General features: G+C 56.6%; 199 protein-coding genes and 2 tRNA genes (2 of these 201 cut by a window edge). 90 read left to right on the forward strand and 111 right to left on the reverse strand.

Going from position 1 to position 230,686, the window contains the following annotated elements:
* On the reverse strand, positions 1–380 hold the 5' end (the start) of the coding sequence (locus OKX01_RS14855; RefSeq protein ID WP_094197569.1) for a PLP-dependent aminotransferase family protein. 1,057 nt of this gene lie to the left of the window's left edge; only the first 380 of its 1,437 coding nucleotides appear in the window; it begins with the start codon at positions 378–380; its stop codon lies off the left edge, out of view.
* Positions 381–532: 152 nt separating this feature from the next.
* Here OKX01_RS14855 and OKX01_RS14860 point away from each other — a divergent pair, with 152 nt between their 5' ends.
* The 4 genes from OKX01_RS14860 (at position 533) to OKX01_RS14875 (ending at position 4,570) form a co-directional block, all read left to right on the forward strand.
* Positions 533–1,423 carry a DMT family transporter gene (locus OKX01_RS14860; protein ID WP_264671996.1) on the forward strand — a complete coding sequence of 297 codons (891 nt, stop codon included), beginning with the start codon at positions 533–535 and terminating at the stop codon, positions 1,421–1,423.
* A gap of 187 nt (positions 1,424–1,610) precedes the next feature.
* Positions 1,611–2,348: a phosphoadenylyl-sulfate reductase gene (locus tag OKX01_RS14865; RefSeq protein WP_264671997.1), complete on the forward strand. Its 738-nt coding sequence runs from the start codon at positions 1,611–1,613 to the stop codon at positions 2,346–2,348.
* 9 nt (positions 2,349–2,357) lie between these two features.
* Positions 2,358–3,269, forward strand: a complete 912-nt coding sequence (gene cysD, locus OKX01_RS14870; RefSeq protein ID WP_094197571.1) for a sulfate adenylyltransferase subunit CysD — start codon at positions 2,358–2,360, stop codon at positions 3,267–3,269.
* Positions 3,269–4,570, forward strand: a complete 1,302-nt coding sequence (locus OKX01_RS14875; RefSeq protein WP_094197572.1) for a sulfate adenylyltransferase subunit 1 — start codon at positions 3,269–3,271, stop codon at positions 4,568–4,570. Before cysD ends, OKX01_RS14875 begins: the two co-directional genes overlap by 1 nt.
* Positions 4,571–4,618: 48 nt before the next feature.
* On the opposite strand, the gene OKX01_RS14880 is transcribed toward OKX01_RS14875, so the two are convergent.
* From OKX01_RS14880 to OKX01_RS14895, 4 genes are all read right to left on the reverse strand, one after another.
* Positions 4,619–6,022, reverse strand: coding sequence for an amino acid permease (locus tag OKX01_RS14880; RefSeq protein ID WP_230019210.1), 1,404 nt, complete (start codon positions 6,020–6,022; stop codon positions 4,619–4,621).
* Positions 6,023–6,176: 154 nt separating this feature from the next.
* Positions 6,177–7,706 carry an aldehyde dehydrogenase family protein gene (locus OKX01_RS14885; RefSeq protein ID WP_413544457.1) on the reverse strand — a complete coding sequence of 510 codons (1,530 nt, stop codon included), beginning with the start codon at positions 7,704–7,706 and terminating at the stop codon, positions 6,177–6,179.
* Between the two features lie 28 nt (positions 7,707–7,734).
* Complete coding sequence (locus OKX01_RS14890; protein WP_264671998.1) at positions 7,735–9,039, reverse strand: NAD(P)/FAD-dependent oxidoreductase; 1,305 nt, start codon at positions 9,037–9,039, stop codon at positions 7,735–7,737.
* Entirely contained in the window at positions 9,036–10,424 is a 1,389-nt protein-coding gene (locus OKX01_RS14895; RefSeq protein WP_264671999.1) for a VOC family protein, read from the reverse strand. Before OKX01_RS14895 ends, OKX01_RS14890 begins: the two co-directional genes overlap by 4 nt.
* Positions 10,425–10,668: 244 nt before the next feature.
* Here OKX01_RS14895 and OKX01_RS14900 point away from each other — a divergent pair, with 244 nt between their 5' ends.
* Positions 10,669–11,574 (forward strand): LysR family transcriptional regulator, encoded by a 906-nt coding sequence (locus tag OKX01_RS14900; RefSeq protein WP_108728639.1) that lies wholly within the window; start codon positions 10,669–10,671, stop codon positions 11,572–11,574.
* Positions 11,575–11,603: 29 nt separating this feature from the next.
* On the opposite strand, the gene OKX01_RS14905 is transcribed toward OKX01_RS14900, so the two are convergent.
* From OKX01_RS14905 to OKX01_RS14920, 4 genes are all read right to left on the reverse strand, one after another.
* Positions 11,604–12,791, reverse strand: coding sequence for an acetate/propionate family kinase (locus tag OKX01_RS14905; RefSeq protein ID WP_264672000.1), 1,188 nt, complete (start codon positions 12,789–12,791; stop codon positions 11,604–11,606).
* On the reverse strand, positions 12,791–13,783 hold the full coding sequence (locus OKX01_RS14910; protein ID WP_094197578.1) for a phosphate acetyltransferase: 993 nt from the start codon (positions 13,781–13,783) through the stop codon (positions 12,791–12,793). The genes OKX01_RS14905 and OKX01_RS14910 overlap by 1 nt, the downstream gene beginning before the upstream one ends.
* Positions 13,784–14,031: 248 nt before the next feature.
* Positions 14,032–14,499: a nuclear transport factor 2 family protein gene (locus tag OKX01_RS14915; RefSeq protein WP_264672001.1), complete on the reverse strand. Its 468-nt coding sequence runs from the start codon at positions 14,497–14,499 to the stop codon at positions 14,032–14,034.
* A 61-nt stretch (positions 14,500–14,560) separates the two neighbouring features.
* On the reverse strand, positions 14,561–15,478 hold the full coding sequence (locus OKX01_RS14920; protein WP_094197580.1) for a LysR family transcriptional regulator: 918 nt from the start codon (positions 15,476–15,478) through the stop codon (positions 14,561–14,563).
* A gap of 97 nt (positions 15,479–15,575) precedes the next feature.
* On the opposite strand from OKX01_RS14920, the gene OKX01_RS14925 reads away from it, so the two are divergent.
* From OKX01_RS14925 to OKX01_RS14965, 9 genes are all read left to right on the forward strand, one after another.
* Positions 15,576–16,277 (forward strand): pirin family protein, encoded by a 702-nt coding sequence (locus OKX01_RS14925; protein ID WP_264672002.1) that lies wholly within the window; start codon positions 15,576–15,578, stop codon positions 16,275–16,277.
* Between the two features lie 838 nt (positions 16,278–17,115).
* Complete coding sequence (locus OKX01_RS14930) at positions 17,116–18,264, forward strand: sensor domain-containing diguanylate cyclase (protein WP_264672003.1); 1,149 nt, start codon at positions 17,116–17,118, stop codon at positions 18,262–18,264.
* A 123-nt stretch (positions 18,265–18,387) separates the two neighbouring features.
* Entirely contained in the window at positions 18,388–19,815 is a 1,428-nt protein-coding gene (iaaH, locus tag OKX01_RS14935; RefSeq protein ID WP_264672004.1) for an indoleacetamide hydrolase, read from the forward strand.
* Between the two features lie 426 nt (positions 19,816–20,241).
* Positions 20,242–20,802: a DUF1697 domain-containing protein gene (locus tag OKX01_RS14940; RefSeq protein ID WP_264672005.1), complete on the forward strand. Its 561-nt coding sequence runs from the start codon at positions 20,242–20,244 to the stop codon at positions 20,800–20,802.
* A 159-nt stretch (positions 20,803–20,961) separates the two neighbouring features.
* Positions 20,962–21,249: a co-chaperone GroES gene (locus tag OKX01_RS14945; RefSeq protein WP_009454802.1), complete on the forward strand. Its 288-nt coding sequence runs from the start codon at positions 20,962–20,964 to the stop codon at positions 21,247–21,249.
* Positions 21,250–21,283: 34 nt separating this feature from the next.
* Entirely contained in the window at positions 21,284–22,930 is a 1,647-nt protein-coding gene (groL, locus tag OKX01_RS14950) for a chaperonin GroEL (RefSeq protein WP_094197585.1), read from the forward strand.
* A 154-nt stretch (positions 22,931–23,084) separates the two neighbouring features.
* The gene (locus tag OKX01_RS14955) at positions 23,085–23,468 is read left to right on the forward strand and encodes a diacylglycerol kinase (RefSeq protein WP_094197586.1); all 384 of its coding nucleotides are present in this window, start codon (positions 23,085–23,087) and stop codon (positions 23,466–23,468) included.
* 5 nt (positions 23,469–23,473) lie between these two features.
* Positions 23,474–24,301 carry an orotidine-5'-phosphate decarboxylase gene (gene pyrF / locus OKX01_RS14960; protein WP_094197587.1) on the forward strand — a complete coding sequence of 276 codons (828 nt, stop codon included), beginning with the start codon at positions 23,474–23,476 and terminating at the stop codon, positions 24,299–24,301.
* A gap of 17 nt (positions 24,302–24,318) precedes the next feature.
* Entirely contained in the window at positions 24,319–24,492 is a 174-nt protein-coding gene (locus tag OKX01_RS14965) for an MSCRAMM family adhesin SdrC (protein WP_264672006.1), read from the forward strand.
* Positions 24,493–24,795: 303 nt separating this feature from the next.
* Here the strand turns inward: OKX01_RS14965 and OKX01_RS14970 are convergent, their stop codons facing one another.
* Together OKX01_RS14970 and OKX01_RS14975 are read right to left on the reverse strand one after the other, a co-directional pair.
* Entirely contained in the window at positions 24,796–26,058 is a 1,263-nt protein-coding gene (locus OKX01_RS14970; protein ID WP_094197588.1) for a CaiB/BaiF CoA transferase family protein, read from the reverse strand.
* 10 nt (positions 26,059–26,068) lie between these two features.
* Positions 26,069–27,055: a Bug family tripartite tricarboxylate transporter substrate binding protein gene (locus OKX01_RS14975; protein WP_094197589.1), complete on the reverse strand. Its 987-nt coding sequence runs from the start codon at positions 27,053–27,055 to the stop codon at positions 26,069–26,071.
* A 149-nt stretch (positions 27,056–27,204) separates the two neighbouring features.
* Between OKX01_RS14975 and OKX01_RS14980 the strand changes: the two genes are divergently transcribed.
* Positions 27,205–28,005: an IclR family transcriptional regulator C-terminal domain-containing protein gene (locus OKX01_RS14980; protein WP_264672007.1), complete on the forward strand. Its 801-nt coding sequence runs from the start codon at positions 27,205–27,207 to the stop codon at positions 28,003–28,005.
* A gap of 2 nt (positions 28,006–28,007) precedes the next feature.
* Here OKX01_RS14980 and OKX01_RS14985 read toward each other — a convergent pair whose 3' ends face one another.
* Genes OKX01_RS14985 through ribBA form a run of 6 tightly spaced genes read right to left on the reverse strand, consistent with a single transcriptional unit; the run spans position 28,008 to position 32,186 of the window.
* A complete protein-coding gene (locus OKX01_RS14985) occupies positions 28,008–28,514 on the reverse strand; it encodes a CinA family protein (protein ID WP_094197591.1) in 507 nt (168 codons plus the stop codon).
* Positions 28,511–29,032 carry a phosphatidylglycerophosphatase A gene (locus OKX01_RS14990; RefSeq protein ID WP_094197592.1) on the reverse strand — a complete coding sequence of 174 codons (522 nt, stop codon included), beginning with the start codon at positions 29,030–29,032 and terminating at the stop codon, positions 28,511–28,513. The genes OKX01_RS14985 and OKX01_RS14990 overlap by 4 nt, the downstream gene beginning before the upstream one ends.
* 9 nt (positions 29,033–29,041) lie before the next feature.
* Complete coding sequence (gene thiL / locus OKX01_RS14995; protein ID WP_125277985.1) at positions 29,042–30,004, reverse strand: thiamine-phosphate kinase; 963 nt, start codon at positions 30,002–30,004, stop codon at positions 29,042–29,044.
* A gap of 13 nt (positions 30,005–30,017) precedes the next feature.
* The gene (gene nusB, locus OKX01_RS15000) at positions 30,018–30,533 is read right to left on the reverse strand and encodes a transcription antitermination factor NusB (RefSeq protein ID WP_042488795.1); all 516 of its coding nucleotides are present in this window, start codon (positions 30,531–30,533) and stop codon (positions 30,018–30,020) included.
* The gene (gene ribH, locus OKX01_RS15005; RefSeq protein WP_094197594.1) at positions 30,487–31,005 is read right to left on the reverse strand and encodes a 6,7-dimethyl-8-ribityllumazine synthase; all 519 of its coding nucleotides are present in this window, start codon (positions 31,003–31,005) and stop codon (positions 30,487–30,489) included. The genes nusB and ribH overlap by 47 nt, the downstream gene beginning before the upstream one ends.
* Positions 31,006–31,019: 14 nt before the next feature.
* On the reverse strand, positions 31,020–32,186 hold the full coding sequence (gene ribBA, locus OKX01_RS15010; RefSeq protein ID WP_108728631.1) for a bifunctional 3,4-dihydroxy-2-butanone-4-phosphate synthase/GTP cyclohydrolase II: 1,167 nt from the start codon (positions 32,184–32,186) through the stop codon (positions 31,020–31,022).
* A 115-nt stretch (positions 32,187–32,301) separates the two neighbouring features.
* On the opposite strand from ribBA, the gene OKX01_RS15015 reads away from it, so the two are divergent.
* Positions 32,302–33,141 (forward strand): IclR family transcriptional regulator, encoded by an 840-nt coding sequence (locus tag OKX01_RS15015; protein WP_094197596.1) that lies wholly within the window; start codon positions 32,302–32,304, stop codon positions 33,139–33,141.
* Between the two features lie 107 nt (positions 33,142–33,248).
* On the forward strand, positions 33,249–34,778 hold the full coding sequence (locus OKX01_RS15020) for a CYTH and CHAD domain-containing protein (protein WP_108728629.1): 1,530 nt from the start codon (positions 33,249–33,251) through the stop codon (positions 34,776–34,778).
* Positions 34,779–34,914: 136 nt separating this feature from the next.
* On the opposite strand, the gene ftsY is transcribed toward OKX01_RS15020, so the two are convergent.
* Complete coding sequence (gene ftsY / locus OKX01_RS15025; RefSeq protein WP_319802204.1) at positions 34,915–36,243, reverse strand: signal recognition particle-docking protein FtsY; 1,329 nt, start codon at positions 36,241–36,243, stop codon at positions 34,915–34,917.
* Between the two features lie 202 nt (positions 36,244–36,445).
* On the opposite strand from ftsY, the gene rsmD reads away from it, so the two are divergent.
* The 3 genes from rsmD (at position 36,446) to OKX01_RS15040 (ending at position 37,945) form a co-directional block, all read left to right on the forward strand.
* The gene (gene rsmD, locus OKX01_RS15030; RefSeq protein WP_094197599.1) at positions 36,446–37,075 is read left to right on the forward strand and encodes a 16S rRNA (guanine(966)-N(2))-methyltransferase RsmD; all 630 of its coding nucleotides are present in this window, start codon (positions 36,446–36,448) and stop codon (positions 37,073–37,075) included.
* A 20-nt stretch (positions 37,076–37,095) separates the two neighbouring features.
* A complete protein-coding gene (gene coaD / locus OKX01_RS15035; protein ID WP_094197600.1) occupies positions 37,096–37,602 on the forward strand; it encodes a pantetheine-phosphate adenylyltransferase in 507 nt (168 codons plus the stop codon).
* 85 nt (positions 37,603–37,687) lie between these two features.
* Positions 37,688–37,945 carry a YfhL family 4Fe-4S dicluster ferredoxin gene (locus OKX01_RS15040; protein WP_009454772.1) on the forward strand — a complete coding sequence of 86 codons (258 nt, stop codon included), beginning with the start codon at positions 37,688–37,690 and terminating at the stop codon, positions 37,943–37,945.
* A gap of 63 nt (positions 37,946–38,008) precedes the next feature.
* Here OKX01_RS15040 and OKX01_RS15045 read toward each other — a convergent pair whose 3' ends face one another.
* A complete protein-coding gene (locus OKX01_RS15045; RefSeq protein WP_264672008.1) occupies positions 38,009–38,401 on the reverse strand; it encodes an MOSC N-terminal beta barrel domain-containing protein in 393 nt (130 codons plus the stop codon).
* Entirely contained in the window at positions 38,398–41,112 is a 2,715-nt protein-coding gene (locus tag OKX01_RS15050) for an AsmA family protein (protein ID WP_264672009.1), read from the reverse strand. The genes OKX01_RS15045 and OKX01_RS15050 overlap by 4 nt, the downstream gene beginning before the upstream one ends.
* 273 nt (positions 41,113–41,385) lie before the next feature.
* On the opposite strand from OKX01_RS15050, the gene OKX01_RS15055 reads away from it, so the two are divergent.
* Positions 41,386–42,666, forward strand: a complete 1,281-nt coding sequence (locus tag OKX01_RS15055) for a bifunctional O-acetylhomoserine aminocarboxypropyltransferase/cysteine synthase (RefSeq protein WP_094197603.1) — start codon at positions 41,386–41,388, stop codon at positions 42,664–42,666.
* A gap of 149 nt (positions 42,667–42,815) precedes the next feature.
* Here OKX01_RS15055 and OKX01_RS15060 read toward each other — a convergent pair whose 3' ends face one another.
* Positions 42,816–43,232, reverse strand: a complete 417-nt coding sequence (locus tag OKX01_RS15060; RefSeq protein WP_094197604.1) for a YidB family protein — start codon at positions 43,230–43,232, stop codon at positions 42,816–42,818.
* A gap of 212 nt (positions 43,233–43,444) precedes the next feature.
* Between OKX01_RS15060 and OKX01_RS15065 the strand changes: the two genes are divergently transcribed.
* On the forward strand, positions 43,445–44,365 hold the full coding sequence (locus OKX01_RS15065) for a delta(1)-pyrroline-2-carboxylate reductase family protein (protein WP_264672010.1): 921 nt from the start codon (positions 43,445–43,447) through the stop codon (positions 44,363–44,365).
* Positions 44,366–44,475: 110 nt separating this feature from the next.
* Positions 44,476–45,216: a flagellar brake protein gene (locus OKX01_RS15070; protein WP_094197606.1), complete on the forward strand. Its 741-nt coding sequence runs from the start codon at positions 44,476–44,478 to the stop codon at positions 45,214–45,216.
* Here the strand turns inward: OKX01_RS15070 and OKX01_RS15075 are convergent.
* Entirely contained in the window at positions 45,213–45,827 is a 615-nt protein-coding gene (locus OKX01_RS15075; RefSeq protein ID WP_264672011.1) for an NTP transferase domain-containing protein, read from the reverse strand. The two genes, OKX01_RS15070 and OKX01_RS15075, sit on opposite strands and share 4 nt — an antisense overlap.
* A 1,561-nt stretch (positions 45,828–47,388) precedes the next feature.
* Between OKX01_RS15075 and OKX01_RS15080 the strand changes: the two genes are divergently transcribed.
* Positions 47,389–50,562 carry an autotransporter domain-containing protein gene (locus tag OKX01_RS15080; RefSeq protein WP_264672012.1) on the forward strand — a complete coding sequence of 1,058 codons (3,174 nt, stop codon included), beginning with the start codon at positions 47,389–47,391 and terminating at the stop codon, positions 50,560–50,562.
* Positions 50,563–51,101: 539 nt separating this feature from the next.
* On the opposite strand, the gene OKX01_RS15085 is transcribed toward OKX01_RS15080, so the two are convergent.
* The 4 genes from OKX01_RS15085 to OKX01_RS15100 form a co-directional block, all read right to left on the reverse strand.
* Complete coding sequence (locus OKX01_RS15085) at positions 51,102–51,725, reverse strand: N-carbamoylsarcosine amidohydrolase (RefSeq protein WP_264672013.1); 624 nt, start codon at positions 51,723–51,725, stop codon at positions 51,102–51,104.
* Complete coding sequence (locus OKX01_RS15090; protein WP_121739521.1) at positions 51,712–52,764, reverse strand: 2,5-dihydroxypyridine 5,6-dioxygenase; 1,053 nt, start codon at positions 52,762–52,764, stop codon at positions 51,712–51,714. Before OKX01_RS15090 ends, OKX01_RS15085 begins: the two co-directional genes overlap by 14 nt.
* Positions 52,765–52,844: 80 nt before the next feature.
* Positions 52,845–53,669 carry an alpha/beta fold hydrolase gene (locus OKX01_RS15095; RefSeq protein ID WP_264672014.1) on the reverse strand — a complete coding sequence of 275 codons (825 nt, stop codon included), beginning with the start codon at positions 53,667–53,669 and terminating at the stop codon, positions 52,845–52,847.
* A 60-nt stretch (positions 53,670–53,729) separates the two neighbouring features.
* Positions 53,730–55,988, reverse strand: coding sequence for a xanthine dehydrogenase family protein molybdopterin-binding subunit (locus tag OKX01_RS15100; protein WP_063691394.1), 2,259 nt, complete (start codon positions 55,986–55,988; stop codon positions 53,730–53,732).
* A gap of 400 nt (positions 55,989–56,388) precedes the next feature.
* Between OKX01_RS15100 and OKX01_RS15105 the strand changes: the two genes are divergently transcribed.
* The gene (locus OKX01_RS15105) at positions 56,389–56,865 is read left to right on the forward strand and encodes a (2Fe-2S)-binding protein (RefSeq protein ID WP_035273699.1); all 477 of its coding nucleotides are present in this window, start codon (positions 56,389–56,391) and stop codon (positions 56,863–56,865) included.
* Positions 56,862–59,702, forward strand: a complete 2,841-nt coding sequence (locus OKX01_RS15110) for a c-type cytochrome (RefSeq protein ID WP_264672015.1) — start codon at positions 56,862–56,864, stop codon at positions 59,700–59,702. Before OKX01_RS15105 ends, OKX01_RS15110 begins: the two co-directional genes overlap by 4 nt.
* 142 nt (positions 59,703–59,844) lie before the next feature.
* On the opposite strand, the gene OKX01_RS15115 is transcribed toward OKX01_RS15110, so the two are convergent.
* From OKX01_RS15115 to OKX01_RS15135, 5 genes are all read right to left on the reverse strand, one after another.
* Positions 59,845–60,393, reverse strand: coding sequence for a DUF924 family protein (locus OKX01_RS15115; RefSeq protein ID WP_264672016.1), 549 nt, complete (start codon positions 60,391–60,393; stop codon positions 59,845–59,847).
* Between the two features lie 48 nt (positions 60,394–60,441).
* Positions 60,442–61,221 (reverse strand): ABC transporter ATP-binding protein, encoded by a 780-nt coding sequence (locus OKX01_RS15120; RefSeq protein WP_045931265.1) that lies wholly within the window; start codon positions 61,219–61,221, stop codon positions 60,442–60,444.
* Entirely contained in the window at positions 61,218–61,985 is a 768-nt protein-coding gene (locus OKX01_RS15125; RefSeq protein WP_035273692.1) for an ABC transporter ATP-binding protein, read from the reverse strand. The genes OKX01_RS15120 and OKX01_RS15125 overlap by 4 nt, the downstream gene beginning before the upstream one ends.
* Positions 61,982–63,877, reverse strand: a complete 1,896-nt coding sequence (locus tag OKX01_RS15130; protein ID WP_264672017.1) for an ABC transporter permease — start codon at positions 63,875–63,877, stop codon at positions 61,982–61,984. Before OKX01_RS15130 ends, OKX01_RS15125 begins: the two co-directional genes overlap by 4 nt.
* 67 nt (positions 63,878–63,944) lie before the next feature.
* On the reverse strand, positions 63,945–65,162 hold the full coding sequence (locus OKX01_RS15135; protein WP_264672018.1) for an ABC transporter substrate-binding protein: 1,218 nt from the start codon (positions 65,160–65,162) through the stop codon (positions 63,945–63,947).
* Between the two features lie 471 nt (positions 65,163–65,633).
* Between OKX01_RS15135 and OKX01_RS15140 the strand changes: the two genes are divergently transcribed.
* The gene (locus OKX01_RS15140; protein WP_264672019.1) at positions 65,634–68,069 is read left to right on the forward strand and encodes a penicillin acylase family protein; all 2,436 of its coding nucleotides are present in this window, start codon (positions 65,634–65,636) and stop codon (positions 68,067–68,069) included.
* Between the two features lie 73 nt (positions 68,070–68,142).
* Here the strand turns inward: OKX01_RS15140 and OKX01_RS15145 are convergent, their stop codons facing one another.
* Positions 68,143–69,255 (reverse strand): sensor domain-containing diguanylate cyclase, encoded by a 1,113-nt coding sequence (locus tag OKX01_RS15145; protein ID WP_230019459.1) that lies wholly within the window; start codon positions 69,253–69,255, stop codon positions 68,143–68,145.
* Positions 69,256–69,370: 115 nt separating this feature from the next.
* Positions 69,371–70,285, reverse strand: coding sequence for a LysR family transcriptional regulator (locus OKX01_RS15150; RefSeq protein WP_094197622.1), 915 nt, complete (start codon positions 70,283–70,285; stop codon positions 69,371–69,373).
* Between the two features lie 106 nt (positions 70,286–70,391).
* Here OKX01_RS15150 and OKX01_RS15155 point away from each other — a divergent pair, with 106 nt between their 5' ends.
* Both OKX01_RS15155 and OKX01_RS15160 read left to right on the forward strand, forming a co-directional pair.
* Complete coding sequence (locus tag OKX01_RS15155; protein WP_094197623.1) at positions 70,392–71,981, forward strand: sulfatase; 1,590 nt, start codon at positions 70,392–70,394, stop codon at positions 71,979–71,981.
* Between the two features lie 37 nt (positions 71,982–72,018).
* Entirely contained in the window at positions 72,019–72,990 is a 972-nt protein-coding gene (locus OKX01_RS15160) for a Bug family tripartite tricarboxylate transporter substrate binding protein (RefSeq protein WP_264672020.1), read from the forward strand.
* 1,151 nt (positions 72,991–74,141) lie between these two features.
* On the opposite strand, the gene OKX01_RS15165 is transcribed toward OKX01_RS15160, so the two are convergent.
* The 3 genes from OKX01_RS15165 to OKX01_RS15175 all read right to left on the reverse strand — a co-directional run bounded on the left by OKX01_RS15165 (position 74,142) and on the right by OKX01_RS15175 (position 76,958).
* Positions 74,142–75,116, reverse strand: a complete 975-nt coding sequence (locus OKX01_RS15165) for a Bug family tripartite tricarboxylate transporter substrate binding protein (RefSeq protein ID WP_094197625.1) — start codon at positions 75,114–75,116, stop codon at positions 74,142–74,144.
* 22 nt (positions 75,117–75,138) lie between these two features.
* Positions 75,139–76,032 carry an MBL fold metallo-hydrolase gene (locus OKX01_RS15170; RefSeq protein WP_094197626.1) on the reverse strand — a complete coding sequence of 298 codons (894 nt, stop codon included), beginning with the start codon at positions 76,030–76,032 and terminating at the stop codon, positions 75,139–75,141.
* Between the two features lie 179 nt (positions 76,033–76,211).
* Complete coding sequence (locus tag OKX01_RS15175) at positions 76,212–76,958, reverse strand: GntR family transcriptional regulator (RefSeq protein WP_094197627.1); 747 nt, start codon at positions 76,956–76,958, stop codon at positions 76,212–76,214.
* Between the two features lie 195 nt (positions 76,959–77,153).
* On the opposite strand from OKX01_RS15175, the gene OKX01_RS15180 reads away from it, so the two are divergent.
* Entirely contained in the window at positions 77,154–80,765 is a 3,612-nt protein-coding gene (locus OKX01_RS15180; RefSeq protein ID WP_264672021.1) for an AAA family ATPase, read from the forward strand.
* Between the two features lie 93 nt (positions 80,766–80,858).
* Here OKX01_RS15180 and OKX01_RS15185 read toward each other — a convergent pair whose 3' ends face one another.
* Positions 80,859–82,463: a phospholipase D family protein gene (locus OKX01_RS15185; RefSeq protein WP_319802191.1), complete on the reverse strand. Its 1,605-nt coding sequence runs from the start codon at positions 82,461–82,463 to the stop codon at positions 80,859–80,861.
* A gap of 152 nt (positions 82,464–82,615) precedes the next feature.
* Between OKX01_RS15185 and OKX01_RS15190 the strand changes: the two genes are divergently transcribed.
* The gene (locus OKX01_RS15190) at positions 82,616–83,539 is read left to right on the forward strand and encodes an EamA family transporter (RefSeq protein ID WP_264672022.1); all 924 of its coding nucleotides are present in this window, start codon (positions 82,616–82,618) and stop codon (positions 83,537–83,539) included.
* Positions 83,540–83,542: 3 nt separating this feature from the next.
* On the opposite strand, the gene OKX01_RS15195 is transcribed toward OKX01_RS15190, so the two are convergent.
* From OKX01_RS15195 to OKX01_RS15230, 8 genes are all read right to left on the reverse strand, one after another.
* A complete protein-coding gene (locus OKX01_RS15195) occupies positions 83,543–85,027 on the reverse strand; it encodes an NAD(P)H-hydrate dehydratase (RefSeq protein ID WP_108728610.1) in 1,485 nt (494 codons plus the stop codon).
* A gap of 188 nt (positions 85,028–85,215) precedes the next feature.
* A complete protein-coding gene (locus tag OKX01_RS15200) occupies positions 85,216–86,238 on the reverse strand; it encodes an XdhC family protein (RefSeq protein WP_108728609.1) in 1,023 nt (340 codons plus the stop codon).
* Between the two features lie 15 nt (positions 86,239–86,253).
* Complete coding sequence (locus tag OKX01_RS15205) at positions 86,254–87,930, reverse strand: TRAP transporter large permease (protein WP_094198425.1); 1,677 nt, start codon at positions 87,928–87,930, stop codon at positions 86,254–86,256.
* Between the two features lie 11 nt (positions 87,931–87,941).
* Positions 87,942–88,550: a TRAP transporter small permease subunit gene (locus OKX01_RS15210; protein WP_162988186.1), complete on the reverse strand. Its 609-nt coding sequence runs from the start codon at positions 88,548–88,550 to the stop codon at positions 87,942–87,944.
* 255 nt (positions 88,551–88,805) lie between these two features.
* The gene (locus OKX01_RS15215) at positions 88,806–89,990 is read right to left on the reverse strand and encodes a xanthine dehydrogenase family Fe-S subunit (RefSeq protein ID WP_264672023.1); all 1,185 of its coding nucleotides are present in this window, start codon (positions 89,988–89,990) and stop codon (positions 88,806–88,808) included.
* A 3-nt stretch (positions 89,991–89,993) separates the two neighbouring features.
* Entirely contained in the window at positions 89,994–90,830 is an 837-nt protein-coding gene (locus OKX01_RS15220; protein WP_264672024.1) for an FAD binding domain-containing protein, read from the reverse strand.
* Positions 90,827–93,229 carry a xanthine dehydrogenase family protein molybdopterin-binding subunit gene (locus OKX01_RS15225; protein WP_230019238.1) on the reverse strand — a complete coding sequence of 801 codons (2,403 nt, stop codon included), beginning with the start codon at positions 93,227–93,229 and terminating at the stop codon, positions 90,827–90,829. The genes OKX01_RS15220 and OKX01_RS15225 overlap by 4 nt, the downstream gene beginning before the upstream one ends.
* Before the next feature lie 24 nt (positions 93,230–93,253).
* Complete coding sequence (locus OKX01_RS15230) at positions 93,254–94,351, reverse strand: TRAP transporter substrate-binding protein (protein WP_094197637.1); 1,098 nt, start codon at positions 94,349–94,351, stop codon at positions 93,254–93,256.
* A 380-nt stretch (positions 94,352–94,731) separates the two neighbouring features.
* On the opposite strand from OKX01_RS15230, the gene OKX01_RS15235 reads away from it, so the two are divergent.
* From OKX01_RS15235 to OKX01_RS15250, 4 genes are all read left to right on the forward strand, one after another.
* On the forward strand, positions 94,732–95,046 hold the full coding sequence (locus OKX01_RS15235) for a non-heme iron oxygenase ferredoxin subunit (protein ID WP_094197638.1): 315 nt from the start codon (positions 94,732–94,734) through the stop codon (positions 95,044–95,046).
* Between the two features lie 29 nt (positions 95,047–95,075).
* Complete coding sequence (locus OKX01_RS15240) at positions 95,076–96,353, forward strand: NAD(P)/FAD-dependent oxidoreductase (RefSeq protein ID WP_094197639.1); 1,278 nt, start codon at positions 95,076–95,078, stop codon at positions 96,351–96,353.
* 66 nt (positions 96,354–96,419) lie between these two features.
* Positions 96,420–97,709, forward strand: coding sequence for an aromatic ring-hydroxylating dioxygenase subunit alpha (locus tag OKX01_RS15245; RefSeq protein WP_264672025.1), 1,290 nt, complete (start codon positions 96,420–96,422; stop codon positions 97,707–97,709).
* Between the two features lie 13 nt (positions 97,710–97,722).
* On the forward strand, positions 97,723–98,241 hold the full coding sequence (locus tag OKX01_RS15250) for an aromatic-ring-hydroxylating dioxygenase subunit beta (protein WP_264672026.1): 519 nt from the start codon (positions 97,723–97,725) through the stop codon (positions 98,239–98,241).
* A 1,513-nt stretch (positions 98,242–99,754) separates the two neighbouring features.
* Here OKX01_RS15250 and OKX01_RS15255 read toward each other — a convergent pair.
* The 4 genes from OKX01_RS15255 to OKX01_RS15270 all read right to left on the reverse strand — a co-directional run bounded on the left by OKX01_RS15255 (position 99,755) and on the right by OKX01_RS15270 (position 103,296).
* Positions 99,755–100,378, reverse strand: a complete 624-nt coding sequence (locus OKX01_RS15255) for an N-carbamoylsarcosine amidohydrolase (RefSeq protein ID WP_222668715.1) — start codon at positions 100,376–100,378, stop codon at positions 99,755–99,757.
* Positions 100,365–101,417, reverse strand: coding sequence for a 2,5-dihydroxypyridine 5,6-dioxygenase (locus OKX01_RS15260; RefSeq protein ID WP_094197643.1), 1,053 nt, complete (start codon positions 101,415–101,417; stop codon positions 100,365–100,367). Before OKX01_RS15260 ends, OKX01_RS15255 begins: the two co-directional genes overlap by 14 nt.
* A gap of 80 nt (positions 101,418–101,497) precedes the next feature.
* On the reverse strand, positions 101,498–102,322 hold the full coding sequence (locus tag OKX01_RS15265; protein ID WP_094197644.1) for an alpha/beta fold hydrolase: 825 nt from the start codon (positions 102,320–102,322) through the stop codon (positions 101,498–101,500).
* Between the two features lie 2 nt (positions 102,323–102,324).
* The gene (locus OKX01_RS15270) at positions 102,325–103,296 is read right to left on the reverse strand and encodes an amidohydrolase family protein (protein WP_094197645.1); all 972 of its coding nucleotides are present in this window, start codon (positions 103,294–103,296) and stop codon (positions 102,325–102,327) included.
* A gap of 290 nt (positions 103,297–103,586) precedes the next feature.
* Between OKX01_RS15270 and OKX01_RS15275 the strand changes: the two genes are divergently transcribed.
* A complete protein-coding gene (locus tag OKX01_RS15275) occupies positions 103,587–104,147 on the forward strand; it encodes a MarR family winged helix-turn-helix transcriptional regulator (protein ID WP_094197646.1) in 561 nt (186 codons plus the stop codon).
* A gap of 15 nt (positions 104,148–104,162) precedes the next feature.
* Here the strand turns inward: OKX01_RS15275 and OKX01_RS15280 are convergent, their stop codons facing one another.
* Genes OKX01_RS15280 through OKX01_RS15295 form a run of 4 tightly spaced genes read right to left on the reverse strand, consistent with a single transcriptional unit; the run spans position 104,163 to position 109,104 of the window.
* Positions 104,163–104,930, reverse strand: a complete 768-nt coding sequence (locus OKX01_RS15280; RefSeq protein ID WP_121739538.1) for an ABC transporter ATP-binding protein — start codon at positions 104,928–104,930, stop codon at positions 104,163–104,165.
* A complete protein-coding gene (locus tag OKX01_RS15285; RefSeq protein WP_094197648.1) occupies positions 104,927–105,943 on the reverse strand; it encodes a FecCD family ABC transporter permease in 1,017 nt (338 codons plus the stop codon). The genes OKX01_RS15280 and OKX01_RS15285 overlap by 4 nt, the downstream gene beginning before the upstream one ends.
* On the reverse strand, positions 105,940–107,019 hold the full coding sequence (locus tag OKX01_RS15290) for an ABC transporter substrate-binding protein (protein ID WP_264672027.1): 1,080 nt from the start codon (positions 107,017–107,019) through the stop codon (positions 105,940–105,942). The genes OKX01_RS15285 and OKX01_RS15290 overlap by 4 nt, the downstream gene beginning before the upstream one ends.
* A gap of 39 nt (positions 107,020–107,058) precedes the next feature.
* Positions 107,059–109,104, reverse strand: coding sequence for a TonB-dependent receptor plug domain-containing protein (locus OKX01_RS15295; RefSeq protein WP_234354337.1), 2,046 nt, complete (start codon positions 109,102–109,104; stop codon positions 107,059–107,061).
* A gap of 358 nt (positions 109,105–109,462) precedes the next feature.
* Here OKX01_RS15295 and OKX01_RS15300 point away from each other — a divergent pair, with 358 nt between their 5' ends.
* Entirely contained in the window at positions 109,463–110,776 is a 1,314-nt protein-coding gene (locus OKX01_RS15300) for a short-chain fatty acid transporter (protein WP_094197650.1), read from the forward strand.
* Positions 110,777–110,836: 60 nt separating this feature from the next.
* Here the strand turns inward: OKX01_RS15300 and OKX01_RS15305 are convergent, their stop codons facing one another.
* Positions 110,837–111,739: a LysR family transcriptional regulator gene (locus OKX01_RS15305; protein ID WP_264672028.1), complete on the reverse strand. Its 903-nt coding sequence runs from the start codon at positions 111,737–111,739 to the stop codon at positions 110,837–110,839.
* Positions 111,740–111,856: 117 nt separating this feature from the next.
* On the opposite strand from OKX01_RS15305, the gene OKX01_RS15310 reads away from it, so the two are divergent.
* Together OKX01_RS15310 and OKX01_RS15315 are read left to right on the forward strand one after the other, a co-directional pair.
* Positions 111,857–113,344, forward strand: a complete 1,488-nt coding sequence (locus OKX01_RS15310) for a chlorohydrolase family protein (RefSeq protein ID WP_264672029.1) — start codon at positions 111,857–111,859, stop codon at positions 113,342–113,344.
* A 24-nt stretch (positions 113,345–113,368) separates the two neighbouring features.
* Complete coding sequence (locus OKX01_RS15315; RefSeq protein WP_264672030.1) at positions 113,369–114,349, forward strand: Bug family tripartite tricarboxylate transporter substrate binding protein; 981 nt, start codon at positions 113,369–113,371, stop codon at positions 114,347–114,349.
* A gap of 20 nt (positions 114,350–114,369) precedes the next feature.
* Here OKX01_RS15315 and OKX01_RS15320 read toward each other — a convergent pair.
* The 6 genes from OKX01_RS15320 to OKX01_RS15345 form a co-directional block, all read right to left on the reverse strand.
* Positions 114,370–114,444: transfer RNA gene (locus OKX01_RS15320), tRNA-Val, on the reverse strand.
* Between the two features lie 95 nt (positions 114,445–114,539).
* Positions 114,540–115,265, reverse strand: coding sequence for a DNA polymerase III subunit epsilon (dnaQ, locus tag OKX01_RS15325; protein ID WP_094197652.1), 726 nt, complete (start codon positions 115,263–115,265; stop codon positions 114,540–114,542).
* Positions 115,266–115,351: 86 nt separating this feature from the next.
* Positions 115,352–118,429 carry an efflux RND transporter permease subunit gene (locus OKX01_RS15330; RefSeq protein ID WP_249460156.1) on the reverse strand — a complete coding sequence of 1,026 codons (3,078 nt, stop codon included), beginning with the start codon at positions 118,427–118,429 and terminating at the stop codon, positions 115,352–115,354.
* A gap of 9 nt (positions 118,430–118,438) precedes the next feature.
* On the reverse strand, positions 118,439–119,485 hold the full coding sequence (locus OKX01_RS15335; RefSeq protein WP_249460158.1) for an efflux RND transporter periplasmic adaptor subunit: 1,047 nt from the start codon (positions 119,483–119,485) through the stop codon (positions 118,439–118,441).
* 99 nt (positions 119,486–119,584) lie between these two features.
* Positions 119,585–120,028, reverse strand: coding sequence for a ribonuclease HI (gene rnhA / locus OKX01_RS15340; protein WP_042486244.1), 444 nt, complete (start codon positions 120,026–120,028; stop codon positions 119,585–119,587).
* On the reverse strand, positions 120,025–120,786 hold the full coding sequence (locus OKX01_RS15345) for a class I SAM-dependent methyltransferase (protein WP_094197655.1): 762 nt from the start codon (positions 120,784–120,786) through the stop codon (positions 120,025–120,027). Before OKX01_RS15345 ends, rnhA begins: the two co-directional genes overlap by 4 nt.
* A gap of 23 nt (positions 120,787–120,809) precedes the next feature.
* Here OKX01_RS15345 and gloB point away from each other — a divergent pair, with 23 nt between their 5' ends.
* Genes gloB through fabI form a run of 3 tightly spaced genes read left to right on the forward strand, consistent with a single transcriptional unit; the run spans position 120,810 to position 123,858 of the window.
* The gene (gene gloB / locus OKX01_RS15350; RefSeq protein WP_406612131.1) at positions 120,810–121,619 is read left to right on the forward strand and encodes a hydroxyacylglutathione hydrolase; all 810 of its coding nucleotides are present in this window, start codon (positions 120,810–120,812) and stop codon (positions 121,617–121,619) included.
* 10 nt (positions 121,620–121,629) lie between these two features.
* A complete protein-coding gene (locus OKX01_RS15355; protein ID WP_199827837.1) occupies positions 121,630–123,039 on the forward strand; it encodes a transglycosylase SLT domain-containing protein in 1,410 nt (469 codons plus the stop codon).
* A gap of 33 nt (positions 123,040–123,072) precedes the next feature.
* Entirely contained in the window at positions 123,073–123,858 is a 786-nt protein-coding gene (gene fabI / locus OKX01_RS15360; protein ID WP_108728595.1) for an enoyl-ACP reductase FabI, read from the forward strand.
* 165 nt (positions 123,859–124,023) lie between these two features.
* Here the strand turns inward: fabI and OKX01_RS15365 are convergent, their stop codons facing one another.
* A complete protein-coding gene (locus OKX01_RS15365; RefSeq protein WP_094197659.1) occupies positions 124,024–125,364 on the reverse strand; it encodes a sigma-54-dependent transcriptional regulator in 1,341 nt (446 codons plus the stop codon).
* Between the two features lie 2 nt (positions 125,365–125,366).
* Positions 125,367–127,223: a sensor histidine kinase gene (locus tag OKX01_RS15370; protein WP_234354338.1), complete on the reverse strand. Its 1,857-nt coding sequence runs from the start codon at positions 127,221–127,223 to the stop codon at positions 125,367–125,369.
* Between the two features lie 267 nt (positions 127,224–127,490).
* On the opposite strand from OKX01_RS15370, the gene OKX01_RS15375 reads away from it, so the two are divergent.
* Positions 127,491–128,882 carry a dicarboxylate/amino acid:cation symporter gene (locus OKX01_RS15375; protein WP_264672031.1) on the forward strand — a complete coding sequence of 464 codons (1,392 nt, stop codon included), beginning with the start codon at positions 127,491–127,493 and terminating at the stop codon, positions 128,880–128,882.
* A gap of 268 nt (positions 128,883–129,150) precedes the next feature.
* Here OKX01_RS15375 and OKX01_RS15380 read toward each other — a convergent pair whose 3' ends face one another.
* Both OKX01_RS15380 and OKX01_RS15385 read right to left on the reverse strand, forming a co-directional pair.
* Entirely contained in the window at positions 129,151–129,834 is a 684-nt protein-coding gene (locus tag OKX01_RS15380) for a glutathione S-transferase (RefSeq protein WP_094197662.1), read from the reverse strand.
* Positions 129,835–129,982: 148 nt separating this feature from the next.
* The gene (locus OKX01_RS15385) at positions 129,983–130,990 is read right to left on the reverse strand and encodes a rhodanese-related sulfurtransferase (RefSeq protein WP_094198427.1); all 1,008 of its coding nucleotides are present in this window, start codon (positions 130,988–130,990) and stop codon (positions 129,983–129,985) included.
* 214 nt (positions 130,991–131,204) lie between these two features.
* Between OKX01_RS15385 and OKX01_RS15390 the strand changes: the two genes are divergently transcribed.
* Positions 131,205–132,299: a metal-dependent hydrolase gene (locus OKX01_RS15390; protein ID WP_264672032.1), complete on the forward strand. Its 1,095-nt coding sequence runs from the start codon at positions 131,205–131,207 to the stop codon at positions 132,297–132,299.
* Positions 132,300–132,448: 149 nt separating this feature from the next.
* On the opposite strand, the gene OKX01_RS15395 is transcribed toward OKX01_RS15390, so the two are convergent.
* Both OKX01_RS15395 and OKX01_RS15400 read right to left on the reverse strand, forming a co-directional pair.
* Complete coding sequence (locus OKX01_RS15395; protein WP_230019252.1) at positions 132,449–132,832, reverse strand: DUF4168 domain-containing protein; 384 nt, start codon at positions 132,830–132,832, stop codon at positions 132,449–132,451.
* A gap of 116 nt (positions 132,833–132,948) precedes the next feature.
* Complete coding sequence (locus tag OKX01_RS15400) at positions 132,949–133,368, reverse strand: DUF411 domain-containing protein (RefSeq protein WP_108728589.1); 420 nt, start codon at positions 133,366–133,368, stop codon at positions 132,949–132,951.
* Between the two features lie 117 nt (positions 133,369–133,485).
* Here OKX01_RS15400 and OKX01_RS15405 point away from each other — a divergent pair, with 117 nt between their 5' ends.
* Entirely contained in the window at positions 133,486–133,971 is a 486-nt protein-coding gene (locus OKX01_RS15405) for a YbaK/EbsC family protein (RefSeq protein ID WP_264672033.1), read from the forward strand.
* Positions 133,972–134,000: 29 nt separating this feature from the next.
* Here the strand turns inward: OKX01_RS15405 and OKX01_RS15410 are convergent, their stop codons facing one another.
* Genes OKX01_RS15410 through OKX01_RS15425 form a run of 4 tightly spaced genes read right to left on the reverse strand, consistent with a single transcriptional unit; the run spans position 134,001 to position 138,548 of the window.
* Entirely contained in the window at positions 134,001–134,561 is a 561-nt protein-coding gene (locus tag OKX01_RS15410) for a cysteine dioxygenase (RefSeq protein ID WP_230019253.1), read from the reverse strand.
* Between the two features lie 55 nt (positions 134,562–134,616).
* Positions 134,617–135,369, reverse strand: a complete 753-nt coding sequence (locus OKX01_RS15415; protein WP_094197667.1) for an enoyl-CoA hydratase/isomerase family protein — start codon at positions 135,367–135,369, stop codon at positions 134,617–134,619.
* A 43-nt stretch (positions 135,370–135,412) separates the two neighbouring features.
* The gene (locus OKX01_RS15420) at positions 135,413–137,515 is read right to left on the reverse strand and encodes an acetate--CoA ligase family protein (RefSeq protein ID WP_264672034.1); all 2,103 of its coding nucleotides are present in this window, start codon (positions 137,513–137,515) and stop codon (positions 135,413–135,415) included.
* Between the two features lie 34 nt (positions 137,516–137,549).
* Complete coding sequence (locus tag OKX01_RS15425; RefSeq protein WP_108728586.1) at positions 137,550–138,548, reverse strand: Bug family tripartite tricarboxylate transporter substrate binding protein; 999 nt, start codon at positions 138,546–138,548, stop codon at positions 137,550–137,552.
* Positions 138,549–138,889: 341 nt separating this feature from the next.
* On the opposite strand from OKX01_RS15425, the gene OKX01_RS15430 reads away from it, so the two are divergent.
* Genes OKX01_RS15430 through OKX01_RS15440 form a run of 3 tightly spaced genes read left to right on the forward strand, consistent with a single transcriptional unit; the run spans position 138,890 to position 141,824 of the window.
* On the forward strand, positions 138,890–139,876 hold the full coding sequence (locus tag OKX01_RS15430; RefSeq protein WP_123050194.1) for an MDR family oxidoreductase: 987 nt from the start codon (positions 138,890–138,892) through the stop codon (positions 139,874–139,876).
* A 47-nt stretch (positions 139,877–139,923) separates the two neighbouring features.
* Positions 139,924–141,075 (forward strand): CaiB/BaiF CoA transferase family protein, encoded by a 1,152-nt coding sequence (locus OKX01_RS15435; RefSeq protein ID WP_264672035.1) that lies wholly within the window; start codon positions 139,924–139,926, stop codon positions 141,073–141,075.
* A complete protein-coding gene (locus tag OKX01_RS15440) occupies positions 141,072–141,824 on the forward strand; it encodes an enoyl-CoA hydratase/isomerase family protein (protein WP_230019256.1) in 753 nt (250 codons plus the stop codon). The genes OKX01_RS15435 and OKX01_RS15440 overlap by 4 nt, the downstream gene beginning before the upstream one ends.
* Positions 141,825–142,311: 487 nt before the next feature.
* Here the strand turns inward: OKX01_RS15440 and OKX01_RS15445 are convergent, their stop codons facing one another.
* Positions 142,312–143,061, reverse strand: a complete 750-nt coding sequence (locus tag OKX01_RS15445; RefSeq protein WP_094197673.1) for an IclR family transcriptional regulator — start codon at positions 143,059–143,061, stop codon at positions 142,312–142,314.
* A gap of 341 nt (positions 143,062–143,402) precedes the next feature.
* On the opposite strand from OKX01_RS15445, the gene OKX01_RS15450 reads away from it, so the two are divergent.
* Entirely contained in the window at positions 143,403–143,930 is a 528-nt protein-coding gene (locus OKX01_RS15450; RefSeq protein WP_108728583.1) for a DUF2478 domain-containing protein, read from the forward strand.
* Between the two features lie 136 nt (positions 143,931–144,066).
* Here the strand turns inward: OKX01_RS15450 and OKX01_RS15455 are convergent, their stop codons facing one another.
* Both OKX01_RS15455 and OKX01_RS15460 read right to left on the reverse strand, forming a co-directional pair.
* A complete protein-coding gene (locus OKX01_RS15455; RefSeq protein WP_264672036.1) occupies positions 144,067–145,089 on the reverse strand; it encodes a zinc-binding alcohol dehydrogenase family protein in 1,023 nt (340 codons plus the stop codon).
* Positions 145,090–145,121: 32 nt separating this feature from the next.
* Positions 145,122–146,222 carry an alkene reductase gene (locus OKX01_RS15460; protein ID WP_125277707.1) on the reverse strand — a complete coding sequence of 367 codons (1,101 nt, stop codon included), beginning with the start codon at positions 146,220–146,222 and terminating at the stop codon, positions 145,122–145,124.
* Between the two features lie 182 nt (positions 146,223–146,404).
* On the opposite strand from OKX01_RS15460, the gene OKX01_RS15465 reads away from it, so the two are divergent.
* From OKX01_RS15465 to OKX01_RS15485, 5 genes are all read left to right on the forward strand, one after another.
* Entirely contained in the window at positions 146,405–147,352 is a 948-nt protein-coding gene (locus tag OKX01_RS15465; protein ID WP_264672037.1) for a LysR family transcriptional regulator, read from the forward strand.
* Positions 147,353–147,434: 82 nt separating this feature from the next.
* Entirely contained in the window at positions 147,435–149,681 is a 2,247-nt protein-coding gene (locus tag OKX01_RS15470; RefSeq protein ID WP_264672038.1) for an alkaline phosphatase family protein, read from the forward strand.
* A gap of 11 nt (positions 149,682–149,692) precedes the next feature.
* Complete coding sequence (locus OKX01_RS15475; RefSeq protein WP_264672039.1) at positions 149,693–149,932, forward strand: hypothetical protein; 240 nt, start codon at positions 149,693–149,695, stop codon at positions 149,930–149,932.
* 73 nt (positions 149,933–150,005) lie between these two features.
* A complete protein-coding gene (locus OKX01_RS15480) occupies positions 150,006–152,153 on the forward strand; it encodes a phosphocholine-specific phospholipase C (protein WP_264672040.1) in 2,148 nt (715 codons plus the stop codon).
* 59 nt (positions 152,154–152,212) lie between these two features.
* Entirely contained in the window at positions 152,213–153,106 is an 894-nt protein-coding gene (locus OKX01_RS15485; protein WP_108728571.1) for a LysR substrate-binding domain-containing protein, read from the forward strand.
* Between the two features lie 78 nt (positions 153,107–153,184).
* Here the strand turns inward: OKX01_RS15485 and phnX are convergent, their stop codons facing one another.
* From phnX to phnD, 5 genes are read right to left on the reverse strand one after another with little or no spacing between them, the layout of a single operon-like run.
* Entirely contained in the window at positions 153,185–154,027 is an 843-nt protein-coding gene (gene phnX, locus OKX01_RS15490; protein WP_264672041.1) for a phosphonoacetaldehyde hydrolase, read from the reverse strand.
* A 46-nt stretch (positions 154,028–154,073) separates the two neighbouring features.
* Positions 154,074–155,186 carry an iron-containing alcohol dehydrogenase PsrA gene (psrA, locus tag OKX01_RS15495; RefSeq protein ID WP_264672042.1) on the reverse strand — a complete coding sequence of 371 codons (1,113 nt, stop codon included), beginning with the start codon at positions 155,184–155,186 and terminating at the stop codon, positions 154,074–154,076.
* Between the two features lie 24 nt (positions 155,187–155,210).
* Positions 155,211–156,002: a phosphonate ABC transporter, permease protein PhnE gene (gene phnE, locus OKX01_RS15500; RefSeq protein WP_395013916.1), complete on the reverse strand. Its 792-nt coding sequence runs from the start codon at positions 156,000–156,002 to the stop codon at positions 155,211–155,213.
* Positions 156,003–156,028: 26 nt separating this feature from the next.
* Positions 156,029–156,850 (reverse strand): phosphonate ABC transporter ATP-binding protein, encoded by an 822-nt coding sequence (gene phnC, locus OKX01_RS15505; protein WP_230019262.1) that lies wholly within the window; start codon positions 156,848–156,850, stop codon positions 156,029–156,031.
* On the reverse strand, positions 156,847–157,737 hold the full coding sequence (gene phnD, locus OKX01_RS15510) for a phosphonate ABC transporter substrate-binding protein (protein ID WP_264672043.1): 891 nt from the start codon (positions 157,735–157,737) through the stop codon (positions 156,847–156,849). The genes phnC and phnD overlap by 4 nt, the downstream gene beginning before the upstream one ends.
* A gap of 113 nt (positions 157,738–157,850) precedes the next feature.
* On the opposite strand from phnD, the gene OKX01_RS15515 reads away from it, so the two are divergent.
* Both OKX01_RS15515 and OKX01_RS15520 read left to right on the forward strand, forming a co-directional pair.
* Positions 157,851–158,735 (forward strand): LysR substrate-binding domain-containing protein, encoded by an 885-nt coding sequence (locus tag OKX01_RS15515; RefSeq protein WP_094197687.1) that lies wholly within the window; start codon positions 157,851–157,853, stop codon positions 158,733–158,735.
* Between the two features lie 140 nt (positions 158,736–158,875).
* Positions 158,876–160,522 (forward strand): long-chain-fatty-acid--CoA ligase, encoded by a 1,647-nt coding sequence (locus OKX01_RS15520; RefSeq protein ID WP_094197688.1) that lies wholly within the window; start codon positions 158,876–158,878, stop codon positions 160,520–160,522.
* A 422-nt stretch (positions 160,523–160,944) separates the two neighbouring features.
* On the opposite strand, the gene OKX01_RS15525 is transcribed toward OKX01_RS15520, so the two are convergent.
* Both OKX01_RS15525 and OKX01_RS15530 read right to left on the reverse strand, forming a co-directional pair.
* Positions 160,945–162,249: a hypothetical protein gene (locus tag OKX01_RS15525; protein WP_264672044.1), complete on the reverse strand. Its 1,305-nt coding sequence runs from the start codon at positions 162,247–162,249 to the stop codon at positions 160,945–160,947.
* A 299-nt stretch (positions 162,250–162,548) separates the two neighbouring features.
* Positions 162,549–163,166 carry a LysE family translocator gene (locus OKX01_RS15530; protein ID WP_264672045.1) on the reverse strand — a complete coding sequence of 206 codons (618 nt, stop codon included), beginning with the start codon at positions 163,164–163,166 and terminating at the stop codon, positions 162,549–162,551.
* Between the two features lie 362 nt (positions 163,167–163,528).
* Here OKX01_RS15530 and OKX01_RS15535 point away from each other — a divergent pair, with 362 nt between their 5' ends.
* From OKX01_RS15535 to OKX01_RS15570, 8 genes are all read left to right on the forward strand, one after another.
* A complete protein-coding gene (locus tag OKX01_RS15535; RefSeq protein ID WP_108728564.1) occupies positions 163,529–164,386 on the forward strand; it encodes a LysR substrate-binding domain-containing protein in 858 nt (285 codons plus the stop codon).
* A gap of 154 nt (positions 164,387–164,540) precedes the next feature.
* A complete protein-coding gene (locus OKX01_RS15540; protein ID WP_094198429.1) occupies positions 164,541–164,864 on the forward strand; it encodes an ArsR/SmtB family transcription factor in 324 nt (107 codons plus the stop codon).
* Positions 164,865–164,956: 92 nt separating this feature from the next.
* Positions 164,957–166,246: an arsenic transporter gene (locus tag OKX01_RS15545; protein ID WP_264672046.1), complete on the forward strand. Its 1,290-nt coding sequence runs from the start codon at positions 164,957–164,959 to the stop codon at positions 166,244–166,246.
* Positions 166,247–166,270: 24 nt separating this feature from the next.
* Positions 166,271–166,702: an arsenate reductase (glutaredoxin) gene (gene arsC / locus OKX01_RS15550; protein WP_094197694.1), complete on the forward strand. Its 432-nt coding sequence runs from the start codon at positions 166,271–166,273 to the stop codon at positions 166,700–166,702.
* Positions 166,671–167,405: an arsenical resistance protein ArsH gene (arsH, locus tag OKX01_RS15555; RefSeq protein WP_164461388.1), complete on the forward strand. Its 735-nt coding sequence runs from the start codon at positions 166,671–166,673 to the stop codon at positions 167,403–167,405. Before arsC ends, arsH begins: the two co-directional genes overlap by 32 nt.
* A gap of 146 nt (positions 167,406–167,551) precedes the next feature.
* Positions 167,552–168,220 (forward strand): response regulator transcription factor, encoded by a 669-nt coding sequence (locus OKX01_RS15560; protein WP_094197695.1) that lies wholly within the window; start codon positions 167,552–167,554, stop codon positions 168,218–168,220.
* A complete protein-coding gene (locus tag OKX01_RS15565; RefSeq protein WP_264672047.1) occupies positions 168,217–169,608 on the forward strand; it encodes an ATP-binding protein in 1,392 nt (463 codons plus the stop codon). The genes OKX01_RS15560 and OKX01_RS15565 overlap by 4 nt, the downstream gene beginning before the upstream one ends.
* Positions 169,609–169,704: 96 nt before the next feature.
* Positions 169,705–170,112: a YgiW/YdeI family stress tolerance OB fold protein gene (locus tag OKX01_RS15570; protein WP_125277701.1), complete on the forward strand. Its 408-nt coding sequence runs from the start codon at positions 169,705–169,707 to the stop codon at positions 170,110–170,112.
* Between the two features lie 105 nt (positions 170,113–170,217).
* Here the strand turns inward: OKX01_RS15570 and OKX01_RS15575 are convergent.
* The 6 genes from OKX01_RS15575 to tyrS all read right to left on the reverse strand — a co-directional run bounded on the left by OKX01_RS15575 (position 170,218) and on the right by tyrS (position 175,636).
* Positions 170,218–170,308 (reverse strand) — tRNA-Ser (locus OKX01_RS15575).
* 360 nt (positions 170,309–170,668) lie between these two features.
* Positions 170,669–171,817, reverse strand: coding sequence for a bifunctional diaminohydroxyphosphoribosylaminopyrimidine deaminase/5-amino-6-(5-phosphoribosylamino)uracil reductase RibD (gene ribD, locus OKX01_RS15580; RefSeq protein ID WP_094197703.1), 1,149 nt, complete (start codon positions 171,815–171,817; stop codon positions 170,669–170,671).
* Positions 171,818–171,821: 4 nt separating this feature from the next.
* The gene (gene nrdR, locus OKX01_RS15585) at positions 171,822–172,283 is read right to left on the reverse strand and encodes a transcriptional regulator NrdR (protein ID WP_094197704.1); all 462 of its coding nucleotides are present in this window, start codon (positions 172,281–172,283) and stop codon (positions 171,822–171,824) included.
* 36 nt (positions 172,284–172,319) lie between these two features.
* Positions 172,320–173,570, reverse strand: a complete 1,251-nt coding sequence (glyA, locus tag OKX01_RS15590; protein WP_094197705.1) for a serine hydroxymethyltransferase — start codon at positions 173,568–173,570, stop codon at positions 172,320–172,322.
* Positions 173,571–173,754: 184 nt separating this feature from the next.
* Positions 173,755–174,390 carry a YbhB/YbcL family Raf kinase inhibitor-like protein gene (locus tag OKX01_RS15595; RefSeq protein ID WP_094197706.1) on the reverse strand — a complete coding sequence of 212 codons (636 nt, stop codon included), beginning with the start codon at positions 174,388–174,390 and terminating at the stop codon, positions 173,755–173,757.
* A 19-nt stretch (positions 174,391–174,409) separates the two neighbouring features.
* Positions 174,410–175,636 carry a tyrosine--tRNA ligase gene (gene tyrS / locus OKX01_RS15600; RefSeq protein ID WP_094197707.1) on the reverse strand — a complete coding sequence of 409 codons (1,227 nt, stop codon included), beginning with the start codon at positions 175,634–175,636 and terminating at the stop codon, positions 174,410–174,412.
* Positions 175,637–175,877: 241 nt separating this feature from the next.
* On the opposite strand from tyrS, the gene OKX01_RS15605 reads away from it, so the two are divergent.
* Both OKX01_RS15605 and OKX01_RS15610 read left to right on the forward strand, forming a co-directional pair.
* Positions 175,878–177,245, forward strand: coding sequence for a M23 family metallopeptidase (locus OKX01_RS15605; protein ID WP_094197708.1), 1,368 nt, complete (start codon positions 175,878–175,880; stop codon positions 177,243–177,245).
* Positions 177,246–177,248: 3 nt separating this feature from the next.
* Positions 177,249–178,346, forward strand: a complete 1,098-nt coding sequence (locus tag OKX01_RS15610; RefSeq protein WP_094197709.1) for an anhydro-N-acetylmuramic acid kinase — start codon at positions 177,249–177,251, stop codon at positions 178,344–178,346.
* Between the two features lie 384 nt (positions 178,347–178,730).
* Here the strand turns inward: OKX01_RS15610 and erpA are convergent, their stop codons facing one another.
* The 7 genes from erpA to pmbA all read right to left on the reverse strand — a co-directional run bounded on the left by erpA (position 178,731) and on the right by pmbA (position 185,236).
* The gene (gene erpA, locus OKX01_RS15615; RefSeq protein ID WP_003801826.1) at positions 178,731–179,099 is read right to left on the reverse strand and encodes an iron-sulfur cluster insertion protein ErpA; all 369 of its coding nucleotides are present in this window, start codon (positions 179,097–179,099) and stop codon (positions 178,731–178,733) included.
* An 80-nt stretch (positions 179,100–179,179) separates the two neighbouring features.
* Entirely contained in the window at positions 179,180–179,917 is a 738-nt protein-coding gene (locus OKX01_RS15620; RefSeq protein ID WP_249460202.1) for a DUF6776 family protein, read from the reverse strand.
* Between the two features lie 35 nt (positions 179,918–179,952).
* On the reverse strand, positions 179,953–181,011 hold the full coding sequence (gene argC / locus OKX01_RS15625; protein ID WP_264672048.1) for an N-acetyl-gamma-glutamyl-phosphate reductase: 1,059 nt from the start codon (positions 181,009–181,011) through the stop codon (positions 179,953–179,955).
* 159 nt (positions 181,012–181,170) lie between these two features.
* A complete protein-coding gene (gene rpsI, locus OKX01_RS15630; protein WP_094197714.1) occupies positions 181,171–181,563 on the reverse strand; it encodes a 30S ribosomal protein S9 in 393 nt (130 codons plus the stop codon).
* Between the two features lie 9 nt (positions 181,564–181,572).
* Entirely contained in the window at positions 181,573–182,001 is a 429-nt protein-coding gene (rplM, locus tag OKX01_RS15635) for a 50S ribosomal protein L13 (protein ID WP_094197715.1), read from the reverse strand.
* A 480-nt stretch (positions 182,002–182,481) separates the two neighbouring features.
* Entirely contained in the window at positions 182,482–183,585 is a 1,104-nt protein-coding gene (locus tag OKX01_RS15640) for a TRAP transporter substrate-binding protein (protein WP_094197716.1), read from the reverse strand.
* Positions 183,586–183,868: 283 nt separating this feature from the next.
* Positions 183,869–185,236 (reverse strand): metalloprotease PmbA, encoded by a 1,368-nt coding sequence (gene pmbA, locus OKX01_RS15645; protein WP_264672049.1) that lies wholly within the window; start codon positions 185,234–185,236, stop codon positions 183,869–183,871.
* Positions 185,237–185,302: 66 nt separating this feature from the next.
* Between pmbA and yjgA the strand changes: the two genes are divergently transcribed.
* Complete coding sequence (gene yjgA, locus OKX01_RS15650; protein WP_094197718.1) at positions 185,303–185,857, forward strand: ribosome biogenesis factor YjgA; 555 nt, start codon at positions 185,303–185,305, stop codon at positions 185,855–185,857.
* Positions 185,854–186,522, forward strand: coding sequence for an alpha/beta hydrolase (locus OKX01_RS15655; RefSeq protein WP_094197719.1), 669 nt, complete (start codon positions 185,854–185,856; stop codon positions 186,520–186,522). The genes yjgA and OKX01_RS15655 overlap by 4 nt, the downstream gene beginning before the upstream one ends.
* Positions 186,523–186,583: 61 nt before the next feature.
* Here OKX01_RS15655 and OKX01_RS15660 read toward each other — a convergent pair whose 3' ends face one another.
* Positions 186,584–188,662, reverse strand: coding sequence for a CocE/NonD family hydrolase (locus tag OKX01_RS15660; RefSeq protein WP_264672050.1), 2,079 nt, complete (start codon positions 188,660–188,662; stop codon positions 186,584–186,586).
* 186 nt (positions 188,663–188,848) lie between these two features.
* A complete protein-coding gene (locus OKX01_RS15665) occupies positions 188,849–191,320 on the reverse strand; it encodes a GNAT family N-acetyltransferase (RefSeq protein ID WP_094197720.1) in 2,472 nt (823 codons plus the stop codon).
* 391 nt (positions 191,321–191,711) lie between these two features.
* Here OKX01_RS15665 and OKX01_RS15670 point away from each other — a divergent pair, with 391 nt between their 5' ends.
* The 5 genes from OKX01_RS15670 (at position 191,712) to gltX (ending at position 198,128) form a co-directional block, all read left to right on the forward strand.
* Positions 191,712–191,930, forward strand: a complete 219-nt coding sequence (locus OKX01_RS15670; RefSeq protein WP_264672051.1) for a hypothetical protein — start codon at positions 191,712–191,714, stop codon at positions 191,928–191,930.
* A gap of 135 nt (positions 191,931–192,065) precedes the next feature.
* The gene (gene mgtA / locus OKX01_RS15675) at positions 192,066–194,768 is read left to right on the forward strand and encodes a magnesium-translocating P-type ATPase (protein ID WP_125277696.1); all 2,703 of its coding nucleotides are present in this window, start codon (positions 192,066–192,068) and stop codon (positions 194,766–194,768) included.
* Between the two features lie 129 nt (positions 194,769–194,897).
* Positions 194,898–195,977, forward strand: coding sequence for a sensor histidine kinase (locus OKX01_RS15680; RefSeq protein WP_264672052.1), 1,080 nt, complete (start codon positions 194,898–194,900; stop codon positions 195,975–195,977).
* Positions 195,974–196,615, forward strand: a complete 642-nt coding sequence (locus OKX01_RS15685) for a response regulator transcription factor (RefSeq protein WP_094197722.1) — start codon at positions 195,974–195,976, stop codon at positions 196,613–196,615. The genes OKX01_RS15680 and OKX01_RS15685 overlap by 4 nt, the downstream gene beginning before the upstream one ends.
* A 103-nt stretch (positions 196,616–196,718) precedes the next feature.
* On the forward strand, positions 196,719–198,128 hold the full coding sequence (gene gltX, locus OKX01_RS15690; RefSeq protein WP_094197723.1) for a glutamate--tRNA ligase: 1,410 nt from the start codon (positions 196,719–196,721) through the stop codon (positions 198,126–198,128).
* 207 nt (positions 198,129–198,335) lie between these two features.
* Here the strand turns inward: gltX and OKX01_RS15695 are convergent, their stop codons facing one another.
* From OKX01_RS15695 to OKX01_RS15705, 3 genes are all read right to left on the reverse strand, one after another.
* Complete coding sequence (locus tag OKX01_RS15695; RefSeq protein ID WP_094197724.1) at positions 198,336–198,884, reverse strand: YaeQ family protein; 549 nt, start codon at positions 198,882–198,884, stop codon at positions 198,336–198,338.
* A 75-nt stretch (positions 198,885–198,959) separates the two neighbouring features.
* Entirely contained in the window at positions 198,960–199,454 is a 495-nt protein-coding gene (locus tag OKX01_RS15700; protein ID WP_230019277.1) for a hypothetical protein, read from the reverse strand.
* 117 nt (positions 199,455–199,571) lie between these two features.
* The gene (locus OKX01_RS15705; RefSeq protein WP_009460635.1) at positions 199,572–200,030 is read right to left on the reverse strand and encodes an Lrp/AsnC family transcriptional regulator; all 459 of its coding nucleotides are present in this window, start codon (positions 200,028–200,030) and stop codon (positions 199,572–199,574) included.
* Between the two features lie 112 nt (positions 200,031–200,142).
* Between OKX01_RS15705 and OKX01_RS15710 the strand changes: the two genes are divergently transcribed.
* From OKX01_RS15710 to OKX01_RS15725, 4 genes are all read left to right on the forward strand, one after another.
* Entirely contained in the window at positions 200,143–203,601 is a 3,459-nt protein-coding gene (locus tag OKX01_RS15710; protein WP_125277694.1) for an indolepyruvate ferredoxin oxidoreductase family protein, read from the forward strand.
* A gap of 312 nt (positions 203,602–203,913) precedes the next feature.
* The gene (locus OKX01_RS15715; RefSeq protein WP_166727079.1) at positions 203,914–204,753 is read left to right on the forward strand and encodes a histone H1; all 840 of its coding nucleotides are present in this window, start codon (positions 203,914–203,916) and stop codon (positions 204,751–204,753) included.
* 114 nt (positions 204,754–204,867) lie between these two features.
* The gene (locus OKX01_RS15720; protein WP_094197728.1) at positions 204,868–205,431 is read left to right on the forward strand and encodes a YggT family protein; all 564 of its coding nucleotides are present in this window, start codon (positions 204,868–204,870) and stop codon (positions 205,429–205,431) included.
* A 291-nt stretch (positions 205,432–205,722) separates the two neighbouring features.
* Positions 205,723–206,946: a methylated-DNA--[protein]-cysteine S-methyltransferase gene (locus OKX01_RS15725; protein WP_094197729.1), complete on the forward strand. Its 1,224-nt coding sequence runs from the start codon at positions 205,723–205,725 to the stop codon at positions 206,944–206,946.
* Positions 206,947–207,022: 76 nt separating this feature from the next.
* Here the strand turns inward: OKX01_RS15725 and OKX01_RS15730 are convergent, their stop codons facing one another.
* The 8 genes from OKX01_RS15730 to OKX01_RS15765 all read right to left on the reverse strand — a co-directional run bounded on the left by OKX01_RS15730 (position 207,023) and on the right by OKX01_RS15765 (position 213,817).
* On the reverse strand, positions 207,023–207,514 hold the full coding sequence (locus OKX01_RS15730; protein WP_003801873.1) for a glycine zipper 2TM domain-containing protein: 492 nt from the start codon (positions 207,512–207,514) through the stop codon (positions 207,023–207,025).
* Positions 207,515–207,571: 57 nt separating this feature from the next.
* The gene (locus OKX01_RS15735) at positions 207,572–208,513 is read right to left on the reverse strand and encodes a carbohydrate kinase family protein (RefSeq protein WP_094197730.1); all 942 of its coding nucleotides are present in this window, start codon (positions 208,511–208,513) and stop codon (positions 207,572–207,574) included.
* Between the two features lie 8 nt (positions 208,514–208,521).
* A complete protein-coding gene (locus OKX01_RS15740; protein WP_094197731.1) occupies positions 208,522–209,790 on the reverse strand; it encodes a zinc-ribbon and DUF3426 domain-containing protein in 1,269 nt (422 codons plus the stop codon).
* 24 nt (positions 209,791–209,814) lie between these two features.
* On the reverse strand, positions 209,815–210,735 hold the full coding sequence (gene prmA, locus OKX01_RS15745; protein ID WP_094197732.1) for a 50S ribosomal protein L11 methyltransferase: 921 nt from the start codon (positions 210,733–210,735) through the stop codon (positions 209,815–209,817).
* Between the two features lie 96 nt (positions 210,736–210,831).
* The gene (gene accC / locus OKX01_RS15750; protein ID WP_094197733.1) at positions 210,832–212,181 is read right to left on the reverse strand and encodes an acetyl-CoA carboxylase biotin carboxylase subunit; all 1,350 of its coding nucleotides are present in this window, start codon (positions 212,179–212,181) and stop codon (positions 210,832–210,834) included.
* Between the two features lie 4 nt (positions 212,182–212,185).
* On the reverse strand, positions 212,186–212,638 hold the full coding sequence (accB, locus tag OKX01_RS15755) for an acetyl-CoA carboxylase biotin carboxyl carrier protein (protein ID WP_094197734.1): 453 nt from the start codon (positions 212,636–212,638) through the stop codon (positions 212,186–212,188).
* An 85-nt stretch (positions 212,639–212,723) separates the two neighbouring features.
* A complete protein-coding gene (gene aroQ / locus OKX01_RS15760; protein WP_094197735.1) occupies positions 212,724–213,158 on the reverse strand; it encodes a type II 3-dehydroquinate dehydratase in 435 nt (144 codons plus the stop codon).
* A gap of 161 nt (positions 213,159–213,319) precedes the next feature.
* Positions 213,320–213,817: a TlpA family protein disulfide reductase gene (locus OKX01_RS15765; protein WP_094197736.1), complete on the reverse strand. Its 498-nt coding sequence runs from the start codon at positions 213,815–213,817 to the stop codon at positions 213,320–213,322.
* Between the two features lie 107 nt (positions 213,818–213,924).
* On the opposite strand from OKX01_RS15765, the gene mpl reads away from it, so the two are divergent.
* The 8 genes from mpl (at position 213,925) to OKX01_RS15805 (ending at position 222,444) form a co-directional block, all read left to right on the forward strand.
* Positions 213,925–215,289 (forward strand): UDP-N-acetylmuramate:L-alanyl-gamma-D-glutamyl-meso-diaminopimelate ligase, encoded by a 1,365-nt coding sequence (mpl, locus tag OKX01_RS15770; protein WP_264672053.1) that lies wholly within the window; start codon positions 213,925–213,927, stop codon positions 215,287–215,289.
* Between the two features lie 28 nt (positions 215,290–215,317).
* On the forward strand, positions 215,318–215,905 hold the full coding sequence (locus OKX01_RS15775; protein ID WP_125277690.1) for a YqiA/YcfP family alpha/beta fold hydrolase: 588 nt from the start codon (positions 215,318–215,320) through the stop codon (positions 215,903–215,905).
* A gap of 41 nt (positions 215,906–215,946) precedes the next feature.
* Positions 215,947–217,836: a ribonuclease catalytic domain-containing protein gene (locus OKX01_RS15780; protein ID WP_264672054.1), complete on the forward strand. Its 1,890-nt coding sequence runs from the start codon at positions 215,947–215,949 to the stop codon at positions 217,834–217,836.
* A 5-nt stretch (positions 217,837–217,841) separates the two neighbouring features.
* Positions 217,842–218,711 carry an energy transducer TonB gene (locus OKX01_RS15785; RefSeq protein WP_264672055.1) on the forward strand — a complete coding sequence of 290 codons (870 nt, stop codon included), beginning with the start codon at positions 217,842–217,844 and terminating at the stop codon, positions 218,709–218,711.
* A 106-nt stretch (positions 218,712–218,817) separates the two neighbouring features.
* A complete protein-coding gene (aroE, locus tag OKX01_RS15790) occupies positions 218,818–219,669 on the forward strand; it encodes a shikimate dehydrogenase (protein ID WP_094197741.1) in 852 nt (283 codons plus the stop codon).
* The gene (gene mtgA, locus OKX01_RS15795) at positions 219,620–220,390 is read left to right on the forward strand and encodes a monofunctional biosynthetic peptidoglycan transglycosylase (RefSeq protein WP_413544458.1); all 771 of its coding nucleotides are present in this window, start codon (positions 219,620–219,622) and stop codon (positions 220,388–220,390) included. The genes aroE and mtgA overlap by 50 nt, the downstream gene beginning before the upstream one ends.
* A 53-nt stretch (positions 220,391–220,443) precedes the next feature.
* Positions 220,444–221,604, forward strand: coding sequence for an LPS export ABC transporter permease LptG (gene lptG / locus OKX01_RS15800; RefSeq protein ID WP_264672057.1), 1,161 nt, complete (start codon positions 220,444–220,446; stop codon positions 221,602–221,604).
* 3 nt (positions 221,605–221,607) lie between these two features.
* A complete protein-coding gene (locus OKX01_RS15805) occupies positions 221,608–222,444 on the forward strand; it encodes a symmetrical bis(5'-nucleosyl)-tetraphosphatase (RefSeq protein WP_125277689.1) in 837 nt (278 codons plus the stop codon).
* 5 nt (positions 222,445–222,449) lie between these two features.
* On the opposite strand, the gene OKX01_RS15810 is transcribed toward OKX01_RS15805, so the two are convergent.
* The 4 genes from OKX01_RS15810 to OKX01_RS15825 all read right to left on the reverse strand — a co-directional run bounded on the left by OKX01_RS15810 (position 222,450) and on the right by OKX01_RS15825 (position 224,460).
* Complete coding sequence (locus tag OKX01_RS15810) at positions 222,450–223,214, reverse strand: lysophospholipid acyltransferase family protein (RefSeq protein ID WP_094197745.1); 765 nt, start codon at positions 223,212–223,214, stop codon at positions 222,450–222,452.
* Between the two features lie 23 nt (positions 223,215–223,237).
* Entirely contained in the window at positions 223,238–223,645 is a 408-nt protein-coding gene (ruvX, locus tag OKX01_RS15815; RefSeq protein WP_094197746.1) for a Holliday junction resolvase RuvX, read from the reverse strand.
* Between the two features lie 16 nt (positions 223,646–223,661).
* The gene (locus OKX01_RS15820) at positions 223,662–224,183 is read right to left on the reverse strand and encodes a YqgE/AlgH family protein (RefSeq protein ID WP_376914154.1); all 522 of its coding nucleotides are present in this window, start codon (positions 224,181–224,183) and stop codon (positions 223,662–223,664) included.
* Between the two features lie 112 nt (positions 224,184–224,295).
* Positions 224,296–224,460 carry a rubredoxin gene (locus OKX01_RS15825; RefSeq protein WP_009460582.1) on the reverse strand — a complete coding sequence of 55 codons (165 nt, stop codon included), beginning with the start codon at positions 224,458–224,460 and terminating at the stop codon, positions 224,296–224,298.
* 140 nt (positions 224,461–224,600) lie between these two features.
* Here OKX01_RS15825 and thiD point away from each other — a divergent pair, with 140 nt between their 5' ends.
* From thiD to hemL, 3 genes are all read left to right on the forward strand, one after another.
* The gene (gene thiD / locus OKX01_RS15830) at positions 224,601–225,410 is read left to right on the forward strand and encodes a bifunctional hydroxymethylpyrimidine kinase/phosphomethylpyrimidine kinase (RefSeq protein WP_108728542.1); all 810 of its coding nucleotides are present in this window, start codon (positions 224,601–224,603) and stop codon (positions 225,408–225,410) included.
* Complete coding sequence (thiE, locus tag OKX01_RS15835; RefSeq protein ID WP_094197749.1) at positions 225,403–226,071, forward strand: thiamine phosphate synthase; 669 nt, start codon at positions 225,403–225,405, stop codon at positions 226,069–226,071. Before thiD ends, thiE begins: the two co-directional genes overlap by 8 nt.
* Positions 226,072–226,135: 64 nt before the next feature.
* Positions 226,136–227,419, forward strand: coding sequence for a glutamate-1-semialdehyde 2,1-aminomutase (gene hemL, locus OKX01_RS15840; protein WP_094197750.1), 1,284 nt, complete (start codon positions 226,136–226,138; stop codon positions 227,417–227,419).
* Between the two features lie 54 nt (positions 227,420–227,473).
* Here hemL and OKX01_RS15845 read toward each other — a convergent pair whose 3' ends face one another.
* Positions 227,474–229,123 carry an AMP-binding protein gene (locus OKX01_RS15845; RefSeq protein ID WP_121739612.1) on the reverse strand — a complete coding sequence of 550 codons (1,650 nt, stop codon included), beginning with the start codon at positions 229,121–229,123 and terminating at the stop codon, positions 227,474–227,476.
* A gap of 733 nt (positions 229,124–229,856) precedes the next feature.
* Between OKX01_RS15845 and OKX01_RS15850 the strand changes: the two genes are divergently transcribed.
* The gene (locus tag OKX01_RS15850) at positions 229,857–230,387 is read left to right on the forward strand and encodes a MarR family winged helix-turn-helix transcriptional regulator (protein ID WP_009460574.1); all 531 of its coding nucleotides are present in this window, start codon (positions 229,857–229,859) and stop codon (positions 230,385–230,387) included.
* A 93-nt stretch (positions 230,388–230,480) separates the two neighbouring features.
* Positions 230,481–230,686, forward strand: the 5' end (the start) of a protein-coding gene (gene argJ, locus OKX01_RS15855) for a bifunctional glutamate N-acetyltransferase/amino-acid acetyltransferase ArgJ (RefSeq protein ID WP_094197752.1). 1,021 nt of this gene lie beyond the right edge of the window; only the first 206 of its 1,227 coding nucleotides appear in the window; the start codon lies at positions 230,481–230,483; its stop codon lies beyond the right edge, outside the window.

A 230,686-nucleotide genomic window follows, 5' to 3' on the forward strand; every position in this document is an offset into this window, starting at 1 on the left:
TCGTTGTCCAGCCACTGACGGGGAATGCCCGCGCTGTCGCTCTGCCCCATAAAACTGTTCAGCATCCAGTTCACATCTATCTTGCGCGGCTCATTCTTTTCTACGTGCAAGGATTCGGAACGCAGGCGCCCAGAGCTACGCACCCGCACAAAGAAACCTGAACCGGGTCGAGACTCCACCAGGCCCAAGGCCATCAACTTGTCGTAAGCAGCCACTACGGTATGGGGGCTGACCCCAGCAGACTGCGCCAATCGACGCACCGAAGGGAGCCGGCTGCCGCCCCGATAGCGCAAATGCAGGGCTTGCTGCACCCAGGCAACCAACTGATCGCTTAGTGTCACGTCCGAACCCCGCACGGGCTGCCAATCCAACCATTCCATGATGCTGACCTTTAATCGTGAAAACCGACTGTAGCGGTGATGCGACCAATACAGTCTGATCGACTGACTGGTTAACTGTATCGTAACTGTACCGCCTATTTATTTTAAGCTCAAAGCTGTGATCAACCTATTTCCTATCCGTGGTGATTTTCATGAGCCGCAGCACCAGCCTTCCCATGCCCAGTTCCACCCCAGCACTGCTGATCTATGTCTACGCTTTTATCGGGGTTATCGTCTTTGCCTTCACCTTGCCCATGACACGGCTGGCGGTGCAAAGCTTTGACCCTTGGCTGGTGGGGATGGCACGAGCCAGTATCGGCGGGGTGTGCGCAGCCCTCATCTTGCTGGCCACCCGCAGCCGCCGCCCCACGGCATCGGAATGGCGTGGTATTGCCCTTTCGTGTACGGGTGTAATCGTGGGCTGGCCGGTGTTCTCTTCAATTGCCATGCAGACGGTACCGTCCTCGCACGGGGCCGTGTTAAGCGGGCTGATTCCTCTGGCGACCGCGATTGTTTCATCGGCCCGTAGCAATGAACCCTTAAGTCGCCGCTTCTGGATGTTGAGCCTGCTCGGTGCCGTACTGGTACTGCTTTACGCTTTCTATATTGGTGAAGGCGCGCTGCAAACCGGCGATATCTGGTTGGCCCTGGCTGTGTTCATGTCTGGCGTAGGCTATGCCGAAGGTGGCCGTGTGGCTCGCACCCTGGGAGGCTGGCGCACCATTTGCTGGTGCCTGGCCGCCAGCTTGCCGCTGACCATTCCTGCCACCTTGGGGCTCGCTTTTTCCATGACAGAAATGCCTGCCGCCCAGTCTGTCATGGCCCTGCTCTACCTGGCCCTATTCTCGTCCTTGCTGGGTTTTTTCCCCTGGTACAAGGCCATGGCCATGGGTGGGGTGGCCCGTATTGGACAGGTACAACTGGCCCAGCCTTTTCTGACCGTGCTGATCTCCGCCGTGTGGTTAAGCGAGCAAGTGGACCTGCTGACCTGGCTGTCCTGCATCGTCATCATTGCCATTATTGCGGCCAGCCGACGCGCCTGAAAACGCAATGACAAGGCGGCTAAATACAGCAAGAGCATATTCACCTAACTAATACTTCGTTCCCAGCGTGGGCTCGCGCAAGCACACTGGCTCATCATCCCATGAACCAATGCAAGGCAATAGCGCGGCCCACGTGACTCCGTTTTGAGCAGGGGCGGTGCTGGTATTGCCGCAAGGACATCTGATCATGCCCGCCCAAGCCCCTGCCGCGATTGCCCTGAGCGCCCGGCCACTGATGCTGTGGAAACAGCTACGCGACGATCTGCAAATCATCGCACGCGAACACACGGATGCCGTTCTGGCCAGTTCCCTGGCCGCCGAAGACATGGTGCTGTTTCATGCCATGTCCATCTACACCCCCGAGCTGGACACGATCACCCTGGATACCGGCCGCCTTCACGCAGAGACCTTGCAACTGGGCCGCCATATCCAGGAGCACTATGAACGCCCCATCCTGTTTTTTCATCCTGATCCGGAGCGGGTACAAGAACACGTCCGCACCCATGGCACGCATGCTTTCTACGAAAGCGTGGAGCTGCGCAAGGAATGCTGCGCGATCCGCAAAGTGGAACCCTTGCGCCGTGCCTTGCAAGGCCGATCGGCCTGGATTACCGGCCAGCGCCGCGAGCAAACCGCCAGCCGTACCGAGCTGTCCAGCAAGGAATACGACAGCGTCTTTGGACTGCAGAAATTCAACCCCTTGATCGAATGGACTCAGGACGATGTGTGGGCCGTGATCCGTGGCTTGAGCATCCCCTACAACTCACTGCACGACCAGGGCTACCCCTCCATAGGCTGCGAGCCCTGTACGCGTGCCATTCGCCCCGGTGAAGACGTGCGCGCCGGGCGCTGGTGGTGGGAACAGCGCGACAGCCTGGAATGCGGCCTGCATGCCAGCAATCTGAATAGCCGTGTCAACACCTGAAGGAACCCCATGGGCGAACCACTCTCTACCCGTACTCATCTGGACTGGCTGGAAGCCGAGGCCATTTTTATTCTGCGCGAAATCGCCGCCGAAGCTGAAAAACCCGTGCTGCTGTTCTCCGGCGGCAAGGATTCCGCCGTGCTGCTGCAACTGGCCCAAAAAGCCTTTGCGCCTGGCCCGCTGCCGTTTCCCTTGATGCATGTGGACACCGGCCACAATTACCCGGAAGTGATCGAATTTCGGGACCGCCGCGCCGCTGAACTGAACGCCGAGCTGATAGTACGCAGCGTGGAAGATTCCATTGCGCGCGGCACCGTGGTGCTGCGTCATGAGACAGCCAGCCGCAACGGCGCCCAAGCGGTCACCTTGCTGGAAGCCATTGCCGAATTTGGCTTTGATGCCTGTTTCGGTGGTGCCCGCCGCGACGAAGAAAAAGCCCGTGCCAAAGAGCGCATCGTGTCCTTTCGCGACGAGTTCGGCCAATGGGACCCCAAAGCACAACGCCCCGAGCTGTGGCACTTGTTCAACACCCGTATTCACAAGGGCGAGAACCTGCGCGTCTTCCCGATTTCCAACTGGACCGAACTGGACGTCTGGCAATACATCCAGCGTGAAGCCATTGATCTGCCGTCCATCTACTACACCCACTCGCGCGAAGTGGTGGAGCGTCAGGGCCTGATCGTTCCCATCACCCCGCTGACTCCCTTGCTCGATGGCGAAACCCCCGAATGGCGCGATGTGCGTTTTCGCACCGTAGGCGATATTTCCTGCACCTGCCCAGTGCTCTCTACCGCCGCATCCGTGCAGGACATTATTGCTGAAACCGCCTTGGCCACGATTACCGAACGCGGTGCCACCCGTATGGATGACCAGACGTCTGAGGCCTCCATGGAACACCGCAAGAAACAAGGATATTTCTAATGAATACCGTCAATGACGCCTGGCTGCAGGCTGCCGATCAAGGCGTGCTGCGTCTGATTACTGCTGGCTCCGTGGACGACGGAAAATCCACCTTGATTGGCCGTTTGCTGGTGGACAGCCAGGGCGTGTTTGCCGACCAGATAGCGGCCATCCAACGCTCCAAGTACAAGCGCGGAGAGGACGCCGAACCCGATCTGGCCCTGCTAACCGATGGCCTGGAAGCCGAGCGCGAACAAGGCATCACCATTGATGTGGCCTACCGCTACTTCGCGACTCCCAAACGCAAGTTCATCGTGGCCGATACCCCCGGCCACGAGCAGTACACCCGCAACATGATTACGGGTGCCTCCACCGCACAGGCTGCCATCATTCTGATTGATGCACATCGCGCCCAAGACGGAGAGCTACTGACCCAGACCAAGCGCCACAGCACCGTTGCCAAACTGCTGGGCCTGCATCATATCGTCGTAGCGGTGAACAAGATGGACCTGGTCAATTGGGATCAGGCCGTGTTCGACCGCATTCATGCCGCCTATCGGCAACTGGCTACGCAGCTGGGGATTGAACACTTTCACATCATTCCGCTTTCAGCCTTGAAGGGTGAGAACATCACCCAGGCATCGCCGCACACACCTTGGTATCAAGGCTTGCCGCTGCTGCCTTTACTCGAATCGCTGGATCTGCGCGAGAACATTCAGCGCCCTGCCCGATTGTTTGTGCAATGGGTAGCGCGTCATGGTGGCAGCCGCGCTGACGGCTTTCGGGGCTATGCCGGTCAGCTCAATGGTGGCCGCCTGCATGTGGGCGATAGCGTTCAAGTATGGCCTAGCGGGAAAACCGCCGTCATCACACAATTATTTCGCGCTGGCACGGAACAAGGTTCCGTCAGCGACGGGGACGCGGTGACCGTGGTATTGGATCGTGAGTTGGATATTTCACGGGGCGATTTGCTGACACTGGCCCATGAGGACGTCAACACCAGCAAACACTTTGATGCGCAGCTATGTTGGCTGGACGAGCAAGCCTTGAATACCACCCGCTCTTACTGGTTAAAGCAAGGCACTCGTCTGACGCAAGCCAAGGTGCAAGCCGTTCATGCCTTGCGCGATGTACATAGTTTGCAAGAGCAGCAAGCCACCGGCACCTTGTCCCTGAATGATATTGGCCGTGTCAGCCTGGTCAGCCGCGACCTGCTGGTGCTGGACGATTATCAGGATCATTCCAGTACCGGCTCTTTCATCTTGATCGACCCCAGCACAAACCAGACCGTGGCGGCTGGCCTGGTCCAAAAGCGCGTATAAAGACCAGCCTGCGGCAGACCCAAGCCTTGCCGCAGGCACCGCATAGGATCACAACGCCCCTTGCTGTCTGACTGGCTGGAGCTGTCCCGAACCGCGCCTGAGCCTTATAAAGGCCGCCAGCACAATACACGCACTCACGCCCAACGTCATGGCTAACTGATAACGGTACGCCTCCACCATCGCCATATACACCAGCACTGCCAGAATCAGCGTGATGGACAAATAGGTCAGCCAGGGGAAAAACCACATCTTGAATGGCAAATCTATGCCTGCGTTTTCCGCCTGGCGACGCGACAGTAGTTGGGACACGGCAATGACCAGATAAACGATCAGGGCAATCGCCCCCGTTGTGGACAGCAAGAACGAAAACACCTGTCCGGGCAAGAGATAATTGACCAGACATCCTGCAAAACCGGCCAAGGTCGATACAAGCACGGCGTTATAAGGCACACCTTTGGACGATACCCTGGCAATACAAGCAGGGGCATCACCACGGACGGACAGGGAATAAATCATCCGAGAGGCCGTGTACAAGCCGGAGTTCATGCAGGAAGTCACCGCGATCAGCACCACCACATCCACTACCAGCTTGGCCTCGGGCAAGCGAAGAACTTCCAGCGTGCGCTGAAATGACCCCACCTGCATCAGCCTGGGATCGTCGTAACCGACGATCAGCACAATCAAGGAAATCGACAACACATAAAACAGGGAAATACGGTAGACCACCAGATTGGTCGCCTTACGTATCTTTTCCTGGGGCTTATCGGTTTCGGCGGCGGCAATCGTCACGATCTCCGCCCCAAAAAATGAAAACATCGTAATCAGAATGCCCGCCAGCACGGCCCCCATGCCCTGCGGCGCGAAATTGCTGAACACGGGAATCATCGGCACCTTGCCCCCCTCAACCCAGGGCCAGAAACCAGTCAGGGCGCACAGACAAGCCACAATAAACACAATGATGGCCAGCACCTTGATCAAAGCAAACCAGAACTCAAACTCGCCAAAATTCTTGACGCTAAACAGATTGGTCACCGACAAGGCGACCATGATGACAATGGAAAACAGCCACGAAGGGATATCCGGCATCCATTGATGCAGGATATAGGCCCCAGCAATGGCTTCGACGGGAATGATCAAACCCCAGAACCACCAATACAGCCAGCCAATGGAAAAACCCGCCCAGGGCCCGATCGCCCGCGCGGCATAGGTGGAAAATGAACCGCTATCCGGATTGGCGACAGCCATCTCGCCCAACATACGCATGACCAGCAGCACCAATGCTCCCGTCAAGATATAGGACAGTACCGCTGCCGGCCCGGTCTTCGCGATGGCATTGGCCGATCCAATGAACAGTCCGGCACCGATGATCCCCGCGATAGAAATCATGGACATCTGTCTTGAGTTCAGGCCGGGCGCGAGCGCACCCTGGCCTGCCTGTTCAGGCATGGTCATTATTGTCTCCTCGCTTTTTATTCACTGGCGGGTCAGTTCTGACCCACCCGAGGCGCCCCGACGATATGCTTCGCTTGCTATAGGCGCCCGTCACCCAACAGCCAGGCCCTGCCCAGTAGTGGCTCGGGCCCTCCGTCTGAACACTCAAGCAGCGTCAGAGATCGAACTTCACCCCCTGCGCCAAAGGCAACTCCCGGGAGTAGTTGATGGTGTTGGTCGCCCGGCGCATATAGGCACGCCAGGCATCGGAACCGGACTCGCGGCCCCCGCCGGTTTCCTTGTCCCCACCAAAGGCACCGCCGATCTCCGCCCCGGACGTACCAATATTGACGTTGGCAATACCGCAATCGGAACCACTGGCCGACAAAAACGCCTCGGTTTCACGCAAGTCATTACTGAAAATGGCGGACGACAAGCCTTGTGGAACATCGTTTTGCAACGCCAGCGCCTCGGACAGTTCCTCGTAGCGCAGCACATACAAAATAGGCGCAAAGGTTTCCTGCCGTACCGTATCGGTTTGCCTGTCCATTTCCACGATGGCTGGCCTGACGTAATAAGCCGATGCAAACTCATCCTCCAGTACCCGCTCTCCACCGGTCACCCGCCCCCCTTGAGCACGCGCCGCATCCAGTGCAGTTTGCATCGCGTCAAAGGCGGCCTGATCAACTAAAGGCCCCAGCAACGTTCCTTCCTGCAAAGGATTACCAATCCTGAGCTTGCCATACACCTGCTTGAGCCGCTCCACCAGTTGTTCACTGATACTGCGATGCACAATCAAGCGTCGTGTACTGGTACAACGCTGCCCCGCCGTCCCGACTGCCGCAAAGACAATCCCTCGGACCGCCAGATCCAGATCCGCATTAGGCGTGACAATAACGGCGTTATTGCCTCCCAGTTCCAGCAAAACACGCCCGAAACGACGCGCCACACGAGGCCCCACTTCCCGGCCCATCCGCGTGCTGCCGGTGGCCGACACCAGCGCAACCCGGGGGTCATCGACCAGTATCTCTCCGGCTTCGCGCCCGCCAATCAGCACCTGGCTCAGGTGCGCCGGCCCGGCCTCATAACGCGCCATTGCCCGCTCAAAGACCGCCTGGCACGCCAAGGCGGACAAGGGTGTTTTTTCGGAGGGCTTCCAAATCACGGCATCACCACACACCAAGGCCAGGGCGGTATTCCAGGCCCACACCGCCATGGGAAAATTGAAGGCGGTGATCACCCCAACCACTCCCAAGGGATGCCAGGTTTCCAACATGCGATGGCCGGGCCGTTCAGAAGCAATGGTCAAACCATAGAGCTGTCGGGACAGCCCCACCGCAAAGTCGCAGATATCAATCATTTCCTGGACTTCGCCCAAGCCTTCACTCGTGATCTTTCCAGCTTCCAGGGAAATCAACTGGCCCAAAGCCTGCTTCTCGGCCCGCAGTTCCTGGCCCAGCAATCGAACCAGCTCACCTCGTGCCGGTGCAGGCACGGTACGCCACACCTGCCAGGCATCATGGGCACGGGCAATCGCCTTGCTAAGCTCCTGGCTGCTGTGAGGCCGCAGATGGGCCAGAATGTCCCCGTCAATAGGCGAGCGCACCGACATTCCCCCTGAAACATCGAGCGCAGCCGTCACACCCAATTGGGCCAGGGTGGAATGCGCCAGTTCGCTTGTGTGAGTTATGGCTGTGTGAGTCATGCTTGTACCTCATAAAAAAAGTCTGTCCTCAAGACCGACGCTGCCCCTGGACACTGCGGGCACCGACAAGATGCGCCAACTGCGCGCCATATTCATAAACCGCCTCTTTCACCGGCTTGCATGGGACCGGTTTGAGTGGGGACACAGGTAAAGGTAGGTCCTCCACCTTGATCCGACCCAAAATCAAATGCGCCAGCTCGCGCCCAAAGACCGTCCCAGGGGCAATGCCTCGCCCGTTGTAACCACTAAAGGACAGGACCTGTCGCCCCAGTTGGTGCAGGCGGGGCACGGCATCGGAGGTCATCCCTATCCAGCCATACCATTCATAATCAAACTGCACATGCCGCAGGGCCGGAAACAAATGCTGCAATGCGCGTTGCGCCCACGCCGTATGTATCGCCCGTCCACGTTCACGCAATGCCCCCACACTGCCAAACACCAGGCGACCCGCTTGATCGAAACGGTACGAGGATAAAACTGAACGCGTATCCCATGCGCCCTGCCCTCCCGGCAGAATCTGGGCGCGCAGTGCGGCATCCAGCGGTTGCGTAGCCACGTTGAAATACGGCAGACGCACCAGCTCTGCGGGCAGATCTGGCCAGACCTCACTGGTATAAGCATTGGTCGCCACAATGACCCAGGGCGCCAACACTTCACCGTCCTGCGTCTGCAACACCCAGTGCGTGCGGCCGTCCTCAACCCGCCTGACGGCACTTTGCTCATAAATGCGGGCCCCCGCCGTGATCGCAGCCCGGGCCAGACCTCGAACATAGGCTAAAGGCTGGAGCGTGCCCGCGCGCCGGTCCAGCAAAGCGCCCGCATAAGCGGTCGTTCCGGTAGCCGCAGCCACTTGTGTTTGATTGAGCAACTCGACCGGCGCCCCAAGGTCTTGCCATTGGCGCCAACGCTTCCGGATATTACGCAGACCGCCCGCGCCTACCGCACAGTGCAAAGTGCCGGTCTGCACGGCCTGACAATCCATCCGGTGTTGGGCCACCAATTCATACACGGCAGCCGGTGCCCCACTTAACAAATGCAACAGGCGCCCCCCGTAATGCGCACCCAATGTCTTGAGCAGTGCCTCTGGCTCAAGCCACAGGCCAGCATTGACCAGACCCACATTGCGTCCCGACCCTCCAAACCCGATCTGCGCCCCTTCCAGAACCACCACCCGCACTCCGGCCTGAGCCAGATGCAAGGCCGCGGACAAACCGGTGAATCCGGCGCCAATAACCGCGACATCCGCTTGGACAGGGCCTTGCAAACGCTCGCAGACCGGAGCGGGTGGCGCTGAGGCCTGCCAGAGTCCGTGACTGCGCTGGTCCGCTTTCATGCGCCCGACTCCGCCAGAAAGCGCTGATGCAAGGCGTGCTCGGAACGCGTCTGAGCAGCGCGGTAAAGTTCAATTTCGTCCAGCACGGGGCTACCCAGATCACGTTCAAACTCAGATCGGGCCGCCTGCGACACGTAGTTTTTTTGTTCCGCATCGCCCAGATTGGACTGAAAAATCCCCGCCGCGCTAACCGGCAAGAAATCCTCGTAAGTAATGGGGCGCAATGCGACCACGCCACGCTTGATCAAATCAGGCAGGTTCCAGGGCCGGCCGGCAGCCAGTTCCTGCTGCCAGATAGCAGGGTCCCGTGGCTCAAACCGAAAAAAAGCCAGCCCACGCTCGTACATTTCATCGCTGTCATCTGGGAACTGAGCAAACACGTGCTGGAGACGTTCAGCATACGTCTGCGTAGTAGCGGCTTGCTGCCCGGCATCTCTGGCTTGCGCCAACAAGGAGTCGTAAAGTGCCCGGCCCGCCTGGGTCAAAGCCACGCCGCGTTGCTCTATCTCACCAAAACGCGCGGTATGAGACCCCACCCCAGCCTGACCGACAAACTCGATCTCCTCTTCCAAAGCTTTGAAACTGGTTTGGCGCAACAGAATGGGATGGCGCCTGCGCGGTGGGCCTTCGATCAGCTCTTTGGCGGGAATACCCCGTTGGGGCATGGCCTCTTGTACCGCATCAATATCCAGGGTTCGGGGAGTCAGGTGATTGATATGGGGGCCCTTGAAACACACAATATCGGCCACCAGACGATGTGCCGCATGCAATTTGCGATACGTATCCTGATCGACAGTCGCTTGGCGATGCCAGCGAAATACGGCGGTGGCGGCGGCCACAAATTCCTTGGCCTGCGGTTCGGTCAAGCCACCGGCCACCTGCGCCTGTTCCGCTAACTCCAGCAAGCCGGACGGAAAAATAGACCGTTGCGACAAGATTGCAGCCGCCTGCGCCCGCAGGTTCGCATCCTCTATCAGCTCCAGTCTGAGCAAAGAGGTAAACACCCGGAAGGGGTTGGTTTGTAATGCGTGGTCGTCCACAGGGCGGAACGCGGTGGAGTGAACGGGTACGCCCGCCACCGACAGATCGTAATAGCCAACGGGATACATACCCATGACGGCAAAGATCGTGGCAATCCCTTTGAGCTCCGCCGCGGTACCGACCCGAATGGCGCCGTGGCGCTCCACATCCAGACGGGTCAACTCCGACTGCTGTCGCAAGGCGCTGTGCAGTGCTGGATCATGCTTGAGCACACTGGCGTTGATCTCGTGCACCAGGCTCAACAAGGCCCCGTACTGCGGCACCTCCTGCTGATACATGGCCGACATGGCGCCTGAGAATCGGGAACGGATTTCGTCCTTAGAAACAAAAACAGAGGTGTCCATAGAACCGCCAGCAAATTGCATGACCTGGCGACAAGGCAAGGTCAGTCCATTAGTGAATCACTTCCGTGTACCCGCATGCACTCCTTCACACCACAGCCAGCGGAAGTCCGTCATCTTATAAGCCTGAAATACTTAACTATCTTGCACCTCATTCTGTGAGCACAGGCAAGAGGGGTCAAACGATGATTCCAACTCAAGTCATTCCTAACTAGAATGACTAAACGTTTTCCCTTAACAAACAAGCATGTCCATTCCCAAACGTTTTCTTCCTCCCATGCACGTCCTGATTGCCTTTGAAGCCGCCGCACGGCTAGGCAGTTTCACGGCAGCAGCGAGCGAGCTGAACCTGACCCAAAGCGCCGTCAGTAGACAGATCAGACTGCTGGAAGGAATATTGGGCGCGGATCTTTTCGTCAGAGAGCGCCAGACGGTTCGTCTGACTCAGGCGGGTAGCACGTACGCCCAAGAACTCAGCGATGCTCTTCGACGCATTGCCAACGCCACCCTGGGGTTCAAGGCCAATCCGCATGGCGGAACGCTGAACCTGGCCATCTTGCCCACGTTCGGGACTCGTTGGCTTGCCCCCCGACTGCCAGAATTTGTGGCTGCCTACCCCGGCATCACCATCAACCTGCTGACGCGCCTGCAACCGTTTGACTTTCATATGGAAAATGTGGATGCCGCCATCCATTACGGCCTGCCCGACTGGCCGGGGGCGAATCTGGATTTTCTGATGTCAGAAACCGTGGTGCCGGCCTGCAGTTCCGCCCTTCGCGAGCACTATCAGTTCCAGACGGCCGCTGACTTGCTCAAGGCACCTTTGCTGCATCTGGTCTCCAGGCCCGATGCCTGGGAGCGTTGGTTCAACGCCAACGGCGTGGAGAACGTGCATATTCACGGCATGCTGCTTGATCAGTTTGCGCTGATTACACAGGCGGCTATCTCCAACCTTGGGATTGCCTTACTGCCCACATTTCTGTTCAAACAGGAGCTCAGTCGCGGAGACTTGGTCCTGGCTCTGGACTCACCCTGCCTGAACACGGAGGCTTACTACCTGGCCTGTCCGGCGGGACGCGGCGACTACCCACCATTGATCGCATTTCGGCAATGGCTACAAGCGGAAATCGCGCATGAACGCGCCCCGGACTGAGGCCGGGGCGTCAAACCGCTACGGTGGTGCTATGACCGTTTCCGCACCAAGGCGAGAGACTGCTCAGCTATGACCCGCTCTTCGTTGGTTGGAATGACCAGGACCTTGACCGGACTGTCGTCTGTCGAAATGACGGTTTGTCCTGACTGGTTACGCGTCGGATCAATCCGCACACCCATCCACTCCAGGTGCTTGGCAATACCCGCACGAATAGATGGGCTGTGCTCGCCAATCCCGGCTGTAAACACCAAGGTATCCAGCCCCTTCAAGGCCACACACAAGCCCGCCAGATTGTCAGCCGTGTGGTAGCAAAAGTAGTCCACCGCCAGCTTGGCACGAGGATCGTGCGAGGCTTCCAAAGCGCGCATATCGGCTTGATCGCCGGACAAGCCTTTCAGACCGGACTGGGTGTAGAGCACGGACTGGATCTCGTCATGCTCCATGCCCTGCTCCAACATCCACAGCACCACACCGGCATCCAGACGACCTGGACGCGTGCCCATCGGCAAGCCATCCAGCGCCGTAAAGCCCATGGTGGTGTGAACGCTACGACCTTCTTTCAAAGCGCAAGCCGAGGCCCCGGAACCCAAGTGAGCAACGACGACACGTCCGTCGGCCAACTCGGGGAATTCCCGGCGCAAGTGCTGGGAAATATACTGGTAGGACAAACCGTGAAAACCGTAGCGCCGTACACCCTGCTCAAAGAAACGCTCCGGCAAGGCAAAATGCTGCAAATACGGGACATGCCCTTGGTGGAAGGCCGTGTCCAGACACGCTACCTGGAAAATCTCTGGATAATGTTCAAAAATTACGCGAACTGGGGCCAGATTGTTCTGCTGATGCAGTGGCGCCAGAGGCGACAGGCTGTCCAGATATTCCAGCACCTGCGGCGTCAAAGGCACACTGCTGTCATAGCGAGCGCCCCCATGCACGATGCGATGGCCCACCGCAATAGGCCGGCCATCGACATGCTCCAGCAACCAGCGCGCCACCAAAGCCTGAGCGGTGTGCAAGTCTTTGGCCTGTTCACCATCCAGGTCCTGCTTGATCATGGATTGACCTTGAGCCTCCTTGACCTTGAAAGCAGGCTGCTTACTGCCAATGCCCGAAACCTGCCCCCCAAATTCAAAATCCAGTTGGTCGCCCGGCTGAACCTTGTACATATGAAACTTCAGGCTGGAGCTGCCTGCATTAATGACCAGAATCTGCTCGCTCATTAGTGCTTGGCCTCCAGAGCAACTTTACGCTCCAGATAACCGGCGTAAATGCTGGCAACAGCGCAAGAGGCCATGCGGGTCTGGGCACTATCGGCACGGCTGGTCAGAATGATGGGCACGCGTGCGCCCATCACAATACCGGCGGCCTGCGCGCCGGACAGGAAGGTCAGGTTTTTAGCCAGCATATTGCCCGCTTCCAGATCAGGGGCCACCAGAATCTGCGCCTTGCCCGCCACCGGCGACACAATCCCTTTAATACGCGCCGCTTCGGGGCTAATGGCATTATCCAGCGCCAGGGGGCCATCCAGCACACCGCCCGTAATCTGGCCGCGATCAGCCATCTTGCACAAGGCAGCGGCTTCCAGCGTGGTCGGAATTTTTTCTGTGACTTGCTCGACCGCAGACAAAATAGCGACCAGCGGTTTACCCAGGCCCAGGCCGTGGTGCAGATCAATCGCGTTTTGCACGATGTCTGCCTTGGCGCTCAGGTCAGGAAAGATATTGATAGCGCCATCGGTCACAAACAAAGGGACGGGGTAGCTGGGCACATCCATGATGAACACATGACTGAGGCGGCGCCCCGTGCGCAAGCCTTTGCCCTGGGTGCAGAGCACGGCCTCAATCAGCTCGTCCGTATGCAGGCTACCTTTCATCAGCAACTGCGCACGTCCGGCCAGTACTTCTTCTACGGCCCGTTCTGCCGAAGCATGGCTATGAGGAGTATCGATCAAGGTCACCCCTTCCAGGCTGAAACCATGCTCTGCCGCCACGGAATGCAAACGGGCTTGTGGGCCAACCAGCACAATCTCGAACAGACCTTGGGCCCGTGCCTGCAAAGCGGCCCCCAGGGACACATCGTCGCAAGGATGAGCCACCACACAAATCCGACTGGGCTCTTTGCGCGCTTGCTCGATCAATCGGGAATAATGACTGGAAGGCCCAGTGCGATCAGCAGCCGCAAGGGCCGTATCCAAGCCAGCAGGGTGATTCATGATAGATGACTCCTTGGAGATGAATGAAGCTAACCCAACACTAAACCATTTATCTGCCCGCATGTCTTTGATTGCGAACAGGGAAACTTCAACATTTTGTCCATCATTCTTTTAGATACGCCATGAATGAGGCATCAAGATTAAAGATTTAAAAAAATCCGGTTTTGCACAATACAAACCGGACTTTTTATGTTGATGGCTGTTTATTCATCACAATAGCCCAGATCCGCTAGTATCCGGGCTGGGAATTACAGGCCTAATTCACTCAGGCTGGGATGCTCGTCGGGGCGTCGGCCCAAGGGCCAATGGAATTTGCGCTCGGACTCGGTAATATCCAGGTCATTAATACTGGCATGGCGTATCGCCATATAGCCATTTTCATCAAACTCCCAGTTTTCATTTCCATAACTGCGCCACCATTGCCCATATTCATCTTGCCATTCATAGGCAAAGCGCACGGCAATTCTATTTTCATGCCAGGCCCAGAGCTCTTTAATCAAGCGGTATTCACGCTCTTTTTGCCATTTGCGTTCTAAAAAAGAGTGGACCTGATCGCGTCCCTGCGGAAATTCGCTGCGATTGCGCCAGCGCGTATCCACGGTATAAGCCTGCGAAACCTTGACTGGGTCACGGCTGTTCCAGGCATCCTCGGCAGCACGCACTTTCTGGCGAGCACTCTCCAGATCGAAAGGTGGCAAGGGAGGACGTTTATCCATACTGATCTCCTAGAAAACAAGAGTGGACCAGACAGTCTAGCGGCAAAATGCAGGTTGTTTCTTACTGGCCGGAATCGGCCCAGGGTGCTTGCGCAAACCCGGCGATCAGAAAATCAATAAAAGCTTGCACACGCGCCGGACGAGACCGGCCCGGAGGCGTCAGCAGATGCAAGGTCAGACTGGGCAGATCCCATTGCGGCAATACGACTTCCAATTGGCCTTGCTCGAGCATATCGCCCAACAGAAATTGCGGCAGCACGCTTAGCCCCAAGCCCTGCAGCAAGGGCGGGATCAAGGCTTGGGCGTTGTTGACTTGCAAGGCACAGGGCACGGTTTGGGAGTAGTACTCCTCCCCCTGCTGAAAGCGCCAAACACTGCCGCGTCGCTCGTAGGCGTAGCGCAGGCTCATATGCTGGGCCAGGTCGCTGGGGTGAGTGGGTCTACCGTATTTGGCCAAGTAACGGGGGGCGGCGACCAGGCGCAAGCGCAGATTGCACAGGCGACGCACCAGGAGACTGGAATCATCCATGGCCGAGATGCGCAGGGCCAGGTCGAAACCCTGTTCAACAATGTTCACCTGGGCATCATTAAAGTGCAGGTCCAGCAGGACAGCCGGGTGCTGTTGCATGAAAACCGGCAGCAAGGGAGCCAGATGCTCCAATCCAAAGGACATAGGAGCGGCGATCTTGATACGGCCTTGCAAGCTTTCTTTTTGATCACGCGCCAAGGCTTCGGCGCTTTGTCCAGCAGCCAGAACGGTTTGGGCCTGCTGCAAGCTGGCTTGCCCGGTTTCTGTCAAGGACAGGCGTCGAGAGGTTCGATGAAACAGGGAAACCTGCAGTTGTTTTTCCAGCCGGGTGATTGCCTTGGAGACGGTGGGCTGGGACAGGCCCAGGACTTCAGCGGCCTGGGCAAAAGAGCCGGTTTCCGCCACGGTGGCGAAGATGGCCCATGCCTGGAGGTCCGGAAGTGTTTTCATATCAATTTTGGAATGAATTCTATGCTATTGATTCTATTTTATTCAATCAGCAAGGCGCCTAGAATTCTTTTTAGTATCCAATATTAAGGAGCGCGCCATGATTGAACATCGGCCTTTTAATGAACTGGGCGGCGCCAACCACGGTTGGCTGGACGCCAAACACCATTTCTCTTTCGCGAATTACTACGATCCCGCTCGCATGAGCTGGGGCGCCCTGCGTGTCTGGAATGACGACACGATTGCATCCAACACCGGGTTTCCGCCTCACGATCATGCCGATATGGAGATCATTACGTATGTGCGTGAAGGGGCCATCAGCCATCAGGACAGTTTGGGCAATAAGGGTCGTACCGAAGCGGGGGATGTGCAGGTGATGAGTGCCGGCACGGGCATTCGCCATGCGGAGTACAACCTGGAAACGGGCACGACACGAATTTTCCAGATCTGGATTCAGCCAGAGCGTCGTGGTTTGCCACCTGCCTGGGGTGCCAAGCCTTTTCCCAAGGATGAGCGTTCGGGGCAGTTTGTAGCCTTGGCCAGTGGCTTTGAGGGGGACGCGGAGGCATTGCCGATTCGCTCCCAGGCTCGTGTGCTGGGAGCGACCTTGAAGAAAGGCCAAAGCACGACTTTGTCTTTGCCTGCCGAACATCTGGCTTATCTGGTGCCTGCCACTGGGCGGGTTTCGGTGAATGGTCTGGAGTTAAATGCCCGTGACGGGGCGGCGATTCGCAATGAGACGACGCTGGAAATTCAGGCGCTGGAGGATGCTGAACTGGTGCTGGTTGAGACGGCGCAGTAATTGCTGATGAAGCGTTTTAAGGATGGGGAGAGCGATTTGGGCTCTCCCCTTCTTCTTTTTTGTTCTGCTGTTCTGTTTTTCAAGAACTAAACGCAGGTAAGAGAAGATGTTTGTTTTTAGATGCCATGTGTCGGCTCAATGATTGAACAAACAAAGAGACGCTTAGAAAGTCGGTCGGATGCCTTATTCGGTACTCGGATCTTGTCAAAAAGACGCCGCTTGGAGCCCTGTCAGGGTGTCCGGGCTGAGCACTTGCCGGTGCTGCGCGCCGGTGCCCTTGTCAGTTCTGAAATCCGGGCGCCCTGTGAACTCGCGGGGTGGCTCGTCCCCCGGACGAACCACAAACGCCCCGCTCAAACAACACAGGGCTTGCATCCCGGATTTCAGAACCGACCGCGGCAAGTACTCTGAATCGCCCCGACACCCTGACAGGGCTCCAAGCGGCTCGCATTGTAAGCAACGGAGGGGTGAAACGTAACTGTAATGCCACGTTTCGGGCTAGTTAGTGATGGATTCAGTGGTAGTTTTTGTGGCCCGGTTTCTTGTCATGAAAAATGTCGCGGGGAGTGGACTAGCTCGGCTGTCTGTTTTTGGACTTAATTCGGAAAGTATTCCTGATTTTTTCTTTAGGTAAGGTAAACAATCCTTTGTTTTTCTCTCTCTTCTTATTCTGCGGCGCTTTCCCTTAACGGAAACCGGCTCACAAAGCAGATCAAAACATCTTCTTTTCTCTGATTAAACTGTTTGTTCTCAATCGATAAGCTTCTGTACTGCAACAATATCGTTACAATTGTTGTAACGCCGATACTCAACTCTTCTTAACAAACGAGAACACACCGTGTCCTCTCCCAACCAGTATTTCGTTCTGATCGTCCCTGCCTGTGCAGCATTACTGGGCATGGCCATGATTTACTGCTGGAGTCGTCTACGTGATCATCGTTATCTTCTCTGGATTGCCTCGGGGTATATCTCTACGGCTATTCCGTTGGGGATTCACAGCCTGATGCCCAATGAGCATTTAGCACGCTGGACAGTCCCCTTGTCGACGATGTATCTGTTTGGTGTCTGGGCCTTGGCGCATGGGGTTGCTGTGCGTTTTGGTGGGCGCTCTCCCCCCAGGTTGGCTGGCACGATCATGTTTATCACGCTGGGGGGGCTTTTTTATTTCTCCCAGATCCATGATGATCTCTGGCTACGTTTGCAGATACTGGGCTGGAGCCTAGCCCTGCTGATCGCCCTGCCCGCCAAGTCGATCCTATTGTCTAGCCGCACGCGTCCTATTCCTTTGGCAGCGCTATTGCGGGCTTCTTATCTGACGACACTGCTCTACGCTTTTTTTCGTGCGTTGGCGCTGACCACGCTGATCCCGCGTGAAATCCAGCCCGATCTGACCCAATCCGGTTTTTGGCTCTTGATGCTGGCTGCCAATATGTTCATCAGCATTTGGATCGCACTGGCCATCTTGACCAGCACAGCAATGTCGATTGTGCAGACACTAGACCATGAGCGCAGCCAAGATCCTTTGACCCGTTTATTGAACCGCCGCGCGTTTTTCGAGCAGGTTAAAAAACGGCTGGAGCGATATGGGCATACCGGCTGGGCGGTCATCATCTGCGATCTGGACCACTTCAAGATCGTCAATGACACCTGGGGCCATGCGGCAGGCGACCGGGCCTTGAAGGAGTTCGGAGCTTTACTGGCCCGTACAGTGCGACAGGATGATTTGGCAGCCCGCTTCGGGGGAGAGGAATTTGTCTTGCTGATACGCAGTACCAGTTTGCACACCGCCGTACTGGTTGCCGAACGTTTGCGCAGCAGTGCGATGAATCTGCATATCCCCGCCACGGCGCACACACTGACGGCCAGTTTCGGGGTAGTGCAACTAAACAGCAATGGCGACATCAATCAGGCTATTGAACAAGCAGACCGGCTTTTGTATGAGGCCAAGCATGCTGGCCGCAACAAGGTCATTTGGAAGGCTTCCTGAGCGATCCCTGCGGCTTGCTGATACCCTTACTGTCTCTCTTTTTCAAGACAGCCCTGTTAGAGGCTGATTGATCGAACTATTACAGTAAAAACCGGAAGCGTTCACGCTTTCCCAGGAGACCCCATGTCCCTTACCGAACGTAGTGCCAGTGAACTGCTGGCAGGCCTGGAAAACAGCCTGTTCAGCGCCCGCGAGATTGCCGATGAACTGCTCAAACAGTCACAAGAAATGGCCCACTTGGGCGGCCTGGCGCATTTGAACTCAGAACTGTTTTACCAGCAGGCAGATCAGTCCGACACACGCCGCGCCCGTGGCCAAGCCTTGGCGCTGGATGGTGTGCCTTTGGTACTGAAAGACAATCTGAACACCACGGACATGCCTACCACATCCAGCACCGGTGCGCTGCAAGGCCGCGTGCCACTGAAAGATGCGGATGTCGTCGCACAATTGCGTAAAGCCGGTGCTGTGCTGCCCGCCAAGTCCGTGATGCACGAGCTGGCTTTTGGCATTACGACCAATAACGCCACCACCGGCCCCAGCCGCAACCCGTATGACCCGAACCGTATTCCCGGTGGTTCTTCCGGCGGCACCGCAACGGTGGTGGCAGCCCGTCAATTCCCAGCTGGTTTGGGCACGGATACAGGCGCATCGGTACGCCTGCCTGCCGCGCTTTGTGGTCTGTACGGTTTCCGTCCTACGGTGGGCCGTTATTCGGGCCAGGGCATTGTGCCTTTGTCCCCTACCCGCGATACGGCAGGCCCCATGGCCCGCAGTCTGGCTGACATCAGTTTGCTCGATAGCCTGCTCTGCCAGAAAACCCCTTCCATCCTGACCACTCCCTCCTTGAAGGAACTGCGCCTGGGTGTGCCCCGTGACAGCTTCTGGAAAGAGATGGATGCCGGTGTAGCCGACGTCACCCTGGCCTTTCTGGATGATTTGCAAAAAGCCGGTGTCACGCTGGTCAATGTCGATCTGTCCCCGGTTCTGAAGATCAATGCTCGCGTTGGCATGCCGATTGTGCTGTACGAGACCTTGCAGCATCTGCCTTTGTATCTGGCCGAGAACAAGTACGGCATCGGTCTGGACGAGCTAATTGCCGGCATCCATAGCCCCGATGTGAAAGAGATTTTCGATGCCATTACCGGCGACTACACCATCAGCCAGGAAGCTTACGAAGAGGCGCTGCATGTAGACCGCCCGCTGATGCAACAAGCTTATGCAGACCTGCTGCGCCAGTCCAATGTGAGTGGCTTGATCTTCCCGACCAGCCCGCTGACCGCCTGCCCGATTGGCGATGATGAAACCACCATGATGAACGGCAAGGCGGTACCTACGTTCAACACCTATATCTCGCGCACCGATGTGGGCTCAAACCTGGGCGCACCAGGCATCTCCCTGCCTATCGGCCTGTCGGGCGGTTTGCCCGTGGGGATGTTGATTGAAGCGGGCATCGGTGCCGATGATCTGTTGCTGGCTCTGTGCCGGGCGATTGATCCTTTGCTGCCAGCGACACCTGCGCCGGATTTGAGCAAACGTCCTACCGTCGCTTAATCCGTCATCAGCGCTCCAAGGATGAGTAAATGCCCCAATAAAGGCACCTTCAGCTTAAGAATACAGGCCAGCTTCGTCAGGAAGTCTGGCCTGTTTTCTTTTCGACCAGTATCCATCTCAGGGACTCCCCCCTTTCCTTGCCTCAATCACAGCCAAGCGGATACAAGCCATGTCATACCTATTTCAGTTGAAAGCAGCGGTCTTGAAACGCTAAACTAAATACTGTGTTTTCATACAGACACCATCACTTGCTACTGGCTATAAATAGCAACTCTGACCTCTCTACCCACTCTCTCCCCTGACGCCTGGGCCAAGCTGCTCACAGTTCATTCATTGCCCCTCTGCCCCACCTGCCTGCAAGCAAGCACGCTCTCTGTTAAGAACATATCCCTTGATCAAACCTGGTTCCGATATAAAAAAAGACCAATGAACACACAGATTCTTTTATTACGCGGCGTCATGCCTACCGGCAAAAACAAAGTGCTGATGGCACCGCTGCGGGCGGCTCTGGAAGCGGCTGGTTTGCGGGATGTCAGAACCTATATTCAAAGCGGCAATGCCATTGTGTCTACGGAGCTGGAACAGCCAGAGCTGGAGCAACTGGTTCATCACGCCATCAAGGAAAACCTGGGCGGAGACATTCAGGTCATCGCCCGAACACCGGCTTACTTCATGCAAGTCATGGAGAACAATCCTTTCAAGCACCAGAACCCCAGCCAGCTTTATTTCACTCTGCTGCGCTCGCCGGCAGACAAAACCCTGCTGCAAGCCTTCCAAGCCCTGGAGCATACCCCGGATCAGGTCCGCGTCATTGATGACATCGCCTATATCGTGTGCGCAAGCCGGTATCGAGACCTGAAAGCCAACAATAATTTCATCGAGAAAAAGCTCAAGGTCGTTGCTACTACACGCAACTTCAACACGATGAGCAAGCTGATTGCCTTGAGTACGGGTACTGATGGCGTCTCCCCCGCTAACATCCAGTAAATTCACGCCCCAGGACAAATATGTAACAACCCGACCCTGGTGCTCTTGAAATTAGGAAAGTCGTCCCTATAATTAGCACTCGAAGGGGTTGAGTGCTAAAGCACCTCGCCCCCAAAATCGGACCAACAACTAAAGTCATCTTTAAACAGGAGTTTCTCCATGGCACTGCGTCCTTTGAACGATCGAGTGATCGTCAAGCGTCTGGACAACGAACGCACCACCGCTTCCGGTATCGTTATCCCCGAGAGCGCGACTGAAAAGCCCGATCAAGGCGAAATCCTGGCCGTTGGCCCCGGTAAGAAAACCGAGGACGGCAAGGTTCTGGCGCTGGATCTGAAGGTCGGCGACAAAGTTCTGTTTGGCAAGTATTCCGGCCAGGCCGTCAAGATCGACGGTGAAGAGCTGCTGGTGATCCGCGAAGAAGAAATCTTCGCCGTGATCGAATAAGTACCGCCAACGAAAATTCAATAGGATTCAAACCATGACCGCAAAACAAGTTTACTTCGGCGACGACGCACGTACCCGCATCGTGCGCGGCGTTAACGTTCTGGCCAATGCTGTTAAGACCACCATGGGCCCTAAAGGCCGTAACGTGGTTCTGGACCGCTCCTTTGGCGCCCCTACCGTCACTAAAGACGGTGTGTCCGTTGCCAAAGAAATCGAACTGAAAGACAAGTTCGAGAACATCGGTGCTCAACTGGTTAAAGAAGTTGCCTCCAAGACTTCCGACAACGCCGGTGACGGTACCACGACCGCTACGGTGCTGGCTCAAGCCATCGTTGAAGAAGGCCTGAAGTTTGTTGCCGCCGGCATCAACCCAATGGACCTCAAGCGCGGTATCGACAAGGCTGTGGTCGTCGTTGTTGACGAACTGCGCAAGCTGTCCCGTCCTTGCACTACCAGCAAAGAAATCGCTCAAGTCGGTTCCATCTCGGCCAACAGCGACCACTCCATCGGTGAGATCATCGCCAATGCCATGGACAAAGTTGGTAAAGAAGGCGTGATCACCGTTGAAGACGGCAAATCGCTGGAAAACGAACTGGACGTGGTTGAAGGTATGCAGTTTGACCGCGGCTACCTGTCCCCTTACTTCATCAACAACTCCGAAAAGCAAGTTGCTGTTCTGGAAGATCCATTTGTGCTGATTTTCGACAAGAAAATCTCCAACATCCGTGATCTGCTGCCCGTACTGGAGCAAGTTGCCAAGACCAGCCGTCCTTTGCTGATCGTTGCTGAAGACGTGGAAGGCGAAGCTCTGGCTACTCTGGTTGTGAACAACATCCGCGGCATCCTGAAGACCACCGCTGTTAAAGCTCCTGGCTTTGGCGACCGTCGTAAAGCCATGCTGGAAGACATCGCTATCCTGACTGGCGGTACCGTGATCTCCGAAGAAACCGGTATGTCTCTGGAAAAAGCGACTCTGGACGACCTGGGTCAGGCCAAGCGCATTGAAGTGGCCAAAGAAAACACCACGATCATCGACGGCGCTGGCAACGGCACCGACATCGAAGCTCGCGTGAAACAAATCCGCGTTCAGATCGAAGAGTCCACTTCCGACTACGACCGTGAAAAACTGCAAGAGCGCGTGGCCAAGCTGGCTGGCGGTGTTGCTGTGATTCGTGTTGGCGCTGCCACCGAAGTCGAAATGAAAGAGAAGAAAGCTCGCGTTGAAGACGCCCTGCACGCTACTCGCGCAGCCGTCGAAGAAGGTATCGTTCCTGGCGGTGGCGTTGCACTGATTCGTGCTCGCGCAGCGGTTGCCCAACTGAAAGGCGACAACACCGACCAAGACGCCGGTATCAAACTGATCCTGCGTGCGATCGAATCTCCTTTGCGTACCATCGTCTCCAACGCCGGCGAAGAAGCCAGCGTGGTTGTCAACCAAGTGGCCAGCGGCACCGGCACCTACGGTTACAACGCGGCTACTGGCGAGTACGGTGACCTGGTTGAGCAAGGTGTTCTGGACCCAACCAAAGTTACCCGCACTGCTCTGCAAAACGCAGCTTCGATCGCCAGCCTGTTGCTGACAACCGAAGTGGCCGTGTCGGAAATCGTGGAAGACAAACCTGCTCCAGCCATGCCTGACATGGGTGGTATGGGCGGCATGGGTGGTATGGGCGGCTTCTAAGCCACACATCAGCACCCCGATCCGGGCGGAAATTGATCACTTCTGCCCTGATCGCCACGCTTTTAGTACAAAAACCGGATGGATTTTTCCATCCGGTTTTTTTTCGTCCAAGCAAACCCCTATAATCAGGGCACTTCAATCTGCTGTTTCCTTCATGTCAGACTCTCCATTCAAAAGCAAAGGTGGTTTGGGCCGCCTGTTCAATGCCTTGCGCTACTCCAGCCAGGGTCTGGCCGCAGCCCTGCGCCATGAGGCTGCCTTTCGCCAGGAACTGGCCTTGGCTGTCATCCTGACGCCACTGGCATTCTGGCTGGGGCAAACCCCGGCGGAAATTCTGGTCTTGCTGGGCGCACTGGTCTTTGTGCTGGTGGTGGAGCTGCTGAACTCAGCCCTGGAGGCCCTGGCCGATACGATTACCCTGGAGCACCACCCCTTGATCGGGCGGGCCAAGGATCTGGCCAGTGCTGCCGTGCTGCTGTCCCTTATTTTTGCTGGTGCCGTCTGGCTCAGCTTTTTGTATAGCCGTTTACTTTCCTGATTCCCATGACATTCATAGAAAAACTGAACCGTGCCTGGACGGACAACCAATCCATGTTGATGGTGGGTCTGGACCCAGACCCTGCCCGCTTGCCTTTGGAATTGGCCAGCAAACCCGGCGCGATTTATGAGTTCTGCAAAGCGATTGTGGACGTCACCGCCGACTACACCTGTGGCATCAAACCCCAGATCGCCTACTTTGCCGCTCAGGGTGCCGAGGATCAGTTGCAAGATCTGTGCGACTACATTCGCAGTCGCTACCCTCATCTGCCCATCGTGCTCGATGCCAAGCGTGGGGACGTGGGGTCGACCGCCGAACAATACGCACGCGAAGCCTTTGAGCGCTATCGCGCTGATGCCGTCACCGTCAGCCCCTACATGGGCTTTGACTCGGTAGAGCCCTACCTGGAGCACAAGGACAAAGGCGTGATCGTGTTGTGCCGCACTTCCAACCCCGGCGGCTCAGACCTGCAATTCATGGAAATGGCTGACGGTACCCCGCTGTACTTGCACGTGGCCAGCCTGGTGGCAGAGAAGTGGAATACGAACGGTCAATGTGCTTTGGTCGTGGGCGCCACCTTCCCCGACGAAATCGGCAAGGTGCGTGCCCGTATTGGCGATATGCCTTTGCTGGTGCCCGGCATTGGTGCCCAGGGTGGCGATGTGGACGCCACCGTTGCTGCTGGTATGGACTCCCAAGGTAACGGCATGATGATCAACTCGTCGCGCGCCATTCTGTACGCCAGCCGGGGGGATGACTGGCGTGATGCGGCTCAAGCAGCGGCGATTGCCACGCGCAATGCCATTAATGACGCGCGCAACAAGAAACGGTAATTCCTGGCCCTTCCTGCTTGCTCAATAAGTTCGGAGGCAGCGACAGCGACAGCGACAGCGACAGCGACAGCGACAGCGACAGCGACAGCGACAGCGACAGCGACAGCGACAGCGACAGCGACAGCGACAGCGACAGCGACAGCGACAGCGACAGCGACAGCGACAGCGACAGCGACAGCGACAGCAGTTAGTGTAGAGACAAGAAAGCCCCGCTCACTTGGATTCAATCCCAAATGAGCAGGGCTTTTTATTAAGCTACGAACCATAAATCCGGCTCGGGCTCAGTCTGAAGCTTAAACACAAGAAACAAGTTCAGCCCCTGCTAAGCTACCAGCCCTGGTCTCGGGTCTGAGCTGTATTTCAAGCTGCCGAACGAGAGTATCGATCCGACACTGCTCCAGCCACAAGCCTAAACACTAAACCAGGCCCCTACTTCGGCTCTGGCACAGGTTCCAATTCTGATGAGAGTTTTGGCTTTTAAGCTGAGCTCAAGCCTAGTTCCGGTCGCGCCACTGCTTCAGCTCCGGGCTATCGGCCCCCAATACACTCTGCAGAGCCTGCTCGGTATGCTCACCCAATTGCGGCGGAGCCATGCGGTAAGACACTGGGCTATCTGAAAAACGCATGGGGCTGGCCGTCATGCTGACCTTGCCCGCCTGGCTGTGAGCCAGCTCGATACGCATATTCCGGGCCTGAACCTGCGGATGCGAGAACACCCCATGCAGATCATTGATAGGCCCGGCTGGTACGCCAATCTTGTCCAGGGCTTCCAACCAATACGCACTAGGATGCTTTTGCATCGCGGCGCTCAGGATCTGCTCTAGCTCATCCCGGTGCTTGACCCGCTGGCTGTTGATACGGAAACGTTCGTCCTCCACGACTTCCGGATGGCCAATCGCTTCGCAGTAAGCCGCGAACTGCCGATTATTGCCAATAGCCACAATGATGTGGCCATCTTTCGTTGGGAACACCTGATAGGGCACCAGGTTCTGATGCGCATTACCAGCCCGCTTCGGGGCCTGCCCGCTCACCAGATAGTTCATATTCTGGTTAGCCAACATGGCAACCTGACAGTCCAGCAAGGCAATGTCGATATGCTGCCCCAAGCCGCTGCGTGAGCGTTCAAACAAGGCGGCCAGAATGCTGCTGGTGGCATACATACCCGTCATCAAGTCCGCGACAGCGACCCCCGCTTTCTGAGGGCCACCACCGGGCTTGTCATCACGCTCTCCGGTCAGGCTCATCATCCCACCCATGGCCTGGATCATGAAGTCATAACCCGGACGTTCGGCATAAGGGCCGGTCTGGCCAAAGCCGGTAATCGAGCAATAGATCAGACGCGGGTTGATCGCTTTCAGGCTGGCATAGTCCAGGCCGTATTTGGCCAGACCACCCACCTTGAAGTTCTCGACCAGGATGTCGCATTCCCGTGCCATGGCACGCACCACATCCGCGCCCTCCTGACTGGCAATATCCAGGCTGATCGACTGCTTGTTACGGTTGGCCGACAGGTAGTAGGCCGCCTCAGCCGTATCCTCCTTATCCGGTGTCTGCAAAAAGGGCGGGCCCCAGGCGCGCGTATCGTCGCCAGTTTCGGGCCGCTCTATCTTGTAGACATTCGCCCCCAGATCAGCCAGGTTCTGCGTGCACCATGGGCCAGCCAGAATGCGTGTCAGATCCAGAACCCGGATGCCATCCAAAGGGGCAGGACGTATTGCCTGCGAGACGTGCTGATCGCTCACGTTACAGTGCTCCATTCAAAAACGATTAGTCCAGCGTGATATTGGCCTGCTTGATCAGGCTGCCCAACTTTTCGTCTTCCTGACGCAGGAACTCGGCATACTCAGCAGGGGTGGAGGAAAGGATATCCACGCCCTGACGACGGAAGCCTTCAACAAACTCGGTGTTCTCACTGACCGTTCTCATGGACTGGCTCAGGCGCTCGACGATTTCAGGAGGCGTGCCACTACTGACATGGAAACCAAACCAGGCCGTCACGTTATAGCCCTGATTCAGACCCAGCTCGGCAAAGGTGGGCACCTCTGGCAACAAGGAAGAACGCTCCGGGCCGGACACGGCCAAGGGGCGCACGGTATTGGCCTTGATATGTGTAATCGCCGTACCCATGCTATCGAACATGAAGGAGATATGGCCACCCAGCAAATCGGTCATGGCAGGTGCACTGCCACGGTAGGGAGCATGGATAACATCGATATTGGCCATCGTGGTAAAGGCGGCTGCCGACAAGTGCGAGGAAGAGCCGTTACCAAAGGAGGCGTAAGTCAGCTCTTCAGGCTTGGAGCGAGCGTAGTTGATCAGCTCTTCACCTGTCTTAAAGGGGCTTTGCTGAGCATTGACCACCAGCACGTTCTGTCCTTCGGCCACCAGGGAAACAGCCGTCAGATCCTGCGCTGGATCGTAAGGCAGTTTCTTGTAGAGGTGGTTGTTCACGACGGCCTGACCAACAGCGGCCAGCAAGACGGTATAACCATCGGGGGCAGATTTTGCAACGAAGTCCGTCGCAATAATGCCGCTGGCACCGGGCTTGTTCTCCACAACGATGGTCTGGCCCAGATCTTTGGACATTTCCTTGGCGACACCTCGGGCAATCACGTCCGTCACGCCGCCCGGTGTAAAGGGCACAACCAGACGAATAGGCTTGTCCGGGTACGCGGCCTGCGCTCCCAAAGAACAAAACAACAAACCCATGCCGGTTAGCAAAGGAGCCACTTTACGGGCTAGGACTTTATTCATGAATCTCTCCAAACTTATTTTGTTCGATAATCGAACTTGATTATTTAATTGCTAAGTCTTGTTTTTTTTACAATTTATCATCGATAATTCTTATAAATTCCGTTTAGTTCGCTAATCGAACAAAACTGAATCTTGCCCCCTATCACGCAATGACCATCAACAAAGAGACAATCCCCCCCGCCGACAACTACAAAGGCGACCCGGACTATATGCAGTCGCTAGCCCGTGGCCTGCAGGTGATTACGGCGTTTTCAGACAGAAGGCGGCCATTACGGGCCGCAGAAATTGCCCTGAAAACCGGCCTGGCGCGAGCAGTGGTGCAACGCTGCCTCTACACTTTGCGAGCCCTGGGTTATGCAGAGCAGGAAGGCGTGTTCTGGAAACTGCGTCCGGCAATTTTGCAATTGGGCCATGCCTATTTTTCCTCGACCTCCATCGTCAGCCTGGCGCAACCCATACTGGACGATTTAAGTGATCGTGTTGGTGAAACCTGTGCGCTGGCCTTGCTGGACGGGGACGAGATTCTGTATCTGGCACGCGCACAACGGCAGCGCGTACTAACCGTGTCTCTGGGCTTGGGAAGCCGTTTGCCTGCCCACTGCACCTCGATCGGGCGGATGCTGCTGTCGCAGTTGCCATCCAGCAAACTGGATGCTTACCTGGAGCTGGCACCTTTCAAGATCATGACGCAATACACCGCCCATACTCGCGAGGCTTTGCTGCGCGAATTGAAACAGGTGCAGGAAAAGGATTATTCCTTGATCAAGGAAGAGCTGGAGCTGGGTTTGACGGCAATTGGCGTACCCGTGCGCAGTGCCAGCGGACGTGTTGTCGCGGGGATGAGCATCAGTATCAAAGACTGGCAGGACACTGAAGAACAGTTGATCCGGCGCTGCCTGCCCGAACTGCGTTCGAGCGCCCGGCAGCTGGGTTTGATGTTACCGGCCTAAGATCAGGCCGGATTGAGCATGGTCAGCGCACTGGTCAAGGCGTATTCCACAGCCTGCTGACGAATTTGAGCACGATCGCCGTCAAAGATACGGGCAGAGGCGCGGGTCACAATGCCATCGCCACGGCGCTGCGCAAAACCAAAGCACACCAGACCAACCGGCTTGCCTGGCGTTGCTCCGTCCGGGCCGGCAATGCCGGTCGTGGAAATAGCCAACTCGGCATCTGCGGTAGCTTCCAGCGCACCCGCCGCCATTTCCATGGCGGTTTCTTCGCTGACCGCACCAAATCGATCCAGGGTGTCCTGGTTCACACCCAGTTCCTGAACCTTGGCCTTGTTGCTGTACGTGACCAGACCGCGCTCAAACCAGGCGCTGGAGCCGGGCAAGTCCGTCAAGGCAGCAGCCAACAGGCCACCGGTACATGACTCGGCGCAGGCGACCATCCAGCCGCGATCTTTAAGGGCTTGCCCCAGGGCCAGGGCAGCATTGCCGTGCTCGTAATCGCTCATGAGAAAACTCCAAAACGTACCAAGACAGCCATCAGCAACAAGGTGTAGCCTGCCGCCAGGAGATCATCCCACATAACGCCAAACCCATTATGCAGACGACGATCAAAATAGCGAATCGGCGCAGGTTTGAGAATATCAAAAAAACGAAATAACACGAATGCGATGCCCTGTGCCAGCCAGGTCTGCGGAATCAGCCACAACACCAGCCAGAAGGCCACCATCTCATCCCAGTTCATGCCGCTGTGATCAGACACGCCCAGGTCGTAGCCTGTGCGGTGGCAAGCCCAGCAACCAATGAAAAAGGAGACCGGCAAGAAAATAGCCATTTGCGTGTCGGTCAGCACATGCAGACCCAAGACCCACAAGACCCAGGCCAGTACCGTGCCCCAGGTACCCGGCCCTGGGCGCAACACGCCAGTGCCACCACCGAAGGCGATCAAGCGCCAAGGCTTTTTCACCACCCAATCCAGGGTAGGACGTTGAATCGGATTCAAGGAAGGATCAGGAAATGTGCTCATGACACAGACTCAGCCACCAAAATGATCGAAACCGCCCTGGGCAGGGGCAGGATGCAAACCCTGTTGATCACGCACATACACCCCGCTACCGGCGTGCATGGAGCCGATACGGCTGAGCGGCACACCTTCGCGCTGGGCCAGCGCCATGATGGATTCCCGATGTAGGGGTTCTGCGGTGAAACACAGTTGAAAAACGTCGCCGCCAACCAGAACCGCTTCACGTTGCAAATCAGCAGGCAGGCCCTTCAGGGATGAGTCCAGCGGCAAAGCGTTCCAATCCAGATGGGCGGCGCATTGACTGGCTTTGGCGATATGACCCAGATCCTGGACCAGGCCATCAGACACATCAATGGCGGCATGGGCCAAACCTGCCAGGGCATGCCCCAGGCGATACGGCGGCCAAGGTTGTTCCAACGCTGGGCGGCTGGCAGCCAGGCGATCGGGGTCAGTGGCCAGGCGTCCTTGCAAAAGCCGCAAGGCAATGTCTGCCGCCCCCAGCGTCCCCGTCAACCAGATATCGTCACCGGGCTGGGCGGCGCTACGTTGCAAAGCCTGCCCCGCCCGGACCTCACCCAGCACCGTAATACTGATCACCACCCCTTGCTTGCTGCGCGTGGTATCACCACCAATCAAGGGGCAATGCGCCTGATCGGCCAGTTGGAACAAACCTTGGGAAAATGCTTGCAGCCATTCAGGCCGGACTTCGGGCAGGGACAGGGCCAATAGACAGGCTCGTGGTTTGGCCCCCATGGCGCCCAGATCCGACAGATTCACGGCCAGCGCCTTGTGTCCCAACAAAAAGGGGTCCACATCGGCAAAGAAATGTTGCCCTTCGATCAGAAGATCGACGCTGCTGGCCAGTTGCCAGCCGGGTGTAGGCGTAAAAAGGGCGCAATCATCGCCCACTCCCAAATAGCCTTCGGGAGCAGGACGATTGAAATACTGCTGGATAAGACCGAACTCGTTCAGCACGGCACGCCCCGTTTTAGCGGCGGGCCTGCTTGGCAACTTCGGGTGCGCGTACGTCGGCGGCCAGCTTGTCCAGCACGCCGTTCACGAATTTGAAGCCATCAGTACCGCCGAAGGACTTGGCCAGCTCGACAGCTTCGTTAATGGCAACACGGTAAGGCACTTCAACGTGATGCACCAGTTCGTAACTGCCAATGAGCAAGATGCCATGTTCGATGGGAGAGAGTTCTTCCAAAGGACGATCAACATAAGGCAAAAAACGTTCGCGCAGCACAGGAGCTTCGCGCATCACACCAAACAGCAAGGTTTTGAACCAGGCTGCATCGGCTTCGCCAAACTCCTCGTCGCCCCGAATATGGGCGTCGATGGAGGTGGCTTCCTGCAGGCCATCCGCGCCTCGCAAAAGCCAGGAATAGATGCCCTGCAGGGCAAATTCGCGCGAGCGGCGGCGCGCGGATCGTCCGTTGGCCTTACTGGCCGGGACTTTATTTGTCGTCGTCAAGATCTTCGTCCTCGTAATCTTCGTCCTCATCGTCGTCCAGCTCGGGTTCGAGGACGGCGATAAGATTGCCCAGCTCGACCGCTGTACGGGCGCAATCGCGACCTTTCTCAGCAGCGCGAACTTCGGCTTGTTCATCTGTGTTGGTGGTCAGTACACCGTTGGCAACAGGAATACCGGTTGCCAGGGAGACCTGAGTAATGGCCGAAGCGCTTTCATTGCTGACCACTTCAAAGTGGTAGGTATCACCGCGGATAACGGCACCCAGAGCGATCAGAGCATCGAACTCGCCGGTTTCAGCCATCTGGCCCAGGGTGATGCCCAATTCCAGCGCGCCAGGTACGGACAGAACAGTCACGTCGCGCTCGTCCACGCCCAGAGCCTCCAGCTCTTTGAGGCAGGCTTCCAACTCGGCCAGGCCGATAGACTCGTTGAAACGTGCACGCACAATACCAATGTGCAGACCTTCCCCATTCAGGTCAGGGGTAACAATGTAAGGATTCATGTTGGAAGCTCCGCTTAGGATTGAGAATCTGGTTCGCTATGGTAACCCGTCACGGTCAATGCAAACCCGGCCATGCTTGGCATTTTACGTGGTCGCGACATCAAACGGGCTTTGCCGACATTGAGGTCACGCAAAATTTGTGCACCAATTCCATACGTGCGCAAATCATTGCGGCTAGGACGACCGCGTGGCGCCTGGGCCGGACTGTCTGCACCCCAAGCCTGAATCTGCTCAAAACTCTCTTCTTCGGAGTTCTGACAATTCATCAACAACACAACACCGCTGTCGGATGTGGCTACGGTACGCAAAGCCACTGGCAAGGTCCAACTGTGGCCCACATCGCCCTCGATCAAGACATCCAGCACGGTAGTCGGTTCATGCACACGGACCAGAGTTTCCACGTCCGGGCTGATTTCACCGTGAACCAATGCCAGGTGCAAACCACCAGAAGACAGGTCGCGGTAGGCATGGCACTCAAATTCGCCATAAGGCGTTTTTACGGGTTTTTTGTGCAAACGCTCGATCATGGACTCGTGTTCGCTACGGTACTGAATCAGGTCTGCTATGGTGCCAACCTTGATGCCATGCTCGCGAGCAAACACCAGCAAATCCGGCAAGCGTGCCATGGTTCCGTCTGGATTGAGCACTTCGCAGATAACAGCGGCCGGAGTCAAACCCGCCATCGCCGTCAAGTCACAACCCGCTTCGGTATGACCGGCACGCACCAGCACGCCACCTTTGGCCGCCTTCAACGGAAAAATGTGACCGGGCTGCACCAGATCAATTGGGCGCGCATCCCGGGCCACAGCCGCTTGCACGGTGCGGGCGCGGTCAGCAGCGGAAATACCGGTTTCCACGCCCTCAGCCGCTTCAATCGACACCGTGAAGTTGGTGCCAAAACGCGTGCCGTTGCGGGTGGCCATCAAAGGCAAATCCAGTTGGCGGCACCGCTCTTCGGTCAGGGTCAGGCAAACCAGACCGCGGCCATGCGTCACCATGAAGTTGATCGCTTCAGCATTCACGAACTCGGCAGCCATGACCAGGTCGCCTTCATTTTCACGGTCCTCTTCGTCAACCAGAATAACCATGCGCCCTGCGCGCAGCTCTTCCACAATCTCTGGAACGGGAGCGATTGGACTGGTGCCCAGTTGACCAGCGTCGGACTGAATTTCTTGATTCATCGTGCTCTTTGCTCAGACAGATAATAATTAAGGCCATTTTACGACACCCGGGCCCCGGCGGGCAGCTTCATTAGTCGGTACACTTAAAGACCGTGTCAAACCGCCCCAAACCCCTATGACCGACCCCATTTTGCCTGCGCTGGACGAAAAACGTCGCCGTATTCAATCCATTGAAACGGGCTTTGGCCTGTTGAAAGTGCTGGTGGACAGCGGACAACCCATGATGCTACGTGATCTGGCCACGCAAGCGGGAATGAGCTCGGCCAAAGCCCACCCTTATCTGGTCAGCTTTACCAACGTAGGACTGGTACAGCAGGCTCCGGCGACCGGGCTGTACGAGCTGGGGCCTTTTGCCTTGCAGATGGGTTTGGTCAGTCTGCAAAGCCAGAACCCGGTCAAAATTGCCCTGCCCCTGGTTCAGGCCTGGGCCTCGCGCATTGGGCATACATTGGGTTTGGCGGTGCTGGGCTCACACGGCCCCACCATGGTTCATATCAGCGAGGCCAGCTATCCGGTCCATGTGAACATGCGCTGCGGCACGGTGATGTCCATGTTGCATACGGCGACCGGCCACGTCTTTGCTGCCTGGCTCCCCCCGGAAGTGGCTCGCCACTACATTGAGCGCGAAGCGGGCGACAGTGCCGTTGTCACCAGCATCAGCCCGCTGCGCCCCAGCCCCAACGAGCTGGCGGCCATGCTGGAAAAAATCCGCGAGCAAGGTGTGGCCCAGGCACTGGGCAACCCCCTTCCCGGTATCGATGCCCTGTCCGTCCCCGTGTTCGATCACTCTGGCCAGATTGTGCTGGCCTTGACCAGTCTGGGGCCCAGCACGCTGTTTGATGCCAGTATCGACAGCCCCATCCTGGCCCAATTGCGCCAGTGCGCCAACAGCATTTCGCATCAATTGGGCTGGCGCGAACCGCTGGGCACTCCGCCTTTATCAAACCTGACATGACTGCACACACTTATAGGGGTGTCGCTACTTCAAGTTTGGCGGGTTTACATGCAAAATAATTGTTTTATCCGCCCACCTGTTGTGGGCGATTTCTCGAGTGCGATGCTGTGCTAGAACAAGAACTGAAATTTTTTGTACCCGAGAGTGCCCGTCCCGGTTTATTGACCGCCTTTGACGCGGTACGCACGGGAAGCATTACCTTAAATGCCATTTACTTTGACACGCCCGAACGCGATTTGGCGCGCTCAAGTATCGCCCTGCGACTGCGCAAGGAAGGCGAGCAATGGGTTCAAACCGTCAAGCTGCCCGGTCCTGACACCCTGTCCCGCATTGAACTCAATCACCCCCGCCCAGGCCCGAAGCTGGATCTGAGCCTGTATCAGGACACGCCTGCCCATACAGCACTGTCCCGCTACGCGGATCAGATTCAAGCCCGCTATCAAACCCGAATCCAGCGCGAACTGGCCCTGATCAAGCAGGGACAGTCGGAGCTGGAGCTGGCCTATGACGTAGGTCACATCGAATCCAATGGCTTGACACTACAGGTCAACGAGCTGGAAATTGAGCTGATTCGCGGCGAGAGCCTGACCATGTTTGAAGTCGGCCAGCGCTGGCTGTACAAGCATGGCCTGATTCTGGAGATGCGCAGCAAGTCCGAGCGCGGCGATGCACTGGCCAGCCTAGTGGATCGCCGGCGGGCCAAATCCGAAAGCCTGGACCTGTCACCCGAGCAGGTTGCTGCCGCCTTGACGCGCAAAGCCTACGATTTACCCAAGCCGCATTTTGTCGACACCGAAGAGCTGGAACAGTTCTACAGCCTGAGCGCCACCATGAGCCTGGAGCAGGTCATTCGCAATGCGGCTTTGCTGGCGGGCGTGGATGGCATACGCCCAGACTCCTCCCGCCAGGCCGACTATCTGGCCTTGATGCGCGTGGGCCTGCGCCGCCTGCGCTCCTGCCGCAAGTTGTTCAAAATGTGGCTGTCAGCCAGCGAAGGCTACGCCAATACCCGTCTGACGCATTATTTCGGCTTGTTTGGCCAGGCGCGTGACCACGACCTGGTGCACCTGGAAATTACCCCCTTGCTGCTGCAAGCAGGCATGCCTGGCCCGGCTCCCGAACCCATTCCGGCCCACCTGGAGCATGACCCTGTGCAATTGGCCAGCGCTGCCGAGTTCCAATCCTTGCTATTGAGTAATCTGCAAAGCCTGATCTGTGGCCCCACGCTGGAACTCAATGGTGTGGCCCAGCCCGAACATCTGGTGGAAGCGCGTATCAGCCGCTGGTTTCAAACGATTCAACTACGCGGCCAGCGCTTTGCACAGATCAGTCAGGACAAGCAACATCGTTTGCGCAACCGGATCAAGAGCCTGCGCTACTGCCTGGAGTTCTTGCCCAGCGCAGCCGACAAACAGGGGCTGCACAAAGTGCTACGCGAATGTCAGGCCTTGATTGGTGCAGTGACCGACGTGGACGTGGCCCTGGACTGGTATGCCCAACATGCGGCCAACCCCGAGCAAGCCCAGTTCGCACGAGACTGGCTGACCCATGCCCGCCAAGGACGTGCCGCCCATGCCCAGCATGCGCTCAATGCCTTGGATCAGCATCAACCACAAATTGAACTGCTACGACGCTAAACCCCCAGGCCACTAAACAGCCCCCTGAGCCTTTGGGGCCCACCAGGTGGCACTTGTCCCCTTGGACAGTCCAACCATAAAAAACCGGCGATGCCTTTAGAGACATCGCCGGTTTTTCTGTGCAACCAAACTTGGCTTAAGCGTTCATGCCCAACAAGGCCGACGCAAATTCACGGGCCACAAACGCCTGCAGATCCTGCATGCCCTCGCCCACGCCAATCCAGTAGACCGGAATAGGACGTACGCCTTGCGCACAGGCGGCAACGGCAGCCAGCGTCCCGCCTTTGGCCGTACCGTCCAGCTTGGTCACAACCAAACCCGTCAAACCCAACGCGGCATCAAATGCGCGAATCTGGGAAATGGCATTCTGGCCAGTGTTGCCATCTACAACCAACAAAATCTCATGGGGAGCCTGACCATCAGCCTTGCCGATGACACGCTTGATCTTCTTGAGTTCTTCCATCAGATGCAGTTGGGTCGGCAAGCGACCGGCGGTATCCACCATGACCACCCCCATATCACGGGCGCGGCCTGCATGTACCGCATCAAAAGCCACTGCAGCCGGGTCACCACCGTCTTGGGCAATAACGCTGACATTATTGCGGGTGCCCCACTCAATCAGTTGTTCACGAGCGGCAGCCCGGAAAGTATCACCAGCAGCCAACAGGACTTTTGCGCCCTGCTCCTGGAAGGTGTGCGCCAACTTGCCGATAGACGTGGTTTTACCTGCACCGTTCACCCCGGCAATCATGACAACCAGCGGCTTGCTCGACTCCAAAGGAAAGGATTTCTCTAAGGGCTTCAAGTGATCAGTCAGAATATCGCACAGGATCTGTTTGACCTGGGCCGCATCACTGACTTTTTCCTTGCGAACACGGGCGCGCAAAGCGGTAATCAGTTTCTCGGTCGCCTCGACTCCCGCGTCCGCCATCAGCAAGGCGTCTTCCAGTTCCTCGAACAGCGATTCATCAACCTTGGCACCGACAAACAGGCTGCTCAGGCTTTGACCTGTGCGCGACAAACCCTGTTTCAGGCGAGACATCCAAGAGGTTTTTACCACTGGGGCGGCGGCCTCTGGCTCTGGGGCAGGAGCAGGTACTGGCTCGGGCTGTGGGGCAGGAACAGGAACAATCTCTGGCTCTGGCGGCGGCACCGGTTCAGGAATCGGCTGCACCTCAGGTTCTGGCTGCGGCTCTGGCTCAGGAATCGGTTGCACCTCGGGCTCAGGCACCGGCACAACTTCGGGTTCCGGAGCACGGCTTGGCTCTGGAACCGGCGGCACTTCCGGCTCAGGGGTACGAACGGGTTCGGGTACGGGCTGACCGTCCGGCTCATAGACACGCGCAGGCTCGGGCATCGGGACACTGGCCGGGGCCGGTTGTGGCACCGCTGGCTGCGTGGGCGTAGACTCGGACGCAGCGCGATGTTCAGCCTGACTATCCAACACCACAGCAGGCGGGGCCACCGGCGTTTGAATCGGCGTAGTTTGCTCCTGCGATACTGCAGGGGATGCGTCAGCCTCGGGCTGAGCAGGAGAAAGCGGCTCGGTCAGCTCCGTTTGAGTGACTTGTGGCTCTGGCTTGGCCTTCTTTCTTTTAAAAAAACTGAACATACGATTTACACTAGAAAATTCTGTTGAATGACCACATTATCCGATCAAAGCGCTAATGAGAAAACATGCTGTCCGTATTGTAGGTGGTGATTACCGTCGCACACCGATTTCAGTCGTCGATGCACCCGGTCTGCGGCCCACACCGGACCGTGTACGCGAAACACTGTTTAACTGGCTTAACCACTTCTGGGGTGGTCAATTCAGTGACAAGAACGTGCTGGACCTGTTTGCCGGTAGCGGAGCGTTAGGTTTTGAAGCGGCCTCACGCGGTGTCGCCTTTGTACAAATGGTGGAACGCCACGGACCCGCAGTGACCAATTTGCGCAGCTTGCGTACCAAACTCAAGGCAGAGCACGTGCGCATCCATGCTGGCGACGCCCTTCATATTCTGGAGCGCAGCCAGATGCGCTACGACCTGGTCTTTATAGACCCACCCTTTGCGCAAGACTGGATGGACCGTATCTGGCCCTTGCTGCCCAATGTGCTGGCACCGGACGCGCTGGTTTACATTGAATCCGAAACCCCTATACAAGCCCCGGATCAATACGGGATACTACGACAGGATAAGGCAGGGCAGGTACATTATCATTTGTTGCGATTTGCTGCGATGCAAAAAACAGTCAATAATGCCGAATTTTCCGGGACGCCTGCACCGCTCTCCCCGGACGCCGACCTGCCAACTTGAACCCCTTACGCGGATGCACCATGATCACAGCTGTTTACCCCGGCACCTTCGACCCCCTGACCCGAGGCCATGAAGACCTTGTCCGGCGAGCCGCCAACCTTTTCGATCACGTCGTGGTCGGTGTGGCCTCCAGCCAGAACAAGCGCCCTTTCTTCACCGTTGAAGAGCGTGTTGAGATCGCCTCCGAAGTGCTCAGCCACTACCCGAACGTGGAAGTGAAAAGCTTTTCCGGCCTGCTCAAGGACTTTGTGCGCGAACAAAATGGTCGCGTTATCGTACGTGGCCTGCGCGCCGTGTCCGACTTTGAATACGAATTTCAAATGGCGGGCATGAACCGTCACTTACTGCCCGAAGTCGAGACCATGTTCATGACCCCCTCGGACCAGTACCAGTTCATCTCTGGCACCATCGTGCGCGAAATTGCCATTTTGGGCGGCGATGTGGGCAAATTTGTGTTCCCGTCTGTGGAGCGCTGGCTACAAACCAAAGCCCAGGAGCGCAAGCAACAAGCGGTTTCAGCGACCTGAACTCGCCCTGTGCAGCGGTCCGTACTACACTGTAAGGTGACCGACTGGTCAAATCCAAGGACCACGTTTATCAGGACACTGCGCGATGGCACTGCACATTACTGAAGAATGCATTAACTGCGACGTTTGTGAGCCGCAGTGCCCCAATCTGGCTATTTACATGGGTGAGGAGATCTACGAGATCAATCCCAACCTGTGTACGGAATGCGTTGGCCACTTTGACGAGCCACAGTGTGTGGTGGTGTGTCCGGTCGAGTGCATCGAAGTTCACCCCCAACACCAAGAAAGCCAGGAAACCCTGCTGGCTCGCTATCACCGGCTACAGTCCGAACCCACGACATAAACAGAAAAAACAAACCCTGCTCATGGCAGGGCTTGTGATATGTAGGGTCACAGCGCAGGTGGCTTAGTCAGTTTGCGGCAAACGCTTTAGCAACCGCAAGGGCTGGCCTGTATAGCGGCTGAACCAATATGCAGGCAAATCCCCTTCATCCACCAATTGCACGGGCTGGCCATTTTCCTGCCACAGGGAAAAAGAATCCGGATCGTCCTCGATGACGTCCACTTCAATTTCCAGACGCAGCATACCGGGAGCGCGCAGCACCAGTTGACCAAAACGCAGCTCTACGCTTAACCCTGCCAAAGCGGGCAACGCATCAGCAGCCAGAACCTGCCCCTGATCATCCCCCAATACCCAGCGCCCCTTGCAGGCCAGTGCCTTGCTGCCACTTAGAGCCGGACCGCCTTGCAACAGGCAAACCGTCTCTTGGGGCAAACTCACCACGTCCCTCGCACTCATGGCTTGAACCATTGTTTCATGGCTTCGCCGACGGTTTGCGGCACCTTGTCTTGCAGCTCTTTCTTGATGATCTGTTCCACCTCGGATTTCACATCGGGCCTGGACTCTGCCTTGGCCTCCGAGACTTGCTGGCTCAACAAATCCAGCAAACCGTCCTGCAGCGCTTTCTTGATGGAGTTGCTGGCAATGTCCTTCCACTGAATCTGGTAGGACAACGCTGCCCAAGGTCCAGAAATATGGATAGGGATCAGCACATTGCGCAGATCCTGGAAAGACTTGCGCTCTTCGGCATCCAGGTTGTTACGGTTCAAACGCACCTGCAAGGTTACATCCGCTTGCTGGGACACCAAATCCAGCTTAGCTCCTTTGGCCGTGGTCACCGTCAATATTGGCGTGGTTGCGCGGAAATTGCGGAAAGTGGCTTGCCCTTTCTTGATATCCAAATTGCCTTGCAGACGGTTCAACACCGTGCGACGCAAGGGGTCAGACTCGGGCAGCAACAAAGGAATCTGGCCGCTAAAAGCATTGCGTACGGCCTCATTAATATCACGCACACTTTGGTCCAGGTCTACGCTGCGCCAACTGCCATCCTGCAAATCGACAGTCAGGCCGCCTTCGAGCGCATTCAGACGTTCTTGCTGCGTGGCGCCTTGAGCCTTCAGGTCCAGGCTCACATTGCCCTTGCCTGCCAAATAATCATTGCCGAAAGCATCCAGCAAGAGCGATCCAACCTGCATTTGTTGCAGCTTCAGACCCAGCTCAAAACGCTTGCCTGGCTCAACCTTGGCCTTGGCCTGGAACTGGCCTTCATAAGCCTGTGCAGTGAACTGGGACAAACTGACCACCTGGCCCTGGTTCTTGATCTGGGCCTTGACCTGATCCATCACCACACCCAGGCTGCGCAGTTTTTCGATTTCAAAACGCAGATCAAAAGTAACCTTGTCCAGCCATGGGTAGGACAAAGCCGCGTCGGGTTCTTGCTCTGCTGGTGCTGCGGCATCTGCCTCTTCGGCCTTGGGCTGCTCGGCCTGTTCACCGCCCTCTTTAGCTGGCGCCTGCTCGGTTGCCGCTTCAGGTGCCTGCGCCTGGGGTTCCGGCTCTGTTGTGGGTACCACTTCAGGGGCCGCCGCCCAGAAAATCGAGCGCAGTTCATCCAAATCCAGCTTGTCAGCTTTCAGGATCGCATCCAGCAAGGGACCCTTGCCCTTATCGTGCAAAGTCACATCAAGACTGCCTTGAGCCTGCTCGGTGCTGCTGCTTAACTGCGCACTGTATTCCTGCTTGCCTTTGTTCAGGTCAGCTTGACCGATGATAGGCATTTCAAAACGGCTACCTGCATCGGCTTGGTCTTCAACACGAATATTGGCTTGAATCTCCGGCAGACGCAGCCATTCATTTGAGGGTTGCCACTGCAAGGGGGAGCTTGCCTTGAGCTGAGCGACACGGCTGCCCTGTTTGATCGCACCATCCAGCTTGGCCTGCTCAAAGATCAATTCCTGGCTGTTGCCGGACAAACCCTGCAAGGTCAAGCCCAGCCCCAAAACTCGGGGGCCGCTGACTTTCAGGCTGGCAACGACAGGCGATCCTTCCGCTTGGGCAGGCGATACCTGGATGCGAGGCACATCCAAGGCCAGATCCAGGTCCTGATCTTCATTCTTGCCACGAACACGCAAAGCCAGCTTTTCGAACGACACCAGATCGCTGACGCTGTCGATCTGCATCTTGGGCGTGCTCAGCGAAGCGCTCAGATCGCTGACTGGATAAGCGCCCCGCCACTGACCTTGCAATTGTGTATCCAGATTGGTGGCGCTGAACTGACGCTGGGCGGACTTGTAAGCCACATTACCCTTAACGGTCAGACTTTGCGCCTGCAACTCGTCCAGATCACCGACAAAGCTCACATTCAGTTTCTGGGCGCCATAGGATTTGGAAGCGGGGTCCAGACTCAGTTGCCCCTGCCCCTCCAGCACACCGTCTGCCAGGGGATAGTCACCCGACAGGCGGCTTTTGAACGCCACATCAAAAGGCTGACCAAAGGTCATGCGGCCCGTATTCACTTCCAGCTGTAGCAAACGGCCAATCACATTGCTGCGTTTGCTGAAGTAATGGATCTCGCCCCCCTTAAGGCTCAGACCCGCAATATCAATCTGGAAATCCGTCTCGCTACCGGAACGCTTGGCAATCAACTCAGGAACCGGCAAGGATTCTGGTGCGGGCTCAACGGGGTTTTCCTGTGGAGCCTCGGCCGCTTGGGCAGCGGGCAGCAAAGACACGCCAGAACGAGCCACCGGCAGTGGTGGACCAGCGGGTGGTGCCTGCAGCAGGTCATCAAAATTCAACTTGCCTTCTTCATCGCGCACAATCCAGGCTTTAAAGCCCGTAACAGCGACATGATCGACCACCAGACGGTTATTGATCAACGGCCAAAGCGCCACGGCAAAGCGGGCGCTTTCCAAAGAAGCGAAAGGATCTTCCGAATTACGGTCAGACAGGGACAGCCCCTGCACGGACAGGCCGATGCGGGGAAATAAAGAAAGTTCGATATCACCGTCAATCTTGAGCGTACGTTGATACTTTTGCTGGACGATATCAGCCAGCTTCTGTTTGTACGAATTGGGATTGAATGTCAGCAGGAAAATCGCCCCGCCTACCACCGTGACAATAGCTAAAACGACGAGGCTGAATAAGCCCCGCTTAAACCATACTTTCATGTAAGCCTCTAGGACCTCGGGGCAGGATGCAACACGCCATCTGCCCGGATACGAAATGCTAACCCATGTCGGGCGATTGGTAAGTAACGAAAATAAGAAATATCCACCCGTATTCTAAAAAGCAGAGTCGGTTGTCAGTAATACGCCATTATTACCGAAGGAAATAAAGACATATTATTAATGTCGGCAGCCTTAGATACATTTCACGACATACAGGGGTTATGCTTGCTCTATTCTATATAAGCCACTTGATCATCAATTCCAGAACCAATCATGAAACTAGAGACGCTTGCCATTCATGCTGGCTATCAGCCAGATCCGACCACAAAAGCTGTTGCTGTTCCGATTTATCAGACCACTTCCTACGCTTTCGACAATACGCAACACGGCGCGGATCTGTTTGACCTGAAGGTACCCGGCAATATTTACACCCGCATCATGAACCCCACCAATGCTGTGCTCGAAGAGCGTGTCGCAGCACTGGAAGGCGGGATTGCGGGATTGGCTGTCGCCTCTGGCATGGCGGCCATCACGTATGCTATCCAAACGATTGCAGAGGCTGGCGACAACATTGTGTCTGTCAGTAAGTTGTACGGCGGCACCTACAACCTGTTCGCACACTCCTTCCCGCGCCAAGGCATTACCGTCAAATTTGCCCAGCCCAACGACATCGACGCGCTGGAAGCCCTGATTGACGACCGCACCCGCGCTGTATTTTGCGAAACCATCGGCAACCCGGCTGGCAACATCATTGATATCCGTGCGCTGGCCGATGCCGCCCACCGTCATGGCGTCCCCCTAATTGTCGACAATACCGTTGCCTCCCCTGCCCTGTGCCGTCCTATCGAACACGGTGCCGACATCGTGGTGCACTCACTGACCAAATACATGGGCGGTCATGGCACGACCATCGCTGGCATGGTAGTGGACTCCGGCAAATTCCCTTGGGCCGAGCACAAAGAGCGCTTTGCCATCCTGAACACACCTGATCCGTCCTACCACGGCGTGGTTTACACCGAAGCCTTCGGCCCGGCCGCCTTCATTGGTCGCTGCCGCGTGGCTCCGCTGCGCAATACCGGCGCTGCCCTGGCTCCCTTGAGCGCCTTCCAGATCCTGCAAGGCATCGAAACCTTGCCTTTGCGCATGGAACGCCACACCGAAAACGCCTTGAAAGTGGCCGAGTATCTGAACGCCCACCCACAGGTATCTTGGGTCAAGTACGCAGGTCTGGCTGACCATCCTGACCACGAACTGGCCAAGCGCTACATGGGCGGCAAACCTGCAGCGATTCTGTCCTTTGGTATCAAAGGCGGTATTGAAGCGGGTACCCGCTTTATCGACGCACTGAATCTGGTGCTGCGCCTGGTCAATATTGGCGATGCCAAATCCCTGGCTTGCCACCCTGCCAGCACCACACACCGTCAACTGAACGCCGAAGAACTGGCGGCGGTAGGCGTAAGCGAGGACATGGTTCGCCTATCCGTGGGCCTGGAACATATCGACGACATTCTGGCTGACCTGGAACAAGCCCTGGAAGCAGCGGCACGCGGCTAAAACCAGAAATCCTGTACAGGCCGCAATAGCTGTGCAGGTTTGTCCGCATCAAGCTAAAAAAGCCTGGAATCGGCATAGCACCGACTCCAGGCTTTTTGATATTTTCTCGACACAGCCATCAGGCTGGCCGTGTTACTGGCGCAAGCTCATCAGGACTTGCGAAATAGCTGTGCCAAACCGCCCAGCAAGCTGCTGGCATCGGTAATGTGGGACGGATCAAACTGACCATTCGGGCTGGCTTGATTGATCAAGGACGGCAACATGATCTTCAGGTTCTCCAGCACGCTTTGCTGGTTCAGACCCGACAAATCTTCCAATTGCTTGATCGCTGGTTGACCCATCACGCTCAGCAAGTCCTGCTGGCCAATTTCCTGATTGCTGCCCTGCGAAATCCAGGACGAGACCACTTCACCAAAACCACCCGCGCGAAAGCGTTCAATCAGGCCGCTCAAACCACCTGGATACGTGCTGATCACCTGAATCAGCGCAGGCAACAAGGCGCCCTGCTCTTTGGATTTGGAATCCGTAGCCGACAAGGCCGACACAACAGAATTAAGCAAACTCATTATTTTTCTCCCCAATGCATGGCACCGTGCGTCAGCGGGTGCTGATATCGGTTCTCATTATGCCGTGACAAACCGTCAGACGGGGCAGCTTAATTGTCAAGGTGGGTCAATAGGTCACGGACGCCAAAGCCCTATTGCTCTGGGCTGGGCCTACGCTACACTGGATTGATAGTTCGGCACGCCACACAGATCGACTCCCTGGAGATTCTGGAATGACACACGCTTGCTATACCGTCCTGTCCCCTGAAGAGACTGCCCGCGCTCTGCCTTATCCGGAGCTGGTCGCCCAGTTAGGCAAAGCCATGGCCCAATATGCCGCTGGCACTATCGTCGCCCCCACCCGGCAAGTTCTGAGCTACCCAACGGCAGGAAAAATGCTGTCCATGCCTGCGGTCTCTCACGATATCGGTGTGCACAAACTGGTTAATGTGATGCTGGACAATCAGCAACAAGGTCTTGGCAGCATCCAGGGCCTGGTCAGCGTCTACGACGCTCAACATGGCTTACCCTTGCTGGTCCTGGATGCCCCCACCTTGTCCAAACGTCGTACTGCCGCCGTATCCATGTTGGGGATTCAGGCACTGTGGCCTCATGGCCCCGAACACATCACCTTGCTGGGATACGGGCAGCAAGCCCAGGCACACTGCGATGCCATCATGACGCTGTACCCTCAGGCCCGCGTCACCCTGACAGGCCGCAATATTGGCCGTGCCCAAGCGGTGGCCACATCCTTGCAAAATCAGTTTGGAGATCGGGTTCAGGCTGCTGCGGCCATTCCTGAAAAAACGGATGTCCTGATTACCCTGACATCCAGCTTGACACCGGTCTATCACGAGCCTGCCCGCCTGGACCGCCTGTTGATTGGCGTAGGAGCATTCCAGGCTGATATGGCCGAGTTCGAGCCCCATACCCTGCTAGCCAGCCACCTCTACGCGGATGATGTCTGCGCAGCGCGCCAAGAAGCCGGCGACCTGATTCAGGCCAACGTAGCCTGGGACCAGGTCCACAGCATTCATCAAGTGCTGCGCACGCCAGCACCCAGAGATAAACCTTTATTCTTCAAATCCGTAGGCTCTGCAGCCTGGGATTTAGCAGCAGCACGCTGTGCTTTGCAGCATGTAAACCCAGTTTAAATACTTAGGACGCTAATCAATTGCTGCCATACTCCAAACAAGCCCAGAGTGTTAATCTGGCGCGTACAATCCCTTACAGTTATTGACCGACTTTTTTTCCTGCGCCCCTCATGACCTCTCAGTTGCCTCCTATCGAAGACGATCCGTATCAGATCCAGTCCAAGTTTGAAATTCTGCGTGTTTTACGGGCCATCGAAAAAGGGGGCCTTCTCTTGCACATGGAGGCCAATCGGGGCAATGACCGGATTGTGACCACCATTTTAGATATTGATCTGGACAACAATGTGGTGGTGATCGACACCGCCAACAAAGAAGAAAAAACCCGCAATCTGTTGCAGTCCGAACACACCAGTTTCGAGACCTCGATAGACAAGATCAAGGTGACATTTCAAGGGCCTACACCGGAGGTCGTGTCCTACGAAGGACAGCCGGCCCTGGCGATCCCAATTCCCGAATCCATCCGCCGCTTACAACGACGCGAATTCTTCCGCGTCACCGTGCCTGTCAGCGAACCGGCTATGGTGATCTTGCGCTTGAATAACGAAGCCAAGAGTTTTCTGTTGCACGATATCAGTGGCGGCGGCTTGTCCTTGGTGGACGAATCGCAAAGCCTGGCAGAGGTGATTGGTGCGCATAAAACCGAGTCCCTGCTGGAGCTGCCGCAGGCCGGTTCTTTTGTCGTGGCTCTACAAGTGGCGCGTACCGAGACACAACAACTAGCGAACGGTAAACAAATTCACCGTTTGGGCTGTACGTTTATTGATCTATCAGCCTCCACGCAGATGGCCATTCAGCACTACATCAGCCGCCTGGAACGCCAACAGATCGCCAAACAGCGCGGTCACGGTTAATTCGACGTCCGGGACATCTCCAAATCACCGGGGGTGTCCACATCGCGCAAGATGCCCTCATCCACTAAAGGCACCCACAAGGTCTGATCCTTATTGGCCTGTAACAAGGCCCGCGCGCCTTGCTCGTCTGAAAGCGCCAGAAGCGGTTGACGCCACGCCAGACCAAAGCCGACGGGATTGCCCGTCTGCCCATTGAAAACGGGACGCACGATCCCGGCCCCATCCTGCACCGCCTGAGCGACTGCTGCCACAGAGCTTGGCTGCAACCAAGGCATATCGGCCAGTAAAACGACATAACCATATTGGGGACTGCAAGCCTGTATCCCGGCTTTCAAGCTGACTCCCATACCGCGGATGGCAGCAGGCGCCTGAACGAAACTGATCGGCAAGTCGCCCAGCTCCTGACGCAAAATCTGCTCATGCACATCACAAACAATCAGCACCTCATCGAGCACAGACAAGGCCGTCTCACAGACACGGCGCACCATCGTTCTGCCATCGTCCATCTTGGCCAATAACTTCAACTGCTGACCCGAAGGGTCGAAGCGCTGCCCCAGGCCCGCCGCCAGAATAATGCCCGTCACCCCGGATACATGCTGCTGCCCTGCCATCCTGGCTCCTTTTGAACTAGGTAATGTCTCGTCGACAATGCGTATTGCGTCGTTCACTAGACTAATAGAAAGAAGCCTGAGGGGACAAGCAAGGTTAAAAACCGTGATGAGTGGATCAAAGAAGTCTCTGTAAAGACGCCATTCAGTCGGCCTGCTGGGGTGTCGGGGCTGAGCACTTGCCGGTGCTACGCACCGGTGCCCTTATCAGGAGATAGCTACGGGCGCATCCTGAACTCGCGGGGTGGTTCGTCCCCCGGACGAACCACAAGCGCCCCGCTCAAACAGCAGGATGCTTGCACCCCTACGCTATCTCCTGACCGCGGCAAGTACTCTGATCCGCCCCTACACCCCAGCAGGCCGACTGAACGGCTCACAATGGCTTTTTATCTACCAATCTCTTATAGACAGACTCTTTGAACAAACAGGGCCTCGTACCTTGCTCTTCTGCGTTTCCTAAGCGCCTATCGCTCTACTCTTCTACGGTTGTCTAAAACCCTATCGTCTTGCTCTTTTGCATTCTCTAAATCAGCTTCATCACATCAACAACTCAACAACCAAGAGCAGAACTAACTTACTGATTTACTACGTGTCCTGTCCTGATAGCACACCAAGAACTCTACTCATTCACGGGATCTCTAAACTCACACTCCACTGCCACTCTTCGTTTTACTTTCCCTCTAAACACAAAAGAACAATTAAAAACCACATCTAAACTGATATCCCCAAACCCCGAGAACATTCAGCCTCAGCCAAAGCCCTCCTCCCTTCCCTTCCCATCCAATCTGGCCCCTTACCTTTCATCCCACCTCCGCAAGTGCCGTTTGGGCTTTAACCCGTGTTGCTTGTTTTCTTGTGGGGCCCGGGGACGGCTTGACGGGCCAGTCAGGGCTCTTGCCGCCGGCAGAGTGCTGGGGCGGGATGCAAGGGGCGTGCTGTTTGAGGAGCACGCTTGCGGTTTGTCCGGAGGGACAAACCGCGCTCCGAGTTCACGACCCGCCCGCCCCGGCACTCTGACAAGGGCACCCACGCGCAGCGTGGGCAAGGGACCCGCCAAGACAAGCCGTCTCCAGGCCCCACAAGAAAACCATCCACTCCCTTACGCAAAGCCCAAACGGCACGCCCAGAAGAAAGCCGCCCCAGAACAAGCGCTCTACTACCCCAATCCCTAAGCCTAAGCCCTAAGCCCAAAATTCGAAATTCGAAATTCGAAAAAAGCAGATACCCCGCGTTTAAAAAGGAGGGCCAAAGGTTTAAAACCAACAATATCTATTTGACACCATCTGTTATATTTTCCCGACGCAGGCCGAGGGAATCCCTTTTATCCGCCAGCCCCGATGCAGCAACAATGAACGCCCCACGCTAATCAAACTGTTTCCTCTACCTCAGAGGCCATTCAGTGCAAACAATATCTCGCGCATTCAACACCTGCTCAACAATGAAACTAACAAAACTGTATACCGCCCTGGCGCTTGCTATTGCGCCCCTGGCAACTCATGCCCTGGAAGACAGAACCGTTACAAATGCAGCGGGGCGCACCGTGTTTATCGCACGGTTTTTCGATATGAACGACGGTTCATTCGACAATGACGAAACGTCATTCTGGAGCTGGGAGGGCCATCAAGCCTATAAAGAACAGCTCCTTGAAGGCATGGGCTATTGGGCTGAAATATTGCAGCCCCAAGGCGACAACCCTGCGACCATCGTCAATATCGGCACGATTAATGACCCAGGCAATGCCTACGGAGGCTCGCCCACCGCCAATGGCGGTCAAAGCGCACTGACGCAGATGCAGCAAAACATGTTCGGCCTGTCGCCTGCAACCGGCACACTGCCCTTTGGTGGACATGGCTTTTTTGGCCTGGGCCAAGACGATTACGCAGCAAACCAGGCGTTTACACAAACTCCCCTTAGCGGAAAAGACAGCGTACTGCTGACAGCCGTTCACGAAATTGCCCATGGGCTGGGCATTTTAAGCAGCGTGGAGGACAGAGGCAGTTTGGATGAGACCCAACCCTACTTTGAAAGCCAACTCAGTAGCTGGACCCAACTGCTAAGAGACGACAATGGCAAACCGGCACGCGCTGGCCAGAAGATTCTGTGCGATGGCTGCGACAACTCCTACGACCCCGACGCTTTTGATGTGCGTCAGGACAAGGGCTATCTGACCGGAACGCACATCGAACAAGTGCTGGCTGGTGGCCTGCGTGGTGTGCCCGTAAAGATGCTGGGTGAAGGTGGCGGCATAGACAACAACTTCATGAGCCATATCGAGCTTCAAAACAGCGTCATGAGCCACCAGAACTACCGCAACTATTCAGGCTTCATGGAAGCTGAATTGGCAGTACTGCAAGATCTGGGCTACACCATTGACCGGGCCAACTTCTTTGGGCGCTCAATCTACGGCGATGGCCTTGAGCTGGTCAATACCCAAGGCTTCTTTGCCCGTAATGCCAAAGGCACGCAGTACCTTCCAGGCCAATACAACCAATCCACACTGGGTCTGGGCCTGCATATCTACGGCAGCAACAATCAGGTCCGACAAGCGGCTGACCTGCTGGCAGCCGGCTCAGGTGGTGCAGGCATACGGGTCGATGGTCAGAACAACACGCTTGTTATCGACCCAGGCGTCAGAATCTACGCAGATGGCTTGAACGGGCAAGGTATTCAATTTGCCTACGGCCGTGGGCATACGCTGGTGCATCGCGGCGACATCCAGGCTACTGGCCCTCAAGGTGTCGGCCTGCGTTTTGACTTTGGCACCAACTCCCTGGGCAACCATACCGAGCGTCGTGGTTCCTATATACGCAGTATTGAAGGCGTCGATCAAGCCCTGCTCCCCGAGCTGAACGGCCCCCTGGTTAAACAAGCCGACATTAGCGGGCGGATCGCAGGCCGGCAAGCTGCCATCCTGATTTCTGACAATGCCTACGTCGGGCGTATCAACCTGATGCAAGGTACCCAGATTGAAGGCGATATCATCTCGCAGTATGCGCAACGCGACGACCAGAACCAGCTACGTCTGACTACGCTGTCGTTTGGGCAGGCTGCCGATCATATGGGCCGCAGCATGGATCAACCCGATACCACCTTCCACTTGAGCTACGCCGGGAACATCACAGGCAAAGACAATCTGACCCTGTCCTTTGACGGCGGTACAACACAACTGAACGGTAACGTGCAGGTCCACAGCGCCGCCATCCACGAAGCGGCGACATTGGGCGGCAATGCCCGCTTCGATCTGGCCAGCGGTCAGGCCCTGATTAACGCCGGCACCCTGACGCCTGGTAACTCAGTCGGGCGCATTCAGGTAAATGGCGACTTCCAACAAACAGCAACGGGCCGCCTATTAGCCGAATTTGATGGTAAAGGCGACCACGACGCACTTGCCGTCAGTGGTAATGCCGATTTGGCCGGAACGCTGCAACTGACGCCTGTGGCGGACTGGTATCAAAACGCCTGGTCTGCCGACACAGGCTCATTTATCGAAGCCGCCAGCTACAGCGGCAGCTTCGACGCCACTCAGATCACCGCCGTATCGCCCACCTTGCAGTTTGACGCTGCCCCGTTGGGCAATGAGCGCTACCGCTTGTCTGCCACCCGCACCGACAATGCCTATAGCCAATATGGCGGCGACGACAACCAACGAGAAGCCGGCAAGGCTTTGTTCAAGCTGGCCGCCGCCGCACCGGCACCCGCGCAAACCCTGTTCCAGGAACTCGACTTCTCGGCCAAGGACGGCTCACAAATACCCGCTGCCCTGGATCAGATTTCACCGGCTGGCTACAGTGCGGCGATGGCCGCCTCTCTGATGCATGAGCGCTCGATCATGCAAACCGCGCGCCAAGGACTGAGCCAAAGCATGTTGCGGCCCGGCACCGACTGGCAGGGCTACGCCTTGGTGTTCGGTTCCAGTGGCGATCAGAACACGCGAGGTTCCATGCTTGGCTACGATGCCAACAGCTATGGCCTGATCGTCGGAGCTGGGCGCGCCCTGGAGTCGGCCCCCGACTTCGCGGTGGGAGCACAGCTTGATATTTCAGATCTATCGGTCAAACCGGATGCCCCGTACTCCGGCAAGAGCAAAGCCACCGCATTTGGCTTGGCTGCCCATCTGCAATACCGCCCCGGTGCACGGGAAGGCCTTTTTGGATTCAGCGGGCTGCGACTGGGGCTAGAACAAGCCGATATGCGCAGGCAAATTGCCATTGGAGACTATCAGGCCACGCACTCGTCTGACTGGACGGGGCGCAATCTGTCGATTGACGCAGGCACAGGCTACCTTTGGGAGCTGAACCCCTCCTTATCGCTAGGCCCCTTTGCCAGCATGAACTATGCCTTGGTGTCCCGGCCATCAGTCGACGAATCGGGGAATGCAGCCACGCGCCTTCACCTGGACAGCAAGCGCGTCGATGCCTTGCGCTCCAGCCTGGGGCTGACGGCGCAATGGAATCGCGCCCTGACTGATGGCAGTAAGCTGGCCGTGAACGTTGACGTGGGCTGGAATCACGAATGGCTGGATCGCGACCTGACCCAAGCAGCCCGTTTCGCCATTGCGTCCACGGATACGGCGTTCAACACCCGCAATAGCGTGCTGCCCCGCGACACGATGAGTCTGCGTGCAGGCCTGACCTGGCAACGCAGTGAGCGTCTGTCGATTGGCACCGGCATCAGCTCACAGTTCGGCGGTGGATATTCGTCGCTACAAGGGCAGATGAATCTGCGCTGGGCGTTTTAAGAATAGCCACTTGCCAGGAAACGTGACTGTTGCTTGAAACGGTGGGAGGCGCTGATGCACATGCACAAAGCGTTCCCCCACCACTATTTGCGCGTTCACTAATGCGGCTTGGCGGGTGCGTCAGGGTTCTTGCCACGGGCAAATTAACGAGGCGGGATGCAAAAGGCGTGCTGTTTAAGGAGCACGCCTGCGGTCGGTCCGGGTGAGCAGTCGCGCTCCGAGTTCACGGCCCGCCCGCAACGGCGCACTGACAAGGGCACCCACGCACGGCATGAGCAAGGGATCCGCCAAGACAAGCCACACAGGGGCCCTACAAGAAAACCCTCCACTGCTACGCAAAGCCAAAAAAAGCCCCCGAGAGCCATCCGGCTCCCAGGGGCGCAGGTCCGACAGCCTGCCCCCAAGCGGCAGACCACCGATACTCGATCACAAATCCGTAGACACAGACTTGCTAAAAGGACGACACAGGCTCCGTCAATCAAACTGCTAAAAAATGACGAAGCACATCGTTCTTCTCAAAGGCTTAAAAACACCAAGCCTTACACTCCAATCAACTTCATCGCTTCTTCCCGCGTTGCCACGGTGGCGTACTTCTGACGCATGTCGAAGAGGTTAGCCTCGTGTGGGCCAATTGCACGGTCACCCACGCAGTCCGACACCACCAAGGGGCGGAAGCCCAATTGCATCGCATCAACCACGCTGGAACGTACGCAACCGCTGGTAACCGCACCGGCGACCAGCAGTGTTTGCACACCACGTTGCGTCAGCCACGCCGCCAAGGGCGTACCAAAGAAAGCCGACGGCACGTTCTTGCGAACCACAAACTCACCGGGTGCAGGAGCCAGCTCCGGCACGATGTGGCTGTTGTGTGCGTCTTCAGTCAGACCCAACATGCCGGGGACTTTGATGCTGAAGATGTTGTTATCTGCACCATCATCGGCATACACGATACGAGTGTGCGCCACCGGCCAGCCCTGCTCACGTGCCGTTGCCAGCAAGGTCTGCGTGTTCTCGATGGCTTCAGGGATATTGCCACCACCAAACACCGCCGGGTCAGCAAAACCATTCACCAGATCAATAATCAACAAGCCATACGGAGCCTTAGGCTCCAGCGTCGACCCAAACCCTTGTTGAGCGTAAACCGCTCCTTCATTCGTACTCACCAACGCCTCCGTCCAGTACTTTGCCATCACGCACGACGGCGCGGCCATCCAGGCTGACCGTGCAATGTCGCAAAGGAATATCAATATGGCAGGCCGTCGTGCGATTGCCGCCCGCCTCGTTGTTCGGCCCCAGGGAGAACAGGAAGTTACCCTCGAAGGCACGAGCATCCATACCAATCGTGTTCTCACGCGAGTACAGGCCCAAGGTGGACCAGTGGGCGCGTGGCTGCAAACCCCAACCAATATGGGAAATCGCATAACCCTCGGGATCGTTGAAAGTCTTCATATATTCGTCCAGCAGTTCGGCTTCAATACCACCTTCAATCTTGGTGGCGTAGCCGTTTTCCACGGTCAGAATGATCTGCTCGGTCGAGTATTTCTTCTGTGGCAACAGGATGTCGCCCTTGTCGATCACGATGGTGCCGTTGGTGCCCAACTCATTAGGCCAGGTCAGCACAAAACCGCTAGGCCAGTGATCCCAACGACCGGGTTCATCCACAAAACCGTATTCACGAATCGCAGGGAATTCACCCAGTGGGCAACGCAGATTAGTACCAGCAGGTGAGGTAATGCTCATTTCCTTGGCGGCCTTGATCAAGGCTGCCGCCGCTGTCACGCGTGCGCGATCTGCTTCGGTTGGCACGGTACGAACCAGAATTTCGGGTGGCTCCACAGCCAAAAGGATCTTGGTACCCGACTTCAGAATGTCGATCTGCTCGGGCGAGAACAACAGGGTCATCAGGTCCAAAACCAGATCGCTGGCCTTCAAAGCAGCAATCGCTGCTTCGTTGCCCGTCAGCGGGGTCGTTCCCAAGTACGCCAGCGAGTCACGGCTCAAGGCTTTTTCCGCATTGACCGGCAACAAGTCCAGACGATTGACAATCGCGCCCATGGACTGAGCGGCAATCTGCGCGCACTGCATGGTCTGGGGGTGCGTGGTCGAGCTAGTCAGCAAGGTCACGGTTTGACCCGCTTGCAGCTTGGACAGGCGCAGCACCTCTTGCCATGCTTCGATAAGTTGATAATCACTCACTGCCATTTTGTCTCTCCTTGTAAGGCAGCTCGGCTTCAAACCGACATGCCTAATCACGACAGGGCCACCTTGGTGGCCCTTCAACATCACACCAAGCGCTGGCCCAGAAAGTCACCGAAGGCTTCGTAAAAGCCGGCTTCGTTGTCCCAAGGAATCATGTGACCGGCGTTCGGCACACGAACGTGCTGCACGCCAGAGGCCAGTTGCTGAATCTCGGCCACATCCTCATCACGCACCACATCGCCACGCTCGGCGGTCATCAGCAAAGCAGGCACCTTCAAATGCGGGAAGTCGACGTGAATATCGTCGGTGTGAAACCCTTCAAAGCTGGCCAGAATCGCAGGCTCGTGGCAGGTGTGCAGCCACTGGGCACGCAATTGCAACTGCTCTTCGGTCCAGGTCGGGCAAAAAGCACGCATATCGTCAGCCGTGCAGCCCTTGCGAGCCATGGCCATGGAATCCACGTACCAGGGCAGCTTGGAAGGATAGGCACGGCGATCCGGGCCGGAGACCGGAGGATCAACCATCACCAGACGATTCAGGCCATCGCTATTCTTGTGAGCCGCACGCAAACCTATACGTGCACCCATGGAGTGGCCGACCACGATGTAGTCTTTCAGACCCAAGGCTTGAGCCAAGGCGATCAAGTCATCGGCTTGCGCATCCAGGCTGTAATCCATGCCTTCAGCCGCTTCGCTCAAACCGCGACCACGCACGTCCTGAATGTAGGTATCAAAGTGCTTGCCGAACTGCTCGCCCACAAAACCCCAGGTCACCGCCGGGCTGGTAATGCCGGGAACGATGATGACCGCTGGGCGCTGATCGCGACCCTCGCTGGAACCACCGTAACGCAGGTAATGCTGACGAATGCCATTGGCGTGAACATGGCCGCCGTAAAGAAAGGTACTCATTAATCTGTCCTTGGATTGAAACCGTCAGGCCTGGGCCCGACCCATGAAAATTGCTGCTGCCTACGCCATTTGGGGCGTAGCAGCCAGCGCGGCCCGGACCACATCCGGTGTAAAAGGCACCTGCCGAAAACGTCGGCCAGTTGCATCAAACAAAGCATTGGCAATGGCCGAGGCACAGGGCACAGAGGCAGATTCACCCGACCCCATCGGCGGCTCGGATTGCCTGTCCATCAAAATCACCTCAATGGGCGGGATGCGCGGGAAATCCACAATCGGATAGGCGCCCCACTCTGCGCTGACCACACCCTGTGCGTTAAAGCGCACCTGTTCATATAAAGTGCGGCTCAAGGACTGGATCACATTGCCGTGAATCTGGTGGCGCACGCCCGCCGGGTTCACCATCTGCCCGGTGTCCTGGCCCACATGAATCTGCTGAACCTCAATCACGCCCGTCTCCGCATGGACCCGCAGATCCAGCAGCCAGGCTGACCATGCCGCCCCGAAACCAGGAAACTTGCTGTGGATATAACGGGCGTACGACAAGCCACGACCGTAGAGATAGCCTTGCTCGTCCGGCTGCCCGCGAGAACCTCGATGCCCAATCTGCCATTGCCCCTTGTCCGCCACCGCCTGCAGCAGTTCCTGGGCGCGTCCATCCTGATCCAGATAACGCAGGCGATAACTCAAGGGGTCTACACCTGCTTCCACCGCCAGCTCGTCCAGAAAGCAGTCATGCGCAAAAGAATTGGGCATGGCCGACACGCCGCGCAACCAGGAGGCACGCACAATCGCAGGCATGTCCTGGCACACAATGCGCTGCTTGGGATAGCTGTACGGCGGTACTGCCGTGCGATCCCCCATTTCCAATTGACGTGGAGCAGCCGACTCCCGCCCCGTCAGCAAGAGCGCCAGGTTCGGCGCATCGTTGGAGGGGTAATGGGTAACAAAATCGTAATGACGCAGCTGCCCTTCGGCATCAATGGAGCCTTCCACATCCATCAGCTGAGCAGCGCCTTTAGGCTCCCAGCCGTGTTCTTGTTCACGCGTCAGTTGCACACGTACCGGCGCACCGACGGCCCGGGACAAGAGCAAGGCGTCCGCACATACATCGTCAGCACAATTACGGCCATAGCAACCGGCTGCTTCATGGCGGATGATCTCCAGGCCGGCTTCGTCCTCGTCCAGCAACTGACTCAAGTGGACGCGCAACATATGCGGATTCTGCGAGCCTGACCAGATTCGGCTATGGCCGGGCTGGTAGTCCGCCACGGCGCAAGACGGGCCAATGGAGGCATGCAGCTGAAAAGGCCAGACATAGGTACGCTTCAAGCGTTTGCCCTCTGGCGGCAGTTCATCAAAATCCGGCCCTTTATCCGCCAGCAAGCGCTCCGTCATGGGCTGACGACGAATCAGCTGTTCCAGATTACTCATATCCTCCAAAGGAGGAATCGCTTTCCAGCGCACGTTCAATTCACGGGCGGCGCGCATGGCGTGTTCTTCACGACGCGCGACCACACCAATAAAGTCACCAATCACCACGACACGCACATCGTCGGCAATATGACGGATGGACTGCTCGTCCACGGATTCCAGGCTGCGACCAATGAAGTCGCCGCTATCGCGCCCTATATAAGGAGGACGCACGACACGACCATGCAACATGCCGGGCACGCGCACATCGTGTACATACACCCACTGCCCCGCGACCTTGCCCGGAATATCGACACGCGCTTGGGCTGTCCCTACAATGCGCAATTGCTCGGCCGGTTTGGTGGGGGTTTCCTTATCCAGATAGGCTCGCAACTCCAAACCTTCCAGCAATTGCCAGTACGTCAGGCTGCGCCCGTCCGGGGCAATGATTGTGCCGTCTTCCACGCGTAATTGATCGGCAGGCACCGTCCAGCGCTCTGCAGCTTGTGCCAGCAGTAATTGACGTGCCTGAGCCGCCGCCTTGCGCAGCGGTACTGCATGGATCTGAATGGACGCACTGGCGATGGTAGGACCTTGATTGGGCACAGCATCGGTATGGCCCAGCACCATTTGCACGCGCGCCATGGGCACATCCAGCTCGTCGGCCACGATCTGACTTAGCGCAGTTTGAATGCCGGTGCCCAGGTCCACGTGCCCGTTAAAAGCGCGCACCCAGCCCTGTTCGGACACGGCGACAAAGACATCGTCGTGCGCCTGCAAGTACTCGGACACCACGCCGGGCTGGCCGGGCGAAGGCTTGGGAGGCCGTGCCGGTGCCGCTAAAATCAGCAAGGTGCCGGACGCCCTGAGCAAGTCCTGCTGCTGGTGGCGCGGCGCATCGTAAGACATCACACTCTCCTGGCTGGGCTTTCTATAAGGGTCTGGAAACCGGCAAACAGGGAGCCCTCCCTGAAAACCTGCCTGAGGCGTACCCTGGCAAAACATCGATTACTAGCGTACACGCCCTAATAAAATCAAATACAGCGCGCTGCAACCCATTTATCGCAACTACTATAAAGAGAAAATCAAGGGCTTAATAATCAGTGTAAACCCTATATTAAATAAGATTAGACCGAATTTCGAACGTCTTCCCCAGAGAGCTTTGATTGATACCTCAAGGGAGTAGTAGAATCTATTTACTCGATAAATTAAAGTGTATACACTTAATTTAAGCATATCAATACCGAGCTGATAAAAGCACCGCACACGCTGTTCGACAACAAGGTGCGATCTCCCAAAGGTGAAACCCATGAACCCTTGTACTCGCCCGCATACTTTGCGGGTCAATCAAGAGACCCACATCATCGAGGTGGAGCCCGATACGCCGCTGCTTTATGTATTGCGTAACGACCTGGAACTGAATGGCCCCAAGTTTGGCTGCGGCCTGGGTGAATGTGGCGCCTGTACGGTGCTGGTCGATGGTGTGGCCGCCCGCTCCTGCGTCGTGCCGGTCAGCCTGGTAGAAAACCGCCAGATCACTACGTTAGAAGGCCTGGCCCGAAATGGCCAGCCTAATGATGTTCAGCAGGCATTTATAGATTGCCAGGCTGCGCAATGCGGCTACTGCCTCAATGGCATGGTCATGACCGTGCAGGCCCTGCTGGAACGCAATCCGCAAGCCACCGAAGAGCAAATTCGGGACGAACTGCGCTATAACCTGTGCCGTTGCGGCACGCACGTAGAAATCATGCAAGCCGCCGTACGCGTCGCAAAGGCTCGGCAATGAGTCATTCAGTACAAGACCTTTCCCGCGCGCTGTGGCCGGAACTGCCTGCGGGCACCAGCTTGCTGCATGGCGCTGTGGTGCGCCCCCCTTACTGGTCCTATGAAAACGGGCAGTATCTGGGCGCTGAATTACAAATGGTAAACCAACAAGCTGCCCTGCAAGTACCCGGCGTTGTAGCCTGTGTGCATATGGGCAATTTCCTGGGTGTGCTGGCGGTACAAGCCGAGCAGGCTCAACAAGGCGCCGCCTTGCTGGATGCGCGCTGGGCCACGCCTGTCGCTGCAAACCAGGCTGCCCTGCCAGCCGATGAGACTGTTGCCGCGACACTGGGCTCCCCCGATCAAAGCTATGAGTGGCACTCTGCCGCCGAGCCTCAGGAAACCGCTTGGGCCCGTGCTTGTTATCACGACAAGCAACTTTATGTCTGGGCGCATACGCAGCGCCCCGCTGCCCTGCTGATTGAGCTGCAAGCCTTGAGCGGCCTGCCCAGCGAACAGATCCATTTGCAGGATATTGCCGGCAATCAGGCCGATGCCTACGACTGCGCCATGGATGCAGCCGTCATGGCCTTTGGCCGCCCCCAGGCCGTGCAAGTTCGTGCCAGCCACAGCGAAGTCACCATTCGCCTGAGCGTCTATAAAGGCACCGCAGAGCGAAACGACTTGAATGCCCATTTGCGGGCGACCCGCTGGCAACTGAACACCTTGTCCGGTGCACGTCCTTCGCTGGCGGCCATTCTTTGCGGCCAGCCAGGTTTGCCCAGCAGCGGTCCGGACGTAAAGAGCGATTACTTTTCTGCACCCACGCCTAACTATGATGGCGCGGCCGCCAGCAGTGACCCCGACAGTCTGGCCCAGGCCACAGTCTTTGCCCAGGAGTCGCAGTTCGATCAGGACTGCCACAGCCTGGGCCTGGACCCTTTGGAGGCACGACTGGAACAAGTCAGCAGCCCCCAAGGTCGAGAACTGCTGCAACGGGTTGCCGAGCAGTCGGACTGGTCCGAGCCCTTGCCCGCCCATCAAGGCCCTTTGCGCAAGGGTCGCGGGCTGGCCTACAGCCATATTGTTGAAAACGTCCCCGGACAGGCTGCAAGAGAACAGTGGTCCGCCTGGGCCGTGGACGTCAGCGTCGATACCCGTCAAGGCACGCTCAGCATAGACAAGCTGACCATTGGCCACGACAGCACCGAACTGAGCAATCCCGAGCAGACCCCGGAGTCTGCGCCCGCCCTGGCCGACCGACTGGGCCGTTGGGCTCAACAACTGCTGAACAATGGCGTGGGCAAAGGCAGCGAAGGTAGCAACGACAGCCCTGTCAAAGAAACCGCCGACAAGCCCGCCGTCCAACTGGTCAAACGAGAGTCTGCCGTAGGCCAGCCTTTGGCCTGGAACCAGGGCGTGGAACTGCCTGCCGCGGCCGCTATTGCCAATGCAATTTTCAATGCCAGTGGCATACGCCTGACCAGTGCGCCTTTTAGCGAACAGTCTCTGGCACTGGGCTATCAGTCCGATAAAACAGGCAGCAGCAAAAAACGCAAAGCCTGGTGGGGGGCCTTGGCCGCGGTCGCCACCGGCACAGTCTTGAGTGCCCTGCCCTGGCGGCCCGCCATCGCGCCTGTCGGCCAAGTGGACACATCCATCTTTTCAGAGCTGGCGATTGAGCGTGGCCGCCTGGTTGCCATTGCAGGCGATTGCATGGTCTGCCACACCGCTGAAGGCGGCACACCCAATGCGGGCGGTCTGGGCCTGGATACACCGTTTGGCACTATCTACACCACCAACATCACACCGGACAAAGAAACCGGCATCGGTAGCTGGAGCTACAAAGCCTTTGAGCGCGCCATGCGCGAGGGCATTCATCAGGACGGACGCCACCTGTACCCGGCCTTCCCTTACACGGCCTTTGCCAAGATCAGCGATGAGGACATGCAGTCCCTGTACGCCTACCTGATGACACAAGAGCCAGTGAAGTCCGAAGTGCCTGAAACCAAGCTGCCCTTCCCCATGAATATGCGGCCCCTGGTGGCGGGCTGGAACCTGCTGTTTCACCGTGATCCGAATGCCTACGTGCCGGACCCGACGCAAACCGTGCAATGGAACCGGGGGGCCTATCTGGTCAATAGCAGCGGTCACTGTGCGGCGTGCCATAGCCCACGCAATATGCTGGGCGCGGAAAAAGGCGGTAAAGCGAATTTCCTGGCGGGTGGTTTTGCGGACAACTGGGAAGCGCCTGCGCTCAATAGCCTGTCCAAAGCCCCCATTCCCTGGACAGAACAGGAGCTGTACCAATACCTGCGTACCGGCTACTCGCCCCGTCATGGCGTGGCGGCGGGACCGATGGGGCCGGTCGTCGCAGGCTTGGCAGAACTGCCGGAGTCCGACGTCCGTGCCATGGCGCACTACCTAAGCAGTTTGAACCCGGTCGAGAGCGAACAAGAACAAACACACGCCGCCCAGGCCGCGCTGCTGGAGCAAGATAGCCGCAGCAATAAGGACGTGATGGTGATGCCAGGCGAAAACCTGTTCAACGGCGCTTGTGCTGTTTGCCATGACCCACGTGGTGGGCCGGTGCTCTTTGGGGCTCGCCCGTCCCTGGCCTTGAACAGCAATCTGCACAGTGAACACCCGGACAATACGATTCAGGTGTTGATGCACGGCATTACCCGTCCGGCACAGCCCACCCTGGGTTCCATGCCCGGTTTCAAGAACAGCATGAATGACGAGCAGATGGAAGATCTGCTGAACTATATGCGGGCGCGTTTTGCACCGGACAAACCCGCCTGGACAGGCCTGAAAGACAAGATTGCGACCATACGGGAGCAGAAGGGGCATCTGTAGACGGGGCTTGCCCGCAGATTGTGTTTAGATACGCGGTCAACGAAACAAAGGCGGCTTCAAGTTTTCACTTGGCCGCCTTTGTTTTATCTTGCATTGCACTCTGACACGGTTAAACCCGAGCCTGGGCCAGACTCAAAATCCATCAACCGGAAAAACCACCGGCCTCCAGAAACTTCTGTTCTTCCGCAGTGGTAGTACGCCCCAGAATCGAGTTGCGATGCGGGAAGCGGCCAAAGCGCTCCACCACATCCAGATGCTCTTCGGCGTGGTCCAGCCAGGGACGGCCAATTTCCTGGTTCAGGCGCACGGCTTCTTGCTGGTCCACCAAGTTCTCCGCATGGGAGTACGGCAAGTAGCAAAACACACGACGCTCCACCGGAATCTGTTTATCCAGGCCCTTGGCCACCATTTCCTTGGCAATCGCCAAACCTTTTTCATCGGTCGCATACATGCGAGTGGTATTGCGAAAGGAGTTGCGTGGGAACTGATCCAGCAAAATCAGCAAGGCGTAAGCCCCTTCTGCGGTCTGCGCCCAATCATCCAGCTCCCCCTTGGCCGCACGTTCGTGCCAGTCCAAAAACCGTTCGCGAAATTCCCGGTCAAAGTCATCGGACTTGCGAAACCACTTCTCTGGCCCTGATTCAACCCAGAAATCAATCACTGCCTGAGGGTTGGGACGTGCATCTGCCATGGTGTTCTCCTGGAGCCGGTCCGGCCTCCACTGTCTGGAGGCCGGAAGTTAAACGGACAGGTAAGTGCGCCGCACTTGTTCGTTGGCACTTAATTCCTGCATGGCGCCACTGTACCGTATTTGCCCCTTCTCCAGCACATACGCCCGATCCGACACCAGCTCGGCAAAATGCAGATTCTGCTCGGACAGCAAGATGCTGACACCCGCCTGCTTCAGCTCCAGAATCATGTGCACCATCTGCTCCACAATCACGGGAGCCACACCCTCGGACGGTTCGTCCAGCAAGACCAGATAGGGATTGCCCATCAAGGTGCGCGCGACGGTCAGCATTTGCTGCTCGCCCCCGCTCATCTGCCCGCCGGGCCTGTCCTGCATCTGGCCCAGATTGGGAAACAGGCTGTACAAGCGTTCAGGCTGCCAGTGCGGAGCTGCTGTGCCATCCGGCCAGCGTCGCGCAGGCTGACGGCCCACTTCCAGATTTTCCGTGACGCTTAAATCAGTAAAGATGCGTCGGTCTTCGGGTACAAATCCCAAACCGGCCCGAGCAATTTCAAAAGGCTGCTTGTCGTGAATGGCTTGGCCCATGAATTCGATATGGCCGTTGGAGCGCTCCATCAAACCCATGATGGATTTCAAGGTGGTGGACTTGCCTGCACCGTTGCGCCCCATCAAGGCGACCACCTCACCGCGTTGCACAGTCAGGGACAAATCAAACAAGATATGCGCCGCCCCGTACCAGGCATTCAAGCCATCTACGCTCAGCAAAGGCTGCTCGTCCGCCCCGCCTGCGGCGATCCGCTCAGAACCGGCTAATAAGTCCTGCGTCATGCTGGCTCCTTGTTCTCAAATGTTTTGCCTGTTCCAAAGTACACCTCCTGCACCTTGGGATGCTGACGGATATAGTCCGCATCCCCTTCTGCCACCAGCCGGCCACGGGCCAACACAAGCATGCGATCCGAGTGCTCGAACACCACATCCATGCTGTGCTCGGTAAACAGCACACCCATATTGCGTTCGATCACCAGTTTTTTGGTCAGGCGCATCAGCTCATTGCGCTCCTTGGGGGCCATGCCTGCTGTGGGCTCATCCATCAGCAAAAGACGCGGATCGTTGGCCAGTGCAATTGCCAGTTCTACCCGCTTCACATCGCCGTAAGCCAGCTCGCTACAAGGCCGTTCAGCCTGCGCCAGCATGCCAACCTGATCCAGCAGATCCAGCGCACGCGCACGCTCGAACTGAGCCGCCCGACGCCAAAAGGAAAACAGCTTTTTCTGATGCGCCAGTAAGGCCATCTGCACGTTCTCCACCACTGTCAGGGATGCAAAAGTCGCGGCAATCTGAAAGGTACGGCCCACGCCCAAAGCAGCAATCTTGCGCGGAGCCAGCCCTACCAGTTCCTGATCGCCCAAACGCACCGATCCGGCTGTGGGCGTCAATTGCCCGCCCACCATATTGAAGGTGGTGGTTTTGCCTGCGCCATTGGGGCCGATCAAGGCCAGGAATTCCCCGGCCTGCACATCAAACTCGATACCGTCTACGGCCAGGTTGCCGCCAAACGCTTTTTTAAGACCTCGTACTTGCAGCAAACTCATGACGATGCCTCCGGTGCTACGCGGCGATGCGCCCAGCGTTTAAAAAAGCCGGCAATACCCTGCGGGAAAGCCAGAACCAGCAGCAGAATCACGCCACCAAACAAGGCGCGCCAATACTGCGTGATGCCCAGGAAGAAGTCCTGCAACAAGGTGAACACCGCTGCACCGACCACCGGACCGACCAGGGTTTGCAAACCACCCAACAAGACCATGACCAGGCCATCCACGGATTTATTCACCGCGATCACTTCAGGCGACACGCTGCCCTTGGAAAAGACAAACAAGACACCGGCCAGACCGGCAAACGTGCCCGCCAAAATAAAGGTCAGCCACTGTACGCGCTTGACGGGGATACCAATGGCCTCGGCCCGCAAAGCAGAGTCCCGGCTGGCACGCATGGCATAGCCAAAGGGCGAGAACAAGATGCGACGCAAGAGAAAAGCTGCTGCCACCACCAGCAGCAAGGCAAAGTAATAATAGCGATCACCCGACAGCCATTCCGCAGGCCAGATACCGACCACGCCATTGGAGCCGCCTGTGAAGCTGTCCCACTGATAGACAATCGACCAGATAATCTGCGCGAATGCCAAGGTCAGCATGGCCAGGTAAACACCGGACAGGCGCACACAGAACCAGCCAAAGATCAGCGCCCCCAAGCCTGCAACAGCCGGAGCCAAAACCAGGGACCAGCCCATGGACAAGGCCGCCGCTTTAAACAGCAGAGCCGCCGCGTACGCCCCCAGACCAAAGTAAGCGGCATGACCAAAGGAGTTCATGCCACCTGGCCCCATCATGAAGTGCAGGCTTAAGGAGAACAGGGCCAAGACCAGAATATCCAGAGCGAGCACGGGAGCATATGGGAACCAGTCGCTCATCAAGGGCAAGACAGCCATCACACCCAGAACTACCAGCACCATGACCTGGAAAGCCGTGCTACCAGCACGCAAGGGCGCTTCAATCGGAGCCGAGTTACGGCTGACGGCTTGAGCTCGCCCAAACAAGCCCCAGGGCCGGAACACCAGCACCACGGCCATGAAGATGAACTCCACCACCAGCGTCAATTTCGGAAAGGCAAAGTCCACGCCAAAGAAGGTGACCGTGCCCAGAGCGATACACAGGGCCTTCAATTCCGCGACGATCAAGGCAGCCACGTAAGCACCGGGGATGGAACCCATGCCACCGACCACCACAATCACAAAGGCATCCCCGATCACGCTCAAGTCCAGCAGCAGATTGGCGGGTTGACGCGGTAACTGCACGGCACCACCCAAACCAGCCAGGAAGGCCCCCAGGGCAAACACACCCGTAAACAGCCAGGCCTGATTCACGCCCAGCGCACCCAGCATTTGTCGGTCATGGGTCGCGGCGCGCACCAGCACCCCCCATCGGGTACGGGTCAGCAGGAGCCACAGCAAACCCAGCACCACCGGGCCGATCACGATCAGCACCAGGTCATACACCGGGAAGAAGCGCCCTGCAATGGAAACGGAGCCGTTCAAACCCGGAGCCAATGGTCCCAACAGATCTTCCGGCCCCCACACGGCCAGGGCCCCGTCGTTGATCACCAGCACCAGGGCAAAGGTGGCCAATAACTGAAACAGCTCGGGCGCTTTATAGATACGCCGCAGGAGCACGATCTCCAGCAAGGCCCCCAATGCGCCGACCAGCAAGGCGGCCACAATCAGGCCTGCCCAGAATCCCAGCGCCGAGCCCCCCATGAATTGCACGGTGGAATACGCCATGTAGATGCCCAGCATGTACAGGGAGCCGTGTGCAAAGTTGACGATGCGTGTCACCCCAAAGATCAGGGACAAACCCGCCGCCACCAGGAACAAAGACGATGCCTCGGCCAGTCCGTTAAGGAACTGAACCCATAAACCCGATAAGGCCATTACTGCCTCGCGTCAGAAGTGGCGCGCCAGATGGCGCGCCGATCTACGAAATAATGCGTTCTTGGAATTATTGATTGGCCGCGGCAGGACGCCACTGGCTGACTTGCTCATCCGTAGGCTGTACATCCTTGCCATCGGCATAACGGATATTGGTCATGATGCCCTTGCCGTCCTGCTTGGCCAGCACACCCACATAAGCCCCCTGTGTGGACTGCTGATCTTGCGTGCGGTAAGTGATGGGGCCGAAAGGCGTGACCACATCCAGACCCCGGAAAGCTTTGATCATGGCTTCCGTGTCGGTAGAGCCGGCTTTTTCAATACCGGCGGCAATCGACACAATGGTGCTGTAGCCAATAATCGTACCCAGGCGTGGGTGCTCTTTGTACTTGTCCTGATAGGCTTTCAGGAAGGCATTGTGCTCGGGCGTGTCGATGGCGTACCAGGGGTAGCCGGTGACGATCCAGCCTTCCGGCGTTTCTTCACCCAAGGGGTCCAGGTACTCCGGCTCGCCGGTCAACATGCTGACTACCGGCAAGGTGGGACTGAAGAACTGGCGCTGATTACCGGCACGAACCAGACGAGCCAGGTCGGACGCAAACAGTACGTTAAAGACCGCATCAGGCTTGGCTTCGGACAAAGCCTGCACCACGGCACCAGCATCGACCTTGCCCAGAGGAGTAGCCTGTTCAGCCACGAACTCGATATCGGGCTGGGCTTCCTTCATCAAGGTCTTGAAGGTGGCAACAGCGGACTGACCGTACTCGTAGTTGGGGTACACAATCGCCCAACGCTTCTTGTTCAGCTTGACGGCTTCCGGCACCAGCATGGCCACCTGCATATAGGTGGAGTTGCGCAGACGGAAGGTGTAGCGGTTGCCATCGGCCCAGACGATCTTGTCGGTCAACGGCTCGCTGGCCAGAAAGAAAACTTTTTTATGCTTGGCGAAGTCGGTAATGGCCAGACCGATATTGGACAAGAAGGTCCCGGTCAGCACATCCACTTTTTCACGCGAGATCAATTCCTCGGCAGCGCGTACCGCATCGCCGGGGTTGGAGTTGTCATCCTTGATGATCAATTGCAGCTGCTTGCCGTGAATCCCCCCGGCCTGGTTGATCTGCTCAACCGCCAGCTCCATCCCGTTTCGATAAGGCCCCAAAAAAGCGGGCTGGGATTTATAGCTGTTCAGCTCCCCAATCTTGATCACCCCCTCGGCGGCAGCGGTAGCCCCCAAGGTTTGCAACATCATCGTTCCTGCCAGTGCTACCCCTGCAAATGTCTTGTTCATTGTCTTCTCCGTGGGCTTGTGAGGCGAAACACGACTCAGCAACTTGTCTTGTTTTAGTGATTTAAAGTGTACACATGGTATTTTTGCGAGTAAATCGGCCAAGACCTAGGGATATACCCTTGAACACTTTAAACATAAAACACAGCAAGCCACGCAGAAAGCCGTTAAAGCAAGGAGACCAAGAAGAAATGAGCAGAAAAAGTAGATAGCCTGAGAAGAAGGGAACCGCCGATATACAGTGACTACACTTAATAAGCCCAAAGATTAAAACGCAACCACCCCGCCTGGTTCCTGCGCGCGCCGAATCATGGATTTCATAAACTGCTCCATCATATCCGGCAAGCCGCTTTTGTACTGGGGAAATCCTCTAGAAGCTTTCATCTGGAAATATCAATACCTAAAGAATTTTGACGTTATATTCTCAAGAGATAAAAAAACGGTAGCCCCCAGGGCTACGCTTGAGGAGACAAGATGTTGAACTTCCCCCGTCGCTTCCCATCCCGACTGACCCTTGGTGTACTGACCACCAGCGTCTTGCTGGCCGCCTGTGCCAGCACTTCTGTCAATGATCGCAGCGTCACCATCAAGCGCGACAGCTATGGCACGCCGCACATCTATGCTGACAGCACCTATGGCTTGTTCTATGGCTATGCCTATGCCGTGGCCACAGACCGTCTCTACCAGATGGAAATTGCCAAACGTTCAGGCTGGGGAACGGTGGCAGAGGTTCTGGGGGCGGATTTCCTGGAGCTGGATAAAGTCACCCACAGCAATATCGACCCGGACGCCATCCGCAAACAATTGGCCGCCCTGTCCAAAGAAGACCGCGCCATGTTTGAGGGCTATGCCGCTGGTTTTACCCAGCGTGTGCGCGAGGTGAAAGCCCAGCGTGATACCTTGATGCCCAAGGAGTTTCTGGACCAAGGCTTTGAGCCTTCTGAATGGCAGCCCGAAGACATTGCCATGGTCTGGGTTGGCTTGATTCTGAACCGCTTTTTTGCCGGTACGGCGGAAGTGGCCAACCTGAATCTGCTGAAAACCTTAAAGGCAGACCAGGGCGCGGAACGAGGCGAACAGCTCTACAAACAACTGCGCTGGCTCAACGACCCGACCGCACCCACTATCATTGCTCAGCCTGAAGCCCGGACCGCCCTGGCTGATTTGCCTACGCATTTGCAGGCCCTATCCACACAAGCCGCACAGGACTATCTGCACAAACAAGCCGTGGCGCTTGGCCCCACTGTGGCCGCCGGCACACCGACGGCCAGCAATGCCTGGCTGCTGGGCCCCGAAAAGACGACTCACGGCCATGCCGTGCTGTACAACGGCCCGCAACAAGGCTGGTACACCCCATCCATTACCTATAGCGTCGGCTTGCACGGTGCCGGCTACGACCTGACCGGCAGCACCGCTGTTGCCCTGCCCGCCATTCTGTTCGGCACCAATGGCCAGATTGCCTGGGGTTCCACAGTGGGTTCACTGGACACCAACGACGTTTACCAACTGCGTTTGAAAGACGGTGATCCGCATAGCTACTGGTACAACAATGCCTGGCGCCCCATGGAGCACAAGCAGGTGCGCATCAAAGTGCGTGATCAGGACGATGTGACGCTGGACGTCTACCGTGCGGCTCAAGGTTATGTCAGCAGTTGGGATACGAAAAACAACACGGCCTACGCCAACCGCCGTAGCTGGCAGGGCCGGGAAATTGAAACCCTGCTGGGCTGGGCCCATGCGGCCAAGGCCAAGAACTGGGATCAATTCATGGCCCAGGCAGCCCGCGTCAGCGCCTCCATTACCTGGTTCTATGCCGACACCCAAAACAATATCGGTGCTGCTGCCTTGGGACGGTTGCCCCAGCGCCCGACCAATCAGGCCATCCAGTTCCCGGCCGCAGGCGACGGCAGCATGGAATGGCAAGGCTTTCTGAGCTTTGAGCACAACCCCAAAGTGCTGAACCCACAGCAAGGCTATATCGCCAGCTGGAACAACAAGGCCTACAGCGCCCTGCTGGCTGACAATGCCAACTTCTCTTACGTGGATCGAGTGCAGGAACTGCTGGCACCGTTACAAGCCAAGCAGCGCCTGAGCGATGAGGAAATCTGGGGCATCGACTCCCTGGGTGCGCGCTCGGATCTGAATGCGCGCTACTTCGCCCCCATCATCCAGCAAGCCGCCAAGCTGCCACGTGCCAGTGCCCTGGCCCGTCAGGCTGCCGAACAGTTGAAAGGCTGGGACTACAAGCTGCACGTCGCCAGCAACGGCAAGCATTACGAAGGTAGCGCCCCGGCTGTGATGCAGGCCTGGATGCAAGCCGCAGTCCCTGTATTCCTGAAAGGTCGTTTGCCTGACAGCGTCTACCAGACCTACACGCAAGGCCTGTACCCGGCCATGAATGACCCGCGTAGCGCCCAGCCAGCCGCTGCGGCCAAGCTGATCTGGAACGCTATCCAGGGCCCGGCGGCCGGGGTGCCACAAACGATTGATTTCCTGCAAGGTCGTCCCGCCCAGGAGCTGGTGCTGGACGCACTGGAACAAGCAGCCGCCTCCTTGCAGAAATCACAAGGCGCGCAAGCCCAGCAATGGCGTGCCCCCTCTGTTTCCATGCTGTTCGCGGCACGCAATGCGATTGGGGTGCCCTGGTCCGACCCTGCGTACGAGCGCCGCATCATGCCTTATCTGAACACCGGCAGCGCCCGCTTCCAGTACGTGCTGGACCCTGCTGGCGTGCGTATGTGCTCGGTGATGGCGCCGGGACAAAGCGGTTTCATCGATCCCAAAGGCCAAGCCGACGTTCATCATTCGGATCAGCTTGAGATGTTTGCGGCTTTCAAGTGCAAGAGTGATGCCATCAGCGCTCAGGACATCGACCAGGCCAGTCAGGGCAGCCAAACCCTGCGCTACTAAGTATTCCATCACAAACGGGGCCTGGAGCATTTGCCGCTCCAGGCCCCGTTTCTTTTTACGCAGTCCGGCACGCCTAATCCTTCGTCACCACCTGATTGCGACCAGCGCGCTTGGCGTCATACAAGCGCTGGTCAGCCTGCACCAGCGCCTCTTCAATGACCTGACCGGGTTGGCACACCGCCAAGCCCATACTGGCCGTAATCTGGAAAGACTCGCGGTCATGGTTGTAAAAGGTTTGTTCCTGCACCTGACGCAAGAGCAAATCCGCAAAGCGCAACGCCTGCTCATCACTACGCCCGGCCAGAATCAACACGAACTCCTCGCCACCATAACGGGCCGCCAAGTCATGGGGTCCCAGATGCGCCTTGAATAAAGACGCGGTACGCGTCAAGACATCATCCCCTACCGAATGGCCGTGGGTATCGTTGATCTGCTTGAAATGATCCAGATCCACCATCAACACATGCAGTTTTTCCTGGACTGGCCCCTGCCCCAACTGACGACTGACCGCGCCCCGGTTCAGCAAGCCGGTCAAGGTATCGTGGGTAGCTTGTCGATATAAACGCAACAAAAGCCCCAGATGAAAATAATTGGCGGTCAGGGCAACAACCAGCAAGGCACTCAACAGCCAAAGATCCTGCAAACCTTTCGCGGTCATCCAGGTTCCCGAGCTGACGCTGGCCAAAATTTGCAAGGCAATCAACGCGCCCCCTACCAACGCAGATTCCAGCAAGGTAAAAGGAAAAATACTTAAGGTCGCGACCAACAGGAAAGGGATAAAGCCGTAACCCAGAACCACGTAATGCCCAGCCCCCGAGAGCGTCAGCAGCATATACGCGTAAAAAGAGGCTGGCAAAATAAAGACCAGGCCACTCAACACATAAATACGGGTAATGCGCTGATGGCCATTAAACGCTAGCCATACACACGCGATCAGTCCCCCCAGGCTTAACACACGCACCGCCATTAAATGTGTAGGCCAGCCGGGCAAAACCAGCCAATCCATCAAAGTCCAAAGGGGAGTCAGCAAGGCAAATAGCAAGCCAACTAATACGACACGGCTGCGTAAATATTCCATTCGGGCATGAATGAAGTCACGAGAATGGTATTTCCCGCTCAGTGTGTCGCGCACCGAGCTGATACTGATCGCTTGCAAGTTTTTCCAACCTTCCAGAACAGTTCCCATCAATCAATTCGCCAAGAAGAAACAAAATAGCATGATGGCAATTTTTAGTTACATGCATTTAAAAAACAAGCTGTCAGTTCTTTCAGGGTCAGCCCATGCTGACCCCGGCTTACCATCACACCGTGTGAGGCTGCTTGCTCATCCAGCTAATGACCTCCTCCAACATCGGTTCACCCGAATCCTGGGGGCGCCACAACAAACCGAGCTGACCATGCAAACGCGGGTCGCTCCAGTCCAGCTCCAAGATACACAGCTCCGGGTAGACCGGCACCATGCTGCGCGTCATGGGCACTAAGAAATCACTGCCCACGGCTACACGCGCATTGGTATGCGCGTAGGCAGACTCGATCGCACAAGTGGGATACGACAGGCCTTTGGCATCCAGGCTCAGCTCGAAACTGCGCCGCATGGGACTGTTTTTGGGGGGCAATATCCAGGGATACTCCAGCGTCTGCTCCCAGGTCACTTCATTTTGCCGGGCCAAAGGGTGATTGCGGCAAGCGGCCACCCCCAAAGGCACCATCCCCAAGGGCAAATACGCCATCGCCGGGTTGCGACCGGCTTCGTCCACACGGCCAATGACCAGATCCAGCTCACCCTGCTCCAGATTGCGACTTAACACATCCAGCGTGCCTTCCTGAATCCGGATATGGCATTGCGGATCGCGCTCGTACAAATACACCAACAGTTGCGGCAAATAAACTGCAGCCACCATAGGCGATATACCCAAGGTAAATTGCTGGCGAAATCCCTGCCTGTATTGCTCCAGCGTCGCGTTCATGCGATCAAGGCGGTTGAGCACCCCTTGGGCCTGGGAGACCAGCGCCAAGGCTGCCGGCAAAGGCTCAATACCGCGGGCATGGCGCTCGAATAAAGGCATACCGATACTGTCTTCAAAGTCCTTGAGCCATTTTGACAAAGCGGGCTGGGTCATATTGGACTGCCGGGCCACATCGCTCATGCTTTTCTGTTCGCACAAACGAATTAAAACCTGCAGATGCTTTAAGCGAATGCGTTCACTCCAGCTCATGGCTTACCTATATGAAAGAAGTATATATACCTGCAAGTTATTCAATTTAACATTATGGCTACTGCTTCCATAATGGGTATACCCGAAGCTACAAAATAGGCACGTCATGTCTCAGTCAGTACCCAATTTTTTATTAATCATTGCGGATCAACTCCGTGCGGACCATTTGGCGTGTTACGGCAATAAAGACATAAAAACGCCCAATCTGGATGCCTTGGCCGCTCGTGGTTGGAGTGCTGAGCGATTTTACGTCGCCACGCCGATCTGCATGCCCAACCGGGCTTCCCTGATGACAGGCCGCATGCCTTCGGTACACGGTGCGCGTCACAACGGCGTTCCCCTACCACTGGACTCCACCACTTTTGTCGATGTACTGCGTCAGGCAGGCTGGCGCACTGCGTTAGTGGGCAAGGCACATCTGCAAAATATAACGGATACCCCCCCGCTCTACCCACGCCCGGATGATCCGCCGACCAAGGGTGAAGCCCGCCCCCCCCTGCCAACCAACGATTACGGCCAGGAATGTGGGCAATGGTGGCGCGATCGCGCCGATCACAGTGTGCAACTCCCCTTTTACGGCTACGAGCACGTGGACTTGGCCATCGACCACGGCGACCAGGTCTGGGGCGACTATGGTCGCTGGCTGCAAAATGAACATCCTGAAATTGCCGCCCTGTCCGGCCCTGAAAACGCCATCCCGACTCCCGACTACGCGCTAAGCCGCATTGGCCAAGCCTGGCGTACCCGTGTGCCAGAAGAGTACAGCACCACGGCCTGGATTGGTGAGCGCACCCGCGCTGTGCTGGATAAATATGCCCAGGAACAACAGCCTTTCTTTATCCAGTGCTCCTTTCCCGACCCCCATCACCCCTACACGCCGCACGGTCAATACTGGGATATGTACAAGCCTGAAGAAGTCAGCCTGCCCGACTCCTTCCACCTAAGCCCCCACCCCCTGCCCGCACACCTGCAATTGCTGCACCAGTTGCGCGATGACGGCAAAGCGATTAAACACACTCCCACACTGTTTGCCTGCTCCGAACGCGAAGCCCGCGAGGCGATTGCCTTGAACTACGGTTCCATCACGCATATCGATGCCGAGATCGGGCGCATTCTGGACCATCTGGAGCGCACCGGCCAGGCGGAGAACACCATCGTCATGTTCATGAGTGATCATGGCGACTTCATGGGCGACCATCAACTCCTGTTGAAAGGCCCTGTGCATTACCAAAGCATTATTCGCAGCCCCTTTATCTGGTTTGACCCAAAGGATGCGAAATCTCAAGGCACAAGCACGATGGTCTGTTCTACCATTGACGTCGCGCCTACGGTTCTGCAACGTGCAGGCCAGTTGCCCTACAACGGTATTCAGGGTCGTTCCTTGCTGAAAGTGATACAGAACGAAGCCGTGGATTGGCGAATAGGCGTATTGATTGAGGAAGAAAACCAGCGCAAGCTGTTCAATACGCCTATTCGCACCAAGCTGCGCTCGCTGGTCACACAGCAGCATCGTCTAAGTCTGTACGAGGGCGGTCAAATCGGAGAGCTGTACGATCTGCAAGCCGATCCACTGGAACAACATAATTTGTGGAATGAACCTGACGCGCAAACGTTAAAAACAACGCTTTTGTGTCAATTGATCGACACCATGATGGCTCACAGCGAAACCAGCCCCCTGCCTTTGGCGATAGCGTGAGATAGACACTGTTACCTACCCCTATCTGGAGACCTCTATGCCCATCTTTTCCTTGCTGCGCAACGTAAGCATTTGTGCGCTGATCTTACCTTTGGCTACGCCAGTCCAAAGTGCCGAGGTGGCCACACTTGTTGTCAGCTCCGCTGCAGGCGGCCCGCTGGATGTCCTGGGTCGCATGTTGGCCCGCGAAGCCACGGCAACCACCGGCCAAACGATTGTGGTAGAGAACCGCGCGGGCGCAGCAGGCATGATTGCAGCCGAGGCGGTGGGCCGGGCCAAACCCGACGGCAATACCTTGTTGCTGACCCTGGACACCGTTGCCACGGCCAATCCGCATATTTACGTCAACAGCAAATTCAAGGTTGGGGAGTCTCTGGACCTGGTGTCTTTGCTGGGCACCTTTGACCAGGTTCTGGTGGTTCCCAGCAAGACCGGTATCACAACACCTGCCGAGTTTCTGGAGCGTGCCCGCGCCAAACCCATGAATTACGGCTCTGCCGGCATGGGCTCGCCAGGGCATTTGATGATGTCGGCCTTGACACAAGATAGCGGGATCAAGCTGGATCACATTCCATATCGCAGCAATAGCGCTGTGGTCAATGATATGTATGGCGAGCGTCTGGACAGCGGTTTTCTGACGATTGCCTGTGTTTTGGGGCCGATCAAGGAAGGTTTGCTCACGCCATTGGCGACTTCTGGCGGCAAACGCAATCCTTTATTGCCTGCAGTCCCTACATTGGCCGAAGCAAAGTTACCAGGCCTGGAAAACTTTAACGAGAGCTTCTCGTACCTGGTTTTCACCACCAAGGGTTCGCCTCCAGAGAAAATCAAAGCATGGAACGACTTGCTGAGCGATATCGTGAAACGTCCCTCTACCGCCGAGACTTTGCGAATGCTGGATATTCAAGCCTACGATTCGTCCAAGGTTTCTCCAGCACAATGGGTGCAGCAGCGGAATGCGCGCTGGGAGCAGATTGTGCGGGATAACAATATTCGCTCTGATCAGTAATTGTTGGAATTACAGCCCCTGGTTTCAGGGGCTGTTTTTTTTTGGGGCTGCGTAGGTGTTGCTGAGGGCAGGCTCAATGCTTGATGGCGAGGCAGCTCGCAAAAAGAAGGGAGCAGGAGCAGGGAGCCGGTTAGTGCAGGTGTAGCAGTGGTCGGGCTGAGCACTTGCCGGTGCTGCGCACCGGTGCCCTTGTCAGGAGATAGCTACGGGCGCATCCTGAACTCGCGGGGTGGTTCGTCCCCCGGACGATCCACAAGCGCCCCGCTCAAACAGCAGGATGCTTGCACCCCTACGCTATCTCCTGACCGCGGCAAGTACTCTGATCCGCCCGACCACTGCTACACCTGCACCAACCGGCAGACTCACACTACTCTGTTCCCTTCTTTTTAAGAGCCAACTGAATGGCTTAGTGCGGTATGAGATTTACTGTTTTTATGTCCCGTTGATAGTGCGAGGTCAATGGCGCCAGAAGTGACCACCGACAACAACAACAAATACCAAAGCCAAAGCCAAAGCCAAAGCCAAAAAGAGTAGCGCCCAAAAAACTTAAAGCCCCCTCCGGCATCATAAAAAAGCTACTTAACCCCCACCCACTTTTTCTTCAACTCCAATCACCTCGCCTATCACTCACGTATTCAAACCAAGCTCAAGGCCTGCCTGAAGCATCCCAAAAAACACGAAATCACCGTTCAACAAATCCAAACCTTTTCTCCTCTCCAGTGCTGTTTGGGCTATGTACACGATGTAGCTTGTTTTCTTGTGGGGCCCGTGTCCGGCTTGTCGGGCGAGTCAGGACTCTTGCCGCGGGCAGTGTGACGGGGCGGGATGCAAGGGTCGTGCTGTTTGAGGAGCACGCTTGCGGTTTGTACGGGGGACAAATCGCGCTCCGAGTTCACGACCCGCCCGCCCCGTCACACTGACAAGGGAACCCACGCGCAGCGTGGACAAGGGGCCCGCCAAGACAAGCCGGACACGGGCCCCACAAGAAAACCCTCTCGCTCCCCCGCATAGCCCAAACAGCACGATCAGAAGAAAGCCGCTGCATCGCCACAGCCCCAGTCACCTAAGTTCTGCCATGCCGCCGCCTTTTAGCTCATCAAGGTAATGACGCCCTTGTGAACCAACAGCAACAGCAGAACCAGAAGCCAGCCTTAATCCAGGCTGATCCCCGCCCGAGTCACAATGTCATGCCAGTAATCCGCCTCCGCAGGCAGCCCTTTCCGAAACTCCTCGGCCGACACCTTGGACAGCAAATACCCCTGATCCAGTAACTTCTTACGAATCTCGGGATCAGCCAGCACTTTTTCCAAAGCCCCTTCAATCTTGGCAACGATCTCTGTATCCGTCCCGGCAGGCACAGCCAAAGCCCACCAGTTGCTGATCACCACATCCTTGTAGCCCAGTTCCTCCATCGTGGGGACATCAGGCAAGGCCGGGAAACGCTCCGGCAGAGCAACAGCCAAAGCCTTCAACCTCCCCTGCGGCAGAAAAGCTGCCCCCAAACCATAGCTGCTGACAAACATCTGCACTTCATTGCTCAACAAAGCCTGGATCCCCGGTGCCGAGCCTCGGTAATGAATCCCCAACATATCGCCTTCCAGAACCGCAGACAACTTCCAGGCCGATAGCTCGGGCGTCGTGCCTGCCCCGGGCGTCCCGTAGTTCACTTGCCCTTTGCGCTGCTGCACATAATCCCTGAATTCAGCCATATTCTTGACGGGCAACTCTCCATTCACATAAACAAACGCCGCCGCATCCGCCACCTTATTGATCACATACAAATCCTTGAATGGGTCATAGCCCATGTTCTTGTACAAGAACTGATTGATCACAAAATTATTGGTCGCCGAAAACAGCAAGGTGTAGCCATCCGGCTTGGAGCGCGCCACCATTTGCGTGCCGATATTGCCACCTGCGCCAGTCTTGTAATCCGTAATCACCGTCTGTCCCAACTCCCGAGACAGCTCAGGCTGCAAGATACGGAAAATAATGTCACCCGCCGCTCCTGGAGGGTAAGGAATCACTACCTTTACAGGTTGCTCGGGATAATCCGCCCAAGTCGGCCCTACCGTCGCCAGGCCAAGTGCCGCCGCAAGGCACGCCACAGTTTTCTTAATTACTTGCATCTTGTCTCCCTCCACGCGCCTTTTACAGGTCTATGCGCATCAAATCCGTTGCCAAGCGCAAATCGCCTTTGTAGCTTTTGCGAATATCCCGAGCTACTTCGTCCAGGCGCTCAGGCCCCATTAAATCAACCGGCAAATGATTACCCGCCGCACGTTTAATCACCGGACTGGTGGAGTCATAATGCCCAAAATGAGTGGCCACTAAACTCTTCACATTGGCTTTACAAGCGATTTCACCCAACTGCAAAGGGCTGGTATGCGCAAACGTTCCTACCCCTGATTCCTCACGATGCTTCAGGAAAGACTCGGGAAAGGTGCATTCATGTATCAGCAAATCGGCATCCTGCGCCAGCCGTATCATGGACTCGCAAGGAGCCGTATCGCCACTGAACGCCACCACTTTGCCCTCGGCCTCCATACGAATACCAAAACAATCCGTAATTTCGGTAGGAATGTGATCCACCACATCAATGTAGATTTTGACGTCCTCGTCCTCATACATCAGGCCGGGCTCCACCTCGAAGACCTCCGGGCGTACGGCAGCCATGTTTTTTTGACGAGCCGGATAAGCTGCCCGAGCTTGAATATCCACACGAAACGCCCCGTTCTCGAAAGAATGATCCACAAAGTCCTGAGTCCCCTTGGGACCAAAAACCTTCAGCCTGCCTTCGCGGTTGAAAACCCAGCTAGACAAGACAAAAAACGGCAGACCGCAGACGTGGTCATAGTGCAGGTGACTTAGAAACACCCAAGGCACATCAGCCGGATTGATATTGGCCTTCACCATCTGACGCGTGGACCCTTCGCCGCAATCAAACAGGTAATTCTTGCCGTTATCCAGCGTCACCAAAATGGACGACTGGGCACGGTCCGGATCAGGCAACGCAGCGCCGGTGCCAAGCATGGTTATCTTCACGTAAAGCTCCTTCAAGCAGATAAAAACATCCGGCACCAGAACAGTGCCTCTTCGATAAAGTCATAAAGTTCTATTTTTAGGACTTTATGAAAAAAGTGTACACCTCGCCACTCAGCGGAATAACTTGGTGTTTTTACCTAGGAGTGTCGTAAAGGTGCGTTGCGCTTGCGATGACAGGCTTAAAAGCCAGGGGCCAGTTCAGTCTGGATACTGAGATATTTAGCGGGATAAAAGACCTGCGCCGCATAAACCAGTTGATTTGCACGGTTCATGATCAGGCGAATCACCCGCACGACCGGCATACCAATATCCATGCTCAAATGGCGCGCCAGATCGGCATCGGCTACCCGCACGGTAAGTGTTTGACGAACCGTATGAATCTGCTCACGAGCCAGACGATTCAACACCAGCAGCACAGGTTCCTGGCTCAATTCAGGTTGCAGTGTCTGAGCCAAGGTATTTAACACGTAGACCGTATTCAAGCTGTACGCCACACCATCGGCGTAATTGACGCGGCTGGTCCACCAATATTCATCAGGCAAGGACTGGCCCGTAATCTCTATGGGCAAGGCCCCTGCCCCGTGGCCCAGCTCCACCATGACCGAATCCAGACGCGTCAAATGCTCGATCAGAGCGTCCCAGTTGGTGGGTAGCATCAGCCAATGATCCTGAGCTACATCGCCAATGACAAAGGTCCCTTTGCCACGAGTGCGTTCAATCAGGCCTTCATTTTCCAGCTCGTCCAGCGCCGCCCGCACAGTTGCACGCGAGACGCCGTATTCCTGCATCAGCTCCTCCAGCGTAGGAATACGCGTCCCCACCGGCCATTCGCCACGCTCCAGGCGCGCTCGCAAGGTATATTTCACCTTGAGCGACAGAGGCAATTTGGACTGTTTGCGCAGTGAAGAACGTGTGGGATCAACCATACAAAAAGGCAACCGAGCACAGGAAAGTGACAAGTTCACATCATAGCCTGCGAGGCGATAAGCCGGAGATATCCCAAAAAGGTTTAATCTTGAACAAGCAAGGCGTTTATTTTCGCAAAAGTTGGCAAACGGAAATTAAACGGATCGGATACATTATCCCAATCATTGCTTAACTCTTGATACGAGCCCGAGCCCATGGATGTTTTGCCTTCCTCTGCCTCGCACTTGGCCCAAATTTACCTACTCGGTTCCTACCGACTCCTGGTTCAAGGACAATGCCGCGCACAAATCATTAATTACGATAAAGCGCGTATTTTATTGTCCATACTGGCTTTAGCGCAGGGCAAACCAATCAGCCGCAGCCGTCTGGCCGAAACGATCTGGCATGAAGACCCCATCAGTGTAGGCCGTGCTCGTTTGCGCCATGCGCTGCATGCCTTGCGCCGCGCCTTTGAGGGGTGTGACCGGGCCCTGCACATTACCAATGACACCCTGGCGCTGGACCCCAACCGTGCCCAAGTGGATGTGCTCAGCCTGCTGCAACACCCCAGCCAGCCCGCCCTTAGCGATCTGGAGCGTCTGAATCTGTATCAGGGCCCCTTGCTGGGACAAGTGAAACTGCATCATGGCGAACAGTTGCAAGACTGGTTGCAGGATACACAACACACTATTCGGCAAACCCTGTCTCAATGTCGTGACCGGTATATACAGTCCGGTCTGAGATCTTTGCCCACACCACAAGCAATCAGCTACCTTAAACGCTGGCTTGTGATCTGGCCTGAAGAAGAAAAACTGCACCAAGAACTAATTCGTCTGCTCAAACAAGAAGGCCAGCACGAAGCCGCCCTGCATGCTTACGAACAATGCTCCGTCTTGCTGGCCGACCGTCTGGGCTGCGAGCCCAGCGCCCAGACGCGCAACTTGGTGGATCTGCCCGTGCGCTCGGCGTCCAGCCCGGTCAAATCCTTGTCGACGAAAGTCAGCCTGCAGTTGCGTCCCTTGGCGGCAGTGGGTTTGTGCCTGCGCTTTGAACCCAGCCACCGCCACGCCCGCGAAAGGGGAGGTCAACTGCTGGAGCAAAGCCGCCAGACGTTGCGACATTTGATCGAACAACATGGCGCCTGGCCCTGTGAAGCTGGCCCCAATCAGTTGATCGCTTATTTTGGGTATCCAGAATTGCTGGAGTCACCCATCACTCAGGCGGTCGTATTGGCACGCGTTGCCGCGACCCTGCGCCTGGATGAGCACATTACGCTGAGCATCGCCCTTCATGCCGATCTGGCCATGGACGATCAAAGCGCCTGCCCAGACCCCTGGGGTCAATTGGCACAAGTCGTCTTGCCCTTGAGCTGGCAGGCCGCTCCCGGTGCACCACGCATCAGCGCACAGGCTGCCCTACGTCTGGCCAGCAAAGATATTCAACCCTCTGCAGGTCGCCAAAATGAGGCCCTGTGGCTGAACCTAAGCCCCTCCGACACAGACCACGCGCGTTTGACCAGCCGCGTTTATGGTCGGTCACAAGAGTTCGATCATCTGGTGCAAGCCTGGTCACATATCGGCTCGAATCGCACCTTGCATCACATCGCCATTCATGGTCGCGCGCATATTGGCAAAAGTCTGCTGGTGCAGTCTCTGGCGGACTATGTACAAAAAACCGCCCACCCCTGCATTATGCTCACTTGTCGTGAAGACAAGCGTCGTGTGGCCTGGCACCCAATTCGCCTCTGGCTGCACGAGCAAATTGCCGATTACATCACCTCGCAAAATGGCAAGCAGCACGATCCCTTTTCCGTTCAAATCTTGCAAGAAACGCTGGAAATCAGCCCCAAACAGGCCCAGTCCCTGCACCAATGGTTAAACCATGGCCCTGAAGAGCAAGAACTAAACGAGCCATCCACCGCTCACATGGACTTGCTGTTCAACCTGCTCAGTGGCACAGGCAATTCGCCTCGCCGTCGCTTACTGATTATTGAAAACGTGCAATGGGCCGACCCGCCTACACAACGCCTGATCCGCTTGCTGGCACACACGGCCCCCCGTCACCCGACACTATTGCTCACGACCAGCCGCAAACCTGGTCATGGTCTGGAGCGTGCCGAGCACCTGAGCTTGCCTACGCTGGATCGCTCCAGCATCAACAGCTTGCTGAGCAATCAGCGCGGCCAGCGACTGGCGCGTGATAAACGCAGCCGCCTGGTTAAGTTAAGTGCGGGCAACCCGGGCCACGCCCATGAGCTGCTGCGCTGCCACGAACTCAATAGCGAATGCAACGATGCCTTGTGTCTGACCGACCTGATCTGTACCCAATACCACAGCCTCTTGCCCGCAACACGCCACATTCTGACCAGCATTGCCTTGCAGGAGGAACCCATCGCCATTGACGAGCTGGCCCTGATGTTGCGTCTGGAGGGCACAACCTTGAGCGGTGGCCTGGATACGCTGGCTACGCTGGATTTGATCGATGTACATGACAAGCAAGTATCCTGTCTTCCCCTGGTCTCCCAGGCACTGAAACGCGTGGCCATGCACGAAGAGTTGCGCCAGGCCCACTACGCCATTGCCCAGCACGGTATACGCCGTCGTCATGCACCCGAGCAAATTGCTTGGCACCTGTGCGAAGCTGACAGCGCGGAGGCCGCATTTTGGTGGCAACGTGCCGCCCGCGAAGCCTTGGCACAAGACGACCTGCGTCAGGCCAGCCAATATCTGCAACGCTGCTTGAACCGCAGCGACCTGATCGACGACCTGCAGGTACGCCAAACCCTGCAGTTTGAATGCCGCATGCTGCAAGGCGCCATTGAATCGTCCCTGTATGGCCCGGCCTCAGCGTCTACCGCCATGGCTTATGAATTGGGGCATGGCTTGCATGACGAGCATGACTCCGATCAGGTCATGATCAGTTTATGGACAGCCTGGACGGCCTTTCAAGCCCAAGGTAATTTTGAACAAGCTTTGCAAAAAGCGCGCCAACTGCTGGCCCTGGCCAATGAAACCAGCCACGATCAAAACCGCAGTTGGGCTTTATATGCAATTGGTCAGCACGAACTATGGAAGGGAAATGTCACCAATGCCATCCAGACACTGAACCTGAGCCTGGCCGTCTTTGATGACCTGAAGGAACAGAACAGCCGTCTGGCCATTGCCGAGCACTTCCCGCAATCCATTACCTTTGGCACCCTGAGCGTGGCTTTGGCCTTGAAAGGCGATATGGAGGCGGCACAGCAGCACGCTCATCTCGCCTTGCAAAGCCTGCGTTCAGACACCGCATTTTCCCTGCGTGCCATCACTCATTTATTCGTGATGCAGGCCCACTATCTGATGGAACAGCTTGAACACTGTCAGCAAGTGGCCGAGTTGTCCTTGCAAGAGCTACAAAGGTCGCATAACCCCGAGCCATGGTCTGCGCTTAGCCGCTCTTACCTGCACTATTGCCAGGTGATGCTGCAGGGTCGGGAAACCAGCCTGCAATCACTACTCGATTGCGTACAGACGGCGCAGTACGGGCTGCCCATCAGCGCCGATGGTCTGATGTGCCGAATTGCCCGCGCCATGATTCGCCTGGGACGCAGCAATGAGGCCATGCCCTGGCTGGACAAGGCCGCCGCTCAGGGCCTGCGCTATGACACAAACAGTTTACGTGCGGAGCTGCACTGCGTACGTGGTGATGCCTGGATGGCGCTGGGTGAAAATGCACAAGCCTTGCAGGAATGGAATCTGGCTGAACAACACATGGAAAAATACGGCCTGCACCGCTACACAGACTGGATTCAGACACGCAGACAGGCGGTGCAAAGGCTCAAAGTCTAGTTAGCAAAAAATGCAGCCTGATTTACATGCCCCCAAGGACTTCGCCTTGTCCTTGGGGGCATGGCACATCAATAGTCGATAAACAAATCTGGCTTACAGCAGCCACTCGATCGGCAGGACAGACAAGACTCCGACTCCGGCTCGCCGCCAGATGCTGGCATTGGGCTCGGAGGTAAAAAAGCGCTCGGTACCGTCTTCGTTTAACTGAATCCATACCAGGTCGCCATTATCATCCAGTTCGACACGATAGCTACGGTAAGGCAAGACTTCCTCAAAGCTCCTGGACAAGGCTTGCGCCATTTCAGGGCTTTCGATAATAAAGCCCAGTTCCGTATTCAAATTGACCGAACGCGGATCGAAATTAAAGGACCCCACAAACAAGCGTTTGCCATCCACGGCAAACGTCTTGGCATGCAGGGCCGAGCCCGAACTGCCAAATGGCCCCGAGCCATGACGGGTAGGTTTGTCCGTGGTGGGCCGCAGCTCCAGCAACTGCACCCCTGCCTCCAGCAAGGCTTTGCGTCGCTTCGCATAGCCCGCATGCACCGCAGCTACGTCCGTAGCCGCCAAAGAGTTGGTCAAAACACGCACCTTCATGCCAGGCCGTTGCATCATCGCCTCAAAAGCGCGTACGCCCGCCGCCGTAGGCACAAAATAAGAGGACACCAGATCGACCTGACTGGTGGGTTTGCCCAGCACATGGTCCATTTGCCAGACCATCAACTGCTCCGGATTGACCGGGCCCAAAGCCTTGGCCGGGTCATCACTGATCATGGTGGTACGCGCCCACTGGAAATCCAGCTCGCCGCGCACCAGATGGCTGACCAAATCCGATTCACGCAGCACCTGCTGATAATCCTTGGCGCGTGGCTGCTCCTGAGCCTCTTGCAACTGCGCCTGAAACGTCACCAGTGCTTGCGAACCACCTGTTTTGATCAGAGTATCGACCGGATAGGCCGACTGACTGGCCCAGTAGCGGTCGAAATCCTTGGAGACATCCTGTACCACGGCACCAATGGCCATCACGTCCAGGTCTGCAAACAACACGTCCTGGGTCGCGCCGAAATACTCATCACCCACATTGCGTCCACCAATAATGGTGACCTGGTTATCGACGGTAAAGGACTTGTTGTGCATGCGCCGGTTCAGACGGGAAAAATCCATCAGAAAGCCCAGGGATTTAGGCCAGCGCAACACAAAGGGGTTGAACAGGCGCACTTCGATATTGGGATGGGCATTCAAGGCAGATAAAGAATCATCCAACCCCGTAATGCCATTGTCGTCAATCAACAAACGTACGCGCACGCCACGCTCCGCCGCTTGCAACAAAGTGCCCAGCATCAAGGTGCCAGTGGTATCACCCCGCCAAATGTAATACTGCACATCCAGCGTTTTCTGGGCGGCAAAGGCCAGCAAGGCGCGGGCGGCATACGCATCGTGCGGATCAAACAAAGGGTAAATACCCGTCAAGCCTGGATGCTGCTGCACCAGGGGGGTGACCGCTTGACCAATCATGGTGTCCCGGGCCTGATCCAGCGGCAAAGCCTCACTCTGGCTACGGCCCTCCAGCGAGGGCAGCGCGCAGCCTGTCAGGCCAGCCAGCAAGGCTCCACCCGCAATTAAGCTGCGCCAAAAGAAGGACGGCGCTTGCCCCGTGGGACGGGATATCGTCGGCTTCTTGGCGGGATCGATTTTCATGGAGTCATCTCTGTGGTCATGGACATCGCTCCACATAGTAGCACCGCCGACCTTAGGGATATGGACCTCGATGTGCAATCAACACTTGCAGCAAGTGACAGGGCGGACAACAATAAAGCAACCACCCATACTTTAAACCTGAAACAAGTAGCATGCCCCCCGCAACATCCCCTGCCTTACTGCCTCGCCACCTTGCCATTATTTTGCTGTTGATGCTGGGCAGCTCCTTTGCTGCCAACCATATTGCAGCCAAAGTCGCACTGGACCATGGTACCGGGCTGATCATCTCGGTTATTTTTCGTTCGGCCGTAGCCACTCTGGCCTTAAGCATGCTGCTCATCTGGCGCAAACAAGCCTTGCATGTGCCGCGCCAGTATCTAGGCTGGCAACTGCTGCTGGGCGCGCTGATCACCATGCAGTGCATGCTGATCTACTCTTCCATCGCCCGCATCCCTGTCGCCCTGGCCTTGCTGGTGGCCAATATGTACCCGATTCTGTTGGCCCTGCTGACCTGGCTGCTGGGCGGTCACAAACCGACTCGCAAAACCTCCATCATCATGGTGGCCATTCTGATTGGCCTGCTGCTGGCACTGGATGTCCCCAGCCTGATCCAGGGCGCAACGCTGGACGAGCAATGGGTGCTGGGTGTCGTGTGCAGCCTGCTGACCGCCCTGACTTTTGCGATGGGTCTGTGGGTTACCGAAAATAAACTGGCCCCTCTGCCCGGTCTGGTACGCAGTTTCTGCACCATCAGCCAAACGCTGGTCTGTCTGATTGCGCTCAGCCCTCTGGGACTGCTGCCCGGTGGTTCCTCCCTGCCCCATGACGCCACAGGCTGGATTGCCCTGCTCCTGGTCTGTGTGCTGTACACCACGGGCTTTGTCACCCTGTTTGTGCTGGCGCCTCGCCTGGACATGACACGCAATGCGCCCTTCATGAACATGGAGCCGGTGGCATCCCTGATTCTGGGCTGGCTGATTTTAAAACAGACCTTGAACTCCACTCAATTGCTGGGTGGAGCGGTGGTGCTAAGCGGGATTGTGGCGCTGGCCTACCAACGCTCCCCACGCAAGTAAGCCTTAGGCCCTGGATAGAAGGCGCTGCCAAACACGCGGCAGCACGGCGATCAAATCCTCCGGAATCAGGCCGGGACCAAACTCCAGGGCGGCTTGTGAATGCAGCCAAACAGCGGCACCCGCTGCCTCAAAAGCAGGCATGCCCTGGGTCAGCAGACCGCAGACAAGGCCTGCCAAGACATCCCCGCTGCCCCCAGTGGCCAGCCAGGGCGGTGCGCAGGCATTGATCAAGGCCCGCCCATCCGGCGCAGCGATGACAGTATCCGCACCCTTCAGAACCAGCACGGCACCGCATTGTCGAGCGGCCAAACGCGCCGCCTCCAACCGATCCGGTGCAGTTTCAAAGACGCGGGCGAACTCTCCTGCATGGGGGGTCAGTACACATTGCTCATGCAAGGCATCGAGCAATTCCTGCGGCTGCTCTGCAAAGCTGCTGATGGCATCGGCGTCCAATACACAAGGCCGCTCGGTAGCCAGCAAGGCCAGGGTCAGGCGACGGGTTTGCTCGCCCAAGCCTGCCCCCGGCCCGATCAGCCAGGCGCGAATACGCTCGTCCGTGGTCAAGGTGTCATCAAGGGGAGCCACCATGATGCTGTCCAATGCGCCGGCATACACCGGCCAGACCGAAGGTGGCACGGCCATGCTGACCAGCCCTGCCCCTGCGCGTTGCGCGGCACGCGCTGCCAGACGGCTGGCTCCGGTCATCTGTTCGCCCCCGACCACCAAGGCATGCCCACGCGTGTACTTATGGCTCTGGGCCCCCAACTGCGGCAGATGAGCCTGCCACAAGGCCGGTTCATTCAACCAGGTATTGGCCTGTTGCAAGGCTGGCGCTGGCATACCGATGTCGGCCAATTCCAACTTGCCGCATAGGGTTCGCCCCGGATACAGAACATGGCCCGGCTTATAACGGACAAAGCTGACCGTCACCGTGGCAGGGGCGAGCACACCTCGTACCTGCCCGCTGGCACCATCCAGACCCGAAGGCACGTCAATGGCACAAACAGGAACCTTGGAAGCCGCCAGGGACTGGATCAAGGCGGCGGTGTCGCCTTCTACGTCGCGGTCCAAACCCGCACCCAGTAAACCATCGACCACCACGGAAAAACGTCGGAAATCCGGACATTGTCTTTCCCAGCGGCCTTGCCACTGGCTTTGCGCCCAAGCTGCTGTCCCCTGTCGCACGGACGGGTCCACCAGGCTGAACACGGAAACCACTCGCCCTTGCTCACGCAGAATCTGCGCGGCCACCAAGGCATCACCGCCGTTATTGCCCGGCCCGCACAAGAACAGGACGGCTCCTTGCGGCCAGTGTCGCTGCACGGTACGCGCCACTGCACTGGCAGCGGCCTGCATCAATTGCTCGATAGATACCCCAAAACCCGGTGCCGCCGCATCCATGCTGGCGCACTGTGCCGGGTTGTACAGAGCCTCCTTTCCTGGGGGGGCACTCAGGGGCAAAAAACCATACTGGGACACAAAGGGCATGAGGGGCTCACAAAGACAGAAATCAAAACGTGCCTACGCTGCACGGGCTTGTCACCCGCTGGCGGCCTGCTGACAACAGCAGGCGTCAGGTCCTGGGCGGCCCGGAGACAAAAAAAGAACGGGTCGCCGCCCGTTCTCTTATCTTAGTGCGAATTGTCTGAATGCAGAACTGTCACGCAAGCCCGTCTCTAGGCCGACAACTGCTCTTGTCTATCCTTGACAGAGCCTACTGACAACTCGCGTGGCACCTGCACCCCGTTCTTGACCGCAATGATCTCGGCCATGATGCTGACAGCAATCTCCGCCGGGGTCTTGCTGCCTATGTACAAACCAATCGGGCCTTTGAGCTTGTCGATCTCCTGGGCCGTCAGGTCAAAGTACTCGGCCAGGCGCTCACGACGACTTTGGTTATTACGTCGTGAGCCAATCGCCCCCACATAAAAGGCACTGCTTTTGAGCGCCTCCAGCAAGGCCATATCGTCCAGCTTGGGATCGTGCGTCAGGGCCACAATAGCCGTGCGCCGATCCGGCACGCAGGCAATCACCTCGTCATCCGGCATCCCGCTGACCACGCGTACCCCCGCCACGCTCCAGCCTTGAATATGCTCACGGCGCGGATCGCAGACCGTCACATCAAAGCCATTGAACAAGGCAATGGTCGCCACATATTCAGACAGTTGCCCGCCGCCGATCAACAAGAGTCGATAAGACGGCCCAAAGGTCACAGACAGACAATCCTGGCTAAACTGCAAAGCCGCCGGAACACGGGTGGCACTGCCCCAGGCACGACCAGTGTGCAGGTCCACATGGCGTTGCACCAGATGACGTTGCTCCAGCAAACCGAGCAGGTCCGACAGCGCTTGGGGGCAGGGATTGAACTCCACCAGCAGCCGGATCGTCCCACCGCAAGGCAGGCCAAAGCGATGCGCCTCATCCGCACTGACGCCATACGTCAGCAACTGGGGACGGCCATCACCATGCAGGCGTTTATCCGCCCCGTCCGGGTCGTGATAGGCGCGGATCAGATCATCCTCGATACACCCACCTGAAACCGATCCGACCACCGCCCCGCCCTTCTCCAGAGCCATGATGGAGCCCTCTGGACGGGGGGACGAGCCCCAGGTCTGCACAACCGTGACCAGGATCGCATCACGTCCTTGTGCGCGCCACGCGTGCAACTGGCGCAATACCCTGACATCCAGACTCTCCATAGGTGTCTCCTGTGTTTACTTGAATACCGGCATACCACCGCCGTCACCCGAATCACCAAACGGATTCAAGTCCGCACCGTATTCAGCCTGCATCTCGATCTTGACCGTACTAGGATCCACGGTCACACCCGTGCCCTTGTAATGCGTCACCATGCCTGGGAATAGCAACACCACGGCAATCATGACAATCTGGATGCAGATAAAGGGTACGGAGCCCCAGTAAATATCGCCTGTGGCCACACCTGGAATCTTCTTCTGGGTCACTTTATCGACGTACTCATCCTTGGGCGCCACCGAGCGCAAATAAAATAGTGAGAAGCCAAATGGTGGATGCATAAAGGATGTTTGCATATTAACGGCTAAGAGCACACCAAACCAGATTAAATCGATGCCCATCTTGTCGGCCACCGGCCCCAACAACGGCACGATGATAAAAGCCAGCTCGAAGAAATCCAGGAAAAAAGCCAGCACAAACACCAGCACACTGACCAGAATCAGAAAGCCGTATTCACCGCCGGGCAGGTCAAGCAGCAGGTGCTCCACCCACAGATCGCCATCGACACCCCGGAAGGTCAGCGAGAAAATGGTGGAACCGATCAGAATGAACATCACAAAGCAAGACAGCTTGGCGGTGGTATCCATGGCTTGCTTGAGCAGATCAATACTCAAACGACGACGGCTGACCGCCATCAGGATCGCCCCCACCGCGCCCATGGCCCCCCCTTCGGTTGGTGTTGCGATACCCAGAAAGATGGTCCCCAGCACCAGAAAGATCAGGCCCAGGGGCGGAATCATGACAAACACCACGCGTTCGGCCAACACCGACAGCAGGCCCAGCTTCAGCCATTTGTTGATCAGCGCCATGACAAAGGCCACGCCGCCCACCAGCAAGATGCAAATAACGACCTTCTCGTCTACCGGACCATTGGGATCAACCCAAAACTCATCCAGCACATAACCGGCCACCAGCGAGATCAACAACAGCACGCACAAGGAGCGTGTACCCGAACGGCCATTGGCCTGCGAGTAAGTACGATGCTCGGCAGGAATCGGAGGCACGTCCTTCGGGCGCAAGACAGCCAGAATCAAAACATAAAGCAGATAAGAGCAGGTCAACACCAAGCCTGGCACCATGGCTCCACGGTACATATCGCCAACCGAGCGACCCAACTGATCAGCCAGCACAATCAGCACCAGAGAGGGCGGAATGATCTGCGACAAGGTCCCTGACGCCGCAATTACCCCGGTCGCCAATCGTCGGCTGTAGCCGTAACGCAGCATGATGGGCAAGGAGATCAGGCCCATGGAAATAACCGACGCCGACACCACCCCCGTGGTGGCAGCCAGCATGGCCCCCACAAACACCACAGCAATGGCCAGGCCACCCGGCATGGAGCCAAAGAGCTGACCAATCGTATCGAGCAGGTCTTCCGCCATGCCCGACCTCTCCAGAATCAGCCCCATGAAAGTAAAGAAGGGAATCGCCAGCAAGGTATCGTTGGCCATGATCCCAAATACCCGCAGCGGCAAGGCCTGGAACAGGGACCAGTTGAACAGGCCCATTTCCACGCCGATCAGACCGAACACCATCCCGTTGGCGGCCAGCGCGAAGGCCACCGGAAAGCCCAGCAGCAAGAAAACAATCAGTGATGCAAACATCACCGGCGCCATATTAGCGATAAATAAATCCATCATGATCGGGTTCAGCCTTTGTGTTGATGCGCTAACTTGGCCTGGGCTTGCCGTGCAATTTCTTCAGCCAGCAATTCTTCAGACGTTTTGTTCTGCAACTTCTTGTTGGGGTTGGGACAAGCGCCACGCAAAAAACCAATGCACTTGATCAGATGCGAGATCCCCTGCAGCGAAATCAGGGCAAAACCAATGGGAATAATCAATTTGGCGGGCCAGCGAATCAAGCCACCGGAGTTGGAAGACACTTCCTGAGTCAGGTAAGAGTCCATGAACACCGGCCAGGACAAGATCATGATGGCAAGACAGGCAGGCAACATGAACAGCACCACACACACGGCTTCGATCACTATTTGTTTGCGCTCGGACAGGCGTGAGGCCAGCACATCGACGCGTACATGCTCATTGCGCAAGAAGGTGTAGCCGCCCGTCAGCAGAAAAAGCGCACCGAACAGATACCATTGCACTTCCAGCCAGGCATTGGAGCTGATATCGAAAAATTTGCGCGCAAAGGCGTTATAGGAGCTGATCACCACAACCAGCAGAACCACCCACATGACCACTCGGCCACAGAGCTGATTCAGGCTGTCGATCGCCCTTGATAGTTTGAGTAGTAATTGCATCAATCCCCCAGATTTTCTGCGTTGAAATAAGGGTCTGTTCACACGATGTAAGCAAAGCGCGTTAACAGGCCCTAGTTGGTATCCACCAAGACCGAAACGGGTGGCGCACTCTTGTAGGGCTTGGCCGGCCATACCCCAGGCGCCTGACAAGCAGGCGACCCCGATTGACAGGCGCCTGCGCCTGCCCACAGCGATACGCCCCGCCCTCTCTTTCCTTGCCCCCGTTCTATTTATCGTCTTGCGTCGTCTACGCACTTAGGCGCGCCGGAAAAGTCCCTTGAAGCGGTCCCACAAAATGCTGAAAAACATCTTGACCGGATTGAACTCGGCCACGACGGGCTCCTCGCCTTCTGCCAGCGGTTTTTCCAGGCGCAGGTTTACGTTCTTGCCGAACTCCGCAATCATGCGGCGCACGAAATCCTGAACCAGCCCGGAGCGCGAAAACTGCGCCAGTGGCCCTTGCAGCGAATACACCAGTTCCACTTCCACGCGGCTGCGCTCTGGGCCATCCGGATTGACCTGAAAGCTGACATCGCCACGCGCACGCGATTGGCTCAAGGAGTCCACGCCCTCACCGCGCAGCACGGCGGCACGGCGTTCGTTGTCTTCTTCCAACGTGGCATTGCCCTTGAAGGCAGCCGACATGGGGCCAAACTTGATGGCGATCTTGCCTTGTACCGTGGCCCCTTCCTGAGACTCGATCATCGCGCCGGGCAGACAGCCCGCCACTTTGGGCAAATCCTTCATGAAAGCCCACACCTGATCGGCCGGGAAACGGGCATCAAAACCACCTTGAATGGCTTGGCCTTTGCCCTTGTCGGCACGACCGGACGCGGCGGGTGCAGCGGCCACCGGAGCGGGCGCTTGCACGTCTTCCTGGACAGCGTCAAACGTCGTAAAACCGTTCTGGTTCCAGTCTTGCTGCACGTTTTGCACCACAGCGGCGCGCAAGGCATCTACCTGGGCATCGGGCTGATCGCGCAGGGCTTGCAGCACGGACAGGATGGCAGCCGTAATGCCTTGATAGCCGGTACAGCGGCAAATATTGCCGGACAGTTCAATGCGCACACGGGCTTCGTCTGCGTCGGGCAAACGCAGCACGATATCGCGGCTGGTGGCCAACATGCCAGGCGTACAGAAGCCGCATTGCAAAGCATGTTTTTCCGAAAAAGCGGTACGCAGACGGCTCATGATCGGGTCGTCGTCGTAGCCCTCTACGGTGGTGACTTCGTGCCCATCGCAAGCGCCGGCAAAAGTAATGCAGGAGCGCACCGGACGACCATCCACCAGCACCGTACATGCACCGCACACACCGTGCTCACAGCTCAGATTGGTGCCGGTCAAACGGCTTTTCTCGCGGATGAAATCACCCAGATGGGTACGCGGTTCGGCCTCGTGCTTTTGCTGGCGACCATTAACTTGAATCGAGATTTCTGCCATGTCTTAACCTTTCACGCCCAGCGCTTGCTTCAGGCTGCGCTCTACGACCGTACGGAACAGCACCTGATGGGCCTCGTCCCGTTGTGCCAGATACGGCTGCAGGGCCGCTTCAATCGTGTCCCCTTCCAGGACGGCGGCCCCTTGTGCAGCCACTTTCACGGCCAGCTCGGGTAAGGAGCGCGGCGCACCTTCCATGGCACCAATCACTACGCGCGCCGTGCGCGTGGCCGGGTCGAAGTAACAGGCACAACTGGCATCGGCAAATTCACCCACTTTGCGGGTGAATTTGTAGTAACCCCAGCGGGCCGAACCGGACACCTCAGGCACATCCACAGACTCAATAAACTCACCAGCTTCCAGCACCGTGGTGTAGGCGGCCAACATGAATTCGCTCATGGGAACAGTGCGGCTGCCTTGGGTTCCACGCACATTGATGCGTGCGCCCAAAGCGACGCAGGTCAGCACCCAGTCTGCCGCCGGGTCCGCATGGGCCAGGCTGCCACCCAAAGTGCCGCGATTGCGTACCCCCCGGTAAGCAATGCGGCCCGCCACTTTCTGCATCATGTGACCGTGCAGCAATTCGTAAATACCATCTTCAATCTGAGCGTGGGTCACGGCTGCGCCGATACGCACGTGTCCTTTAATGGCTGTGACCTGACGTAGCTCGGGCACGGCCGATACATCCAGCACACGACCTGGACGCACCAGCCGCAAATTCAACATGGGGCCCAGGGACTGGCTGCCGCCCATCAGGCGCAGCGCTGAAGGGTCGCTGCCATAGGCATCCTGGATCTGTTGCAGGCTCTGGGCCTGTTCGTATTCAAACTTGGCGGCCTTCATGCCTGAACCTCCGACACGGGCTGTTTATCTTGTTGATTGACGGGCTGTGCGGCAGCGCGAATGGCGCTTAGCAGTCGATGCGGCGTCACGGGCGTATGCGAGACCTGGGCTCCCGTAGAGCGCAAGGCATTGTTAATGGCCGACATGATGGCAGCGGGAGGGGCAATTGCGCCGCCCTCGCCCATGCCCTTGGCACCAAACTCCGTATTGGGCGACGGGCTTTCCATGTGTTCGATATGAATATTGGGCACTTCGCAGGCACCGGGCATCACATAATCGGCCAAGGTCGATGCCAACGGCTGGCCAAACTCGTCATAAGGCATTTCTTCATACAAAGCGGTGCCAATCCCCTGGGCAATCCCACCAATCGTCTGGCCTTCCACAATCATGGGGTTGATCATGATGCCGCAGTCTTCCACCACCACGTACTTGAGCACTTCCACGCCACCGGTACTCGGATCAACCGCCACCACCACGGCATTGCTGGCGTAGGTGAAGCTGCCTGTATCGACTTTGGGCTTGTAACCGACGGACAGTTCCAGACCTTGCGGGTCCACATCCTCGGGCAAATGCTGCGGGTTGATGTACCAGGCATCGGCCACTTGGGCGATGCTGATCTGCCGGCCATCGGCACTAAAGGTATCGCCTTGGTGCTGCATGTGGTCCACATCCGTTTTCAGCATATGCGCGGCAATCTTGCGTACGCGTGGCAGCAGCTCTTTGCAGGCCTTGGATACCGCACCGCCCGACATCACCAGGGAGCGCGAGGCGTACGTGCCGGTGGAGAATGGCGTGCGGCCCGTATCACCGTGCACCACTTTGATCTTGGCCACGGGAATACCCAGAATTTCGCTGGCGATCTGGGCAAACGAGGTTTCCATGCCCTGACCGTGCGAGTGCACACCCACACGCACTTCCAGACCGCCGTCCGGGGTCATGCGTACAAACGCCTGATCGAAACCAGGAATCACCGCTGTACCCCAACTGGCGAACACGGACGTGCCGTGTGCAGACTGCTCGGTATAGGAAGCCACACCCAAACCAATCAAACGACCATCGGGCTCACCCTTAGCCTGACGAGCCAGCACGGCATCCACATCCACCGCAGCTAAAGCGCGACGCAAACTTTCTGGATAATCACCCGAGTCGTAATGCTTATTGGCCACGTTGATGTAAGGCATTTGCTCGCCTTGCACCAGATTCATCAAGCGAATTTCCCAGGAGGGCTTGCCGACCGCCAACGCGATCTGATCCATCATTTGTTCAATGGCCAGGCAGACACCCGTACGGGCAACGCCGCGATACGGCATAAAGCCAGGCTTGTTGGTGCCCACACCGCGTGTGCGGCAACGGTAGCCACGGAAATCGTACGGACCGGGCAAGTTGCCCAGGGCCTGGCCTACTTCCAGACCCACGGTAAAGGGCCAGACGGAGTAAGCGCCACCATCAATATCAATTTCAGCGTCCAGCGCCAGCAGGCGGCCTTCATTGCTGATGTGTGCTTTCAGTCGGTACTGGTGTTCACGGGTATTCGCGCCCGCAATCAAGTGCTCGCGACGGTCTTCCATGAAACGGAACGGCTTGCGGAAGGTCTTGGCTAACCAGGCCACACATAGCTCTTCCTGATGCAGCACACATTTATAACCAAAGGCGCCGCCCACATCGGGGGAAATCACACGCACCTGAGCCTGATCCATACCCAGAAACTGGGCAATGCCGGTACGGTGCATATGTGGGATCTGACTGCCGCAATACACCACCAGTTGATCAGCCTGAAAATCCCAATAGGCCAACACCGCCTTGCCTTCCATCGGCAACATGCACTGCCGCGACAGGCTGACAGAATGCTCGATTACGCGGTCAGCACGGGCGGCGTGCTCTTCAAAGGCCACGTCCGAGCGCAAGGTCACAAACACATTGTCCTGCCAGCCTTCATGCAACAGATCCCCCTGCGCGGCCAGCGAGGCCGGCACACTGCCATAAACCGGCAGCTCGTCATACAGGGCTTCGATCTCCTCCAGAACGTCCTCGGCCACGGCGCGGCTCTCACCAAAGGCCAAGGCAACCGGTTCGCCCACATAACGCACGCTGCCCGAGGCCAGCGGCGGCATGCTGGAGGCCTGATAGCTGGGCAAGGTGGACGCGGCGTAAATATCCTGACAGTCCGGCATATCGGCGCGGGTAATGACCTGTGCGCGTGCGCTGTCTTCAATATTGATCTGACGGATGCGGGCATGCGCCATGGGGCTGCGCAAGAAGGCGACTTCCTGTAGCCCCGGCATGGTCATGTTTCCGATGAAGTTGCCCTGGCCATTGAGATGGCGCGCATCCTCCTTGCGAAGGATACGCGCACCCACTCCTTGGCCACCCGGGCGTGACGGGTGACTGTGCTGACTCATTTCACTACCTTAATAATGTGCTGCTTAACTGCGCTTGCCCAACTCGCTAAAGGTGAAGTTGTCCAGGGCGCTTTCGGCAACCCGGAACCAACTGGCCTCCTGCTCCTGGAAGGCCTTCCAGCCTGGATAGATCTTGGCAAAATCAGCGTTGCTCTCCGACAGTTCCTTCCACAGCTCCTGAGACTTGTCGTAAGCGGCCTTCATGACGTCCTTGGGGAAGTAACGCAGCTTGGCACCATCGGCCACCAGCTTGCGCAAGGCACTGGGATTCAAGGCATCGTATTTGGCCAGGCTCAGCATGGTCTGCTCGTTACAGGCAGTCTCGAAAGCAGCCTTGAAATTGGCAGGCAGAGCTTCCCAGGCTTCTTTGTTCACCATGGAGGTCAAGGATGCACTGCCTTCAAACCAACCGGGGGAATAGTAAAAAGGAGCGACTTTGTTCAAGCCCAGCCTTTCATCGTCGTAAGGGCCAATCCATTCGGCAGCATCAATCGTGCCTTTTTCCAGCGAGGAGTAAATATCGCTGGGGGGAATCTGCTGGGGTACGGCACCCAGTTTGGACAGCACCATGCCACCAATACCGCCAATACGCATTTTCAGACCTTGCAGGCTTTCCAGGTCTTTGATTTCCTTGCGAAACCAGCCCCCCATCTGCACGCCCACATTACCGGCCACAAAGTTCACGATGTTGTATTGGCTGTACATATCGCGCAGCAATTCCAGACCGCCACCGAAGTGGATCCAGGAATTGTGCTGACGGGCGTTCATACCAAAAGACAGGCCAGTGTCAAAGGTCACGGCGGTGTTCTTGCCCACAAAAGCGGTACTGAGCACGTGGTTACATTCGACAGTGCCATTGCTGATGGCATCCATATTCTGCGCGTAAGGCACCAGTTCACCACCGGGGAACGCGCGAATTTCAAATTTGCCCTCGGTCAGTTCGCTGACACGTTTGCACAATGCTTCGGCCGAGCCGTAAATAGTGTCCAGACTTTTGGGCCAACCGGTGGACATGCGCCAGCGCACGGTGGGGCTGCTTTGTGCGATTGCAGGGGCAGCGACCGCTGCCAGACCTGCACCTGCGGCCGTTGCCGATTTCAGCAGAAAACTACGACGCTCCATCACTCACCTCTTTGTATTTTTTAGTGTATTGACACCCCTTGCTCGATAGGGGCCTGGGTAGCTGCCCGCCAGTCTGACCTTATGCTCGGACAACTGCTGTCTGAACCTTGCCAAACCGTCCCCCCAAGGGGCCAGACGGACGTTCAAAGCAGTGTTGCTACGCTGTAAAATTCACAATCACCGCCTCAATAATAGTAAGTGTGCTGATTAATTAATTTTTGGTCAAGCAGGGAAACTACTGACGCATGTCCTTGATGAGATAAAGGAAAGCACCATCAATAGCTTAAACCTAAACTAGCGCAATCCCTTATAAAAACGATATTTTATTTTATAATTTATACAGTATACTGACTAATTGAAAGCACAACCTGGAGACAGCTTTGAACTGGATAAAAATTTCCGAAACCGATGCCATCGACAACGAAGAGTCCCTGGCCATCGAGTGGGAAGGCAAGAAACTGGCCCTGCACAAACTGGACGACGAGTTCTACCTGACCGACAACGTCTGTACCCACCAATATGCCCTGCTGTCCGACGGCTATCTGGAAGACGGTTGTGTGGAATGCCCCCTGCATCAGGCCAAGTTCTGTTTGCGAACCGGCAAGGCCATGAACGCCCCGGCCACGGTGGATATCAAGGTCTATCCGCTGCGTATTGAAGGCAGCGATATTCTGGCTGACTTTAGCCAGGCCTGAGCTTTTTTCTGCTGACGAGACGCAACATCATGGCACACCACACTTCCGTATTGATCATCGGCGCTGGCCAAGCGGCTTCGGTGCTGGCGCGTGAACTGCGCAGCCTGGGCTATAACGGCAGCATTACCTTGGTAGGCGACGAAACTCATCTCCCCTACGAACGTCCGCCACTGTCCAAAGACGTGCTCAAGTCCAGCGCGACCACTGACAGCGTGTTTTTGCAAAAAGCCGAGTTCTATCAAGAACAACATATTGAACTCTTGCTGGGCACCCGCGTGCTGTCTCTGGATTGCACCGAGCGTCAGGCAACATTGAGCAATGGCCAGACCTGGCGCTTTGAGCACGCCGTGCTGGCCACAGGCGGCGCGGCTCGCGAACTGGCCCTGCTGCCCGCCAGCCAGGCCAACGCCTTGTATCTGCGCACGCTGGACGATGCCCTGAGCCTGCAAGCCCGTCTGCATCCCGGTTTGCGCACCCTGGTTATAGGTGGTGGTTTCATGGGTCTGGAACTGGCCTCTACCGCCAGCGAAACCGGCGCACAGGTCACTGTCATTGAAGCGAATGAACGTCTGCTGGCGCGCAACGCCCCTACCCTGCTGTCGCAATGGTTGCTGGAGCGTTTCGAGTCACAAGGCATCACGGTGCGTCTGGGTCAGGGTGTGCGCCAAGCTCACTTTGTGGCACAGAACGAGCATCCCGTTCAGTTGGAACTGAATGATGGCCAGATCCTGAATGGCGATCTGGCTATTGTGGCAGCCGGTCTGACTGCGAACTCCGCCTTGGCCCGGGCCAGCGGCATTGCGGTAGACGAGATGACGGCTGGGATTATTGTGGATCGCCAGGGTCGCACCAGTGTGGCGGGTATCTATGCCGCCGGTGATTGCGCCACACAAATTTGCCCCGACACCGCCGTGCGCACGCGCACCGAATCCTGGCAGAACGCCAATGAGCAAGCCCGTCAGGTGGCCCACGCCATTGTCGGGCAGGATGCCCCTACTGCACCCATTAGCTGGTTCTGGACGGATGTGCTCGGTTGCAATATTCAGATGCTGGGCCAAGGCAGCCCGGATCTGCACTATCAGGTACGCGGCGTCATGGATAGCCAGGGCGATGCCATCAGTTTCATGTTGCTGGCATTCGAGGGCCAGCATCTGCGCCACGCGATTGCCGTCAATGCTGGTGCAGATCTACGCGCCTTACGCGGTGTCATGGAACAGAACCTGCCTGTCGATCCGGCCATCGTGCTGGACCCGACAACAAAACTGCGCCAGTACGTGAAAGAAGCCGCTCGTACGGCCCAAGTCTAAGAAAGAGAAGCGGCCTGCGCCGCCTCGTCATCACGAATCATTAAAGAGTTATCAGAGGAGAACCCCATGTATCAGACGCAAACGGTGATAGGCCAGACGGTCGGGTCCAAAGACCGCCCTGTCGAGCAATGCACCTGGCCCGAGGATGTGCTCAACACCATTCCGGATTGGGTCTACACCAGCAACGACATCTACAACCGCGAGATGGAACGCATTTTCCACGGTGACACCTGGAACTTTGTCGCCCTGGAAGCGGAGATCCCCGATTCGGGCGACTACAAGCGCTCATATGTGGGTTCCACGCCGGTGGTGGTGGCTCGTGCAGAGGATGGCAACATCAACGTGTTTGAGAACCGATGTGCACACCGGGGCGCCGAGTTCTGCCGCCACAACCAGGGCAACACCAATGAGTTTGTGTGCCCGTATCACCAGTGGTCTTACAGCCTGAAGGGTGATCTGCAAGGGATTCCTTTCAAGCGCGGTGCGAATAAAGAAGGCGGCATGCCGCGCAGCTTCAAGAACTCCGAACATGGCCTGAAAAAACTGCATGTGACCACGCACAATGGCGTGATTTTTGCGTCCTACAGCGACCAGGTCGAACCGATTACGGAATACCTGACGCCTGAAATCCTGAAGGATTTCGAGGCTATTTTCCCCGGCAAAAAACTGAAGATTCTGGGTTACTACCGTAACGAGTTGCCTTGCAACTGGAAGATGTATCACGAGAACCTGAAGGATCCCTACCACGCAACCTTGCTGCATTCTTTCCTGGTGGTATTTGGTTTACTGGTTGCAGGCAACAAGTCGCAAATGTATGTGGACCCTGTGCACGGTCGTCACGGCTATATGGCCTCGGCCAAGTCCGAGGACAAGTATGCCGAGGTCAGCGAGGACAACAAGAAGGAAATGCGTTCCTTTGTGGACGATATGCGTTTGCGCGATGAGCGTTTCCTGGACTACATCAAAGAGTTTGATTCGCCTTGGTCGGTCACCATGCAAACGATCTGGCCCAACCTGATTGTTCAGCGCGAGATGAATACCTTGGGTGTGCGTCAGATTGTGCCCAATGGCCCGAACAGCCTGATCATGCAATGGACCATGTTTGGCTATGAAGACGATACCGAGGAGATGACTCGTCACCGTCTGCGTCAGGGCAACCTGATGGGCCCTGCCGGTTTCCTGGGTCTGGAAGACAACGAGGCCATGAAGTTTGTACAGGAAGGGGTACGTCGTTCCAGCAGCGAGGTGAACATCATCAAGCTGGATGAGAGCAAGCTGGGTACGTCCAATACGCTGATCTCGGAAGCGGCTATTCGCTCCATGTACCAGTACTACCGCCAAGTGATGGATCTGTAAGACGAGCTGACTTATGAAAATGGATTTTTCTTTCAAACCCGCCCAGGTTTCTGTTGAGCGTGCTTTGGCGTTGAAGGCGGAAATTGAGCTTTTCAATGCCGAGTACTGTGCCACGTTGGATCGTGGCAATGTTGAGGACTGGCCCCTGTTTTTTGTGGAGGACGCGGTTTACCGGGTTACTTCACGCGAAAACGCGGATCTGAATTTGCCAGTGGGCCTGGTCTATGCCGAAGGGCGCGACATGATGCACGATCGTGCGGTGGCTATTGCCCGCACGCAGATGTATGCCCCGCGCTACATACTGCATCTGGTCACGGATGTTCGTGTGATCTGCGAGGCGGACAATGGTGACATTGAGGCCGAGGGTAATTTCATGCTGATGCAGACCTTGGTGGAAGGGCCTTCTACTGTGCATCTGGTGGGTAATTATTTTGATACGTTCACGCGTATGGAGGGTCGTTTGATGCTCAAGGAGCGTCAGGTGATTTTTGATACGTCCATCCTGGCGAACGATCTGGTGTTCCCGGTATAAGTCCGTGGTTTGCATCTGATTTTAAAACTGTTTTTTGTGTGCTGTTTCCGAGCCACTTGAGTCAGAAGGTCTTCTGATTCCTTTGAGCACCCTTCTTTGTTGAGGGGTGCTTTTTTTTCTTATTTATTGGGCAGAGGGCTTATGTCTGGCGCAATGTCAGAGATATGAGACCTTAGGGCTGGTAGCGCAGGCTTGGGGGGCCTATAAGGCCTGGAGGAATTCAGATTAGTCAGGGTGGGGAGTAAAGGAAGTCTCTGTGAAAACGCCATTCAGTCAATCTGCTGGGGTGTTGGGCTGAGCACTTGCCGGTGCTGCGCACCGGTGCCCTTGTCAGGAGATAGCTACGGGCGCATCCTGAACTCGCCGGGTACTTGGTCCCCCGGGCCAAGTACAAGCGTCCGGCTCAAACAGCAGGATGCTTGCACCCCTACGCTATCTCCTGCCCGCGGCAAGTACTCTGATCCGCCCCTACACCCCAGCAGGCTGACTAAACGGCTCACAATGGCTTTTTATCTACCAAGCACTTACTGACTTTTTGAACAGACAGGGCCTCTTTCCTTGCTCTTCTGCGTTTCCTAAGCGCCTATCGCTCTACTCTTCTACGTTCCCTGAAACCCTATCGTCTTGCTCTTTTGCATTCTCTAAATCAGCTTCGTCACATCAACAACTCCACAACCGAAAGCAGAACTAACTTGCTGATTTACTCCGTGCCCTGTCCTGATAGCACACCAAGAACTCTACTCATTCACGGGATCTCTAAACACACACTCCACTGCCACTTTTCGTTTCACTTTCCCTCTAAACACAAAAGAACAATTAAAAAAACCACATCTAAACTGATACCCCAAAACCCCGAGAACATTCAGCCTCAACCAAAGCAAACCCCATCCCTTTCCCTTCCTTTCTCAAACCCTCCAATCTGAGCCCTCGCCTTTCATCCCACCTCTGCAAGTGCCGTTTGGGCTTTAACCCGTGTTGCTTGTTTTCTTGTGGGGCCCGGGTTCGGCTTGACGGGCGAGTCAGGGCTCTTGCCGCCGGCAGAGTGCTGGGGCGGGATGCAAAGGGCGTGCTGTTTGAGGAGCACGCTTGCGGTTTGTCCGGGAGGACAAACCGCGCTCCGAGTTCACGACCCGCCCGCCCCGGCACTCTGACAAGGGCACCCACGCGCAGCGTGGGCAAGGGACCCGCCAAGACAAGCCGAACCCGGGCCGCACAAGAAAACTATTCACCGCCCTCACACAAAGCCCAAACGGCACGTCCAGAAGAAAGCCCTGACACCGCAATCCTTGCAAACCCACGAAGCTGCCAGAAATAAAAAAAACCCCGAGAGCCATACGGCTCCCAGGGGCAAAGGTCCGATAGCCCGCCCCCAAGCGGCAGACCACCGATACTCAATCACAAGGCTATCAAAACAGACTTGTTAACGACGAATCATGTCCATCAAGCACGGACGCCCATCCAGGCCATGATGAAACACATCGTTCTTCCCAAAAATTCAAGAGCTTGAATCGCTTTAAAGACCAATCAACTTCATCGCCTCTTCCCGCGTTGCCACGGTGGCGTACTTCTGACGCATATCGAACAAGTTGGCCTCATGCGGGCCAATTGCACGGTCACCCACGCAGTCCGACACCACCAAGGGGCGGAAGCCCAATTGCATCGCATCAACCACGCTGGAACGTACGCAACCGCTGGTAACCGCACCGGCGACCAGCAGTGTTTGCACACCACGTTGCGTCAGCCACGCCGCCAAGGGCGTACCAAAGAAAGCCGACGGCACGTTCTTGCGAACCACAAACTCACCTGGAGCCGGTGCCAGCTCCGGCACGATGTGGCTGTTATGCGCATCTTCGGTCAGACCCAGCATGCCGGGGACCTTAATGCTGAAAATGTTGTTATCTGCACCATCATCGGCATACACGATACGAGTGTGCGCCACTGGCCAGCCCTGTTCACGCGCCGTTGCCAGCAAGGTCTGCGTGTTCTCGATGGCTTCAGGGATATTGCCACCACCAAACACCGCCGGGTCAGCAAAACCATTCACCAGATCAATAATCAACAAGCCATACGGAGCCTTAGGCTCCAGCGTCGACCCAAACCCTTGTTGAGCGTAAACCGCTCCCTCATTCGTACTCACCAACGCCTCCGTCCAGTACTTTGCCATCACGCACGACGGCGCGGCCATCCAGGCTGACCGTGCAATGTCGCAAAGGAATATCAATGTGGCAGGCCGTCGTGCGATTGCCGCCTGCCTCGTTGTTCGGCCCCAGGGAGAACAGGAAGTTACCCTCGAAGGCACGAGCATCCATACCAATCGTGTTCTCACGCGAGTACAGACCCAGCGTGGACCAATGACAACGCGGTTGCAGACCCCAGCCGATATGCGAAATCGCGTAACCCTCGGGATCGTTGAAAGTCTTCATATATTCGTCCAGCAGTTCGGCTTCAATACCACCTTCAATCTTGGTGGCGTAGCCGTTTTCCACGGTCAGAATGATCTGCTCAGTCGAGTATTTCTTTTGTGGCAACAGAATGTCGCCCTTGTCGATCACGATGGTGCCGTTGGTGCCCAACTCATTGGGCCAGGTCAGCACAAAACCGCTAGGCCAGTGATCCCAACGACCGGGTTCATCCACAAAACCGTATTCACGAATCGCCGGGAATTCACCCAGTGGGCAACGCAGATTAGTACCAGCAGGCGAGGTAATGCTCATTTCCTTGGCGGCCTTGATCAAGGCTGCCGCCGCTGTCACGCGTGCGCGATCTGCTTCCGTTGGCACGGTACGAACCAGAATTTCGGGTGGCTCCACCGCCAAAAGGATCTTGGTACCCGACTTCAAAATGTCGATCTGCTCGGGCGAGAACAACAGGGTCATCAAATCCAGCACCAGATCGCTGGCCTTCAAGGCGGCGATCGCCGCTTCGTTGCCCGTCAGCGGGGTCGTTCCCAAATACGCCAGCGAGTCCCGGCTCAAGGCTTTTTCCGCGTTGACCGGCAACAAGTCCAGACGATTGACAATCGCGCCCATGGACTGAGCGGCAATCTGCGCGCACTGCATGGTCTGGGGGTGCGTGGTCGAGCTAGTCAGCAAGGTCACGGTTTGACCCGCTTGCAGCTTGGACAGGCGCAGCACCTCTTGCCATGCTTCGATAAGTTGATAATCACTCACTGCCATTTTGTCTCTCCTTGTGAGAGGTTCCGGCACTGACGCGGAACCTCTGCATCACGACGGGCCACCGTAGCGGCCCTTTAACATCACACCAAGCGCTGGCCCAGAAAGTCACCGAAGGCTTCGTAAAATCCGGCTTCGTTGTCCCAAGGAATCATGTGACCGGCGTTCGGCACGCGAACGTGCTGCACGCCAGAGGCCAGTTGCTGAATCTCGGCCACATCCTCATCACGCACTACATCGCCACGCTCGGCGGTCATCAGCAAGGCAGGCACCTTCAAATGCGGGAAGTCGACGTGAATATCGTCGGTGTGGAAACCTTCAAAACTGGCCAGAATCGCAGGCTCGTGGCAGGTGTGCAGCCACTGGGCACGCAATTGCAATTGCTCTTCGGTCCAGGTCGGGCAAAAGGCACGCATGTCTTCTGCGGTGCAGCCTTTGCGAGCCATGGCCATGGAATCCACGTACCAGGGCAACTTGGAGGGATAGGCACGACGATCTGGGCCGGAGACCGGCGGATCAACCATCACCAGACGGTTCAGACCATCGCTGTTCTTGTGAGCCGCACGCAAACCAATGCGGGCACCCATGGAGTGACCGACCACGATGTAGTCTTTAAGACCCAAGGCTTGAGCCAGGGCGATCAAATCATCGGCCTGTGCATCCAGGCTGTAATCCATGCCCTCGGCGGCTTCACTCAAACCGCGACCACGCACGTCCTGAATGTAGGTGTCAAAGTGCTTGCCGAACTGCTCACCCACAAAGCCCCAGGTCACCGCCGGGCTGGTAATGCCAGGCACGATGATGACGGCAGGACGCTGATCGCGGCCCTGGCTGGAACCGCCGTAGCGCAGGTAATGCTGACGAATACCATTGGCGTGCACATGAGCGCCATACAAAAATGTGCTCATGCTTAGCTCCGGTCCAGCTTGAACAGACGGGCCGCGTTGCCGTAGCACACCAGCTCGCGTGTCTTGTCATCCATAGGCGCTGCTTCGATGAAATCAGCAGCCAGTTCCGTGGATTCATAAGGGTAGTCCACCGAGAACAACACGGCTTCGGCACCCATTTCACCAATTGCGCCCATCAGCGTCGGTGCGGAACAGACCCCCGAAGTGGTGATCAGAATATTGCTGCCGATGTACTCGGACGGCTTGCGCTTTAAGGTGACACCGTGCGGGTAGACCGCAAAACGGCTGTCGTAGCGCCAACGCTGGAATGGCAGGCCTTCACCCATATGACCCAGCACCAGCTTCACTTCCGGGCAACGGTCAAACACACCACCGAACAACATGCGCAGCGCGTGGGTGCCGGTTTCTACACCCCAGCCCCAGGTCGCCCCCACCAGCTCCGGGTGGCCTGTGTAAGCGTGTGGCATTTCGTAGGCATCAAAAGGATGCAGATAGAACGGCACATCCAGCTTCTGCACGGTTTCCCAGAAGGCATCGTATTCGCGGCCATCGTAGTACACGCCATGCGTGTGACCGTTGACCAAAGCGCCTTTCAAACCCAGATCCTGCACAGCGCGCGTCAACTCCTGCGCGGCGGCAGCCGGGTCCTGCATGGGCAAGGTAGCAAAGCCGCCCAGGCGATCGGGATGGTGTGCAATTTGCTGCGCCAGGAAATCGTTGTTCTGACGCGCGCGCTCGATCGCGACGGACACATCTTTTTCCACCTGTACCCCAGGGCCAGTCTGCGACAGCACGACGTACTCGATACCGGCACGGTCCATTACCTCTAGACGCTGCGCGTCGAAGTCATGCAAACGAGCCATCAGTTCACGTGCGTCGGCGCTGTCAATGTGTTTGACAAAGGCCTTGGAATAATCCTCAAAGCCAACGGCGTTGAAGTGCTCCTCCAGTGCTATTTTTTTAATACGTTTCACCGTAAATTTTCCCTAAATTATTGATTTACATAAGGTCAATCGTTTGACCCCCCAACAATATCTATCAGTATGCTGATTATTATTGTTTTCAGCAAGTCGGGAAATCACATATACTTTGGGGCGTGGACAGCGCCTGTAGACAAGACTACAAATCAGAAATCGGGGCTTCTGTTCACGCTAGCGTAGCCCTGCTTTCCTTGTAGACGCCGACCTTGCTGCCGTACCCTTTGCAGGTCGTCCCGCTTTCAGTGTGCTGCCCTTTTGGCAACAGGCTGAAAGCCACTCAATCGATGACTGACTTATCCATGAAGAATCACGCCGAGCTAAAGCAAGAAGAACGACTGGAAGCCGACGAGGCCGACATCCTGGGTCCAGTGGAAGAAGAAAATGCCGAGCTGTATCGACACAAACTGTGGTCACGGCCCGGTTTTCTGGTTCGCCGTCTTAACCAGATTCACTACGCCATGTTTTACGAGGAATGCAAAAGTGACCTGACCCCGGTTCAGCACGGTGTCCTGTCTGTGTTGATGGGTTCACCCTGGCTGGATCAAACCACGATCGGCTACGAGCTGGGGCTGGATCGCACCACCTCGGCCGATGTCATCCGCAGGCTGGAGGAAAAAGGGTTGCTGGGTCGTCGTATCAACCCCGACGACCGCCGCTCTCGCCAGACCTACATCACCGAAGCCGGTCTGGCAGCCATGCAGGAAATCAGTAGTGGCATGAACCGCGCCCAGGAACGATTGCTGGACCCGCTAACCGCCAAGCAGCGTCAAACCTTTATGTCCATGCTGACCCGCGTGGTGGAGCACAACAACCAATATGGCCGTGCTGCCCTGAAAAACATGTGACCAGTTCGGGGGGTATCAGCCCCCTCGCGCATACCAATCCGGTAGTTCAAAAGCATGCGCTGGTAGTTGATACAGCTGGCGCAAACGGGCCTGACTGAGCATGTCGCAGGGCTGGCCCTGCGCCAATATGCCCCCATCGCGGTACAAGATCACCCAGTCCGCCACGCGGGCCGCATGTTCAGGTTGATGCGTACACAAGAGCACACCCAGGCCCTCCTGGCGCAAATGCGAGACTTGATCGAGCACGCGCAATTGATTCGCAAAGTCCAGGCTGGAGGCAGGCTCGTCCATAATCAGAAACTGTGAACGCTGCGCCAAGGCACGTGCAATCACACACAGTTGACGCTCCCCTCCGCTGATCTGATCAATACGTTTTTGAGCCAGTTGCCCGATACCTAAACGCTCCAGGCAAACGCCCACCCATTGCCGGTCGGCTGCCCGTGGTTGGCTATACCAGGCCAACTCACTGGCACAGCCCAGCAAGACCCACTGCTCTACCGTGAAAGCAAAGGCAGAGTCCTGCGCTTGCGGTACATAGGCCAGTTGCCTGGCCAAGGCACGCGCACGCCACTGTTCCAAGGGCTTGCCCTGCACCTTCACCTGTCCTCCTAAAGGCGGCTGCAGGCCCAGCAAGGTACGCAGCAAAGTGGACTTACCGCTGCCATTGGGGCCGAGTAAACAGACGACCTGCCCGGTCTGTACACGCAGGTTCACATTGCTGGCGACTTGCTTGCGCCCATAGCCCACGGCCAGCTCAATTGCTTCCAAGCCTTGTTCGCTCATCGCTGCCTCGCACCACGAGCCAGCAACAACAAGAAGCCGGGAGCCCCTACCAGAGCCGTCAACACACCCAAGGGCAATTCCAGCGTGCCTATGCTGCGCGCCAAGGTATCGGTTAACAACAGAAAGGCGGCGCCCACTAACAAGCAGACAGGCAATAGACGGGAGAAATCCGGGCCGACCAATAAACGAGCCGCGTGCGGAATCAACAAACCGACCCAGCCTATGATGCCCGCCAAGGCCACACATACCGCCGTCATCAAGGTGGCGCAAACAATCAGCAAACAACGCAAGGCAGAGACGGGCATGCCCAGGGAACGGGCCTCGTCATCTTGCAGAGCCAGGACATTGATACGCCAACGCAAAAGCCAAACCGGGATAATGCAGGCCGATACCATCAACGCAGCGGGCCAGACTTCGTAGGAGCGCACCGCGCTTAAGCCGCCCAGCAGCCAAAAGGTCATGGAGGGCAATTGGGAATAAGGGTCGGCCAGAATTTTGATAAGCGATAAGGCTGCGCCGAGCAAGGTGCCAACTGCCATCCCGGCCAGGACCAAAATCAGGACAGGTGGATGATGACGCAGCATGCGTGCCAGACTCAAGACAATGCCCACCGCCAGCAAACCGCCCACAAAGGCCGCCATCTGCACGCCAAACAAGGAGAAGTTCAAGTAGATGGCCAGAATCGCCCCCAGACCTGCGCCCGAGGACACCCCCAGAATATCGGGTGACACCAGGGGATTGCGGAACATGGTCTGATACGCCGCGCCTGCCGTTGAGAGCGCCGCCCCCACCAGCAAAGCCGCAGCAATACGCGGCAAGCGTAAATCCCAGACAACGCGTACCGCCTGACTTTGCGAGGTATCCGGGTCACTTGAAAAACCAGCCGCTAAAGCTCGCAGTACATCCGGCCCCGACAAAGGGTAAGCCCCCTGCCCCAGCGCAAACACCACAAGGACGGCCAGAATCAGTCCCAGAAAAAGCAGCAACAGCCCGTAGGGCAAACCCAGCTTCATGAATTTTGCGTTGAACCCAAAGGGTCCAGCCCTTGCACCAGTCGCTTGATCTGCCCGCTGCCCAAAGACATGCCATAAAAGGCCGAGTAGAACGCCTGCAACTCTGAATACATGCGCGGCACGGCAGCACTGCCTTCCAACAAGGCATTCAACCAGATCACACCAGCTAAGCGATTGATTCCCGGCGGGCCATCCAGCCAGCCAAAAGGTAAAGCAGGCACACGGTACAAACGCCCTTCTCGCACCGCCTTGAGCTGATTCCAGGGAGCTTGGGTACGCGCCAATTCAAAGAAAACGTCGTCCTGGGCAAACAGAATGTCCGGGTCCCAGGCCAATAATTGTTCGTAGGAAATACGGCCCAGACGATTATCGGTTTTCTCGTCACCCATGACCGTCAGGCCGCAAAGCCGCAGCACCTCGGTATGAATGGACTGACCCATACCAGTTTCCAGGCCATCATTACCGCGTGCCAAATAGGCTTTCAAGCCCTTGGCTCGGGAGCTGGCGGCTTGATGTGCGCTGTCTAAAATGGCTTGAGCGCGCAAGGCCAATTGCTGGCCGCGCTCGGCTTGCCCCAGAATCTGCCCGGCCTGACGCAACTGCGCTGGGCTGTCGTTCAAACGACCATCCAGCAAGACATAAGGCACGCCCGTCTGCTCTTGCACGGACTTGGCAGCCGACTCGTAATAAGGATTCACATCGCCTATATCCAGCACCATATCGGGTTTTAAGGCCAGCAGGCTTTCCAGGGACAAGGTACTGCCCCGACCGGCCAAACGGCCCAGATAAGGCAAAGAAAAACCAGCGGCATCCATCATGCTGCGCGCAGCCGGAGCCAATTGAAAAGGCCACCCTAAAAGCGTATGAGGGGCCAGGCAATACACCAGTACCGAAGCGGGCGGACCAGCGGCCACCACTCGGCCTACGTAGGCCGGATCGGGCAGTTGACCCGCCACGCTGACAGGCAGACTGATCGTGGTGCTGGTCCCGGCCTGCTCAGACCGGGCCTGCAAACGGGCAGAAGGCGCCACAAGCGGCAGTGCCGCCAAGGCACGTACTATGTCACGACGCTTCATCCCGGCCTTCCCCCTTTTTCTGCCAATAACAGCACTGCTTTAGAAACGATAGCTTCCACCCACAAACCAAACGCGTCCGGGCATGGGGTAGCCTTCTTTATATTGGTACAGCTTGTCACCCAGATTACGCACACCGGCTTCCAGGGTGATATCCGAGTTAGGACGCCAGATCCCCTTCAAACCCAGCAAGGCAAAGCCGGGGGTTTTTTCGTAAATCTGGTCACCCTTGTTGTTCGCGTAGGAGTAGTAACGGCCACTTTCAGTTTCCACCGAACCCATCACTTCCCACTGTGCATTAGGCTTCCAGCTCAGGTGAGCGAACAGACGGTGATTGGGCGTGTCCACCAGTTTGACGTCTGGATCAGACTGATTGCGACGGTTCAAATACGTATAGGCCAAGCCAGCGGACCAGTGAGCAGAAAACTCCTGCTGCAAGGACAGTTCCAGACCCATTTGACGGGCCTTGCCCACGTTGGTGGCCTGATCACAAAAACCCACTGGGCGGTACTTGTCGCAGCCTGGTGCCTGGATAACGGTGCTTTGAATCATGTCGCGCACCTGGCTCAGGAACAGAGCCGATTCCAGTTGCGCCCCCTGCCAAGGTTGACCACGCAAGCCCAGTTCATAGTGAATGGCGTGCTCCGGTTTCAGATCCGGGTTGGGTTGGGCGTAACCCATACGACTGGAGTAACGGTCTTTAATCGTAGGAAAACGAGTCTTGTAGGCCACACTGCCGTAGACCTGCATGGCCTGGCTCCAGTCGTAGCCCAGCTCCAGCAAACCGTTAGTGGCGTCGGTATCGCCAGTTTCAAAATTGTGCGCTTCTTTGGCTTTGCGACGCTCATGACTGGCGCCCACACGCAATTGCCACTGATCGCCCAAAGCGATGCGATCCTCAAAGGCCAGTGAAGTGGTCACGTCCTTGTAGCGTTCAGTGCCCGATGACTTGGGATCACGGTGCTGATCTTGCTTGTAATGCAAGGCAAAGTGCAGCTCGTGATCATCCAGACTCGTATTGACCCACTCCAGAGCAGCGCCACGCGTGCGGTCCGTGTATTCACTGGTCGGGCCAGTCAGGGTGGCGTATTGGCCATCGCTATACATATCCAGACCATTTTTGTACTTATCCTCGTACACACGTGTCTTGATGGTGTTGTTCTCGCCAACCCGGGTAGAGCTCAGAAAGTACAGACTTTCCTTGTCCCAGTAGGGCCAGCGCCAGTAGCGTTTACCCAGCTTGGCATCGTTCACGCCGGTGTAGACCGGATTGTCTTTCTGACCTTTCTGATTCACATAGCCGATCACGTACTCATCCGTCGCATTGGGAGTGATACCCAATTTGAAGGACGCTTTCTTGTCCATTTGCGAGGCATTGCTGCGCATGCCGCCCGTATCGGTAGGACGTGCTTTTTGATCTTCAAAGCCACGGCCCAAGGGGAAGGTACGTTCGCCCGACCAGGACAAACCAGCCTGCAGGTACCAGGAACCCTGATTGGTACCCACGTTCAAGGCGCTGTAGCGTTGATCGCCCGTGGCGTAACCGGCACGGAACTCACCCTCAAATGCTTTGACCGGCTTGCGGGTAACCAGGTTGATGGCACCACCCATAATATTGGGGCCATACAGTAAGGAGGCTGCACCCTTGGCCACGCGAATTTCACTCAGATCCATGGTGGTGAAACGAGTAAAGTCCACATAGCCGTCGTACGGCACGTACTGTGGAATACCATCCAGGAACAAGGGCACCTGACGCGAATCGAAGCCGCGCACGTAGACCATTTGCTCATTACGGGCACCGCCTGCCGAAACCGTGACACCCGGTTGCACGCTGACAGCCGCACCGACATTACGCAAGTCAAAAGCCTGCATTTTTTCCTGGCTGACTGCGCTCTCACCCAAAGGCGCCTCTCGATCCAAGCTGGATTGAACAACCACTTTGCCCAGTTGAAACACACGGTCCTTGTTGTCCTGAGCATGGGCTTGGTTAAGGGCCACAGCCCCCATCATGCTCAAGACCAAGGCGCGCGGTACTAAACAGACAAACTGCTGACGCGCTGCTGTGGCGCGGTTGGACGGATGTCTCATTCCACTTCCCTATTCGATCTTTCTAATTGGTTTATGAATTAACACCACACGGTGGCGCAAAAAAAATGGGCCCCAAAGGGCCCATAAATAGAACCCATCATCGAGCGATGAGTGATGGTTCTTTCGAAAACACCGCTATATAGTAGAGCATATAGCGAAAGATGACAAGCAAGCAAAAACTTTAAGGTTCAGGTTTTCCCGTCTTCACAATTTGCAACTTCTCGCCAACAATACGGCTGCACTGAGCATTTTTATCAAAATGCTGCCAGAAGAACGCCCATATAAACGGGCATTAACTCCAATTCCAAAACATCAGGACCCGCGCAATTACTGGCGCAAATCCACAGGAGCACAATGTATGTTTAAAGCCATGACGCGCGGTTCAGTCCGCCTGGTTGAACGCTATCTGCCCGATCCGTATATCTTCGTCATCCTGCTCACGCTGATTGCCGGTGTCTCGGCCATGGCGTTCGAACAGCGCTCTCCGATGGAGGTCATCCAATTTTGGGGTAATGGCTTTTGGGGGCTGCTGACCTTCGCCATGCAAATGCTGCTGGTCCTGCTAACAGGTCACATGCTGGCCAGCACCCCCTTGGTAAAAAGCTGGTTGCGTGGCCTGGCCTCCTTGGCGCACTCGGCCGGTTCGGCCATTATTCTGGTCACCCTGGTCTCGCTGGCAGCCAGCTGGATCAACTGGGGGTTCGGTCTGGTGGTCGGTGCCCTGTTCGCCAAAGAGCTGGCCCGCCAGGTTCGTGTTGACTACCGCTTGCTGGTTGCCAGTGCCTACTCAGGCTTTCTGGTCTGGCACGGCGGCCTGGCCGGTTCAGTGCCTTTGACCATTGCAACCTCGGGCCACTTTTCCGAGAGCAAGATCGGCATCATCAGTACCTCAGACACCATCTTCGCCTTCTTTAACCTGGCCATTGTGATCGCCCTGTTTATCCTGGTGCCGCTGGTCAACCGCTTGATGCTACCCAGCGACAAGGAAAGCATCTATGTCGACCCCAAGCTCTTGAAAGAGGCGCCTGATGACGTCAACCAATCCACAGATCGTCCTGCAGACCGTCTGGAAAACAGCCGCCTGATTTCCATTGTGATTGGTGTGGCAGGCCTGACTTACTTGTTTGACTACTTCGTGCTACGTGGCGCAACGCTGAACCTGAACGTGATCAACTTCACCTTCCTGATTCTGGCCATCTTGCTGCACGGCACCCCTCGTCGTCTGCTGAAAAGTCTGAATGAAGCCATTCGCGGCGGGGCCGGGATTGTGATCCAGTTCCCCTTTTACGCGGGCATCATGGCCATCATGATCGACTCCGGTCTGGCTACCAGCCTGTCTGAATGGCTGGTGTCTTTTGCCACTGCCACTACCCTGCCTTTCTGGACTTTCTTGAGCGCCGGTCTGGTCAATATTTTTGTGCCCTCGGGCGGCGGACAATGGGCCGTTCAAAGCCCGGTTGTCATTGCCGCCACCCAAGCGCTGGATGCCGATATCGCGCGCACGGCCATGGCCGTTGCCTGGGGTGACGCCTGGACCAATATGCTGCAGCCATTCTGGGCCTTGCCCGTACTGGCCATTGCCGGTCTGAAAGCCAAAGACATCATGGGTTTTTGCCTGATTCAATTGATTGTCTCGGGTATCGTGATTTCGATTGGTTTGACCTGGTTGTAAACCTGCCAAGCAATAAGATTAAAAGGTAAAAGGGTCCGCTAACTGCGGGCCCTTTGCTATCTAAAGCTCCCTGCACACGTGACTGACTTGCTCCCGAAACCATGCGTAGGCAAAACTGGCGCGCGTGCGTTCATGCCAAATCTGGTACACACAAAACGGGGCTAAACCCAAAGGATGCTCCAGTACATCCAGCTTGTGTCCGGCACTTAGCAGGCGAGCCATGCGCTCTGCCAAACTGATTACAAAGTCGGTACGCTCCAACACGCCGGGAACTGCCAAAAAATGAGGCAGGCTAACTTGCACTTGGCGCTGCAACTGGCGTGTTTGCAAAGCGTCAGCCAAACGACGCTCACGGCTGCCGTTGTGGCCAGGTACCCCAATGTGGCTACGTCTGCAAAACTCGTCCAATGTCATCACCTGGCCATTACGCCCGCAAGATCGCATCACCACCACATAACGGTCATGAAAAAGCTCATGGCGAAACAGCGGGTAGGACACAGCTGCCGACGATGAAAGAACCAGATCGGCTCGCCCGCCCAACAGCCAGTCTTCAGCCCCCAAATCCGCCATATCCAGGACTTCCAGGCTGCACCGCGGAGCGTGCTGCTGCAAATGTGCCGTCAAGGCCGGGATCAACAAATAAGACAAATATTCCGTCGTCGCCACCCGGAAACGTACATCCAGACTGGATGGTTCAAGCCGCTCCTTGTCGGTCTGCAACAAATCATCCAGCAAGCTCAAGGCCTGCTCAATACGGGGCGCCAAAGCGCGCGCCTTGTGGGTTGGCTCGACACCTTGTGCCGTACGCAAAAACAAGGCATCACCAAAATACAAACGCAGCTTCGCGATCTCCTTGCTCACCGTAGATTGATTGGACTCCAGCGTCAACGCGGCACGGCTGACATTTCCTTCTCGAAACACAGCAAGAAAAGTACGCAACTGGAGCAAATCCAGATTCTTCATTTCATTCCCCTGCTCACGTATTTCCATTTCAGCCTAATCAATCATTCCAATACGGAATTGCCTCGTTTTCAGGCCTCTCGGACACTAGTTCAACAACTTACTACCACAGGAAACCCCATGAGGACTCTGATTAAAGCGCGCTGGGTCATTGCATTCGAACAAGGACGCCACTGCGTGATCGACCACGGCCAGCTCGTCTACGAAGGCGAACATATCATATACGTGGGCACTCGTTACGACGGGCATGTGGACCAGATCATTGAAGCACCTGACAGCGTGCTGGCCCCTGGTTTTATTGATACCCATGTCCACTCCGGTCATCGGGCACTGCACAAGCTTCTGGCCGACGGTGGTCGCCCTGCATTATTCGGCCAGCCTTATATGGACGTGACCATTGCACGCCAAGGCACGCAAATACGCGGCTACCCCAACTATCTGGATCAGGAGCAAGCAGCAAAAGATCCCGGCATTGCTCTGCATGCCGCCTTTACCGCAGCCGAGCTGCTGCGCAACGGCGTTACCACCTTTGTAGAACTGGGCGGACATGTACTCGTTCAAGAGGCATTGTGGGCTCAATGTGAGGACTTGGGTATTCGTGGATACCTTGGCCCTGGCTACGATAGTGGTCGATGGCAATCCGATGACAAGGGCCAGCTCGAACGCATCCCGTACCCGGACCAGGGCGAGCAACTTTTCCAGGATGCCCTGGCATTTATTCGCCGTGCACAAGCCCATGAATCCGACCTGATTCACGGTATCCTGGTCCCTCGGGAAATTGAAAACTGCAGCCTGGACTTGCTACGTCAAACGGTGCGTGCAGCCGATGAGTTAAATCTGCCCATGGCCACACATGCCGGCTACAACGTGATCGAATTTATGGAGACCGTACGCGAACACGGACTGACTCCTATCGAGCTCCTGAACCATGTCGGGATGTTGCGTCCCACATTGAATATTGGGCATGCCAACCTGATCTCCAACAACCCGAAAATGAACTATTCAGGTGGAGACGACCTGGGTTTAATGGGGCAGAAAAAAGTATCCATCTCGCACTGTCCGGTCAATATTGTGCGGCGGGCTCGCACACTGGATAGCTGGAAAGCGTATCGCCAGGCGGGGGTCAATATCACCATCGGCAGCGATACCTACCCACGCGACATGTTCATGAACATGCGCGCCGCGTCCTACCACGGGAAAGTCATGAGCCACGACCTAAGCGCTGCCAGTGCCGCTGAAGTATTTGAAGCCGCCACCGTGGCAGCTGCGCGTTCCCTGGGTCGGGAAGACTTGGGAAGACTGGCTGCCAATGCTCGCGCAGACATGATCCTGGTCCGAATCGGCCGCAGCGACGTGCTGCGTTATGGCCCAATTTGGGACCCTATCCGCAGCATGGTTGAATGCGGCATCGGCGACGACGTGGACACCGTGATCTGCAATGGCAGAATCAGCATGCGAGACGGCGTCATACCGAAGGTGGACCTGCCAGCCTTGCGCCGTCAGGCTCAGGACTTTGCCGAAGACATCTGGCCCAGCCTGCAGGACTGGGATCAGCTCAAACGCAGCGCACAAGATATGTGCCCCATCAGCCGCTGTACACATCTATAACCCCCCTCATCGAGGAGACAAGACATGATCAAAAAAACAGCTCTCGCTATTGTCGCAACGGCTTTACTGAACACGCTTCCGATGGCACAAGCGCAGCAGGCGGATTTTCCACAAGGCCCTGTACGCGTCATCGTCCCCTACGGAGCAGGCGGAAGCGCGGACATTCTGGCACGCGCAATCAGCGACAAACTGACTCAACTATGGGGACAGACCGTCATTGTAGAAAACAAGCCAGGGGGTATAGGTACGATTGGAATCATGAGCGTGGTCAAGTCCAAGGCCGACGGCTACACCCTGGTCTCGGTGCCCGTGTCTGACTTGGCTGTTAATCCACACCTCTACAAGAAACGGTCATTTAATGTGTTGAAGGATCTGGATCCCGTCAGCCAAGTAGGCTCAGTACCCAACGTTTTGATCACGAACCCGGCGCTAGGGCTGCAAAGCACAGCCGATTTAATCAAGCTCGCTCAGCAAGCAGGTCAAACCCTGACCTACAGCTCTCCTGGCGTGGGCAGTCAGGCGCATTTGGCCGCCGAAGTATTTGCTCGCAAACATGGGCTGACACTTAACCACATTCCCTATAACGGCGTCTCGGCTGCCATTACTGACGTAGCAGGCGGCCATGTCGATCTGATGTTTGCGCAACTACCCAGCGCCTTGGGCTTTATCCAAGGAAAAACAGTGTCGCTGTTAGGCATCGCCGCTCAGCAGCGCAGTCCGCTACTGCCAGACACGCCCACGCTGACTGAATCGACCGGCGAGACGTATGGCGATTTTATTTCGTGGTCCGGCTTGATGGCACCAGCGGGCACACCCATAGCCATACGCGAAAAAATCGCGCGTGACCTTAAGCACGTGATGGACAACACAGATCTCAATCGCGTATTAGCCAGTTCAGGAACCGTAGGAATAGGTAGCACTCCACAGCAGCTCGATGCCGCCATACGCGAAGATTACGATCGCTATGGGCGCATCATTGCCGACCTGAAATTGGCCTTGGACTAGCTGAAATAGGGGAATGGAGATGGTGGGCGGTACAAGGTTCGAACTTGTGACTTCCACCGTGTGAAGGTGGCACTCTACCACTGAGTTAACCGCCCGAAGCTTTTAAGAACTGCAAAAGCTGCGAAGAAAAAAACTATAGCACGGCCCTGCTCGATTTACAAGATCAGGGCCGGCTGTTTTTCTTGAACAGTTACTCTGCTGCTGGATTGAGCATCTCGCGCCACATGGGCGGCTTCTTGTTCTGTTTTTCCAACACGTCCATGTATTTCTCGTGCTCGGCCTGATCAGCTTCGGACGCACGCAGCACTTTGAGCACACTAGGATCAAACTTGCCCAGGCTCAAATCGCTGCCGTCACCACCTTGACTGTCGGACTCGTCAAAGTCCATCAACAACGCATCCTGACCCCGCGTCATGGCCAGCCAGACGTCGGCCAACAATTCCGAGTCCAGCAAAGCGCCGTGCAAGGTACGGTGAGAGTTGGAAATACCGTAGCGTTCGCACAAGGCATCCAGAGAGTTGCGCTTGCCGGGGTGCATTTCCCGCGCCACCAGCAAGGAGTCAGTAATGCTGTCGCAGTATTGCGAGAACGGTCCCTTGCCTACCTTCTGCAATTCAGCGTCCAGAAAGCGGGTATCAAAGGAGGCGTTATGAATAATGACTTCCGCGCCCTGCACAAAATCCAGCACCTGATCGACTACATCCTTGAAACGTGGATGACCGGCCAGAAATTCCGTGGTCAGACCATGAATGGCCAAGGCCTCGGGATCAGAATCCCTATCCGGGTTCAGATACAAGTGCAGATGGCGGCCCGTCAATTTACGGTTGAACAACTCGACCCCACCCACTTCAACAATTCGGTGCCCCTCGCGTGGCTCCAGACCGGTGGTTTCAGTATCCAGAATAATTTGACGCATTCACTTTCCCTACAAATTCAATCACGGTAATGGCACTGAACAAGGAGGCTGTACGAGCCGCCTCCCCGCAGACCAGAACCACAGGTTCAGACAGAGGCCTGGGGCTTGTCAATCAATTCCAGTTGCTTGTCCTGCCCTTCTTGCTTGCCTGCAATCAGCGTGTAGGCCACGGGCACCACAAACAAGGTCAGCAAGGTACCCAGGGACAAGCCGCCTACCAGCACCCAGCCAATTTGCTGGCGGGATTCGGCGCCTGCCCCGGAAGCATAGGCCAGCGGCAAGACGCCCAGCACCATCGCGCCGGTTGTCATCAAGATGGGACGCAGGCGCATCTCGCAAGCGCGCACCACGGCATTGTACAAACTGGCCCCCGCTTCGCGTTGTTGGGTGGCAAATTCCACAATCAAGATACCGTGTTTGGTAATCAGGCCTACCAGGGTAATCAAACCGATCTGACTATAAATGGACAAAGTCCCGCCCGACAGCCACAGGGCCAGCAAGGCCCCGGTCATGGACAAGGGCACGGACAGCATGATGATGAGCGGATTGCGCCAGCTTTCAAACTGGGCGGCCAGCACCAGATAAATAAAGGCCAGAGCCATCAGGAACACGACATAAATGCTGCCCGAGGAGTCCCGGAACTCGCGTGACTGGCCGTCCAGATCCGTCTGCACGGTTTCAGGCAAGGTCTTGCGAGCCACCTCATTCATGTGTTCAAGAACTTCACCCAGGGCATAGCCGGGTGCCACCGAGGCTTCCACAATCACGGCCCGCAAACGGTTGAAGTGGTTCAGCGATTGCGGTGACACGCTTTCTCGCACTTTCAGGAAGTTGGAAGCCTGCACCATGCCACCGTCCTGGGTACGCACGTAAATATCGAGAATATTTTGCGGACTGGAGCGAGCCTGTTTATCCACCTGCACAATCACATCATATTGCTCGCCGTCACTCTGGTAGCGTGTGACCTGACGCCCACCCAGCATGGACTCCAGTGTGCGGCCTACAGCATCCACCGAAACACCGGTATCAGCCAGCTTGTCGCGGTCTACATCAATACGGATTTCTGGCGTATTCAAGCGCAAGTCCGTATCCACATTCAACAACCCTGGGTAGTCTCTTAACTCGGCCAGAAAATTGTCCACGATCTTGGCCAGCTCCGGATAAGGAGCCTGACTCATGATCACAAACTCCACCGGCTTGGAGGTCGCGCGCTGCCCCAGGGAGGGCGGATTAGTCGGAAAGGCACGCGCACCAGGAATGGCCGAGAAATGCGGCTGTAGCTCACGCGCGATGGACTGCTGGTTACGCGTGCGCTCCTCCCAAGGCTTCAAACGCAGAATCGCAAAGGAGTCGGTCACGGTTGGGAAACCAATAATGGACTGGTAACCCTCGGTCTCCGGTATGCCGCGATACAGCGCTTCCACCCGCTCCACATTGTGCAAGGTGTAATCCAGCGTGGCGCCTTCAGGCGAATTCACAATCCCGAAAATGACCCCACGGTCTTCAATCGGAGCCAGCTCGCTTTTGATAACCGTAAACAGCAGCGCACTGGTGGCGGCAACGGCCACACCGATCAACAAGACCAGCCAGCGCCAACGCAGAGCGCGAATCAGGACACGACGATAGCCACGCGTCAGCCAGACCAGAAAATTCTCGATCCCCTGGCTGACACGGCCCACTTTGGTGCCGTGCGGACGCAACATGCGCGAGCACATCATAGGGGTCAAGGTCAGGGCCACGAAACCGGACACCAGTACGGCAGCCGCCAAGGTCAGGGCAAATTCGATAAACAATCGCCCGGTACGGCCTGTAGCAAAAGCCAACGGCGCATACACCGCCACCAATGTCAGCGTCATGGCAATCACGGCAAAGGCAATTTCACGCACGCCCAAAAAGGCCGCCTGCATGGCCGTTTTGCCTTCTTCAATATGGCGATAAACGTTCTCCAGCACCACAATCGCGTCGTCCACCACCAGACCAATCGCCAACACCATGGCCAACAAGGTCAGCGTGTTGATGGAAAAGCCCAGCATGTACATGATGGCAAAGGCTCCGATCAGAGAGATCGGAATCGTCACGATAGGGATGAGGCTGGCACGGAAACTGCGCAGGAAAAACACGATCACCAGCACCACCAGCAAGATAGCCTCGGCAATGGTGGTGTAGACCGAATCAATGGATTTCTGAATGAAGATGGAGCTGTCGTAAGACACGGTCAGCTTCATATTGCCCGGCATGCTTTCGTTAATGCGCTCCACCTCGGCACGTACCGCTTTGGACAAATCCAGCGGGTTGGCAGTGGACTGCTTGGTCACACCAATATTCAAACTGTTTTGCCCATTGAAACGGGCCAGCACCCGTTCCTCGGCAGGCCCAATACGCACTTGAGCAATGTCGGAGATACGCACCGGATAACCGGCGGCCTGACTGATGATGATGTTGCGAAACTCCTCGGGCGTTTCCAGATCGGTAGAGGACACCACGGAAAACTCACGCGCATCGGACTCGATACGGCCAGCCGGAATCAGCACGTTTTGCTTACGCAACGCATCTTCCACGTCCTGCACGGTCAACTGATAGGCCCCCAGTCGGGTACGGTCCAGGTCGATCCGCATGGCGGGCAGGCGCTCGCCAAATACGCGCACTTCTGCTGCTCCGGGCAAGACGGATAAGCGCGTTTTGATATAGCGCTTAATGTAGTCCGAGGCCTCCAGCATGCTGTAGTCGCCGGTATCCACACCGACATAAATAATCGGGGTGGAGTCCGCCTCTACCTTGTTGATAATCGGCTCGTCCACCTCATCGGGCAAGAAACGGCGGGCGCGCGAAACCTTGTCACGCACGTCTGCGGCGGCCGCATCGGGGGCTCGGTCCAGATTGAATTTAATGTTGATCAGGCTGCGCTCGGAACGGCTGCGCGAGGTCATCACGTTCACGCCCTCAATCCCGGACAACTGGTCTTCCAACGGCTTGGTCACCTGGGACTCGATCACCTCTGGTGAGGCCCCTTTATAGTTGGTGATGACCGAGACCACCGGTTCATCAATGGCAGGATATTCGCGTACGGTCAGGCGTTCATAGGAAATGAAACCGACCAGCACAATCACCAAAGACAGAACCGTGGCAAAAACCGGGCGACGGATACATAAATCGGAGAGAACCATGACTGTGCCCTAGCGCTGCGGCTGTGTTTGGACGTCGATCACTTCCTGGATATCGACTGGTACGCCATCACGCACCTTTTGCAATCCGGCCACCAGCACATTGTCGCCGGCTTTCAGATCGCCAGTTACGTGCACCCAGCCTTGTTCGCGGACTCCAATCTGCACCTGTCGACGCTCTGCCCGGCCATCTTTCACAATATAGATATACTGATCCTGCCCCGAAGGAGCCAAGGCGGTTTCAGGCACCATCAAGGCCTGATAGCGAGACAGCTCCAGGCGTACACGGCTGAACAAACCAGGGCGCAAGACACCATCTTCATTGGGCACTTGCGCGCGTAATAAAATCGAACGGCCTGCCGTATCCACTGCCGGGCTGACCGCCAGAACCGAACCCTGGCGGGTTTGGCCCTGGAACGCATCAAAGCGCAGCTCGACCAGCATGCCAGCCTTCACATCGGCCAGATATTGTTCAGGGATACGAAAGTCCACGTTCAAAGTAGAAACCGCTTCCAACTGCACCAGATCTGTGCCGGGTCCAACATAGTCACCCACCGACACATTGCGCAAGCCGGTGACACCATCGAACGGCGCACGGATACGGGTCTTGTCCAGGTGCACGCGCGCCAATTGCACTTCGGCTTGCTGGACAGCCAAACGACTGCCCGACTCATCTTTTGCCTGCTGACTGATAAAGCCCTGACGGCTCAGCTCCGAAGAGCGCTTGTGCTGGCTATTCGCCAGATTCAAATTTGCCTGTGCCTGATTTAACTGCGCCTGCGCCATGGCCGGGTCCAGCTGAATCAGTACCTGCCCTTTCTTGATGGGCAGGCCCTCTTCAAAACTGATGGCTGAAATACGACCACTGATCTCGGGGCGCAACATGACGGACTCTCTGGCAACCAGGGTCCCGACCGCCGCCACATCACGAATCAATTCAGTTTGCCGCACTGGCAGCACTTCCACCCGCGTGGCGTCAGACTGCGCCCAACTGGGCGTACTACTGGCAAACAGTACGATGAACAAAGAAAAAATCGTGAGGCGCAGCGTGAGAATCATGGGCGGCTTATCCTGACCGGCCAGGCCGGTAAAGCTATCTGACAAAATATGACGGGTGGCTAATAGTACTATCAGCGGGTTCGACCTTCGCCCAGGCCTTTATAACTGCCTGGCTATTTCCACCCCTTCATTGGCCAATTGGTCCGCCCGCTCATTACCAGGGTCGCCTGCGTGACCACGCACCCATAACCAGGTCAACTCGTGCTTGGCCGCCTGTTGCTCCAGTTCCTGCCACAGATCGGCATTTTTGACGGGTTTTTTATCCGCAGTACGCCAACCACGCGCTTTCCAGCCGGGCAGCCATTCATTCATCCCTTTTTGTACGTATTGCGAATCAGTGTGGACTCGCACCTGACAAGGGCGCTTCAAGGCCTTGAGTGCCTCGATCACCGCCATCAATTCCATACGATTATTGGTGGTATCCGCCTCGCCGCCACAAATGGCTTTTTCTCGGCCGCCATGACGCAGCAACGCCCCCCAACCACCCAAACCCGGATTGCCCTTGCAGGCGCCATCGGTCCAAATATCAACAACATCTGTCATGTCTTGCTTATTCCTTCATCGGCAGCGCGTCCTGCTACCACCATAGGCCGACGCACACGCCGACGGTTTTTCTTCCACTTAGGCCCGACCAGGCGTAAGGCAGGCGTGCGTTTGACCGCACTAATCATATAGACGGCGCCCGCAAAGCTCCACCAGCGCGCTCCGCTTTGCTCTATCCAGGACCAGCGATCCAGCCATGCCTGCTGACGACACAACGGTGCATAACAGCCCATCTGCGTGCTTTGCACATCAAAGGACAAGAGCTTTAACCAGTCGCGCAAACGCGAGGGGGACATCACATCTCCCGGCAAGGTCGGCGTGCCCCGCTCCAGCCCTGGAATCCAGTCATGGGCCCCCCATAAGCTCAAGGGATTAAAGCCCGTCAGGAGAATGCGCCCTTCCGGCACCAGCACGCGTTCAGCCTCTCGCAACACCTGATGCGGGTCACTGGCGCTCTCGAGCGTATGGGGCAGAATTAAAAGATCAATGCTTTGCGTATCAAAAGGCAGATGCTCGGGCTCGGCATACACCAGGTTTTGCTGCTGGGCAGGCAAGACGCCGGACTGAGCCGTACATACCTTGCAAGAGATGCGGCTTTGCGCCAGGAGGTCCCAATGCGGCAATCCAATTTGTATGGCATGATACCCGAAGGTGTTGACCACCTCCGCATCGATTCCGGCTTGTTCCCAAGCCCGCACATATCGCCCCGGTACGGTTTCCAACCACTGGGCAAATTGATCATTCAAAGTCTGCTCCACTGGCGCTTTCTCCCTCTACCATGATGAATGCATTTACCTGGCCTGTGCCAAGCGATGTTCGCCTGATTCCACTACCTGCCCTGAACGACAACTATATATGGGCGCTAAGTCGAAACGGTCACGCCCTGGTGGTGGACCCCGGCCAGGCCGCTCCGGTTCTGGATTGGCTGGAGCGCGAGTCCTTACAACTGGATGCCATTTTACTGACACACCACCATGGTGACCATGTTGGTGGTGTCAAAGATATCCTGGCTAAGCATCCGGCCCGCGTGTGGGGCCCAGCCCATGAGCCTCTACCCGCCTGTGATGTCCGAGTCGGCCAGTCCGACAAGGTCGAATTACCTACTCTGGAACTGACGCTGCACGTCCTGGACATCCCCGGCCATACCGCCGGACACGTTGCGTACTTTGGTCAAAATGAGGTAAAACAGCCCTTTGTTTTCTGTGGCGATACCTTGTTTGCTGCTGGTTGCGGACGTCTCTTTGAAGGCACCCCGGCACAAATGACGGATTCCCTGGGCAAGTTGGCGAAACTGCCATCGGACACCCTGATCTGCTGTGCGCACGAGTACACCTTATCCAATTTACGTTGGGCTCTACAGGTAGAGCCGGACAATCCCCAACTGCACCAACGTTGGGAACAGGATACCCTCAAACGTCAGCAAAACTTGCCTACGGTGCCCTCCACCTTGAAAACAGAATTGGCTACCAATCCCTTTCTGCGTTGCGAGACGACTGCTGTTATTCAGGCTGCCGAGCACTATGGCGCCCAATCCCTGAATAATCCTGTCGAGGTATTTGCCAGCCTGCGCGACTGGAAAAACAATTTCTAAAGATTCCGCAATGAACCTAATGAGACTTTTTGCGCTGCTATGCGCTTTCGTGCTGGCAGGCTGCGCCACAGGCCCCAAGGTCAGCCCCCAGAAAGCCGCCAAGACCTCCACCAGCATTGCCGCCGATACGTCTCGCACCATTGATCTGACCCACCCACCCAAAGACGCGTGGGACCGGATGCGCCGGGGTTTCTCCATCCCCAACCTGCATACCGATCTGGTTGATTACTGGACCAATTACTACGCGTCGCACCCCGAATCCATCCGTACCATGAGCCAGCGCGCCTCGCGCTATCTGTACCACATCATGGACGAGCTCGATGCGCGCGGCCTGCCCTCCGAACTGGCCTTGCTGCCTTTTGTAGAAAGTGCCTATAACCCGGGAGCCTATTCCCGCGCCCATGCAGCGGGCCTGTGGCAATTCATCCCCAGCACCGGCACGCAGTACAAGCTGGAGCAGAACTGGTGGGTAGACCAGCGACGCGACCCAGTCGAATCCACCCGCGCTGCCTTGGACTACCTGTCTTACCTGTACGAATTCCAGGGCGACTGGTATTTGGCTCTGGCTTCCTACAATTGGGGGGAAGGCTCCGTGCGCCGCGCCATGGAACGCAACGAACAGGCTGATTTGGGCGTTGACTACTTATCCCTGAAGATGCCGGACGAAACGCGCAATTACGTCCCCAAACTGCAAGCGATCAAGAATATTGTGGCCAACCCGGAGCGTTACGGCATTACCCTGCCCCCGGTCAGCAACACCCCGTATTTCACTGCTGTGCGCAAGAACAAGGACATTGACGTTGCCCTGGCTGCCGAGCTGGCCGAAATCTCTGTGGACGAATTCAAAGCCTTGAATGCCGCCCACAATCGCCCCACCATCCCGGCAGATCGCGGCACCTTGCTGTTGCCTGCCAACAAGGTTGATATTTTCAATGCCAATCTGGCTGCCTATCAGGGCAAGCTCAGCAACTGGAAGGCCTACCAGTCCAAGCGCGGTGAAAGCTACCTATCCATTGCTCAGCGCCACGGCATTACCGTATCGCAACTGCGCTCCATCAATGGTTTGAGCCGCAAGAGCACCAAAGCCGTTGCCCAGACGCTGCTGGTGCCCAGCACCACCCTGGGTGAAGGCAGCCTGCAACTGGCTTCCCTGACCAACACACCGGCCGCGCCGGTCGCGCAAAGCACACGCCGGGCGCGTACGCAAACGGCCAGCGTCAACCGCAAAAACGATACCGTTGTTTTGCGTCGTGGCGCCAACGTGCGTACCCATACCGTTCGACGAGGCGATACACTCTACGCCTTGGCCAAACGGTACGACACGTCGGTGGCTGAGCTGCGACGCTTGAACAATATCAAAGGCAGCACTCTTTCCAGGGGTACACGTTTGCGTGTTCCCGGTTCCAATATTCGTGGTTAAGTCCACCCACTAATTACATAAAGGATTTTCAGCATGGGTTTCCTGCAAGGAAAACGCATCCTGGTCACAGGCGTCCTCTCGAATCGCTCTATTGCTTACGGGATTGCGCAAGCATGTCGCCAACAAGGTGCTGATATTGCCCTGACTTATGTGGGCGAGCGTTTTAAAGAACGTGTTGAAGGCTTTGCTCAAGAACTGGGCACGGATATCGTCCTGCCCTGTGACGTGTCCGAAGACGATCAGATCGAACAAGCCATGGCTTCGCTGGGCGAGCGCTGGGATGGTCTGGACGGCCTGGTTCACTCCATCGGCTTTGCGCCTCGTGAAGCCATTGCAGGCAACTTCCTGGAAGGCCTGTCGCGCGAATCGTTCCGTGTTGCTCACGACATTTCCGCCTACAGCTTCCCCGCGCTGGCCAAGGCTGCTCTGCCTTTGCTCAAAGGCCGCAAGAGCTCGGTGCTGACCCTGACTTACCTGGGCGCTGAAAAAGCCATCCCCAACTACAACACCATGGGCGTGGCCAAAGCTGCCTTGGAAGCCTCCGTGCGCTACCTGGCTGTGGCGCTGGGCGAATACGGCATTCGTGCCAACGCCATCTCGGCCGGTCCCATCAAAACCCTGGCTGCCAGCGGCATCAAGGATTTCTCCACTATCCTGAAATTCGTCGAGACGCACGCTCCCTTGCAGCGCAACGTCACTATCGAAGAAGTGGGCAATGTGGCCTCCTTCCTGATGTCCGAATTGGCCAGCGGTATCACGGGCGAGATCACGCACGTTGACGCCGGCTTTAACTGCATCGTTCCGGGTATGCAGGAATAAGGCTTCACGCCTTGGTAGCAATAAAAATAGCGGCTAAGGCCGCTATTTTTATTGCTTACGTACTTTTGCAGACCCTACGCAGCTTACTGTGTGTCGCTGGGAGTAGAACCCAGACACCGCCAAACCCGACAGGACAGACAAAAAATCCTCTGAAACGCTCAGGATTTAATCGCCCTGCCCCCCTTCTTGCACAAAATCGCTACGCAAAATGCCATGCCGTTGCAGCTTGTCGTAAAAGGTTTTGCGCGGAATACGCAGATCCTGCAAGGTCGCCTTGATATCGCCACGATGACGCGCCAGAGCCTGACGTATCTGTTGGGACTCGAATTGCTCCACACGGGCAGGCAAACTCAAATCCTCGCTTTCCAATTCCTTGATCTGCGGATGCTGCACGCCCAGCACTTCACGTTGGGCAAAGTGTGCCAATTCGCGCACATTGCCCGGCCAGTGATGAGACTGCATATAGGCCAGACTACGCGCATCGGGCATCTTCTGAGGCATGCCGTACTTCTTGGCGGCCAGCGCCGCAAAATGGGCGAACAGCATGGGGATATCCTCCTTGCGCTCCCGTAAGGGTGGCAGGCGCAAGGTGACCACATTTAGCCGGTAATACAAATCGGCGCGGAAGTTCGCGCGCTGGGCGGGGTCGGACAAATCCACCTTACTGGCGGCCACAACGCGGATATCTACCGGGTGCTCTTCGTTGGAGCCCAGGGGAGTGACACAACGCGTTTCCAACACGCGCAGCAAGCGCACCTGCGCAATCATGGGCATGCTTTCGATTTCATCCAGAAACAGTGTGCCCTGATGCGCATGTTCGACACTGCCCACACGTTTGCGCTGCGCGCCGGTGAACGCCCCGGCTTCGTGACCGAACAGCTCGCTTTCAATAATGGTTTCGGGCAAGGCACCACAGTTCAGCGCCACAAAATGATGCTGTGCTCGGGCGCTCCAGCGGTGCAGCAACATGGCCACGACTTCCTTTCCTGTGCCGGTTTCCCCTTCCACCAGCACGTCCACATCGGACTGAGCCAAATGCCGCAAAGTGGTTCGTAAATTGACCATGACCTCTGAATTCCCCAAGAGCGCCGGGCCTTGGCCGTCCTCGTCCAACTCCTGACGCAAGGCACGGTTTTGCAAAACCAGGCTGCGCTGCATGGCGGCATGGCGTATCACCGTCAGCAAGCGTTCGGCTTGGTAAGGCTTGGTCAGAAAATCAAAGGCGCCATCGCGCATGGCTTGCACGGCCATATCAATATCCCCGTGACCGGTAATCAGCACGACGGGCTGCTCGGGATCGCGAGCATGCAAAGCCTGCATCAGCGCCAACCCATCCATACCCGGCATGCGAATATCCGTTACCACCACGCCGGGATAGTCCTTGGGCAGGCGGCTCAGGGCCTCCTGCCCGCTGGCACAGGCCACCACCTTCAGACCCGCCAGTTCCAGACTTTGCACGACCGCAGCACGCAGATCCGCATCATCATCGACAAATGCGACTTCCATTCTTATCTCTCTCCCTGGTCCAGCTTGCTATCGGCATTGCGCAGCACGATATGAAATGTGGCTCCCCCCAGGCGCGAAGGCCCCTCTTCCAAACGGCCACCCAGGGCCGCAACAATATCGTGCGCGATCACCAGCCCCAAGCCCAGGCCTTGCCGACGGCTGGAACTAAAGGGGGTAAACAGACGCTGTCGGATGTCCGGACTCAGGCCGGGGCCGTTGTCGGAAACCACAATACGCACATGCTGCTGCTCGCTCATGACTTCAATACGAATGCGCCCCTGACGGCTCCCTTCCAGAGCATCGAGCGCATTACGCAATAAATTCACCAGAACCTGTTCTAAGCGTACGGGCAGAGCCCAGACACGGACAGATTCGTTCACACCTTCCAGCTCCAGGTCTACCCCTTGGGCCCGTGCCCGGTGCTCCAGCAATTGCCAGGCACTGTCCACGGCCGAGCGCACTTGTACCGGACCTTCCTGCTCTTGCGGCTTGCGGGCGTAATGACACAGCTGAGAGGTGATACTGCCTATGCGCTGAGTCAGCGTCTGGATGCGGGACAGGTTTTGACGCGCTGTTTCCGTCTGGCCCTGCTCCAGCAAACGCAAGGTGTTGTCGGCGTAGACCTCAATTGCCGCCACGGGCTGATTGATCTCATGGGCGACCCCGGCGGTCACCTGCCCCAGAAAGGACAATTTCTCGGCCTGCTCCAATTGTTCACGCAGATCGCGGGCACGCGAGCGAGCCTCTTGCAGAGCCTGCATCTCCTGCTCCAGGCGACGACGCGCCACCTGCAACTGGGCCGTGCGAGACTCCACCGCTTCTTCCAGGGCATCACGAAGTAACTCCTGGCGTGCCTGAGCTTCGCGTCGCTGTTGATTGCGTTGCAGCGCCAGTGCCGCCAGAACCAGCGCCGCACATAACAGCCCCATCACCATCAAACGAGATTGAACCGCCTGCGTTTGCAAGGCGGCATCCATCGGTGCCATCGCGTGCAAGGTCCAATCGCTGCCCACCACCGGCTGTTGCACATGCAAAAAGCGTTCCTGCCCCAGTTTCCAGAAAGAGGCCCGTTCGCCGGAATCCGACATGCTCAAACCCACCGGCCTCAACGGCTCATCACCAAACTGCTGGCTAGCCCGAAGCTTGGCCAAGTGCTCGGCCGAGGTTTGATCCAGGCTATGCAAACGCCAGCCCGGTTCACCACTTAACAAGATCACACCGTTTGGATCGCTGACAAACATGCGATCCCCATAACCTTCCCATTCTTTTTCCAGCAGATCGAACACCAGCTTGATCACAACGACGCCAACGGCTTTGCCGTCCTGGCCCGGCACCATGCGGGAGATATACAAACCCGCCTTACCGCTGGAAGTCCCCAAGGCGAAATATTCGGCGTGCCCTTGCTCCAAGGCTTTGGTGAAGTAAGGCCGAAAGCCGTAATGATTCCCCACAAAGCTGTCGGGCGCCTGCCAGTTACTGGACACCAACGTCTGCGAGTGCGTATCCAGCAAGTACAGAACGGGAGCACCCGTATCTTCAGCCAACTGCTCGAACTTGCGGTTCAACGCCTGGGCATCTCCATAAGCAGGATTGCCCATCAGATATTGGCGCAGGGCCTCGTCCTGGGCCAGGGCAAAGGACAAGGTACGGAACTTATCGCGAATCGTCCTGATCCAGCCCGCGTTCCCGCGCATCAAGGAATCCAGCCGCTGTTCGCTTTGTGTCAGCAGGCGGGCCGTACCCAAATCGGCCGAACGCCAGAAGGCAAACAGTCCCAGCACCACGGCCAAGCTCAACAACAGCAACCATTCAAGCCTGAAGCGCCGCCGCATGCCCGAAGAAACTGGATTGGAATTCATGAAATTTGTGCGAAATATCGCCAAAAAAAATAATGATTGTGCGGATTTTCGCACACATTAGCAGCAAGCGGGCAAATCTCCTGCCTGCAAGCCGCTTGCTTGCTGACTTCCCCGCTAAGCACAGATTGGCACGGATGTTGCTTTAGTCATGAGCTTATGGGCCGGAACAAAGATTCCGGCGAGCGTAAACCGCCTGCCTACACACAATTCCAAGCAGGCCAGCCGCCGACTGCCAGGTCGGCAACATCAAGTCACGGAGACGACATCATGATGGATATAAGCACAGGAGACCGTCCGGTACCGCAGATCATCAAAATCAAGTGGTATCGGATTTTGTACGTGCAGGTCATCATCGCCATCACTATCGGGATTTTGCTGGGCCATTTCTACCCCTCGCTGGGCGAGAGCATGAAGCCCTTGGGCGATGCCTTCATCAAGCTGATCAAGATGATTATTGCGCCCGTTATTTTCCTGACGGTGGCCACCGGCATTGCCGCCATGACAGATTTGCAAAAAGTCGGTCGTGTGGTGGGCAAGGCCATGATTTATTTTCTGACCTTCTCCACGCTGGCCCTGATTGTAGGCTTGGTGGTCAGCAATATCGTGCAGCCAGGAAGTGGCATGCACATTGATCCCAGCACCCTGGACCCCAGCTCCATTCAGGGCTACGTACAGCAAGCCCACGACAGCACATTGACGGGCTTTTTGATGAACATCATCCCGGCCACCCTGATCAGCCCCTTTACCGGCGGCGACATCTTGCAGGTGCTGTTTGTGGCGATCTTGTTCGGTATTGCCTTGGCGGCGGTAGGCGATCACGGCAAACCCGTGCTGAAACTGCTGCAAGCCTTGATGACACCCATTTTCAAACTGGTGTCCATCCTGATGAAAGCCGCCCCCATCGGCGCCTTCGGGGCCATCTCCTTCACCATTGGCAAGTACGGCATTGAATCCGTTTCCAGCCTGGCGCTGCTAGTGGTGACCTTCTACGTCACCTCCGTGCTCTTTGTGCTGATCATTCTGGGCGCGGTTGCCCGCTACAACGGCTTTTCCATTACCAAGCTGATTCGTTACATCCGCGAAGAATTGCTGCTGGTGCTGGGCACCAGTTCCTCGGAAGCAGCGTTGCCCACCTTGATGCAGAAGATGGAGCGCGCCGGGTGTGCCAAGTCGGTGGTGGGCCTGGTTGTGCCAACCGGCTACTCCTTCAATCTGGACGGCACCAACATCTATATGACCATGGCGGCCCTGTTTATCGCCCAGGCATGTGATATTCCACTAACCTTGCAGCAGCAGATTCTGCTCTTGCTGGTTGCCATGCTCAGCTCCAAAGGAGCAGCCGGTGTAACCGGGGCCGGTTTCATTACCCTGGCAGCCACCCTGTCCGTGGTGCCTGCGGTACCGATTGCCGGTATGACCCTGATCCTGGGCATTGACCGCTTCATGTCCGAATGCCGTGCGCTGACCAATCTGGTGGGCAATGCCGTTGCCACCATTGTGGTCGCCCGTTGGGAAGGCGAGCTGGATACCGATCAGCTCAACAGCGCCATGAATGGCGAACTGCCTCCGCTGGATACCAGTGTCACCTTGCATCAACATGGTGAAGTGGGGATTCCTGCACACGAGGCCAGCGAGCCACGCGCTACTGCTACGGCCTGATCCGGGCACATCAATAAAAAAGGCCGGTTTTCAATTGAAAACCGGCCTTTCTTGTTTGTCCGCTCTTACAAACGGCTTCCTGCTGACTGTTCTGACCGGCTCATTCTTGCCTGCTTTAGCCATTTCACGCCACTTTCCCTGCCCTTTCATCTTCACTGAACGTCTAGCTCTGAATCATTGAACGCAACCATCGATGACTCGATCAGCCATCCAGTCAATCGCCATCACATGCTCAAGCCAGCACTGAGCGGGCTGATGAAGTGCATGGTCAGACAGCAGGAAAACGCACCACCTCACTTTCTGGCGTCCAGGCAGGATACTTATCCATAATGCTCAGGAACAAGGGGCTGGACTGAAAGTTCAATAACCAGGTCGAGAGTGCCGTCCAAGGCTGCGCATCAAACCAGGCCCTGTCCACTTGTGCGAATTGCCGCACAAAAGGCGCAATCGCCACATCTGCCAGACAAGGGCGCGGCCCCATCAGGTAAGCCTGCTGCTCAATGCGGGCATTCAGGTCCATCAGCCATTCACTAGCCTGCCCCCGATGCAGGACTGAGAAACTGGCGGCATCCGTAAATTGCTCGTCCTCGGTGTGGCGATCCGGGTATTTATAACAATCCAGGTGCCGTTTGAATGGACCATCATTGACCGCAATCAGAGCCAACATTTGCTGGGCATCGCCCTGCTCAGGCTGCAAATACTGTTTGGGATCGTGAGTGCTCAAAGCCCAACGCATAATGTCCAGGCTTTCATCAATGACCTTACCATCGGGCAAGACCAGCACGGGGACGGTGGCTTTGGGAGAGGCCAGACGCAGGGCCTCGGGTTTGTCACGCAGTACAACTTCGCGCAACTGGCAGCTAACGCCGCTGGCTGCAATGGCCAAGCGTGCCCGCATGGCATAGGGGCAACGGCGAAAGGAATACAAAATGGGCAGATCAGATAAGGACATGCTCGATACCATTAGAAAGCCGTGCTGCGGGCACGGACTTAACACGCTAGCGTTCATGCAAAGCGCCCTTCTTCAGCAGAAGGGCGGACTATAAACGACGCAGCGTCAGAATCAAGCTAGTAGAGGTAACACAGCTGCCCGATCAGGGCTAGGCGTCCTTGCCTTGCTGAGCCAGCAGGCGTTGCTCTTCGGCCTTGCGACGGGCGGCTTCGCGGCGCTCGGTCAGCTCGTCCATGCTGACGCCGATGTGACGCTCTTCACGCTCGCGCGCCAGGGCCACTTGCTTTTGGCGCTCACGAAAACGCTCGACCTGCTCGGGAGAGCTATGGCCATGGCAGTAAGGGCAACTGACGCCCTCCTCGAACTGGGGCGAGGCTTTTTCTGCTTCGTTGATGGGCATGCGGCAGGCACGGCAGAAATCGTAATCGCCGGGTTCCAGACCGTGACGTACCGAGACGCGCTCATCGAACACAAAGCAGTCGCCGTCCCACAGGCTTTCTGCGGCTGGAATGTCTTCCAGATATTTCAGAATGCCGCCTTGCAGGTGATAAACCTGATCAAAGCCTTGCGAGCGCATGAAGGCCGTGGATTTTTCACAGCGGATGCCGCCCGTGCAGAACATGGCCACGCGAGGTTTGCCATGCAAAACCCCCCCTTCCTTGGACTGTTCGGCTACCCACTGCGGAAACTCGGTAAAGCTTTGAGTCTTGGGGTTGATGGCGCGGTTAAAGGTGCCAATGCCCACTTCGTAATCGTTACGCGTATCCACCACCACTACATCCGGATCGCTGATCAGGGCATTCCAGTCTTCGGGGGCAACATACTCGCCCACCATTTCGGCGGTTTTCAGATCTGGCACACCCAAGGTGACAATCTCTTTTTTCAGCTTCACCTTGAGGCGGTAAAACGGTGCCTTGTCGGCATAGGATTCTTTATGCACCAGGCCAGCAATGCGTGGATCGGAGTTCAGATACGCCAAGACGGCACGGATACCCTCCTGAGGGCCGGCAATAGTGCCGTTAATCCCTTCGCGCGCCAGCAACAGCGTGCCTTTGACCTCGTGCTGCTCACAAAAAGCAAACAAGGGGTCGCGCATTTGGGCGAAATCGGGCAATTCCACGAACTTATATAAAGCCGCGATCAGGTAGGTAGACATAGGTAAACGAATTCTCTGGATAGAAGCGGTGGCGTAGCCCGCAGGCGCAAGGATAACGTAGGCCGTCGTACACTATACGCCACTGATACCCCTTGGACCTTTGACGCCTGTCAAAAAAAAACGGGGCACGCCGGGGATTCAACTTTAAAATCATAACGCTAAAGCCGTCAGGCCGCATCTGGCCCCGGTATCTGTTTTACTTTGCACGAGAGCTATGGATTCCGTAACACAAGCAGTCCTCGGTGCCAGCATCTGCGGCTCCCTACTGGGGCGGCAGTATGGCCGCAAGGCGGTCCTATCCGGTGCCATCATCGCCACCCTGCCTGATCTGGATGTCTTCATTCAATATGGCGACCCCATTACCGCGATGGTCAGCCATCGCGGTTTCTCGCACTCGTTATTCGTGCTGAGCGCGGCAGCCATACTGGTCACTATTTTGTGGCGACTGCTGTTTCCACAAGCACGCGCCAGCGCCGGGCGGCTGGGACTGGCAATCTGGCTGACCTTGATTACCCATCCTCTGCTCGATGCCTTTACCAGTTACGGAACACAGCTGCTGTGGCCATTGGCCGCCACACCGGCAACCTGGTCCAGCGTCTTCATTATTGACCCGCTCTACACCCTTGCCTTGTTCATTGCCACAGTCATAGGCCTGATACGCGGCCCAGTGCCTGCCACGGTGCGGGCCTGCACCTGGGCCTTGCTCTTGAGTAGCCTGTATCTGGCTGCCTCAGTCGGTGCCAAGTTCTGGGCCGAGCAGCAGGCAACAGAGCAACTCAAACAACAGCAGGTAGACATTGAGCGGGTGTATTCAGCCGCTCAACCCATGAACATCCTGCTCTGGCGTGTACTGGTACGCGATACGCAAGACCGGGAATGCGAAGTCGTTGTGGGTTTGCTCGATCGCCTGCGTGCCCCCAAAGGCCATCAGTACGAATCCCTGTGCCTGCCCGTCCACAGCGACTACACCCGCTTGTTCCCACCCTTGAAGCAGTTGGAGCAACTGCGCTGGTTCTCTGACAATTGGCTGCGCTATGACATCATCGATGACCTGCTGGTGGTCAGCGATATACGCATGAGCATGGGCCCTGGCCAATATAGTTTTCGCTTTGTCGTCGCTGAACGCATTGCCAACGATACCTGGCTGCCGGTGATTCCATATCGCTGGGCCAGTGGCCACGATATCGCGTTGCTCAAACCCGTTTTGCGCCGTATCTGGGAGCCGGTCCCGCCGCTGCCATTACAAGAATGGGCCAAACGCATTGATGCCGGCGTCCCTATTCCACGCGCCCAAGCGGATTTTCCATAAGCCGGATGCCTAGACTGAGCCCAGCACCCACGCTGGGGACGGTCAAAAAAAACCCCCAAGCCTTTTCAGGGCCTGGGGGTTTACATTTACCCACTACGGTCACTACACAATGACACTCGGTGCTCTGTCAAACCCGAGGATCAAAAACCTTACTTGATCATCCCTTCAACTCGCTGGCGCAAGGCCGGGTCCTGTTGAATAGCCAGACTGATCCCGTTGTAATCGGCCAGATCCATACCATTGGCAGTCACCACACCCACCAAACGCTGGTCGGCCTCCTGCACGATGGATTGGCGCTCTGCATCACTTTTGGCCGCATCCAGACGCGGCTGATATTCCGAAGCGGTCTGGGCTACCTTCTTGTAGGTGCGCGCATATTGCTCCAGTTGAGAATCCGTAGGTTTAACGATCTGGGTAGCCGCAGGGGCTGCCGAGTTGGCCGGAGCCGCATTGCCCTGGGCCATCGCAAAAGGGCTGTACATGCCAAATGCGACTGCGGTAGCAGCAAGAAAAGCTTTAATTGAGGGCTGCATGGATAGAACCTCCTGAACAGAGTCAATGAATGGTCATCATGACAAGTGCGGCGGCCGCTTACAAGTTTCGCTATGTAGTTTCGTGTATCTGCATGCCACCTGTCCCGTTACAGTTTTCAGTCGCGCGAGTAAGGACGCCCGTCAAAGTCCACGGTAACTAAATTGCCATCCATCTGGCCCATGCCGGGTGAATTGACAGGCATGCCAGGCGCGGCCACTCCACGCACACTGCCATCGTTCATCATGCGTTTGACGACCTTGGCGGGCACATGGCCTTCAATCAGTTGGCCCGTCTCCTCAATCATCGCTGTATGGCAAGACGCCAGGTCCTCCGGGACTTTAAAAAGCCGCTTCACGTCTTGAATCTTCACGACCTTGACCTCTTTGACCTCAAAGCCCTCATCGCGCATGTGCTGTGCCCACCCCCCACAACAACCACAGTTCGGATCCTGGTACATCGTAATAGCGGGCCCCTGTGCCAATGCCACGGAACTAAAGACCATCAAACTGGCCGTCAACAATAAAGGTTTAATCACAATTACATTCCTGTTTTGCAGCGCCACGGCGCTCTGGTTGACACTCTGATGCACTTGGCTAAGACTAGGCACTCGCAAAAAAGTTTAACAAAACACACTAATCCTTCCCGATCCGCTATGAGTCTTGATTCCGTCAAACAGTTCTTTAACGAACACGCTGCCGATCTGCAGGTGATTGAAACCACCGAAAGCACCGCCACCGTGGTGCTGGCCGCGCGAGTGCACCAAGTCGAACCTGGGCAGATTGCCAAAACACTGAGTCTGAAAGCAGGCGATAAAGTGGTCTTGCTGGTCGCTCGCGGTGATGCCCGCCTGGACAACAAGAAGCTGCGCAATGCCTTTGGTACGCGTGTGAAAATGCTGGACCTGGAAAGCACCGAAGCCTTGACGGGCCACCCTGTCGGCGGGGTCTGCCCCTTTGGTCTGGCCACCCCGCTGGAGATCTACTGCGACCTGTCCTTGCAGGACTACGACACAGTGCTGCCTGCAGCAGGTTCTATTAATTCTGCGGTACGCATCACCCCACAACGCCTGGCCGAGCTGACCAGCGCACAATGGATTGATGTGACCCAGCCACCTGTCATGCTTGAACAGGCATCCTGAGGGGGCAAGCCCCTGGGCAGGACCTAGACTTATGCAGGCCGGTTGGCATAGCCGGAGATAAACTCCTTGGCCTGCCCGGTCTGCGGGTCAAACACATGGCGGCGTACCTTGCCGATATCCGCGCCATAAACGTGAATGCTGATGGACACCTGGTCGTCATACACATTGGAGACCTCGTGTATATCGCCCACCGTGGGTGACACCACTTCCACCACGCCCGGCTCCAGAATCTGTGTCTCTTCTTCTGTCATATGGCCGGTATCGGGATCACGATCAAAAGGCCGGGAACGTTCGGCGCCACGCAACATGCCAATCAAGCCCCACACCGTATGGTCGTGGATAGGCGTTTTCTGGCCGGGGCCCCACACAAAGCTGACCACGGAAAAGCGTTCCTGCGGACAGCAATACAGCAAGTACTGCTGATAGAACTGCGGATGAGGCTGGGTGTACTCCGGGGCCAGCCAGTCGTCCTGGGCCACCAGCTCGCCCAGCAAAACGCGGCCATCACGCAAGATATCCGCCTCGCCCACCGCAGGGCGGGCCGTCAGTTCATTCATCCCTTGGATAAAGCGCTCAAAACGGGGGTGCATACGGGGATGTCTCCATCGTTGACTGGGCCTTGCGGCCCAATGCGTGAATCAATTCTTATTTGTTCAGATACACCGGGGCGCGTTTTTCTTTGAACGCGTTCATCCCTTCCTTGGCATCATAACTATCCTCGATCGCTTTCAGGTGTCGCATGGTACGCGCCATTTGCTCGGACGGACCACGCGTGAGCACCTCATTATTGATAAAGCGCTTCAAGGTTTGCAGCACGCGCGGCGACATCTTGGCCAGATCCTGCGCCATGCGCACCGCCGCCTGGACGTGCTCCCCGACCGGCACCACCTCATTGGCAAAGCCCAGATCGTAGGCACGACGGGCTTCCAGAGTGCGACACAACAAGATCACTTCCATGGCAGCGTGATGGGGAATGCGCGAGGCCAGCCCGGAAATGATGCCCCCCGTAAAGCCCAGCTTGGCTTCAGGGTAAGAAAACTTGGCACTCTCGGAAGCTACCAGCAAGTCCGTCATCATGGCCATCACCAAGGCCCCACCCACGCACCAGCCACTGACGGCCGCAATAATGGGCTTGTCGGTTTCAAAGCCTACCGTGGGAATAGCACGCCACAATTCGGGCCACTCATTGACGTCAGCACCGGCTGAAAAGGCATCGTTACCTGCCCCGGTCAGCACGGCTACGCGGCGTGTGGGATCTTCATCAAAGGCCAGAAAAGCCTGCTGTAATTCCTTGACCACGGTGGCGCTCAAGGCATTGCGGCGATCAGGTCGATTGATCGTAAAGATGGAAACACCGTCATCGTGGTTTTCTACAAGAATGCACTGATAATCCGACATGGTTGACTCCTCCTGGGTATTTTTCAAAGAATAAGTATTGGTTTTATGTGCCTATGGACAGGCGGGCATCGACAGCATGACAACGGGTGGCCGCCACGATCAATGGGTTGATATCCAGTTCAAACTCGGTATCGCGCAAGTCGTGGGCCAGAAAGCTGACACGCACAATCGCATCGAGCACACCGGCCCGATCCAGCATGCGCCCCCGGTACCCCTTCAACAATTTGTCGATCATCAAGGTGGACAAGAGCCGGTCCGCATCAGCCAAGGTTAGCGGTGCGGCCGCAATGACCCGGTCTGACAACATTTCCACCAGAATGCCGCCCGCACCAAACACCACCACCGGGCCAAACTGCGCATCCTGGCGCGCGCCGATCAGCAATTCCACATCGCCCTTGGCCATGGCCTGCACCAAAACACCTTCCAGACGGGCATCCGCTTTATAGGCTTTGGCATTCGCGTAGAGCCGGGCAAAATCACGTCGCAAGCTGGCCTCGTCGGCCACATCCAGCGCCACCCCGCCCGCTTCGGTTTTATGGACGATGTCGGGAGAGACAATCTTCATCACCACCGGATAGCCCATCTGCTCGGCCTGCGCCACGGCCTGTTCCACGTCCTCGCACACTTGGCCCAGATTCACCGGCAAGCCGTAATGCGCCAGCAAGCGCTTGGACTGGTCTTCATTAAGGACACCACGCGGCATCACGGTAGGAGCCTGGCAAGCGCTGGGGCGCAAAGCCGCCTGACGCGGCACAAACTGCCCATGACGTTTCCAGGCCGACAAGGCCAAGGCTGCTTCCAGACTGGAGCTGGCATACGCATGGCCGTGCTGGGCCAGCTTCTGCCGCAAAGGCTCGGACGTTGCACCCGCATCAAACGCCACCATGACCGGCTTGGCCCAGTGCGGTTCAGGGTGGATGATTTTTTCAATCAGAGCCGCCATCCATTCCTGCGGACACATGGAGGCCGTAATCAATACCGCATCGCTTTGCTGATCCTGCATCAAGGCATCCAAGGTGGCGCGGGCTACCTCGGTGGAGTCCTGAGTCAGACGCGCTCCCAAATCCACCGGGTTATCCGCCTGCCCGGACGGGTAGTGGGCAGCCAGAGCATGCTTGGTAGAAGCAGAAAAGTTGGACAGCTCCACGCCGTGGTCTGCCAAGGCATCGGCAGCCAAGGCCCCTCCACCACCTGACGGTGTCACAATCGCGACCTTGGAAATCTTGTTGCTGGTAAAGCGCACCATGCTGTTTGCCAACAAAAGCATGGCTCCCATATCGTCCATCAGGCTGATGCCTTCATCGCGGCAGACACTGGCAAACACATCATGGTCCCCCGCTACGCTGGCGGTATGCGAAAAGGCGGCCGCCTTGCCCGCACTGGAGCGCCCGGCCTTGACGGCCAGCCAGGGCTTGCCTGCGGCTTGAGCCCGGCGAGCCGTACGACGCAAAGCCTGGGTATCTTTAATGCCCTCTATATAGGTACAGATCACCTGCGTCTGGGGATCATCAATCAGGAAGTCCACAAAGTCGCACAGGTCCAGGTCCGCCTGATTGCCCACCGAGAAGCCATAGGTAAAGCCGCCACCCATCGCCCATGCCCGATCAAAATACGTGGTCATCAAGGCACCGCTTTGGCTGACAAAACCAATAGGCCGCTCCGGCAGACTGTCTCTGTCCAGCACCGGCGAAGAACACAGCACCAGATTGCGGCTGGGACTGATCATGCCCAAACAATTAGGGCCGATCAGGCGCATGCCCGAGTCACGACAGATACGCAGCAAGGCTTGCTCACGCTCCAGCCCTCGCTCGCCTGCATCGGCAAAACCTGCAGAGATCACCAGCAGACCGCGCACCCCCATTTGGGCCGCAATCTGTGCCTGCTCCAGAACGGTATCGGCTCCCACCGTAAACACGGCCAGATCCGGAGCACTGTCCAGCGCAGCCAGACCGGGCACAGCAGGCAAACCAAACAGACTGCTGCGGCTGGGATTGATGGGTAGGACCTTGCCGCCATAACCGTGCTTGAGCAACATGCGAAACAGTCGCCCACCAAACTTGGACTGATCCTCCGAGGCGCCGACCAAGGCTATGGATGCCGGGTCCAGCAACGCGTCCAGTGTGCTGACGCAAGTGACGGTCTCCATCCCATGTTTCTCCTGTTGGGGGTTCTGTGAGCGTTTACTCATCGCTCATCTTGATGGTCTTAAGGAGCTCGCGGTAATAGGCGCGGCTTTTTTCCAGATCTTTGGCATAGGCTTGCCCATCTTTCCAGCTGGCGCTGACACTGATGCGATGAAAACGCTCCTGGGTTTGCGGCTCGGCCAGGATTTCTTCCGTGGCTTTGGCCAATTTCTGTATGACCGGCTCGGGCGTGCCGGCGGGCGCAGCCAGCCCCCAGAAGCCTTCAAAAGGCAAAGCGAGCTCAAAACCCTCTTCACCGGGAGTGGGCACATCTGGCAATTCGGGGTGGCGCACACTGGCATACGTGACCAAGGCCTTGGCTTTACCACTTTTCACCAGTTCCAGCCCGACACCATCAATAAAAAAATCAACATGCTTGCCCAGCAAGGCCGTCATGGTGTCCGCTGAACCCTTGAAGGGGACGTGCAATAGATCCAGTTTTTGCGAATTTTTCAAGATCTCGCCGGCCAAATGACCTCCCGACGCAATGCCTGCAGAGCCAAAGGTCAAGGTTCCAGGCTCTTTGCGCGCCAACTCAACAAACTCTTTCAGATTGGAGACAGGCAAGTCATTACGGACCGTCATGATGGGCAGATAACCCGCCAGGCTGCCGATAAACTCAAAGCCCTGGACTGGGTCATACGGCACATCGCGTATATAGGGCAGCACCGTAAAAGCCGTGCTGGTGGCCAGCAACAAGGTATAGCCATCAGGTTTGGCACGACCTACGATGGAAGTCCCAATCGACGTCGTGCCACCGGGTCGATTCTCAATGACGATGGGAACGCCTAGCTTGACGCGCAAACGGTCGGCAAACACGCGCGCCAGATTGTCGCTATTGCCGCCGGGGGGATAGGGAACCACAAAAGTGACTTCACGGCTGGGATAGGTATCGGCCGCGATGGCCGCCGGGGCAGAAAAGCTGCTCACTGCCACCAGTCCCGAAACCAGCATTGTGCGTAAAAACCCTGTACGCGAAAAAAAAGAATTAGACATGATCCTTGCCTCCTGTGTGAGAGTTTTTCTCTCTTATTGTTCCACTATATAGAACGCTGTTCTTGTTTTTGATCTTAAAAATGCCGTGAAAACGGCGCGAGTACAACAGACAGCAACAACACAAGCAACTGAGGACAACGGTTCAAATAGTGGGAGATTTGATTTCAAGTGTCAACTATTAATCCCCTCCGGGATTTCCCCAGTTCAATCATCATGTCGCGTTGGGCTTGACCGCAACGCACTTCTAGATACAATGAAAACACCGATTTTTTACGTCATTTTTAAGAACGCCGTTCCAAATATCAGAACACCACCCTTTAACTGATCGAAGGAATTCATTCATGTTCTCTGCCATCGTCATCGACAAAACCGACGGCCAATACAAGGCCAGCCTGCAATCCCTGGACGAATCTGCTCTACCCGACGGCTCGGTCACGGTTCGCATCGACTACTCCACCTTGAACTTCAAAGACGGCCTGGCCATGACGGGTAAGTCCCCCGTGGTGCGCCAGTTCCCCATGGTGCCCGGCATCGACTTTGCCGGTACGGTCACCGACAGCAGCGATCCGAATTTCAACGCCGGCCAAAAAGTGGTGCTGAACGGCTGGGGCGTGGGCGAAGTGCATTGGGGCGGTCTGGCACAGTTGGCCCGCGTGAAAGGCGATTGGCTGATTCCGCTGCCCGAAGCCTTCTCCACCCAGCAAGCCATGATGATTGGTACCGCCGGCTACACCGCTGCCCTGTGCGTGCGTGCCTTGCAACGCCAAGGCGTGACACCCGACAAAGGCCCCATTCTGGTGACGGGTGCCGCCGGTGGCGTAGGCAGTGTCAGCGTGGCCCTGCTGCATGCTTTGGGCTACACCGTGATGGCCAGCACAGGCCGTCCTCAGGAAGAAAGCTATCTGAAGGCCCTGGGCGCCAACGAGATTGTGGACCGCAATACCTTAAGCGAACCTGGTAAACCGCTGGGCAAGGAACGCTGGGCTGGAGCCATTGACAGCGTGGGTAGCCACACCCTGGCCAATGTCTGCGCAGGCACGCAATACCTGGGCGCAGTGGCCGCCTGCGGTCTGGCCCAGGGCATGGACTTCCCCGCTTCTGTGGCCCCCTTCATTTTGCGCGGCGTGCAATTGATCGGTGTGGACAGCGTCCATTGCCCCAAACCCGAGCGTCTGGCAGCCTGGGATTTGCTGGCCAAGCATTTGTCCATCGAGGCCCTGGAGCGCATCGGTGCCAGCACCATCGCCCTGTCCCAAGCCATTGATCAGGCCAGTCAGCTACTGGAGGGCAAAGTACGCGGCCGCATCGTGGTTGATGTGAACGCCTAAGGCCCTGTCGGCCCCCATCTACCTATATCACGCTCTGGAGCTGATTCATGGATACGACATTGCCCCTGAACGGGGTTCGGATACTGGAATTTTGCAATGTGGCCGCTGGCCCGTACTGCGGTATGTTGTTGGCCGATATGGGGGCTGACGTCATCAAAATCGAACACCCCAAAGGGGGAGACACCTTACGAAGCTGGCCGCCCATCAACCAGGGCTACAGCGAGAACTTTGCTTCGCTAAACCGCAACAAGCGCTCGGTGACGCTGGATCTGAAAAACCCTGACGATGTGGCCAAGGCACGCCAACTGGTGCTGAATGCCGATGTCTTGCTGGAGAACAACCGGCCCGGCGTCATGCAACGTTTAGGACTGGACTACGAGAGTCTGAAAGCTATTAACCCCAGACTGCTGTACTGCTCCATTTCCGCCTATGGACAAAGCGGCCCACGCTCGCAAGAAGGCGGTTTCGATCTGACGATTCAGGCCATGAGCGGGGTGATGAGCGTCACTGGCGAGGCAGGCGGTGCCCCGGTTAAATGCGGGGTCCCATTGGCCGATTTTGCTGCCGGTTTATATGCGGCTTTTGCCATCAGCGCCGCCTTGCCACAAGCTCGTGCCACCGGCCAGGGCGCGCATATAGACGTACCCATGCTGGGGACCACACTAGCCATCGCTGCATTGCAAACCTCGGAGTATTTCGGCAGTGGCCGCGACCCGGACAAGCTAGGCTCCGCCCACCCACGCAATGCCCCCTACCAGGCCTTCCAGTGCAAAGGCGGCTACTTCGCCATGGCCGCAGGCAACGATGCGCTGTGGCGCTCCGTCTGTCAGGTTGTTGAACGCCCGGATCTGACCGAGGATGAACGCTTTACCAACACCACCCTGCGCGCCAAACATCAAGACGCCTTGCGTGAATTGCTGGAAGCCATTTTTGTGCAGCACGACTGCGAACATTGGCTGGCCCAATTCCGTGCCCAAGGCGTACCCTGCAGCCCCATCAACCGCTATTCCGACGTCTTGCGCGACCCGCAGGTCGAACATATGGAATGGGTGCAAAACATTCGCCTGCCGGGTACGGATACGGACACCCGCAGCTTTATCTCGCCCCTGCGTATCAATGGGGTGGGCTTGCCCGTCCGTCTGCCCCCCCCCGCGCTGGGCGAACATAACGACAGCATCTTGCACGGAGTCACCCCATGACAGCGCCGTATTGCAGCCGCAGCCCCAGCCTGAACGTGGACTGCGCGGGCAAAGTCTGGACCTTGACACTGAATCGGCCCGACAAACGCAATGCCTTGTCGGCCGAGCTAGTCGAAGCCCTGATCGCGGCCGTGCAGGCCGCAGAACAGGCCCAGGCCGATCTGCTGATCTTGCGCGGTGAAGGCCGTAACTTCAGTGCCGGTTTTGACTTCAGCGACTACGAGCAGCAAAGCGAGGGGGATCTGGTGCTGCGCTTTATCCGCATCGAAACCCTCTTGCAGAGGCTGGCCCACACACCGTGCGCCACCCTGGCCCTGGCGCATGGGCAAAACTTCGGCGCAGGCGTGGATTTGATTGCTGTCTGCCGTCAGCGCGTGGCCAGCGCGGACGCGCGCTTTCGCATGCCTGGACTGCAGTTTGGGCTAGCCTTGGGAACTGGCAGACTGGCGGCCCTGATCGGCGGTCAGCAGGCTCATCAACTTTTGGCAGGAAGCCAGGTTTTTGATGCTGCCACAGCAAAACAACTGGGATTTATTGACGACACGCAAGAGTCCGACGCGTGGCCTGCGGTCATCGAGCAAGCTCAACAAACAGCAGGCTTGCTGGACGCGAGCAGTCGCACCTATCTGCATCAGTTAACGGGTTGCCCACAACAGGCTGATCGGGATATGGCAGCCTTGGTGCGCTCGGCTTCCGCACCCGGCATCAAGGAAAGAATCGCGGCCTTCAGGCAGGCCGCAAAGTCTTGAACGCTAATATTGAACGGCCCCAAAAAAAGCCCCCACGCTACGCCTTCGGCTTGCTGCCCCCCGAGGGGGAGTTTTTGTCTTGGGGCGGCCCGGCGACAAAAAAAGCCCCCACGCTGCGCCTTCGGCTTGCTGCCCCCCAAGGGGGAGTTTTTGCCTTGGGGCGGCCCGGCGACAAAAAAAGCCCCCACGCTACGCCTTCGGCTTGCTGCCCCCCGAGGGGGAGTTTTTGCCTTGGGGCGGCCCGGCGACAAAAAAAGCCCCCACGCTACGCCTTCGGCTTGCTGCCCCCCGAGGGGGAGTTTTTGCCTTGGGGCGGCCCGGCGACAAAAAAAGCCCCCACGCTACGCCTTCGGCTTGCTGCCCCCCAAGGGGGAGTTTTTGTCTTGGGGCGGCCCGGCGACAAAACATGGGCGAAGCCATCCAAGTTTTAACAGCAGTTCAAATCCGGGCTGTTTCATCCAACCCGGAACCTGTCTTCTATAACGGTTTAGCGACCGCTATAACCCAAGCGGCGCGAGATCTGCGCCGCTGCCGTCATCAAGGTTTTACCGGCCTGAATCAGTCGCGCTTCTTCCAGGCGCTCGGCAGGCCCGGAAATGCCCAACGCCGCCACCACCATTGCCCGACTGTCGTAAATAGGTGCAGCCGCACCCACGACCTGCTCACGCCACTCGCCCCGGTTAATCGCATACCCCTGTTCGCGCACTTGTTCCAGTTCACGGCGCAAATCACCAAACTTGACCAGGCTACGCGGCGTATAAGGTTTGAGACGGTTCTTGATCAGATTCAAGGTATCTTCACTGGCCCAGGCCAACATCGCTTTGCCCGTTGCCACACATTGCGCAGGCGAGCGTCCGCCCACAGTGGTGTAGGCACGCACAGGCTGCGGGCTGTCGATCTTTTCGATATACAGCACCTCGACCCCATCAAGCAGCGACAAATGCACTGTTTCCTGGGTTTGCTCGGCCAGCTCTTTCATGAAGGGCAAAGCCTCCACGCGTACATCCAGCCGATTGGCCAAGCCCGAGCCCAACTCCCACAGTTTCATGGTCAGCTCGTAGCGCCCGGTGTCTTCGTTCTTGCGCGCAAAGCCCTGGTGAACCAGCGCCTGCAACAGTCGATGCACATTGCTTTTATTGAGCATCAGTTGATTGGCCAGCTCGGTCACACCCGAGCCTCGTTCGTGCTTGGCCAGGGCTTCCAGGAGCACCAGGCCCTTAACAAAAGTCTTGTCCAATCGAATATCCCATCAATCACTAAAAGTGCATGAATTGTCTCATGGAACCGGGCCTAGGCCCTTGGTGGTGACAAGACTGATTCAAAATCGAAACAAGCAAGCAGCCCTGGCCATACTTATTCTTCAGTGCCCCTGACATGGGCGAACACCAGCCGGAACAGGTCATGATATTCAGGTATCAGGATCATCAGTGTTGAACGTACTTCAGTCTGAATACCCGTCTAGGCCCATGCAGTGCGGCAGCAAACCCAGGCCCACTTGCCGCTTCCCAGCGATTACTAAAAGCGTGTACAACGTGTCTTTAATCCATAAACTCAACAGTCGCCTGGAGCCCAACCCCGATGGACACCCCTTCTACGCCCTTTGCCCTTGCGGCCATCGTGCATGCAGGCAAAGGCAGTGCCGACGCCTTGCTGCTGGAATTCGTGCAGGAGTTGCGCGCGAAAAACTACCGCGTCTGTGGTCTGGTGCAAGGCCCGGAAATCCAGAAGGAAGGTCATAGCCTGCGCACCGTGCAGGATCTGGACAAGGGCACGCTCTATCCCATCACCCAGAACCTGGGTTCGGAATCCACGGCTTGCTGTCTGGATATTGGCGCCTTGCTGGAAGCCAGCGAAGTGCTGCGGCAGGCGCTGGAAAGCCCTGCCGATCTGGTGATTGTGAATCGCTTTGGCATCATGGAAGCAGACGGCCAGGGTTTTAACAATGAAATCATGGCCTTGATCGACCAAGGCTACCCGGTGTTGACCGTGGTCGCCCACACCTATTTGCCTGCCTGGCGTGAGTTTACGGGTGGGCTGGCCGTGGAGCTGGCGCCAGAGCGCCAGGCACTGTGGAACTGGTTCGAGAGTAGCCGTCAGGCAGCCTGAATCGGCCACCTGACACGATTGCCCTCACAGAACCTGCAAAGCCACCCAAGGCCATGCGGCCGGCCCTTATCAACTAGCTCCACGCCTGAACAGCAGTAAGCCTACAGCCTGCTAAAGGCTAGAACACAGCTTGGTGCTACTGGCCCCACCCCTCCAGAACCAGTTTGCCCCTTGCCTTGCCCGACTCGATCAAGGCATGGGCTTTCTTCATATTGCTGGCATTGATACTGCCAAAACGCTCCGTCATGGTAGTACGTATCAAGCCCGCATCAATAAGGGCTGCGACTTCGCTTAACAAACGGTGCTGGGCCTGCATATCGTCCGTGCCAAACAAGGAACGGGTAAACATGAATTCCCAATGCAAAGACACAGATTTGCGTTTGAGCTTGCCCACATCAAGACTGGCCGGGTCATCAATCAAACCGAATTTCCCCTGCGGGGCAATGACCTGCACGAGCTGGTCAAAATGCTGATCGGTATGCGTCAGGCTGACGACATAATCCACTTCCGGATGCCCGATGCGCTCCAGTTGCGCTGCCAAAAGCTGGCTGTGGTCAATGACATGATGCGCGCCCAGCTCCTTCACCCAAGCTTGGGTTTCAGGGCGGGAAGCAGTGCCAATGACGGTCAAAGAGGTCAAGCGGGCAGCCAACTGCGTCAAAATAGAACCCACACCACCAGACGCCCCCACAATCAGTAAAGTCTTGCCAGCAGGAGCCTTTCCTGGGGCTACGCCCAAGCGGTCAAACAGCATCTCCCAGGCCGTAATGGTGGTCAGGGGCAAGGCAGCCGCCGCCGCAGAATTCAGCGTTTTGGGCGCATGCGCCACAATACGCTCGTCCACCAAATGCAGTTGGCTATTGGTGCCAGGGCGCGCAATGGAACCGGCATACCAGACGCGATCACCAGGCTGAAACAAGCTCACTTGTGGTCCTACCGCCTGCACAATCCCGCAGGCATCCCAACCCAGCACCTTGTATTGTTCACCCTCCGCAGGTTGAGCCGATTCCCGAACCTTGGTATCGACCGGATTAACCGACACCGCCTGTACGTGCACCAACAGATCACGGCCTGTGGCCACCGGGTCGGGCAACTCAACATCCAACAGGGACTCGGGCTGCTCAATCGCTTGAGGGACTTTGTAGGCAATCGCTTTCATCTTTTTTCCTTTTTTAAAATCAGTCGTCTGTCTTAGGCCATGCTCGGATAATCGGTGTAGCCGTGTGCGCCACCTCCAAACAAGGTGTGGGGGTCGAAGCTGGCTAAGGGAAGCTGATGACGCAAGCGTGCTGGCAAATCTGGATTGGCAATAAAGGGGCGGCCAAATGCCACCAGATCCGCCAGGCCACTCTTTACAATCTGCTCGGCTCTGTGTGCGTCGTATTTGCCCGCAACGATAATTCGGCCCGAGAAATGGGCACGCAAGGCGTGACGAAAATCATCAGGAATCTCAGGCGCATCCTCCCAATCCGCCTCTGACAAGTGGATATAGGCCAAACCCTTGCCGTCCAATACCTTCGCCAAATGCAAAATGGTGGGGATGATTTCGGGGCAGTTCATGGCGCGCTGCGTAATAAAGGGAGCCAAACGGATACCGGTGCGTTCTGCCCCGATCTCGCCCGCTACCGCTTCGACCACTTCTCTGGCAAAGCGAACACGATTTTCCACACTGCCGCCATACGCATCTTCACGATGGTTAGAGGTGGTACGCAGGAACTGATCAATCAGGTAGCCATTGGCCCCATGGATTTCCACGCCATCAAAACCGGCTTGTATCGCCTTGGCAGCCGCCTGGCGATAGTCCTCAATCACGGCGGCAATCTCTTGCTCGGTCAGAGCACGCGGCACGGGGCAATCCAGCATCCGCCCCACCCCATCCTCCCCCACGACCCAAACCTGGGCCTGAGGCGATAAGGCCGAAGGAGCCACAGTCTGCCCATCGGCATGAAAGCTGGCATGAGACATCCGGCCTACATGCCACAGTTGCAAGACAATCCGACCACCGGCCTGGTGCACGGCATCCGTTACCAGACGCCAGCCCTGCACCTGCTGCTGAGTGTAAATACCGGGAGTGAAGCTATAGCCTTGCCCTTGCCGAGAAATCTGCGTGGCTTCGCTGATCAATAAACCTGCACTGGCACGCTGAGCGTAATACTGGGCCATCAACGCATTCGGAATATCCCCCGGCTGATCGGTACGGCTACGCGTCATGGGAGCCATCACGATACGGTTCGGTAGCTGCAAGCTGCCCACGTTTAACGCCGAAAACAAAACAGATGTCTCTAAAGCCATGATTTGCAACCCTCATCAAGAAAGTGGAAGTGTGGATCACAGTGTGCCTTTTCAGACTCTTTAGAAAAACAGGCCTTTGCTTGAAACGATTTTCAAAAATATTTTGAAAATCGCATCATAATTAATCCCATTAGTTCACTTTTCAGCATAAACACGTTGAACTCAGCCCAGCGAGACACGCCATGAAAGCACTGCAGGATCTGGAAATTTTTGTTCGCACCGCAGACACTGCCAGCCTATCGGCCACAGCGCGAGGGTTGGGCATTACACCGGCAGCGGCCAGCGCGGCACTCAAGCGCCTGGAGGCGGAAGTGAGCGTACAGCTTTTCCTGCGCTCCACCCGCCATTTGCGGCTGACCTCTGAAGGCGAAGTGTTCCTGGCTCAATGCCGTCCCGCCCTGTCCGCCCTGCAACAGGCCAGCCTGCAACTGGCCAGCGGTGGCCCCGGCTCCCGTGGCCAACTGAAGCTGGCCGCACCGTCTGACCTGGGACGCAACGTGCTGTTGCCTTGGTTAAACGAATTTCAGGATGCCAATCCGGGCATAGACATACGCCTGCATCTGTCCGACCGGCTGGCCAACGTGTACAGCGAACCCATTGACGCCGCCTTTCGCTATGGCCATCCAGCAGACTCCAATCTGGTGGCGATGCCTTTAGCGCCGACACACCGCCGGGTACTGTGCGCCGCCCCCTCCTACTTGAAGCAGCACGGCACCCCCACCTCCCCTCTGGAACTGCAGGAGCACGACTGTCTGTGCTTCATGCTGGGAGACGATGTTCATGATCGCTGGAAATTTGAGCGTACTGGTCAAGCGGCTACCTTTGTCCGAGTCCGGGCAGTCAATGTTTCCAACGACGGAGATGTCGTCCGGCGCTGGGCCTTGCTGGGCAAAGGTATCGCCTACAAATCCTACTTCGACGTGGCCCAGGACCTTGCCAATGGCCGCTTGCGCACTATCTGCGAGGACTGGCTGGGCGAGAGCACCCCCCTGTATTTGCTGGCTGCCGGACGGCAGCAAATTACCCCCTTGCTGCGCCAGCTGCATCAGTTCATGCAGGAACGCCTGGAACGCTGGGAGCAGTCGCCCCATCTGCCGAAAAAGCACACAGGAACGACGATGAACGTCTAGGATATCGACCCAAGGCCGTCATCCTGCCTTGCTCTAATTCGATCGACCCTTTCCCCAACATCAGTGACAAGGCTATCGAATCATGAGACATGCGCACACGGCCCGCTCCGCCTCCCAGCGGCCCGGCTTTCCTTATCCCTCTGAAAATTCCCATCCGGGCAGCCATGCGTTGCTATTCCAAGGCCTGTCCCGGCCTGTCTTTGGTAAACCCGGTCTGCTCAAAGCCCTCGCCGTGGCCACCCTATCGGCTACCTTGGCTGCTTGTGGCGGGTCCGGCACAGGCAACGACCAGGAAGCGGAGCCCGAAACACCCGTCAACCCGGACAAGCCGGATACCCCTAGCACCCGCCACGCCCTGATCATCAATTTGGATGGGGCAACCTATCAGGCCGTGCAGCAAGGCATTGCCGATGGCAGCCTGCCCAATCTGGCCAAGCTGCACGTACAACTGGCCTACAGCGGTGGCGTCGCCGGCACCCCCAGCCAACAGGCCAATCTGGATATGCCCAGTTGGGCCAGCCTGCTAACCGGAACCTGGGCCAACCGCCATGGCGTGGTGTCTACTGCACCGGATCAGGTGCTGCGCCAAAACAGCCTGTTCCACTCCGAGCAAAACGGACAGAATGCTGCAGCCGTGGCATCCAAAGGCTTGGCACACTTGCTCAAGGCCGACCACAATGCCGAGCGTCTGCATGAGCTGGCCGACTGTTCCACGCAAACCGTTACCCTGTCCTGCGTCTCCAGCCAGGCCCTGACGATGATCAAAGGGGACTACCGCAAGGTTCTGGTTCAGTATCGCGCTGCCAAAGATGCTGCGCTGGACTTCGGCATTGAATCACCGGGCTACAACGCTGCCTTAAGCAAGCTGGACAAGGAAATCGGCACCTTGCTGGACGCTGCTGCCAAGCAAAAAGACCGCGAGTGGCTGGTGATCGTGACCGGCAGCCATGGCCTGAGCGAACACGGCCAGGATAATGGCTTGCCTTTGCTGCCCCAATCCACCACCTTCCTGGCCATCAATCAGGCCGTCAACACAGGAGAACAGGGCATTGGCGCCAGCGTACCTGCTACGCTGCCCGAGCTGTATCAGTACAACAGCCTGGTGGATGTGGCCCCTACCATCATGCGGTATCTGGACAAGCTGCCTCCGGCTGCCGACTACAATCTCGATGGCAGCAGCCTGCTAGGCCCTCAAGCCGTCACGAGTCTGCAAGCCACGGTGCTGGACAACCACTCCTCTGCCGTTGCAATCAAACTGGACTGGAAAGCCCCCGCCGATGCCTCTATCGACATTTTGCGGGACGGCCAGGTAATCGCGTCACGCCTACCGGCTGGCACACAAAGCTATACCGACAACCAGGCCACCGCTGGTCTGTCTGACCGGGGCACCTACCAGTTTGACTACACCGTGCAGGCCGGTTCAGGCACCGATGCCGCCTGGCGCAGTCTGTTTAGCCCGCCCATCTCGTATTTGCCTCCCGTCCCTCTGGAAGCCTCCCTGCTCAATGGCCTGGTCTCCTACTATCCCTTCAGCGCCAATTTGCCACCTGTGGACGCGCAGAAAAACAGCACCATGGCTCCCGCCTCCAAAGATCTGCCCAATGCGGCCGGTCTGGTCGTGCCCGGTCCCTTTACCGGCACGCATGGCTTGCTGGTTGACACCAACTATGTCACCGAAGAAGGTCTGGAAGGCTATCGCATGACGCCGGCCCAAGGCTTTGACATCTCCACGGGCAGCAACCCGCAATTCACCATTGGCTTTTGGTATCAGGTGCCCAAGTGCATTGATCGCAACAACGTCACGGTCCTATCCAACAAGAACTACGTCAGTGGTGCCAATGCCGGTGTCGCCATTGGCTTGTTCAACAGTGGCATCCAAAACCAGTGCGGCATTGCCTTCAATATTGGCTCGGGTGGAGTACGTGCCGACGGCCCAACCAATCCCTACACCCAGATTCCAGTAGGTAAGTGGGTGCACCTTGCTTTCTCGGTGGACGGTGTTGCCAAGACCATGAACATGCGCGTGTTTGATCCCTCTACCGAGCAGGTTACGCGCGTGGCTACCAACAAATCCACGGGTGCAGTAGATGTCTCCAAGCTCTCGCCCTACCCACAATGGGGTATTGGCGACGATGGCACCGGCACGTTCCTGATGAACAAGTGCAATGGCTCGGTCAAACCTCCCTATACCGTCGGCAAATGCTCGACTGCCCCGCCCACCCAGCAAATGTTTGGTGACCTGGCCATGTGGAACCGCGTCCTGAGTGAGCAGGAGCTGAGCTCGATCTACTGGTCCAAGAAACCCCTGTCCAGCCTGAGCACACACTAAGCGAGGCCACCATGAACGTTCTTGATTTACGCGCTGTACGCAGTGCCCTGGCCATCGGCATGACTGCTTTGCTATTGAGCGCCTGCAGTGACGGAGGATCCAGCGCTGCCGAACCCCCGCCCGGCACAGGAGGCTCGAGCAGCGAGCAGGTGCCTATTGTGACGCCCCCGGCCACGGGCTCTCAAGGGGAGCAAGGCACGGACCTTGGCACGCTGCCCACCCCGAACTCGCAATTGGACTGCGCACCTTAAGCGCATGGCAGCCCGGCACGACAGATGTCCTTGCCTAGCTCCACTCCAACCACTTATCGACAAGGCTTTCCCCATGACTCACATCAATCGCCGTAATTTTCTGCGACTGGCTGCCAGTGCGGCCGCTTTGGGCCCCTTTCCGCCTGCTATTCAAAAGGCGCTGGCTATCCCCGCCAATAACGCCACGGGAACCATTAATGACGTCGAGCACGTCATTATCCTGATGCAGGAAAACCGCTCTTTTGATCACTACTACGGCACCATGCCAGGCGTGCGCGGTTTCAGCGACCGTATCACCATCCCGATGGCATCGGGCGAATCGGTCTGGCGTCAGCAAGGCACCAATGGCATGGTGCAGCCCTATTACCTGGATGCGACCAAAGGCAATGCCTTGCGTGTTGGCGGCGCACACGACTGGAACGACCAGCAGGAGGCCTGGGATGGCGGTCGCATGGCAAACTGGCCCAAAGCCAAGTACACCAACGTCGCTATGGGCTACCTGAAAGAGTCCGACTTGCCCTTTCATTGGTCACTGGCTAATGCCTTTACTATTTGCGACGCCTACCACACCTCTATCAATACCGGCACCTTCACCAACCGCATGTTCTTGTGGAGTGGCAGTAACGGGGCCAATCTGATTGATCGCGCCTGCGTGACCAACTCCAACTGGGGTCGCCTGGGCCCGTCCGACGATGGTCTGGATTGGACGACGTACCCAGAGCGGCTGCAAGAGGCCGGTGTGCGTTGGAAGGTGTACAACCGCCCCGGCAACAACAGCAATAACAACCAGCTCGTGGCCTTTGCGTCCTACCGCAAGGTGAATGAAGACCTGGCCACACTAGGCTCTCCTGATGCCGAATACTCCCCTCAAATGGAAGCTCTCTCCCCCTTGTACAAGGGTTTTGGCAACACCATGCCTGACGGCGGGTTTTTGCAAGCCATTGCCGATGACATCAACATGGGCCAATTGCCACAGGTCAGTTGGATTGTGGCCCCCGGCCCCTACAGTGAACACCCCAGCATGGGTGTGCCCGGCCAGGGCGCCTGGTATCTGGAGCGACTGCTGAACATTCTGACCGAAAAGCCCGAGATCTGGAGCAAGACCGTCCTGATCGTGAACTACGACGAGAACGACTGCTTCTTTGACCACATGCCCCCTCCTGCCCCTCCGTGGCGCAATCGAGATGGCTCATTGGAAGGCAAGTCCACGGTAGATGTCTCCAATGAGTACTACACCATGCCTGCCCCTGACGGGGACTCGCGCAAGGTAGCACCCGATGGCCGCCCTTTCGGGGCCGGCCCACGTCTGCCCACCCTGATTATTTCCCCGTGGAGCGTGGGTGGTTGGGTCAACTCCCAACAGTTTGACCACACCTCGGTACTGCGCTTTCTGGAGCAACGCTTTGGTGTGCAAGAACCCAATATCAGCCCCTGGCGCCGCGCCGTATTCGGCGATATGCGTTCCTGCTTTGATTTCAAATCGCCCAATGCCTCCAAACCCGCCTTGAGTCCAGCACCGACGCGCGAACAGGCAGACGCAACCTTGAGCCAGCAAGCCGGTGCAGGCAAGGTGCCCATGCCCCCTGTGGGCACAGAGCCCATGCCCAGCCAGGACTTAATGCTGCGCCCTTCACGCGCCTTGCCCTACCAATTGCACACCAGCGCCAATGTGGACCTGGACAAAGAGCAGGTCTGGTTAACGTTCAGCAATACCGGCACGCAAGGCACCGTGTTCCATGTGTACGACGAGCTGCAACTCTCGGACTATCCACGACGCTTTACGGTGGAGGCCAACAAGATCATCTCGGACGCCTGGACCGTCCATGCGGATCACAAGGGCAACTACAGCCTGTGGGTGTTGGGGCCAAACGGCTACCATCGCCACTTCAAGGGCAACCTCCACGCGCTGCGCCAAGGCCCCAAACCAGAAGTGCGTGTGTGCTACGAGCCCCAGGCCAATGCCGTGTCCTTGACCATCATGAATATGGGGGATCAGGCCGCGACCGTCACGGTGAGCGCCAACGCCTATCGCGAGGATGGCCCCTGGGTCTACACCGTTGATCCGGGCATGCAAATGGATGCGCGCTGGTCGCTGGAAGTCTCGGGCAACTGGTACGACTTCACCGCCACCATGGGTGAGTCCTTCGAGCGCCGCTTTGCCGGTCGCCTGGAAACTGGCCGGGATGGCATCAGCGATCCGGCCATGGGTGTCGCACGCTAGTCATACTGCCCAGGCACAATGTCAAGGTCCGTTCCGGAAAGCACTGTTAGAGAAGTACGATGACGCTCAACCAATTACGGGCCTTCGTCATGGTGGCCCAGCACGGCGGCTTTTCAGCCGCCGCGCGGGCCTTGAACATGAGCCACACCACGCTTAGTTCACAAATTCAAATCATTGAACGCGACTATGGGGCCGAGCTGTTTCACCGCCGCGGCCGACGCGTCGAGCTCTCTACCCTGGGGCTGGAAATGCTGCCCATGGCCAGACGCATGATCTCGTTGGAATCCGACATGCGCCAGATGCTCGATGGCAGTGGCAAACTGCATTACGGCACCTTGAAGCTGGGTGCCGTCAGCCCCTATCACGTCACCGAGCTGATCGCATCCTTTCATGCGGTATATCCGCGCATCAAGCAGTCCGTCAAACTGGGCAACTCGGAATTGGTACTGGACGATCTGGATCAATACATCTGCGATGTTGGCGTGGTTGCCAGTTGCCAGCCACAGCGCCGCTATTACATGCAACCTTACGCTCGCTACCCGGTCATCGCCTTTGTGCGCCAAGACCACCCTTTCGCCCGACGCAATAGCATTGCACTGGAGGAGCTGGCCGGTGAGCCCTTGCTGATGCGCGAAGAAGGTTCAACAACGCGCAAGGCACTGGAAGACGCCTTACACGAACGCAAGATCAAGGTAGATGTGGCCATGGAAATCGGCAGCCGCGAAGCCCTGCGCGAATCGGTTATTCGCGGCCTGGGAGTGGGCACGGTCTCCGAATCCGAATACGTGCCAGACCCGCGCTTGCGTGTGGTGCGTATTCAAAACGAGCCGGTCTGGACGCAGATCCACGTCTGCTGTTTGCACGAGCGTCGGGAATCTCGTTTGGTCGCTGCCTTTTTTGATGCAATCGCTCATCATCAAAGCGCCCTGCCCGTCGCCAGTACCGTTGCCTGAAAAACAAGCAGGCAGCAAAAAGGGCGGGGCTTGTCGCCCCGCCCTTCTTACCAGGCCTGATTCAATGCCCCCACAGAATCAGGGTGTCTCGCCTTGTGCCAGACGTACCTGGATCGCCTGCACCACAGCCGGGAAATCGGCCACGGTTTCAATCACGTAATGAGCACCCGACTGACGCAAACGTTCGCTGGCACGCTCCACCCGCGCTTGTACCTCTGCCAGATCCGTTTGGGCCAGTTCCTCCAGGGACAGCCCCACTTCATTGCCCGACAGGCTCAACCCTACCGTCCACATACCGGCGCGGCGGCCTTCTTCAATACCCGGTACGGTATCGTCCACTTTGATGCAGCGACGCACATCGCCCACACCCAAAGCCAGCACATTGGCCAGTGCCATGAAGGGGCCAGGTCGGCCACCAGCAGGCAACTCATCACCGGCAATAATGCAGTCCGGCGCAATGCCTTGGCTGGCAGCGGCGGGCAACAAGACATCCAGCACCTGACGCGGATAGCCGGAGCAAGAGCCAATTTTGATACCCTTGGCACGTAACTCTTCCAGCACAGCAGCCGCACCTTCAATCGGGGCCGAGTATTCCGCTACCTTCTCGATCTGCATAGGCATAAAACGCTCATAAATGGCGTCAATGTCGGCATCGGTAGACGCACGATCGAACTGAGCCAGCCACTGATTCTGAATCGACTCGGTGGCCAGCAAGGTACGGATGTGATCACGCTTGGACAAACCCATCGGACCACGGGCCTGTTCCAGGCTGATTTGAATGCCAAATGTGGCAAAGGCATCTACAAAAATCTGCGTCGGTGCCAAGGAGCTGAAATCGACCAGCGTGCCTGCCCAGTCAAAAATGACAGCTTCGACCTTGTCCGACATCAGCGTATTGAGCGCATTGAAATTCTGAGTCATTGTTTGCAACCTTCAGTCCTAAAAACAAGCCGGCTTAAAAACCGATTTATACCTGCACTGCATCCAGAGCATGTGCACCAATAAAATTACGTCCGCGTGGTCCTTGCAGTGCCTGGGCAATGCGCTGTTGCCACTGTTCGGGCGATACCCCGTAGCTGGCCGGATCAATGCTGACCCCCAGACTTTGCAAAAAACCACTTAAGGCCGAGACGGCTTGTGGTCCGTTGCGAGCGTCAAAAATCGACAATAAAAACTGATCCAGCTGTTCATCCTGGCCCAAGGCCATCTGCATGACATGCGGCAAACTAAAAGAGCAAGCAATCCCGTGTGGCAAGCCTTGCTCCAGAGTCAGGTCATAGGACAGGGAGTGCGCCAGAGCTGTCTTGGTATTGGAAAAAGCCAGGCCCGCCATCGCTGCTGCCACAGCCAATTGAACACGCAGCTCCAGGTTGGACAGATCCTGCATCAACAAAGGCAAACTGCTGATCACTTGTCGTGCTGCCGATACCGCCAGGCTGGCCGACACGGGATTACGATTCACGTTCCATAAGGACTCCAGCGCATGCGACAAGGCATCCAGACCACTGGCCAAAGTAGCGCCAGCGGGCAGGCTGCACATCAAGGCCGGATCAATAATCGCGGCCTGAGGCCAGGTCCAGGGCAGGTGCAGGGAGTACTTGCGCCCCTGCCCCTTATCCCAAATGGTTGCCCAGGGGGTCACTTCGCTCCCGGTTCCTGCCGTGGTGGGCACGGCAATCAGGCTGCGCACCCGCCCTGGAGGCTGGCTCAGGCTGGTGTTGCCCGACAAGCAGTCGAGCAGTTCGGCAAACGTTCCCGAAGGGGTGCTGGTCAACATGGCTTTGGCGCAATCAATCACACTGCCGCCTCCCAAGGCGATAATGCACTCAGCCTCAGGGTAGTCACGCCACAGACGCTCGTACAACGGCGCCAACCAGGACACATCCGGATTCGGTTGAATATCGGTTTCAATCGCAACCAGTTGCTCACCCAACAAGGCTTGCAGGCGCTCGCACTGCCCCAGCTCCCGAGCCTGCGGAAAGGCAATCAGAATGGCCCGGCGGCCGCCCAAGCGTTCAGGCAAACGCTCGAACGCACCATTGCCAGCATCAATCTGAACGGGATTGAAAAAATGCCACATAAGAATCTCGAATAAAAACGGCGATCAATCGCGGCCGTTGTTGCGAATAGCCTCGCGCAGGCGATTGGAAATCAGGTCAGCCACTACTACCATCACCGTAATGACCACGATGCAGGTTGCGGTTTCCTGATACTTGAACAGTTTCAGGCTGCTGACCAGCTCAAAGCCCAAACCACCGGCCCCCACCATGCCCAGCACGGTGGCCGAACGCAGATTGACCTCAAAACGATACAGAATCACCGCAATCCAGGCCGTAATCACCTGAGGCAACACCCCGAACACAATCACTTGCAAGGGACGGGCACCAGTAGCGCGCAAGGCATCCAGCGGACCTTGGTCAATCTCTTCTATGCTTTCCGCAAAAAACTTGCCCAGCATCCCCACACCGTGCACAGCCAGAGCCAGCACACCCGGGAAAGGCCCAAGCCCCACCGCAGCCACAAACACCAAAGCCAGGATAAGTTCGTTGATACTGCGTATCACGTTCAGGCTTTGACGGGTAAAACTGTACAGATAACGGTTGACATTCAAGTTACGGGCCGCCAGAAACGACACCGGAACGGCTCCCAGCACACCTAGTACCGTGCCCCAAATCGCGATCTGAATCGTCTCGATAGCAGGCGGGACCAGACTGCCCAAAATGCTCCAGTCGGGCGGGAAGGTGCGGCTTAAAAAGTCAGCAATCTGCGGCAGGCCAGCCGCAAACTCGGCGGCGCTTAACTGTGCGCCTTGCGCACTCCATTGCAGCCCCACGACAATCGCCGCGACCAACACAGCCGTAGTGACCCAGCTTTTAACACTCGTAGGCGTGGACATGACCCAGGAATATTTATGTTCCATGATCAGGCTCCCTTGGTCGCAATGGCCAGTGGTTCGTTCAGGAAGGAGGCCGCGGCCTCATTTGCCTCTTGGGAGTGCGCACCGCCCTGCCCTGGCTCCGGGCCAGGATAGATACGGGTCAGATCATCTTCCGTCATCAGATCAGGAGCGCCGTTATAAACCACCTGACCATGGGCCAGGCCCACAATACGGTCGGCAAACTCACGGGCGTAATCGACCTGATGCAGGTTGCACACCACGGTAATACCCAGTTCCCGACTGGCGTCGTGCAAATAACGCATCACCAGACGGGCTGTTTTGGGGTCCAGGCTGGCAACCGGTTCATCAGCCAGAATGATGCGGGGACGCTGCGCCAGGGCACGGGCAATGCCCACACGCTGACGCTGGCCACCCGACAAGGAATCCGTGCGGGCCTGGGCTTTATGCGCCAGCCCCACCCGCTCCAGACATTCTTTGGCCAAGGCAATATCAGCACGGCTGAACAGTTGCAGGATCGAGCTCCACACGGGAACCGCCCCCAAACGCCCGGTCAATACATTGCGCAGCACTGACAAACGAGGCACCACATCGTGATGCTGGAAAATCATGGCAACCTGGCGACGCAAGGCCCGAGTATCCTGAGCCGACATGGCATCAATACCAGCCACCGACATCTCTCCTGTATCGGCCTGCGCCAACCGATTCATGCAGCGCAGCAAGGTGGACTTGCCCGCTCCGGACTGACCCAGCACCACCAGAAACTCACCGGCTTGTGCATCCATGTCCACACCGCACAGGACATCATTGGAGCCATAGCTTTTGTTCAGGCCACGCAAACGGATCATTTCATGCTCCGCAGATCCAGGTTCAGCACCTTGGCGGTATCACGCACTACGTTGTAAGCAGCATCGTCAGTCGCCTGAAAACCATTCAACATGCCCAGATCACCCCAAGGTACATCTTTGATGTTGGCCAAGGCCTTGGCCACTTTCTCTTTCACACTGGGGTCCAGATCCTTGCGCCAGACCATGGGCGACTCGGGAATATCATTGGAAGACCACACCACTTTCAAATCATCCTGAGCCAATTGGCCTTTGGAAATCGCGCTGGCGTAAATGCGGTCGGCCACAGCAGCAGCATCCACTTTCTTGTTGGCTACCGCCAGCAAGCTGGCATCGTGCGAACCGGAGAACACCACACGGGAGAACAGCTCTTCAGGCTTGTAACCATCGTTTTCCAGACCGGCTTTAGGGAACAGATGGCCGGACGTCGAGCTAGGGTCTACAAAGGCGAAGGTGCGATCTTTCAACTGATCCACCGTGTCAATCCCGCTATCGGCACGCACCACAATCAAGCTCTTGTAGGCGCTTTTACCTGTTTTCTTGGTAACAGCGACTGCGAAGGCTTCTACATCCGCCACCGAGTTGGCCAGCACGTAGGAAAACGGCCCCAGATAGGCCACGTCCAGCTTCTTGGCACGCAGGGCTTCGATAATGCCGTTGTAGTCCGTAGCCACAAAAGGCTCGACCTTCATGCCGGACTCGCGCTCCAGTTGTTCAATCACCTGCTTGCTCGATTCGATCATGGCCTGCGAGTCTTCGGCAGGAATAAGACCAATCGTCAAAGTGTCCTGGGCGGCCTGGGCGGCAGTTCCAAACACCGAAAAGACAATGGTGGCGGCACTTGCCGCGATAAAAGAGCGGCGGGCTGTCTGAAATACGTTCTTGTTCATGGCAGTCGTCCTGAAGGTTGGTAGGAGGAATACCGACATAGTAGAAAGATCACATTGCCTTCATATTATGGATTTAAGATTCAAAACATCAGTTATCTATAGATGGAGTCTATATGTCTGCCGCACGCCTACGTGCCTTTCTGGCTGTTGCCCGACATGGCAGTTTCAGCGCCGGGGCCCGCGCCCTGGGATTGGCCCAACCCACCGTGACCAAGCAAGTACAGGGGCTGGAACAGCAACATGATGTGGAGTTGTTTCATCGCCGGGGCAGAGGTGTCCAACTGACCCAGGTGGGGATGGCGCTGCTGCCGGTCGCGCAACAACTGGGCGCGCTGGAGGTCGATGCCTTCAACCTGCTGCATGACAGTGGGAAACTACATGTAGGCCGACTGCGTATTGGCGCAGTCGGCCCTTTTCATGTCATTGAAATGGTGGAGGCCTATCACCGACTGTTTCCCGGCGTGGACATCTCTATTCATATGGGAAACTCGGCACAGGTGCTGGCCGATCTGGCCGACTACGCCACCGACATTGCCGTGCTGGCCGGAGCCAGCGAGGACCCGGCCTTTCACACCGAACACTACGCCAGCCATGCTGTCATTTTGTTCGCCCCCTTGTCGCATCCTTTGGCCCAACACGACAGTGTGCCTTTAGCTGCCTTGCAGGACGCTCCCTTGCTGCAGCGGGAATCGGGCTCGACCACACGCGCCTGCCTGGAAGCAGCACTGGAAAAAGAAAATATCCGGCCCCGCGCCGTCATGGAAATTGGCAGCCGGGAAGCCTTGCGTGAAGCCGTCGCCCGGGGGCTGGGCGTGGGGACAGTGTCCGAGGCAGAGTTCATCCCGGACCATCGTTTCAAAGCGGTTCGTATTCAAGGCGATCCCGTGCGCACCGACACGTATTTGTATTGCCTGACCGAACGCCGGGAGAGCCGAATGATCACACAATTTTTCACTGAGGCTTTGGGATTACGCAAGCAAATACAAACGCCGACATAGACGTATTTGTGAGCTTTCGGCTACTGTGCATAAGAAGGCCATGACAGTCAGCGATGTGTTTCGTCCATTTTCTGCGCGTAGACTCACCGTCTGAAGGCCCGTCAGTTTTGTTTGATTGACCCCCAGGGAGGACGAAAACCATGCTTGGCATGATGATGAATACCCCGCTGTTAGTGTCATCCATACTGCGTCATGCGGCCAACTACCACGCAGACCGCGAAGTTGTCTCTCAAACGGTAGAAGGCCACATCCACCGCTACACCTATGCAGATCTGTCCAAGCGCAGCCAGAAACTGGCCAATGCGCTTCAGAAAATGGGCTTGCAGCAAGGCGACCGCGTAGGCACCCTGGCCTGGAACGGCTATCGTCACCTGGAGCTGTATTACGGCGTCTCAGGCTCCGGGCTGGTATGTCATACCATCAACCCGCGTCTGTTTCAGGATCAAATCGGCTACATCATTGAACACGCTGGCGACAGCGTCCTGTTTGCTGACCTGAGCTTCCTGCCGATTTTGGAGGCTCTGGCCGAGCCCTTATCCAAGCTCAAAGCCGTGGTCATCATGACGGACGAAGAGCACATGCCCAAGTCAGAATTGCTACCCAATCTGACCTGCTACGAAACTCTGATTGCCAACGAACCAGACGAATTCGACTGGCCGGTGTTTGACGAGAACACGGCATCGGGCCTGTGCTACACCTCCGGCACCACGGGCAACCCCAAAGGCGTGCTCTACAGCCATCGCTCTACCATCTTGCATGCCTTTGCCTTGAGCATGCCCGATGCCCTGTGCCTGTCGGCCTCCGATACCATTACCCCGATTGTGCCCATGTTCCACGTCAACGCCTGGGGCCTGCCTTACGCTGCCTTGATGGTGGGCGCCAAACTGGTCTTGCCCGGTCCAAAACTGGACGGCGCCAGCCTGCACACCTTGTTTGAAAATGAAGGCGTCACCATGACGGCCGGTGTACCTACCGTCTGGCTAGGTCTGCTGGACTGGATGCAGGCCAATGGCAAAACCTTCAGCAGCCTGCAACGTCTGGTCATTGGCGGTTCATCTGCACCACCCGTCATGATTACCCGCTTCCAGAAGCTGGGCGTAAAAGTGCGCCACGCCTGGGGCATGACTGAAACCAGCCCCGTCGGTCTGGCCGCCGCCTTGCTGCCCCAGCACGAATCCTTGCCTGAGAACGAAAAACTCAAACTGCTGGCCAAACAAGGGCGTCCGCTCTTTGGCGTCGAGTTCCGGGTAGATGGCGACGATGGCCAGCCCATTGCGCGCGACGGCAAAATGTTTGGTGCCATGATGGTGCGCGGCCCCTGGATTGCCAGCGCTTACTTCAACAATCAGGACAGTTCCGCCCACACAAAAGATGGCTGGTTCAATACAGGCGATGTGGTCACCATCGATAAAGACGGATTTATCCAGATCGTGGACCGCACGAAAGACGTGGTGAAATCCGGTGGTGAATGGATCAGCTCGATCGAGCTGGAAAACATTGCTCAGGCTCACCCGGCAATCAAGGAAGCCGCCGTGGTGGCCAAGCCTGACGAGCGCTGGGGCGAGCGCCCGGTTCTGGTGGTGCAATTGCAAGACGATGCCACCTTCACCAAGCAGGACATGATTGATCTGTTTACAGAACAAGTCTCCAAATGGAGCATTCCTGACGAGCTGATCGTGGTAGATGAACTGCCCCACACGGCAACCGGCAAACTCTTGAAAACCGCTATTCGCAAGCTGATTCAAGAAGATCTGGACAAACTGGCTACGCAAAACAAGGTGGTTTAAGCGACGCCTAGGCAGGCATCAAACCCAGCGTCAGACAGCACAATCAAGGAGCCAATCTAGGCGGCCTTGAAGTGCGATAGCAAACTGCCCTCCGAAGGTGTGGATAGTTATCCAACTTTCGGGGGCAGTTTTTTTGCTTTTACCTTTACCTTGGCTTTTGCCAGGATCAGAGACATAGACTTGGGTTCTGGTTCTGGCTATGGCTATGGCTATGGCTATGGTCGCTCTGTTTCAAGGCACTTAGCACTGAAATAGCAAGGCTTTTGTGAAGAACACCGCTTTAGCAGCAGCCTGAACATAATTCATTTTTGTGCAAATGGAAGACTCAGACTGCTGCGCTTGCTACTGCTAACCCACGTCTTTCCTGCAAATTACCCGCTGCACGCAAGCTGCTGATGACCAACCTCAACAGCAGGGCCTTTTCAAGGATGAACAGGGGTAGGAATGTCCCAGATATTCAGGCCCGCATTCTCACGCTCCCACGCCCTTACAGAGAACTTGGCACGGTTGAACAGGCCCAGATAGTTTTCATAGCGAATCTTGTTACCGACTTCCACAGGCAGTTCTCCCAGGAAGTCCCGCATCTTGGACAAGTCCGCGTGATACTGCTCTGGCGACATCAAGCCACCCGGCGTCACAGACGTGGGAGGGGTCGATTCAAAGCGGTTACGCGTGAAGATCACCACATCCGAGCCCCACAGAATCCGGTTTTGGTATTCCTTGAAGAAATTCAGCCAATCCTGGCGGCTGGGCATTCCGGGTTCGGGGTGAAGCATATAGTCCTGCACCAGATCCCAGGAAATATCGGTAGACCAGCTTGGGCAAGCATCCAACACTTTCTTTACGCGCGTAATGTGATCCTGAGTCGGCTTCACAAAACGCCCCAATCCAGTATGCGCCCATACCACTCTGGCCTTGGGTGCATGTCCGCACACATGTTTCAAACCCTCCACATAGTCCTGGTCGGGATAGGCATGCTCCAGCTCACCCTGATAATTGACCTCTACCCGGTACATATCGTTGTGCAAAATCGCGACCAGGCCAATTTCCTCGATCGTTTTGAACAGATACTCCAGGGATTCGGAATAGAGCGACACCTTGCTGCCATCACCCGCGTCCGGAGGCAAGGGCACGGAGGGCGCCTTGGTTTGCTCTACCGTTTCACCGGCTAGTTTGCTGGACACCAGCTCCTTGTGAATGGTGAACTCGCCCACCCCGGCAAACACGCCTGGAAAACTAAGCACCGCACGCTTGATATGTTGCGAGGCATAGACGTCCATTGGATTGAACGCCGTGATCATGACATCCAGTTTTTCCTGATACTGGGGTGACAGCCGCTCGTACTCGCGGGCAAACATGGCATCGACAAAGGAGTAGTAATACAGGTCGGCCTTAGGGCCAATATAGTAATTGGGCCCATACATCTGATTGCCAGGGCCCTGAGCCTGATAGAGCTCAAACCCATCCCAACGCTGCTGCAAAGGAATAGGCATGATGGTCGAGCGCACAATCTGCTGCAAATTGCCGCCCATATACCTTTCTGCATATTCCTTTAAAGGAATCCCCTGCATGGCATAGTTGGATGCATGGAAATGTACGTCCGCATAAAGCTGGCTGGTATCCAGCCTGGGTTCCGGGCTTTGGGCCACAGCATGGCCCTGCAAGGCAGCCAATAAAATCAGACCGTAACCCGCTACTGTTTTTGCGTTTATATGATGACAAGTCATTCGTGTCTCCCTATCTACAAGTCGTGTGCAAAACCTGATACTGCAACTTGTCGATAATACCGACACACCCATCCATAAATAACAAAAAATAACAGATATTCTTTTTTAAACTTTATTTATATTATTTTCTATCTATTTAAATTTTCAATATTAATTGCCATACAAAAAAGATCACCACAATAACAAAAAAACCCAACCATAATTTCAAAAAACAATTAACAACAACTTATTAAAACCTGAACAATCAGGCTATTCACACCGCTTGGCTATCCAACTCAACGCCATCAAGCAAGCCGCCCCTAGGAGACAGAATTGGCAAGTAGCAGTGATGCACCCAGACCCAGCAAGGCTGCACCAATTCCCTTGTCCAGCCATCTTTGCCGAGCCAGCATGGCGGCCCGCAAGCGTTTATCTGAAAACACCAGAGCCACCACGCTGAACCAGACCCAATGAGCAAAGGACATCCAGAAACCATAGGCAAAATTCAGCCAGAATGGTGCATCCGGCTGTACCAACTGAGTAAAAGTCGCCACCACAAACAACATGGTTTTAGGATTCAAGGCATTGGTTAAAAAACCCATACCAAACGCCTGCCAGGCGGTGGGCACACAAACTGCTTGACCATCGGTATCAGGCACAGCGCGGTTACTGAAAGACTGATAGCCCAGGTACATCAAGTACGCCGCCCCCACCACCTTCATCATCCAAAACAGAGTGGGAGATTGAGTAATCAGAATCGCTACCCCCAACACCGTGTAAACCACGTGCACTTGCACGCCGGCCGCAATGCCCAAGGCTGAAATCAGACCAGTCTTGCGACCAAAGGAATAGCCATTACGAGTGACCATGGCAAAGTCTGGGCCTGGGCTGATCACAGCCAGGATAGTAATGGTGGCAACCGCCAACAGTTCATGCATATTTAACAAGCCTAAGTTTGATGAAATCGGCGTTATGAACGACTGTTCATACAGCCAGAATGCAGTATCAGTCCTACACTCCTACTAATGGAAAAATCTCTGCCCACAGGACCTCACTGTCGAAAAACAGATTTCTCTCAGAAACAGAGAATATTTTCAGATAATTTATGGCTACATCTAACTTTCAAGTTATTTTTTATTCCTGCTCCAACAACGAATATTTCGTCAAACCCAGAAAACTCATTAGCCAAAAAATTATTTATTTCGTCCCAATCTCGCCATCACAGGATGTCATTATTGATAATCCTGTGCTAATTTAAAAACGATAATTACTGCATCATTTCTGTGAGTTTTCATCGACTATGCAAATTCCCAACCTCACGGCTTTTCGCTACTTTGATACGGCGGCTCAGGCAGGCAGTTTTGTGCAGGCAGCGCAAGTACTCCATGTCACGCACGGCGCTGTCAGCCGACAAATTCGTGCACTGGAAGAATCGCTGGGAGTCGAGCTGTTTGAAAGGCGCAATCGGGCCGTATTTCTGACGCCTGCAGGTCGCCAGCTCTTGCATGTCACCGCCCCTATGTTTGAACGCCTGGAAGATGTTGTTCACCAACTGCAACAAAGCCAGCGCGAACATGCCTTGGCCGTCTCCTGCGAGCCCACTATTGCCATGAAGTGGCTGATTCCGCGTCTGGGGGGGTTCCAGGCCTTGCACCCCAATATCACCGTGCATCTGATTACAGCCGGAGGTCCGGTGAACTTCGCGCAAATGGGGGTGGATCTGGCCATACGCCGCGACGACTTTCATTGGGCGGACTCGGTCTGCGGCCTGAAGTTATGCGAGGAGCGAATAGGGCCTGTCTGCCAAGCGCAATACCCTCACACGCAGGACACGGCCCAACAGGTGCTGATACAGAGCAGTTCTCGACCCCAGGCCTGGGCCACTTGGGCGCGACTTAGTGGCCAGCCCATACGCGCTGCCAACAAGCTGGAACTGGAACATTTTTATTTGTGTATTCAGGCGGCCTTGTCCGGGCAAGGCATGGCGATCGTGTCGCATCTGATGGTGGAGGACGAATTGCAAAGCGGCCAGCTTATCGCCCCGCAGGGTTTTATCCCCGACGGCTCGGCGTACTATCTGCTCTCCCCGCAGGCTCTGGATCAAAACCCACGTGCAGAAGTCTTTGCTGACTGGTTGAGCGAGCAGATGGCGACATAGCCCTACTCACAGACAGCACCAGACACCTTACGGTGCCCTCCCAAAACACAATCATGGCTTTGCCTTTGCCATCCGCGTAGACAAATAGTCTGAAAAAACCACCAGTACACAAACCAACTATTCAATAATTGTTGAATTATTGTATTATATGCCCATGGAAGAATCTCACGTTATCCGCTCCCTGGCCGCCTTGGCCCACGAAGCCCGCCTGCGGGTATTTCGCGCACTGGTTGTAGCCGGTGCGTCCGGGCTGACACCCGGCACCTTGGCCGAACAGTTAAGCATCGCTCCCAATGCCCTGTCCTTTCATTTGAAAGAACTCAGTAATGCCGGCTTGATTCATAGCGAGCGCCAAGGCCGCAACCTGCTCTACAGCGCCACCTTTCCCGCCATGAACGATCTACTGGCCTACCTGACTGAGAACTGCTGTCAGGGTGAAAACTGCCTTACAGCGCCCAACTTGTGCCAACGCCCCTAAAAAAGCCGACGTAACACCGACTCAATTCAACCAACCGCTTGTTGGCCTAATACCCAAGGCCTGACCGCCTGCCCCTGTCGACAAAATTTGCCATGCTCACATCTGTCCTGATTTTCCTTGCCACCCTGATCTTGGTCATCTGGCAACCCAAAGGCTTGGGCATAGGCTGGAGCGCCTCTCTGGGCGCGGCCGCGGCCCTACTTTTAGGTGTGGTGCAGTGGAGCGATCTGGCTGTGGTGTGGGGTATCGTCTGGAATGCAACCGCTACTTTTATAGCAATCATTATCATCAGCCTGGTGCTGGATGAAGCCGGTTTCTTTGAATGGGCCGCACTGCACGTTGCCCGTTGGGGGGCAGGCAGTGGACGCAGGCTTTTTGCATTTATCGTGATTCTGGGCGCTGCCGTGTCTGCCCTGTTTGCCAACGATGGCGCTGCCCTGATTCTGACGCCTATTGTCATGGCCATGTTGCTGGCCTTGGGCTTCTCGCCCGCCGCGACCTTGGCCTTTGTCATGGCGGCAGGGTTTATTGCCGACACGGCCAGCTTGCCACTGGTCGTCTCCAACCTGGTCAACATTGTCTCGGCCGACTATTTCAAACTGGGCTTCACGGACTACGCCGCCATCATGGTGCCCGTCAATATCGTGTCCGTGCTGGCCAGCCTGCTCGTCTTGATCTTGTATTTCCGACGTGACATTCCTGCCCAATATCGCCTTGAGCAGTTGAAACCACCCGCACAAGCCATTACGGACATGGCGACCTTCAAGGCAGGCTGGATCGTGCTGGCTTTACTGCTGACAGGTTTTTTCGCACTGGAGCCCTTGGGGATTCCCGTCAGTGTCGTTGCCGCTGCCGGAGCCATCATTGTGCTGACGGTTGCCGCTCGTGGCACAGTCATCAGCACAAGGAAAGTGCTGCGTGGTGCGCCCTGGCAAATCGTCGTGTTCTCGCTGGGCATGTATCTGGTGGTGTATGGCCTACGTAATGCCGGGCTGACCAACCATCTGGCCCTGCTGCTCGATGAGTTCGCCCAGGCTGGCGTGTGGGGAGCCGCCATGGGCACAGGCGTCCTGTCTGCCCTGTTGTCCTCGGTCATGAACAATATGCCCACGGTCCTGGTCACGGCCCTGTCAATTGATGCTTCCAGCGCCCAGGGCGCCGCCAAAGAAGCCATGATCTACGCCAATGTCATCGGCAGTGACCTGGGGCCCAAATTCACACCCATAGGCAGTCTGGCCACCTTGCTCTGGCTGCACGTACTGGCCCAGAAAGGCACAAAAATCAGCTGGGGCTACTACTTCAAGGTAGGAGCCATCCTGACCACCCCCGTCTTGCTGATCACTCTGGCGGCCTTGGCCCTACGGCTAGGTATCGCCCACTAACCCCCTGACATCGAGCACAAGGCCATGAGCAACATCACCATCTATCACAACCCCGCCTGCGGCACCTCGCGCAATACCCTGGGCCTGATCCGCAATAGTGGTCAAGAGCCCACCATCATCGAGTACCTGCAAACACCACCAGACCGCGCCACACTGATCAGGCTGATAACAGACTGCGGCCTGAGCGTACGCGAAGTCCTGCGCCAAAAAGGAACACCTTATGAAGAGCTGCAACTGGGCGACCCCAAATGGAGTGATGAACAACTGATTGATTTCATGTTGCTGCACCCCATTCTGATCAACCGTCCCATTGTGGTCACACCGCTGGGCACACGCTTGTGCCGCCCTTCGGAACAGGTGCTTGAAATACTGCCCCAGCCGCAGCAAGGCGCATTCCGGAAAGAGGACGGCCAAGCCGTCATTGATGAAAAAGGACAAAGAATTGAGCCAGCCTGACTTAGCCAATCTGGACGAGCACGCTTTTACGAGCCCGACACTGTCAGAGCTGCCGCCTCCAAGGCGGGCTACGCATGCGCCTCGAATTCTGCTTTTGTACGGCTCTTTGAGGGAACGCTCCTATAGCCGATTGTTGACGCAAGAGGCGGCGCGACTGCTGAACGCAATGGGTGCCGAAACCAAGATCTTTGACCCACACCAGTTGCCTTTGCCCGATGGCGCAACAGATGAGCACCCCAAAGTGCAGGAACTGCGTCAATGTGTACAGTGGGCCGAGGGCATGGTCTGGACTTCGCCCGAGCGACACGGTGCCATGAGCAGTGTCCTGAAAGCACAAATTGACTGGATTCCGTTAAGCATCGGCTCCGTACGCCCAACGCAAGGCAAAACACTGGCGCTCATGCAAGTCTCTGGCGGGTCCCAGTCCTTTAACGCCTTGAACCAGATGCGCGTCCTGGGCCGCTGGATGCGCCTGATCACCATTCCCAACCAGTCCTCCGTTGCCAAAGCCTTTCTGGAATTTGACGACCAAGGCCGCATGAAACCCTCCCCCTACTACGATAGGGTGGTCGATGTCATGGAAGAACTGATCAAATTCACCTTGCTGACACGCGACTGTGCGGATTATCTGGTCGATAGATACAGCGAACGCAAGGAGACGGCACAGGAACTGTCAGCGCGGGTACAACAGCGCAGCATCTAGCACCCTGATCAGGGCGGGAAACACAGAGTCTGCCTGCTTTTACAATACAAAGCAGCCGTACAAGCCCTTCTGCGCTTGCGGCTGCTTTGCGCCATGCCTCACACTAGCATCAGATTCCCTTCATCTTTCCCTGCCAGGCTGTGCATATGCGTATTCTCTTAATCGAAGACGATTCCTCGCTGGGCAGTTCCTTGCAGTCCTGGCTACATATGGACGGCTATGCTGTGGACTGGTTACAACGCGGCGATCAAGTTGCCACGGCCTTGGCAACCCATACCTATCAATGCATCCTGCTGGATCGGGGCCTGCCCGGCCTGGACGGCGATGCCGTTTTGCGTAGCTTGCGAGGAGCCGGTAGCCCTCATGCCCACGTTCCCGTCATTGTGATCACCGCCCGCGATACCTTGGCAGACCGAGTGCAGGGCCTGGATCTGGGAGCAGACGACTATCTGGTCAAGCCGTTTGACCTGGAAGAGCTATCCGCACGAGTACGCGCGGCCTTGCGTCGCAGCGCGGCACAGGCCAGCTCCGAATGGCGTCACGGTCCCGTCGCTATTGACCCGACAGCCAAGCGTGTCACATTGAACGATCAGCCTGTGGCTGTAACCGCACGCGAATTTGCTGTTCTGCAGGCCTTGATGCACCACCCCACCCATATTTTGAGCCGCGCTCAGCTTGAAGAAGCCCTCTATGGCTGGAGCGAGGAAGTGGAGAGCAACGCGATCGAAGTCCATATTTACAATCTGCGCAAGAAACTGGGCAGTGACTTCATTGTCACTGTACGCAATCAAGGCTATGTGCTGGCCCCCGCATGAAACATCTGCTCCGTAAACTGACGCGTACCCGCTCCAGCCCCAATGCTTCGGCATCACGCCCGCAAGGCTGGTCCCTACGGCGTCGTCTGCTGCTGACCGTAATGGGAACCAGTATTGGCCTGTGGCTGGTCAGCCTTTCCATTGTGGTCAGTGTCGCCTGGCACGCTACCGGTGATGTTCTTGATGACGCACTGGAGGAAGGTGCCCGTCTGGTCTTGATGTTGGACCCGCAGGAGACTTCACCCGGATCCAATACAACGGGCACAGGCCTGAACCGTGACGAGGCGCTCAAACTGCGCATGTACTACCAGTTGGTCGCGGCAGATGGCCGTGTGCTGCTGCGCGGCGACGACACACCTGAAACGGCTTTTTTACCGCAGGCACACAGCAAGCAAACCACCACCGTCCGGGTCGATGATGAACTCTGGCGGGTTTACGTGCGCCCTGGGTCGGCAGGCGTGACCGCCCAGGTCGCCCAACCTATGGAAGAACGTCTGGAACTGCTGGAGGATATGGCAGAAAATCTAGCCTGGCCCGTGTTGGGACTGCTGGCGCTGCTGGGCCTGTCAAGCTGGTTTCTGATCCGACGCCTGATGCGTCCTTTGGAAGATACCGTCAAACGCATCAACGCCAAATCCCCCGATGACCTCACGCCCGTGCAGGGTGGCCATCCGCCCCGTGAACTGCAGGCCATGCTCGATGCCCTCAACACCTTGATGGCACGTCTATCCACAGCACTGGAAAGTGAGCGGCGCTTTACCGCCGATGCCGCCCACGAACTGCGTACCCCTTTGGCTGGGCTGCGCATGCGCGTTCAATTAATTGAACGCGAACTGCAACTACCTGATGCCCATCTACAGCAATTACGCGCTGATCTGGATCGCTGCACCGCCCTGGTAGAAAGTCTGCTCGCCCTGACAAGACTGGAACCACAGGCAGAACCTCTGAAACGTGAAACCGTAGACCTGAATCAAATCCTGGACAACCTTAGCCCATCCCTGCCCTCGGTGTCAGTGAACATGGAAAGAGCCTTGGCCGTGACAAGCTTGCAGGCTGCGCCGGTATTGTTAAGCAGCGCCTTACGCAACCTGATTGGCAATGCCATTCGCTACGGCGGCGCAGGCGTCCGGGTACGAATCGAAACGACACGCAGACACGATGGCGGTGTACGCCTTGCGGTCCGGGACAAGGGGCCTGGCGTTCCCCTCGAACAACGGGCCAGACTGGGAGAACGGTTTTTTCGCGTACTGGGCACCGGCCAAGCCGGCAACGGCCTGGGCTTGTCTATCGTGGCCCGCATCGCGGCCTTGCACAATGCCAAACTATCCTTTGAAGAAGGGCTGGACGGCCAGGGCCTGAGTGTCATACTGGATTTTCCACCCCGTTAAGAGTCTTAAGATTGCCTTCAGGTTCAGGAGTTCTACTAACACTATTCCGCAATCGGCGGAACATTGACCCGATAACCCGATACAGGAAACCCAATCATGCGATTCACTTTACCTACCCTCGCCGCCGTCCTTGCCCTGAGCGCCAGCGCTGCTATCGCACAACCCGCCAGCTACACCGGCCCAAACAATGCACCCCAGGCGAGCAGCGCCGCTGGCTCTTACTCCGGCCCCAACAATGTGCCACTAATGACCGTCAAGCAGTTGCTGGAGACCGGCCGCGACGACCAAATCGCACGTTTACAAGGTCGTCTGGTCTCGTTTGAAGGCGATGAACGCTACATTTTTGAAGATGCCACCGGCCGTATCACCGTAGAGATCGACAACGAAGACTTCCCGGCTGGCCAGACCATCAGTGCTGAGCAAAAAGTGGAACTGACTGGGGAATTCGACAAAGGCCTGCGCAAGACGGAGTTTGAAGTCGACCGCCTGACCTTGGTTCCTTAAACAGCGCCTGTGCTGCGAAGCATCACCACGGCAGAAAGACGCAGACACCCCCAGCAATAAAAAACCCGCCTAGCTTGCGCTGGGCGGGTTTTCATATCGAATTCTTGGCGGACAGAGGGGGATTCGAACCCCCGATACGCTATAAACGTATACACGCTTTCCAGGCGTGCGCCTTCAACCACTCGGCCACCTGTCCTACTTGTTTTTTCTGGCCAAGCAATTTGAAGCTGCTAATGCCAAGTCCATAATAATAGCAGCACTTATCCTTATAAGGCAAGTGCTGAAATTTTTTTGGGCTAAGCCTTGTTGCTGAGTGGTTACTGACTGCTGAACCGTAGGATAAGCCTGGTCTCAATTTATCGTGAGTTCGGACTCTTGGCCTGCTTCTAAAGAGACGATTGATACTGCTCGGCAGACTTAATCAAACGACCATCGGCACTTGCCTCAAGGCCACAGTCAAGGTGATAGGGTCGGAAAAACGGTAGGCTCAAATTCACAGGCTTGAAGGCATGCTCTTTGCAGTATCTGGCCGCCAGGCCGAACAGCAATACCTGACTTATTCCGAGTCCGGCGGATACGCCCCACCGACGGCTCGCAGCAAGGCTTCCCAATGATCGCGTTGGCGTGCCAGAACACGCAGATCGGCACCTAGCAAGCGCACATCGGTAAACTCGAACGGCTCTACATCGTCCAGCCCGGCCAGCTCGGTAATATCGGCCACGCCTCGTCCCTGCCCCAGAATCTTGGGGGCCAGGTACATCAGCAATTGGTCAACCACACCTGCATCAATCAAGGCACCAGAAAGACGCGCCCCTGCTTCTGCGTGGACTTCGTTGATCTGCTGATCTGTCATCCAGTCCAGAACGGCGCGCACATCCACCTGACCTTCGTGCAAAGGCATGGGAATGACTTGTGCATTGCGATCTGCCAACTCGGCTTCGCGTTCGGGATCCCGACGATGGCTAAATACCCAGCAAAGCGTGCCATCCAGCAAGGCAGCATTGGGGGTCAGACGCAAATGCGTGTCCAGCACGGCTTTGATGGGTGGACGTGGCGTAGAAACCGCCCGTACATTCATTAGCGGATTGTCCGCGTTAACCGTACCTATGCCCGTCAACACGACACAACTGCGAGCGCGCCAATGATGACCATCGTCACGCGCCTGCGGCCCGGTAATCCATTGAGAGCTGCCATCAGGCAAGGCACTGCGGCCATCCAGCGAGGCGGCCATTTTCATCCACAACCAGGGGCGTCCACGTGTCATGCGGGCAAAGAAACCAGCGTTGATCGCCAGCGCCTGCTCGACGCACAAAGGGCCATCTACCGTAATTCCCGCCTGACGCAGGCGCGAAACACCATTGCCTGCCACCAAGGGGTTGGGGTCGTACATGGAAAAGACGACTCGCCCGGCACCTGCTTTAATCAGGGCGTCGGCACAGGGAGGCGTACGCCCGTGGTGACTGCAAGGCTCCAGGGTGACGTAGAAAGTAGCCCCGGCCACATTGACGCCGCGCTCTTTGGCTTGGCGCAAGGCCATCACTTCAGCGTGAGGCCCACCCGCCTGCTGCGTGGAACCTGAAGCCAGCAATTGGCCATCGCGCACAATCAGGCAGGCGACTCGTGGATTGGGAGCACTGATATACAGGGATTTTTCGGCCAGCTCCAGGGCTTGCCGCATCCAGATGACGTCTTCTTGCTCGACCATCGCCTTAGCCGCGGTCGGGATCGTTCATTTCGTCGATCGCCTGTACGAACTCGCGGATGTCCTTGAAGCTCTTGTAGACCGAGGCAAAGCGCACATAGGCCACCTGATCCAATTGCTTGAGCTCGGCCATGACCAGCTCGCCTATGGTCTCGGAAGAGACTTCGCGCTCGCCAGTCAGTTGAAGTTTTTCTTCGATGCGCTGCACAGCGGCATCGACCTGAGCCATGGGGATAGAGCGCTTGCGCAGTGCAACACCCATGCTCGCCCGCAGACGTGCGGGATCAAAATCCATACGAGTGCCATTGCGCTTGGCCACGACGGGCAGGCTCAGCTCAGCACGCTCGTAAGTCGTGAAGCGCCGTTCACAGGCCGAGCATTTGCGACGTCGCCGTATGGCGTCGCCTTCTTCGGTGATTCGAGAGTCGATCACCTGGGTATCGGCATGGTGGCAGAACGGACACTTCATTCAAGATCGCGGGCCTTGCGGCCCGCTCCGGCTGGATTACTTGGAGGAGTAAACGGGCAACTTGGCAGTCAGCTCGTGTACACGGCGACGAACGTCCGCCAAAACGGCTTCGTCGTGAGGGTTGTCCAGTACATCAGCAATCAGATGCGCCGTCAATTCCGCTTCGGCTTCCTTGAAACCGCGAGTGGTCATGGCAGGCGTACCCAAACGCACACCGCTGGTGACAAAGGGCTTTTCAGGGTCGTTAGGAATGGCGTTCTTGTTGACCGTGATGTGAGCCTTGCCCAGCGCTTCTTCGGCCACCTTACCCGTGATGCCCTTGGGACGCAGGTCCACCAGCATCACGTGACTTTCTGTGCGACCGGACACGATACGCAGACCACGCTCGACCAGAGTGCGAGCCAGCACGTCGGCGTTCTTTACGACCTGAGCAGCGTAATCCTTGAACTCAGGAGCCAAGGCTTCTTTAAAAGCAACGGCCTTACCGGCGATCACGTGAATCAGTGGACCACCTTGGATACCGGGGAAAATAGCCGAATTGACGGCCTTTTCGTGCTCGGCCTTCATCATAATGACGCCACCACGAGGACCGCGCAGGGACTTGTGAGTCGTAGAAGTCACGAAGTCAGCGTAAGGCACAGGGTTGGGGTAAGCACCACCAGCCACCAGACCAGCGTAGTGAGCAATGTCCACCATGAACAAGGCGCCGTTCTCATGAGCAATACGAGCCATGCGTTCAAAGTCGATGCGCAGGGCGTAAGCCGAAGCACCACCGACGATCAGCTTGGGCTTGTGCTCTTTGGCCAGACGCTCCAACTCGTCGTAGTCCAGCTCTTCGTTCTCGTCCAGACCGTAGGACACGAAGTTGTACAGCTTGCCCGAGGCATTCACGGGGGAACCGTGGGTCAAGTGACCGCCTTCAGCCAGGCTCATGCCCAGAACGGTATCACCGGGCTTGAGTACAGCCATGTACACGCCCTGGTTGGCTTGCGAACCGGAGTTGGGCTGCACGTTGGCCGCTTCAGCACCAAACAGCTCTTTCAGACGGTCGATAGCCAATTGCTCGACCACATCCACGAACTCGCAACCGCCGTAGTAGCGCTTGCCAGGATAACCTTCCGCGTATTTGTTGGTCAGTTGTGTGCCCTGGGCCTGCATCACGGCGGGGCTGGTGTAGTTTTCCGAGGCGATCAGCTCGATGTGCTGCTCCTGGCGCACATCTTCGCTTTGGATCGCAGCCCAAAGATCGGGATCAACTTTGTCAAGAGTCGCAGAACGGTCAAACATGAGGGTTCCTAAGGATAAAGTAGGTAGCAAACTAAGAAAGCAATATTTTAGCGCGGAAGCGCATCAAACCACCCAGACAAACGTCTCCGGTGGCAGAAACCCCAAAAAATGCGGAAATAAGTAAGGCGGCAGCGGGCGGACTCAAAAGAATATGAAAAAAACTCAAATAGTCCGCCCAGGGCAATCAGGGCTGCTGAATCAAACGGGGATTCACGGTATATAGGCCGGTCAGGGATGCACGGCCCAGAATATGGCCTTCCATGGCGCGCAACACATCCTGGCCCGTAAAGCGCCCTTCCAAAGGAAGCTCGGCGATATCCAGGGCATAGACCGTAAAGACATAACGGTGCGGCAAGGCATCGTTCCACGGCGGGCACGGGCCATCGTAGCCAAAGTAATCACCGTTCATGTCGCGGTCGCTGGCAAACCAATTGGTAAAGTCATTGACGCCCTGGCGCGTATCGTCCAGAGCCAGTGGGCCGGCTTTACCACGTGGCGTGATGCCCTTGGAATAAGAGCCTTCTGCCAGGCTACGCAGCTCGGGCGAAACGTTAATCAAGACCCAATGAAAGAAATCCACCCGAGGCAAATCCGCCGGTACCTCACGCCCGTCCTGATTCACATCGTCCGGCTTACTAGGGACATCGGGGTCGTGGCAAATAACCACGAAAGATTGGGTCTGCTCGGGAACATCGGACCATTCCAAATGCGGATTGGCGTTACCGGCCAAGGCGACTCTCGATTGTGCGTCGTAACGGCAAAATGCCAGACGCTCGGGAATCACGCTCTGATCTTGAAAAGAATCACTACGCAGTTTCATTGCAGACCTCCACAATCAATCAGCCGGTCAAAGTAACTCGCGCAAACTTGCGCTTGCCCACTTGCAGCACATAGCTTCCCGGCTCCAGTTGTAAACCTTTATCGTCCACACGTTCGCCATTGATGCGCACGCCGCCCTGCTCCACGTTGCGCTGGGCCTCGCTACCGGAAGCAACCAGACCCGCTTCGCGCAAGACGCGCAGCAAGGCCAGTTCACCGGCCACGGTGACCTCGGGCATATCTTCGGGCATTTCGCCACGGCGGAAACGGGCATCGAACGTTTCCAGTGCCTGCGCGGCTGCTTGGGCGCTATGGAAACGTGTGACGATCTCCTGTGCCAGCTCCACTTTGACTTCACGTGGGTTACGGCCTTCTTCGATCTGCTTTTGCAGACTGGCAATATCTTCCAGACTACGGAAAGACAACAGCTCGAAGTAACGCCACATCAAGGTGTCGGAGATGGACATCAATTTGCCGAACATGGAATCCGGCGTTTCACTGATACCAATGTAATTGCCTTTGGATTTGGACATTTTTTCTACGCCGTCCAAACCCACCAGCAATGGCATGGTCAAAATACATTGCTGTTCCTGACCATATTCTTTTTGCAATTCACGACCAACCAGCAAATTGAATTTCTGATCGGTGCCGCCCAATTCAACATCGGCTTTCAATTGAACGGAGTCGTAGCCCTGCAATAAGGGGTACAAAAACTCGTGTACCGAAATAGGTTGATTCGCCTTAAAGCGTTTGGTGAAGTCATCACGCTCCATCATGCGGGCTACGGTATAACGCGAGGCCAACTGAATCATGCCGCGCGAACCGAGCTTATCGCACCATTCCGAGTTATAGCGAACTTCGGTACGGGCCGGGTCCAGAACCAGTGCAGCCTGATCGTAATAGGTCTTGGCGTTGGCAATAACCTGCTCCGGCGTCAAAGGCGGGCGAGTCGTGTTGCGCCCGCTAGGATCGCCAATGGTCGAGGTGAAATCACCAATCAAAAAAATGACGGTATGCCCCAAATCCTGCAGTTGGCGCATCTTGTTGAGCACCACCGTGTGCCCCAGGTGAATGTCAGGAGCCGTGGGGTCCAGCCCCAGCTTGATACGCAAGGGTTGCCCCGTTGCATGGCTGCGCGCCAGTTTGCGAGCAAACTCGGATTCGACGAGCAATTCGTCGCAGCCGCGTTTAACGATGGCTAAATCAGCCAGGACTTCTGGAGAAAGGGGCTCTGAGGGGGATGACATAACAAATCTGGTGACAAACTAATGAGTAAAAATGCTCGAAAAATTAAGCCTAATGCGCTAGGATAGCCTGCTATTGCGAGACGTGCTTAATAAATGAGCAAGGTTTCGTAAACAAACCATTTTATCATTCCCGCGCAGGTCAGATTGCCAGGGCAGGAATGTTCTGTCCGCCCAGTACAACTGACCTCCGCTTGCCAGCCAAGCGGACAGTAAACCGTACATCCAACAAGGTTCTGGTTTTATGTTCAGCAAAGGGAAACGCTCCTGCTCCCACCTCGACATCCACCAGCCTCGGTTCGCCCGAGCCCTAGTTATCCGCACCGGTTTGATCGCGCTTGCCCTTGGCTCCTTTGTCGCTGCGGGTGCGCTTGCCGTGGTCATGCCCAGCAGCCCGGAACCCCAGATTTACCAAGCCCGCACTGCCTTGACCCTGCCTTCGGAGCTGACGGTGCTACAGGCTCAGGACCAGCAAGCCTACATTACTGAAACCCGTATCCGCCGCGGCGACACCTTGTCCGCCCTGCTCCAGCGCATGGAAGTCAGTGAAGAAGGGCTATTGCAATTTCTGACGCATGATAAAAAGGCGCGTTCGATCTACAAGCTGTACCCAGGTCGAGCCATACAAGCCGCACTGGATGCCAACGGCAATTTGCAGTGGCTGCGCTACCGTCATACCCCCTATTCCGAGCAATCCGGCCAAGGCCAAGCCCGCTGGCTGGAAGTGCGCCCTGATGGCAATAACGGCTTTATCGCCCAGGAACAGAGCGATCTGGCCCAAACCCGAGTACGAGTGGCCCAGGCCACCATCAACAGCTCGCTGTTTGGCGCCAGTGATCAGGCCGGTATCCCCGACAACATCACCCTGCAAATGGCGGATGTGATGGGCAGCAAAATCGACTTTCTGAAAGACCTGCGCAAAGGCGACAGCTTCCGCGTGGTCTACGAATCCTACGGCCATGAAGGCCAGGACGTAGGTTCAGGCCGCTTGCTGGCAGTGGAGTTCAATAATCAGGGCAAAACCCATGAAGCTGCTTGGTTCCAGCCCGAAAACGGCTCTGGTGGCTATTACGATTTCAGCGGCCAAAGCCTCAAAGGTGCTTTTCTGCGTACGGCCTTGAAGTTCACCCGTATCAGCTCGACTTTTGGTGGTCGCCGCCATCCGGTGCATGGCGGCTGGCGTAACCACAAAGGCGTAGACTATGCAGCACCCTCTGGCACCCCCATCCATGCCACGGCAGATGGCACAGTGGAATTCATAGGTCGCCAGAACGGTTACGGCAACACCATCATTCTTAAGCATCACGGTCAGTTCACCACGCTGTACGCCCACCAAAGTCGCTTTGCCGCTGGTCTGCGCAAAGGAGACCGCGTAGAACAGGGTCAACTGATTGGGTATGTTGGCTCGACCGGCTGGGCAACAGGTCCGCACCTACATTACGAATTCCGAATTGCCCAAAAAGCCGTTGACCCTCTGTCGGTAGACCTGCCAGTAGCCCGCGTCCTGGATGCGCCGCAGCGCAAACAGTTCCAGCAGACCCTGGCTTCCTACCAGAGCAACTTTGCCTTGCTGCACACAGATGCTGAACCCGTAAAGCTGGCCAGCCGCTAAACCATGCAAGCCCCCCTGTTTATCGGACTGATGTCCGGTACCAGCATGGACGGTGTGGATGCCGTACTGGCATCCTTCGGTCCGCAGGGGGCGCAAGTACACCAAACCCATAGCCTGCCCATGCCAGCCGCTCTGCGAGACGAGCTGCTGGCTTTGCAGCATCCCGGGCACAATGAACTGGCCCGCGCCAGTGTTGCCGCCCTGCAGTTGACAGAGCTCTACGCTCAGGCTTGCCAGCCCTGGACCCAAGGCCCAGAGAAAGATCTGATCCGGGCGATTGGTGTACACGGGCAAACTATCCGCCATACGCCCGACCAGGGCTACACCCTGCAATTGAATGCCCCTGCCCTGCTGGCCGAGCGCTGCGGAATAGATGTGATTGCAGATTTCCGCAGCCGAGATATTGCTGCTGGCGGCCAAGGCGCACCCTTGGTGCCTATTGTTCATGAGGCGCTGTTCCGTCACGAACACGGGCGCGTCATTCTGAATCTGGGCGGGATTGCGAATATTTCCCTGCTACTGCCTGGCTGTGATGTTTTTGGTTTTGATACTGGTCCGGCGAATATGCTGCTGGATGCCTGGGTGAACAAACATCAAGGCCAGTCCTACGACAAAGACGGGCAATGGGCCAATAGCGCCGCCTCTGACCCTGCCTTGCTTGCCAGCCTGCTGAGCGAACCCTGGTTTGCTTTGCCTGCGCCTAAATCAACAGGCCGTGATCTATTTAACTTGGGATGGCTGCAGGAGCATCTGGATCGTATTGATCCGAAAGGCGAGCTTCAGCCTGCTGTGGTGCAATCCACTCTGATGGATTTGACCGTACACAGCGTTGCGCAGGCCATCCAGCCTTACTCAGATCATATTCAGGACTTGATTGTGTGCGGCGGTGGCGCAGCCAACCCCGCCATGCTGAAACGCCTGGGCGATCTGATGGCGATACCAATCCGTTCCAGCGCGGAACTAGGCATGGATCCGCAATCCATCGAAGCACTGGCCTTTGCCTGGCTGGCCTACGCGCATATCGAGCGTATTCCTGCCGGGCTGCCCGCTGTAACAGGCGCACGGCGCGCGACGGTGCTGGGTGCCTGCTATCCGGCTTGATCGGTATTTTTAGCCTTGCCTAGCAACAATAGCGTCTCGGACTCATCATTCATTGCTCGGAACTACGCGATCAGACTGAATCCGACAAGGCCTCTTTCCTCCTGCACCACTAAAGAAGCACAAGTGTTTTCTGGCTAGAGCAGTCAACAATTGATCCGTTTCCAGGATTGAGCTATTCCGCCTCTCTGGCCGACCTCTGAATAGACGCCCACCACTCGACTCATCCAGCCAGGCTCTTGCAGGTCACATCCTTACACCCCAAAGCCCCCCCCTCAACACCCCCCACAAAAAAACACCCCAGACCCTGCATTCAGAGTCTGGGGTGTTTTCCTACAAACCTGCTAAAGGCAATAACGCCAAGCAATCAGCGCCAGCCTTGCCTTCTTACATCGTGAAGGACGAGCCGCAGCCACAAGTGGTTGTCGCATTAGGATTACGGATAACGAACTGAGCACCGTCCAGGTCGTCTTTGTAATCAATTTCTGCGCCCACCAAGTATTGGAAGCTCATGGCGTCAACCAGTAATTGCACGCCGTCTTTATCAATAATGGTGTCGTCGTCGTTAACCAGCTCATCAAAGGTGAAGCCGTACTGGAAGCCGGAACAGCCGCCACCTTGCACGAAGACGCGCAGCTTCAGTTCGGGGCTGCCTTCTTCAATCAGGAGCTCACGGACCTTCTCAACCGCTGAATCGGTAAAAATCAGTGGGGAAGGAGGGGCTTGCAGATCAACGGATTCGGTAAGAGTGCTCATGTGGTTCTCCTGCCGGCCCCCGCCGGCATGAATAATTATCATGTGATCGCCTTGCACATGACCACCCGCGGGTAAGGTGATTAGTCTGGCGGGGCGATTTTTTCCTGGCGAGAAGCACGGATAACGCTTCCTTCCAGGACGTTCAGCGTCAAGGCGGTGGGTTCAAATCCTGGCGGCAAAGCCAGCCAACCCATAGCGCGCTGAAACTGGTTGAAGTTTAAAACCAAAGGATCGATCTGTTCTACAGACGACTCTGTCAGTACCGAGTCCGGCCCGGAACTGGGTGATAAATCGATTTTAACGTTTTTTCCGTCTTGCCGCCCAGTCAGCTGAAACTGCAGGCGACCTGAAAAAGTCTTTCCTTCTGGGGCGTTACGCTGCAACAACACCTTGTACTCCAGCAAATCACCCCTTTGGACAACATCCATAGCCCGAACAGTAACAGAACCACTGGGACCGGGCGGGAGCAACTGCTCGTAAAAGGCCAACTGCTCACGTGTCTGCGCCAGCTCAGCCTGAGTAGACGACAAGGACTTTTCCAGCCCCTTACGTGTACTCTCTTCCAGCACCAATTGCCCGCGCAGCACCTCAAACTCGGTTTGGATCTGCTGCAGGGATTGCTGACTACGCGCCAGATTCTGCATCGCCAGCTGAATTTGTTCGGACTGGTCACCAGCTTGAGTCAGACTGCGGTAAAGCCACAGCCCACCGCCGCCCAGAAGCACTCCCAGTAAAACGGCCAGCCCAATCGTCACCACCCCACCCCGCGAACGGGGAGGAGCGAGTGTATGAGAATGGGTTTGCGGTGATTCAGCCATAAATATTTGACCTATTCACCAAGGCCAAGTTCCCCTTAAGGCAAAATAGCAACGTGCTTCAAGCCGGTTTGCTCGGGCAGGCCGAACAAGATATTCATATTCTGCACAGCCTGCCCCGACGCACCCTTAACCAGGTTGTCCTGCACCACCAGAATGATCAGTTGGTCGCCATTGCCAGGACGCTGCACGGAAATACGTAGCTGGTTAGAAGCACGCACCGAGCGGGTTTCTGGCAGGGTACCGGCAGGCAGCACGTCCACAAAAGCTTCTTTGGCATAGCGCTGCTCGTACAAGGCCTGGAAGTCTGTATCCATGGCTTCGGGCTTGATGCGCGCATAGATCGTGGAGAACATGCCACGAATCATAGGCACCAAGTGGGGCACAAAGGTCAGACCGACCGGACCACCAGCAAGGCGCTGCAACTGTTCCACAATTTCCGGATGGTGACGGTGACCCGACACGCCATATGCCTTGAAGTTATCACTGGCTTCGGCAAACAGATTGGGAACCGAAGCCCCTTTACCAGCACCGGACACACCGGATTTGCAGTCTGCAATCAGGTGTTGGGTATCAACCAGCGCGCCTTCCAACAAGGGAGCCAAGCCCAGCAGCACAGTAGTGGGGTAGCAACCAGGGTTACCAATAACCTTGGCTTGAGCAATCTTATCGCGCAGCAGCTCTGGCAAACCATAAGCCGATTGACTCAGGATGTCCGGGCAACTGTGCTCCATCTTGTACCACTTCTGGAACACGTCCGTATCTTGCAGGCGGAAGTCCGCAGCCAGGTCAATAACACGTACACCCGCTTCCAGCAGACGTTCGACCTGACTCATGGCCACACCATGCGGAGTGGCAAAAAACACCACGTCGCACTGTTCCAGATTGGCTTTTTCAGGGGTAGAGAACTTCAGATCCACATGGCCACGCAAGTTCGGATACATATCCGAGACCGGCACGCCATCCTCTTTACGCGAAGTAATGGCGACCAGTTCCACCTGGGGGTGCTGACTTAACAGACGCAGCAGCTCGACCCCGGTGTAACCTGTACCGCCAACAATCCCTACCTTGATCCGGGTATCGCTATGTGTAGCCATGAACTTTCCTGAAAGAGAGACGAGCAAAAATTCTATCTTAACGTAGTCCTGCCTGTTCTGAAGCACCTGACCGGGCGAAGCAGGACAAATGTAGCCAGCAAACAAAAACCCCGGACAGGTCCGGGGTTTTTGAGCACCATAAACAGGTCGCGAGGCGAATTAACGCTTGCTGAACTGTTTGCGGCGACGTGCTTTGTGCAGACCGACTTTCTTACGCTCAACTTCACGAGCGTCACGAGTCACCAAGCCAGCTTGTTTCAGTTCTGTCTTCAGTGTTGCGTCGTAGTCGATCAGAGCGCGGGTGATGCCGTGACGGGCAGCACCGGCTTGGCCGCTTTCACCGCCGCCATGCACGTTGATCTTGATGTCGAACGATTCAACATGGTTGGTCAGCACCAGTGGCTGACGCACAATCATGCGACCCGTTTCGCGAGCAAAGTATTCGTCAACAGGCTTGCCGTTGACTACGATTTGGCCCGAACCCTTCTTGATGAAGACACGAGCGACGGAGGTCTTGCGACGGCCCGTACCGTAATTCCAGTTACCGATCATGACCTATCCTTAGATGTCCAGAGTTTTAGGCTGTTGAGCACTATGAGGATGCTCGGCACCAGCGTAAACCTTCAGTTTCTTGGCCATGGCGTAGCCCAGAGGGCCCTTAGGCAACATACCCTTGACGGCCTTTTCAACGGCACGGCCAGGGAAGCGCTCTTGCATGGTTTGGAAGTTGGTTTCGTAAATACCGCCTGGGTAATTCGAGTGACGATAGTACTTCTTATCCTGTGCCTTGTTACCGGTCACGGCAATGTCAGCAGCGTTGATGATAATGATGTAATCGCCAGTATCAACGTGAGGGGTGTATTCGGGTTTGTGCTTACCACGCAAACGGCGTGCGACTTCGCTGGCCACACGACCAAGGACTTTGCCTTTAGCGTCAATCACAAACCAGTCACGTTTGACTTCAAGCGGCTTGGCCACGAAGGTCTTCATGATGGTTCCTAAATATTAAAATTCTGGGTCAAAGCAACATGCCTGGCCCATACAATCCACCCGCTTTCTCAAGCCAGGCAGCTCCATTTGACCCTGCCAAGACGTTATATTCCGCCCGTGCATTTATGCCAAATAGCTCGCCATAATAACATAAATAGTGGATAACACTAGGGTTTTGTACAAAAACACAGGTTTTTTGCCACATCCGAGGGCGCTCTCATAGAGGGAAAACGCATTTTGGGATCTGCACACTCCTTCAGCAGCATTGGGAGTCTTTGCCGGATTTACACCAGAAACCTCCCCAACCCCCAAAAAGTTTCGCCTGCCGCCTACCTCTTTAGCTCTTAATAATCCGGCCAAACCTTTGCTCCAGAACACCAACCATCAAAAAACCCCTGCTTCCAACTGGAAAAACAGGGGTTAACAAGGCTAGCCTGTCGAGTCCGCACAGATTGCTCTGCCCGGACCCAGGTACTGGGATCAGCCTTTTTTCCGGTTCGCCAAAGCGATGCCCAGGTAGTTGTCGTAGGAACCTTCAGCGACACGGAACCAAGGCACGATCGCGTCACGAAAGCCCATGTAGTCGTCGTGAATCTTCTTGAACATGGGATCCTTGTCGCAGAATTCCTTGTACAAAATATTGGAGGTCTTGAAAGCCTCGTCCATCACATCACGTGGGAACGCTTTCAGGACAGCACCGCTGGCAATCAGACGACGCAATGCAGCCGGGCTTTGCGCGTCATACTGACAAATCATGCGTTCACCAGCTGCACGCGAAGCCGTTTCAATCAGGGCCTGGTATTGCTTGGGCAGTGCCTGGAAAGCGGCATCGTTCACGTACAGCGACACCTGAGCCGACCCTTCCCACCAACCGGGGTAGTAGTAGTACTTGGCCACTTTCTGGAAGCCCAGCTTTTCATCGTCCACGGGACCGACGAATTCCACGGCGTCCAGTGTGCCTTTTTCCAGCGATGGGTAAATATCGCCTGGCGGCACTTGCTGAGGCACCACACCCATGCGGGCCAGCACTTCACCGGCAAAACCGGCGGTACGCATCTTCAGACCTTTCAGGTCTTCCAGGGAATTGATTTCCTTGCGGTACCAACCGCCCATCTGGGTGCCGGTATTACCGAAAGCAAAGTTGATGATGTTACGGGTGGCGAACAGTTCACGCAGCAGCTTGGTGCCGTTGCCTTCCTGCATCCAGGCATTCATCTGACGAGCGTTCAGGCCAAATGGCACCGCTGTGTCAAAGCTGAAAGAAGGATCTTTACCGTAGTAGTAATACGAGGCCGTCTGACCACATTCGACCGTGCCATTGCTAACAGCGTCCATCACACCAAAACCGGGGACGATTTCACCCGCAGGGTACAGACGGATATTGAAGTTGCCATCGGAGGCTTCCTCAACCATCTTGCAAAACGCCTGGGCAGTCGAAAACAGAGCCGGGGTAGCGGGACCGTAAGTCGAGGTCAGCTTCCAGTTAATCTTGGGATTGCTTTGGGCAATAGCAGGGGCAGCAACAGCGGCGGTACTGGCTACGGCGCCAAGACCTGCCTTTTTCAGAAACGAGCGACGCTGCATGAATAACCTCCTTGTGGGTATTCGACGAAAATGGGGAAATATTTTTATGCTATGGATAGTACACTGGCGCGCCCCGAATGGGGTGCGGTGAAAGCCCGGATTATCCCGCAAATTCGGCCTTATCTTGCCGGGCCTTTGACCTGGAGCCTATGCCAGACACTGCCTGCAACACGGCCTGAACCACAAATAACTCCGAATTCAGGCCATCATCCTCTTGTCGCTGACGGGCCGCTTGCCTGAGCCAAGACATCACAATCTGGCCAGGCACTCCAGACAGCAGCTATCAGGAACCGGCCACCGACATCTGTTCAATCAAGATGGAACCCGTGCGCTTGGAACCGGCGGCAAAGGTATCGGCACCCACAGCCACAATCTGCGCGAACATCTCGGCCAGATTGCCCGCAATCGTGACTTCCTCGACCGCATGCTGAATACGGCCATTCTCCACCCAGTAGCCAAAGGCACCCCGCGAGTAATCGCCTGTCAGGTAATTAATGCCCTGGCCGATCAGCTCGGTAACCAATAAACCACGGCCCATTTTCTTCAACATGGCCTCCAAATCGTCCTCGGGACGGGTCAGACGCGAGCTAAGCAGCAAGTTGTGCGAACCACCGGCGTTCCCCGTAGAGGGCATACCCAATTTACGACCTGCGTAGGAGGACAAGAAATACCCTTTCAGCTCTCCGCCACGCACAACATCGCGGTCGCACGTACGTACCCCTTCCGAGTCAAACGGCGCACTGCCCATAGCGGCCGCCAAATGCGGGCGCTCCAGCACATCAATGTGTTTGGCCATGACAGACTTGCCCAGCGAGTCCAACAAGAAACTGGTCTTGCGATACAGGGCCGACCCGCTGGTGGCCTGCACCAGGGAACCAATCAAGCCTACCGCCAGCGGAGCTTCAAACAAAACCGGATAGCGGCCAGTAGGAATACGGCGGGCCGACAGACGCGACAAGGTACGCTCGGCCGCGTAACGGCCAACCGACTCGGGACTGGCCAGACGGAAAGGATCACGCGAGCTGCTGTACCAGTAATCGCGGTGCATATGATCACCCTTGCCGGCAATGGGGCTGACACTGAGCGAATGACGGCTGTAGGGATAGCCACCCAAAAAGCCGCGGCTGTTGCCCATCACAAAGTGCCCTTCCAGCGTATCGACCGATGCACCTTCGGAATTGCTGATCAGTGGGCTTAGTTCCAGCGCGGCTTGCTCGGCACGGATCGCCAGCTTAGTCGCCTGGTCGGCATCCAGCATCCAGGGGTGATGCAAGTGCAGATCGGGATAGCTCTGGGCCAACATGTCTTTTTCAGGGAGACCGGCGAACGGATCTTCAGCGGTATAGCGGGCAATATGCCAGGCCGCTTCCACCGTTTCACGCAGCGCCTTGACTGAAAAGTCCGAGGTCGAGGCCGAACCACTGCGCTGGCCTGCGAACACCGTCACACCCAAGGAGCGGTCTTGCGTCTGCTCTACCGTTTCCAGTTCCATCTGGCGCACCGAGACGGCCAGACCTTTGTTTTCTGAAATATCGACGGCAGCATCACTGGCGCCCAGTTTTTTGGCATGCCGCAGCGCCTCGTCTACCAATTCGCAAAACTGGAACTGATTGGCACTGATCGACAATTGGGAAATAGTTGGATGACTCATTGCTACTCTTTGAGGGTTAGGCGGTTATCATAGCCAATTGGCGACAATCTTTGCTATTTCACTTCTATGGCCCGTCCACGCACTGAAATCGATGAAAACGGTTACGACCGCCCCAGCAAATCGCAGGTAAAACGCGAAATGCACGCTCTGCTTGACCTAGGCAAACGCCTGATCGAGCTCTCGGACGACCGACTCAAACAACTTGATCTAGGCGAGTCCTTAATGGCCGCCATCAAGGATGCCAAGCGCATCAGCCCGACGGCCCGTGAAGGACGCCGCCGTCAAATCCACTATGTGGGCAAGCTGATGCGCAATGTGGATCCCGAACCGATCCTAAAGCAACTGGACGTCTGGGAAAACGGCTCCAAGGAAGACACCCGTGCCATGCACAGGCTGGAAGCGCTGCGCGACCTGTTGTTGCGTGATGACGACGCTCTGACTGAATTCATGAATGAATTTTCCGGCGCCGATATCCAGCAATTGCGCACCCTGATTCGTGCCGCACGCAAAGAGGCGGAGAAAAATGCCACACTGGTACAAGGCCAGGATCCACAGCGCAAACACTACCGCGCCCTGTACCAGTACATCAAGACCTTGGTAGATCTTTCGGAGTCCGCATGAACCCGCTGCTTGAGTCGATTGAAATTGAAACCGGTGCCAATCCCCAGCATGCCGTTATCTGGCTACATGGTTTAGGTGCCGACGGCCACGATTTTGCCCCTATCGTGCCAGAGCTGGGCCTGCAAAACGCCCCCGCTATCCGTTTCATTTTCCCGCACGCCCCCATCCAGCCCGTCACCATCAACGGCGGCATGGCCATGCGTTCCTGGTACGACATTTATGTAGCTGACCTGGTACGTCACGAGGATGAAAGTGGACTGCGTAAATCTCAGATCGAGGTGCAAAACCTGATTGCACGCGAAAATGCCCGTGGCATTCCTACCGAAAACATTGTGCTGGCCGGTTTCTCGCAAGGCTGTGCCATGACCTTGCAAACCGGACTACGCTTGCCCGAACGTCTGGCCGGCATGCTCTGTCTGTCCGGTTACCTACCTTTGGCCGCAGCAGTAGAAAACGAGCGCCATCAGGCCAATCAAAACACACCTATTTTCATGGCGCATGGCAACATGGACCCAGTTGTACCGCTGACCCGTGCCGAAGCCAGCCGTCAGCAGCTGGAGGCCATGGGCTATCAGGTGCAATGGAATGTCTACCCCATGCCCCACGCGGTTTGCCCGGAAGAAATCAGTGCGATTGGTCACTTTCTGAAGCAGGTACTGCGCTAATCAGCTCACAAGAAAAAAACGCCGCTGCAATCACAGCGGCGTTTTTTCTTGATTCAGCTTTTTATTGATACACCCGAGCGATACGCTCCTGCCATCTCTTTTCCCGAACCAGCACCCCATCCTCCTTTAGCACCCGCGTAAATGTCAGGTAGAAATAAGACTCATCGGACTCGATCCGGGCTTGGGCGGACATATCGATCTCCCGCCCCTGGATGCTAAACACATTGCGCCGATCGCCCTGATAGCGCGCCTTGGCGGGTGCAGCGTCGTTGACCTCCCAACGATACATTTCCTCGGAACGGTATAAATTGTCATGCAACACCCAGCTAAGCTCGTTGCTAGTCGTAAAGATCGCATCACCCGTCTCTTCGTTACGAACGCTGCTGAATACAGGACCGTCGCCATCGATAGTGCGACCAAAGGGAGCCGCTTCGCTAGCCTGGGGTGGCGACATGATGCAAGCCTGCGTGCCCTGCTCCCGCACAGGCACCACCGGCAAATCCACCCAGGTATCAACCCCCGGAAACAGACTGGTGACACCCGCCGTCGGGCTGGGCCAGACCATGGGAAACTGCGCATTGCTTACCGCCAAACGAATGCGATGGCCTGGCTTGAAACGCCATGTGGTGAAGTGAATGGAGGTCTCCAGGTTGGTCGCCTCACCCGGCACCAAGGCCTGAGGCTCCAGACGCGAAACACGCTGAGAGGGATTGATGATTGCCCCGCTGACCAAAGAAACCTGCCCATCGGGGGCCACATCTTCCAGCCGTACCGTCCATTGATAAAAAGGCGCATCAGCCGCTACCTTCAGGCTTACCTTGGGCATGCCCATGATTTCCATGGCCTGGCTCAAAGGTGCGGAATCATAAACCAGGCTATGGGCATCGTCGGCTGACATGTCCCCCGTCTGCTCGCCCCACCAGCCGCCCCCCGCCAAACCCGCTCCGGCCTTGTAAGGTAAGGTCTGGGCCAAGCCTGAGGCAGGAGCAATAGCCTCCAGTTGGTGCCCGGCTTGAGGATGCAGGCGTTCAGTCCTCGCGCCCTCCACGGGCCATTGCGAATCGCAGCGCCAATAACCAGGCACGGTTTGCCGATCTGTAGCCGGAGCATGGCCGGTACGCATAAAGGCCATCCGGCGGGGTTCATCCAGAATCCCGGTATCTATATCTTTAAGCCAGTAGTCCCACCAGCGCACCGCCTTCTCGCGCCACTCATAATTCGGGCCAGGTACACCATACTCCGGCCAGGCATGGTTCCAGGGTCCCATCTCCACAATCACAGGGGCTTTCGAGGTCCGACTGACATCCAGCGCAAAATCGCGATAACCATCCAGCAAGCCACCAATCAAATAGGCCGGCACTTCCAAAGGCTGCTTCTTGAAGGCCAGAGACTCGGCGCGCCAGAAATCGCCGTCCTGCTGTTGACGCAGCCAGGTAAAAATCCAGGGCTCGCGGTCAAAACGGTTCTTGAAGTACTCCTGATCAATCCGATACTCCGGACTTTGCGGCATGGCGTTATCGGTATCAATCTGGTGCGCATAGGAGTCGATATGCAAGGCACCATCAATATAGTGAACGTCGTTGTAGAACAGATCGGTAGAACCGTGTGCCGCAATAATGGCCTTGAGTGCAGGCGGTTTTCTGTGTGCTGTCATCAAGGAATTGAACGCACTCCAGGACAAGCCATACATACCCACCTTGCCGTTGGACCAGCTCTGGCGGGACAGTTGATCAATCAGCTCCTGGGCATCTGCAATCTCGGCAGCGGAATATTCGCTGACAGGGACCGGGCCAGTACTACCTCCCGTGCCACGCACGTCGACCCGCGCCACCACATATCCCCGCTTGGCAAAATAAGAGCCATACTCGTAGTCACCCAGCGCAAAAAAATCGTCCTTGCGATAGGGCAGCATTTCCAGAATGACTGGGAAGGTTTCTCCCGGTGCTTTGGCCAACGGTCGGTAATACGTCACCGCCAGGCGCACGCCATCCCGCATTTCCAAGCTGTCGTTCTCCAGGGAGAACTCGTAATGGTTTTTTTCTGACGACATCGTTGTCTGCCCGGAACAAGCCAGCAGACCGCCAATCAAGAACAAACCAAGCAGCCATCGCTGCACAGCAGCCAGATTCAATCGCATCATTGTGTCCCCGGTATAAAGTGCCGTCGGTGTTGAGCACCATCCATTGATGTGGCGGCAGCCGCGCTCAAACGCTGTGCTGCCTGCCATCACGAGCGCATCATAGTCCCGACACCGTTGAGTGAGTCGGGACATTAGGGGCACAATTAAACGGGTATTTCCCTGACAAACGGATTGAGCTGTCTGTGCTTAATCCGATCGACGCGTCTCACCCAGGTCCAACCAGACACGCCGCATACTGGGGTCCTCCGGATCCGCATCGTTCTGAAAACCCAAGCGCTTCATCAAGGCTTGCATAGGCGAGTTGGAAGCCAGCACATAGCCATCGATGTAGGTCAACCCTTGCTCGGCAGCGGCCTGGATCAGCGCCTCCATCAAGATCACGCCCAGACCGCGCCGCTGCCAGGCATCCCCTATCACCAGGGCATATTCCGCCCCCCGGCCATCGCCATTACGAAGATAGTGGGCAAAGCCAATAATCTCGTCACGGGGATGGTTACGGTTATCAGGATTGGGCGAACGCACGGTAGCAATCAGCGCCAGTTCCCGGTCGTAGTCGATGCGGGTGTAGCGGGACAGCATGCGTGGTGTCAGTTCGCGCAACATGGACACAAAGCGCATGTAGCGGCTTTCGTCCGACAGGCCGCGCATAAAGGTCTGCAGGGCCTCGGCATCCTCGGGGCGGATGGGGCGCAAGGTCCAGCGCTGTCCGTCCTTGAACTGACGCCGTTCAATCATGTTGCGCGGATAAGGATGAATCGCCATGTGACGATAGCCGGCTGTCTCAGGCAGCACCAGCATGGACTGCTTGCTCAAGGAGATCGAGATACTCTTGATGTACAGGCTGTTCTCACCCGCCATAATGGGATCGAGCACCACACGACGCACGCCGGGCAGCTCACTCATCAAGTCCGACAAACGCTCCAGCACCTGCAACAACTGCGTCAATACCAAGGGCGTCAATTGCGAGGAAAGGCTCTTGCGCCACAAGGGACTACGCTCGACCAATTGGCGCGCCAGATAACGGTTCAAGGGTGGCAGTTCCACCGCCGGATAGGACGAAGAAAGCCAATCCGCGTGATCGGCCCCACCAAAGACCGCATAAGGACCCAACTTGTCATCGGTTTCAAAGCGCAGGCCCATGGGCGGAACATCGGGATCAGGTTCACCCTGATCGTGTGTCACACGCAAGTCGACAACCGGCACGTGAAAGTAGCGCAGCAAATCGCGACACTCCTGCTCGCTGGCCTCGCGGCGCTCGCTTTGAATCTGGCGCACCAATTCACGGGCAGGTTCTACTTCCGGCAAGGTGCCCAGCGGCAAAGGCGGCAAGGTCTGCTGCGACAAGTGCTGGTTGTAGTGATAGCGGGCCAGCAAGTCGAACGCATTGGCTGCGGTATCCGGAGTCCGGAAAGCCGGCGTCCCCACCCCATCGAGCAAATGACGCAAGGGCCGCATATCCGCATCCCCAATCAAACACGTGATGATGGGCTTGCGAGCACTGGCCGACAACATGGCCAACTCACGCGATACCGCCGGCATATCGGCCAAAGGGTCCGGGGTCAACAAGACCAGCACCCCGTCAATATCCTTATCGTCCAGCAAGGTGGAAATGACCGAGTCGATACGCATGGGCGTCAGTGGTACATAGGTCACCACTGGATTCTGAACCTGATCGCCAGGGGCCAGCAGGTTGTCCAGCGCCCGCTGGGTCGAGGGCGAGAGCTCTGGGCAAGTCACTGCCGCATCCGAACCCAGAACATCCAGGGCCATCTGCGCCGCACCGTTCCCATTGGAAAACAAAGCAATACGCCGCCCTTTGGGCCGACGGGTATAAACCAGCACTTTCAGAGCCGAGAACAACTGCACAAAGTAACGAATGCGCACCGCCCCCACGCGTCGCATCAAGGCATTGAATACCGCCTCGTGGGCCTCGCCTTGCTGACGCTGGCCGCCTACCTTCAAGACCACCACCGGTTTGACCGCCGCCACCGCGTGCAAGGCACTGGTGAAACGGCGGGACGCGGGCGTATGTTCCAAATACAGCGCAATACTGTCCGTGCGCGGGTCCATGGCCAGATATTCCAGCACCTCGGGCACATCGATAACGGCCTCGTCCCCCACCGACACAATCGCAGAGAAACCCAGGCTGACATCTTCGGCCCAGTCCATCAAGGCCGAGGTAATGGAACGCGACTGAGATACCAGAGCCACACGGCCCGCCAGTGCCATTTGTGGCTCGTGACTTAAATTGATGCCCAGATGCGGCCGCTGTATTCCAAAGGCACGTGGCCCCAATATCAGACAATTATTAATGCGGGCCCAGGAGCGCGCATACACCATGTCTTCCATGGGATCGCGGGAGGCCAGGTTCGAGGGCAGGAGCAGGACCACACGGGGTTTGTGTACCCGGATCGCATCCAGAGCCTGCGGCAAACGCACCGGCTCAATACAAACCAGCGCCAGATCCAGGCGCTGTGTCTCCGTCAATCCTTCCAGACGATCCGGCACTTGCACTTGCGTGGCGGTTATACGAGCCTGCGTGATCCGTCCAGCCAATCGGGCTGGCACCTCTTTGAACAGAGGCATAGGCAAGGTGGAGACGACCAACACCGAACGGGGCTCAAACAATGCTGTCAGACGATGCCTTAGGGCTGCCATGATTGTTCCGCCATAAGAAAACCACACACCAAAATAATGAATCCCCTCATCTTAAGCACAGCTGTCTACAAATAAAAGAGACTAGGCCAGCTATCTCTGTCTTGCATCATGCCGTCAGTTTTTACCCTGGAGCAGGCCGTTCATATACTTTCGTATAGAAACCATACGCCAATGCCTGGGGAAAAACGGCTCAAAGCCAGTCGCAAAACGGCTTGCAAACCGTAAAATAACATTCGTTCGGAAAGCAGGAACGTTCATTTCCTCTGACAGGAAAAACACACTATGTCCAACGACGACAGTCGAAGAAACAGGCTGCACAGGCCCCTCAGACACACCTGATCCGCTCGGTTGTCTGCTGATAGGGCTTGCGCAGCACGATCAGGAGTCAACCATGCACCGCATTATTCATACTGGACCGATTCGGACCCTGAGCTCATCGGGTTCGCATCTTGCCACACATTGCCCACGCGAGCGCACTGCCCCCAGTCGCCGTCCCGCTCTTGCCTGGCGTATCAACACGGCCAGTCACAAGCCAGAAATTCACTGGATTGCAGACAGTGACAAACCACCCTCAGCGCGAGTGTGGCGCTACAGCTTGCCCAGCCACTAAACGCTGGCCTGACGCCAACTAAATCCGCTTGTTCTTACCTGTAGTCTGCCGACCCTCAAACCGGTCGGCAGGATCTGCTGCGTCCATCTCTTGGGATGGACGGCACAGTCACGCCTGTACCCCAGGAGCATTACCATGAGCATTCAACAACACCGTTCGCCACTGCGTTCAGTGGACAACGACGCCAAGCTGCGTACGGCCACCGAAACCGGGCTTAGCCTGGAGACAACCCTGGCCGCTGTGCAAGCCAATCTGAACGGCCTGACCGACGCCCAGGCCTTGAGCCGCCTGACCGAATACGGCCCTAATGAGGTCGCCCGGGACAAGCCTGCCCACGCCCTGGTTCAATTGGCCCTGGCCTTCAAGAACCCCTTTATTGCAGTGCTGATGGTGCTGGCTGCGGTCAGCGCCGTCACTGACATCATCCTGCCCATACGCTCAGGCGAAGAGGTGGACTACACCGGCGTGCTGATTATTGTGGTCATGGTCACCTTGAGCGGCCTGCTGCGTTTCTGGCAAGAGTACCGTTCCGGCAAAGCCGCCCAGACCCTGAAAGCGATGGTGCGCACCACCGCCAGCGTACAACGACGCGCTACCGTGTCCAGTGCCACGGTCATACGCGAAATCCCCATGAGCCAGATCGTGCCCGGCGATATTGTGCGCCTGTCGGCTGGCGACATGATCCCGGCAGACCTGCGCCTGATCGAGTCCCGCGACTTATTCGTCAGCCAGGCTGCCCTGACAGGAGAAGCCCTGCCTGTTGAAAAGTACGATGTCTTTAGCGCCGTCAGCAGCAAGAGCGCCTCTGCTTCCAGCTCCCAGGCCGGTGTGCTGGAACAGAATAATATGTGCTTTATGGGCACCAACGTGGTCAGCGGTACGGCCACGGCTGTGGTTGTAGCCACCGGCGCCAAGACCTATTTTGGTTCGCTGGCCAAGGCCATTGTGGGTTCACGCGCCGAGACCTCGTTTGACCGGGGCGTAAACAGTGTTAGCTGGCTGCTGATTCGCTTCATGCTGGTCATGGTACCCATCGTGCTGCTGATCAACGGTTTCTCCAAAGGCGACTGGACCGAAGCATTCCTGTTCGCGCTGGCCGTTGCCGTCGGCTTGACCCCTGAAATGCTGCCCATGATTGTGTCCTCCAACCTGGCCAAAGGTGCAGTCGCCATGGCCAAGAACAAAGTGGTGGTCAAACGTCTGAACGCAATCCAGAACTTTGGTGCCATGGACGTGCTGTGTACCGACAAGACCGGCACCCTGACACAAGACCGCATCATTCTGGAACACCATCTAGGCCTGGATGATCGCAACAGCCCACGCATTCTGGAACTGGCCCTGCTCAACAGCCTGCACCAAAGCGGCGTGAAAAACCTGATGGATCAGGCGGTGCTGCGCTTTGCAAAGCAAACCCCCTCTGCCTTGCAAGCTATTGGTTCCTACCGCAAGATCGACGAACTGCCTTTTGACTTTGTACGTCGCCGCCTGTCGGTTGTCGTACAGAATCCGCAGGGCGAACAGTTCATGGTCTGCAAAGGGGCGGTGGAAGAAATGCTTAGCATTGCCACCCACGTGCAAGAGGGCGATCAGCGTTTGCCACTGGATACCGAGCAGCGCGCCCGTCTGCTGAAAATGGCCTACCGCTACAACTCGGACGGCTTCCGTGTCTTGCTGATTGCCACTCGCCGTATTCCCCTCGAACAGGCCAAAAACCGTTACGAAGCCCAGGACGAACGCGAGATGACCGTGCAAGGCTTGCTGACCTTCCTGGACCCCCCAAAGGAAAGTGCTGCCCAAGCGATTGCCGCCCTGACCGAGCACGGTGTGGCCGTGAAAGTCCTGACCGGCGACAACGAAATCATTACCGCGAAAATCTGCCGTGAAGTGGGCCTGGCACCCGGCAAGCCTTTGCTGGGGCCTGAAATCGAGCTGATGCAAGACCCCGATCTGCGTTGCGCTGTCGAGCGTCACTCGGTTTTTGCCAAGCTCACTCCGCTGCAAAAATCGCGTGTGCTCAAAGCGCTGCAGGCCAATGGGCATACCGTCGGTTTTCTGGGTGACGGCATCAACGACGCCCCCGCCCTGCGCGATGCCGACGTGGGGATCTCGGTTGATAGCGGCACGGATATTGCCAAGGAATCGGCAGACATCATCTTGCTGGAAAAGAACCTGCTGGTTCTGGAAGAAGGCGTGATCAAAGGCCGCGAGACCTTTGGCAACATCATCAAGTACCTGAACATGACGGCCAGCTCCAACTTTGGCAATGTGTTCTCGGTGCTGGTGGCCAGTGCTTTCATTCCCTTCCTGCCCATGTTGGCCATCCACTTGCTGATTCAGAACCTGCTCTACGATATCTCACAACTGGCTTTACCCTGGGACCGCATGGACAAGGACTTTCTGCGCAAACCCCGCAAGTGGGATGCCAAGAATATTGGCCGCTTCATGATCTGGATTGGCCCGACCTCGTCCATTTTTGACATCACTACCTTTGTCTTGATGTGGTACGTGTTTGGGGCGAATACGCCTGAACTGCAATCGCTGTTCCAGTCCGGCTGGTTTATTGAAGGTTTGCTGTCGCAGACACTGGTTGTTCACATGCTGCGTACGCAAAAAATCCCCTTCATCCAAAGCACGGCGGCCCTGCCTGTGATGCTGATGACCTTCCTGATTGCCGCTGTCGGCATTTACCTGCCCTTTTCCGGTGTGGGAGCCATGGTTGGCCTGCAGCCTTTGCCTTGGGAGTACTTCCCTTGGCTGGTCGGCACCTTGCTGGCGTACTGCCTGGTCGCACAGGGTATGAAAATGCTGTACATCCGCCGCTTTGGCCAGTGGTTCTAAACCTGACAGGTCTGGGCTCCCACCCGTCCTGTCGGGAGCCCAGACCTGGATAGGCAATCAGATACAAGTCCAGGTATATGATGACGACACGAAAGATACGATCCTGCTGCCTGCCCCCACACGAAAGACATGAAACTACCTTTTAGCGTCTTGTCGAGCAAAACCTACCGCGCCTTGGCCCTGACCGGCATTTGCATCTTGATGGCGTTGGTCTTTATTGCCGATACCATCACCAACTACGCTATCGCCGCTGCGGTCTTTCATACTCCGCTGCTGCTGATAGCAATTCGTTTTCTGTCGGCCCGACAAGTCATTACCCTGGCAAGTTTCAGTATGGTGCTGACCGTGGTCAGCGTCCTGTTAACCCGTGCGGGCGACTACGAGGTGGGTCTGATCAATACCGGAATCAGCCTGGTTGCCATCGCCATCACCACGTATCTGGGACTCAAGCTCAAATCCGTGCAGGCAGCCGCACATGAAACGCGCGAACATTTGCTGCGCTTATCCCGTTTGACCACGCTGGGCCAGCTCAGTACCTCCATTGCCCATGAGGTCAGCCAGCCCCTGGCAGCCATCAACAGCAGCACCGGTGCCTGCCAGCGCTGGCTGCAAGCCTCGCCGCCAAATATAGAGAAGGCACAGGCTGCCGCACAGCGGATTGCGGACGACGCCCAACGTGCCAAAGATGTACTGGACCGGGTGCGCAGCATTACCCGCAACGAAGCCCCAACCAGCAGCGCTTTTGATTTGAACCTGGCCTTAACGGAACTACTCAAGCTGTCAGATGGCGAGATGCGGCGTCAGCATATTGATCTACGCCTGGCCTTGCAATCCGATCTGCCCCAGGTCTTTGCCGATCGGGTTCAGATTCAGCAAGTGATGGCCAATTTGCTGCTCAATGCCATCGAGGCCCTGTCACCCGCCTCGGACTTTCATGCGGCTCGTATCACGATAGAAACCCGCCTCTTGCCCGGCGATAAACCGCAAACCAGCAAGGTGCTGTTTTCCATTAAAGACAATGGCCCCGGCTTGTCGGACACGCTGTTACCCCAATTGTTTGATACGTTCTGGACCACCAAGGCTACCGGTCTGGGCCTGGGCCTGACCATCAGCCGCAGCATTATTGATGCCAATAACGGCCATATCTGGGCCACTGACCAAGCTGATGGCGGTGCTGCCTTTCATTTCACCTTACCTTTGGCGCCATGACAGATCATCTGGACTCTTCTCTGAACACGCCCACGGTCTACATCATTGATGATGACCCCTCCATTCGCGCCGCCCTGGACGACTTGCTGGCCAGCGTGGGGGTGAACGCACTGAGCTTTGCCTCTACGCGGGATTTTCTGGCGCATCCCTTATCTGACGCCCCCGCCTGTCTGGTGCTGGATGTGCGCATGCCCGAGCAAAGCGGCACGGACTTTCATTTACAGATGGAGTCGCGCGGGCTGCACATGCCGGTCATCTTTATTACGGGCCACGGCGATATTCATATGGCGGTCAAAGCCATCAAACACGGGGCCTGGGATTTTCTGACCAAACCTTTCGGGGATCAGGCCCTGATTGACGCCGTGCAATCGGCTTTGGCCGCGGATGCGCAACGCAAGGAACAGGCCAAAGCCCAGATGAGCTTGCAGCAACGCTGGGACAGTCTGAACGCGGGCGAACGTGATGTGTTTGTACGCGTGGTGCAAGGCCTGCTGAACAAGCAGATCGCTGCCGAGCTGGATGTGAAGGAGGTCACAGTCAAAGTGCGACGTGCCCGCGTCATGCAGAAAATGCAGGCCGCTTCTCTGGCGGAGCTGGTGCGCCAGTTCGATCAGCTCAATACGGAAACAGGCCAGTAGGACACTTCTGCGCGGTGATTCTTTCTTAGTTGACGCGCTGGGTTAAAATACGCAGATTCGGTCCCGTATGCGGGCTTCCCAAGGTCAAGGCCACACACAAGTTATGAGCACGTCTACTTCCAACGTCATCCGTACCCGTTTTGCCCCCTCGCCCACTGGTTATCTGCACCTGGGCGGCGCGCGCACCGCACTGTTTTCCTGGGCTTTTGCCCGTCATCATCAAGGCTCTTTTGTGCTGCGCATTGAGGATACGGATCTGGAGCGCTCTACCCCCGAGGCGGTGCAAGGCATTCTGGATGGTATGCAATGGTTGGGCCTGGATGCGGACGAAGGTCCGTTCTACCAGATGCAGCGCATGGATCGTTACCGCGAGGTCATCGCCCAGTTGCTGAAAGACGGCCATGCTTATTACTGCTACAGCAGCCCCGAGGAAGTGGAAGCCATGCGCGAGAAAGCGCGTGTTCAGGGTTTGAAGCCTCGTTATGACGGCACCTGGCGTCCTGAGGCCGGCAAGCAATTGCCTGCCATCCCGGCGGACCGCAAGCCTGTGGTTCGTTTCAAGAGCCCGCAGTCCGGCGCAACCAGTTGGGACGATATGGTCAAGGGTCGCATCAGCTTTGATAACAGCGAGCTGGACGATCTGGTCATTGCCCGTCCTGACGGTACCCCTACGTACAACTTCTGCGTGGTGGTGGACGATTGGGACATGGCAATCACTCATGTGATTCGTGGTGATGACCACGTGAACAACACGCCACGTCAAATTGTGATTTTGCAGGCCTTGGGCGCGACTTTGCCCGAGTACGGCCATGTGCCCATGATTCTGGGCCCGGATGGCGAGAAACTGTCCAAGCGCCATGGTGCGGTCAGCATCATGGATTACGACAAGGACGGCTATTTGCCTGAAGCCATGGTCAACTATCTGGCTCGTTTGGGCTGGAGCCACGGCGATGACGAGCTGTTCACCCGCGAGCAGTTGGTGGAATGGTTTGATACGCGCAGCCTGAGCAAGTCGGCTTCGCAGTGGGATCCCAAGAAGTTAAACTGGGTAAATGCCCACTACATCAAGGCCAGCGACAATGCGGATCTGGCCGAGCGCGTGGCTCCCCGTATTGAAGCCTTGGGAGGCAAGACCGACGGGCAGGATTTGCCTGGCATCATGGGTTTGTTAAAAGACCGCGCCGAGACCTTGAATCAACTAGCTGAAGGTGCCCTGTTATTCTGCCGTCCTTTCGAGCCTGCCAGTGATGAGCTGCTGGCCGAGGTGTTGACGCCGGAAGCGCGTGTCTTGCTGCGTGATTTTGCCAGCAAGGCAATCAGCTTGCCACAGTGGAATACGGAGAATCTGGCTGCTTTGATCAAGCAGGTTCTGGCCGATCACGAGGTAAAAATGCCCAAGCTGGCAATTCCTTTGCGTGTCGCTGTGACAGGACAGAAACAAACGCCTGCGGTAGATGCGGTGCTGGCTCTGGTTGGACGCGATAAGGTTTTGGGGCGTTTGGCTGGGCTGTAAACATTATCGCCAAGTGCTTGAAGGGCATCTCATTCGAGGTGCCCTTTTTGTTTTTATCGCTTTTTATCGTTCGGTCCGTATCGCCAGAAAATGCAAGACAGCTACCGGATTCACACTCCCCCTTGTTGGGGGCCAGCCGCCCACACAGTAAAACCATTGAAATGATGCCCCATACACTTGCCCTCGCCCCAAGGCTATGGGAAGCACTCAAACAGGCGCATTCAGGTGGCTGACTTCAACCGTGGCTTCACCTTTGTCACTGCTGGCCCAGACCGTGCCGTCCTGAACATTCAGATTGATGGTCATGCCACGCTCGGCCAGAGCGGCTAAAGCATCGGTCCCCGCGGCATCCAGCGCATAAACCTGTATATTGCGAGCGCGGCTGATCTTGTCCTTGATACCACTCCACCAGACGGACACATTGCGGCCATAGGCCAATACCGTCACTTTTTCAGCACGGCCACTGGCTTTGATCAGACGTCTATCGTCCGGCAGGCCCACTTCCAGCCAATGCAACAGATTGCCGCCCAGATCATGCTCCCACAGGGCGGGTTCATCCGAGTCGCTTAGCCCGCGTGAGAAGCTCAAGGCGTCATCCGCTTGCGCATACAAACCGTAAGCCAGCAAACGCACCATCAGCCGCTCTTCGGTCTCGGAGGGATGACGGGCCAGCGTCAGGGTATGACTGCCGTAGTAGGCCCGATCGTTATCGGCCACATTAAGTTCAGCTTTATAAATCGTTGCGCGCAGAGCCATGGAGCATCCAGCAAAAGAAACAGACAAAAAACTGGCCGCCCCCAGGACGGCCAGGAATCATTCAAACCGCCGCAATCAGAATGGCAGGCGGTAGCCAGGCGACATTCTGGTCAGGCGATAAGTCGTACCACTTTGATCACGCAGCACCAGATTGCGGGCTGTCAGGGTGACGATGTTGTAGTGGTTTTCGTAAATCGGGTCGCCCGGCTCGGTGATGACCCCATTGGATTCTTGCGTGTGGATCTGCAAGTCATTGCCCTTGCGTACCCAGCAACCGCTTTCGTTCAAACCTTGCGACGGCTTGTTGGGGCGTTTGACCTGTTCGGTGTACGCCATGGACCCATCGGCCTGCAGGGTGAACAAGGTACGCAGCTCGCCAACCACGCCTTTTTGGCGGTGCTTACTTAACCAGTTACCAGCCAGTTGATCTCCAGCCGCAGCGGGCTGACATGCTGGATGAACAGGTTTGGCAGGAACAGTTTGTGCAGCAGGCTCGGGAGCTGGCGCCTTTACCGCGCAGGCGCTCAAAAAAACGGTCGCCAGCACAGCAACCCAGCAAGTGCGTCGCAAGATATTCGCCTTCGTCATAAAACCCCGTCTTTCATGCTTTTATACCGACCCACCGCAGGTCGGCGAATCCTGTTTATTCTACCCGAAGGCGCTTGTATTACCCCATAACAAGATGCTTCAAAGTGGCAAAGGCAGGCGGGTCACATTCTTGATCTCGCGCATGGCCACAATCGTGCGGGTTTGGCGCACACCCGGCATATTGAACAAGAAGCGGTGCAGGAAATCGTCGTAGGACTCGGCGCTGGGCACCATGATCTTCAGCAAAAAATCCGCATCACCGGTCACGGCGTGGCATTCCAGAATCTCGGGCGCATCGCGTACGGCACGGATGAAGTTATCGACAATTTCACCCGAATGACGGTCCAGACTGATCTGGGTAAACATGCAGCTTTGCAGGCCCACCTGACGCCGATCCACGCGCGCATAATAGCCCTGGATGACCTTGTTTTTTTCCAGGTTCTTGATGCGCCGCCATACGGGCGCAGTGGACAAACCCACCTGCTCGGAGACCTGCTGAGCCGAGGCCCGACCATCCAGCTGCAAGGCATCCAGGATTTTTAAGTCAGTTTTATCCATATTTAAACATTTACGAAATGAACATTTCAAAGAATAGGGAATACACGCAACTATAACGCAAAAAAAAGCGAGGACAGACTCTCTATCATGATCTCTATCTGGAGGTTTCATCATGACGCAGTCCGTCGACACTCAATACAAACTAAGCGACAACCTGACCGCCCAATCAGGACGCATCTTTTTAACTGGCACACAGGCCCTGGTGCGCATGTTGCTGACCCAGGCTCGCCTGGATAAAGAGCACGGTTTGAACACCGCCGGTTTTGTTTCCGGCTACCGTGGTTCGCCACTCGGTGGCGTGGACATGATCATGTGGAAGGCCCAGAAGCATCTGGACCAGGCCAAGGTCCGTTTCCAACCTGCTATTAATGAGGACCTGGCTGCTTCCATGATTATGGGCACCCAGCAAGCGGGCGAGCGTGACGACCGCACTGTCGATGGCGTGTTCTCCATGTGGTATGGCAAGGGCCCCGGTGTAGACCGCGCGGGCGATGCCTTGCACCACGGCCATGCAGCCGGTGCGTCCCAGCACGGCGGCGTCCTGATGATTGTGGGTGATGACCACGTGGCCTCGTCCTCGTCCATCCCTCACGCCAGCGAACAATCCCTGATCGCCTGGGGCATCCCGGTGGTCAACCCCAGCTCTGTTGAAGAATACGAGCGCTTTGGCATTTGGGCTTGGGCCTTGTCGCGTTACTCCGGTTCCTGGGTAGCCTTCAAAGCCATTACCGAAACCGTGGAAAGCGGCCGCTCTTTCGAGATCACCCCTTTGGATGATCTGGCCCCGGCCTTGGCCGACAAGCAAGGCGGCAAACACCCCTACGACCCCAGCAAATTCCTGACGCCATCCATGGAAGGCACTCTGGATGCCCGCCTGGATAGCGTGCGCGAGTTTGCCCACAAGTACAGCCTGGACCGCATCCTTGAAGCGGCACCTGATGCGCGTATCGGTATTGTGTCTACCGGCAAAGCCACACTGGACACGCTGGACGCACTGCAACAGCTCAGCAGCCTGAAGGATCTGCCCGCCATTCGCCATCTGAAAATCGGTTTGAGCTGGCCAGTTAACCCGCAATCGCTGAACGATTTTATTGAAGGTCTGGACCACGTTCTGGTCATTGAAGAAAAAGGCCCGATCATTGAAGACCAGTTAAAGAACCTGCTCTTTAACCGTGCCCAGCGCCCCACTGTGTCGGGCAAGCGCGATATTGAAAATGAAGTACTGATTCCTGCTGATGGTCAGCTCAGCCCTGCCCGTGTGGCCGTGGGTCTGCGTCGCTGGCTGGGCCATCACGCCAATGTGCAATTGCCTGCCTGTACGGTGCAAAACCTGGCACCGATTGACACCAATGGTCTGACCCGCCGCCCCTACTTCTGTTCAGGCTGCCCGCACAATACCTCCACCAAAGTGCCCGAAGGCAGCCAGGCCATGGCCGGTGTGGGTTGTCATTACATGGCGACCTGGATGGACCGCAAAACCCGTGGTCTGACTCAAATGGGTGGTGAAGGCACGGACTGGGTGGGCCTGTCCCCCTTTATCCAAACGGGCCACATGTTCCAGAACATGGGTGAAGGCACCTACTTCCACTCTGGCTATCTGGCGATTCGGCAGGCCATTGCCGCCAATGCCAACATTACCTACAAGATTCTGTTCAACGATGCCGTCGCCATGACAGGCGGGCAGCCCGTTGACGGCCCGATCTCTGTGCCCCGCATTTGCCAGCAAACCATTGGGGAAGGTGCCCGTCGTGTGGTCATCACCACCGATGAGCCCGAGCGCTATCGCGGTGTCAGCCTGCCTGCCGGTGTGGACGTTCATCATCGTCGTGAGCTGGATCGCTTACAGCGCGAACTGCGCGAAATCCCAGGCGTCACCATTTTGATTCACGACCAGACCTGTGCGGCTGAAAAGCGCCGTCGTCGTAAAAAGAACGAGTACCCCGACCCTGCCCGTCGCCTCTTTATTAATAAGGCGGTCTGCGAAGGCTGTGGGGATTGCGGTGTGCAATCGAACTGCCTGTCTCTTGTGCCTGCTGAAACGCCCGAGGGTCGCAAGCGTCAGATCGACCAGTCCAGCTGTAACAAGGACTACTCCTGCGTGGACGGTTTCTGCCCCAGCTTTGTGTCGGTGATGGGCGGAGCCCTGCGCCGTGGTGATCAAAACGGTCAGGCCGATATGAAGGCCCAGTTACTGGCCAAGCTGGACACGCTGCCGCAAGCTGCCATTCAAGCTCGCGACTGCAATGTGATTGTGGCCGGCGTGGGGGGGACGGGTGTGATTACCATTGGTGCGGTGCTCTCCATGGCCGTGCACCTGGAAGGTCGCTCCAGCTCCGTGCTGGACATGACAGGTCTGGCGCAAAAAGGCGGCACAGTCATCAGCCACATTCGTCTGTCAGCCAACAAAGAGAACACAGGTGCCGTGCGAGTAGATCCCGGCCAGGCCGACCTGGCCATTTTGTGCGACGTGGTGGCAGCCGCCCACCCCAATGCCCTGTCTTGCCTCCGTCCTGGGCATACTCACGCCATCATCAACGAATACCTGGCCCCTACCGCCGAGTTCACCCGCAACCCCGATGCCCCGCTGGATGCACAGCACTTGCTGAGTCAATTGAAGGCCACCGCTGGCGAGAACCAGGTACGTTCTTTCAATGCTCACCAGGCCGCCACCCTGCTGTTTGGCGATAGCCTGCTGTCCAACATGCTCCTGATGGGCATGGCGTGGCAGCAAGGCTCCCTGCCCGTCAGCAGCGCGGCGATTGAACAGGCCATCCGCCTCAATGGTGTGGCTATTCAAGCCAACCTGGATGCCTTCCATTTGGGGCGCGTACTGGCTCACGACGAAAAAGCATTGGTCAGCCTTTTGGCTCCAGCCGCTCAAGTCGTAACCTTGCAGCGTCGTGAAACGTTGGAACAAATCATGCAGCGCTGCACCAGTAGCCTGGAGCAATACCAGAACGCCGCCTATGCCCAGCGCTTTTCCAGCACCATCCATGCGCTGCGTGAAGCCGAACAAAAACTGCGTCCTGGCCAGCGTCCTGTCTTGACTGAAAAAGCCGCGCGCAGCTTGTACAAGCTAATGGCCTACAAGGATGAGTACGAAGTGGCTCGCCTATTTAGCTCGCCCGCGTTCCGCCAGGATCTGGAACAGCAATTTGAAGGTAACTTCTCCTTGCGCTTTCACTTCGCACCGCCTTTACTGGCACGCCGTGATCCGGCCACAGGTCGCCCACGCAAGATCACCTTGGGCCCCCGCACGGCCACCTTGCTGCGCTGGATGGCCAAAGGCAAAGGTCTGCGCAACACACCGCTAGATCCCTTTGGCTACACCCATGAGCGCCGTATGGAGCGTCGCTTCTGGCGCGAATACCAGAGCCTACTCAACAGCTTGAGCAAGAATCTGGATCAGACCAACTACGCCACGGCATTGGAACTGGCCGAACTGCCCCAACAATTGCGCGGCTTCGGTCCCGTGAAAATGGAGTCAGCCAAGCAATACGAAGCCCGGTTCGCGGAGTTGACGCAGCAATTGAAAAACACAGGTCTGACAATTCAGGCGGTTCCCGCCTAAGCCTTGCCCGCTACGACTGTCGCAACCATTAACCTGCCCTTTCAGCCCTGCCTATGCGGGGCTTTTTTTTGGGGGAATTGATTGCACAGGTACAGAACGCAACTTATTGGAGACAGCAAGCGGGGATTAACAAAGCCATATGCTTGTGCTACATGATTATTACTTGACTGTGTAAGGGCTTGCGTTAGACTGCTAAGCGTATAAGGTATTAACCTTAGACGCCTGCGTCATTTGAAAAAGGCCATTGCAGTTTTCCAGGCCAGGTCAAATGGGTGTGGACAAACTAAAGACTTGTTCTCAAGGAGCATGATCATGGCAACAGCCAAGAAAGGCGCAGCAAAAGCAGCAAGCACCAAAACAGCTAGCCCCAAAAAAGCAACGCCAGCCAAGCCCGCTACAGCACCAGTAAAAGCTTCCGCTACCAAGACCAGTCCCAGCAGCAAAACCGCTGCCCAAAAGTCCCCCACTAAAACCACTGCGACCAAGACCAGCAAGGCTGCTGTAAAAGCGCCTGCCAAGTCTGCAACCAGCGCACCGGCCAAGAAAACGGTTGCGAAAAAAGCAGCGGTGAAGAAAACCACTGCGGCAAAGAACACGACGGTCAAAGCTACCGCGACCAAAACAGCCGCCGTAAAAACCGTAGCCAAAAAAACAGCAGCGAAAAAAACGGTCGCTAAAAAAGCCGTGGCCAAAAAGACCGTCGCTAAAAAAACAGTAGCCAAGAAAGCGACTGCGCCCAAAGCAGCCAGCGCTAAATCTGCTCCTAAAAAACCTGCTGCCCCCGCTGCCGCAAAAAAAACGGCCAGCACCAAGGCAAGCAAACCCGTGGCCAAAAAAGCCACTCCCAGCAAGGCGGCAGCAAAACCTGCCACTAAAGCCGGCACCAAAGCAGCAGTAAAGACCGCGGCAAAAAAAGCCAGTCCTGCTGCCAGTGCCAAGAAACCCGTAGCTCCAAAGAAGAAAGAAGTTAAATCCGTGACCGCAGAAACCAAGACCCCAAAGACCAGCACAACGCCTAAAACCACCGCTAAGGTAGGTAATAAAACCGCAGCCCGCAAAGCGAGCAAAACGGCAGCATCACCAGCCGAACCGCTGCGCGACGACGTCAACCCCGCTGGCTCCTGGCCCTTCCCAACTGGCAAGCGTCCTTAATCACACGCCGCTTTTATATTTTTCCCCAAAGAGCCACCCTGGTCAGGGTGGCTCTTTGGTTTGTAGCACTTGCATGCGACAATTCCCTCTCCCATCAATTCATACCAAGCAACTATGTTCAGTGAAGTCGCCCTCTTCCTAATCCATATTGTTCTGTCGCTGCTGGGCACGATTTTGCTACTGCGTGCCTGGGTTTATGCGCTCAGAATCCATCCCTTCAACCCTTATTCGCAAGCCATGTTCAAAGTCACGGACTGGCTGGTCATGCCTTTGCGGCGCGTGATCAAAAGCGGCAACCGTTGGGACTGGACCTCCTTGGTCGCAGCCTGGCTAAGCGCACTGGTCTACCTGGTCCTCAGTGCGATGGTGCTGACCGGATCCATGTCCATGCTCTCGAACTTCCCCATGTTCTTGCTGGCAGCCGTCTTTACCTTGCTGCGCTGGGCCTTGAGCCTGATCTTCTGGGTTGTGCTGCTGCAAGCCCTGCTATCCTGGATTCAGCCACAATCACCCAGCATGCCTTTGCTGCGCTCGATTACTGCCCCCTTGCTGGACCCGATACGCCGTGTCCTGCCCGACTTGGGTGGCCTGGATCTGTCGCCGCTGGTCATCTTGCTGCTGACCCAAGTGCTTAATATGGTTATCACGCGCACGGCTTTCAGCCTGGTGCCAATCTAAGCACGACACGCTGCACGCTTAAAAAAACCTGGGCCACGCCCAGGTTTTTTACTTTGATGCGTCGCCATGCTTGATATTTGCCAACTTTCTGAACCGCATCAGAGTCATCCTCTAGAACACGCAACCCGCAGCCATATTCAAGCAAACAAACTCATTCTGAATTAGGCTGATCTCCTCCAAAGTCTGGAAAAAACCTTCCTTTCCTGCCCCAAATTCAAGAGCAAGAACCAGGGTGTCTTGTCCCAAGGCGGACTTTATACTGGTCTCATCGCCAATCAGTACACCACTTCCATGACTCGTCTTCCATCAAAACAGGACCGGGCCCACCGCTACCGCGAGGCCGAACAATTCCTGGCCGCACTGGACCCGGACTGGCAAGCCTTGGTCACCCATGTGGGCCCTTGCATCCATCAACCGCGCCCCGAGCGCGACCCCTACGAGGCCCTGATCCGCTCGGTGGTGTATCAGCAATTGCACACCCGTGCGGCTGAACGCATCCTGCAACGCCTGATTGATATTTATCCGCACGGCCACTGCCCAACACCTGAACAGGTGCTGGCCACTCCCTATGAAACCTTGCGTGCTTGTGGCTTGTCCGGCGCCAAGGCCAACAGTATTTTGGGGCTGGCTCAGGCGCGTTTGGATGGCATCATTCCCGATCAGGCCACCGCTTTGCAAATGCCTGATGAAGAACTGATCAAGCAATTGACCACGCTACGCGGCATAGGCCGCTGGACGGTGGAAATGATGATGATGTACACACTGGAACACGAGGACATTTTGCCTGCAGACGACTTTGGGGTGCGGGAGGGCTATCGCCATTTAAAGCGCCTGGACAAAGCCCCCTCAGCCCGAGCTTTACGTGACATTGGCCAAGCCTGGGCCCCCTATCGCAGCGTCGCATCATGGTATTTGTGGCGTATGCCCAAACACACACCCGTAGCGGCTCCTGCCCCAAACAAGGTACATCGCAGTCAACGCCTGCAGGCCAAAACGCCGCGCCCACAAGGCCCAGGCAAGCCAATTCGTTTTGCAATTACCCAATCCAGCTTGGGAGGACTGATGGTCGCAGAAAGCGAGCGCGGGATTTGTGCCATTGCTTTAGGCGATGATCCCAACATCTTGCTGGAACAGTTGCAGGATCGCTTCAAGACTGCCGAACTGATTGGTGCAGATTCCCTATTCAATCAGCGGGTCGCTCAAGTACTGGCTATGGTAGAAGAACCGACCCAAGGCTTGGATCTGCCCCTGGACATTCAAGGCACCGCCTTTCAACAGCGTGTCTGGGAGTTTCTGCGTCAGATCCCGGCAGGCCAGACCTTAAGCTATACCGAGCTTGCCAAACGCTTGAATATGCCCAATGGAGCCCGTGCAGTCGCACGAGCCTGTGCCAGCAATATTCTGGCCATTGCCATCCCCTGCCATCGAGTCTTGCGACAAAGCGGTGATCTGGCAGGCTATCGCTGGGGACTGGAGCGCAAGAAAACCTTGCTGGAGCGTGAACGCGCACAATAGAGGCACGACTTTTTAGCAGACATGAAAAACCCGGCCATTGGCCGGGTTTTGTGTGCGCAAAGCCCTGAGGCCTTGATTACATCGGCACCACACGAGTTGGGCCGTTACCGCTAAGCATACGGACACGCTGACCTACGGACAGAGGAACATCGGCTTCCTGAGCCACCACACGGGTTTCGCCATTATCCAGTTGCACCGTGATCTCCAGCCCCTGGGTCTTGCCCATGCGGTTTTCAACCGCATTACCAACCAGACCACCCAAAATAGCACCACCAATACTTGCCAGGATGCTGCCACGGCCACCACCAATGCTGCTGGCGGCCACTCCACCCAAGGCCGCGCCACCGACGGTGCCCACGCCGGAGTTCTGATCTTCCTGAATAGTGACAGCGCGTACCGAAACAACGGTACCCAAACGCACGATTTGCTCTCGCTGAGCCTGACCGTAGCTGTACACCGAGCTGGATGCTGATTTATTGGCACAACCGGCCAACAAAAACACCGGGGCCGCCAAGCTTGCCACTACCAGCAGACGCACTTTGGGTCGATCAAAAAAAGAGACGTACATACGGTTTACTCCAAAAAACGTAGCTGGCCGAACCATAAAAAATGGTAGAACGCTATCTTACAGACTGCGCTCAATCCCATAGTGCTGTTTTAGCATGGCCGAGATATCTGACCGTTTAAATTCATGATTTTGCGGGCCATCGACCTGGATTTTAATACTGCCCATCAAGTTGCCCAAGCAGCAAGCCTCCTGCCAGCTCCAACCTTTTGTAAGTCCATATAACAAACCTGCGCGATGGGCATCGCCACAGCCGGTAGGATCAACCACATGGTCCACTGGCACAGGGGCAATGTCATAAGCCTGCCCGTTGTGGTAAAGCGTGCTTCCATACTCCCCACGCGTCACAATAGCGGCCTGCAAACCCTGTGCGATCTCGGCCATGCTCTTGGCGGTACGTTGCTCAATGACTTCGGCTTCATATTCGTTCGCCGTAAGAACTTGACACAGTTCCAACATTTCCAGCAGATCTTCGCCCGTAAACAAAGGCATGGCTTGGCCCAAGTCGAAAATGAACGGCGTGCCTTGTGCGTTCAGGCGACGAGCATGCGCAAACATACCATCTTTGGAGTCCGGAGCCACAATGCCCCACGCCGCTTCTTGACCGGACAGATCAATTTGGGCCGAACTGATCATGGCACCCGGGTGGAAAGAGGTAATCTGGCTGGCAGCCAAGTCTGTAGTGATAAAGCACTGAGGGGTGAACATATCAGGCATCACGCGCACCATGCTGGTATCAATCCCCAGATCCTGCAAACGCTGCACATAATCCACACCATCGCTACCTACCGCCCCCACGGGCACAGGACGGCCACCCAGCATATTTAATGTGTAGGCCATGTTGCCAGCACAGCCGCCCCACTCTTTACGCAAACTGGGCACAAAAAAGGACACACTCAGGGTTTTGATGCTATCGGGCAAGATGTGATCTTTGAAGTACCCCTCGAAAACCGCGATCGTATCAAACGCGATCGAACCACATACCAGCACTCGCTCGGTCATAAATTACCTTATGGAAAAAAAGGGCTAATCTGGTAGCCATTAACCTGGAGCGGCCCGGTATTCAAAGGCAGACGCACCATAATTTCACTGCGCGCTGCAAACGCGGGCTCGCGTCGCTCGGGAGCCAGATACTGATCGGGCGCGATATTGCGCCGGGCGATCAAGGCTCCGGAAAAATCTTTCAAGTCCAGAACCAGTGTCGGCCACTCCTGGGGCCGCTCAAACTCGTTGCGCAGCGTAAAGCCCAACGTAGATTGCCCTGGCTGATTCGGCGCTTTATGCAAAGCCGAAGCCTGTACACGGATCTGGTCCAGACGGCGCTCGTAGGGCACCTTGCACGACAAGGTCTGGCAAGTACGCTCAAACACGGGCCGCAGCATCGGTATCTGGCTGACAATCTGCACGCGATACACGTACATCAGCTGCAATACGAACACGACAATGCCAAGGACACACAAGCTGGTCCAGATCAGCGAACCCACACGCTGGCCAAAACTGGCCTCGCCCTCGTAACGCGTCTCGCGTTGCAAGGCGGGGTTGGGATCAATCACCCAACCTTGCTGGACGTGGTCCCCATCATCATCGTGGGTGCCGTCCGCCTGCCGTGAGGGGAAAGACGCACGCAAAGCACTGGCACGATCCCCCACACTGAATTGGGGTTCGGCAGCCGACCAGGGGGCCTGACCAATATGGTGTCCACCCTCTGGTTCAGCGGCTGTGCTGGCCGATACAAAAAAAGCAGCGTCTTGATCCCCCCTGGTTACAGGCTCGGCTCGAGAGCGGGCGCGGATAACAGAAGGTTCTGACGGCCGCAAAGAGGGCTCTATAGACTCAACAGACGGTTCTGCCAGCCGCACAAAAGGCTCCGCAGCATTAACAGAAGACGCTGCCGGCGTAAGCGGCGCCTGTGCCAGAATGGAGTCGGGAAATTTGCGTACCTGCAAGGAGTCGTGGGCAGTGCCTTCATCACGCGGTGGTGCGTGACGGGAATGCTCTACAAAGCGCGGCCCTGGAATAGGGCTTTGCAAGTCCACTGTCTGCACCTGCTCTTGCCGGTGTGAGGCCAATGGTTCAGGCCCCAGACGCGGCTCGGTCTGAACCGGTACAAGCGGGGAACGATAAGAAGGCTCAGGAGCTTGATCATCAATGACCTCTTCAAAGCCATCGAAGATATGCGCACATTGAATACAGCGTATATAGCCTCGGCGGCGCTGCAGCGTTTCTACACTGGCTGCAAACGATGTCCCGCAACGGGGGCAGCGAGTCTTTAGCTCCATGAACTCACCTTAGGTTCTACCGTCTTACAAGGGGCGTTGACCAGCCAAACACACCCAGCCATCACGCTCTTGCCAGACCGACAAGGGAAGGTAGGCGGAATAGACCTCGATCATTTCCTCGGCCTGCCAATCGTAAATGCCGGACAGAATCAAGTGCCCTCCCGGTTTGACACGGTTGGCCAGCATAGGGGCCAGCATACGCAGGGGATTGGCCAGAATATTGGCGACCACCAGATCGGTTTGCCCGGCGGGCATGGCATCGGGCAGCAAGCCTTCAACCTCGACCTGATTGACTTGCGCATTGTAGCGCGTGGCAATCACGGCCTGCTCGTCAATGTCCACACCCACAGTATGGCCGGCGCCCAGCTTGCGAGCCGCAATCGCCAAAATGCCGGAGCCGCAACCGTAGTCCAGCACTGTCTGGCCAGACCGCACATGATGGGCCAACCAATCCAGACACAGGTGCGTCGTGGGGTGGCTACCGGTACCAAACGCCAGGCCAGGATCCAGTTCAATACGAACCAAGCCATCATCACCTTCCTGAGCGACGGGCAGATCCTCGTCATCCTTGTGCCAGCTAGGCACGATCAGGATACGATCGCCCACCGGGATGGGGCCAAACTGCGACTGCGTCAAACGTACCCAATCCTCATCGGGCACTTCGCGCACGCTCCATTGAGCCTTTTCAGGCTCCAGTACACCGGCGTCAAAAAGCGGTTGTAGCAACTCTTCAGGCTCCAGCTCCTCGGGCAGCAAAGCGACGACCCGATTGCGGTCCCAGGCCAGCACATCCGGCTCGATACCGGGTTCGCCAAACAAGGGCTTTTCCTGGTCGGTATCACCGTCGGCATCTTCCACCGACACCGACAAGGCGCCTGCTTCAAGCAAGGCATCGGACAAGCGCTCGGCCTCGTGTTCCTGACAGCTCAGTAAGAGTTCACGCATACATAGTTTCCATAAAGCAAAACAGGGGGCTCGCCCCTGTTTTACGTAATCATTATTCTTATCAGGTCAGGCCTGTGGCCTGACCTGTTGCTGCCCTTACTTGTTACGTTGGGCCAGCTTTTGTTCCAGGTAGTGAATACTGGTGCCGCCGGCCTTGAAGCTGGCATCCTGCATCAACTCCCGGTGCAGCTCCACATTCGTCTTGATCCCTTCCACCACCATTTCAGACAAGGCAATGTCCATACGGGCGATGGCTTGCTCACGCGTTTTACCATAGGTAATCAGCTTGGCAATCATCGAATCGTAGTACGGGGGCACGGTGTAACCGGTAAAGACATGCGAGTCGATACGCACGCCAGGGCCGCCAGGGGTGTGCCACTTGCTGACCAAACCTGGGCTGGGTACGAAATTGAACGGATCTTCTGCGTTGATACGGCACTCGATCGAGTGACCTTCAAACTCAATGTCACGCTGGCGCAGCACGAACTTCTCGCCCGCAGCCACTTTGATCTGCTCTTGAACCAGGTCAATGCCGGTGATCATTTCGGTGATGGTGTGCTCAACCTGAATACGGGTGTTCATCTCGATAAAGAAGAACTCACCGTTTTCGTACAGAAACTCGAAGGTACCTGCGCCGCGGTAACGCATCTTGCGGCAGGCATCAGCACAGCGCTCGCCAATACGCTCGATCAGGCGACGGGCAATACCAGGGGCCGGTGCTTCTTCAATCACTTTCTGGTGACGACGCTGCATGGAGCAATCGCGCTCGCCCAGCCAAATAGCATTGCGTTCACCGTCAGCCAATACCTGAATTTCGATATGGCGTGGATTCTCGAGGTACTTTTCCATGTAGACCTCGGGATTGTTGAACGCCGAAGCCGCTTCAGTCTTGGTCGTGGCAACCGCAGTCAGCAAAGCCGCTTCGGTGTAGACCACGCGCATGCCACGGCCACCACCACCGCCAGAGGCTTTAATGATGACTGGGTAGCCTACTTCACGCCCGATGCGAATGATTTCAGCCGGGTCGTCCGGCAAGGCGCCATCCGAACCGGGAACCACAGGCACACCGGCCTCGATCATGGCCTTTTTGGCCATGACCTTATCGCCCATCGTACGGATGCTCTCGGGACGTGGGCCAATAAAGACAAAACCGCTCTTTTCAACACGATCAGCGAAGTCCGCGTTTTCAGCCATGAAGCCGTAGCCAGGGTGAATGGCCTCCGCATCGGTCACTTCTGCTGCCGAGATAATGGCAGGCATGCTCAGGTAGCTGTCACGAGCCTGGGCGGGGCCAATACACACGGCCTCATCAGCCAGCCGCACGTACTTGGCATCACGATCTGCTTCAGAATAAACGACGACTGTCTTGATACCCATCTCGCGGCAAGCGCGCTGGATACGCAAGGCAATTTCGCCCCGATTGGCGATTAGGATTTTTTCAAACATATCATCAACCGATGACGAACAAAGTCTGGCCGTATTCCACCGGCCCGCCATTTTCAACCAGAATTTCTTTGATCACGCCGGACTTGTCGGCTTCGATCTCGTTGAGCAGCTTCATGGCTTCGATAATGCACAAAGGCTCGCCTTCCTTGACCGTTTGACCCACTTCCACAAAAGGAGAAGCGCCTGGGCTAGGAGCACGGTAGAAGGTGCCAACCATAGGAGCCTTGACGGCGTGGCCTTCAGGAGCGGCGGGTGCAGCGGGAGCGGCGGCAGGAGCGCCAGCGGCAGGGGCTACCACCTGGGCTACCGGAGCCTCGGGTGCATAGACCACGGGAGCAGCCGAGCTTTGCGAAAATTTAACAATGCGAACCTTGTCATCGCCTTCAGTGATTTCCAGCTCGGCAATGCCAGACTCGGCGACCAGATCGATCAGGGTTTTGAGTTTTCTAAGATCCATGCGTACTTCCCGCAACGCCGCACTAGCCACTGACTGGGTCAGGACGGCATTAAAAAATATTGGTCAAAAAAACGAAATGAACCGCTTAACTATTCAAAGCGAACCGCAGGGCGGCTTCATAACCATACGCCCCCAAACCAACAATGACACCGCTAGCGATGTCAGAGAGATAGGAGTGGTGACGGAACGGCTCACGACGGTGAACATTGGACAGATGAACTTCAATAAACGCAATACCGACACCGGCAAGTGCATCCCGTATCGCTACGCTGGTATGGGTATAGGCCCCAGCATTGATCAGGATGAAATCGACGCCCTCGGTACGGGCTTGATGAATTCGATCAACGAGCCCGCCTTCGTGATTGCTTTGAAAAAAATGACACTGCGCACCATGCTGGTCGGCCAGCACCTGTAAACCGCTATTGATATCGTCGAGAGTCTGATGTCCATAGACATCGGGTTCCCGGGTACCCAGCAGGTTGAGGTTAGGCCCGTTAAGGACCAGGACATGTTTCGCCATAGCGGATTTTTCGTCAAGACAGACCGCCTTTTTACGCTAAATAACGTCATTTGTCCATAAACCTGCTTGGCTTACAAATAGTTAGCATTGGTTCAATGCCGTTTTAAACAGAGAAGCACCAGGTCTGCAATTTGACGAAATTAAGCGAAAAAGTCGGCCAGTTAGCGTTGAGCTTTAATAACTTCGTCCAACTTTTCGGGATCTATCTGGCCCAAAATGCGTTCACTGATCCGGCCATTGCTGCCGAACACCACGGTAAAGGGCAATCCACCCTTTTTATTACCCACGCTGCGCATTTGTTTCAAACCACCCGAGCCAGCCAGCAAAATGTCGTAGCTGACCGGCACGCGCTGCAGAAACTCCGTTACGTTATCCAGCGAGTCCACCGCAATGCCCACAAAGTTCACATCCGGATAGCGTTTGTGCAGCTCCTGCAGATCCGGCATCTCCTTGACGCACGGTGCGCACCAGGTAGCCCAGAAGTTGACCACCAGTGGCTTACCTATATAAGTAGAGAGCGCGTGATCTTCGCCCTGAAGGTCCTTGAAACTTTGCGCCAGGAAAGGGTCTGAAGGCAGCAAACTGGCCCAAGGAGCGGGATGCAAGGCTAAAAGACTTGCACACACTAGCGATTTCTGCAAAAAAAGACGCCTACGCATACCGGCTCACACCTGAAAAATGTCATCCGGGCATGATAGCACCGGCCCTCACCAAAGCTCACGCATCAGATCAAACAGTCGTCTAGAATACAGGCCGGAGGATTGTCATGCACATACATATACTAGGCATTTGCGGCACATTCATGGGTGGTCTGGCCCTGATTGCCCGTTCGGCTGGCCATACAGTCACAGGTTGCGACGCCGGGGTCTACCCCCCCATGAGCACGCAGCTGGAAGAACAAGGCATCGAGCTCATCGAAGGCTTTGGCGCAGAACAGACCGAGCTGGCCCCTGATCTCTATATAGTGGGCAATGTGGTCACGCGCGGCAATCCTCTGATGGAAGCCATTCTGGATCAGGGCCTGCCCTACACCTCCGGCCCGCAGTGGCTGGGCGAGAACATCCTGCACAAGCAACACGTTCTGGCCGTGGCCGGCACGCACGGTAAAACCTCCACCAGCTCCATGCTGGGCTGGATTCTGGAACAGGCCGAGCTGTCCCCCAACTTTCTGATCGGTGGCGTGGCTCCAGGCCTGGGCGTGTCGGCCCGTTTCAATCCTGAGCAATCCTTGTTTGTGATCGAGGCCGACGAATACGACACCGCTTTTTTCGACAAACGCTCCAAATTTGTTCACTACCGCCCCCGCACAGCCATTCTGAACAATCTGGAATACGATCACGCTGATATCTTCCCTGATCTGTACGCTATCCAGACACAATTTCACCATCTGGTACGCACCATCCCCTCCACCGGGCTGATTCTGCGCCCCACCCACACCCCAAGTCTGGACGAAACCCTGGCCCGAGGTTGCTGGACGCCGGTCGAACAGTTTGGCCCCGAAGGCGACTGGGACAGTCGAGCAATCAGCCCCACCTCGTTTGAAGTGATTTTCAAAGGCCAGACTAAGGGCACCGTCCAGTGGACACTGACGGGCGAACACAATCGTCTGAACGCCCTGGCCGCTATCGCCGCTGCCTACCATGTTGGCGTCAAGCCCGCACAAGCTTGCGCTGCGCTGAGCCAGTTCGCCGGTATCAAGCGCCGCATGGAAGTACGTGGCGTGGTCAAGGACATTACCGTCTACGACGATTTTGCCCACCACCCCACTGCCATTGCCACCACCCTGGCGGGTCTGCGCGGCCAAACCGGCAAGGCCTCCCGAATTCTGGCCGTACTGGAGCCACGCTCCAACACCATGAAGCTGGGTGCCATGGCGGCTCGCCTGCCCGGTTCACTGGAAGATGCCGACCTGGTGTTTTGCTATGGCCAGACCCAGGGCAAACACGCACTGGGCTGGGACGCAGCCCAGGTACTGGCGCCATTAGGCGATCGCGCCACAGCGTGGACTGATTTGGATAAAATGGTTCAGGCCATTGTTCAGGCCAGCCAGCCCGGCGATGCCATTGTCGTCATGAGTAACGGCAGCTTTGGTGGCATTCATCAGCGTCTGCTGGATCAACTGTCACGCTGACCCTCTTATCTATATAGCAGGTGCCCCCATGATCCTCTATCTACACGGCTTTCGTTCCTCGCCTTCGTCCTATAAAGCGCAGCGCCTGAAACAAGCCCTGCAAGACAGGGGCTTGCTGCACCTGTGGCGCTGCCCTCAGTTGCCCGCCAGCCCGGCCCAGGCCATTGCCATGTGCAAGCGCATTGTGGACACACAAATGCAGGCGGGCATGGGCGCCGATCAATTATGTGTAATCGGCTCCTCGCTGGGCGGTTACTATGCCAGCCACCTGGCACAGCACTATCACAGCCGCGCCGTGCTGCTTAACCCGGTGGTCTACGCAGGACGGGATCTGGCAACCCAAGTGGGCGAACACGTCTGCTATCACTCGCCCGATCCCTTCCATTTCCTGCCCGACCATGTAGATGAGCTTAACGACATTCACGTACCGCGCCCCAGCGATCCCCAGCGCTTTTACTTGCTGGCCGCCAAAGGAGATGAAGTCCTGAGCTGGCGCGAAATGGCGGACTGGTACAAAGGCAGCCAAGGACACATTCTGGAGGGCGGAGATCACGGCCTGACCGACTTTGATCCTTGGATCGACGAAATTTTGCGCTTTGCCCTGCCACAACCTTAACTATCTTTACCGGATGGCCAGTCCCATCCAGATGGAAAATCATGTACGTCCTTTTTGAAGACAGCGGTAATTTCAAAGCAGAAAAAATCTTTTCTGACAGCGATACCACCATGCAGGTGGAATCCGCGTCTGGCAAACGCAGCAAAATCAAGAAAAACAGCGTTCTATTTACCTTCGAGCAGCCCGGCCCGGTAGAACTGCTGGAAAAAGCCCAGGCACTGGCCGAATCCCTGGATATCAACTTTTTGTGGGAATGCGCCCCTCAGGACGAATTTGAGGCCTCCACGCTGGCACAGGAGTATTTTGGCCACGCACCCAACGCTATCGAAAAGACCGGCACCCTCTTTGCCTTACATAGTGCGCCCGCCTACTTCCACCGTCGTGGCAAGGGACTGTATCGCCCCGCCCCTCCGGAAATTTTGCAAGCTGCCCTGGCTGCCATTGAGAAAAAGCGCCTGCAGCAAGAGCAAATCCAGACCTGGGCCGAACAGATGATCAAGGGCGAACTGCCGCCTGAAATCGCTCAGAAGGCCAGCACCTTCCTGACCCAGCCAGACAAGAACACACTGGAATGGAAAGCCTTTGACCAGGCCCAGAAAGAATTGGGTGTCAGCACGGAAAAGCTGCTGCTATCGCTGGGTGCCTGGTCCAATCCGCTGACCTTGCATCAACATCGCTTTCTGGCCGCGCATTTCCCCAAAGGCACGGGCTTTCCCCATATTTCCCTACAAGACTGGGGACAGGATCTGCCCGAGGCCAATGTCACCGCTTATTCAGTGGACGACGCCAATACGATTGAAATTGACGATGCCCTGTCCGTCCAGCATCCAGAACCGGGGCGCCTGCGTGTCGGGGTTCACATCGCCGTGCCTTCACTGGCCATGACACGCGGCAACGAGATCGACCAAATTGCCCGCAATCGCATGGCTACGGTGTACACGCCAGGCCATAAGATTCCCATGCTGCCGCCCGAACTGATCGCGCGTTTCTCGCTGGATCAAGGCCAAACTCGCCCTACCCTTTCGCTGTATGTAGACGCGGATATCAGCACCGGCGAAATCCTGTCACATCAGACCCGTCTGGAACGCATTACTGTGGCGGGCAACTTGCGTCAGCATGAACTGGACCCACTGATCAGCGAAGCAGCCCTGGCCGACGAAAACGCCGAGCTGCCTTACGAACAATGGCTGCGCCCCCTGTGGAACTTCTCACGCCAATTATCGGCTCAGCGTGAAGCGGTAAGGGGTAAGCCAGAAAACAATAACCGGGTCGAGTACAGCTTCGAGCTGGATGGCCCGCACGACGATCCCAACTCCATCATTCGCCTGGTGCCTCGTGTGCGCAATGCGCCGCTAAGCCTGTTGATTGCTGAATACATGATTCTGGCCAATCAGTTGTGGGGCGGCTTGCTGGCCGAGCACAATGTACCTGGCATCTATCGCTCCCAGCAGTTCATGCGTACCCGCATGTCCACCACGCCCGGCCCGCACGAATCCATTGGTGTGCCGCAATACATCTGGTCCACCTCGCCCCTGCGCCGTTATGTGGACCTGATCAACCAGGGCCAGATTCTGGCGGCTGCCGAGCACGGGATTTCTGCACGTCTGGCGGCCCCCTTTCAGCCCAAAGATGCGGATTTGTACGCCATCATTGGGGCCTTTGAATCGCAATACACCCAGTGGTCGGACTACCAGTCCTCTCTGGAGCGCTTCTGGTGCCTGCGCTGGCTGCAACAAAACGACATCAAACAGGTCCAGGCCAGCTTCATCAAGGAAGATCTGGTGCGCCTGACCAATGCGCCACTCGTGCTTCACGTACCCGGCCTGCCCACGCTGGAACGTGGCCAGGAAGTCACGCTGGATCTGTTGTCTTTCGACGAACTGGCTTTGACGGTAGAAGCCCGCTTGCGCTCGGTCGCCACGGCGGACTGACGACCATGGTCAAACCCGACCGCCGCCACGTGCCCAAAGATTATCTATGGCTGGCGGTCGCCCTTTCAGCACTGATTCACCTTTTGCTGATCTTCTGGCCCAGCCGCCCTCCCTCACCAGCGCCGGCCAATCATCTGGATGTAGCACTGGTCAATTTCAGTACCGATTCGGTGCCCTTAAGCCCGCAACTCTTGGCGCAACTGAATCTGGATGGAGGTGGAGAGCATCAGCAAGGACAGGCCAGCAACCCTTTGCCACTGACGGATCCTAATCTACCCAATCAGTTGGTGCTGGAAGCCTTGCGTGCCCGCCAGCAAAGCCTGGAAGCTGAACAGCAGCGCCTGCTCGGTGAGCTGGAAAGCCGGGACAAAGCCCCGCCCTCCACACCCAACCCTGAATATATTGGAGCTTCCATTGAGCCCGGCCCGGACGACCATGATCTGGACCCGCACATTCAAAATAGCCAGCTAGCTATTTTGCGCGAGCAAATCCGTGAACAGCAACGCCAACCACGCTATCACTATGTAGGCCCCAGCGCCAAAGCCAGCGAGCAGGCCCAGTATCTAGACCAGTGGCGTCAAAAAATTGAGCAAACCGGCACGCGTCACTACCCGAAACAGGATGGCAAACAGCTATACGGTCAGTTGCAAATGACGGTTTACATCCGACGCGATGGCAGCTTGCTGCGCGCCCAGATTACTGAACCCTCGGACCAGGCCGCCCTGAATCTGGCTGCACGACGTATTGTTGAGCTGGCCGCCCCCTTCGCCCCCCTACCTGAGCACGTGGCCCCCGGCGCGGATGTACTCGTCATTACCCGCAGTTGGAGCTTTACGCATGACAAACTCAGTATGCAAGGCGGGGGTACGCAGTAAGAGCGTATTGTCCACAGCAAGCCCAAGCAAGAGCAGCCCCTAGGGTAAAATACCTGCTTTCAGCCTGAGTGCTGAGTCCTCACAACAAGACACGCATCGCCTAACCATGCCCGACACGACCCCCGCCAAGCGCTACGGCGTTATTGGCCACCCTATCGAGCACAGCCGCTCCCCACACATTCATACGCAGTTTGCCAGCCAATTCAACCTGGCCCTGAGCTACGAGCGTATCCTGGCGCCGCTGGATGGCTTTGCCGCCACCGTGGAGGAGTTTTTCAAGAACGGCAGCGGCCTGAACGTCACTCTGCCTTTCAAAGAGCAGGCTTATGATCTGGTCGGCCCACGTCTGAGTCGTCGGGCCCGCATGGCCGGAGCCGTCAATACCTTGTGGCTGGAAGACGGCCAACTACATGGATGCAATACCGATGGCGTGGGCCTGTGCTCGGACCTGCTGCGTATCGGCCACAAGCCGGAAGGCAAACGTATCTTGCTGATCGGTGCAGGGGGTGCTTCACGTGGGGTGGTGTTCCCTTTGCTGGAGGCCGGTTGCGAGATGCTGCACATCATCAATCGCACCAGTGCCAAAGCCTACGACATTCGTGAACAGGTCGTCGCGCTAGACCCAGATGCCTCCCGCCGCCTGAGCGCAGGCGGTCTGGATGACCATTGTGGCGACTGGGATATTGTGATCAATGCCACCTCGGCCAGCCTGAACCAAAATCTGCCCGAACTGCCCAACGCGCGTTACCGCAGCAATTCCCTGGCCTACGATATGTTCTACGCCAGTGAGCCCACCGCTTTCATGCGCGCCGCCGAGCAAGCCGGTGCCACACAGAGCATAGATGGCCTGGGCATGCTGGTCGGCCAAGCGGCCGCCAGCTTTCAAATCTGGCACGGTGTGAAGGCCGATGTCGAACCTGTACTGGCCAAGCTGCGCCAGGAAATCGGGCAAGTCTGACGTGCGTCGCCTACTGGTCCACCCCTGGAAACTGGCGGGCCTAGCCGCCTTGGCTGTGGCTGCCGGTGTCCTGATCTATCAGATCGCCCTGTTTGTAATGGTGCTCTGGTACAGCGTGATGCCACCACGCATGACAACCTTCATGGCGGCAGAACAGGGCCAGTTACGCAGCGCCAATGCAGACGCCGAACTGCACTACCAGTGGGTCCCCTACGACAGGATCAGCGTCAACTTGAAACGTGCCGTGATTGCCTCCGAAGACTCAAACTTCCTGAACCACTCCGGTGTCGAATGGGATGCCATTCGTCAAGCATGGGAATACAACCGCCGCCAGTCAGAAAAAGGCTCTGCCCGCCGTCGCGGCGGCTCTACCATTTCCCAACAATTGGCCAAGAATCTGTTTCTGTCAGAGTCCCGAAGCTATTTGCGCAAAGGTCAGGAACTGATTTTGACCTATATGATTGAAACCGTCATGAGCAAGGAGCGTATCCTGGAGCTGTACCTGAACGTGGCTCAATGGGGAGAAGGTGTATTTGGTGCCCAGGCGGCAGCACGCCACTACTTCAAAGTCGATGCGGCCAAACTCAGTGCCATGCAATCGGCCCGTCTGGCAAGCATGTTGCCCAATCCGGCCTACTATGACAAAAACCGTAACAGCTCCCACTTACAATCGCGCACACGCACCATCAGTCAACGTATGCGACAAGTCGCTATTCCCTGACTGCAATCTGCATTTTTGTTAAGCTAGCCACGTCTTTCCTGGGCCCTATTTTCATGCGCACCGCTCGCCGCTATCTCGCTTCCGAAATCTATCGCTCCAGCGCTGTGGTGCTGATTGCCTTGCTTGGCCTGTTCAGCTTTTTTGCCCTGATCGAAGAGCTGGACAACGTAGGCTCCAAATTCACCCTGATGAATCTTTTTTACATCCAGGCCCTGGAGCTACCCACCCGTTTGTACGATCTGCTCCCCATCGGCCTGCTGATTGGTGCCACCCTGGCCCTGGCCAGCCTGGCACAACGCAATGAGCTCGTGATTTTGCGCGCCTCAGGCGTCAGCGGCCTGCATATGATGCTGATGCTCTGGGCCATTACCTTGCCCTTGGTGGCTGGTGCTTTTGTCCTGTCCGAGTACGTCACCCCTATGGCCGAGATCAAATCCAGCGAGCAAGGCATGGCCTTACTGGGCCGCTCTGGTGGCGGGCGCCTGGACAGCGGCTACTGGTTCAAGGAAAGCAACGATAGTGGTGGGGTGCGCATCATCAATATTGCCAATCTGCAAGGCGATGGCAAAGTCAGCGATGTCAGCGTGTTTGACTTCTCGGACGGACAACGCCTGAGCTCAATGACACAAGCGCCAACGGGTCAATTCCACAAAAACCAGCTGGACTTGCAGGACGTGACCGAAACCTACGTCAGCGAACAATCCCACGAGGCCTTGGCCCAAGACAAGGCGCCGGACCAGCCTCTGGTTCGCATAGAAAAACGTCCAGACCTGTCACTGACCACCACACTGACACCTGATCGTCTGATTGCCCGAGTGGTCACACCCGAACGCATGTCCATTCTGGATTTGAAGGATTACATTGGCTATCTGGATGCGAACAAGCTGCAAACCAAACGCCAGGTTGTCGCCTTGTGGCGCAAAGTTGCCTACCCCTTCACCTTGCTGGTCATGATTACCATTGCCGCACCTATCGGCTTTATGCAGACCCGCCACGGCGGTGTAGGAACAAAAGTCTTTACAGGCATCTTGCTGGGCGTAGGCTTTTTCATGATCAACCAGTTGGCCTTGAACGTAGCCATGCTCAGTAACCTGGCGCCGTGGGTCACCGCACTGGTTCCAAACCTGATTGCCATGGCCATGGCCTTGAGTGCCCTTATCATGATGGAAAACCGGCACAATCGGCGTCGCCGAAACTCCAGTACGACTAACTAAATCATGTCCTTAGCTACTTCCCCTGCCATCTGGGCGATTGGTGATATTCAAGGCTGCTGCCGCCCCCTGGACAGCTTGCTCAGCCACCCTGATGTCGCAGCCGATAACCAGGCCAAGTTCTGGTTCGCAGGCGACCTGGTCAACCGTGGCCCGGACTCGCTCGGTGCGCTGCGCCTGATTCGCTCCCTGGGGGATCGCGCCGTCTGCGTGCTGGGTAACCACGACATCCACTGTCTGGCCGTAGCGGCCGGAGTGCGCAAATCCGGCAAGCAAGACACCTTGCAACAATTGCTGGCTGCCCCTGACGCAGCAGAACTGCTGGACTGGTTACGACACCAGCCGCTCGCCCACTACGAACATGGTCATTTGATGGTGCATGCTGGCGTGCATCCCGACTGGAGCCCACAACAAACGCTGGAATACGCCCACGAGCTGGAGGCACTGCTGCGTGCGGATGACTGGCAAGACAAAATTATCGAATTGTTCGGCAACAACCCGGATCGTTGGGATGCCGGACTGCAAGGCTATGACCGCCTGCGTGCCCTTGTCAGCACCCTAACGCGCATGCGTATGTGTGATGTGAATGGCCGCATGGACTTCAAGCACAAAGGGGCACCGGATGCCGAATCGGGTTTGCTGGCGTGGTTTGAATTGCCAAATCGCGCCTGTGCCCAGGTGCCTATTATTTTTGGTCATTGGTCTACGCTGGGCTTGCTGAACACGCCTACGGTGATCAGTCTGGATACCGGCTGCGTCTGGGGTCGTCAGCTTAGTGCTGTGCGTCTGCAAGACCGACACCTGGTTCAGATTCACTGCCCGGAAAGCAAAAAACCGGGCTGAGCCTCTCAGGCCTCGACGGTGACAGCTTCGGGACAAACGACGGCGCGAATCTGTTCACGGGCATTTTGTGCCGTTTGTGAGCGCCCCCACTCCGTACAGGACTGGGCTGGGATCAGGTCAAGAAAATGGCAATGCACCGACACCTTGCGGGCGCTTAGCAACACCCAAATGTTGGCTACCAGGGATTGCTCCCCCACAAAGGCAAAACGCTCACTGCGTTGCCCAGCTTGCTCAAACAACAAAGCCATCGGTTGAATATCGACATTCAAGGCAATGGCAGCCTCAAACAAACTGGCGTGGAAAGGCCGGACATCCATTCCTGTGGAGGTAGTGCCTTCAGGAAAAAGCCCTACAGCATCACCACGCTCAAAGCAGCTTGCCATTTGCTGGCTGACAACCTGAATGGCACGACGCTGACCACGCTCGATAAACACGGTCCCTGCACCGGCAACCAGCCAGCCGATGACAGGCCAGCGTCGAATATCGCTTTTGGCAATAAAAGACGTGCAGCGCACACTATTGATGACGAAGATATCCAGCCAGGACACATGGTTGGATACGTACAGTACAGCGCGATCCTGAACCGCCTGACCATGCGCAATAACACGCACCCCGCAGATACACATCAAAAGGCGCGACATGCGCAGCACCATGACGCGACGTCCACCTGGACGCAATACCGGAAAAAGCAGACCGACGCTTAACAAGCCGACCACGACCCACACAATCAGAACGACAGCGCGCCAACTAAAACGAAATAAACTAATCAAAAGGCTGCAACCTTATAGAGGGCTCAGGCCGATGGCAGGCTGTCCAGATATCGCTGCAGGATCACGCAAGCTGCCATGGCATCATCATCGTCATTATTGCCCAGCAATTCTTGAGCCTCCATGCTGGAGCCCCGCTCATCGACCAGGTCTACTACAACACCGTAGCGACCGTGCAGTTGGTTGGCAAAACGCCGACACCGCAGCGAAGCATACTGCTCGCCGCCATCCAGGGTCAAAGGCAAACCTACCACGACGCGATCGGGCTGCCACTCCTTGAGCAAAGCCTCGATAGCCGCAAAGCGCTGTTCCCGTGTAACGGGCCGCAAAATCGTATAAGGACGGGCCTGGCGCGTCAAGGTATTGCCCAGCGCCACGCCAATTTTTTTCAAGCCATAGTCAAAGGCCAGCAAGGTTTGCGCCGAGCTGACCATTGACGGTGTTTCATGTTCAGGCATGGCCCGCAGCACCTGTCAGGGTAAAAGGACTGATTCCCAGCAAAGCCAGGGCGCGATCATAGCGCTCACCAACCGGAGTAGAAAACAAGATTTCATGGGTAGCCTTGATGCTCAGCCAGGCATTGTCGGCCATCTCGCTTTCCAGCTGACCGGCGCCCCAACCGGCATAGCCCAGCGTGACCAGCATATGCACCGGTCCCTGGCCTTGAGCCACATCCTGCAGCACATCGCGGGAGGTTGTCAGGGTCAGATCACCCACCCCCAGGCTGGAGGTATAGGTTTTGTCGGAGTCATGGAGAACAAAGCCGCGATCCGTTTGCACGGGCCCACCGAAGTAGACCGAAGTCCCGGCCAGATCAGCCCGGTTTTCCACGTCCACTTCAATGCGCGACAACAATTCAACCAGGCTAAGATCCGTTGGTCGATTAATGACCAGGCCCAAAGCACCTTGTTCATTATGTTCACAGACATAAATCACCGTGTCGGCCAAGCTGCCCGATACCACACCGGGCATGGCAAGTAACAGGTGGTGCGTTAGGTCAGCGCTTTCTTGGATTAGCGGGGACTGGCTAGTGGCACTCATACACACCTCCCGTCAAAACAAACCACCTTGGAACTTGAGATGATCACACTTGGATCATTTCGAAGTCTTCCTTACGAGCGCCGCATTCGGGACAGACCCAGTTCGGAGGGACATCTTCCCAGAGTGTGCCCGGTGCAATGCCTTCCTCAGGCAAACCAGCTTCTTCATCATAAATCCAGCCGCAAATCAGGCACATCCACGTACGCATAGTATTCCTACTGTATTTGTAAACATAGTCCGATCCGCGTGCAAATCGGGGCAATCCATTAAAATGGGGTTCATATTACTAAATTACTCAACCTGTGACATCCAGAGCCTTGCTGGCCCTGCAGGTGTATCCAAGACAAGATGGCTGCTGAAATCAAAAATTCAAGTCCTGCCCTGGCGCTCGTGCTGGCTCCTTATGACCCAAGCGGTGGCGCCCACCTGCCTGCCGATGCCATTAATGGCGCCCATCTGGGCTGCCATATCGTCAGCGTGCCCACTGCCTTGCTGGTACGCGACAGTGCCCAGCAAGAAAACATCCAAACTCTGGCCGAAGACATTGCCGACGATCAGGCACGCTGCTTGCTGGAAGACATGAACATTCAGGCCATCAAGTGTGGCCCCGTCTACAGCCCGGAAATCGCCAGCATGGTGGCCGAGCTTTGTTCCGACTATCCCGAGCTGCCTTTGGTGCTGCATCTGAGCGCCATGCCCACCGGACTGGACGAGCAGGATGCGGACGACGCTCTTGATGCCAGTTTACGCCTGCTCCTGCCTCTGAGCTCCTTATTATTGATCGACCACCCAAGCCTGGAGCGCTGGCAAGCCGACGAGCTACTGGGCGATACCCCGGACGCTGTAGAAACCCTGCTGAACAACGGTGCCAATGCTGTGCTGGTGACAGGCGTGCCAGGGGCTGCCGGGCAATGGCACACACGGTTCCAGGGACATCATGGCCGTCTGGACTACAGCATGCCGCTTGATGGCGGCCTGCGTCAGCAAGACATAGACAGTTTGCTGGCTACCGCCTGCCTGAGCTTTCTGGCTCAAGGTCACGAGCTGGATAACGCGGTAGAATCAGCCTTGCTGCATCTACAGGCACGCGCCACCGACACCTTCCAGCCCGGTATGGGCCACCGCCTGTTCAACCCTGTTACCCCCCAAAATGACTAACGCCGCCACCCTGCGCTTTCCTGCCGGTCTCTACGGCATTACTCCCGAATGGGACGACACTGCCCGCTTGCTGAACGCCGTACGTGCTGCTCACGAAGGGGGTTTGCAGGTGCTGCAATTTCGTCGCAAGAATGGCCCGGAACCAATCCGTCAACAACAGCTCAAAGAGTTGATCAAGTTATGCCTGTCTTTGGATCTGCCGCTATTGGTGAACGATCACTGGAGCTGGGCGCAAGAGTTTGACGTGCAAGGCGCACACCTGGGCAAAAGCGATGGCGAGCTGACCCAGGCCCGTCAGGCACTGGGGCCGCAAGCCCTGCTGGGACGCTCCTGCTACAACAGTCTGGATCTGGCTCGCCAGGCCTTGGCGGACGATGCAGACTACATTGCCTTTGGGGCCATGTACCCGTCCAGCGTCAAACCCGAAGCACCACCGGCTGAACTGAACACCTTGCGACAAGCTCGACTGCTTTGCCAAGAACAAGAACACGAGGGACGGCGTGCTGCCATTGTTGCGATTGGCGGCATCACACCCGAGAAAATGCCCGAACTGCTGCAAGCAGGGGTCGATAGCGTTGCCGTTATCAGCAGCCTGTTTGAGACCAGCGATATACGCGCCACGGCGCAACGCTTTACCGACTACTTTCACGCCCAGGACTGATCGCCTTTCGTGCGCTGATTTATCTAGCCTGGCCTTGACCTTTTCACATCTGGATTTTTGCCTCATGTCCCGTAACTCCGAACTTTTTGAACGTGCCTGCAAAGTCATCCCCGGCGGCGTCAACTCGCCCGTCCGTGCCTTCGGTTCCGTGGGCGGTACACCTTGCTTTGTCGAGCGCGCCCAAGGCCCTTACATCTGGGATGCAGACGGCCAGCAATACACAGACTACGTCGGTTCCTGGGGCCCGGCCATTTTGGGCCACTCCGATCCGGACGTCATCAAGGCCGTACAAGAAGCAGCCGTTCATGGCCTGTCCTACGGCGCGCCTACCGAAGGCGAAGTCGTTCTGGCTGAAACCCTGACCCAAATGCTGCCATCCATCGAGCAAGTGCGTTTGGTCAGCTCCGGCACCGAAGCCACCATGAGCGCCATCCGCCTGGCACGTGGCTTTACCGGCCGCAATACCATCATCAAATTTGAAGGCTGCTACCACGGCCATGCTGACAGTCTGCTGGTCAAAGCCGGTTCCGGCCTGCTGACCTTTGGCAATCCCACCTCCGCAGGTGTACCGGCCGAATTCGTAGCCCACACCCTGGTACTGGACTACAACAATCTGGATGCCGTACGCGACGCCTTCAAACAAAAGGGCGACGAAATCGCCTGCATTATCGTTGAGCCCTTTGCCGGCAATATGAACCTGGTTCGCCCAGCCCCCGGTTTCCTGGAAGGTTTACGCGAGCTGTGTACCGAATACGGCGCCGTGCTGATTTTTGACGAAGTCATGACCGGCTTCCGTGTTGGCCCCCAAGGCGTGCAAGGCCTGACCGGCATTCGCCCCGACCTGACCACATTGGCCAAGGTGATTGGTGGCGGCATGCCCGTCGGTGCGTTCGGTGGCCGCCGCGATATCATGCAATGCGTGGCTCCTGTCGGTGGCGTTTACCAGGCAGGCACACTGTCCGGTAACCCTGTCGCTGTGGCTGCGGGTCTGGCCACCTTGAAGAAACTGGCTCAACCCGGCTTCTACGACACCCTGACCGCCAACACCGCCAACTTGATTCAGGGCCTGAAAGCCGCAGCGCAAGAAGCCGGTGTCCCCTTCACCGCCGACCACCAGGGCGGCCTGTTCGGTATCTACTTCAGCGAGAACGTCCCCACTTCCCTGGCCGAAGTCTCCGCAGGCGACATCGAACGCTTCAAGCAGTTCTTCCACGCCATGCTGGATAAGGGTGTGTACTTTGCACCGTCAGCCTTTGAAGCCGGTTTTGTGTCGGTACAGCACACCTCCGACATTACCGACGCAACCGTGCAAGCGGCCCGCGAGGTTTTTGCCAACTTTAAAAACTAAACGCGCCGGACACAAAAAAGCGGGCCTAAGCCCGCTTTTTTATTGTCTGATGAGTCAGCCCTGTGCCATCTGACGCAGCACAAAGCGCTGCAGCTTGCCAGTTTCGGTACGTGGCAAAGACGCCACGAACTCGATGGCACGCGGGTATTTGTAAGGCGCGGCATTCTCCTTCACAAAATCCTGCAGCTTTTTCTTGAGCTCGTCGCTACCGGTAAAGCCGGGTTTAAGCACAATAAAAGCCTGCACAATCTGGCCCCGCTCTTCATCGGCGGCGCCCACCACGCCACACTCGGCAACAGCCTCGTGCTTGAGCAAGGTGCCTTCCACCTCTGGACCGGCAATGTTGTAGCCCGAGGAAACGATCATGTCGTCGTTACGGGCCTGGTAATACAGGTAGCCGTCCTCGTCCATCTTGAAAGTGTCGCCAGGGAAGTTCCAGCCACCCTGAACAAATTGCTTCTGGCGTTCGTCGTTCAAATACTTGCAGCCCGTTGGGCCTTTCACTGCCAAACGACCCACTGTACCAACGGGCACCGGATTCAGATCATCGTCCAAAATCATGGCGACATAACCGGGTACCACTTGGCCAATCGCACCGGCACGTACTTTTTCTGGTGGGCTGGATACATACACGTGAATCATTTCCGTGCCACCAATGCCGTCCGTCATCTCGATGCCGCTGGCCTGCTTCCAAAGCTGACGTGTAGCGTCCGGCAAGGCCTCACCTGCCGACACAGTGGCACGCAAGCTGGCCAAGGAGTACCGATCCACCAAACCGGCCATCTGACGATAGAAGGTGGGCGCAGTAAAGCTCATGGTCACCTTGAAGCGATCAATCATGCCCAGCAGATCCGAAGGCGTCAGACGCTCCAGCAATACCGTGGATGCCCCCGCACGCAACGGGAAGCACAACAAACCACCCAAGCCAAAGGTAAAGGCCAAAGGAGGGGTACCGCAAACCACATCATCAGGCGTTAACCGCAACACATGACGCGAGAAGGTATCGCACATGGCCAGTACATCGCGGTGAAAATGCATACAACCTTTAGGCTGTCCGGTCGTGCCACTGGTGAAGGCGATCAGGCAAACATCATCGGCCGCCGTATCGCAGGCTGTGAAGTCCTCGGGTTTGCCAGCCAGCAGGGCTTCCAAACCCTGAGCGCTTTCATCGTTAAAGCACAGCAGTTGCTTGAGAGCCGGCGTATAAGAGTCATGCGCGCAATCCATGCAGTGTTCCAATTCTTCACGCAGGCGCTCGTCACATAAGGCAGCATGGATTTCGGCCTTGTCCAGAATCGTCTTTAGCTCCACGGCACGCAACAAAGGCATGGTGGGAACAGTCACCAAACCGGCCTTGATGCTGGCCAACCAGCAAGCGGCCATCATGGGGTTATTGGGGCCTCGTAGTAAAACCCGGTTCCCGGGCACCAACTTCATGTCCTCAACCAGAACATGAGCGATACGGTTGGTCAGCACATCCAGCTGCTTGTAGGTCAGGCTGCGATTCTCATCGCCCTGTGCCCACTGTAAAGCCACGCGATCACCATGCCCCGCTGCTACCTGCTCACCCAACAGCGCCACGGCGCAATTGAGACGAGCGGGATAATCCACATCCGGATTTCCTTCCAGCAACATCTCTGGCCACCACTCGATGGGTGGCAGATTGTCGCGTGCAAAGGTATCAAGGTGCGCTGAACGTTCCATCCTTATCTCCTGCGTAGATTACGCCCCACTCAGGCGTAGACCCTGTGCCATCCAAGGCGCCAGCCAAATTGGCAAGGTCTATATTGTTTAGTTCTAAAGGATATTAGCAAAAAAAACGCCTCAATATCCGCAAACCCAACTACGGGTTATCCGCAGTAGCGCGTCATTACTCGTCGTTTTCAGATGGCACCCCAGACTAGCTTGAAAATCCGTAAAGCCTTGCCCGCACATCGTAAAATTTAATAAAAAATTTCAAGATATAAGAAATAAATCAATCCGTAGCCTGATAATTTTTCAATTAAGAAAAATCACCCCAAGCATTATTCCCAAAACCCAAAAAAACATCGTAAATAGCAGAAAAATGATTAAGCAAACGGACGATACAGAAGCAAATGCCTTATACTTCAACTAAATAATCACTTGCAGTCAGACAGCTTAGCGCATCGAACCAAAGTAAAAGCACGGTCTACAGCGTAATCAAAGCTACGGTTACAAAAGTAAATAGCAGACAAGAGTTTGCATTTTTTTACTCAATGCTTTGTCACCCTTGCCAGTGCTTTCTATCAAGTTGATTAATTTAAGCTTAAAAACGAATTTACTTTGATCTGTCGCAATGTCAAACTTCGAACCAGCCCCTAAGATACCTTCCAAGCTAACCCAGCTTGCTCATGGCTGCGGTCTGCGTCCTTCAAAGCTAAATATTTTGGACATGCACCATTAAGGCAAGCTATCTATGATCATGAACGATATCCCCGCTTCCGCCGTCGCCGATGCCGCTCCCGACTTGGAAAGCCGTGCCCACAGCGACGACCACTTCGACACCCGACTGTGGTTGCGCTTGATGGCTTGCACCAATCTGGTTGAGGGCGAAATTCGCAGCCGTCTGCGTACCGAACACACCACCACCCTGCCCCGTTTTGACTTGATGGCGCAATTGCAACGTCAGCCCGCCGGCATGAAAATGAGCGAGCTGTCCCGCCACCTGATGGTCACCAACGGCAATATCACCGGCATTACGGACCAGTTGGAAAAAGAAGGCCTGGTCGAGCGCATCAAGGTGCTCACCGATCGTCGCAGCTCCCTGATCCGCCTGACACCCAAGGGCAAGCGCCAGTTCAAGAAAATGGCTGCCTCCCACGAACAGTGGTTGCAGGAGATGTTTGCCAACCTGTCGGAAAAGGCACGGGTCAACCTGTTTGAAGCCCTGGGCGAACTCAAACTGATCACTCGCAACAACGTCGCCATGGCGGCTCGCGAAAGCTAACAACGCCGCGCGACCAAAGCTATGCTCAGGCGGCTCAAAGCAAGTATCATGATTGCTTTGAGCCGCCTTTAACATTGTTTTTCGGATCGCGTCATGGCCGTCAATCTGTTCATCCCCTCTGAATCTGATATTCACCCCGTTGCCGGTGTCAAAATCGGTATTGCCGAAGCCGGTATTCGCAAGGCCAACCGACGCGACCTGACCGTGTTTGAATTGGCCCCGGGCACCAGCGTGGCCGGTGTGTTCACCACCAACCGTTTCCGCGCCGCGCCGGTGCAAGTGTGCGAAGCGCACTTGGC

It is taken from the genome of Alcaligenes sp. SMD-FA, assembly GCF_025960365.1.
Classification (GTDB): Bacteria; Pseudomonadota; Gammaproteobacteria; order Burkholderiales; family Burkholderiaceae_B; genus Alcaligenes; species Alcaligenes aquatilis.

Coding starts and splice junctions, on each gene's coding strand:
- OKX01_RS14925 (WP_264672002.1), top strand. CDS start 15,576: ATGATTGAACATCGGCCTTTTAATGAACTGGGCGGCGCCAACCACGGT.
- OKX01_RS14945 (WP_009454802.1), top strand. CDS start 20,962: ATGGCACTGCGTCCTTTGAACGATCGAGTGATCGTCAAGCGTCTGGAC.
- OKX01_RS15205 (WP_094198425.1), bottom strand. CDS start 87,930: ATGGATTTATTTATCGCTAATATGGCGCCGGTGATGTTTGCATCACTG.
- OKX01_RS15670 (WP_264672051.1), top strand. CDS start 191,712: ATGCACCGCATTATTCATACTGGACCGATTCGGACCCTGAGCTCATCG.
- OKX01_RS15200 (WP_108728609.1), bottom strand. CDS start 86,238: ATGGAGAGTCTGGATGTCAGGGTATTGCGCCAGTTGCACGCGTGGCGC.
- OKX01_RS15225 (WP_230019238.1), bottom strand. CDS start 93,229: ATGAGTCAGCACAGTCACCCGTCACGCCCGGGTGGCCAAGGAGTGGGT.
- OKX01_RS15605 (WP_094197708.1), top strand. CDS start 175,878: ATGTTCAGCAAAGGGAAACGCTCCTGCTCCCACCTCGACATCCACCAG.
- OKX01_RS15250 (WP_264672026.1), top strand. CDS start 97,723: ATGAAAATGGATTTTTCTTTCAAACCCGCCCAGGTTTCTGTTGAGCGT.
- mtgA (WP_413544458.1), top strand. CDS start 219,620: ATGTCGAACCTGTACTGGCCAAGCTGCGCCAGGAAATCGGGCAAGTCT.
- OKX01_RS15825 (WP_009460582.1), bottom strand. CDS start 224,460: ATGCGTACGTGGATGTGCCTGATTTGCGGCTGGATTTATGATGAAGAA.
- OKX01_RS15275 (WP_094197646.1), top strand. CDS start 103,587: ATGACTGACTTATCCATGAAGAATCACGCCGAGCTAAAGCAAGAAGAA.
- OKX01_RS15060 (WP_094197604.1), bottom strand. CDS start 43,232: ATGAGTTTGCTTAATTCTGTTGTGTCGGCCTTGTCGGCTACGGATTCC.
- ruvX (WP_094197746.1), bottom strand. CDS start 223,645: ATGGTCAGCTCGGCGCAAACCTTGCTGGCCTTTGACTATGGCTTGAAA.
- OKX01_RS15595 (WP_094197706.1), bottom strand. CDS start 174,390: ATGAAACTGCGTAGTGATTCTTTTCAAGATCAGAGCGTGATTCCCGAG.
- OKX01_RS15475 (WP_264672039.1), top strand. CDS start 149,693: ATGAACGTTCTTGATTTACGCGCTGTACGCAGTGCCCTGGCCATCGGC.
- OKX01_RS15660 (WP_264672050.1), bottom strand. CDS start 188,662: ATGATGCGATTGAATCTGGCTGCTGTGCAGCGATGGCTGCTTGGTTTG.
- OKX01_RS15720 (WP_094197728.1), top strand. CDS start 204,868: ATGTTCAGTGAAGTCGCCCTCTTCCTAATCCATATTGTTCTGTCGCTG.
- OKX01_RS15165 (WP_094197625.1), bottom strand. CDS start 75,116: ATGCAAGTAATTAAGAAAACTGTGGCGTGCCTTGCGGCGGCACTTGGC.
- thiD (WP_108728542.1), top strand. CDS start 224,601: ATGGCTGCTGAAATCAAAAATTCAAGTCCTGCCCTGGCGCTCGTGCTG.
- OKX01_RS15075 (WP_264672011.1), bottom strand. CDS start 45,827: ATGGCAGGGCAGCAGCATGTATCCGGGGTGACGGGCATTATTCTGGCG.
- phnE (WP_395013916.1), bottom strand. CDS start 156,002: ATGTCCACGCCTACGAGTGTTAAAAGCTGGGTCACTACGGCTGTGTTG.
- OKX01_RS15390 (WP_264672032.1), top strand. CDS start 131,205: ATGGATTCCGTAACACAAGCAGTCCTCGGTGCCAGCATCTGCGGCTCC.
- OKX01_RS15820 (WP_376914154.1), bottom strand. CDS start 224,183: ATGCCCGGTGTGGTATCGGGCAGCTTGGCCGACACGGTGATTTATGTC.
- OKX01_RS15850 (WP_009460574.1), top strand. CDS start 229,857: ATGATCATGAACGATATCCCCGCTTCCGCCGTCGCCGATGCCGCTCCC.
- aroQ (WP_094197735.1), bottom strand. CDS start 213,158: ATGGCGAAACATGTCCTGGTCCTTAACGGGCCTAACCTCAACCTGCTG.
- OKX01_RS15775 (WP_125277690.1), top strand. CDS start 215,318: ATGATCCTCTATCTACACGGCTTTCGTTCCTCGCCTTCGTCCTATAAA.
- OKX01_RS15735 (WP_094197730.1), bottom strand. CDS start 208,513: ATGACCGAGCGAGTGCTGGTATGTGGTTCGATCGCGTTTGATACGATC.
- OKX01_RS15160 (WP_264672020.1), top strand. CDS start 72,019: ATGCCCATCTTTTCCTTGCTGCGCAACGTAAGCATTTGTGCGCTGATC.
- OKX01_RS15215 (WP_264672023.1), bottom strand. CDS start 89,990: ATGGCAGAAATCTCGATTCAAGTTAATGGTCGCCAGCAAAAGCACGAG.
- OKX01_RS15110 (WP_264672015.1), top strand. CDS start 56,862: ATGAGTCATTCAGTACAAGACCTTTCCCGCGCGCTGTGGCCGGAACTG.
- aroE (WP_094197741.1), top strand. CDS start 218,818: ATGCCCGACACGACCCCCGCCAAGCGCTACGGCGTTATTGGCCACCCT.
- OKX01_RS14860 (WP_264671996.1), top strand. CDS start 533: ATGAGCCGCAGCACCAGCCTTCCCATGCCCAGTTCCACCCCAGCACTG.
- phnX (WP_264672041.1), bottom strand. CDS start 154,027: ATGACTCAGAATTTCAATGCGCTCAATACGCTGATGTCGGACAAGGTC.
- coaD (WP_094197600.1), top strand. CDS start 37,096: ATGATCACAGCTGTTTACCCCGGCACCTTCGACCCCCTGACCCGAGGC.
- OKX01_RS15780 (WP_264672054.1), top strand. CDS start 215,947: ATGTACGTCCTTTTTGAAGACAGCGGTAATTTCAAAGCAGAAAAAATC.
- OKX01_RS14990 (WP_094197592.1), bottom strand. CDS start 29,032: ATGAGCACATTTCCTGATCCTTCCTTGAATCCGATTCAACGTCCTACC.
- OKX01_RS15380 (WP_094197662.1), bottom strand. CDS start 129,834: ATGTCCTTATCTGATCTGCCCATTTTGTATTCCTTTCGCCGTTGCCCC.
- fabI (WP_108728595.1), top strand. CDS start 123,073: ATGGGTTTCCTGCAAGGAAAACGCATCCTGGTCACAGGCGTCCTCTCG.
- OKX01_RS15145 (WP_230019459.1), bottom strand. CDS start 69,255: ATGGGAACTGTTCTGGAAGGTTGGAAAAACTTGCAAGCGATCAGTATC.
- OKX01_RS15730 (WP_003801873.1), bottom strand. CDS start 207,514: ATGTACGTCTCTTTTTTTGATCGACCCAAAGTGCGTCTGCTGGTAGTG.
- OKX01_RS15040 (WP_009454772.1), top strand. CDS start 37,688: ATGGCACTGCACATTACTGAAGAATGCATTAACTGCGACGTTTGTGAG.
- mgtA (WP_125277696.1), top strand. CDS start 192,066: ATGAGCATTCAACAACACCGTTCGCCACTGCGTTCAGTGGACAACGAC.
- OKX01_RS15375 (WP_264672031.1), top strand. CDS start 127,491: ATGATGGATATAAGCACAGGAGACCGTCCGGTACCGCAGATCATCAAA.
- OKX01_RS14900 (WP_108728639.1), top strand. CDS start 10,669: ATGTCCATTCCCAAACGTTTTCTTCCTCCCATGCACGTCCTGATTGCC.
- OKX01_RS15395 (WP_230019252.1), bottom strand. CDS start 132,832: ATGCAGCCCTCAATTAAAGCTTTTCTTGCTGCTACCGCAGTCGCATTT.
- OKX01_RS15045 (WP_264672008.1), bottom strand. CDS start 38,401: ATGAGTGCGAGGGACGTGGTGAGTTTGCCCCAAGAGACGGTTTGCCTG.
- OKX01_RS15480 (WP_264672040.1), top strand. CDS start 150,006: ATGACTCACATCAATCGCCGTAATTTTCTGCGACTGGCTGCCAGTGCG.
- OKX01_RS15740 (WP_094197731.1), bottom strand. CDS start 209,790: ATGGAGCTAAAGACTCGCTGCCCCCGTTGCGGGACATCGTTTGCAGCC.
- dnaQ (WP_094197652.1), bottom strand. CDS start 115,265: ATGCGTCAAATTATTCTGGATACTGAAACCACCGGTCTGGAGCCACGC.
- OKX01_RS14880 (WP_230019210.1), bottom strand. CDS start 6,022: ATGACCATGCCTGAACAGGCAGGCCAGGGTGCGCTCGCGCCCGGCCTG.
- OKX01_RS15260 (WP_094197643.1), bottom strand. CDS start 101,417: ATGGCAGTGAGTGATTATCAACTTATCGAAGCATGGCAAGAGGTGCTG.
- rsmD (WP_094197599.1), top strand. CDS start 36,446: ATGAGAAAACATGCTGTCCGTATTGTAGGTGGTGATTACCGTCGCACA.
- OKX01_RS15065 (WP_264672010.1), top strand. CDS start 43,445: ATGACACACGCTTGCTATACCGTCCTGTCCCCTGAAGAGACTGCCCGC.
- OKX01_RS15310 (WP_264672029.1), top strand. CDS start 111,857: ATGAGGACTCTGATTAAAGCGCGCTGGGTCATTGCATTCGAACAAGGA.
- OKX01_RS14980 (WP_264672007.1), top strand. CDS start 27,205: ATGACCATCAACAAAGAGACAATCCCCCCCGCCGACAACTACAAAGGC.
- ribH (WP_094197594.1), bottom strand. CDS start 31,005: ATGAATCCTTACATTGTTACCCCTGACCTGAATGGGGAAGGTCTGCAC.
- OKX01_RS15405 (WP_264672033.1), top strand. CDS start 133,486: ATGAGTCTTGATTCCGTCAAACAGTTCTTTAACGAACACGCTGCCGAT.
- OKX01_RS14905 (WP_264672000.1), bottom strand. CDS start 12,791: ATGAGCGAGCAGATTCTGGTCATTAATGCAGGCAGCTCCAGCCTGAAG.
- OKX01_RS15680 (WP_264672052.1), top strand. CDS start 194,898: ATGAAACTACCTTTTAGCGTCTTGTCGAGCAAAACCTACCGCGCCTTG.
- pyrF (WP_094197587.1), top strand. CDS start 23,474: ATGACATTCATAGAAAAACTGAACCGTGCCTGGACGGACAACCAATCC.
- OKX01_RS15055 (WP_094197603.1), top strand. CDS start 41,386: ATGAAACTAGAGACGCTTGCCATTCATGCTGGCTATCAGCCAGATCCG.
- OKX01_RS15190 (WP_264672022.1), top strand. CDS start 82,616: ATGCCCCCCGCAACATCCCCTGCCTTACTGCCTCGCCACCTTGCCATT.
- OKX01_RS15845 (WP_121739612.1), bottom strand. CDS start 229,123: ATGGAACGTTCAGCGCACCTTGATACCTTTGCACGCGACAATCTGCCA.
- OKX01_RS15710 (WP_125277694.1), top strand. CDS start 200,143: ATGACGCAGTCCGTCGACACTCAATACAAACTAAGCGACAACCTGACC.
- OKX01_RS14940 (WP_264672005.1), top strand. CDS start 20,242: ATGAACACACAGATTCTTTTATTACGCGGCGTCATGCCTACCGGCAAA.
- OKX01_RS15210 (WP_162988186.1), bottom strand. CDS start 88,550: ATGCAATTACTACTCAAACTATCAAGGGCGATCGACAGCCTGAATCAG.
- OKX01_RS15140 (WP_264672019.1), top strand. CDS start 65,634: ATGTTGAACTTCCCCCGTCGCTTCCCATCCCGACTGACCCTTGGTGTA.
- OKX01_RS15315 (WP_264672030.1), top strand. CDS start 113,369: ATGATCAAAAAAACAGCTCTCGCTATTGTCGCAACGGCTTTACTGAAC.
- OKX01_RS15385 (WP_094198427.1), bottom strand. CDS start 130,990: ATGTCTACCTACCTGATCGCGGCTTTATATAAGTTCGTGGAATTGCCC.
- ribD (WP_094197703.1), bottom strand. CDS start 171,817: ATGGTCGAGCAAGAAGACGTCATCTGGATGCGGCAAGCCCTGGAGCTG.
- cysD (WP_094197571.1), top strand. CDS start 2,358: ATGGGCGAACCACTCTCTACCCGTACTCATCTGGACTGGCTGGAAGCC.
- OKX01_RS15300 (WP_094197650.1), top strand. CDS start 109,463: ATGTTTAAAGCCATGACGCGCGGTTCAGTCCGCCTGGTTGAACGCTAT.
- OKX01_RS15285 (WP_094197648.1), bottom strand. CDS start 105,943: ATGAAGCTGGGTTTGCCCTACGGGCTGTTGCTGCTTTTTCTGGGACTG.
- OKX01_RS15545 (WP_264672046.1), top strand. CDS start 164,957: ATGCTCACATCTGTCCTGATTTTCCTTGCCACCCTGATCTTGGTCATC.
- rpsI (WP_094197714.1), bottom strand. CDS start 181,563: ATGATCGGTAACTGGAATTACGGTACGGGCCGTCGCAAGACCTCCGTC.
- phnD (WP_264672043.1), bottom strand. CDS start 157,737: ATGAACAAGAACGTATTTCAGACAGCCCGCCGCTCTTTTATCGCGGCA.
- OKX01_RS15185 (WP_319802191.1), bottom strand. CDS start 82,463: ATGAAAATCGATCCCGCCAAGAAGCCGACGATATCCCGTCCCACGGGG.
- rnhA (WP_042486244.1), bottom strand. CDS start 120,028: ATGACAGATGTTGTTGATATTTGGACCGATGGCGCCTGCAAGGGCAAT.
- iaaH (WP_264672004.1), top strand. CDS start 18,388: ATGTCCCTTACCGAACGTAGTGCCAGTGAACTGCTGGCAGGCCTGGAA.
- OKX01_RS14885 (WP_413544457.1), bottom strand. CDS start 7,706: ATGACTCACACAGCCATAACTCACACAAGCGAACTGGCGCATTCCACC.
- OKX01_RS15530 (WP_264672045.1), bottom strand. CDS start 163,166: ATGCATGAACTGTTGGCGGTTGCCACCATTACTATCCTGGCTGTGATC.
- OKX01_RS14910 (WP_094197578.1), bottom strand. CDS start 13,783: ATGAATCACCCTGCTGGCTTGGATACGGCCCTTGCGGCTGCTGATCGC.
- accB (WP_094197734.1), bottom strand. CDS start 212,638: ATGGATCTTAGAAAACTCAAAACCCTGATCGATCTGGTCGCCGAGTCT.
- OKX01_RS15515 (WP_094197687.1), top strand. CDS start 157,851: ATGTCTGCCGCACGCCTACGTGCCTTTCTGGCTGTTGCCCGACATGGC.
- OKX01_RS15015 (WP_094197596.1), top strand. CDS start 32,302: ATGACCGACCCCATTTTGCCTGCGCTGGACGAAAAACGTCGCCGTATT.
- OKX01_RS15430 (WP_123050194.1), top strand. CDS start 138,890: ATGTTCTCTGCCATCGTCATCGACAAAACCGACGGCCAATACAAGGCC.
- OKX01_RS15695 (WP_094197724.1), bottom strand. CDS start 198,884: ATGGCTCTGCGCGCAACGATTTATAAAGCTGAACTTAATGTGGCCGAT.
- OKX01_RS14920 (WP_094197580.1), bottom strand. CDS start 15,478: ATGAAAACACTTCCGGACCTCCAGGCATGGGCCATCTTCGCCACCGTG.
- prmA (WP_094197732.1), bottom strand. CDS start 210,735: ATGCGTGAACTCTTACTGAGCTGTCAGGAACACGAGGCCGAGCGCTTG.
- rplM (WP_094197715.1), bottom strand. CDS start 182,001: ATGAAGACCTTCGTGGCCAAGCCGCTTGAAGTCAAACGTGACTGGTTT.
- OKX01_RS15440 (WP_230019256.1), top strand. CDS start 141,072: ATGACAGCGCCGTATTGCAGCCGCAGCCCCAGCCTGAACGTGGACTGC.
- OKX01_RS15120 (WP_045931265.1), bottom strand. CDS start 61,221: ATGACGCAGGACTTATTAGCCGGTTCTGAGCGGATCGCCGCAGGCGGG.
- OKX01_RS15305 (WP_264672028.1), bottom strand. CDS start 111,739: ATGAAGAATCTGGATTTGCTCCAGTTGCGTACTTTTCTTGCTGTGTTT.
- OKX01_RS15365 (WP_094197659.1), bottom strand. CDS start 125,364: ATGGAAGTCGCATTTGTCGATGATGATGCGGATCTGCGTGCTGCGGTC.
- OKX01_RS15295 (WP_234354337.1), bottom strand. CDS start 109,104: ATGAGACATCCGTCCAACCGCGCCACAGCAGCGCGTCAGCAGTTTGTC.
- OKX01_RS15725 (WP_094197729.1), top strand. CDS start 205,723: ATGACTCGTCTTCCATCAAAACAGGACCGGGCCCACCGCTACCGCGAG.
- OKX01_RS15610 (WP_094197709.1), top strand. CDS start 177,249: ATGCAAGCCCCCCTGTTTATCGGACTGATGTCCGGTACCAGCATGGAC.
- nrdR (WP_094197704.1), bottom strand. CDS start 172,283: ATGAAGTGTCCGTTCTGCCACCATGCCGATACCCAGGTGATCGACTCT.
- OKX01_RS15290 (WP_264672027.1), bottom strand. CDS start 107,019: ATGAAGCGTCGTGACATAGTACGTGCCTTGGCGGCACTGCCGCTTGTG.
- OKX01_RS15080 (WP_264672012.1), top strand. CDS start 47,389: ATGAACGACGGTTCATTCGACAATGACGAAACGTCATTCTGGAGCTGG.
- thiE (WP_094197749.1), top strand. CDS start 225,403: ATGACTAACGCCGCCACCCTGCGCTTTCCTGCCGGTCTCTACGGCATT.
- OKX01_RS15115 (WP_264672016.1), bottom strand. CDS start 60,393: ATGGCAGATGCACGTCCCAACCCTCAGGCAGTGATTGATTTCTGGGTT.
- OKX01_RS15535 (WP_108728564.1), top strand. CDS start 163,529: ATGCAAATTCCCAACCTCACGGCTTTTCGCTACTTTGATACGGCGGCT.
- OKX01_RS15370 (WP_234354338.1), bottom strand. CDS start 127,223: ATGAATTCCAATCCAGTTTCTTCGGGCATGCGGCGGCGCTTCAGGCTT.
- arsH (WP_164461388.1), top strand. CDS start 166,671: ATGAAAAAGGACAAAGAATTGAGCCAGCCTGACTTAGCCAATCTGGAC.
- tyrS (WP_094197707.1), bottom strand. CDS start 175,636: ATGTCATCCCCCTCAGAGCCCCTTTCTCCAGAAGTCCTGGCTGATTTA.
- OKX01_RS15665 (WP_094197720.1), bottom strand. CDS start 191,320: ATGGCAGCCCTAAGGCATCGTCTGACAGCATTGTTTGAGCCCCGTTCG.
- argC (WP_264672048.1), bottom strand. CDS start 181,011: ATGGCTACACATAGCGATACCCGGATCAAGGTAGGGATTGTTGGCGGT.
- OKX01_RS15620 (WP_249460202.1), bottom strand. CDS start 179,917: ATGGCTGAATCACCGCAAACCCATTCTCATACACTCGCTCCTCCCCGT.
- OKX01_RS15195 (WP_108728610.1), bottom strand. CDS start 85,027: ATGCCCTTTGTGTCCCAGTATGGTTTTTTGCCCCTGAGTGCCCCCCCA.
- OKX01_RS15425 (WP_108728586.1), bottom strand. CDS start 138,548: ATGTCTAATTCTTTTTTTTCGCGTACAGGGTTTTTACGCACAATGCTG.
- OKX01_RS15685 (WP_094197722.1), top strand. CDS start 195,974: ATGACAGATCATCTGGACTCTTCTCTGAACACGCCCACGGTCTACATC.
- OKX01_RS15095 (WP_264672014.1), bottom strand. CDS start 53,669: ATGAGTACCTTTCTTTACGGCGGCCATGTTCACGCCAATGGCATTCGT.
- erpA (WP_003801826.1), bottom strand. CDS start 179,099: ATGAGCACTCTTACCGAATCCGTTGATCTGCAAGCCCCTCCTTCCCCA.
- OKX01_RS15715 (WP_166727079.1), top strand. CDS start 203,914: ATGGCAACAGCCAAGAAAGGCGCAGCAAAAGCAGCAAGCACCAAAACA.
- OKX01_RS15090 (WP_121739521.1), bottom strand. CDS start 52,764: ATGGCAGTGAGTGATTATCAACTTATCGAAGCATGGCAAGAGGTGCTG.
- OKX01_RS15785 (WP_264672055.1), top strand. CDS start 217,842: ATGGTCAAACCCGACCGCCGCCACGTGCCCAAAGATTATCTATGGCTG.
- OKX01_RS15540 (WP_094198429.1), top strand. CDS start 164,541: ATGGAAGAATCTCACGTTATCCGCTCCCTGGCCGCCTTGGCCCACGAA.
- nusB (WP_042488795.1), bottom strand. CDS start 30,533: ATGAGGACGAAGATTACGAGGACGAAGATCTTGACGACGACAAATAAA.
- glyA (WP_094197705.1), bottom strand. CDS start 173,570: ATGTTTGACCGTTCTGCGACTCTTGACAAAGTTGATCCCGATCTTTGG.
- OKX01_RS15050 (WP_264672009.1), bottom strand. CDS start 41,112: ATGAAAGTATGGTTTAAGCGGGGCTTATTCAGCCTCGTCGTTTTAGCT.
- OKX01_RS15420 (WP_264672034.1), bottom strand. CDS start 137,515: ATGGAGACCGTCACTTGCGTCAGCACACTGGACGCGTTGCTGGACCCG.
- OKX01_RS14865 (WP_264671997.1), top strand. CDS start 1,611: ATGCCCGCCCAAGCCCCTGCCGCGATTGCCCTGAGCGCCCGGCCACTG.
- groL (WP_094197585.1), top strand. CDS start 21,284: ATGACCGCAAAACAAGTTTACTTCGGCGACGACGCACGTACCCGCATC.
- OKX01_RS14955 (WP_094197586.1), top strand. CDS start 23,085: ATGTCAGACTCTCCATTCAAAAGCAAAGGTGGTTTGGGCCGCCTGTTC.
- psrA (WP_264672042.1), bottom strand. CDS start 155,186: ATGTGGCATTTTTTCAATCCCGTTCAGATTGATGCTGGCAATGGTGCG.
- OKX01_RS15100 (WP_063691394.1), bottom strand. CDS start 55,988: ATGTCTTACGATGCGCCGCGCCACCAGCAGCAGGACTTGCTCAGGGCG.
- OKX01_RS15765 (WP_094197736.1), bottom strand. CDS start 213,817: ATGCGTAGGCGTCTTTTTTTGCAGAAATCGCTAGTGTGTGCAAGTCTT.
- OKX01_RS15565 (WP_264672047.1), top strand. CDS start 168,217: ATGAAACATCTGCTCCGTAAACTGACGCGTACCCGCTCCAGCCCCAAT.
- OKX01_RS15105 (WP_035273699.1), top strand. CDS start 56,389: ATGAACCCTTGTACTCGCCCGCATACTTTGCGGGTCAATCAAGAGACC.
- phnC (WP_230019262.1), bottom strand. CDS start 156,850: ATGATCCGTTTGCGTGGCCTGAACAAAAGCTATGGCTCCAATGATGTC.
- OKX01_RS15560 (WP_094197695.1), top strand. CDS start 167,552: ATGCGTATTCTCTTAATCGAAGACGATTCCTCGCTGGGCAGTTCCTTG.
- OKX01_RS15335 (WP_249460158.1), bottom strand. CDS start 119,485: ATGATTCTCACGCTGCGCCTCACGATTTTTTCTTTGTTCATCGTACTG.
- OKX01_RS15130 (WP_264672017.1), bottom strand. CDS start 63,877: ATGGCCTTATCGGGTTTATGGGTTCAGTTCCTTAACGGACTGGCCGAG.
- hemL (WP_094197750.1), top strand. CDS start 226,136: ATGTCCCGTAACTCCGAACTTTTTGAACGTGCCTGCAAAGTCATCCCC.
- pmbA (WP_264672049.1), bottom strand. CDS start 185,236: ATGAGTCATCCAACTATTTCCCAATTGTCGATCAGTGCCAATCAGTTC.
- OKX01_RS15460 (WP_125277707.1), bottom strand. CDS start 146,222: ATGGCTTTAGAGACATCTGTTTTGTTTTCGGCGTTAAACGTGGGCAGC.
- gloB (WP_406612131.1), top strand. CDS start 120,810: ATGAATGCATTTACCTGGCCTGTGCCAAGCGATGTTCGCCTGATTCCA.
- OKX01_RS15245 (WP_264672025.1), top strand. CDS start 96,420: ATGTATCAGACGCAAACGGTGATAGGCCAGACGGTCGGGTCCAAAGAC.
- OKX01_RS14970 (WP_094197588.1), bottom strand. CDS start 26,058: ATGGAGCACTGTAACGTGAGCGATCAGCACGTCTCGCAGGCAATACGT.
- OKX01_RS15125 (WP_035273692.1), bottom strand. CDS start 61,985: ATGAGTTTGCTGCAAGTACGAGGTCTTAAAAAAGCGTTTGGCGGCAAC.
- OKX01_RS15180 (WP_264672021.1), top strand. CDS start 77,154: ATGGATGTTTTGCCTTCCTCTGCCTCGCACTTGGCCCAAATTTACCTA.
- OKX01_RS15435 (WP_264672035.1), top strand. CDS start 139,924: ATGGATACGACATTGCCCCTGAACGGGGTTCGGATACTGGAATTTTGC.
- OKX01_RS15330 (WP_249460156.1), bottom strand. CDS start 118,429: ATGGTTCTCTCCGATTTATGTATCCGTCGCCCGGTTTTTGCCACGGTT.
- OKX01_RS14895 (WP_264671999.1), bottom strand. CDS start 10,424: ATGGACACCTCTGTTTTTGTTTCTAAGGACGAAATCCGTTCCCGATTC.
- OKX01_RS14915 (WP_264672001.1), bottom strand. CDS start 14,499: ATGGATAAACGTCCTCCCTTGCCACCTTTCGATCTGGAGAGTGCTCGC.
- OKX01_RS15280 (WP_121739538.1), bottom strand. CDS start 104,930: ATGAGCGAACAAGGCTTGGAAGCAATTGAGCTGGCCGTGGGCTATGGG.
- OKX01_RS15570 (WP_125277701.1), top strand. CDS start 169,705: ATGCGATTCACTTTACCTACCCTCGCCGCCGTCCTTGCCCTGAGCGCC.
- OKX01_RS15240 (WP_094197639.1), top strand. CDS start 95,076: ATGGCACACCACACTTCCGTATTGATCATCGGCGCTGGCCAAGCGGCT.
- arsC (WP_094197694.1), top strand. CDS start 166,271: ATGAGCAACATCACCATCTATCACAACCCCGCCTGCGGCACCTCGCGC.
- OKX01_RS15805 (WP_125277689.1), top strand. CDS start 221,608: ATGTCCTTAGCTACTTCCCCTGCCATCTGGGCGATTGGTGATATTCAA.
- OKX01_RS14890 (WP_264671998.1), bottom strand. CDS start 9,039: ATGAAAGCGGACCAGCGCAGTCACGGACTCTGGCAGGCCTCAGCGCCA.
- OKX01_RS15220 (WP_264672024.1), bottom strand. CDS start 90,830: ATGAAGGCCGCCAAGTTTGAATACGAACAGGCCCAGAGCCTGCAACAG.
- gltX (WP_094197723.1), top strand. CDS start 196,719: ATGAGCACGTCTACTTCCAACGTCATCCGTACCCGTTTTGCCCCCTCG.
- OKX01_RS15155 (WP_094197623.1), top strand. CDS start 70,392: ATGTCTCAGTCAGTACCCAATTTTTTATTAATCATTGCGGATCAACTC.
- OKX01_RS15410 (WP_230019253.1), bottom strand. CDS start 134,561: ATGCACCCCCGTTTTGAGCGCTTTATCCAAGGGATGAATGAACTGACG.
- OKX01_RS15265 (WP_094197644.1), bottom strand. CDS start 102,322: ATGAGCACATTTTTGTATGGCGCTCATGTGCACGCCAATGGTATTCGT.
- OKX01_RS15450 (WP_108728583.1), top strand. CDS start 143,403: ATGGACACCCCTTCTACGCCCTTTGCCCTTGCGGCCATCGTGCATGCA.
- lptG (WP_264672057.1), top strand. CDS start 220,444: ATGCGCACCGCTCGCCGCTATCTCGCTTCCGAAATCTATCGCTCCAGC.
- mpl (WP_264672053.1), top strand. CDS start 213,925: ATGCACATACATATACTAGGCATTTGCGGCACATTCATGGGTGGTCTG.
- OKX01_RS15415 (WP_094197667.1), bottom strand. CDS start 135,369: ATGTCGGATTATCAGTGCATTCTTGTAGAAAACCACGATGACGGTGTT.
- OKX01_RS15640 (WP_094197716.1), bottom strand. CDS start 183,585: ATGCAGCGTCGCTCGTTTCTGAAAAAGGCAGGTCTTGGCGCCGTAGCC.
- ribBA (WP_108728631.1), bottom strand. CDS start 32,186: ATGAATCAAGAAATTCAGTCCGACGCTGGTCAACTGGGCACCAGTCCA.
- OKX01_RS15520 (WP_094197688.1), top strand. CDS start 158,876: ATGCTTGGCATGATGATGAATACCCCGCTGTTAGTGTCATCCATACTG.
- OKX01_RS15470 (WP_264672038.1), top strand. CDS start 147,435: ATGAGACATGCGCACACGGCCCGCTCCGCCTCCCAGCGGCCCGGCTTT.
- yjgA (WP_094197718.1), top strand. CDS start 185,303: ATGGCCCGTCCACGCACTGAAATCGATGAAAACGGTTACGACCGCCCC.
- OKX01_RS15230 (WP_094197637.1), bottom strand. CDS start 94,351: ATGGAGCGTCGTAGTTTTCTGCTGAAATCGGCAACGGCCGCAGGTGCA.
- OKX01_RS15150 (WP_094197622.1), bottom strand. CDS start 70,285: ATGAGCTGGAGTGAACGCATTCGCTTAAAGCATCTGCAGGTTTTAATT.
- OKX01_RS15455 (WP_264672036.1), bottom strand. CDS start 145,089: ATGAAAGCGATTGCCTACAAAGTCCCTCAAGCGATTGAGCAGCCCGAG.
- OKX01_RS15355 (WP_199827837.1), top strand. CDS start 121,630: ATGAACCTAATGAGACTTTTTGCGCTGCTATGCGCTTTCGTGCTGGCA.
- OKX01_RS15485 (WP_108728571.1), top strand. CDS start 152,213: ATGACGCTCAACCAATTACGGGCCTTCGTCATGGTGGCCCAGCACGGC.
- OKX01_RS15465 (WP_264672037.1), top strand. CDS start 146,405: ATGAAAGCACTGCAGGATCTGGAAATTTTTGTTCGCACCGCAGACACT.
- OKX01_RS15070 (WP_094197606.1), top strand. CDS start 44,476: ATGACCTCTCAGTTGCCTCCTATCGAAGACGATCCGTATCAGATCCAG.
- OKX01_RS14975 (WP_094197589.1), bottom strand. CDS start 27,055: ATGAATAAAGTCCTAGCCCGTAAAGTGGCTCCTTTGCTAACCGGCATG.
- OKX01_RS14875 (WP_094197572.1), top strand. CDS start 3,269: ATGAATACCGTCAATGACGCCTGGCTGCAGGCTGCCGATCAAGGCGTG.
- OKX01_RS15655 (WP_094197719.1), top strand. CDS start 185,854: ATGAACCCGCTGCTTGAGTCGATTGAAATTGAAACCGGTGCCAATCCC.
- OKX01_RS15135 (WP_264672018.1), bottom strand. CDS start 65,162: ATGAACAAGACATTTGCAGGGGTAGCACTGGCAGGAACGATGATGTTG.
- accC (WP_094197733.1), bottom strand. CDS start 212,181: ATGTTTGAAAAAATCCTAATCGCCAATCGGGGCGAAATTGCCTTGCGT.
- OKX01_RS15705 (WP_009460635.1), bottom strand. CDS start 200,030: ATGGATAAAACTGACTTAAAAATCCTGGATGCCTTGCAGCTGGATGGT.
- OKX01_RS15175 (WP_094197627.1), bottom strand. CDS start 76,958: ATGGTTGATCCCACACGTTCTTCACTGCGCAAACAGTCCAAATTGCCT.
- OKX01_RS15525 (WP_264672044.1), bottom strand. CDS start 162,249: ATGACTTGTCATCATATAAACGCAAAAACAGTAGCGGGTTACGGTCTG.
- OKX01_RS14985 (WP_094197591.1), bottom strand. CDS start 28,514: ATGAGCGATTACGAGCACGGCAATGCTGCCCTGGCCCTGGGGCAAGCC.